The 230686-nt window shown below is 63.4% G+C and carries 213 protein-coding genes and 2 pseudogenes (2 of these 215 only partly in view); 123 read left to right on the forward strand and 92 right to left on the reverse strand.

Annotated features, from left to right (window positions below; all coding sequences use genetic code 11):
* The 4 genes in view from BLR13_RS21055 to BLR13_RS21070 are tightly spaced (at most 26 nt apart) and all read left to right on the forward strand, a layout consistent with a single transcriptional unit that may run on beyond the window.
* Positions 1–204, forward strand: partial view of an ABC transporter ATP-binding protein gene (locus BLR13_RS21055; RefSeq protein ID WP_074819961.1) — the end only. Its footprint begins 876 nt before the window's first position; 204 of the gene's 1080 nt are visible here — the last part of the coding sequence; the start codon falls outside the window, past its left edge; it ends in the stop codon at positions 202–204.
* On the forward strand, positions 201–398 hold the full coding sequence (locus tag BLR13_RS21060) for a hypothetical protein (RefSeq protein ID WP_074819956.1): 198 nt from the start codon (positions 201–203) through the stop codon (positions 396–398). Before BLR13_RS21055 ends, BLR13_RS21060 begins: the two co-directional genes overlap by 4 nt.
* Positions 399–424: 26 nt before the next feature.
* On the forward strand, positions 425–1816 hold the full coding sequence (locus BLR13_RS21065; protein WP_074831267.1) for an Asp-tRNA(Asn)/Glu-tRNA(Gln) amidotransferase GatCAB subunit A: 1392 nt from the start codon (positions 425–427) through the stop codon (positions 1814–1816).
* Positions 1813–2799 (forward strand): ABC transporter ATP-binding protein, encoded by a 987-nt coding sequence (locus BLR13_RS21070; protein ID WP_074819954.1) that lies wholly within the window; start codon positions 1813–1815, stop codon positions 2797–2799. Before BLR13_RS21065 ends, BLR13_RS21070 begins: the two co-directional genes overlap by 4 nt.
* 17 nt (positions 2800–2816) lie before the next feature.
* Here BLR13_RS21070 and BLR13_RS21075 read toward each other — a convergent pair whose 3' ends face one another.
* Positions 2817–3056, reverse strand: coding sequence for a hypothetical protein (locus tag BLR13_RS21075; protein WP_074819953.1), 240 nt, complete (start codon positions 3054–3056; stop codon positions 2817–2819).
* Positions 3057–3202: 146 nt separating this feature from the next.
* Here BLR13_RS21075 and BLR13_RS21080 point away from each other — a divergent pair, with 146 nt between their 5' ends.
* Entirely contained in the window at positions 3203–3466 is a 264-nt protein-coding gene (locus BLR13_RS21080) for a GlsB/YeaQ/YmgE family stress response membrane protein (RefSeq protein WP_074819950.1), read from the forward strand.
* Positions 3467–3558: 92 nt separating this feature from the next.
* On the opposite strand, the gene BLR13_RS21085 is transcribed toward BLR13_RS21080, so the two are convergent.
* Positions 3559–3975 (reverse strand): DUF1236 domain-containing protein, encoded by a 417-nt coding sequence (locus tag BLR13_RS21085; RefSeq protein ID WP_074819947.1) that lies wholly within the window; start codon positions 3973–3975, stop codon positions 3559–3561.
* A 239-nt stretch (positions 3976–4214) separates the two neighbouring features.
* Between BLR13_RS21085 and BLR13_RS21090 the strand changes: the two genes are divergently transcribed.
* Positions 4215–5768 carry a L,D-transpeptidase gene (locus tag BLR13_RS21090; RefSeq protein ID WP_074831265.1) on the forward strand — a complete coding sequence of 518 codons (1554 nt, stop codon included), beginning with the start codon at positions 4215–4217 and terminating at the stop codon, positions 5766–5768.
* A gap of 23 nt (positions 5769–5791) precedes the next feature.
* Here BLR13_RS21090 and BLR13_RS21095 read toward each other — a convergent pair whose 3' ends face one another.
* A complete protein-coding gene (locus BLR13_RS21095; RefSeq protein ID WP_074819943.1) occupies positions 5792–6724 on the reverse strand; it encodes a LysR substrate-binding domain-containing protein in 933 nt (310 codons plus the stop codon).
* A 90-nt stretch (positions 6725–6814) separates the two neighbouring features.
* Here BLR13_RS21095 and BLR13_RS21100 point away from each other — a divergent pair, with 90 nt between their 5' ends.
* The 3 genes from BLR13_RS21100 to BLR13_RS21110 all read left to right on the forward strand — a co-directional run bounded on the left by BLR13_RS21100 (position 6815) and on the right by BLR13_RS21110 (position 10860).
* The gene (locus BLR13_RS21100) at positions 6815–7636 is read left to right on the forward strand and encodes an acyl-CoA thioesterase domain-containing protein (RefSeq protein ID WP_074819940.1); all 822 of its coding nucleotides are present in this window, start codon (positions 6815–6817) and stop codon (positions 7634–7636) included.
* 150 nt (positions 7637–7786) lie between these two features.
* Positions 7787–9529 carry a type I secretion system permease/ATPase gene (locus BLR13_RS21105; protein WP_074819939.1) on the forward strand — a complete coding sequence of 581 codons (1743 nt, stop codon included), beginning with the start codon at positions 7787–7789 and terminating at the stop codon, positions 9527–9529.
* Positions 9526–10860, forward strand: coding sequence for an HlyD family type I secretion periplasmic adaptor subunit (locus BLR13_RS21110; RefSeq protein WP_074819937.1), 1335 nt, complete (start codon positions 9526–9528; stop codon positions 10858–10860). The genes BLR13_RS21105 and BLR13_RS21110 overlap by 4 nt, the downstream gene beginning before the upstream one ends.
* A gap of 131 nt (positions 10861–10991) precedes the next feature.
* On the opposite strand, the gene BLR13_RS21115 is transcribed toward BLR13_RS21110, so the two are convergent.
* Both BLR13_RS21115 and BLR13_RS21120 read right to left on the reverse strand, forming a co-directional pair.
* Positions 10992–11471, reverse strand: coding sequence for a CinA family protein (locus BLR13_RS21115; RefSeq protein WP_074819935.1), 480 nt, complete (start codon positions 11469–11471; stop codon positions 10992–10994).
* A gap of 5 nt (positions 11472–11476) precedes the next feature.
* A complete protein-coding gene (locus BLR13_RS21120; protein WP_079586092.1) occupies positions 11477–12481 on the reverse strand; it encodes an MBL fold metallo-hydrolase in 1005 nt (334 codons plus the stop codon).
* Between the two features lie 197 nt (positions 12482–12678).
* Here BLR13_RS21120 and BLR13_RS21125 point away from each other — a divergent pair, with 197 nt between their 5' ends.
* From BLR13_RS21125 to BLR13_RS21140, 4 genes are read left to right on the forward strand one after another with little or no spacing between them, the layout of a single operon-like run.
* The gene (locus tag BLR13_RS21125; protein ID WP_074819932.1) at positions 12679–13758 is read left to right on the forward strand and encodes an amidohydrolase family protein; all 1080 of its coding nucleotides are present in this window, start codon (positions 12679–12681) and stop codon (positions 13756–13758) included.
* Between the two features lie 12 nt (positions 13759–13770).
* On the forward strand, positions 13771–14874 hold the full coding sequence (locus tag BLR13_RS21130; RefSeq protein WP_074819928.1) for an amidohydrolase family protein: 1104 nt from the start codon (positions 13771–13773) through the stop codon (positions 14872–14874).
* Positions 14875–15288: a Rieske (2Fe-2S) protein gene (locus BLR13_RS21135; RefSeq protein WP_074819925.1), complete on the forward strand. Its 414-nt coding sequence runs from the start codon at positions 14875–14877 to the stop codon at positions 15286–15288. It abuts the gene before it with no gap.
* Positions 15289–15333: 45 nt separating this feature from the next.
* Positions 15334–16395, forward strand: a complete 1062-nt coding sequence (locus BLR13_RS21140) for a dipeptidase (RefSeq protein ID WP_074819923.1) — start codon at positions 15334–15336, stop codon at positions 16393–16395.
* 95 nt (positions 16396–16490) lie between these two features.
* On the opposite strand, the gene BLR13_RS21145 is transcribed toward BLR13_RS21140, so the two are convergent.
* The 3 genes from BLR13_RS21145 to BLR13_RS21155 form a co-directional block, all read right to left on the reverse strand.
* Positions 16491–17507 (reverse strand): SH3 domain-containing protein, encoded by a 1017-nt coding sequence (locus BLR13_RS21145; protein ID WP_074819921.1) that lies wholly within the window; start codon positions 17505–17507, stop codon positions 16491–16493.
* A 182-nt stretch (positions 17508–17689) separates the two neighbouring features.
* Positions 17690–18361 (reverse strand): protocatechuate 3,4-dioxygenase, encoded by a 672-nt coding sequence (locus tag BLR13_RS21150; RefSeq protein WP_083387595.1) that lies wholly within the window; start codon positions 18359–18361, stop codon positions 17690–17692.
* Between the two features lie 119 nt (positions 18362–18480).
* Positions 18481–19158 (reverse strand): PilZ domain-containing protein, encoded by a 678-nt coding sequence (locus BLR13_RS21155; RefSeq protein WP_244524911.1) that lies wholly within the window; start codon positions 19156–19158, stop codon positions 18481–18483.
* A gap of 331 nt (positions 19159–19489) precedes the next feature.
* Between BLR13_RS21155 and BLR13_RS21160 the strand changes: the two genes are divergently transcribed.
* The 7 genes from BLR13_RS21160 to BLR13_RS21185 all read left to right on the forward strand — a co-directional run bounded on the left by BLR13_RS21160 (position 19490) and on the right by BLR13_RS21185 (position 26300).
* Positions 19490–20767 (forward strand): Bcr/CflA family efflux MFS transporter, encoded by a 1278-nt coding sequence (locus BLR13_RS21160; protein WP_074819919.1) that lies wholly within the window; start codon positions 19490–19492, stop codon positions 20765–20767.
* A gap of 13 nt (positions 20768–20780) precedes the next feature.
* Positions 20781–21080 (forward strand): hypothetical protein, encoded by a 300-nt coding sequence (locus BLR13_RS21165; protein ID WP_074819915.1) that lies wholly within the window; start codon positions 20781–20783, stop codon positions 21078–21080.
* Positions 21081–21158: 78 nt separating this feature from the next.
* Complete coding sequence (locus BLR13_RS40270) at positions 21159–21341, forward strand: hypothetical protein (RefSeq protein WP_154070800.1); 183 nt, start codon at positions 21159–21161, stop codon at positions 21339–21341.
* A gap of 318 nt (positions 21342–21659) precedes the next feature.
* The gene (locus BLR13_RS21170; protein ID WP_074819912.1) at positions 21660–23261 is read left to right on the forward strand and encodes an alpha-amylase family glycosyl hydrolase; all 1602 of its coding nucleotides are present in this window, start codon (positions 21660–21662) and stop codon (positions 23259–23261) included.
* A 25-nt stretch (positions 23262–23286) separates the two neighbouring features.
* Positions 23287–24294, forward strand: a complete 1008-nt coding sequence (locus BLR13_RS21175; protein ID WP_074819910.1) for a glycosyltransferase family 4 protein — start codon at positions 23287–23289, stop codon at positions 24292–24294.
* A 132-nt stretch (positions 24295–24426) separates the two neighbouring features.
* Positions 24427–25374 carry an AraC family transcriptional regulator gene (locus BLR13_RS21180; protein ID WP_143039702.1) on the forward strand — a complete coding sequence of 316 codons (948 nt, stop codon included), beginning with the start codon at positions 24427–24429 and terminating at the stop codon, positions 25372–25374.
* Between the two features lie 170 nt (positions 25375–25544).
* Positions 25545–26300: an outer membrane protein gene (locus BLR13_RS21185; protein ID WP_074819908.1), complete on the forward strand. Its 756-nt coding sequence runs from the start codon at positions 25545–25547 to the stop codon at positions 26298–26300.
* A gap of 17 nt (positions 26301–26317) precedes the next feature.
* On the opposite strand, the gene greA is transcribed toward BLR13_RS21185, so the two are convergent.
* The 7 genes from greA to BLR13_RS21225 all read right to left on the reverse strand — a co-directional run bounded on the left by greA (position 26318) and on the right by BLR13_RS21225 (position 34803).
* On the reverse strand, positions 26318–26800 hold the full coding sequence (gene greA / locus BLR13_RS21190; RefSeq protein ID WP_074819907.1) for a transcription elongation factor GreA: 483 nt from the start codon (positions 26798–26800) through the stop codon (positions 26318–26320).
* A 66-nt stretch (positions 26801–26866) separates the two neighbouring features.
* Positions 26867–27889, reverse strand: a complete 1023-nt coding sequence (locus BLR13_RS21195) for an LLM class flavin-dependent oxidoreductase (protein ID WP_074819905.1) — start codon at positions 27887–27889, stop codon at positions 26867–26869.
* Positions 27890–28715: 826 nt separating this feature from the next.
* Positions 28716–29831, reverse strand: a complete 1116-nt coding sequence (tcuB, locus tag BLR13_RS21205) for a tricarballylate utilization 4Fe-4S protein TcuB (protein WP_074819903.1) — start codon at positions 29829–29831, stop codon at positions 28716–28718.
* A 33-nt stretch (positions 29832–29864) separates the two neighbouring features.
* Positions 29865–30896, reverse strand: coding sequence for an esterase (locus BLR13_RS21210; protein ID WP_074819901.1), 1032 nt, complete (start codon positions 30894–30896; stop codon positions 29865–29867).
* Between the two features lie 64 nt (positions 30897–30960).
* Positions 30961–32361: an FAD-dependent tricarballylate dehydrogenase TcuA gene (tcuA, locus tag BLR13_RS21215; RefSeq protein WP_074819899.1), complete on the reverse strand. Its 1401-nt coding sequence runs from the start codon at positions 32359–32361 to the stop codon at positions 30961–30963.
* Positions 32362–32445: 84 nt separating this feature from the next.
* Entirely contained in the window at positions 32446–33756 is a 1311-nt protein-coding gene (locus BLR13_RS21220) for an MFS transporter (RefSeq protein ID WP_074819897.1), read from the reverse strand.
* A 147-nt stretch (positions 33757–33903) separates the two neighbouring features.
* Positions 33904–34803 (reverse strand): transcriptional regulator GcvA, encoded by a 900-nt coding sequence (locus BLR13_RS21225; RefSeq protein WP_074819895.1) that lies wholly within the window; start codon positions 34801–34803, stop codon positions 33904–33906.
* A gap of 115 nt (positions 34804–34918) precedes the next feature.
* Between BLR13_RS21225 and BLR13_RS21230 the strand changes: the two genes are divergently transcribed.
* Complete coding sequence (locus tag BLR13_RS21230; RefSeq protein WP_074819892.1) at positions 34919–35122, forward strand: DUF1127 domain-containing protein; 204 nt, start codon at positions 34919–34921, stop codon at positions 35120–35122.
* Between the two features lie 85 nt (positions 35123–35207).
* The gene (locus tag BLR13_RS21235) at positions 35208–35831 is read left to right on the forward strand and encodes a GNAT family N-acetyltransferase (protein WP_074819890.1); all 624 of its coding nucleotides are present in this window, start codon (positions 35208–35210) and stop codon (positions 35829–35831) included.
* Between the two features lie 74 nt (positions 35832–35905).
* Here BLR13_RS21235 and BLR13_RS21240 read toward each other — a convergent pair whose 3' ends face one another.
* From BLR13_RS21240 to BLR13_RS21250, 3 genes are all read right to left on the reverse strand, one after another.
* Positions 35906–36736, reverse strand: a complete 831-nt coding sequence (locus BLR13_RS21240) for an enoyl-CoA hydratase (protein ID WP_074819889.1) — start codon at positions 36734–36736, stop codon at positions 35906–35908.
* Between the two features lie 77 nt (positions 36737–36813).
* A complete protein-coding gene (locus BLR13_RS21245; protein ID WP_074819888.1) occupies positions 36814–37515 on the reverse strand; it encodes an SDR family NAD(P)-dependent oxidoreductase in 702 nt (233 codons plus the stop codon).
* A 32-nt stretch (positions 37516–37547) separates the two neighbouring features.
* Complete coding sequence (locus BLR13_RS21250) at positions 37548–38546, reverse strand: glutathione S-transferase family protein (protein ID WP_074819886.1); 999 nt, start codon at positions 38544–38546, stop codon at positions 37548–37550.
* Positions 38547–38636: 90 nt separating this feature from the next.
* On the opposite strand from BLR13_RS21250, the gene BLR13_RS21255 reads away from it, so the two are divergent.
* Entirely contained in the window at positions 38637–40418 is a 1782-nt protein-coding gene (locus BLR13_RS21255) for an acyl-CoA dehydrogenase family protein (protein ID WP_074819884.1), read from the forward strand.
* Between the two features lie 54 nt (positions 40419–40472).
* Positions 40473–41561 (forward strand): Zn-dependent alcohol dehydrogenase, encoded by a 1089-nt coding sequence (locus BLR13_RS21260; RefSeq protein WP_074819882.1) that lies wholly within the window; start codon positions 40473–40475, stop codon positions 41559–41561.
* Positions 41562–41747: 186 nt separating this feature from the next.
* Here BLR13_RS21260 and BLR13_RS21265 read toward each other — a convergent pair whose 3' ends face one another.
* Both BLR13_RS21265 and BLR13_RS21270 read right to left on the reverse strand, forming a co-directional pair.
* Entirely contained in the window at positions 41748–42101 is a 354-nt protein-coding gene (locus BLR13_RS21265; RefSeq protein WP_074819880.1) for a nuclear transport factor 2 family protein, read from the reverse strand.
* Positions 42102–42261: 160 nt separating this feature from the next.
* The gene (locus tag BLR13_RS21270; protein ID WP_074819879.1) at positions 42262–43734 is read right to left on the reverse strand and encodes an amidase; all 1473 of its coding nucleotides are present in this window, start codon (positions 43732–43734) and stop codon (positions 42262–42264) included.
* 186 nt (positions 43735–43920) lie between these two features.
* Here BLR13_RS21270 and BLR13_RS21275 point away from each other — a divergent pair, with 186 nt between their 5' ends.
* Entirely contained in the window at positions 43921–44910 is a 990-nt protein-coding gene (locus BLR13_RS21275; RefSeq protein WP_074819877.1) for an ABC transporter substrate-binding protein, read from the forward strand.
* Positions 44911–44925: 15 nt separating this feature from the next.
* Here BLR13_RS21275 and BLR13_RS21280 read toward each other — a convergent pair whose 3' ends face one another.
* Together BLR13_RS21280 and mbfA are read right to left on the reverse strand one after the other, a co-directional pair.
* Positions 44926–45726, reverse strand: a complete 801-nt coding sequence (locus tag BLR13_RS21280; protein ID WP_244524912.1) for a hypothetical protein — start codon at positions 45724–45726, stop codon at positions 44926–44928.
* 79 nt (positions 45727–45805) lie between these two features.
* Positions 45806–46777, reverse strand: a complete 972-nt coding sequence (mbfA, locus tag BLR13_RS21285) for an iron exporter MbfA (protein WP_074819873.1) — start codon at positions 46775–46777, stop codon at positions 45806–45808.
* Between the two features lie 149 nt (positions 46778–46926).
* On the opposite strand from mbfA, the gene BLR13_RS21290 reads away from it, so the two are divergent.
* Positions 46927–47649, forward strand: a complete 723-nt coding sequence (locus BLR13_RS21290; protein ID WP_074819871.1) for a hypothetical protein — start codon at positions 46927–46929, stop codon at positions 47647–47649.
* Positions 47650–47757: 108 nt separating this feature from the next.
* Here BLR13_RS21290 and BLR13_RS21295 read toward each other — a convergent pair whose 3' ends face one another.
* From BLR13_RS21295 to BLR13_RS21310, 4 genes are all read right to left on the reverse strand, one after another.
* Positions 47758–48120, reverse strand: coding sequence for a hypothetical protein (locus tag BLR13_RS21295; protein ID WP_074819869.1), 363 nt, complete (start codon positions 48118–48120; stop codon positions 47758–47760).
* A 125-nt stretch (positions 48121–48245) separates the two neighbouring features.
* Positions 48246–49400 (reverse strand): alpha/beta hydrolase, encoded by a 1155-nt coding sequence (locus tag BLR13_RS21300; protein ID WP_074819867.1) that lies wholly within the window; start codon positions 49398–49400, stop codon positions 48246–48248.
* Between the two features lie 285 nt (positions 49401–49685).
* Positions 49686–51227: an acyl-CoA synthetase gene (locus BLR13_RS21305; RefSeq protein ID WP_074831261.1), complete on the reverse strand. Its 1542-nt coding sequence runs from the start codon at positions 51225–51227 to the stop codon at positions 49686–49688.
* A gap of 196 nt (positions 51228–51423) precedes the next feature.
* A complete protein-coding gene (locus BLR13_RS21310; RefSeq protein ID WP_074819865.1) occupies positions 51424–52596 on the reverse strand; it encodes an acetyl-CoA C-acetyltransferase in 1173 nt (390 codons plus the stop codon).
* Positions 52597–52739: 143 nt separating this feature from the next.
* Between BLR13_RS21310 and BLR13_RS21315 the strand changes: the two genes are divergently transcribed.
* The 8 genes from BLR13_RS21315 (at position 52740) to BLR13_RS21350 (ending at position 61656) form a co-directional block, all read left to right on the forward strand.
* Positions 52740–53417, forward strand: coding sequence for a TetR family transcriptional regulator (locus BLR13_RS21315; protein ID WP_079586087.1), 678 nt, complete (start codon positions 52740–52742; stop codon positions 53415–53417).
* Between the two features lie 77 nt (positions 53418–53494).
* Positions 53495–54253, forward strand: a complete 759-nt coding sequence (locus BLR13_RS21320) for an SDR family NAD(P)-dependent oxidoreductase (RefSeq protein WP_074819861.1) — start codon at positions 53495–53497, stop codon at positions 54251–54253.
* Positions 54254–54403: 150 nt separating this feature from the next.
* Positions 54404–55210: an enoyl-CoA hydratase/isomerase family protein gene (locus BLR13_RS21325; protein ID WP_074819857.1), complete on the forward strand. Its 807-nt coding sequence runs from the start codon at positions 54404–54406 to the stop codon at positions 55208–55210.
* Between the two features lie 51 nt (positions 55211–55261).
* Positions 55262–57133 carry an AMP-binding protein gene (locus BLR13_RS21330; RefSeq protein WP_074819854.1) on the forward strand — a complete coding sequence of 624 codons (1872 nt, stop codon included), beginning with the start codon at positions 55262–55264 and terminating at the stop codon, positions 57131–57133.
* Positions 57134–57163: 30 nt separating this feature from the next.
* Positions 57164–58291 (forward strand): acyl-CoA dehydrogenase family protein, encoded by a 1128-nt coding sequence (locus tag BLR13_RS21335; RefSeq protein ID WP_074819852.1) that lies wholly within the window; start codon positions 57164–57166, stop codon positions 58289–58291.
* 12 nt (positions 58292–58303) lie between these two features.
* On the forward strand, positions 58304–59545 hold the full coding sequence (locus BLR13_RS21340) for an acyl-CoA dehydrogenase (RefSeq protein ID WP_074819849.1): 1242 nt from the start codon (positions 58304–58306) through the stop codon (positions 59543–59545).
* 153 nt (positions 59546–59698) lie between these two features.
* Positions 59699–60943 carry an acyl-CoA dehydrogenase gene (locus BLR13_RS21345; protein ID WP_074819847.1) on the forward strand — a complete coding sequence of 415 codons (1245 nt, stop codon included), beginning with the start codon at positions 59699–59701 and terminating at the stop codon, positions 60941–60943.
* Between the two features lie 2 nt (positions 60944–60945).
* A complete protein-coding gene (locus BLR13_RS21350; protein WP_074819845.1) occupies positions 60946–61656 on the forward strand; it encodes a nitroreductase in 711 nt (236 codons plus the stop codon).
* 62 nt (positions 61657–61718) lie between these two features.
* Here the strand turns inward: BLR13_RS21350 and BLR13_RS21355 are convergent, their stop codons facing one another.
* The 3 genes from BLR13_RS21355 to BLR13_RS21365 form a co-directional block, all read right to left on the reverse strand.
* Positions 61719–61961, reverse strand: coding sequence for a hypothetical protein (locus tag BLR13_RS21355; RefSeq protein ID WP_074819841.1), 243 nt, complete (start codon positions 61959–61961; stop codon positions 61719–61721).
* A gap of 233 nt (positions 61962–62194) precedes the next feature.
* Positions 62195–62980 (reverse strand): enoyl-CoA hydratase/isomerase family protein, encoded by a 786-nt coding sequence (locus BLR13_RS21360; RefSeq protein ID WP_074819839.1) that lies wholly within the window; start codon positions 62978–62980, stop codon positions 62195–62197.
* A gap of 34 nt (positions 62981–63014) precedes the next feature.
* Positions 63015–64127, reverse strand: coding sequence for a cyclic nucleotide-gated ion channel (locus tag BLR13_RS21365; RefSeq protein WP_074831259.1), 1113 nt, complete (start codon positions 64125–64127; stop codon positions 63015–63017).
* Between the two features lie 326 nt (positions 64128–64453).
* Between BLR13_RS21365 and BLR13_RS21370 the strand changes: the two genes are divergently transcribed.
* Positions 64454–65122, forward strand: a complete 669-nt coding sequence (locus BLR13_RS21370) for a Crp/Fnr family transcriptional regulator (protein ID WP_074819837.1) — start codon at positions 64454–64456, stop codon at positions 65120–65122.
* Between the two features lie 18 nt (positions 65123–65140).
* The gene (locus BLR13_RS21375) at positions 65141–66016 is read left to right on the forward strand and encodes a DUF6537 domain-containing protein (RefSeq protein ID WP_074819836.1); all 876 of its coding nucleotides are present in this window, start codon (positions 65141–65143) and stop codon (positions 66014–66016) included.
* A 100-nt stretch (positions 66017–66116) separates the two neighbouring features.
* On the opposite strand, the gene BLR13_RS21380 is transcribed toward BLR13_RS21375, so the two are convergent.
* Positions 66117–67559: a TAXI family TRAP transporter solute-binding subunit gene (locus tag BLR13_RS21380; protein ID WP_074819835.1), complete on the reverse strand. Its 1443-nt coding sequence runs from the start codon at positions 67557–67559 to the stop codon at positions 66117–66119.
* Between the two features lie 422 nt (positions 67560–67981).
* Between BLR13_RS21380 and BLR13_RS21385 the strand changes: the two genes are divergently transcribed.
* Entirely contained in the window at positions 67982–68335 is a 354-nt protein-coding gene (locus BLR13_RS21385; protein ID WP_074831258.1) for a DUF3307 domain-containing protein, read from the forward strand.
* Here the strand turns inward: BLR13_RS21385 and BLR13_RS21390 are convergent.
* Positions 68319–68834: a GNAT family N-acetyltransferase gene (locus tag BLR13_RS21390; protein ID WP_074819834.1), complete on the reverse strand. Its 516-nt coding sequence runs from the start codon at positions 68832–68834 to the stop codon at positions 68319–68321. The two genes, BLR13_RS21385 and BLR13_RS21390, sit on opposite strands and share 17 nt — an antisense overlap.
* A gap of 181 nt (positions 68835–69015) precedes the next feature.
* Between BLR13_RS21390 and BLR13_RS21395 the strand changes: the two genes are divergently transcribed.
* The gene (locus BLR13_RS21395) at positions 69016–69414 is read left to right on the forward strand and encodes a hypothetical protein (protein WP_074819833.1); all 399 of its coding nucleotides are present in this window, start codon (positions 69016–69018) and stop codon (positions 69412–69414) included.
* A 137-nt stretch (positions 69415–69551) separates the two neighbouring features.
* On the opposite strand, the gene BLR13_RS21400 is transcribed toward BLR13_RS21395, so the two are convergent.
* Both BLR13_RS21400 and BLR13_RS21405 read right to left on the reverse strand, forming a co-directional pair.
* A complete protein-coding gene (locus BLR13_RS21400) occupies positions 69552–69887 on the reverse strand; it encodes a YkgJ family cysteine cluster protein (RefSeq protein WP_074819831.1) in 336 nt (111 codons plus the stop codon).
* Positions 69888–70038: 151 nt separating this feature from the next.
* Positions 70039–70737 (reverse strand): helix-turn-helix transcriptional regulator, encoded by a 699-nt coding sequence (locus BLR13_RS21405; RefSeq protein WP_074819829.1) that lies wholly within the window; start codon positions 70735–70737, stop codon positions 70039–70041.
* Positions 70738–70839: 102 nt separating this feature from the next.
* On the opposite strand from BLR13_RS21405, the gene BLR13_RS21410 reads away from it, so the two are divergent.
* On the forward strand, positions 70840–71112 hold the full coding sequence (locus BLR13_RS21410) for a hypothetical protein (protein WP_074819826.1): 273 nt from the start codon (positions 70840–70842) through the stop codon (positions 71110–71112).
* Positions 71113–71146: 34 nt separating this feature from the next.
* The gene (locus BLR13_RS21415) at positions 71147–71875 is read left to right on the forward strand and encodes a glutathione S-transferase family protein (RefSeq protein ID WP_074819824.1); all 729 of its coding nucleotides are present in this window, start codon (positions 71147–71149) and stop codon (positions 71873–71875) included.
* A 119-nt stretch (positions 71876–71994) separates the two neighbouring features.
* On the opposite strand, the gene BLR13_RS21420 is transcribed toward BLR13_RS21415, so the two are convergent.
* Positions 71995–72558, reverse strand: coding sequence for a TetR/AcrR family transcriptional regulator (locus BLR13_RS21420; RefSeq protein WP_074819822.1), 564 nt, complete (start codon positions 72556–72558; stop codon positions 71995–71997).
* A 155-nt stretch (positions 72559–72713) separates the two neighbouring features.
* Between BLR13_RS21420 and BLR13_RS21425 the strand changes: the two genes are divergently transcribed.
* Positions 72714–74120, forward strand: coding sequence for an amidase (locus BLR13_RS21425; protein WP_074819821.1), 1407 nt, complete (start codon positions 72714–72716; stop codon positions 74118–74120).
* A gap of 249 nt (positions 74121–74369) precedes the next feature.
* On the opposite strand, the gene BLR13_RS21430 is transcribed toward BLR13_RS21425, so the two are convergent.
* Entirely contained in the window at positions 74370–75029 is a 660-nt protein-coding gene (locus tag BLR13_RS21430; RefSeq protein WP_074819819.1) for a pyridoxamine 5'-phosphate oxidase family protein, read from the reverse strand.
* A 122-nt stretch (positions 75030–75151) separates the two neighbouring features.
* Between BLR13_RS21430 and BLR13_RS21435 the strand changes: the two genes are divergently transcribed.
* Positions 75152–76045: a LysR family transcriptional regulator gene (locus BLR13_RS21435; RefSeq protein ID WP_074819817.1), complete on the forward strand. Its 894-nt coding sequence runs from the start codon at positions 75152–75154 to the stop codon at positions 76043–76045.
* A gap of 94 nt (positions 76046–76139) precedes the next feature.
* Here BLR13_RS21435 and BLR13_RS21440 read toward each other — a convergent pair whose 3' ends face one another.
* The gene (locus BLR13_RS21440) at positions 76140–76568 is read right to left on the reverse strand and encodes a PaaI family thioesterase (protein WP_074819815.1); all 429 of its coding nucleotides are present in this window, start codon (positions 76566–76568) and stop codon (positions 76140–76142) included.
* Between the two features lie 238 nt (positions 76569–76806).
* The gene (gene pobA, locus BLR13_RS21445) at positions 76807–77976 is read right to left on the reverse strand and encodes a 4-hydroxybenzoate 3-monooxygenase (protein WP_074819812.1); all 1170 of its coding nucleotides are present in this window, start codon (positions 77974–77976) and stop codon (positions 76807–76809) included.
* Positions 77977–78278: 302 nt separating this feature from the next.
* Here pobA and BLR13_RS21450 point away from each other — a divergent pair, with 302 nt between their 5' ends.
* The 9 genes and pseudogenes from BLR13_RS21450 (at position 78279) to BLR13_RS21490 (ending at position 87108) form a co-directional block, all read left to right on the forward strand.
* Positions 78279–79295 (forward strand): TRAP transporter substrate-binding protein, encoded by a 1017-nt coding sequence (locus BLR13_RS21450; protein ID WP_074819810.1) that lies wholly within the window; start codon positions 78279–78281, stop codon positions 79293–79295.
* 79 nt (positions 79296–79374) lie between these two features.
* Positions 79375–79884 carry a TRAP transporter small permease gene (locus BLR13_RS21455; protein WP_074819808.1) on the forward strand — a complete coding sequence of 170 codons (510 nt, stop codon included), beginning with the start codon at positions 79375–79377 and terminating at the stop codon, positions 79882–79884.
* Positions 79885–79889: 5 nt separating this feature from the next.
* The gene (locus BLR13_RS21460) at positions 79890–81215 is read left to right on the forward strand and encodes a TRAP transporter large permease (protein WP_074819807.1); all 1326 of its coding nucleotides are present in this window, start codon (positions 79890–79892) and stop codon (positions 81213–81215) included.
* Positions 81216–81679 (forward strand): annotated as a pseudogene (locus BLR13_RS21465) (DUF3237 domain-containing protein).
* Positions 81680–81892: 213 nt separating this feature from the next.
* Positions 81893–82693, forward strand: a complete 801-nt coding sequence (locus tag BLR13_RS21470; RefSeq protein ID WP_074819804.1) for a crotonase/enoyl-CoA hydratase family protein — start codon at positions 81893–81895, stop codon at positions 82691–82693.
* Between the two features lie 18 nt (positions 82694–82711).
* The gene (locus tag BLR13_RS21475; RefSeq protein WP_074819802.1) at positions 82712–84607 is read left to right on the forward strand and encodes a feruloyl-CoA synthase; all 1896 of its coding nucleotides are present in this window, start codon (positions 82712–82714) and stop codon (positions 84605–84607) included.
* A gap of 39 nt (positions 84608–84646) precedes the next feature.
* Complete coding sequence (locus tag BLR13_RS21480) at positions 84647–85408, forward strand: SDR family NAD(P)-dependent oxidoreductase (RefSeq protein WP_074819799.1); 762 nt, start codon at positions 84647–84649, stop codon at positions 85406–85408.
* A gap of 9 nt (positions 85409–85417) precedes the next feature.
* A complete protein-coding gene (locus tag BLR13_RS21485; RefSeq protein ID WP_074819798.1) occupies positions 85418–85837 on the forward strand; it encodes an acyl-CoA thioesterase in 420 nt (139 codons plus the stop codon).
* A gap of 119 nt (positions 85838–85956) precedes the next feature.
* Positions 85957–87108: an ABC transporter substrate-binding protein gene (locus BLR13_RS21490; protein WP_074819796.1), complete on the forward strand. Its 1152-nt coding sequence runs from the start codon at positions 85957–85959 to the stop codon at positions 87106–87108.
* A gap of 108 nt (positions 87109–87216) precedes the next feature.
* Here the strand turns inward: BLR13_RS21490 and BLR13_RS21495 are convergent, their stop codons facing one another.
* The 5 genes from BLR13_RS21495 to BLR13_RS21515 form a co-directional block, all read right to left on the reverse strand.
* The gene (locus BLR13_RS21495) at positions 87217–87567 is read right to left on the reverse strand and encodes an endonuclease domain-containing protein (RefSeq protein ID WP_074831256.1); all 351 of its coding nucleotides are present in this window, start codon (positions 87565–87567) and stop codon (positions 87217–87219) included.
* Between the two features lie 279 nt (positions 87568–87846).
* Positions 87847–90486 carry an EAL domain-containing protein gene (locus tag BLR13_RS21500; RefSeq protein WP_074819794.1) on the reverse strand — a complete coding sequence of 880 codons (2640 nt, stop codon included), beginning with the start codon at positions 90484–90486 and terminating at the stop codon, positions 87847–87849.
* Between the two features lie 237 nt (positions 90487–90723).
* Complete coding sequence (locus BLR13_RS21505; RefSeq protein WP_074819792.1) at positions 90724–91452, reverse strand: ABC transporter ATP-binding protein; 729 nt, start codon at positions 91450–91452, stop codon at positions 90724–90726.
* Complete coding sequence (locus BLR13_RS21510; RefSeq protein WP_074819790.1) at positions 91449–93218, reverse strand: branched-chain amino acid ABC transporter ATP-binding protein/permease; 1770 nt, start codon at positions 93216–93218, stop codon at positions 91449–91451. The genes BLR13_RS21505 and BLR13_RS21510 overlap by 4 nt, the downstream gene beginning before the upstream one ends.
* A gap of 5 nt (positions 93219–93223) precedes the next feature.
* A complete protein-coding gene (locus BLR13_RS21515) occupies positions 93224–94264 on the reverse strand; it encodes a branched-chain amino acid ABC transporter permease (protein ID WP_074819788.1) in 1041 nt (346 codons plus the stop codon).
* A gap of 177 nt (positions 94265–94441) precedes the next feature.
* Between BLR13_RS21515 and BLR13_RS21520 the strand changes: the two genes are divergently transcribed.
* Positions 94442–94960, forward strand: coding sequence for a MarR family winged helix-turn-helix transcriptional regulator (locus BLR13_RS21520; RefSeq protein ID WP_074819786.1), 519 nt, complete (start codon positions 94442–94444; stop codon positions 94958–94960).
* A 160-nt stretch (positions 94961–95120) separates the two neighbouring features.
* Here BLR13_RS21520 and BLR13_RS21525 read toward each other — a convergent pair whose 3' ends face one another.
* From BLR13_RS21525 to BLR13_RS21575, 11 genes are all read right to left on the reverse strand, one after another.
* Positions 95121–96404 carry a glycerate kinase type-2 family protein gene (locus BLR13_RS21525; protein ID WP_074819783.1) on the reverse strand — a complete coding sequence of 428 codons (1284 nt, stop codon included), beginning with the start codon at positions 96402–96404 and terminating at the stop codon, positions 95121–95123.
* Between the two features lie 18 nt (positions 96405–96422).
* The gene (locus tag BLR13_RS21530) at positions 96423–97652 is read right to left on the reverse strand and encodes an ABC transporter substrate-binding protein (protein WP_074819780.1); all 1230 of its coding nucleotides are present in this window, start codon (positions 97650–97652) and stop codon (positions 96423–96425) included.
* Positions 97653–97800: 148 nt separating this feature from the next.
* Positions 97801–99030 carry an ABC transporter substrate-binding protein gene (locus BLR13_RS21535; protein WP_074819777.1) on the reverse strand — a complete coding sequence of 410 codons (1230 nt, stop codon included), beginning with the start codon at positions 99028–99030 and terminating at the stop codon, positions 97801–97803.
* Positions 99031–99218: 188 nt separating this feature from the next.
* Positions 99219–100448 (reverse strand): ABC transporter substrate-binding protein, encoded by a 1230-nt coding sequence (locus tag BLR13_RS21540; protein ID WP_074819775.1) that lies wholly within the window; start codon positions 100446–100448, stop codon positions 99219–99221.
* Positions 100449–100618: 170 nt separating this feature from the next.
* On the reverse strand, positions 100619–101839 hold the full coding sequence (locus tag BLR13_RS21545; RefSeq protein WP_074819774.1) for an ABC transporter substrate-binding protein: 1221 nt from the start codon (positions 101837–101839) through the stop codon (positions 100619–100621).
* Between the two features lie 152 nt (positions 101840–101991).
* A complete protein-coding gene (locus tag BLR13_RS21550) occupies positions 101992–103227 on the reverse strand; it encodes an ABC transporter substrate-binding protein (RefSeq protein WP_074831255.1) in 1236 nt (411 codons plus the stop codon).
* A gap of 154 nt (positions 103228–103381) precedes the next feature.
* Positions 103382–104395, reverse strand: coding sequence for a branched-chain amino acid ABC transporter permease (locus BLR13_RS21555; RefSeq protein ID WP_074819772.1), 1014 nt, complete (start codon positions 104393–104395; stop codon positions 103382–103384).
* 2 nt (positions 104396–104397) lie between these two features.
* Positions 104398–105276 (reverse strand): branched-chain amino acid ABC transporter permease, encoded by an 879-nt coding sequence (locus BLR13_RS21560; protein WP_074819770.1) that lies wholly within the window; start codon positions 105274–105276, stop codon positions 104398–104400.
* Between the two features lie 11 nt (positions 105277–105287).
* Positions 105288–106001: an ABC transporter ATP-binding protein gene (locus BLR13_RS21565; RefSeq protein ID WP_074819768.1), complete on the reverse strand. Its 714-nt coding sequence runs from the start codon at positions 105999–106001 to the stop codon at positions 105288–105290.
* A complete protein-coding gene (locus tag BLR13_RS21570; protein WP_074819765.1) occupies positions 105998–106795 on the reverse strand; it encodes an ABC transporter ATP-binding protein in 798 nt (265 codons plus the stop codon). Before BLR13_RS21570 ends, BLR13_RS21565 begins: the two co-directional genes overlap by 4 nt.
* Positions 106796–106864: 69 nt before the next feature.
* Complete coding sequence (locus BLR13_RS21575) at positions 106865–107731, reverse strand: IclR family transcriptional regulator (protein ID WP_074819763.1); 867 nt, start codon at positions 107729–107731, stop codon at positions 106865–106867.
* 188 nt (positions 107732–107919) lie between these two features.
* On the opposite strand from BLR13_RS21575, the gene BLR13_RS21580 reads away from it, so the two are divergent.
* The 8 genes from BLR13_RS21580 to BLR13_RS21615 all read left to right on the forward strand — a co-directional run bounded on the left by BLR13_RS21580 (position 107920) and on the right by BLR13_RS21615 (position 119679).
* Positions 107920–110016 carry a 3-hydroxyacyl-CoA dehydrogenase NAD-binding domain-containing protein gene (locus tag BLR13_RS21580; protein WP_074819761.1) on the forward strand — a complete coding sequence of 699 codons (2097 nt, stop codon included), beginning with the start codon at positions 107920–107922 and terminating at the stop codon, positions 110014–110016.
* Between the two features lie 130 nt (positions 110017–110146).
* Positions 110147–111823, forward strand: coding sequence for a dicarboxylate--CoA ligase PimA (gene pimA / locus BLR13_RS21585; RefSeq protein ID WP_074819759.1), 1677 nt, complete (start codon positions 110147–110149; stop codon positions 111821–111823).
* A 32-nt stretch (positions 111824–111855) separates the two neighbouring features.
* Positions 111856–113046 carry a pimeloyl-CoA dehydrogenase large subunit gene (pimC, locus tag BLR13_RS21590; RefSeq protein ID WP_074819757.1) on the forward strand — a complete coding sequence of 397 codons (1191 nt, stop codon included), beginning with the start codon at positions 111856–111858 and terminating at the stop codon, positions 113044–113046.
* 166 nt (positions 113047–113212) lie between these two features.
* A complete protein-coding gene (gene pimD / locus BLR13_RS21595; protein WP_074819754.1) occupies positions 113213–114355 on the forward strand; it encodes a pimeloyl-CoA dehydrogenase small subunit in 1143 nt (380 codons plus the stop codon).
* 152 nt (positions 114356–114507) lie between these two features.
* Positions 114508–115281, forward strand: a complete 774-nt coding sequence (locus BLR13_RS21600; RefSeq protein WP_074831253.1) for an SDR family NAD(P)-dependent oxidoreductase — start codon at positions 114508–114510, stop codon at positions 115279–115281.
* A gap of 277 nt (positions 115282–115558) precedes the next feature.
* Positions 115559–117064 (forward strand): glycerol kinase GlpK, encoded by a 1506-nt coding sequence (gene glpK, locus BLR13_RS21605; RefSeq protein WP_074819750.1) that lies wholly within the window; start codon positions 115559–115561, stop codon positions 117062–117064.
* Positions 117065–117165: 101 nt separating this feature from the next.
* Positions 117166–118935, forward strand: coding sequence for a caspase family protein (locus tag BLR13_RS21610; protein ID WP_157793712.1), 1770 nt, complete (start codon positions 117166–117168; stop codon positions 118933–118935).
* A 117-nt stretch (positions 118936–119052) separates the two neighbouring features.
* On the forward strand, positions 119053–119679 hold the full coding sequence (locus BLR13_RS21615; RefSeq protein WP_074819745.1) for a glutathione S-transferase family protein: 627 nt from the start codon (positions 119053–119055) through the stop codon (positions 119677–119679).
* Between the two features lie 922 nt (positions 119680–120601).
* Here the strand turns inward: BLR13_RS21615 and maiA are convergent.
* The 3 genes from maiA to metF form a co-directional block, all read right to left on the reverse strand.
* Entirely contained in the window at positions 120602–121261 is a 660-nt protein-coding gene (maiA, locus tag BLR13_RS21620; protein ID WP_074819743.1) for a maleylacetoacetate isomerase, read from the reverse strand.
* Positions 121262–121550: 289 nt separating this feature from the next.
* Entirely contained in the window at positions 121551–125411 is a 3861-nt protein-coding gene (gene metH, locus BLR13_RS21625) for a methionine synthase (protein ID WP_074819740.1), read from the reverse strand.
* 3 nt (positions 125412–125414) lie between these two features.
* Positions 125415–126326 (reverse strand): methylenetetrahydrofolate reductase [NAD(P)H], encoded by a 912-nt coding sequence (metF, locus tag BLR13_RS21630; RefSeq protein WP_074819738.1) that lies wholly within the window; start codon positions 126324–126326, stop codon positions 125415–125417.
* Positions 126327–126722: 396 nt separating this feature from the next.
* Here metF and BLR13_RS21635 point away from each other — a divergent pair, with 396 nt between their 5' ends.
* Positions 126723–127745, forward strand: a complete 1023-nt coding sequence (locus tag BLR13_RS21635; protein ID WP_074819736.1) for an LLM class flavin-dependent oxidoreductase — start codon at positions 126723–126725, stop codon at positions 127743–127745.
* Positions 127746–127876: 131 nt separating this feature from the next.
* On the opposite strand, the gene BLR13_RS21640 is transcribed toward BLR13_RS21635, so the two are convergent.
* Both BLR13_RS21640 and BLR13_RS21645 read right to left on the reverse strand, forming a co-directional pair.
* Positions 127877–128737, reverse strand: coding sequence for a prephenate dehydratase (locus BLR13_RS21640; protein WP_074819734.1), 861 nt, complete (start codon positions 128735–128737; stop codon positions 127877–127879).
* 21 nt (positions 128738–128758) lie between these two features.
* Entirely contained in the window at positions 128759–129499 is a 741-nt protein-coding gene (locus BLR13_RS21645) for a 3-deoxy-manno-octulosonate cytidylyltransferase (RefSeq protein ID WP_074819732.1), read from the reverse strand.
* 208 nt (positions 129500–129707) lie between these two features.
* Between BLR13_RS21645 and BLR13_RS21650 the strand changes: the two genes are divergently transcribed.
* The 6 genes from BLR13_RS21650 (at position 129708) to BLR13_RS21675 (ending at position 138173) form a co-directional block, all read left to right on the forward strand.
* Positions 129708–130259, forward strand: coding sequence for a c-type cytochrome (locus tag BLR13_RS21650; protein WP_074819730.1), 552 nt, complete (start codon positions 129708–129710; stop codon positions 130257–130259).
* Positions 130260–130476: 217 nt separating this feature from the next.
* Positions 130477–132375 carry an extracellular solute-binding protein gene (locus tag BLR13_RS21655; protein WP_074819727.1) on the forward strand — a complete coding sequence of 633 codons (1899 nt, stop codon included), beginning with the start codon at positions 130477–130479 and terminating at the stop codon, positions 132373–132375.
* Positions 132376–132386: 11 nt separating this feature from the next.
* On the forward strand, positions 132387–134255 hold the full coding sequence (locus BLR13_RS21660; RefSeq protein WP_074819725.1) for an extracellular solute-binding protein: 1869 nt from the start codon (positions 132387–132389) through the stop codon (positions 134253–134255).
* A 3-nt stretch (positions 134256–134258) separates the two neighbouring features.
* The gene (locus BLR13_RS21665) at positions 134259–135368 is read left to right on the forward strand and encodes a microcin C ABC transporter permease YejB (RefSeq protein WP_074819723.1); all 1110 of its coding nucleotides are present in this window, start codon (positions 134259–134261) and stop codon (positions 135366–135368) included.
* Positions 135368–136546 carry an ABC transporter permease gene (locus BLR13_RS21670; RefSeq protein ID WP_074819721.1) on the forward strand — a complete coding sequence of 393 codons (1179 nt, stop codon included), beginning with the start codon at positions 135368–135370 and terminating at the stop codon, positions 136544–136546. The genes BLR13_RS21665 and BLR13_RS21670 overlap by 1 nt, the downstream gene beginning before the upstream one ends.
* 10 nt (positions 136547–136556) lie before the next feature.
* Positions 136557–138173 (forward strand): ABC transporter ATP-binding protein, encoded by a 1617-nt coding sequence (locus tag BLR13_RS21675; protein ID WP_074819719.1) that lies wholly within the window; start codon positions 136557–136559, stop codon positions 138171–138173.
* Positions 138174–138305: 132 nt separating this feature from the next.
* Here the strand turns inward: BLR13_RS21675 and BLR13_RS21680 are convergent, their stop codons facing one another.
* Together BLR13_RS21680 and BLR13_RS21685 are read right to left on the reverse strand one after the other, a co-directional pair.
* Positions 138306–139151: an NlpC/P60 family protein gene (locus BLR13_RS21680; RefSeq protein WP_074819717.1), complete on the reverse strand. Its 846-nt coding sequence runs from the start codon at positions 139149–139151 to the stop codon at positions 138306–138308.
* Entirely contained in the window at positions 139144–140526 is a 1383-nt protein-coding gene (locus tag BLR13_RS21685) for a leucyl aminopeptidase family protein (protein ID WP_074831252.1), read from the reverse strand. The genes BLR13_RS21680 and BLR13_RS21685 overlap by 8 nt, the downstream gene beginning before the upstream one ends.
* Before the next feature lie 135 nt (positions 140527–140661).
* Here BLR13_RS21685 and BLR13_RS21690 point away from each other — a divergent pair, with 135 nt between their 5' ends.
* A complete protein-coding gene (locus tag BLR13_RS21690) occupies positions 140662–141474 on the forward strand; it encodes a tetratricopeptide repeat protein (RefSeq protein ID WP_074819715.1) in 813 nt (270 codons plus the stop codon).
* 194 nt (positions 141475–141668) lie between these two features.
* On the opposite strand, the gene BLR13_RS21695 is transcribed toward BLR13_RS21690, so the two are convergent.
* The 9 genes from BLR13_RS21695 to BLR13_RS21735 form a co-directional block, all read right to left on the reverse strand.
* Positions 141669–142643: a type II secretion system F family protein gene (locus tag BLR13_RS21695; RefSeq protein ID WP_074819713.1), complete on the reverse strand. Its 975-nt coding sequence runs from the start codon at positions 142641–142643 to the stop codon at positions 141669–141671.
* Positions 142644–142653: 10 nt separating this feature from the next.
* The gene (locus BLR13_RS21700) at positions 142654–143631 is read right to left on the reverse strand and encodes a type II secretion system F family protein (protein WP_074819711.1); all 978 of its coding nucleotides are present in this window, start codon (positions 143629–143631) and stop codon (positions 142654–142656) included.
* Positions 143632–143641: 10 nt separating this feature from the next.
* Positions 143642–145111, reverse strand: a complete 1470-nt coding sequence (locus BLR13_RS21705; RefSeq protein WP_074819709.1) for a CpaF family protein — start codon at positions 145109–145111, stop codon at positions 143642–143644.
* A 22-nt stretch (positions 145112–145133) separates the two neighbouring features.
* Complete coding sequence (locus tag BLR13_RS21710; RefSeq protein ID WP_074819707.1) at positions 145134–146402, reverse strand: AAA family ATPase; 1269 nt, start codon at positions 146400–146402, stop codon at positions 145134–145136.
* Positions 146399–147151: a CpaD family pilus assembly protein gene (locus BLR13_RS21715; protein WP_171944949.1), complete on the reverse strand. Its 753-nt coding sequence runs from the start codon at positions 147149–147151 to the stop codon at positions 146399–146401. The genes BLR13_RS21710 and BLR13_RS21715 overlap by 4 nt, the downstream gene beginning before the upstream one ends.
* A gap of 9 nt (positions 147152–147160) precedes the next feature.
* On the reverse strand, positions 147161–148645 hold the full coding sequence (locus tag BLR13_RS21720) for a type II and III secretion system protein family protein (protein WP_171944948.1): 1485 nt from the start codon (positions 148643–148645) through the stop codon (positions 147161–147163).
* Positions 148642–149427, reverse strand: coding sequence for a Flp pilus assembly protein CpaB (cpaB, locus tag BLR13_RS21725; RefSeq protein ID WP_074819705.1), 786 nt, complete (start codon positions 149425–149427; stop codon positions 148642–148644). Before cpaB ends, BLR13_RS21720 begins: the two co-directional genes overlap by 4 nt.
* A 125-nt stretch (positions 149428–149552) precedes the next feature.
* Positions 149553–150077 (reverse strand): A24 family peptidase, encoded by a 525-nt coding sequence (locus BLR13_RS21730; protein ID WP_074819703.1) that lies wholly within the window; start codon positions 150075–150077, stop codon positions 149553–149555.
* A gap of 207 nt (positions 150078–150284) precedes the next feature.
* Positions 150285–150449 (reverse strand): Flp family type IVb pilin, encoded by a 165-nt coding sequence (locus BLR13_RS21735; RefSeq protein ID WP_074819701.1) that lies wholly within the window; start codon positions 150447–150449, stop codon positions 150285–150287.
* 316 nt (positions 150450–150765) lie between these two features.
* Between BLR13_RS21735 and BLR13_RS21740 the strand changes: the two genes are divergently transcribed.
* From BLR13_RS21740 to BLR13_RS21770, 7 genes are all read left to right on the forward strand, one after another.
* Positions 150766–151596, forward strand: coding sequence for a sterol desaturase family protein (locus BLR13_RS21740; protein WP_074831247.1), 831 nt, complete (start codon positions 150766–150768; stop codon positions 151594–151596).
* A gap of 24 nt (positions 151597–151620) precedes the next feature.
* On the forward strand, positions 151621–153072 hold the full coding sequence (locus BLR13_RS21745; RefSeq protein WP_074819699.1) for a hypothetical protein: 1452 nt from the start codon (positions 151621–151623) through the stop codon (positions 153070–153072).
* A 10-nt stretch (positions 153073–153082) separates the two neighbouring features.
* Positions 153083–154135: an acyltransferase family protein gene (locus BLR13_RS21750; protein WP_074819697.1), complete on the forward strand. Its 1053-nt coding sequence runs from the start codon at positions 153083–153085 to the stop codon at positions 154133–154135.
* A gap of 63 nt (positions 154136–154198) precedes the next feature.
* Complete coding sequence (locus BLR13_RS21755; protein ID WP_074819695.1) at positions 154199–155029, forward strand: sterol desaturase family protein; 831 nt, start codon at positions 154199–154201, stop codon at positions 155027–155029.
* A gap of 144 nt (positions 155030–155173) precedes the next feature.
* The gene (locus BLR13_RS21760) at positions 155174–155680 is read left to right on the forward strand and encodes a pilus assembly protein N-terminal domain-containing protein (RefSeq protein ID WP_074819693.1); all 507 of its coding nucleotides are present in this window, start codon (positions 155174–155176) and stop codon (positions 155678–155680) included.
* Positions 155681–155874: 194 nt separating this feature from the next.
* Positions 155875–156432, forward strand: coding sequence for a TadE/TadG family type IV pilus assembly protein (locus BLR13_RS21765; RefSeq protein ID WP_074819691.1), 558 nt, complete (start codon positions 155875–155877; stop codon positions 156430–156432).
* A gap of 27 nt (positions 156433–156459) precedes the next feature.
* Complete coding sequence (locus BLR13_RS21770) at positions 156460–157038, forward strand: TadE/TadG family type IV pilus assembly protein (RefSeq protein WP_244525263.1); 579 nt, start codon at positions 156460–156462, stop codon at positions 157036–157038.
* Between the two features lie 174 nt (positions 157039–157212).
* Here BLR13_RS21770 and BLR13_RS21775 read toward each other — a convergent pair whose 3' ends face one another.
* From BLR13_RS21775 to BLR13_RS21785, 3 genes are all read right to left on the reverse strand, one after another.
* Complete coding sequence (locus BLR13_RS21775; RefSeq protein WP_002714433.1) at positions 157213–157425, reverse strand: cold-shock protein; 213 nt, start codon at positions 157423–157425, stop codon at positions 157213–157215.
* A 271-nt stretch (positions 157426–157696) separates the two neighbouring features.
* The gene (infA, locus tag BLR13_RS21780) at positions 157697–157981 is read right to left on the reverse strand and encodes a translation initiation factor IF-1 (protein ID WP_074819689.1); all 285 of its coding nucleotides are present in this window, start codon (positions 157979–157981) and stop codon (positions 157697–157699) included.
* 24 nt (positions 157982–158005) lie between these two features.
* A complete protein-coding gene (locus BLR13_RS21785) occupies positions 158006–159508 on the reverse strand; it encodes a DEAD/DEAH box helicase (protein WP_074819686.1) in 1503 nt (500 codons plus the stop codon).
* A gap of 571 nt (positions 159509–160079) precedes the next feature.
* On the opposite strand from BLR13_RS21785, the gene urtA reads away from it, so the two are divergent.
* From urtA to BLR13_RS21865, 16 genes are all read left to right on the forward strand, one after another.
* The gene (urtA, locus tag BLR13_RS21790) at positions 160080–161399 is read left to right on the forward strand and encodes an urea ABC transporter substrate-binding protein (protein WP_074819683.1); all 1320 of its coding nucleotides are present in this window, start codon (positions 160080–160082) and stop codon (positions 161397–161399) included.
* 144 nt (positions 161400–161543) lie between these two features.
* Positions 161544–163127, forward strand: a complete 1584-nt coding sequence (gene urtB, locus BLR13_RS21795; RefSeq protein WP_433994284.1) for an urea ABC transporter permease subunit UrtB — start codon at positions 161544–161546, stop codon at positions 163125–163127.
* Entirely contained in the window at positions 163124–164293 is a 1170-nt protein-coding gene (gene urtC, locus BLR13_RS21800; protein ID WP_074819681.1) for an urea ABC transporter permease subunit UrtC, read from the forward strand. Before urtB ends, urtC begins: the two co-directional genes overlap by 4 nt.
* Positions 164294–164297: 4 nt before the next feature.
* Positions 164298–165062 carry an urea ABC transporter ATP-binding protein UrtD gene (urtD, locus tag BLR13_RS21805; RefSeq protein WP_074819679.1) on the forward strand — a complete coding sequence of 255 codons (765 nt, stop codon included), beginning with the start codon at positions 164298–164300 and terminating at the stop codon, positions 165060–165062.
* Positions 165063–165065: 3 nt separating this feature from the next.
* Complete coding sequence (gene urtE, locus BLR13_RS21810; RefSeq protein WP_074819676.1) at positions 165066–165761, forward strand: urea ABC transporter ATP-binding subunit UrtE; 696 nt, start codon at positions 165066–165068, stop codon at positions 165759–165761.
* Between the two features lie 133 nt (positions 165762–165894).
* Entirely contained in the window at positions 165895–166731 is an 837-nt protein-coding gene (locus BLR13_RS21815; protein WP_074819674.1) for an urease accessory protein UreD, read from the forward strand.
* A 41-nt stretch (positions 166732–166772) separates the two neighbouring features.
* The gene (locus BLR13_RS21820) at positions 166773–167075 is read left to right on the forward strand and encodes an urease subunit gamma (protein ID WP_074819672.1); all 303 of its coding nucleotides are present in this window, start codon (positions 166773–166775) and stop codon (positions 167073–167075) included.
* 112 nt (positions 167076–167187) lie between these two features.
* Positions 167188–167493, forward strand: a complete 306-nt coding sequence (locus tag BLR13_RS21825) for an urease subunit beta (protein ID WP_074819671.1) — start codon at positions 167188–167190, stop codon at positions 167491–167493.
* A 47-nt stretch (positions 167494–167540) separates the two neighbouring features.
* Positions 167541–169256 (forward strand): urease subunit alpha, encoded by a 1716-nt coding sequence (gene ureC / locus BLR13_RS21830; protein ID WP_074819669.1) that lies wholly within the window; start codon positions 167541–167543, stop codon positions 169254–169256.
* Positions 169257–169305: 49 nt separating this feature from the next.
* Positions 169306–169605: a putative quinol monooxygenase gene (locus BLR13_RS21835; RefSeq protein WP_074819667.1), complete on the forward strand. Its 300-nt coding sequence runs from the start codon at positions 169306–169308 to the stop codon at positions 169603–169605.
* Between the two features lie 35 nt (positions 169606–169640).
* Entirely contained in the window at positions 169641–169940 is a 300-nt protein-coding gene (locus BLR13_RS21840; protein ID WP_027538299.1) for a putative quinol monooxygenase, read from the forward strand.
* A gap of 151 nt (positions 169941–170091) precedes the next feature.
* On the forward strand, positions 170092–170721 hold the full coding sequence (locus BLR13_RS21845) for an urease accessory protein UreE (protein ID WP_074819665.1): 630 nt from the start codon (positions 170092–170094) through the stop codon (positions 170719–170721).
* Positions 170702–171439: an urease accessory protein UreF gene (locus tag BLR13_RS21850; RefSeq protein ID WP_074819663.1), complete on the forward strand. Its 738-nt coding sequence runs from the start codon at positions 170702–170704 to the stop codon at positions 171437–171439. The genes BLR13_RS21845 and BLR13_RS21850 overlap by 20 nt, the downstream gene beginning before the upstream one ends.
* A gap of 168 nt (positions 171440–171607) precedes the next feature.
* On the forward strand, positions 171608–172246 hold the full coding sequence (gene ureG, locus BLR13_RS21855) for an urease accessory protein UreG (protein WP_074819661.1): 639 nt from the start codon (positions 171608–171610) through the stop codon (positions 172244–172246).
* 307 nt (positions 172247–172553) lie between these two features.
* Positions 172554–174212, forward strand: coding sequence for a CHASE domain-containing protein (locus BLR13_RS21860; RefSeq protein ID WP_074819659.1), 1659 nt, complete (start codon positions 172554–172556; stop codon positions 174210–174212).
* A gap of 74 nt (positions 174213–174286) precedes the next feature.
* On the forward strand, positions 174287–174814 hold the full coding sequence (locus BLR13_RS21865) for an REP-associated tyrosine transposase (protein WP_074819657.1): 528 nt from the start codon (positions 174287–174289) through the stop codon (positions 174812–174814).
* Positions 174815–174936: 122 nt separating this feature from the next.
* Here BLR13_RS21865 and BLR13_RS21870 read toward each other — a convergent pair whose 3' ends face one another.
* Both BLR13_RS21870 and BLR13_RS21875 read right to left on the reverse strand, forming a co-directional pair.
* On the reverse strand, positions 174937–175485 hold the full coding sequence (locus BLR13_RS21870; protein ID WP_074819655.1) for a sigma-70 family RNA polymerase sigma factor: 549 nt from the start codon (positions 175483–175485) through the stop codon (positions 174937–174939).
* The gene (locus BLR13_RS21875) at positions 175485–175670 is read right to left on the reverse strand and encodes a NepR family anti-sigma factor (RefSeq protein WP_027538294.1); all 186 of its coding nucleotides are present in this window, start codon (positions 175668–175670) and stop codon (positions 175485–175487) included. Before BLR13_RS21875 ends, BLR13_RS21870 begins: the two co-directional genes overlap by 1 nt.
* Positions 175671–175956: 286 nt before the next feature.
* Here BLR13_RS21875 and BLR13_RS21880 point away from each other — a divergent pair, with 286 nt between their 5' ends.
* The 6 genes and pseudogenes from BLR13_RS21880 to BLR13_RS21905 all read left to right on the forward strand — a co-directional run bounded on the left by BLR13_RS21880 (position 175957) and on the right by BLR13_RS21905 (position 182298).
* Positions 175957–176757 (forward strand): response regulator, encoded by an 801-nt coding sequence (locus BLR13_RS21880; protein ID WP_074819653.1) that lies wholly within the window; start codon positions 175957–175959, stop codon positions 176755–176757.
* A gap of 227 nt (positions 176758–176984) precedes the next feature.
* Positions 176985–177164 (forward strand): hypothetical protein, encoded by a 180-nt coding sequence (locus BLR13_RS21885; RefSeq protein WP_074819650.1) that lies wholly within the window; start codon positions 176985–176987, stop codon positions 177162–177164.
* Between the two features lie 142 nt (positions 177165–177306).
* Positions 177307–177783 carry a hypothetical protein gene (locus BLR13_RS41780; protein ID WP_074819648.1) on the forward strand — a complete coding sequence of 159 codons (477 nt, stop codon included), beginning with the start codon at positions 177307–177309 and terminating at the stop codon, positions 177781–177783.
* A 268-nt stretch (positions 177784–178051) separates the two neighbouring features.
* Positions 178052–180066: pseudogene (locus BLR13_RS21895) on the forward strand (PAS domain S-box protein).
* 223 nt (positions 180067–180289) lie between these two features.
* Entirely contained in the window at positions 180290–181657 is a 1368-nt protein-coding gene (locus tag BLR13_RS21900) for an MATE family efflux transporter (protein ID WP_074819646.1), read from the forward strand.
* A gap of 236 nt (positions 181658–181893) precedes the next feature.
* The gene (locus BLR13_RS21905; RefSeq protein ID WP_074819643.1) at positions 181894–182298 is read left to right on the forward strand and encodes a hypothetical protein; all 405 of its coding nucleotides are present in this window, start codon (positions 181894–181896) and stop codon (positions 182296–182298) included.
* A 245-nt stretch (positions 182299–182543) separates the two neighbouring features.
* Here BLR13_RS21905 and BLR13_RS21910 read toward each other — a convergent pair whose 3' ends face one another.
* The 3 genes from BLR13_RS21910 to BLR13_RS21920 all read right to left on the reverse strand — a co-directional run bounded on the left by BLR13_RS21910 (position 182544) and on the right by BLR13_RS21920 (position 184600).
* Positions 182544–182981: a hypothetical protein gene (locus BLR13_RS21910; RefSeq protein WP_074819641.1), complete on the reverse strand. Its 438-nt coding sequence runs from the start codon at positions 182979–182981 to the stop codon at positions 182544–182546.
* A 121-nt stretch (positions 182982–183102) separates the two neighbouring features.
* Positions 183103–183474 carry a DUF883 family protein gene (locus tag BLR13_RS21915; RefSeq protein WP_074819639.1) on the reverse strand — a complete coding sequence of 124 codons (372 nt, stop codon included), beginning with the start codon at positions 183472–183474 and terminating at the stop codon, positions 183103–183105.
* A 67-nt stretch (positions 183475–183541) separates the two neighbouring features.
* Positions 183542–184600: an AI-2E family transporter gene (locus BLR13_RS21920; protein WP_074819637.1), complete on the reverse strand. Its 1059-nt coding sequence runs from the start codon at positions 184598–184600 to the stop codon at positions 183542–183544.
* Between the two features lie 366 nt (positions 184601–184966).
* Here BLR13_RS21920 and BLR13_RS21925 point away from each other — a divergent pair, with 366 nt between their 5' ends.
* The gene (locus tag BLR13_RS21925; RefSeq protein WP_074831242.1) at positions 184967–185761 is read left to right on the forward strand and encodes a L,D-transpeptidase; all 795 of its coding nucleotides are present in this window, start codon (positions 184967–184969) and stop codon (positions 185759–185761) included.
* Positions 185762–185790: 29 nt separating this feature from the next.
* Complete coding sequence (locus BLR13_RS21930) at positions 185791–186444, forward strand: DUF2865 domain-containing protein (protein WP_074819634.1); 654 nt, start codon at positions 185791–185793, stop codon at positions 186442–186444.
* 114 nt (positions 186445–186558) lie between these two features.
* Here the strand turns inward: BLR13_RS21930 and BLR13_RS21935 are convergent, their stop codons facing one another.
* A complete protein-coding gene (locus BLR13_RS21935; protein ID WP_074819632.1) occupies positions 186559–188652 on the reverse strand; it encodes a methyl-accepting chemotaxis protein in 2094 nt (697 codons plus the stop codon).
* 203 nt (positions 188653–188855) lie between these two features.
* Between BLR13_RS21935 and BLR13_RS21940 the strand changes: the two genes are divergently transcribed.
* A complete protein-coding gene (locus tag BLR13_RS21940) occupies positions 188856–189011 on the forward strand; it encodes a Thivi_2564 family membrane protein (RefSeq protein WP_091976645.1) in 156 nt (51 codons plus the stop codon).
* A 158-nt stretch (positions 189012–189169) separates the two neighbouring features.
* Here the strand turns inward: BLR13_RS21940 and BLR13_RS21945 are convergent, their stop codons facing one another.
* The 3 genes from BLR13_RS21945 to cysD form a co-directional block, all read right to left on the reverse strand.
* Positions 189170–191332 (reverse strand): malate synthase G, encoded by a 2163-nt coding sequence (locus BLR13_RS21945; RefSeq protein ID WP_074819629.1) that lies wholly within the window; start codon positions 191330–191332, stop codon positions 189170–189172.
* Positions 191333–191476: 144 nt separating this feature from the next.
* A complete protein-coding gene (gene cysC / locus BLR13_RS21950) occupies positions 191477–193393 on the reverse strand; it encodes an adenylyl-sulfate kinase (protein WP_074819627.1) in 1917 nt (638 codons plus the stop codon).
* A gap of 25 nt (positions 193394–193418) precedes the next feature.
* Positions 193419–194213, reverse strand: a complete 795-nt coding sequence (gene cysD / locus BLR13_RS21955) for a sulfate adenylyltransferase subunit CysD (protein ID WP_091977573.1) — start codon at positions 194211–194213, stop codon at positions 193419–193421.
* A gap of 254 nt (positions 194214–194467) precedes the next feature.
* Between cysD and cysG the strand changes: the two genes are divergently transcribed.
* From cysG to BLR13_RS22015, 12 genes are all read left to right on the forward strand, one after another.
* On the forward strand, positions 194468–195922 hold the full coding sequence (gene cysG / locus BLR13_RS21960; protein ID WP_074819625.1) for a siroheme synthase CysG: 1455 nt from the start codon (positions 194468–194470) through the stop codon (positions 195920–195922).
* On the forward strand, positions 195919–196242 hold the full coding sequence (locus tag BLR13_RS21965) for a DUF2849 domain-containing protein (protein WP_074819622.1): 324 nt from the start codon (positions 195919–195921) through the stop codon (positions 196240–196242). Before cysG ends, BLR13_RS21965 begins: the two co-directional genes overlap by 4 nt.
* Positions 196243–196263: 21 nt before the next feature.
* The gene (locus tag BLR13_RS21970) at positions 196264–197919 is read left to right on the forward strand and encodes a nitrite/sulfite reductase (protein WP_074819620.1); all 1656 of its coding nucleotides are present in this window, start codon (positions 196264–196266) and stop codon (positions 197917–197919) included.
* Positions 197906–198421 carry a DUF934 domain-containing protein gene (locus BLR13_RS21975; RefSeq protein WP_074819619.1) on the forward strand — a complete coding sequence of 172 codons (516 nt, stop codon included), beginning with the start codon at positions 197906–197908 and terminating at the stop codon, positions 198419–198421. Before BLR13_RS21970 ends, BLR13_RS21975 begins: the two co-directional genes overlap by 14 nt.
* Before the next feature lie 5 nt (positions 198422–198426).
* Positions 198427–199149: a phosphoadenylyl-sulfate reductase gene (locus tag BLR13_RS21980; RefSeq protein ID WP_244525264.1), complete on the forward strand. Its 723-nt coding sequence runs from the start codon at positions 198427–198429 to the stop codon at positions 199147–199149.
* 142 nt (positions 199150–199291) lie between these two features.
* Positions 199292–200293, forward strand: a complete 1002-nt coding sequence (locus tag BLR13_RS21985) for a sulfate ABC transporter substrate-binding protein (RefSeq protein WP_091976648.1) — start codon at positions 199292–199294, stop codon at positions 200291–200293.
* A gap of 57 nt (positions 200294–200350) precedes the next feature.
* The gene (gene cysT / locus BLR13_RS21990) at positions 200351–201157 is read left to right on the forward strand and encodes a sulfate ABC transporter permease subunit CysT (protein ID WP_074831237.1); all 807 of its coding nucleotides are present in this window, start codon (positions 200351–200353) and stop codon (positions 201155–201157) included.
* A 10-nt stretch (positions 201158–201167) separates the two neighbouring features.
* The gene (cysW, locus tag BLR13_RS21995) at positions 201168–202130 is read left to right on the forward strand and encodes a sulfate ABC transporter permease subunit CysW (protein WP_079586075.1); all 963 of its coding nucleotides are present in this window, start codon (positions 201168–201170) and stop codon (positions 202128–202130) included.
* Between the two features lie 12 nt (positions 202131–202142).
* Positions 202143–203192, forward strand: a complete 1050-nt coding sequence (locus BLR13_RS22000) for a sulfate/molybdate ABC transporter ATP-binding protein (protein WP_074819615.1) — start codon at positions 202143–202145, stop codon at positions 203190–203192.
* A gap of 162 nt (positions 203193–203354) precedes the next feature.
* Complete coding sequence (locus BLR13_RS22005) at positions 203355–203849, forward strand: CAP domain-containing protein (RefSeq protein ID WP_171944947.1); 495 nt, start codon at positions 203355–203357, stop codon at positions 203847–203849.
* A 147-nt stretch (positions 203850–203996) separates the two neighbouring features.
* Entirely contained in the window at positions 203997–205160 is a 1164-nt protein-coding gene (locus BLR13_RS22010) for a DUF3734 domain-containing protein (protein ID WP_074819611.1), read from the forward strand.
* Between the two features lie 7 nt (positions 205161–205167).
* The gene (locus tag BLR13_RS22015) at positions 205168–205956 is read left to right on the forward strand and encodes a 3-hydroxybutyrate dehydrogenase (protein WP_074819608.1); all 789 of its coding nucleotides are present in this window, start codon (positions 205168–205170) and stop codon (positions 205954–205956) included.
* Between the two features lie 207 nt (positions 205957–206163).
* Here the strand turns inward: BLR13_RS22015 and BLR13_RS22020 are convergent, their stop codons facing one another.
* Complete coding sequence (locus BLR13_RS22020) at positions 206164–206994, reverse strand: sulfite exporter TauE/SafE family protein (RefSeq protein WP_074831234.1); 831 nt, start codon at positions 206992–206994, stop codon at positions 206164–206166.
* A 285-nt stretch (positions 206995–207279) separates the two neighbouring features.
* Positions 207280–208659: a polysaccharide biosynthesis C-terminal domain-containing protein gene (locus BLR13_RS22025; RefSeq protein ID WP_074819606.1), complete on the reverse strand. Its 1380-nt coding sequence runs from the start codon at positions 208657–208659 to the stop codon at positions 207280–207282.
* Between the two features lie 181 nt (positions 208660–208840).
* Between BLR13_RS22025 and BLR13_RS22030 the strand changes: the two genes are divergently transcribed.
* Positions 208841–209830, forward strand: coding sequence for an IS481 family transposase (locus BLR13_RS22030; RefSeq protein WP_074819604.1), 990 nt, complete (start codon positions 208841–208843; stop codon positions 209828–209830).
* A gap of 62 nt (positions 209831–209892) precedes the next feature.
* Here the strand turns inward: BLR13_RS22030 and BLR13_RS22035 are convergent, their stop codons facing one another.
* Positions 209893–210732: a protein-disulfide reductase DsbD domain-containing protein gene (locus tag BLR13_RS22035; RefSeq protein WP_074819601.1), complete on the reverse strand. Its 840-nt coding sequence runs from the start codon at positions 210730–210732 to the stop codon at positions 209893–209895.
* Positions 210733–210867: 135 nt separating this feature from the next.
* Between BLR13_RS22035 and BLR13_RS22040 the strand changes: the two genes are divergently transcribed.
* Together BLR13_RS22040 and BLR13_RS22045 are read left to right on the forward strand one after the other, a co-directional pair.
* On the forward strand, positions 210868–211518 hold the full coding sequence (locus tag BLR13_RS22040) for a YqgE/AlgH family protein (protein WP_074819599.1): 651 nt from the start codon (positions 210868–210870) through the stop codon (positions 211516–211518).
* Between the two features lie 173 nt (positions 211519–211691).
* Positions 211692–212867, forward strand: a complete 1176-nt coding sequence (locus BLR13_RS22045) for an IS481 family transposase (protein WP_074819596.1) — start codon at positions 211692–211694, stop codon at positions 212865–212867.
* 36 nt (positions 212868–212903) lie between these two features.
* Here BLR13_RS22045 and BLR13_RS22050 read toward each other — a convergent pair whose 3' ends face one another.
* Positions 212904–213791 carry a TauD/TfdA dioxygenase family protein gene (locus BLR13_RS22050; RefSeq protein ID WP_074831233.1) on the reverse strand — a complete coding sequence of 296 codons (888 nt, stop codon included), beginning with the start codon at positions 213789–213791 and terminating at the stop codon, positions 212904–212906.
* Between the two features lie 142 nt (positions 213792–213933).
* On the reverse strand, positions 213934–214713 hold the full coding sequence (locus BLR13_RS22055) for an SDR family NAD(P)-dependent oxidoreductase (protein WP_074819594.1): 780 nt from the start codon (positions 214711–214713) through the stop codon (positions 213934–213936).
* A 129-nt stretch (positions 214714–214842) separates the two neighbouring features.
* Between BLR13_RS22055 and BLR13_RS22060 the strand changes: the two genes are divergently transcribed.
* The 3 genes from BLR13_RS22060 (at position 214843) to BLR13_RS22070 (ending at position 216636) form a co-directional block, all read left to right on the forward strand.
* Positions 214843–215361, forward strand: a complete 519-nt coding sequence (locus BLR13_RS22060; RefSeq protein ID WP_074819592.1) for a GNAT family N-acetyltransferase — start codon at positions 214843–214845, stop codon at positions 215359–215361.
* Positions 215362–215384: 23 nt separating this feature from the next.
* Positions 215385–216119 carry an SDR family NAD(P)-dependent oxidoreductase gene (locus BLR13_RS22065; RefSeq protein WP_074831231.1) on the forward strand — a complete coding sequence of 245 codons (735 nt, stop codon included), beginning with the start codon at positions 215385–215387 and terminating at the stop codon, positions 216117–216119.
* Positions 216120–216261: 142 nt separating this feature from the next.
* Positions 216262–216636 carry a CsbD family protein gene (locus tag BLR13_RS22070; protein ID WP_074831230.1) on the forward strand — a complete coding sequence of 125 codons (375 nt, stop codon included), beginning with the start codon at positions 216262–216264 and terminating at the stop codon, positions 216634–216636.
* A gap of 137 nt (positions 216637–216773) precedes the next feature.
* Here BLR13_RS22070 and BLR13_RS22075 read toward each other — a convergent pair whose 3' ends face one another.
* Complete coding sequence (locus tag BLR13_RS22075) at positions 216774–218480, reverse strand: SGNH/GDSL hydrolase family protein (RefSeq protein ID WP_074819590.1); 1707 nt, start codon at positions 218478–218480, stop codon at positions 216774–216776.
* 191 nt (positions 218481–218671) lie between these two features.
* Positions 218672–220075, reverse strand: coding sequence for a lytic murein transglycosylase (locus BLR13_RS22080; protein WP_074819588.1), 1404 nt, complete (start codon positions 220073–220075; stop codon positions 218672–218674).
* A 214-nt stretch (positions 220076–220289) separates the two neighbouring features.
* Here BLR13_RS22080 and BLR13_RS22085 point away from each other — a divergent pair, with 214 nt between their 5' ends.
* Positions 220290–221171, forward strand: a complete 882-nt coding sequence (locus BLR13_RS22085; RefSeq protein ID WP_074819585.1) for a UTP--glucose-1-phosphate uridylyltransferase — start codon at positions 220290–220292, stop codon at positions 221169–221171.
* A gap of 114 nt (positions 221172–221285) precedes the next feature.
* Here the strand turns inward: BLR13_RS22085 and BLR13_RS22090 are convergent, their stop codons facing one another.
* Positions 221286–222779 (reverse strand): sensor domain-containing diguanylate cyclase, encoded by a 1494-nt coding sequence (locus BLR13_RS22090; RefSeq protein WP_074819582.1) that lies wholly within the window; start codon positions 222777–222779, stop codon positions 221286–221288.
* A gap of 132 nt (positions 222780–222911) precedes the next feature.
* Here BLR13_RS22090 and BLR13_RS22095 point away from each other — a divergent pair, with 132 nt between their 5' ends.
* Positions 222912–223187: a DUF7662 domain-containing protein gene (locus tag BLR13_RS22095; RefSeq protein WP_074819581.1), complete on the forward strand. Its 276-nt coding sequence runs from the start codon at positions 222912–222914 to the stop codon at positions 223185–223187.
* An 80-nt stretch (positions 223188–223267) separates the two neighbouring features.
* Here BLR13_RS22095 and BLR13_RS22100 read toward each other — a convergent pair whose 3' ends face one another.
* Positions 223268–223714: a DUF3551 domain-containing protein gene (locus tag BLR13_RS22100; RefSeq protein WP_079586074.1), complete on the reverse strand. Its 447-nt coding sequence runs from the start codon at positions 223712–223714 to the stop codon at positions 223268–223270.
* A gap of 291 nt (positions 223715–224005) precedes the next feature.
* On the opposite strand from BLR13_RS22100, the gene BLR13_RS40280 reads away from it, so the two are divergent.
* Positions 224006–224149, forward strand: a complete 144-nt coding sequence (locus tag BLR13_RS40280) for a hypothetical protein (RefSeq protein ID WP_154070799.1) — start codon at positions 224006–224008, stop codon at positions 224147–224149.
* 379 nt (positions 224150–224528) lie between these two features.
* Here BLR13_RS40280 and BLR13_RS22105 read toward each other — a convergent pair whose 3' ends face one another.
* A complete protein-coding gene (locus tag BLR13_RS22105; RefSeq protein ID WP_074819577.1) occupies positions 224529–227408 on the reverse strand; it encodes an EAL domain-containing protein in 2880 nt (959 codons plus the stop codon).
* Positions 227409–227527: 119 nt separating this feature from the next.
* Positions 227528–228526 carry an NAD(P)H-quinone oxidoreductase gene (locus BLR13_RS22110; RefSeq protein ID WP_074819575.1) on the reverse strand — a complete coding sequence of 333 codons (999 nt, stop codon included), beginning with the start codon at positions 228524–228526 and terminating at the stop codon, positions 227528–227530.
* A gap of 104 nt (positions 228527–228630) precedes the next feature.
* On the opposite strand from BLR13_RS22110, the gene BLR13_RS22115 reads away from it, so the two are divergent.
* Both BLR13_RS22115 and BLR13_RS22120 read left to right on the forward strand, forming a co-directional pair.
* Positions 228631–228822, forward strand: a complete 192-nt coding sequence (locus tag BLR13_RS22115) for a DUF1192 domain-containing protein (protein WP_074819573.1) — start codon at positions 228631–228633, stop codon at positions 228820–228822.
* A 322-nt stretch (positions 228823–229144) separates the two neighbouring features.
* Positions 229145–230686, forward strand: the 5' portion of a protein-coding gene (locus BLR13_RS22120; protein WP_074819571.1) for a DUF1522 domain-containing protein. Its footprint extends 66 nt past the window's final position; the window shows 1542 of its 1608 coding nt (coding positions 1–1542); it begins with the start codon at positions 229145–229147; its stop codon lies off the right edge, out of view.

The following is a 230686-nucleotide window of genomic DNA, read 5'->3' on the forward strand; positions in this document are numbered from 1 at the left end:
CCGCCGAATCCGATCGACCCGCCATCGGGCTGCCGGTTTCACACCCGCTGTCCGTTTGCGGAGCCGCTCTGCGCAAATGCGACCCCAAAACTCGCAGACCTCGATACAATGGGTCATCAAGCGGCGTGCTACATGGCCATTCCAGGCTCCGGGCACAGCCGCGCACCGGCCAAGGAAAACAATAAGGGAGAAAGCGCCGCATGACGAAACCCGGTCCCAAAGAGGTGATCGCGATCACCAGCACCGCGGGCGTGCCCGTGGACAGCGAAACCGCCTCACGCATCGCCAATTCCATTGGTCCGGCCTTCGACGGCTTTGCGGCCGTGGCCGGCACGCTGCCGTTCGATCTCGAGCCGGCTAGTTATTTGCTGGTCCAGAATGCCGAGGTGTCGAAGTGAACAAGCACAGCACCGAGCCGGCCTTGATGTCGCTCGTCGCGGTCGCCAAAGCGATCGCCGACAAGAAATTTTCCTCGCGCGAAGTCACGCAATCCTGCCTGAACCGGATCGCGGAGTGGCAGCCGCGCCTCAACGCCTTCATGGCGATCGAGGCGGAAAGCGCGCTGGCGGCGGCCGACGCCGCCGATGCAGCCTTGGCAAAAGGCAACAACCGTGGCCCGCTGCATGGCGTGCCGCTGGCGCACAAGGACATGTATTACGACGCCGGCAAGGTGGTGACCTGCGGCTCCAAGATCCGGCGCCATTTCGTCGCGACCACGACCTCGACCGCGTTGCAGCGGCTCAAGGACGCCGGCACGGTTCGCCTCGGCTCGCTGCAGATGGTGGAGTTCGCCTACGGCCCGACCGGCCATAACGTGCATTACGGCGCGGTGCGTAACCCCTGGAATGTCGATCACATCACCGGCGGTTCGTCGTCCGGCTCGGGCTCGGCGGTGGCGGCCCGGCTGACCTTCGCGGCGCTGGGATCGGATACCGGCGGCTCGATCCGGATGCCCGCGCATTTCTGCGGCGTCACCGGCCTGAAGACCACGGTCGGCCGCGTCAGCCGCGCCGGCGCGATGCCGCTGTCGCAATCGCTCGATACCGTCGGCCCACTGGCGCAGACCGTAGAAGATTGCGCGCTGCTGACCGGGCTGATGGCGGGCGCCGACCCTGAGGATCTCACGGCATCGACGCGGCCGGTGCCGGATTACATGGCGGCGACCCAAGGTTCGCTCAAGGGGCTCCGGATCGGCGTGCCCACCGCGTTCTATGTCGACGATCTCGATGCCGAAGTGGCCCGCGTGCTCGACGAGACCATCGCGACGCTCAAACGAGAGGGCGCCGAGATCGTCAAGGTCGAATTGCCGGACCAGCGTCAGCTCACCGCGGCCTGTCAGCTCGTGCTCGCGACCGAAGCCGCCGCGTTCCACAAAAGATGGCTGATCGAGCGGCCGCAGGATTACGGTGCGCAGGTGCTGATGCGGCTGCAGAACGGGCTTGCGATCCCGGCGGTGTCCTATCTCGAAGCGATGCGCTGGCGCGGTCCGGCGCTGTCGGCCTGGCTTGCCGCCGTTGCCGGCACCGACGCCGTGCTGGCGCCAGTGGCGCCGATGCCGGCGCCGACCATTGCCGAAAGCGATGTCGGCAACAGCATCGATGCGGAAGCCGTGATCCAGCGCATTACGAAATTCACCCGCCCGATCAATTATCTCGGCCTGCCGTCGCTTTCGATCCCGACCGGCTTCACCAAGGCCGGTCTGCCGGTCGGCATGCAGCTGGTCGGCCGCGCGTTCGATGAGGCGATGCTGGTCCGCATTGGGGCGGCGTTCCAGCGCGCGACCGATTTCCACGCACGGGTGCCAAAGCTCTCATGACCAACCTCGTCGAGATCGATCACCTCAACATCCGCTTTACCGGCGAGCGAACGGTGCATGCCGTCAACGATCTCTCGCTCACGCTCGGCGAGGGTGAGGTGCTCGGCCTTCTTGGCGAGTCTGGTTCCGGCAAGAGCGTGACCTTGCGAGCGCTGATGCGGCTGTTGCCGCGGAAGCGCACGCAGATCTCGGGGCGCGTGAACGTGCTCGGCCGTGACGTGCTGGCGCTCGACGACGAGGAATTGTCTGATTTTCGCGGCCAGACGGTTTCGATGATCTTTCAGGAGCCCGCGCTGGCGCTCGATCCGGTCTACACCATCGGCAGGCAGATCGCGGAAAGTGTGATCCGCCATGAAGGCAAGAGCGAGCGCGACGCGATGGCGCGGGCGCTGGAAATGCTGGAAGTGGTGCGGATTCCCTCGGCCAAGCGCCGCCTCGATGCCTATCCGCACGAAATGTCCGGCGGCATGCGGCAGCGCGCGATGATCGCGCTGGCGCTGGCCTGCAAGCCGAAAATCCTGTTGGCTGACGAGCCGACCACGGCGCTCGACGCCACCGTGCAGATTCAGATCCTGCTGCTGCTGCGCGAATTGCAGCGCGAGTTCGGCATGTCCGTCATCTTCGTGACACATGACATCGGTGTCGCCATTGAAATCTGCGACCGCGTCGCCGTGATGTATGCCGGCCAGATCGTGGAGCAGGGCACGCTCAGCCAGATCGTGCGCTCGCCGGTTCATCCCTATCCGAAGGGATTGCTGGCCTCGACCGTCCACGGCGCCAAACGGGGGCAGCGGCTGGAGACCATCCCGGGGACGCCGCCCTCGCTCGACAAGACGCCGGCGAGTTGCTCCTTTGCGCCGCGCTGCAGCCTGGCGCAGCCGCGCTGTAGCGAGCAATTGCCGCCCAATGTGGCGATATCCTCGGGCCACACCGCCCGATGCGTGCTGGCGGAGCCAATGGCTGCCGTTGCGGCTGCGACGTAGGAATTGAAGAGAGGGTGTTATCCACCAAGTCCCGGATCGGCCCAGTGCTCGATCTGGGAAGGGCCGATCACCTGCTTGGGTTGATGGGGATTGAGCGTGCCTGCGCTGGCGATCCAGCCCTTGGCCAGGATCTGCATCGCAAACAGCTTGGCATCGACTTCCGCTTTGAAGGTGCGGGTCGTGCGGACCATGCTGGTCGCGTCTTCGTCCGTTTTGTCCGGACCAAAAGTAACATACCAAATATCGCCGTGTGCCATGTCCGATTAACACCGATGGCGGCAAAAAGTTTCATGTCGTTCGGAACGGACACGCACCGAAAAGATTATGGGTCGTCACGTCGATCGATAGTGGCTAAGGTATCATGTAGCGCCAGGACGGCGTTACACAATCCGGGGGGATTCCAATGCAAATATCCAATGAAGGCATTCTCGTTATTCTGTTCGTCGGCCTGGTGGCCGGTTGGCTCGCCGGCAAGATCGTGCGCGGCACCGGCTTCGGTATTATCGGCGACATCCTCGTCGGCATCGCCGGCGCGCTGCTCGCCAGTTTCCTGTTTCCCAAGCTCGGCATTCATATCGGCAGCGGGCTGGTGTCGGAGATCATCTATTCCGCGATCGGCGCCGTCGTGCTGTTGCTGATCGTGCGACTGCTTCGCGGCCGGATGTAGCGGCGCCGCCAGTACGCTCCGGCTTTCTGTCGACACAAAATCGGGGCCGTCTTTGCAGACGGCCCCGATCAATAACGCCATCCTGCAAGGCTTTACTCGACGATTTCGACGACCCGGCGGGTACGCGGATCCACCAGCACCGTGCGGCCGTTCACGACCGTATAGCGATAGCTTTGCGCGTGATATTCCTCCGGAACGTCGTAATAGGTGACGCCCGCTTCGGGCAGCACCGCGCCGACGCGGAAATCGCCCTGGTATTCATAGGAGGGGTGGTGCCGTTCGACCACATAGGTGTGGAAGCGCGGGCGCTGGTCGACACCGAGAACCCCGGTCACACCACCCACCACGCCGCCAATGACGCCACCGACCACGGCGCCCACCGGACCCGCTGCCCGTTCGCCTTCTCGGGAGCCTCGTTCCACACCACCGGGAACGCCTTGGGCTTGCGCCACGACGGGCAGTGCAACGACGGCAACAAGGGCAGTAATTCCGATAAAGCGGCGGATCATGACATCTCCAGTGATATTGGCTGAGGTGACATCACAATGGTTGGGAGCCGATTAGGTTCCGTCCGCGCGCCACCCTTCCTCCTGCCCGGGCGGTCGTATATGAGAGAAACGCCACCGGAACGTGCCGGAAGTCTCCAGAGCGAATGGGCGGCGTGGATGGTGGCAGCGGCTGGTTAATCCAAAAATCGCGACCTGATACTATGATCGACGCAGGCGCGGACAGGCATTCGAGGCATGGCATGGTAATTCGATTGACGACGGCGCGATCCACCGTGGCGATGCGGCGACGGGGCCGTCCCGCCATGGTGACGCTCGCGGCGATGACCGCACTGACGGCGCTGACCGCCGGCGCCGCGGCGAGACAGGCTCGCCCCGCAGCCCCCACCGAGGCGACCGCGTCGCGCGAGGCCGGCGAGCCGATCATGGCGATCGTGTCGATCAAGAGCCAGCAGGTCACCTTCTACGATGCCGACGGCTGGATCCTGCGCGCGCCGGTCTCGACCGGCACCACCGGACGCGAGACGCCGGCCGGCGTCTTCGCCCTCATCGAGAAGGACAAGGATCATCATTCGACCCTCTATGACGATGCCTGGATGCCGAACATGCAGCGCATCACCTGGAACGGCGTCGCGCTGCACGGCGGGCCGCTGCCCGGCTATGCGGCCTCGCACGGCTGCGTGCGGATGCCCTTTGGCTTTGCGGAAAAACTGTTCGACAAGACGCACATCGGGATGCGGGTGATCATCTCGCCTGAAAACGCCGAACCGGTCGAGTTCTCGCATCCCTCGCTGTTCGTTCCGAACGCGGAGGCCATCGCGGCCGCGCCGGCCAAAGCTGCGGCGCTCCCCCGCGAGGCGGCCGAGGCTGCCAAGGCGGCCGACGAGGCGAAGAAAGCCGCTGCGACGGCGACGCGCGAGACAGCCACGCTGACGGCGTCGCTGCGCAAGCTGGAGGCGCTCAAGACCCGCGCCGCCGCCGAACTCGCTTACGCCGACAAGGTGCTCGCCGCCGCCAAGACGGACGAGGCCAAGGCAAAGGCCGAGGATCTCAAGCAGAAAGCCGCCGCCAAGGCTGCGGATCTCGCGACCCAGCTCGACACCGCCAAGGCCGACGCGAAAGCGAAGCTCGACGCTGCTGCCGCCGCCAAGGAAGCGGTCAAGCCTGCCCAGGCCAGGAAAGTCGAAACGGCGAAAGCGGCGCTCGACGCCAAGCTCGCGCTCGAGCCGGCCTCGGTCTACATCAGCCGCGCGACGCAGAAGCTTTACGTGCGGCGCAACACACACAAGCCGGCGCCGGACGGCGGCGGCGAGGTGTTCGATACCACGATCGAGCTTCCCATCACGATCCGCGATCCCGGAAAGCCGATCGGCACCCATGTGTTCACGGCGATGGCGCGCAACGACACGGGCCTGCGCTGGTCCGTGGTCACGATCGACAACGGGGACAACGCCAAGGACGCGCTCGACCGCATTACCATGCCGCAGGAGATACTCGACCGCATCGCGCCGACCGCATTGCCGCGATCCTCGATCGTCATTTCGGACGAGCCGCTGAGCAGCGAGACCAACTATCGCACCGAATTCGTCGCGGTGCTGAGCAATCAGCCGCAAGGCGGCTTCATCACGCGCAAGCCCACGGCCAATATCCTGGTTGAGAACGACAGAACCGACGACGGCTGGGGTTTCTTTTTTCAGCGCAATCCGGAACCTCAACCGGTAAATCCGCGGCAGCGGGGCGGCCAACCACCCCGTCAGGTGCAACCGTACTATCGCCAGTGGCAACCGGGCTGGTAGCAGGGCATCGCGGACGCCGTTAGCTACTTCGCGCGCGCGACGGCTTCCATGATCCACTTCCGCAGCGCGCCGATGCGGCGGTCGCGTGCCTGTTCGGTGCGGGAGACCAGATAGATCGTCTCGTGATAGGCGCCTTCAAACGCAAACGGCGCCACCAGCCGCTTGCCGTAGCCGGGACGCGTCTTGATCAGCGGCGCCATCGCCAGCGTGACGCCGAGCCCGTGTTCGGCGGCCTCCAGCATCGCCGGTACGCTGTCGAGCCAGAGATGGCCGCGCGGGACGAGGTGCGACAGGCCAGCCTCCTTGAGCCAGGCGGGCCAGGCGCGCGGTTGTGTCGTCAGGTGAATCAGCACCTCGCGCGACAGGTCTTCCGGTGTTCGCAAGCCTTGTTTGACCAGCGCCGGCGCGCAGACCGGCAATCCCTTCACCGTGACCAGCGGTTCGAATTTCAGCCCGGTCGAATGTTCGCGACCATAGCGGATGGCGACGTCGACGCGTGACGAATTGAAGTCGGCATATTGATGTGTGGCTTCGATGCGCAGCGTGAGAGCGGGATGGCGCCGCTTGAAATCCGGCAACGCCGGCAGCAGCACCGCGGAGGTGAAAAACGGCAGCGAACTGATCCAGAGTTCGCTTGAGGCGTCGCGGCGATGCTGCAGCATGTCGCGGCCGGCATCCTGCAGCGTCGCCAGCGCCACCGCGACTTTCGCCAGATAACGTTCGCCGTCGGCGGTCAGCCGCACCGAGCGCGCGCCGCGCACGAACAGCTTGACGCCGAACTGCGCTTCCAGCCCGCGAATCTGGTGGCTGATCGCCGACGGGCTGAGCGACAGGTCGCGCGCGGCGCGGCGAAAGCTCAATTGCGTGGCGGCGCGCTCGAACGCCAGCAGCGCGGTCAGTGGCGGAATCGCGCGCAGCGCGTATCCGGGGACGTGCGCGGGATGAATAATATTCATCTGAGGTGACAAAATCCCTTTTGTTGAAGGCATCGCATTCAGCCAGATTAGCTTATCGCTCCATATTTCTCATCTCAGAAAGTGCCTTCCGTGGCCATCTTCGAACCCTCCGGTCATCCCCATCGATGGAACCCCTCCGCGCTGGCCGCCGGGCCGTTCGCGGGGCTGCAGGGCGGGGCGGTCGCCAGCCTCTTGACGGCGGAGATCGAGGCGCAGGCAGGCGAGCGGAAATGGGGCACGGCGATCTCGGCCTCGGCGTGGTTCTTGCGGCCGACCCCGATGACGGATTTGCGAACGCAACTTTCGGTCGTCAGCGAAGGCGGCCGGGTCAGCGTGATCGACAACACGCTGTGGCCGGCCAATGACGATCAGCCCTGCGCCACCGTTCGGGTGACGCTGTCGCGTGAACGCGCCGTCGAAATCCCAGTTCTTCCTGACTCAGGCTTTGCCGATCCCGTCAGCGCCGCCATCGATCCGCTGCGGTTCCCGGTCCGCACCCGGCGCGCGGCGCACGGCAAGCCATGGTTCATGGATGCCATGGAGGCGCGCGAGGGCGACGGAGTCGCCTGGTTCCGTCTCGACCATGCCATCATCGATGGCGCCGGATGCCTGCCGCTGTCATCCCTGCTGGGTCCGGCGGACTGGACCCACGGCATCGCCAGGCCGGTCCAGAACGTGGTCGCCGACCCGAACCCGAACCTGACCGTGCAATTGTTCAGGCCGCCGTCCAGTCCGTGGGTCGGCGTCCGCGCCGAAACGAGGTGGCGTCCGGCGGCAGGCCTCGGGGCCGGCAGTGGCGTGCTGCTCGACGTTATGGGCGAGATCGGCCGGGTCTCGATGTCCGTGATCCTGGTGCCGTTTCCCAAGGTTGCGGCCGAAGGCGCGTCAAAGCCGATACCGGCATCGGGTTAACCGCCATTCACGTCACTTTGACGTGGTTCCGACGGGTGATCCGGTTCATATGAATTCAGGTTAACGTGACTTAAATAGACGCTGGCCGAAAACATCGGTAAAACCAGCCCGTTACACGTCACCCGATTTCATTTGAAGAGAAACGCATTAATGGCAGCCGCTTCCGGCGTCCGGCGTTCCGAACTCGTTGAAGCGTTGCGCGCCTGTCGCGACGCCTTCATCGGCGTCGGCGTCATGAGTTGCATGATCAATCTGCTGTATCTGACCGGCTCGATTTTCATGCTCGAAGTCTACGACCGCGTGCTGCCGAGCCGCAGCGTGCCGACCCTGGTCGGCCTGGTCATTCTCGCCGCCGGCCTCTACATCGCGCAAGGCTTTCTCGACCTGCTCCGCGGCCGCATTCTCGGACGTATCGGGACCTCGCTCGACGAAGCCATCAACGCCCGCGTGTTCGACACCGTCGTTCGGCTGCCGCTGCTGGTCGGCAGCCGCAACGAGGGCCTGCAGCCGCTGCGCGATCTCGACAATGTCAGGTCGTTCCTCGGCAGCATGGGACCGGGCGCGTTCTTCGATCTGCCGTGGCTGCCATTCTATCTGGCGATCTGTTTCGCGTTCCACTGGCTGCTCGGCCTCACCGCTCTGGTCGGCGCCATCATTCTGGTGACGCTGACCCTGATCACCGAATTCCTGTCGCGCCAGCCCGCCCGCGAGGCGATGACGCTGGCCGCCCGCCGCAACGATCTCGCCGCCACCAGCCGGCGCAACGCCGAAGTGCTGGTCGCGATGGGCATGTCCGGACGGCTGACCAAGCGCTGGAGCGAGGCCAACGAAAACTATCTGGCCGGCAACCAGCGCGCCAGCGACGTCGCCGGCGGTCTCGGCGCGGTCGCCAAGGTCTTGCGCATGATGCTGCAGTCGGCCGTGCTCGGCGTCGGCGCCTATCTGGTGATCCACCAGGAAGCGACCGCCGGCATCATCATCGCGGGCTCGATCCTGAGCGCGCGGGCGCTGGCGCCGGTCGATCTCGCGATCGCCCACTGGAAGGGCTTTGTCGCCGCCCGCCAGAGCTGGCATCGCCTCAACAAGCTTCTGCTGCAGATGCCGGCGTCGGGCACGCAAACCCTGCTGCAGAACCCGACGAAGCGGCTGTCGGTCGAGGGCGTCGCCATCGTGCCGCCCGGCGACCAGCGCGTCATCGTGCAGGACGTTACGTTTGCGGTCGAGGCCGGTACCGGCGTCGGCATCATCGGGCCGAGCGGATCGGGCAAGTCGTCGCTGGTGCGCGCGCTGGTCGGCGTCTGGACGCCGTTCCGCGGCAAGGTGCGGCTTGACGGTGCTGCGCTCGACCAGTGGTCGTCGGACGTGCTCGGCGCCAACATCGGCTATCTGCCGCAGGACGTCGAACTGTTCGCGGGCTCGGTGGCGCAGAACATCTGCCGCTTCGATCCCGACGCCAGTTCGGAAGCGATCATCGCCGCCGCCAAGGAAGCCGGCGTGCATGACATGATCATCAAGATGCGCGAGGGCTATGACAGCCAGATCGGCGAGCAGGGCACCGCGCTTTCGGCGGGGCAGGCACAGCGCGTGGCGCTGGCGCGGGCGCTGTACGGCAATCCGTTCCTGATCGTGCTCGACGAACCGAACTCCAACCTCGATACCGAGGGCGACGAGGCGCTGACCCGCGCGGTCCGCGGCGCCCGCGAGCGCGGCGCCATCGTGATCGTGGTGGCGCACCGGCCGATCGGGATCGAGGCGGTCGATCAACTGCTGGTGCTGAAGGACGGCCGCATGCAGGCCTTCGGTCCGAAGGAAGCCGTTCTCGGCCAGGTGTTGCAGCGCGTCGCGCCGCCGCCGCCGATCAAGATCGTTTCCGATGCGGGACACAAATCATGACCCAGGAATCGAAGGGCGGGCCGAAGAGCGAACTGAAGGGCGCGCGGCGCTCGATCCGGGCGCATATGATTGTCGGTCTCGCCGTGATGCTGGTGCTGGCCGGCGGCTTCGGCACCTGGGCCTCGACGGTGCAGATCTCGGGCGCGCTGATCGCGCCGGGCGCGGTGGTGGTCGATTCCAACGTCAAGAAAGTTCAGCACCCGACCGGCGGCGTGGTCGGCGAGGTGCGCGCGCATGACGGCGACACCGTCAAGGCCGGCGACATCGTCGTGCGCCTCGACGAGACGGTGGTGAAGGCGAGCCTTGCCATCGTGGTCAAGACGCTGAACGGGCTGTGGGCGCGCGCGGCGCGACTCGAAGCCGAGCAGCGCGGGCTCGACAAGATCAAGTTTCCGCCGCAGCTGACCGACCAGGCCAGCGATCCCGACGTGCGGGACGTCATGGCCAGCGAAACCAAATTGTTCGAGGTTCGCGTCAACGGACGATCCGGGCAAAAGGCGCAGTTGCGCGAGCGCGTCACCCAGCTCAACGAGGAAATCGCGGGTCTCACGGCCCAGGAGCAGTCGAAAGACAAGGAAATCGCGCTGGTCGAAAAGGAACTGATCGGCGTGCGCCAGCTCTACGACCAGCATCTGGTGCAGATCTCGCGGCTGACGACGCTGGAGCGCGATGCCGCCCGGCTATCGGGCGAGCGGGCGCAGTACATCGCCTCGCGCGCGCAGGCAAAGGGCAAGATCACCGAGACCGAACTGCAGATCATCCAGGTCGACAAGGACATGGTCAGCGAGGTCTCCAAGGATCTGCGCGAGAGCAACGACAAGATCGGCGAGTTCGTCGAACGCAAGGTCACCGCCGAGGATCAATTGCGCCGTATCGACATCCGCGCGCCGCAGGACGGCATGGTGCTGCAGTCGACGGTGCATACCGTCGGCGGCGTCATCACCGCCGGCGACGCCATCATGATGATCGTGCCGCAGGCCGACGCGCTGTCGGTCGAGGCCAAGGTCAATCCGCAGGACATCGACAAGCTGCAGATTGGCCAGAAGACGCTGCTGCGGCTGTCGGCCTTCAACCAGCGCACCACGCCGGAATTGAACGGCGTCGTCACCCGCGTCTCGGCCGACGTCACCACCGATCAGCGCACCGGGCAGGCCTACTACACCATCCGCGTCTCGATGCCGCCGGCAGAAGTCGCCCGCCTCGGCGGCGAGAACAAGATCATCCCCGGCATGCCGGTGGAAGCCTTCGTGCAGACCGGCGACCGCACGATGTTTTCCTATCTGATGAAGCCCTTGAGCGACCAGTTGATGCGCTCGTTCCGGGAGAAGTGATTTTCCTGTCGTCCCGGCGAACGCCGGGACCCATACGCCGTGCCGCTCGTGTTGAGAGACGCTGTTCGACGACTTTTGCTTAACCGCTAAATCCTGTGGTTATGGGTCCCGGCGTTCGCCGGGACGACGAGCTAACCCAAATTCTGCAGCAGCAATTTCAGCGCCGTCGACGCGAATGCGTCCATGTTGGCTTGCCGGTCCCCGCTTCCCGTTTCCAGCGTGAACACGGCCTGCGCGGGGCCTGCGACCGCCATGCAGCTATGGCCGGCGGCGTCGCCGTAGCGGTTGCCGGTCGGACCGGTGGCGCCGGTTTCCGACAGGCCCCAGTCGGTCGCAAAACGCTGACGAACCTGGCTCGCCAGCAATTTCGCGTAAGGCTCCGACGCCGAGCGAATGCCCTTCATCGCATCATCAGGGATGTCCATCAACAGCTGCCGCGCATCGCGGGTATAGACCACGGCGCCGCCGAGAAAATACGCCGACGCGCCCGGCACCGACAGCAGCGCTGCCGAGATCAGCCCGCCGGTCGATGATTCCGCAATCGCAATGGTCTGTTTGCGCGCGATCAGCTTGGCCGCGATCTGCTCGGCGATCCCAACGAGTTCCTTCATGGACTTCAGCTCCGCTTCAGCAGGCGTTTCAGCAACGACTTTTTATCTTCGGCGGGCTTCGCCAGCGAGTTGTAGACCACGCGAACGAAGTTGGTGGCGGCGAGTTCGGTCGGCGCCCACTTCTTGTCGAGATCGGCGAACGGTTTTGCGGCGATCACGTCGGCCTCGCTCTTGCCGTCCTTCACCAGCTTCGCCATGCGGTCGCGCGCGGTCACCAGCATGGTGCGATATTCGGTGAGCGCGGCCTTGTCGGCGATCGGCCCGTGGCCGGGCACGATGCGTGTCTTGGCGTTGGTCAGCTTGAGATAGGCGTCGGCGGCCGCGATCATGCCCTTGATGTTGCCGCCATTGGCGAAGTCGATGTTGGGATAGCGGCCGTTGGTGAAGGTATCGCCGGTCGCCAGCACGTTGGCGGTCTTGAACCAGACATAGGTGTCGCCGTCGGTATGGGCGTTGCGGACGTGCTTGAGGTCGGCGACGCGGCCGGGAAGCCTGACCTTGGAGAACACCTCATAGGTCTCGGTCGGCAGCGCGCCGGGGGCCGCCGGCGGCGTCTTGGCGCCGGTCAGGCCGTTGGTGGTGCCGGCCGCGAGCCTGCTCTTGACATGAATCTGGGCGACGATCGTGACGCCGTCCCTGGCGAAGGCTTCGTTTCCGCCGGTGTGGTCGCCGTGATAGTGCGTGTTGATCAGGTATTTGACCGGCAGGTTCGAGATCGCGGCAATTGCCGCCTTGATCTTGTCGTGCAGCGGCGCGTACTGGCCGTCGACCATGATGATGCCGCTGTTTCCCAGCGCCACGGTGATATTTCCGCCCTGGCCTTCGAGCATATAGACGTTGTCGCCGAGGTCGGTGGTCTTGATCTCGACTTTTGAAAAATCGTCCGGCGGCGGGGTGGCAGGTGCTGCGGGCTGTACTGCAGGCGGCGTTTGTTGGGCAAGTACGCCGCCGGTCAGGAGACCGGCCGAGAGAAGAGTGACGGCCATTGCCGCGCGTGCCATCCGAATCATGAAGAATCTCCCGGCTTCCAATGCTTCCTAGCACCCCAAGCGTTGGGGCACCCATGCCCTCCTAGCACAGGAGGGTCACGTTTGCCGAGTTGCGGCGCGGCGGCGGGGCTGATTGAATGCAGCCAACGAACCGGCGGCGTGGCTTGCAGAAGCCTGAGAGCACACGCGGGCCCGCACGAGGAAGCTCAGGAAACATCATGACGTCGCCGATTGCAGGTGGCGTGGATTGCGATCTGCATCCCGCCGTTCCTCATCTCACCACCCTGCTGCCCTATATGAACGACTACTGGCGCGACCAGGTGACGACGCGCGGCATGACCGATCTGGTCTCGCAATCCTATCCGGTCAATTCGCCGATCTCGGCGCGTCCGGACTGGCGGCCGGCGCAGGGCAAGCCGGGCTCCAGCCTCGCCGACATGCAGAAACAGGCGCTGGATCCGTTTCAGACCGCCTTTGGCATCTGCAACCCGCTCTACGGCGTGCAGATGGTGTTTTCCGAGGACATGCAGGACGCGTTCTGCCGCGCGCTGAACGACTGGCTGGTGAAAGAGTGGCTCGACAAGGATTCGCGCCTGCGCGGCTCGATCGTGATTCCGACCCAGAGCGTCGAAAAATCCGTTGCCGAGATCGAGCGCTGCGCCAAGGACAAACGCTTCGTCCAGGTGCTGATGCTGGTCATGGGTGACGTGCCGCTCGGCAAGCGTGCGCTGTGGCCGATCTATGCCACCGCCGAGCGGTTGGGTCTCGCCATCGGCATCCATGCCGGCAGCGCCTATCACAACCCGCCAAGTTCCGTCGGCTGGGGCTCCTATCACATCGAGGATTACGTCGCCCAGGCGCAGGCGTTCCAGACCCAGCTCACCAGCCTGATCGTCGAAGGCGTATTCGCCCGGCATCCGAACCTGAAAATGGTGATGCTGGAGAGTGGCTTCACCTGGCTGCCGGCCTTCCTGTGGCGGCTGCACAAGTTCTGGCGCGGGGTGCGGATGGAAACGCCCTGGGTCGACCGCGCGCCGGCGGAAATTGTGCGCGGCAACATCCGCTTCTCGCTGCAGCCGGTCGACGCGCCGCCGGATCCCGCGACCCTGAACCGCTTGTTTGACCATATGCAGTCGGACGAATTGCTTCTATTCTCGACCGACTATCCGCACTGGCAGTTCGACGGTGATTCTGTGCTGCCTGACGGGATCTCGCCCGATCTCGTCCGCAAGATCATGATCGACAATCCGCTCGCGACCTACGGCCGGTTGAAGCAGCCGGCGCGGGCAGGGACATAAGGAGATCGCGCCATGAATGTGCAGTTCCGTCCCGAACCGTCCGCATCCGTCAGCGTCAAGACCGCGATCGCCGATTGCGACATTCATCCGGCGCGCGCGACCGCGACCGAATTGTACCCGTTCCTCGCCAAGCGCTGGCACACGCATCTCGAGACCTACGGCAAGCAAGCCTATCAGGGCATGATGGAAGGCCCGCCCTATCCGAAGGCGCAGCCCAATGCCTCGCGCCGCGACGCTTATCCTCCGGAAGGCGGCCCGCAGGGCTCCTCGCTGTCCTTCATGCAGAAGCAACTGCTCGATCCGCATAACGTGGTGCTCGGCGTGCTCAATCCGCTCGCCACCGGGCAGGGCCTGCGCAACCACGACCTCAGCGCCGCACTGGCGACCGCGATCAACGACTGGCAGATCGACAAATGGACGAGCAAAGACTCCCGCCTCAAGGGTTCGATCGTCGTCGGCAATGAGGACGGCCCGACCGCGGCCGCCGAAATCCGCAAGCGCGCCGGCGACAAGAATTTCGTGCAGGTGCTGCTGCTCAGCCGCAACGTCGAACCGCTCGGCCAGCGCCGCTACTGGCCGATCTACGAGGCGGCACAGGAGATCGGGCTTCCGATCGGCGTCCATGCCTTCGGCTTCGGCGGCAATCCGATCACGGCGTCGGGCTGGCCGAGTTTTTATATCGAGGAAATGGTCGGCCATTCGCAGTGCCAGCAGACCGCGCTGGCCAGTCTTGTCCTGGAAGGCGTGTTCGAACGCTATCCAAAGCTGAAGATGGTGATGATCGAGGCCGGCTTCGGCTGGGCGCCGTCGTTGGCGTGGCGGCTCGACAAGAATTTCGAGCGGCTGCACTCGGAGGTGCCGCATCTGAAGCGCAAGCCGTCGGAATATATCCGCGACCACATCTGGTGGACCACGCAGCCGATGGAAGACCCGGAACGGCGCGAGCATCTGTTTGAGCTGATCGAATGGATCGGCTGGGACAAGTTGCTGTTCGCGACCGACTACCCGCATTGGGATTTCGACGAGCCGTCGCGCGTGCTGCCGGCCGGCGTCAGCGACGTCAACAAGCAGGCGTTCTATCTCGACAATGCCAAGAAGCTTTACGGTATTTCCTGAATGACGAGACATGTGATCGCCCCGGTGGACGAGTTGCCGCCGGGGACGCGAAAATTTCTCACCATCGATGAGCGGCCGATCGCGATCTTCAACATCAAGGGCGAGTTCTTCGGCCTGTTGAACCGCTGTCCGCATCAGGGCGCGGCCTTGTGCGAGGGCCCGCTGATCGGGCTGGCACAATCCAGCGATCCCGGCGAAATCGAATACACCAAGCTCGGCGAGATCATCCGCTGCCCGTGGCACGGCTGGGAATTCGATATCCGCACCGGCCAGTCCTACTGCGACCCCAAGCGCTTTCGCGCCCGCGCCTATCCGGTCAATGTCGAGCCGGGTTCGCGCGTGGTGAAGGGGCCGTATATCGCCGAGACCCTCGCCGTATCGGTCGAGAGCGATTACGTGGTGGTGGATCTGTAGCAAAACTCGCAATCCGGGATCACTGTCGTCGCTCGCCGAGGATCAATGACATCAAGCATCTCAGTTTTCGACGGCCACAACGATGTGCTGCTGCGCCTCTACAAGTCGGCTTCCGGCGACGTGGTGTCCGATTTCCTGTTTGGCGAAGACGCCGGCCATATCGATTTGAAGAAGGCCAGGGCCGGCTCCCTGGTGGGCGGCTTCTTCGCGATGTACTGCCCGTCGCCCGGCAACTTCGCGTCGTTGAGCACGCAAATGACCGGCGGAAAATATGCGTTGCCGCTTCCGCCTCCGCTTGAAATGGACGAGGCACGAAAATCTCTCTCCGGAGAACTGGCCATCCTGCTGAGGATCGTGCGTGCGTCCCAGGGCGCTGTCGCGATCTGCAGGACGGCGGCTGAGATCGCCGCGGCGATCGAACGCGGGACCTTGGCGGTGGTGCTTCACCTTGAAGGATGCGAGGCCATCGACGGCGATCTGAACTTTCTTGAAATATTATATGCAGCGGGTTTACGCTCGCTGGGCCCGGTCTGGAGCCGTAACAACATATTTGGCCATGGCGTTCCCTTCGCGTTTCCCGGCGGGCCCGATACCGGCGATGGCCTGACGGCTGCCGGTGAAAAGCTCATCAGTGCCTGCAACGAAATGAAGATTCTCGTCGATCTCTCGCACATCACCGAAAAGGGCTTTTGGGACGTCGCGCGGCTTTCGAAAGCGCCATTGGTTGCGACCCACTCCAATGCGCATGCTTTGTGTCCTTCGCCGAGAAACCTGACGGACCGGCAACTGGCGGCCATCCGCGATACCAAGGGCATGGTCGGTCTCAACTTCGCCACCTGCTTTCTTCGTCCTGACGGCAACATGCGGCGGGATACCGAGATTGAGCTGATGGTGCGTCAACTCGACTACCTCATCGAGAAGGTCGGCGAGGACCACGTCGGGTTCGGATCGGATTTCGATGGCGCGATGGTGCCGGAGAAAATCGGCTCGGCGTCCGGATTGCCGGTACTGATCGACGCTCTGCGGCAAGGTGGTTACTCCGAACAATTATTGAAGAAGTTAGGCTCAGCCAACTGGCTCGGTGTGCTCGCTCGGACGATTGGTTGAGGTCAGGCGTGCAATGACGGTGTTGGACGGCAGCACAGTAAGTCGCCAGCAACTCGTCGAGCAAAAAAAGCCCGGCTCAAGGCCGGGCTTTTCGTTCATTGGCGCTTGTCCTGGCCGTGGCCTCCGCCACCGCCCGGTCCGCCGCCACCGCGCGGTGCGGCGTTGATGTGCGGCGCGCCGCCGGCCTGCGGCATCGCGGGCGCTGCTGCGCGCGGGGCGGCCGGGGCCGGCATCTGCGCGCGTGCGTTCATCGGCGGGCCACCGCCGCCGCGCGCCGCATTGGGCTGTGCCATGTGGGGCGTGGCGCGCTCGATCCGCGGCGCAACCGCACGCGGTTCGTCATGACCGCGGGCCATGATCGGCGGCATCTGCGTGCGGGCGCGGGCCATCGGCTGCTCGCGCACGGCCACTCTTGCGTTCTCACGCGTCATCCGCGCGTTCTCGCGCGTCATGCGGGCCTGCACCGCGCGTTCCTGCCCTTCGCGCGTGCTACGCGTAGCAATGTCTTTCTCCCGCGTCACGCGTTCCGTCACACCGGCGCGGGTTCGCTCCTTCACGCCGACGCGGGTCCGTTCCTCGACACGGGCACGCGACCTCTCTTCGACACCGACACGCGCCTTTGCCTCGGAGAGCGCAGCGTCGCGCGCTGCCGCCGCGCGGCCGATCCGAGCCGCCGAGCGGTCGATGGTCAATCGCGTCGCGAAGCGCTCATGCGATTGCCAGTAGCCGCTCCAGTAGGCACGACGATGATACCAGGGACGCCCCGCATAGTAGCTCGACCAGTACGAAGTCAGCACGAACGGCACAACGGGAGCGTCGATCTCGTCGACATAGTCGGGCAGATAGACGTAGCGGTTGCGGTAGAGATATTCGAGATATTGCGACGACACCCAGCCACGATCATCCGACCAGCTCACATCGCACCAAGCGGTGCCTCTGAGACACCCATGGATGTTGACACGGGCGCCGCCGGGAATGCGGTCGACCGTCGGAAAGCCTTCACCGGGCCCTGCCCTCAGGCTGACTGTGGTGGTGACGATGCCCGGCGCCGCCAGTGCGGCGGTCGGCATCAGCAGCACGGCCGCTGCGATAAACAATCCTCTCAGTTTCATGGCGAATTCCTCCTCTTGAGTTGGAACGCCGTGGCGAAACAAGCGTTCCCTGAGGAGTGGTCGCACTAGCCAAAAGATGCAGGCGTCTCGCAGGCGCGAGACGCGCCTCGCTTGTTTGTCTGGAGGTGTCAACCTCGTTGAGTCTGGGAACCCGGCCCGGGACGCTTTCGACGCCCCCTCGGCTAGCCTGCATTCAGCACGATGTTGAACTCCACCAATTTCGACTCCGGCTCCATTTCCGAGGTTGGCTGCAATAGCTTGGCGACAAGCAAGTCCTTTTGCTCCAATGCGGTTTGAAAAAAGCGGTCCGGTTCGAGGTAAGGGTCACCTTCAAAATACATCTGAGTCACAAGTCTGTCCTGCCGACCCGAGACCTGGAAGTGAATGTGTGCGGGCCGCATTCTGTTGGGCCCCGCGGGATATGCGGCGGGCTTGATCGTCTTGAATCGATACCGGCCATCGTTGTTAGTCGTCAGAAGGGCTGACCCTTCAAAGTTCGAATCGAGAGGCACGGGATTGTGATCGCCTGGATGCGTATAGCGTCCATGCGTGTTGGCCTGCCATATTTCAACTTTCGCGTTGCGAACGGGCTCACCCTTCAGATTGAGCACTCGCCCCACAACATTCAGGACGAGGCCCGCCGCGCGCCCCGGCCGGCCGGGCACCTTTGTCAGATCGGCATTTTGACCAAGCGGCTTCAGCGGATAAAAGGGACCCAGTATTTGCTCTGGCGTGCGCTGCCCGGCCGTTTGCGCAATCGCAGGCCTGTTTGAGGCGGCGCTCGCGATGCCAAGCACCGCGGACATCCTCAAGATTTCACGGCGGCTGAGATCGTCTATCGAATAAGTCGCCATCGCTGCCACTCCCCAAAATACGATCGATTCGCTCTATGGTCGTGCCGCACCTGGATTTTAATCCAGGGTGGGTCGAGCCGTCAAAAGAACATCCTGGGATTTGGCCGACCAGCATCCTCTCACACTGCGATGACGTCACCGGAAGCGGCTGGCTCCGACGCGCCGGGATCGGCCGCAGGCCCGGTCTGAACCACTCTGGCCGTCAGGCGCTCGAGCGCCCTGGAGTTCTGCCGCTCGATAAACTGGATGGCTATACCGTTGGGCAGCAGCCGGACGACGCGGCCGATGCACGCGCCGACCGCAAGCGGCATGCCGATCGGCGGCTGCACCGGTGACGAGACCGCGACACCGGAGACCGACATATCGATGATGAAGCAGGGATGCACCGATCCGTCCGCCAGGGTCAGCGTCGAATGGTGATTTGGCGGCACGAACCGCGCGTCCTTCCTGATGCACTTGATGGCGGGATTCTTCTGTTTCTTCTCCAGCCAGATCAGCATGTCCGAGAGTTTTTCGCGCCTGGCGCGGCTCATCTCCAGTTCGAGCAGGAAGCTGCGTTCCATCGTGTCGCTGATGCTGCCCTCGAACTTCCCGAAGTCGCGAAAATAGGAAGTGAGGCGGTCGCCGACCTTGCCCACGACCGGGACCTCGACGATCATCCGGAACGGCGACACGCGCGTGGTGCGGCAGGCAAAGGTGCGAAGCTTGCCTTGCGGGTCATACCAGTTTGGCAGCGTATAGCTTCCGTCAACGGTGACGTTGACCGATCGTTGGTTGAGAAAATCCTGAACGGGCACGGGAGTTCCTGGGGCGCGTGGAAAGTCTGAGCGGCCGCTGATCTGCGTCAGCTTGGTGGCAGCTCCTCGGCCATTCGCGACCTCGGGTGCACCATGTGGAGAGCCGCAACACCTCCTGCTCAGGGGATGAAGCGGCCTCGACGCCCGTAGGTGTACGGGACATTCCTGAAAGAGAGGTAAATCGGTATTCGCTCGGGAGCATTTTTGCTCGAGCACAATCGCTCAAAACATCACGTTGTGATTGCAGTGGAATTAACGAACAGGATGACGAGAGGCCTTCCCTACGCTCTGGAAGGCGTGTTGGCGGGTTGTCCCGAAACTCAAGAAGGTGATGATCGAGGCTGGCGTGATTCTCGCCGTCGCCGCCTTCGGCGATCGCCCCAGCCTTGTTGAAAGGGATGACGTCGTGACAGATGCGATTGCAACCGCGCCAAAGGCTACTCCGTTCCTGCTGGCCGGATTGGTCGCGCTTGGCGAGTTCGCGGTCACGGCCTATATCCCGGCGATCACGATCATCGCCGATGGCCTGGGTGTCCGGACAGAGATCGTTCAAACCACCGTTTCGCTGGGGCTGGTAACGGGCGCGCTGGCTGGACTGGTCGTCGGCGCCATCGCCGACTCGATGGGACGCCGTCAACTGCTTTTCCCGGCGCTGGGGCTCTATATCGTGGGCAGCATCTTCGCTGCCGCGGCGCCCTCGATCGCGTGGTTGTTTATCGGCCGGGTATTTCAGGCGGTCGGCGCCTGCGCCGGAATCATCTTGAGTCGCGCCATCGCCCGCGATCTCCATTCCGGTTCGCAGCTCACGCGATTGTTGAGTGCAGTAACACTGGTGTTTTCGCTGGCTCCGGCGGTTGCGCCGCTGTTCGGCGGGCTTCTTGCTGCGTGGCTTGGATGGCGCGCGATCTTCGCATTCGCTGCCAGCTACGGATGCGTCGTATTTGCCGGCATGCTGCTTCTGCCGGAAACGAAAAAGACGCCGGCTGCACCGGTCAACGTCAAGGCAGTCTTCGCTACTTATAAAAATATCCTGACTTCCCGGAGTTTCGTTGTTCCAAACCTGGTCGCTGCAGCCCTGATCGCATCGATGTTTGCATTTTTGGTGAGTGTCGCCCCGATCTTTGTGAAAGGGCTGCAATTGAGCCCGGCTTTGGTTGGATGTTTTCCGGCCGTGGCCGTGTGCGGCACGATATTGGGCGCCTCGCTGGCGAGAGGGACCGCAACGCGCGTTCAGCCGGCGACGATCGTGCGTGTCGGTTCGCTGATTGCGTTGGCGAGTTCGGTCGCGATGGCATGGATTCCGATCTCGGCGCCCTATCTGCTGGGAACCATCACCTTCTTCTGCCTGGGGTGCGGCCTTGCCTTGCCGGTGACGGTCTCGATGGCGATGACCGATTTTGGCGACAGAGCGGGCGCGGCATCGGCATTGCTCGGCGCCATCCAGTCCATCGGCGGCACGATCGGCGCGTCGATGGTCGCATTGATCGGGGGCTCGGTCTATCGCGCCACGCCGGCCGCAATGATAATGGGTAGTGTCGTCGCGTTGACGTTGAGCCTGTCGTTAAGGGTCGTGGTGGCTGCGTCGAAATACGCGCGTGAGCCCGCGTAGAGGAGAGGCGATCATGACCAGGGCGTTGTTGAAAACCGCCGTGCTCGCGGTCGCGCTCGTCATTCGCTTAACGCCTGCCGACGCGCGCTCCGGGGTGATCAGCGCCGAAACCTATGCCTGCACGAGTTGGGGAGCCGCGCACCAATATACGATGCAGTCGCTGACGCCGAAGGGCGGGCAGATCAACCGGAACTGTCCGATTCGGCTGCCGAAAGGCACGCCGGTCGATGTCACCAACGAGGACGACGATGGCTATGCCGTGGTGACGCATCGCGGCAAGACATGGTGGGTCGACGGCGAACGGGTGCGGTGAAGGCGGGCGACTATCTCGGGATGATGCGAATGCTGCCGGACTCAAAAATGTCTGGCGGCCAGAAGTCCGAGCAGGACAGTGCCTGAGACGGCAAATACCACGACCATATTGGTCAGATTTTGCGTCGCCATCGATATCGTCGATGCCGCATCGACCGGCGGCGGGCCCGTTCTTGATTTTTTGCGTTTCGCCTTCTTCGACGTTGTCTTTGCAGACATTGCATTCCCCGGGGATGGCGGGTCAGGCCGCTTGGCGGCCTGACCCTGACGCTTTCCCTGTCGAGATTTGTTCTCGATCTGCAGCCACCATCGCATGCCCTCGGACGGGAAAGCTTAATGGGGCTGGTAAACCAAAGCTGACCGGAATTGTTGGTTTATGAATTCGCGACGTCCGGCCTCGATGCGCCCTCGACGGAACCTTAAGAAAACCGTCGACTTCCGATCGTAACAGGAACAGGGTCGTTGGCCGCGGCCGGATGCGCGCAATCTGTGGATTGACGCGAAAGACAGGATGGACGTGTTTTGACCACCTCACGTGCTCAGTAAGGACAGTCAGCCTGCCCGCCAGATCGCTGATGGCATGAGCGCGCCCTGGTGGCAGGGTTGTGCGATCTATCAGATCTATCCGCGCTCGTTTCAGGACAGTAACGACGACGGCATCGGCGACCTCAAGGGAATAGCGCGACGGCTCGATTATCTTGCCGGCCTTGGCGTCGGAGCCATCTGGATCTCTCCGATTTACCCGTCGCCGATGGTCGATTTCGGTTATGACGTTGCCCACTATTGCGACGTCGATCCACGCTTCGGCACGCTGGCGGATTTCGACGACCTGCTGGTGCAAGCCCACCGGCGCGGGCTCAAGGTTCTGCTCGATTTCGTGCCCAACCATAGCTCCGACCAGCATCCATGGTTCGTCGAGAGCCGCGCTTCGCGGGAAAATCAGAAGAGAGACTGGTACATCTGGCGCGACCCTGCGGCGGACGGCGGACCGCCGAATAACTGGATCAGCGATTTCGGCGGCTCGGCCTGGCAATGGGACGAGGCCACCGGACAGTATTATTATCACGCCTTCCTGAAGGAGCAGCCGGACCTCAACTGGCGTCATCCAGCCGTGCAGGCGGCGATGTACGATGTGATGCGTTTCTGGCTCGACCGCGGCGTCGATGGTTTTCGCATCGACGTGCTGTGGCACATGCTGAAGGCCGCGGATTTTCCGGACAATCCACCCAACCCGGCCTATCGGCCCGGGATGGGCGAAATGCACCGCCTGCTTCAACGCCATTCGACGGACCAGCCCGAGGTGCATCTGATCGCAGCCGAGATGCGCGAAATCGCCGACAGCTATGGCGCCAGGGGACAGGGCGAGCGGGTTCTGATCGGCGAGATCTACCTGCCGGTCGAGCGGCTGATGCACTATTACGGCGGCGAACGCCGCGGGGTGCACCTGCCTTTCAATTTCCAGCTCGTCGATATGCCATGGCGGGCGGCCGCCCTGGCAGCTGCTATCACCGGCTATGAGGCAGCACTACCGCCGCGTGGGTGGCCCAACTGGGTGCTCGGCAACCATGACCGGCCGCGGGTTGCGACCCGGCGCGGGCAGGCCCAGGCCCGCGTCGCTGCGGTGTTGTTGCTGACGCTGCGCGGCACGCCCACGCTCTATTATGGCGACGAGCTGGGTTTGAGCGATGTCGCGATCGAACCGTCGCAGGTGCGCGATCCGCGCGAGTTGCGTGAGCCCGGCCTGGCGTTGGGCCGCGACCCCGTGCGCACGCCGATGCCGTGGGATGACAGCGACAATGCCGGCTTCAGCAGGGCCAGGCCGTGGCTGCCGCTCAATGCCGACTGGCCGGCGCGCAACGTGATGCGCATGGCGGAGGACCCTCAGTCCATCCTGACGCTTTATCGCCGGTTGCTTGCGCTGAGATGCGATCGCCCGGCACTGTCGATCGGCGATTTCGCTCTGTTGAACGTGGCGGACGAGACCCTGGTTTACGCGCGCCGGCACGGCACGGAGCGGCTGATTGTGGCGCTCAACCTCGGGGAGCGACAGCACCGGCTTGAGCTGCCGGACTGGGCGCGCGGAAGCCGGATGCTGCTGTCCACGACCGGGGACGCGGCGCCGGTGGAAGCCGGCGTCCTCCTGTTACGATCGAATGAAGCTGTCGTGCTCGAGGCCCGATAGCACAACGCAGAGAAGGGACGCTACCTTGCGCATCGCCATGCTGGCGCCGATCTCCTGGCGAACACCGCCGCGCCATTACGGCCCCTGGGAGCTGGTGACGAGTCTCCTGACCGAGGCGCTGGTGGCGCGCGGCGTCGATGTCACCCTGTTCGCGACAAAAGATAGCATCACGACAGCGAAGCTGGATGCCGTCTGTCCGGCGCCCTATTCCGAAGACCCCGCGATCGACGCCAAGGTGTGGGAGATGCTTCACGTCGCCCATGTGTTTGAGCAGGCCGATCAGTTCGACCTCATTCACAATCAAGCTGATTTCGTACCGCTCGCCTTCTCGCGGCTGGTCGAAACCCCTGTGGTGACGACGATCCACGGTTTCTCGTCGGCGCGCATTCTGCCCGCCTACAAGGAATACGAAGCGCGCGTCCACTATGTCGCCATCAGCGACGCCGATCGCCATCCGGACCTGCGCTATGCCGCAACGATCCACCACGGCATCCCGCTTCAGGATTTCCCGTTCGATCCGCTTGGCGGCGAAGATCTGCTGTTCTTCGGCCGCATTCATCCGGACAAGGGTGCTGCCGAAGCGATCGCGGCGGCCCGTCGAACGGGGCGGAAATTGACGATCGCCGGCATTGTCCAGGACCGCAATTATTACGACCAGCATGTGGCGCCCGTACTCGACGGCGGGTCGGTGACCTATCTTGGTCCGGTTGGCGGAACGCTACGCGCCAAGACACTGGGCTCCGCACGCGCACTGCTTCATCTCATCAATTTCGACGAGCCGTTCGGTCTGTCGGTGGTGGAAGCGCTGGCCTGCGGAACGCCCGTCATTGCCTGCAATCGGGGGTCGATGCCCGAGCTGATAGAGGATGGCGTGACCGGATTTCTGGTCGATAGCCTCGACGCGGCGGTCAATGCGATTGGACGCATCGACGAAATCGATCGCGCGGCCTGCCGTGCCGCGGTATCCGCGCGGTTCACGGTGGACCTCATGGCCGATCGATATTTGAGCCTGTACCGATCAATCCTTGGCTGAGATCCGGGTTGGCAGGAAGTCAACTGCCGCAAAAGGCCTGCCTCTTGCGCGGGCAATTTACCGACGAATCGATCGAACCCGATACAAGGAAGACTACACTAATCGCTGGACGCATGTTTCAGTGGGGTGCTCTTGGGAACGATCTTCAACGCCTATAAAGGCCCGCCGACCGGTGCCGAATACGAGGCCTGGCGCGAGGTCGCCTGCCGCGCGTTCTGCGGCGTCGACATCCAGCCCAGCGAAGGCGGCGGGATCGACTGCCGCTTGAGGATTGATCCGATCGACGCTTTGGTGCTGGCGGCGCCAAGCGGATTGTCCGCGCAATTCTCGCGCACCAGGGAGATCCTCGGCGATGGCCGCGACGACCTCGTTTTGGTCGAGGCCCAATGGGGCAGCGTGCCGCTGCTGCAGGGTGACAAGATCATCGAGATGCAGGGCGGCCAATTATGCCTGACCGACATGAGCGTGCTCGGCTCGATCGGCCACGGCCCGCGCGGCGCGTTCCGGACGCTTGGTATTCCGCGCCAGGCGCTGCTCGCCGCCGCACCCCGCGCGGAAGATCAGCTCTCTATCGCGATTTCCGGCCACGACGTGTTGCGCGAAACGATCATCCGCTATCAGACGCTTTGCGGGAGCCAGGCGCCCGGTCTCGATGCCGCCGGCCAGCGTCTGATGGCCCGGCATCTGGTTGATCTGGTGGCGCTGTTGTTTACGTCACGGCCGGTGCGGCTCGAGGGACCAGGCGAACCCGGCCGTGCCTCGGCGCAGCTCGACCTCATCCGCGCCGACGCGCTGCGCGATCTCGGCAATCCCGCGCTCACGCTCGCAAACCTCGTGCGCCGCTACGGGCTCAGCGAACGGCAGGCGCAACGCCTGTTCGAACGATCAGGAAATACCTTCACCGAGTTCGTGCTGGAGCAACGGCTGCTGCTGGCCCGCAAGCTCGTCACCGATCCCACCCAGAGACATCGCAAGATCTCGGACGTTGCCCATATGTCCGGATTTTCCGATCTCTCCTATTTCAACCGCGCCTTCCGCAAGCGTTTTGGCGTTTCGCCGACCGAGATCCGGGCGGGATAGGCCGTGACATTTTCGCATCACGCGCCGAGCGATGCGATGCGCTGTCGCGCCACGCATAGTACCTGACGGCCCAGTCCAAGACAAAGATGCCGCTGTCGCTCATGGTCCACTGAGGCTGGAGATCGCCAGTTTGACGGCAAGCCTGTTTCGACAATTGGGAGCTTGGATTTATGTCATTTCGAGATTTCACGGCAATTGCGGCCGTTGCGCTCGCGGTATCCGCAACGACAGCGCAGGGCGCCGATCTGGGCACGCGACCGTATACAAAGGCGCCGATTGCGCCGGCTCCCGTCTATGCCTGGACCGGCTGCTACATCGGCGGAAATGTCGGCGGGGGTTGGGATCGCCAAGGTTACACCAACGTCAATCCCAATCGATTGCCGAATTTCGATCTGGGCTCCGAGGACAATTCGGGTGTGGTTGGTGGCGGGCAGGTTGGCTGCGACTATCAGGCGGGATCCTGGGTGTTCGGGGCGCAAGGCATGTTTGACGCTGCCGATCTCCGCGGCAGCAACCACGTGGTGCCGGGACCGACCAACCGCCAATTCCCGAATATCTTTGACCTGAGCGCGCGGACGTCGTGGGTGACGACCGCGACCTTGCGGGTTGGCTATGCGGTCGTTCCGCAGGCCCTTCTTTATGTCAAGGGTGGTGCTGCCTGGACGCATGGAAATCTTGATTACACGATCACCGGAATGGGCGTCTCAAATCAAACAGGCGGGGAGACGCGGTCCGGCTGGGTCATCGGTGGCGGTCTCGAATATCTCTTGGCGCCGAACTGGTCGGTTTTCGCCGAATACAATCACATGGATTTCGGTACACAGACGCTCAACACGCAGGATGCCTTCGGTTTCATCGAGCCGATTCGAGTCAGCCGCCGGATCGATACCGCCATGGCGGGCGTGAATTTCCGGTTCAGACCGTAGGGTAGGTGAGGCGGGCGTTACGAGATCGCGATGATCTCGAGCTCCTGACCGGGGGTGCCAACGACATCCCCGACAGCCTTGCCCATCAGCAACCTTGCCACCGGGGAGACGAAGGAAATCGAACCGGCCTTGGGGTCGGCTTCGTCCTCTCCGACGATATGATATGTCTGCACGCGTCCGTCGTGGCGCCTGAAGGTCACCGTGCTGCCGAAAGCAACGGTGTCGTTTGACGCAGGGGCGGCGATGACCTGGGCTGTCCGCACCCGCGCCGCAAAGTAGCGCGCATCGCGCAACGGGGTCGCGGCCTGCCGCCGCCGTTCGTTCACGTCCTCGATCTTCTGCGCCGCCTCGCACGCCTCGCGCGCCTGGTCGAGCTGGGATTGCAGAGCTTTCAAGCCTGCTTCCGTCACGAGGTTCGGATGCGGCGAGATCGGGCGGTCGGGCAGCAGTGTTTCCGACGCCGTCTCGGCACTGTCTTCCTTGGTGAAGGCAACGCTCACGCCCGGATTCCTTTCAGACAAGTCATACCAGCAAATGGATGGCTACTGAAAACGTTCCAACAGGCCTTAGCGCCAGCCGAGGGCGGGCGCGACGTGCTTCAGGATCGACTCAATGACATGGGCATTATAGGCCACCCCGAGCTGATTGGGGACGGTCAATAGCAGGGTGTCGGCTTCGGCGATGGCCTCGTCTTTCCTGAGCTGCTCGATCAGGACGTCCGGCTCGGCCGAATAGCCGCGCCCGAAAATCGCCTGGGTCTCAGGGGAAATAAAGCCGATCTGGTCATCCTCTTCGCCGCCGCGGCCGAAGTAACCACGGTCGCGATCGTCCATGATGGCGATGATGCTGCGGCTGATGGACACCCGCGGCTCGCGCGTATGGCCGGCCTCCTTCCAGGCCGAACGATACGCCCTGATCTGGGCCGCCTGCTGGATGTGGAAAGGCTCGTTGGTTTCGTTGTTCTTGAGCGTCGAACTCTGCAGGTTCATGCCGAGCTTCGCTGCCCATATGGAGGTGGCGTTCGAACTGGCGCCCCACCAGATGCGATCGCGCAGGCCTTGCGAATGCGGTTCGAGGCGCAGCAAGCCCGGCGGGTTCGGAAACATCGGGCGCGGGTTGGGCTGGGCGAAGCCTTTGCCGTGCAGCACATCAAGGAAGACCTCGGCATGGCGCCGTCCCATATCGGCATCGGTCTCGCCCTCGGCCGGCTGATAGCCGAAATACCGCCATCCATCGATGACCTGCTCGGGCGAGCCCCGGCTGATGCCAAGTTGCAGGCGTCCGCCCGCGATCAGATCGGCCGAGCCGGCGTCTTCGGCCATGTAGAGCGGGTTCTCATAGCGCATGTCGATCACAGCCGTGCCGATCTCGATCCGGCTGGTTCTGGCGCCGACGGCCGCCAGCAGCGGGAACGGCGAGGCGAGCTGGCGGGCGAAGTGATGCACGCGAAAATAGGCGCCGTCGGCGCCCAATTCCTCGGCTGCGACCGCGAGGTCGATCGATTGCAGCAGCGTGTCGGCCGCCGAGCGGGTCTGCGATTGCGAGGAGGGCGTCCAGTGCCCGAACGATAGAAATCCGATGTTTTTCATGCAGCCTATCTAGGTATTCCCGGCTGATTTGCGAGCACTTGCGGTGGGCGAGTCGCGGTGCCCGCAAGAGCGAATTTAAGCCACGGGTGCGGCAAAACAACCCGACGGGCAAATCACCAAAAGTCTGTCCAGCCCTTCGGATAAAAATATTTCTGTTGCCCCGTCGGGCAAATCAAAAGTCTAACTCCCGCCATCCTGTCCCACCAGAGGGGCGTAGGCCATCGTCGCAAACGAGGGGCAGGGAGCGGTGGACGTGATGGCGGCGAAGACGAACGCTGCTGTTGCGTACGGTGAAATCGTTTGGGTCCGACGCCCCGGTGCTGGCGTCAAGTGAGCGGAGCAATCCGCAAGCGATGGTGGCAAGAAAGCCGGTCACCAGGACGATTGCGTATAAGCCGTAAAGCCATTGCGCAGGGAAGGCCGGGTGTTCTCCGCTGAACCTGTATGCTCGTGTGCAGCATTTTTATACACATCGCACGCGAGACCGCGGGTGCAGCGCGCATCCGGTCTTCCCTGCGCCCTCTGATTTCGGAGGGTAAAGGTTTTCTTGCAAAACTCGGGCAAATCATGCCGCGAGAATGCACTCCGCTGTCATCGTCCGCGAAAGCGGACGATCCAGTATTCCAGAGGCAGCAGTGATGGAATCGACGGGCCATGGCGTACTGGATCGCCCGGTCACGCCGGCCGACGACAGTGAGATTGCGCCATTGCGAGGAGCGAAGCGACGCGGCAATCCATCTATCCGTTGTGCCGTGAAATGGATTGCTTCGCTTCGCTCGCAATGACGAGGAAAGAGCGAGCCAGCTTCGTTCATCTGGGCTACGGGTTACTCATTACCAGCCCCATGCATCATCTGCCGTTCCCGCGCGTAGCGCACCAGCGCAACGTACCGATAGATGCCGTGGACGAATTTGCCGTAGGGCATGGTGACGAACAGCGAGAACACCACGCCGAGATGCAGCGCCAGCAGCGGGCCCATTGCTGATGTATCGCGCAACAGCAACAGCGCGATGCCGGTCAGGCTGGTCAGGAACAGCATGACGATGAAGGAGACGTCCATGCCCATCCGTGTCGCGTCGACCAGCACAGGATCGCGCTTCCGCTTCTCGGCGAGCAGGCCGACCGGCCCGATCAGAAGCCCGATGCCGCCGAGCGTGCCCAGCACGACAGGCAGGTCCCACCACGCATAGGGTGCCTCGCGCGCGAACAGGTAATGATAGAGCGTCGCGACGCAGGTGGCGGCGAAGCACAGACCGAAGCCGTAGAAGGTCAGGTGGTGATACAGCTTGCGGCGGTCGGTCGGCTTGTCGTCCTCGTTGAAGCAGCCGACCCCGCCGCCGTCGAGATAGCGCAGCTCGCCGGCATCGCGCATCGCCTGCAACAGCGATCGCCAATCGGTCTTCATGCCGACGGGTTCGCCGATGTCGCGCCAGAACGCCACGACGCCCATCGCAAGGGCCACGATGGCATAGAGGAAGGCGGCGCCGAACAGGGCCGCCATCGCATTATGCGGCATCAATTTGTAGAACGCGCCCGGCCCGGTGTGGACGCCGAGCAGTACCAAAGGATCGGTGAACGCGGCGAAGCCGAAGATGAATGCGGCGACGCTAAGCGCCGCAACGATGCTGATGACGAGCCCGTTGCGCGCGAACGCACCGGCAAAGGCGCGTGGCCACACGTACGCAGCGTAGGAGTCGTTGCGCGCCACCGCCAGCGTCTGCGGCACATTGACGTTGAATTCATGCGGCGGCGAGAACTGGCAGTCGGTGTAACAGGCGCCGCAGGAATGACAGAGGTTGGCGAGATAGTTGAGGTCGCCGTCGGAAAACGCGCGGCGCATTTCCATCGCCGGAAACACCGCGCAGAGGCCCTCGCAATAGCGGCAGGAATTGCAAACCGTCATCAGGCGGTCGGCCTCTTCGAGAATTCGCGTTCCGTGCATGTCGCGTTGCTTCCTGCCCGATGCCGGGCCGTGTTACTTCGTCAGGCCCTTGCCTTCGAGCCATTTCTGGATCAGGGCGGCGACCTCGGCGTTGTTCTTGTCCATCATCAGCATGTGCGAATTGCCGGTGATGCCGACCTGCGGCAGATCGACGATATCGACGCTGCCGCCGGCGGCCTTGATCCTGTCGCCGAACGCAATGCCGGTGGCGCGGATCTTCGGCCAGCGCGAATCCTTCTCGATGTAATCGCCATAGACGATCAGGGTCGGGATGTTCTTCAGCACCTCGGCCTTGTCGGGATCGCCGACACCGGCAGGCTCGAGCGCGATCAGCGCCTTGACCTTGTCGGGCCGCGCCTGCGCCACCTTGAAGCCGAAGCTGCCGGCCTGGCTGTGGAACATGATGATGGAGGGGCCGACACGGTCGATCTCGGCGATATAAGCGGCGACGATCGCATCGTCGGTGGTGGTCCAGCGCGGCACGTTCTGCTTGACGAAATTCTCGTAGCCTTCGTTCGGAAACTGGCTGCCCGGCATCAACTTCCGTTTCGCCGGATCCGGATCGTAGGAGTTGGGGCCGTCGCCGATGCGAAAACGCTGGAACGGGTTAGCGGTGGTGAGAAACACCGGCTCGCCCTTGAAGATGTCAGGATATTGCGCCCAGCCGGCGCGGCCGCGCTCGACGGCATCGGAATTGTAGACGCTCCAGCCCTTGCGCAGAAAATAATTCAGAAAACCTTCGCGGCCGTCGGGCGTGGTTTCCCAGGTGACGCCGGTCAGCCCGCCGCCATGCCACATCAACAGCGGATAGGCGCCCTTCTCGTTGGCGGGCAGGAAGTACTGCACGTACATCTGCTCGACCTGATAGGTGCCGTTGGGGTCGACCTTGGCCGGCACGCCGCCCGGCGTGAAGGTGACTTCCTTCACCGGCTTGCCACTGATTTCGACCAGCCGTCCGCCGACATGGAACGAGCCCATATCGCGCAGCGCGATCGGCTCGGCGGCCTGTGCCAGGGCTGCGCTCATCAGCAGAGCGGCGATGGACGCAAAGATAGTACGCGACATGTGTCTTCCTCCCGCGTTCTTCTCCCTCTCCCCGCAAGCGGGGCGAGGTGAATCGAGCCCTGCATCAGTTCTTGGCATTCCTGGCGGCTTCCCGTCCCGCCACCCGTCCGAACACGCTGCCGATGGTCATGCCGATGCCGGCGGCGTAGCCCTTGCCGAGCACGTTGCCGGCCATGATCTCGCCGGCCGCGAACATGTTGGCGGAGGGCTTGCCGTCCTTCATCACCATGCGCGACTGCTTGTTCACGCGGGTGCCAAGATAAGTGAAAGTGATGCCGGGCCGCACCGGATAGGCCAGATAAGGCGGCGCATCGATCTTGCGCGCCCAGTGCGTCTTCGCCGGCGTGATGCCTTCGGTGCGGCAATCGTCGAGAATGGTGTGATCGAAGGTGCCGGGCTGCACCGCGGCGTTGAAGTCGGCGAGCGTCTTCTCAAGTGCTGCCGGATCGAGTTCGAGCTTGGCCGCAAGTTCGGCGATGGTGGGCGCACCGATCGGCGGGAACAGCGTCGGCATGAAGCTGGTCACGACGCTGGAATCGAAGATGATGTAGGCGATCTGGTCGGGCTGCGCTGCGACCAGCCGGCCCCAGATCGCATAACGCTTCGGCCAGATGTCCTCGCCCTCGTCGTAGAAACGCTGGGCGTGCTTGTTGACGACGATGCCGAACACCACCGAGTCATGGCGGGTGATGATGCCGCCGTCGAATTTCGGCGCGCGGGCGTCGATCGCGACCGCGTGGCACTGGGTGGGATCGCCGATGTCCTGCACGCCGTTGTCGAGCAGCATCTTCAGGATCGAACCGCGGTTATATGGCGTGCCGCGGATCAGGAAATTGTCGGCGGCATCGCCCCAATATTGCTTCAGCCATTCGATGTTGGCCTCAAAACCGCCGGCGGCCGCGACCAGAGCGGAGGTGCGGATTTCGGTGGCGCCGTTGATCGGCTGCTTCAGCGTGGCGCCGAGAAACATGCCGTCCTCGATCTGCAGGCCGGTCACCTCGGCGTCGTAGACGATCTCGACGCCGAGTTTTTCGGCGGTGAGATAGAGCGCGTTCAGCATCGCCCTGCCGCCGCCGAGGAAAAACGAATTGGTGCGGCCAAGGCTGAGCGTGCCGCCGAGCGAGGGTTGCCAGCGTACGCCCTGTTCGACGACCCAGTTCAGGATGTCCTTGGACTCGTGGATCATGAAGCGCGCCAGTTCCTCGTCGGTCTGGCCGCCGGTCACTAGCAGCAGGTCCTGCCAGAACTCCTCCTCGGTGTAGGGGCCGGTGAGGATTTCGGTCGCCGCGTCATGGGCGCAGCGCATGTTGCGGGTGTGGCGGGTGTTGCCGCCGCGGTAGAATTTCGGCGCGCCCTCCAGCACCAGCACGGAAGCGCCCGCGCGCCGGGCGCTGATCGCGGCGCACAGCGCGGCGTTGCCGCCGCCGATCACCAGCACATCAAATTTGCGATTAAAATCCACCATGCGCTCTTGTTATCGTCATTTGCATGGAAATCAAACGTGCCGCCGGGCAGGCCGGTCGGCTTGCCCGGCGATTTCGCGCTGCGGTTATGCGGGCACGACGTCTCGCGTCGCGATGGTCTTGCCGCCGCGATAGATGACGAGGGCGGCCACGATGCCAAGCGCCGCAGCGCACATGAGCCAGTAGCCGGGAGAGGCCTTGTCGCCGGTGTGGTCGATCAGCCAGGTCGAGGCGAACGGCGTGAAGGTGCCGAACAGGCCGGCGGCGAGGGCAAAGGCCAGCGAGAAGCAGGTGGTGCGGACATGCGCCGGCACCACCTCGACCAGCGCGCCCAGCATGGTGCCGCTGTAGACGCCGAAATAGAACGAGAACATCATTTCGACCGCCAGCATCTTGCCGAAGGTCGGCGCGGCGACAAGCCAGTTCAGCACGGGGTAGGCTGTCACAAGCGCGAGGCAGGCAATTGTCAGCAGCACCGGCTTGCGGCCGATACGGTCGGATACCGCGCCGCCGACCGGATTCCAGATGAAATTCATGACCGCCACCAGAAGGGTGACGATCAGGGCTTCCTGCGTCGAGAGCTTCAGCACCGTCTTGCCAAAGGTCGGCGTGTAGACGGTGACGAAGTAGAAGGTCGTGGTGGTCAGGACGGCCATCATCATGCCGAGCACGATGATCTTCCAGTTGACCGCCGCCGAGCTGAAGACTTCCGACGTGCTCGGATGCTTCTTCATCGCCAGGAACGCCGGCGTTTCCTCCAGCGTCCGCCGGAGGAAGAAAATGAAGGGAATGATCAGGCAGCCGATGAAGAACGGGATTCGCCATCCCCATGCCGCCACGGTTGCCGCCGGCATGGCCTCGCTCAACGCGAAGCCGATGATCGCGGCGACGAAGATCGCGACCTGCTGGCTGGCGGACTGGAACGAAGTATAGAAGCCGCGGTTGCCGGGGGTGGAAATCTCCGCGAGGTAGACCGACACGCCGCCAAGTTCGACGCCGGCAGAGAAGCCCTGCAGCAGGCGGCCGATCAGCACGATGGCCGGAGCAGCCACGCCGATGGTCGCATAGGTCGGACAGAAGGCGATCGTTACCGTGCCGAGTGCCATGATCGCCAGCGTGACAATGAGGCCCTTGCGGCGGCCGATGCGGTCGATATAGGCGCCGAGCACGATCGCGCCGACCGGGCGCATCAGCGCGCCCAGCCAGAACACGCCGAAGGTGTTGAGCAGGGCGGCGGTCTCGTTCTCGGATGGGAAGAACGCCTTGGCGATGTAGGAGGCGTAGAAACCGAACAGGAAGAAGTCGAACTGCTCGAGGAAATTGCCGCTGGTGGCGCGCAGGATGGCGCCGATACGCGATTTGATCTGCGGTATTTCCGAATTGTCCGTCTGCGACATATCAGCTGTTTCCCCCGTTTGCGCTCCGGCGAAAATTCCGCCAGCCGAGACAGTTGTCCTGCCTTGGTGTGGCAATCTGCCACGCCTGCGCGGCCCGACCAACCGCAAATCGCGGGCGCGGCCCTGACAACGGGGAATACCGGATTTTCAGGGCTTGGTTTGCGCCGAGGCCACCAGCCATTGCCGGAACGCCGACAGTTTCGGCGGGTCGGTTCGTCCGGCCGGCGAGACCAGATAGAATCCGGCGTCGACCGGCAGCGTGATCTTGAAGGGAACCACGAGCCGGCCCCTGGCGATGTCTTCCTGCACATAGGCGGTGCGGCCCATCGCGACGCCGAGGCCGTCGATCGCGGCCTGCACGGTCATGAAGATCATGTCGAAGGTCACGCCGGGCTGTTTGGAAAAATCGGCCGGCAGACCCGCCGCCCACAGCCACAGCCGCCAGTCGTCGCTGTTGGCGTTAGAGGTGTGCAGCAGCACATGGTCTTTGAGGTCCTCAGGGCATTTCAGCGGCTTGTTGCCCTTCAGCAGGCTCGGGCTGCACACCGGGAACAATTCGTCCGCCATCAGCCAGTCGGCGCGCAGCCCTGGCCATTGGCCCCGGCCGTAGCGGATCGCGGCGTCGACATTGTCGCGCTGGAAATCGACCAGGCTGGTCGAGGTGGTGATGCGCACGTCGATGCCGTGATGTTCTTCCTGGAACGCGGTCAGCCGGGGCAAAAGCCACTTGGCGGCCAGCGACGCCAGCGTCGAGACCGTCAGCACATGGTCGTCGTCCTTGCGCAGCAGCCGGTCGGTGGCAAGCCTGAGATCGTTGAATGCGGCGCGGATGCCGGGGAGGTAATCCGTGGCCTGCGGCGTCAGGGTCAGCGCGCGGTTCTGGCGGACGAACAGGGGGATTCCTAGCTCCTCCTCCAGCCGCTTGATCTGATGGCTGATCGCGGTCTGCGTCACATTCAGCTCGGACGCCGCCTGGGTGAAGCTCAAATGCCGGGCCGCGGCCTCGAAGGCGCGCAATCCATTCAGCGAGGGCAGCCTGACGGTCATTTCCGCATTCCCGAATACATGAGTTTATATCATGCGAAGCGGTACAAAGTGTCGTTTGTGAATGGGTCTGTTTGCGCAGATATTAGCCTCAACAAGTTAGCTAAAGGAGTTTCAAATGTCCACTTTTACGCATGATTCGATGATAAATCATCATGGACAGGGCGTATTGGCCGAGCTGGCCGAGACCGTCCATGTCTGGCGGCAGCGCTACGAGGCGCGCCGCGAGCTGGCGCAGTGGTCCGACCGGGATCTCCACGACATCGGCCTGTCCTCGGGCGATGCCATCTTCGAGACCTCAAAGCCGTTCTGGCAGGCCTAGGGCAGCCAAGCCGGCGTCGCCTCATCAGGGGACGCCGGCGATTTTCTCGGAGATCCAGAATTCCTAGAGATCGGGAGAGCGTGCCATGACAACCCTGCGTTTCGACGATCTCAAGCAGTATTCCGACACGCTGCGCTCGCGTAGCGGCGAGGCGGTCACCGTTCGTTTCGTCGAACCGCGCGACGCTGAGCCGCTGCAGGCCTATTTCCGTTCGCTCACGACCCGCTCACGCTACAACCGCTTCCTCGGCGCGATGCGCGAATTGCCGGCGACGCTGCTCGCGCACTTCATTCATGTCGGCGAGGCCGAGCAGTTCAGCGCGGTCGCAACCATGATGTTCGATGGTTACGAGACCATCGTCGGCGAAGTCCGCTATGCCTTCCACGCCGAGACGTCGAGCATCGAATTCGGCCTGTCGGTCGACGACCGCTGGCAGGGTCACGGCATCGGCAAGGCGCTGTTGAAAAATCTCGAATGCCGCGCGGCATCGTTCGGTGCCGAGCGCATCTTTGGTGACACGCTGCGTTCGAACGAGTCGATGATCAGCCTCGCCCGCAAGGCCGGCTACGCCTTCGCGCAAAGCCCCGGCGACTGGAAGCTGGTGCGCTTCGAAAAGCAGATCGATATCCAGCCGCGCGACATTCCCTGCGCAAGCTGGAAACTCGCCGCCGCCTCCCGTCAGTTCGCAATCCCTCCTCTTGCGAGCTGACAGGATCTAAGCCCGGTTCTGGCGGTAACCAGAACCGGGCTATTTTTCTTCGCCGACTTGGCAGATGCCGATCTTCAAGCCCCCTTGAACACCGCCTTGCGCTTCTCGACAAACGCCTGCACCGCTTCCTTGTGATCTGATGTCACCTGGCAGCGGACCATGCGCTCGGCTTCATGATCGCGCGCGGTGGCGAAATCGAACATCAAGGCTTCGTCGAGATTGTCCTTCATGTAGCGAATCGCGATCGTCGGTCCGTCGGCGATCGATTTGGCGAGCGCGAACGCCTCCGCCTGCAGCTTGTCGTCCGGGACCACGCGGTTCACAAGGCCGATCGCCTCGCATCTTGCGGCATCGACCCGCTCGCAGGTGAACATCAGTTCCCGCGCCCGCGAGGTGCCGACCAGCCGGGTCAGCAGCCACGCGATGCCGTAGTCACCGCTCAGGCCGACCTTGAGATAGCCGGTGGAAAGGAATGCCGATTGCGCGGCGATCCGCATGTCGCAGGCCATGGCGAGCGCCAGGCCGGCGCCGACCGCGGGGCCGGGCAATGCTGCAATGGTCGGCTTGCGCACCGAGACCAGCGCGCCGGTCAAGAGGCGCTGCCGCTCCTGAAGGTCGGCGACCCGCTCGTCGTGGGACATTGCCAGCTTGTTCTTGTCGCGGTTGGCGCCCATGCCCTTGACGTTGCCGCCGGCGCAGAACGCGGTGCCGGCGCCGGTCAGCAGCAGCACGCCGACGTCGGGGTTCTCGCCGCAGGCCTTGATCATGTTGCGCAAGGCCGGCGTCAGATTATCCGACATCGCGTTGCGGGCCTCGGGGCGGTTCAGCGTGATGATGGCGACGCGGTCGCGGATCACGCACAGCAATTCGTCGGTGCCGGTGTCGATCTTGGTCTCGGTGGTCATGGTTCCCCCAGTTTCTTATTTGGCCCGTCGTTCCGGGTTGTCGCATCGCCCCGCAATGACGGTGATGGTTATTCGCCCTAAAACTTCTCGACCCATGGCCGCAGTTCCAGCTCCCAGGTCCAGGCGCTGCGCGGCTGTTGCAGCACATTCCAGTAGCTTAGCGCAATGGCATCGGGATCGAGCATCGAGTCCGGTCGGTCAGCGGGCTCGGTTCGGGCTGCGCTGCGGATACCGCCGTCGATGACGAAATGTGCGATGTGGATGCCCTGCGGCGACAATTCGCGCGCCATGCTCTGGGCGAGCCCGCGCAGCGCGAACTTGCCCATCGCGAACGGCGCCGATTGCGCATAGCCCTTGACGCTGGCGGAAGCGCCGGTGAACAGGATGGCGCCGTGCTTGTTCGGCAGCATGCGTTGCACCGCCTGCTGCGCCACCAGAAAGCCGCCGAACGCCGAGACCGCGATCGCCTGCGCGACGTCTGCCGGCGCCAGATCGATGAAGGCGCCGCGCGCCCGCCCGCTGGCATTGTAGACGACAAGGTCAGGCGCGCCGATCTCGCGTTCGACCAGGCCGAACAGCCGCTCGACATCCTCCGCACTGGTGGCGTCGCAGGCAAAGGCGCGGGCGCCGGTCTCGGTGCAGAGCGCGCCGAGCTTCTCGATCTTGCGGGCGGCGAGCGCGACCTTGATGCCCTCGCGCGAAAACAGCCGCGCCAGCGATGCGCTCAGGCCTTCTCCGGCGCCGACGATCAGCGCGTTCTTGTATTTCGGCGATTCCATGGGCGCGTTCCTCGGATGGTGGGACTAGGTATCTAGGCGCGCAATCCCGCGAGGCAACCCGCCGCGGCCAGGATCAGGTCGAGATCCCGCTTGTCGGCGATCCCAGCGTATTTGGCGCGGAGCATGCCGAGCGAACGGGCGTGATATTTTTGCGGCTTCTGGATCCAGACCTTGTCGCCGAGGGTGACGCTGAACTCGTCCTTGCCGTCCGCCAGCGCCTTCTCGTTGGCCAATGTCCAGGTCCAGAATTGCCGCCCCACCTGCTTGGTCAGGATCGGCATCAGGGTCGGCGCCAGTGCGCTCCATGTTTCGAACGCGCCTTCGTTCCGCGGCCACAGCATGCGGTGCACCCAGTCGAGCACATGCGGCGCGCCGCCGCCGATCAAGCCACCCACGGTCGGATCGGTCCACATCTCATAGAACTGGCCCCAGAGGCCAAAGTCGCCGTAGGCCGGCCGTCCGCCGAACAGATAGGGGCGCGTCGCCAGATGCGCGTCGAGCAACCCGAGCATTTCCCGGAAGCCGGTCTCGATCTGCGGCGCGGTCGTGGCATTCGAGCCGACGAACCAGACCCGGTCGACCATGCGTGCCCGCACCTGCGCCGTGAACGCATCATGCTCCTGCTCGCTGGCCCCGGGCGCGCGCATCCGCGCAATGCGGCCGGCCGAGGAGATCTGATCGACGTCACGGCCCCAGCGGTAGTGGAACATCCATTTGTTGCCCCACTCATCGCCGAACTCCTCGATCAGCGCGGAGATGAACTGCGTGACGGGCTCGCCGGGATGAATCGATGCTTCGGGGTGAAGCTTCTCGATCCGGTCGATGATCGGCGTGGAATCCTGGATGCCAGTACCGTCAGGCGTTACCACCAGCGGGATGATCGGCATTTTGGCGAATTTCTCGAATTCCGGCTGGCTTGCCGCATTGCGCAACACCCATTGATGCGGAATTCCCTTGTAGCGGAAATAGGAGCGGACCTTGACGGAGTAGGGCGACATTTCGGCGCCGATGATGCGATATCCGTCCGCCATGGGTGGTCCTCTAATTATGGTTGTTGACGGCGTGATCGCCTGCGTTATCGGTAGATGACCAATATCGGGCGGAACGAACAAGGGCTAAAAATGCAGCCACTCAAGCAGGAACGCGCGGCAGCCTCAGCCAATCAGCCGGGCTTGCTCGCACCGGACACAACGGGGATGAATTTCTACCGGGCCGATCCGGCGCTGACGGATCTGCTCAAGCTGCATCTTCCCGATGCGCTGTTTCGCCATATCGAACCGCATCTCGATCGCCTCGGCGGACTGGCTGGCGGCTATCTCGACGAATGCGCGCGGCTGGCCGACCGGCACACGCCGGTGCTGCATCAGCGCGACCGCTTCGGGCGCGATTCCCAGTACATCGAATATCATCCGGCCTATCGCGAACTGGAGAAGGCTGCCTTCGGCGAGTTCGGTATTCACGCGTTGTCGATCCGCAAGGGCATCATGGGCTGGCCGGACAAGTATCCCGTCGTCGCCAAGCACGCCTTTACGTTCCTGTTCAACCAGACCGAATTCGGCATGGGCTGCCCGATCAACGTCACCGACGGTTGCGCAAAGCTCTTGAATAATTTCGGCAGCGACGCCCTGAAGGCGCGCTATCTCGACGGCCTGACCCAGACCGACATGAGCAAGCTGACCCAGGGCGGTCAGTTCATGACCGAGAAGGAAGGCGGCTCCGACGTCGGCACGCTGACCACGACAGCCGTGCAGGAAGGCGATCATTGGCGGCTCACCGGCGAGAAATGGTTCTGCTCCAATGCTGACGCCGAAGTGGTGATGCTGCTGGCGCGGCCGGAAGGTGCCGGCCCCGGTACGCGCGGCGTCGGGCTGTTCCTGATGCCGCGGCGGTTGGAGGACGGTTCGCAAAACCACTACCGGATCGTGCGTTTGAAGGACAAGCTCGGCACCCGCTCGATGGCCTCGGGCGAGATCAAGCTGGAAGGCGCGATTGCGTATGCGGTCGGCAAACTCGATCGCGGCTTCGTGCAGATGGCCGAGATGGTGAACTCGTCCAGGCTCTCCAACGGCGTCAAATCCACCGCGCTGATGCGGCGGGCGCATCATGACGCGATGACGGTGGCGAGAAACCGCGTCGTGTTCGGCCAGCGCATCATCGACCTGCCGCTGGCGCGGCGGCAGTTGATGAAGATCATGCTGCCGACCGAGCAGGCGCTGTCGATGAGCTTCCTCACCGCCGATGCGCTGGACCGTGCCGAGGCCGGCAGCCAGGATGCGGCGGCGCTATTGCGTATCCTGACCCCGACCCTGAAATTCCGCGCCACCCGCGACGCCCGCAAGGTGTGCGGCGATGCGCTGGAGATGCGCGGCGGCATCGGTTACATCGAGGAATTCGCCACCGCGCGGCTGCTGCGCGATGCCCATCTCGGTTCGATCTGGGAAGGCACCGGCAACATCGTCGCGATCGATGCGCTGAAACGCGCGGTCGGCCGCCACGGCGCCGATGCCGCGCTCGCCGCCGACCTGCACGCCCGGCTCGACGACAGCGCCAACGTGCCGCAGGCCTGGCGCAATCGTCTGGGCGACCTTGCCGATCGCGCGATCGGCTTTGCCCGTGAGGTTGCCGCCCGTTCCGACAATGAGGGCGACGCCCGGCGCGCGACCAGTCTTCTGTATCATGTCGCCAGCGCGGTCGCGCTGGCCTGGGAAGGCGGCCGCATTCACGAGATGCGCGGCGACGCGAGGCGGCTCTTGCTGTCGCGCATGGTGATCGACCATCGCGTGTCCCCGAGCGATCCGTTCCAACTGACGGAAAGTCCCGCGCAACGTGCGATCACCGGGCACCTGCTCGACGAGCGCGCGATCGGCATGGCCGAGGTTGGCGAATTGCTTACGGCAGCATAGGCTGCGTGCCGACACCCGTTCCGGTTCAAGAAACATAAAATAAAGGGAGTACCCATGAAGGCCGCCGTACTGTTTGAAGTCAACAAGCCGCTGCAGATCGAGGATGTCAGTGTGCCGAATCCCGGTCCGCGCGAAGTCCTGATCCGCACCCGCGTCGCCGGCCTCTGTCACTCCGACCTGCACTTCATGGAAGGGCTGTATCCGCACCCGCTGCCCGCGGTGCTCGGTCACGAATCCGCCGGGGTCGTCGAGAAGGTCGGCTCCGATGTCACCTATGTGAAGCCCGGCGATCACGTCGTGACGTGCCTGTCGGTGTTCTGCGGCACCTGCGACAACTGCACCACCGGCCGCACCGTGCTGTGCACCGACACCACCGTGAAGATGCTGCCGGGCGCTTCCAACCGGCTGTCCTGGGCGCGCTCGGAGAAACTCAACCAGTTCCTCAACCTGTCGTCGTTCGCCGAGCAGATGCTGGTGCACGAAAACGCCATCGTCAAAATCCGGAAAGACATGCCGCTGGAGTTGGCGGCGCTGATCGGCTGCGGCGTCATCACCGGCTACGGCGCGGTGGTCAACACCGCGGGCGTCAAGGCCGGTGAAACCGTCGCCGTAATCGGCTGCGGCGGCGTCGGCATGGCGGCGATCAACGGCGCGGCGATTGCCGGCGCCGGCCGCATCATCGCGATCGACACCAATCCGGCCAAGCTGCAGCTCGCCACCAAGTTAGGCGCCACCGACATCGTAGATCCCCGCAACGGCGACGTGGTGCAGCAGGTGCGCGACCTCACCAATGGCGGCGTGCAGCATTCCTTCGAAGTGCTGGGACGGAAAGAGACCGCGGAACAGTCGTTCGCCATGCTGGCGGCCGGCGGCACTGCAACCATCGTCGGCATGATCCCGTTCGGCCAGAAGATCGAATTGCACGGCTTCGATTTCCTGCGCGAGCGCCGCATCCAGGGTTCGTCGATGGGTTCAAATCATTTCCGCGTCGACATGCCCCGACTCATCGAATTCTACATGCGTGGCAAGCTGCATCTGGAAGACTGGATTTCGGCCAAGCTGAAGCTTTCCGAGATCAACGAGGGCTTTGCCAACATGAAGGCCGGCAAGACGCTGCGCAGCGTGATCATGTTTGACGCGTGATTAGGCCGTCGTCCCGGCCTTGAGCCGGGACCCATACGCCGCGGCGGATGTGTGCGGCACAGTGGGAGACGCTGTCATTCCGGGATGGTCCGAAGGACCAGACCTCAGATGCGCAATTGCGCATCGGGGAATCTCGAGATTCCGGGTTCGATGCTGCGCATCGCCCCGGAATGACGGTGTTGGAAATTACCGCGACACGTGCGCGGACACCGCGAGCCACTTGCCGTTCTGCCTGGCCCAGCAATCGGTATAACGCCCGTTCGCCTGCGTGCCGTCCGCGGTCGTATAGCTGGTGGCGGCGTGGATGATAGCGAAGTCGCCGAGGATGCGAATCTTCACGTCGTATTCTCTGAGGTTCCTGATCGTCACCGGCACGGCCGTCTGCTTCAGGAATGCTGCGCGGTCGACCAGCGTCTTGTCGGGATTGGAGCAGTAGAACTCCGCCGCCAGGATTTCGTCGAAGCGCCTGACGTCGCAATTCTGCACTGAGGCGACATAGTCGCGGTTGAGTGCGGTGAGTTGATCGAGATCGCCGGACATTGGTTTCTCCTCTGCCGTCCCTCATGGTGAGGAGGCGCGTTAGCGCCGTCTCGAACCATGCGGGCCCGAATATTCGTCGTGTCTCATCCTTCGAGACGCGGCGAAGACGCCGCTCCTCCAGCGACAACGGCGAAGCCGTTGCGCGGGGATGAGGAGTCTTCTAGTCATCAAACATCTTCGGCGGCACGAACCCGCCGAATTCGCGCTCGATCAGTTCGGCGAGCTTGAGCGGCGTGCGGTCTTCCAGCCAGGGGCCGACGATCTGCACGCCGACCGGCAAGCCGTCCGGCGCAAAGCCGGTCGGGATCGCAGTCGATGGCAGGCCGGGCAGCGTGGCGATGCCGGGCCAGGCGAGCTGGTCGGGATAGACGTAGTCCTTGCCGTCGATGCTGATGCGGCGCTTTTCCTGGTCGTCGGAATGATCGTGCGGATAGGCCTGGGTCGGCATGATCGGGCAGATCACGGCGTCGTAGCTCCTGAACAGCTCGCGCCATTGCGCCCGCAGGCGCAAACGCCCGCCGTCGGCCATCAGCCAGTCGCGATGGCTGAGCGCGATGCCACGCAGGCGTTCGGCGCCGAGACTCATATCATCCGGCGGCAGCGCCGTAGCGGCGGCCTGCGCGCCAGCATAGACCTCCGGCGCGAACGATGCGGCGAGAAACGACATCAGCATCCGCATATAGAGCCGTGTCGAGGCGGCGAAGTCGGGCAACAGCGGACTGCTGCGGTCGACCTTGACGCCGGCCTTGGCGAGCCCGGCCGCCAGTTTGTCGAGGCTGCCGCGCACCACCGTATTGGGTGGCATGACCGGATCGGTATCGATCAGCAGCACGTGAAAATTCTTCAGCTCTGTGTGGCGCGCCACCGGGAGTTCGAGTCTGTAGGCCTTGCCGGCGTCGAGCGGATCAGGGCCCGCCATCGCATCCAGCAGCAGCGTGAGATCGGCGGCGCCGCGCGCCATCGGCCCGATCACGCTGAGGTCGCGATTGGACGGCAGCGGTGGCAACGGCGGCGGCGTGTGACCGCGCATCGCGACGAGGTCGAAGGTCGGCTTGTGGGCGTAGACGCCGCAATGAAAGGCGGGCACGCGCAGCGAGCCGCCGATATCGGAGCCGATCGACAGCGGGCCGTAGCCCGCAGCCAGCGCCGCCGACGAACCGCCGGAAGATCCGCCCGGCGTGCGGCCGAGGTCGAACGGATTGTTGGTGGTGCCGTAGATCTCGTTGTAGCTCTGCCAGTCGCCGAGCCCGAGCGGCACGTTGGTCTTGCCGAGAATCACGGCGCCGGCGTCCTTGACGCGCGTGATCGGCAGCGCGTCGTCCTTTGCGATGAAATCCTTCTGCGCCGGAATGCCCCAGGTCGTCGGCAGGCCGGCGATATTGTAGGATTCCTTGACCGTCATGGGGATGCCGAGCAGCGGCTTCTTCACCCCGCGCGCCAGTTCGGCGTCGGCGGCGCGCGCGGCGGCGAGGCCGCGCTCGAAATCGCGCACGCAGATCGCATTGATCTTGTCGTCGTGCCGTTCGATGCGGTCGATTACGTCCTGCGCCAGCTCGACCGCGCTGACCTTTCTGGCCGCCAGCGCTGCCGACACTTCAACGGCGGTCTTGAAGCTCCATTGCGATTTGGCCAAGGCGTGCTCCCGGTCTGTAGATGCTCTGCAATTAAATGCGGCGCGGATGATGCTCAGTTTGCGTCATCGCCGCAAGAGCAATGGCTGCACAGCGGCACGCCGCTCATGCAGCCAAGCTATTGGCGAGAGCGCCATTCACACGCTAGTCTCCCGGTCAACAAAAAATGAAAATGGCGGGAGGTGGCAATGAGATTGTCGTGGGTGGTAGCGGCGATTGCGATCGGCAGTGTGACGGTCGCCGATGCGGCCGAGATCCGGCTCGCCGAACAGTTCTCGATGGGCTACCTGCAATTCAACATCATGAAGCGCGACAAACTGATCGAGAAATATGCCACCCAGCGCGGCCTGAAGGATTTCAAGGTGTCCTGGCAGCGCTTCAACGGCCCGGCGGCAATGAACGAGGCGCTGCTGTCAAATTCCACCGACATCGTCAGCGGCGGGGTGCCTGGCCTGATCACGCTGTGGGACAAGACCCAAGGCACGTCGTTCGAGGTCAAGGGCATCTGCGCGCTGAGCTCGCAGCCGTTCCTGCTCAACACTGCCAACCCGGATATCAAGTCCATCAGGGATTTCGGCGAGCGCGACCGCATCGCGGTGCCCTCCATCAAGGTGTCGGTGCAGGCGGTGCTGCTGCAGATGGCGGCGGCGGCCGCCTTCGGCGAGGAGAATTATGCCAAGCTCGATCCGTTGACGGTGTCGATGTCGCCGCCGGATGCGACCATTGCGATGCTGAGCGGTGCCGGCGGCGTCTCTTCGGCCTTCAGTGTGCCGCCGTTCCAGTTCCAGCAACTGGAGCAGAAGAACATCCACACGATATTGTCGTCGTTCGACGTACTGGGGCCGCACAGCTTTACGGTGGCATGGACCTCGGCGCGCTTTCGCAAGGACAATCCGGAACTCTACGCGGCGTTTCTCGACGCCGTGAAGGAAGCGACTGCCACCATCGCCGCCGATCCGAAAGGCACCGCGCAAAGCTGGATCGACGACAGCGGCTCCAAGCTGCCGCTGGAGATGGTAACCAAGGTCGTGACCGGCGCAAACGTCGAATGGACCATGACGCCGGCGGCGACGATGAAGTTCGCCAGGTTCATGCGGCGGGTCGGCACCACCAAGCACGAGCCGGCGTCGTGGAAGGAGATGTTCTTCCCGGAGATCGGCGGGCTCAACGGAAGCTGAGCGCAGCCTATTGCGTCAGGGCTGGTACGGCCGCGTGGAGGCGTGTGCCATCGGATTGACGGGCACCCTGACGGGGTCACTTGCGCCGGACTTGCTGTCCGGAACCGGAAAAGCGTAGCCGACGATCGTCTTGATGACGAGGCGGTCGGAGGCCGCCGTCAGGCCATAGCCGACGCCGAAGTTGACGTCGAACACACCGAGCTTGAAGTCGGTAACGGCAAACAGCGTGTGCTGCTGGTCGCTGAGCTTCCTGAAATTTCCGATCTCACCGAGATCGGCGTAGTGCTCGAGCCCGATGGAGAAATCCGGGCTGAGCTTTTTCGCCAGCCGCGCCGCCGGGGCGAAGTCGGCCTCGCCATATTTTCCGAAGCCGATATCGACGATCGGGTTGACGATGAACTCGTAGTCGCCCTGGCGGACGCCGATGATGGGGCGGATCTCCATCCCGAACCGGGTCTGCGAGAATTTCGGCGTCGTGTTCGAGAACTCGAAGTTGACGCCGTAGAAGAAATTGCGCTGCTCGGCATTGGGCGAGACGAACAACGTCCGCAGCTTGAAGGAGTCCGACAGCAACTGCCGGTCCTGCACCGCGAACGGCAGATAGAGCCCGACCTCCCACCAGTCGGTGACACCATAGGCGAATTCCGGGGTGCCGTTGAGGCTGCCATGGGAAACGAGGCCGCCGGGAAACGGCGGATCCTTTTGCCCGAGGGCGACGTAATTGAGGTGCTGTTGAATTGTGAACTGGCCGGGTGCCGCGATGCCGGCGTTGTAGACCTGGATTTCGTCGACGGCCCTGGCGGGTTGAGCCAGCATCAACAAGAAGGCAGCCCCAGCCAGGACGCAAAGTCGGAAGCGGTCACCGCGTTTGAAGCTTCGTTTCATGGCCGCCCCGCTAGGCAGCGCCGATCAGAATGCCGACCGCCAGCACGATGGCGCCGCCGAGCACGATCTGGAACACCGCCTGCAGGAACGGCGTGTCCATGTAGCGCGAGCGGATGAAGGCGATCGCCCACAATTCGAAGAACACCACGACACCCGCGATGGCGGTCGCGATCCAGAACGCGTTGGCCCAGGAATCCGGCACCAGATAGGGCATGGTGTGACCGAGACCGCCGAGCGTCGTCATCAGGCCGCAGGTGATTCCGCGCAGCCAGGGCGAGCCGCGCCCGGTCAACGAGCCGTCGTCGGACAGGGCTTCGGCAAACCCCATGCTGATGCCGGCGCCGATCGAGGCGGCGAGGCCGACCAGAAACGTCTGCCAGTTCTGATGCGTCGCAAAGGCCGCGGCAAACAGCGGTGCCAGCGTCGACACCGAGCCATCCATCAAGCCGGCGAGTCCCGGCTGGACATATTGCAGCACGAACATGCGCCGGCGCGTCTTGTCTTCTTCGGCGCGCACGTCGGGGCTGAGGATCTCGCCCGTCAGCTTCACGGCAAGCTTCTCGTGACCCTTTTCTTCCTCGGCGAGGTCGCCCAACAGCCGGCGCACACCGACGTCCTCGGCCTGTTCGGCAGCCTTGATGTAGAATTGCTCGGCCTCAAGCTCCATGGTCTCGACTTCCTTGCGGATGGTGTCGAGCGAGAGGTTCTTGGTCAGCCAGATCGGACGCCGCTTCAGGAAGCCGCGAACGTCCTCACGGCGGATCGGCGGCAAATGCGGCCCGAAACGCTGTTCGTAGATTTCGAGCAGGCGGTGGCGATGGCCGCGCTCCTCCTCGGCCATCTCCTGGAAGACCTTGGCCGAATCCGGATAGCGCTCGGTCAGGTCCTCGGCGAACGTCATGTAGATGCGGCTGTCTTCCTCTTCCGAGGCGATCGCAACGGCCAGCACCTCGCGCTCGGTCAGGTCGGCGAAATTCTTCATATGGCTTACCCAGACTAGTTTAGAATTAGAATAATTCTAAACTAGTCTGGGGTCAATTACCGGCAGCTTCACAGATTCGGGAACTTACTGGGGCTGACACCCGTTCGAGTTCCAGCCGTCGGCATCAACCGTCTCGATCCGGAGTCTTCATGGAAAAGGTCAAATACCGCCTCAACGATCCAAAGTTGGCGCCGCGCCGAACCAAACTGGAAATTCCCGGCTGGGCGGGGGCGCGGGAGCCACGCGCGGACGGTTCGCGCGAACAGGTCTGGCACTGCGTGCCGTTCACGGAAGGCGCGCAATACGGCATTGAGCTGTTCTATCCCTACGACTTCGAACTGCACGTCAGCACCAAGGACGCCCGCCTTCGTTTCGAAGCCGATTGGGGTGAGCCGCCGGAGGGCGGGGCGCAGTGGCCTCCGTTCCGCAATTTCGGCGACAGCTTTTACACGTACCAGATATTGCTGGATATGAAGGTGCCGAAAGGGATGGCGATTCGTACCGAACCGCATCCGCGTTTCTACACCGACCGCAGCGATACCGTACCCGTCGCAGTGCCGGCGCTGGTGCGCAACTGGTGGCCGATGCTTTTCTTCACGGTGTTCAAGGCCCCGGCCGAAGGACGCACCCACATTTTCAGACCGAACGAGCCGTTCGCGCAGATCATCGTCATTCCCGAAGAGGCCAATTTCGAACTCGAACAGATGGGTGTGGAGGAGGCGTCCGAGCGCGAACTGCAGGCGCGGCGGATCTACAACAGTCGGCCGACGCTCTCTGCCGGAACCGAGTGGACTTCGTCGACCGATACGGTGTTCGACGGAACGTATCGGCATCTGCATCGCGCAGCGAAAGAAAAGGCCCGCCAGGAATAGCTCACGTCAACCAGCGTCGTGGATCATCCAGGATAAAGCCGCGTCAGGATCACAAAAAACAGGGCCGGAGGCCCTGTTTTCGTGTGCTTCGATTTCGCCGGCGAAGGATCAGTAGTCGCGGCGATAGAAGCTGTGGTGATGATGGTGATGATGATGATGATGATAATAATTGCGCCGATAGCGCGGCACCACGACCACCCGCGGCTCGTAGCGGCGGTAGAAGCTGTGATGGTGGTGGTGGTGATGATGGTGGTGATGGTAGAACTGCGCGAGCTGAACGTTTTCGCCAACCGCCGCGGGCGCGGCCGCGTCGACCGCCTGCAGCAGATGCGCAGCGTTAGGAATCGGCTCAAGCAACTCCGCATAGGAATTGGCCCGCAAGACGTCGGCCGGTGCGGGGGCAGCCTGCGCGGTACCGAAGGCCCCGAGCGTCGCTACGGCTCCGATCAATCCAGCGATCTTCTTTTCCATCGTACTACTCTCCAGTTCAGGGTCGCCGGACGCAAAGCCGGTATTCCGCAACGCCGGGGCTTGCGGAACGTTCCACGGAACCGATCGTCGTGGCCTGGTGCGGTGCTCGCCGGCGAGCGTCCGATCTATGACGTCGATTCAAGGAACCGAAGCAGCAGCCGGCTGACTTCGGCGGGCTGCTCCTGCTGCACCCAATGGCCGGCGCCGTCGACGAGGTGGCAGCCGATCATGTTGGTGCAGGCTTTCGATTGCATCGCCTCGTAGACGCCGGGGCGCTGATAGGTGCCCCAGTCCTGCTTGCCAGAGATGAAGGCGGAGGGAACGTCGATGGTCCGCCCCGACCAGGTCTGCAATTCGGCGACGAACGCGCCCGAGGTGCCGCAGCGGTACCATTGCAGCCCGCCCTGGAATCCGGTGCGGGCATATTCGGCGCTGTAGAACGCAAGCTCACTGTCGGGCAGCCATCGGTTGGCGGCGATTTCGGCGGCGGAGGGCATTTCCTCGGCAACTGTCGCGGCCATGTCCCTGGCGAGATCCATCACGTAATAGGTCGGCAGTTTTGCCAGCTCGCCCGCGGACCATGATTGCAACGGATAGGGCGTGTTGGCTTTCCAGTCAGCGCTCTTGTGATGGTAGTAGCCGCGCAGGAAATCATGCACGCCCTGCGGCGCGTGCTGCATGTCGGCGTTGGCGGGGCGCGTCGAATAGTACCATTGGTAATGCTTGCGCGGCCGCGGCAGCGCCGCGAGGTCACGATGCACGGGATCTTCCACCGCGGGCTTGGCCTGTCCCTCCGCAGTGTTGAGCGGCAGCGGCGGCACGCCGCCGAACGGCGCGCTCATCAGCGCGACCGAGCGAAACACGTCGGGCCGGATCAGCGCGCACCAGGCCGCGACCGACGAGCCGAAATCATGGCCGAACACGGCGTCGACATGCTTGTAACCAAATGCCGATACCAGCCCGAGCGCGTCGCGTACCAGGTTGGTGAGCCGGAACGGATGGAGATCGCCATCGTAGTCGGCGCTCCATCCGGTGGTGCGGCCATAGCCGCGCTGGTCCGGCGCAATCACGTGATAGCCGGCGGCGGCGAGTGTCGGCATCACCTTGCGCCAGGAGAACGCGAGTTCGGGAAAGCCGTGCAACAGCAGCACGCAAGGACGCCCGGGTGTCTCAAAACCGGCTTCGAGCACATGCATGCGCAGGCCGTTGATCCCATCGACATAGCGCGCGCGGATGGCGGCGGGGAGCGGGATGTCGGGGAGGGCGGTGGCGCTATTCATGAACTTTCCTCGTCATGGCCGGGCGAAAGCGCGAAGCGCGTCTTCACTGGATGTCCCGGCCATCCACGTCTTCTTATCCGCGCGACTGTAAAGACGTGGATGCCCGGGACAAGCCCGGGCATGACGGCGGTGAGGCGCGGTTTCTTACCCTCCCCTGGAGGGGGAGGGTCGGTTCGCATGTAGCGAAGCGGAATGCGAAACTCGGGCACTGGTTCGTGCGGAGAGACCGTCACCCCACCCCGCCGCTTCGCGTCGACCCTCCCCCTCCAGGGGAGGGTAAGTAAGTTAAGCCTTCGCGGCCTTCGGCCAATACTTGTCGCGCAGGTGGCGCTTCACCAGTTTGCCGGTCGGGGTGCGCGGCAGTTCAGCCTCAAAATCGATACTCCTGGGGCATTTGATCGGCGACAGGTGCTTGCGGCAGAACAGCATCAGCTCGGCCTCCAGCTCCTTGCCGGCCTTGGTCATGTCATGCGGCTGCACCACGGCCTTGACCTCTTCGCCCATTTCCTCGTTCGGCACACCGAACACCGCGACGTCGGCGACGCCGGGATGGGTGATCAAGACGTCCTCGGTCTCCTGCGGGTAGATGTTCACGCCGCCGGAGATGATCATGTAGGACTTGCGGTCGGTGAGATAGAGATAGCCTTCGTCGTCGAGATAGCCGACGTCGCCTAGCGTCGACCAGCCCTTGGCGTTATAGGCGCGCTTGGTCTTCTCGGGATCGTTGTGATAGGCGAACGCCGGCGCGTCGGCGAAGTACACCGTGCCGATCTGGCCCACCGGCGCTTCAGCATCGTTCTCGTCGAGAATCTTGATCTTGCCGACCACGGCGCGGCCGACGGTGCCGCGATGGGTCAGCCATTGCTGCGAGGTCGAGACCGTGACGCCGTTGCCTTCGGATCCGGCGTAGTACTCGATCAGGATCGGTCCCCACCATTCGATCATCTTCGCTTTGACGTCGACCGGGCAGGGCGCTGCGGCGTGGATCGCGCCTTTCAGCGAGGAGACGTTGTAACGCGTACGCACCTCCTCGGGCAGCTTCAGCATTCTTACGAACATGGTCGGCACCAGCTGCGACTGGGTAATCTTGTATTTCTCGACCAGCTTCAGGAATTCCTCGGCGTCGAAATGCTCCATGATGATGGAGGTGCCGCCGAGCGTGATCGCCATCATGTTGAAGCGCAGCGGAGCCGCGTGATAGAGCGGCGCCGGCGACAGATAGATGCTGTCGGCATTCATCCCGCACATGGTGGCGCAGAGAATTTTCAGGAACGGATTCGGCAGATCGATCGGATTGTTCTCCGAGGCCCGCTTGATGCCCTTGGGCCGCCCGGTGGTGCCCGACGAATACAGCATGTCGTAGCCGGCGACCTCGTCCGCAATCGGCGTCGTCGGCATCGCGATCGCTTCTCTGTCCCAGGAGCGAAAACCGGATTCCGGCTCGTCGACCATGAAGAACAGCGGCTCGCCGGCTTCGCCCTTGACCAGGTTCCTGACCTGCTCGGCGCATTTCGGCGAGGTGATGAAGACTTTCGCGCCGCAATCCCTGACGATGTAGGCGATCTCGTCCTGGGTCAGGTAGCGGCTGATCGCGGTGTAATAGAGCCCCGCCCGCTGCGCCGCCCAGCAGATCTCCATGAACGCCAGCCGGTTTTCCATCAGGAAGGCGATGTGATCGCCGGCCTTGAGGCCGAGCGAACGAAACAGTTGCGCGCCCTGGTTCGAAAGCTCGTCGAGCTCGCGATAGGTGATCGCCTTGCCGGTGCCCGCCATCTGATAGGCGATCTTGTTCGGCACGGTGCGGGCGTAGATGGACGGATGGGTCATGGGAGCAATCCTGAAAATCAACGTGGTCGTCCCGGCCTGGTGCGCAATTGCGCACGTGGCGCCGGGACCCATAACCACCGATGTGAATTTCTTGAAGCGAGCTGGTGCTCCAGCCCGGCATAACCACAAGCACCTGTGGTTATGGGTCCCGGCTCAAGGCCGGGACGACACCGTTCGTTATTACTAGCAGTTCTTCTTACAGTCGCTCGACGATGGTCACATTCGCCATGCCGCCGCCTTCGCACATGGTCTGCAGGCCGTAACGCTTGCCGCGCTGCTTCAGGGCGTTGACCAGCGTGGTCATCAGCTTGGTGCCGGAGCCGCCGAGCGGATGGCCGAGCGCGATCGCGCCGCCATTGACATTGAGCCGTGCCGGATCGGCGCCGGTGGCCTTCAGCCAGGCGGTCGGCACCGAGGCAAAGGCCTCGTTGACTTCGAACAGGTCGATGTCGTCGACGGTCATGCCGGCCTTCTGCAGCGCGCGCTGGGTCGCCGGAAGCGGCGCTTCCAGCATGATCACGGGATCGCCGCCCATCATGGTCATGTGATGGATGCGGGCCATCGGCTTGACGCCGAGCGACTTCAGGCCGCGCTCGTTGACGATCATCACGCCGGAGGCGCCGTCGCAGATCTGGCTGGCACTGGCGGCGGTGAGCTTGCCGTTCTCCGCGATCAGCTTGACGCCCTTGATGCCGTCGAGTGTGGCGTCGAAGCGGATACCCTCATCGATATGGTGGGTGTCGGTCGAGCCGTCGGCGCGGGTGATCTGCAGCGGAACGATCTCGTCCTTGAAACGGCCGGCTTGGGTGGCGGCAATCGCCCGCTGATGGCTGTTGTAGGAATATTCGTCGAGCTCGTTCTTGGAGAGGCCGTACTTCTCGGCCATCATTTCCGCGCCGGTGAACTGGCTGAACATGATGTTCGGATAGCGCGCCTCCATGCCGGGGCTCTTGTAGTGGCCAAAACCGTTCTTGGCCGGCAGCGAGGAGGCGAGGCCCATCGGCACCCGGGTCATCGATTCCACGCCGGCGGCGATCACGACATCCATGGTGCCTGACATCACGGCTTGCGCCGCGAAATGCAGCGCCTGCTGCGAGGAGCCGCACTGGCGGTCGATCGAGGTCGCCGGCACGCTCTCGGGAAGCTTCGAGGCCATCACGGCGTTGCGCGCGATGTTGTTGGATTGTTCGCCGGCCTGCATCACGCAGCCCATGATGACGTCTTCGACTTGGGCGGGATCGGCGCCGGTGCGTTCGATCAGCGAATTCAGCACAGACGCGGCGAGATCGGCCGGATGCCAGCCGGCGAGACGTCCCCCCTTGCGGCCGCCTGCGGTGCGTGCGGTGGCGACGATATAGGCCTCGGCCATGTCTGTTCTCCCTGGATTGTTGTTGGATGGAAAAGTTGGGCCGGATTTAAGGGATGGTCCGGGATTTAGTCAATCAATCAATTAACTCTTGAGTGCAGCCGCGGCATGCGCTTATGTGCGGCCGGATTTCGAGCCAGGCAGTGATGGGACCACAGTTGAATACCAGCGTACCGACGAGGCTTCCAGGCGGCAAGAATACCACTGCCGAGAAGCTGCTTGTCGCTGCCAGCGAACTGATGATCGAGCGTGCCTCGATCGAAGTGTCGCTCTCCGACATCGCGCAGAAGTCCGGCGTCAACGCCGCCCTGGTGAAATACCATTTCGGTAACAAGGACGGGCTGTTGCTGGCGCTTTTGGCGCGCGACGCCGCCACCGAAATTACCCAGCTCGAATACCTGATCAGCCAGCCCATGCAGCCGACCGCGAAACTGCGCCTGCATATCGGCGGCATCATTCGCGCCTATCACCAGTTCCCCTATATGAACCGGCTGATCCATTATCTCTTGCACGAAAGTACGCCGGACGCCGCCGACGAGGTGTCGAAGTTCTTCGTGGCGCCGCTGCTGGATTTTCAACGCCGGCTGCTCGCCGAGGGCGTCAAGGCCGGCGAGTTCCGCGACATCGATCCGGTCATGTTCTACACCAGCCTGATCGGCGCCTGCGATCACCTGTTCTTCGGTCGCCACGCGATGTCGCGCGCGACCGGCGTCGGCCCGGTTACCGACGAAGTCTGCCGCCAGTACATCAAGCATATGGAAGCGCTGATCTGCAGCGGAATGCTGAGCGAAGCCAACGAAACGAGTGCCGCAGCCGCCGAATGACGGCCGCGCCACTTCAGTACCCGAGTCTATTGTCCAAAAGAGTCCAGAGAAGAAACGCCCAAGGAAAGGTCATCAAGATGCAGTTGAAAGACGTTGCCGTTCTCATCACCGGCGGTGGCTCCGGCCTCGGCGCCGCCACCGCCCGCGCCATGGCTGCCAAGGGTGCGAAAATCGGCGTCATCGACCAGAACAAGGAAAATGCCGAGAAGGTCGCCGCCGAAGTGAAGGGCGTTGCCCTTCATGCCGACGTCACCGACGAAGAGCAAATCAAGGCCGCGATTGCCAAGGCGGAAGCCGCCCACGGCATCGCCCGCGTGCTGATGAACTGCGCCGGCATCGGCGGATCGCAGCGTACTGTCGGCAAGGACGGCGTCTATCCGCTGGCGAAATTCGTCCGCATCATCAACGTCAATCTGATCGGCACCTTCAACGTGCTGCGCCTGTTCGCCGAACGGCTGGCGACGGCGCCGCCGATCGGCGAAGAGCGCGGCGTCGCCATCAACACCGCGAGCGTTGCGGCCTATGAAGGCCAGATCGGCCAGATCGCCTACTCCGCTTCGAAGGGCGGTGTCGTCGGCCTGACGCTGCCGGCCGCGCGCGACCTCGCCAGCCTCAAGATCCGCGTCAACACCATCGCGCCCGGCCTGTTCCTGACGCCGCTGCTGATGGGCCTGAACGAAGAGGCTCGCAAGAGCCTCGGCGCGCAAGTGCCGCATCCGGCCCGCCTCGGCGATGCCTCCGAGTACGGCAACCTCGCGGTTCACATCGTTGAGAACCCGATGCTCAACGGCGAGACCATCCGTCTCGACGGCGCCATCCGCATGGCGCCGCGGTAGGTCCTGCATCATGGACCCCGGATCAGCAGCGCACCGCTACGCGCTGCGCAGCATCCGGGGAACGTGTCCCGGACGCGGTGCAGCGTTCTTCACGATGCACCGCAGAGCCGGGACCCATAAACGGCGGACGACGATGGGTAGGAGCGCTTCGTGACTCAACCGCTGCTGATCGAACACGATGACGGGGTCGACCGGGTGACGCTCAATCGCCCGGACAGCCTCAACGCGCTCAACCCCGATATGATCGACGCGTTGAACGCGTATTTCCAAGGCTTGCAGCGCAACCGTTCGACCCGCGTGGTGGTGCTGAAGGGTGCGGGTGCGTCGTTCTGCGCCGGCCTCGACCTCAAGCATGCAATGGCGCGCCGTGCCGGGCAACAGGAGCCGCCCGGCGTCACCGAGTCATTGGATTCGCAACGCCGGATCGCCGACATCGTGATGCTGATGCGGCGCTGTCCGCAGCCGATCATCGCGCTGGTCCAGGGCGCCGCCGCCGGTGGCGGTTTTGCGCTGGCGCTTGCCGCCGACATCCGCATCGCGACCAAATCCGCACGGATGAACTGCGCCTTCATCAAACTCGGCCTCGGCGGCTGCGATATCGGCACCAGTTATTTCCTGCCGCGCCTGGTCGGGGTGTCGGTTGCGTCAGAATTGATCCTGACCGGCCGCTTCATCGGTGCCGAACGGGCGCTGGCCGTCGGCCTCGTCTCCGAAGTGGTCGAGGAAGGCGGGCTTGATGCCGCGGCCGAGCCGTATGTCGATGCGATGATGACGGCCTCGCCGGTGGGCCTAAGGTTGTCCAAGGAATGCCTCAATATGAGCGTCGATGCCGGATCCATGGAAGCCGTGATCGCGATGGAAGACCGCAATCAGGTGCTGTGCAGCCGCTCGGAAGATTTCAACGAGGGCATCAGGGCCTTTCTTGAAAAACGAAAGCCTGTCTATATCAAGCGGTAGAACCGATACGACAAGAGGATCCGCAAAGGACCGTATTCCGGGAGACGCAATATGAGTGGGAATGCCGCCGAGGTGCTGACCAAGCCCGGCTTTCGCAAGATCGAATGGCTGAAGCGCGACATCGACGTCGCGCGCCGGCCCGATGGCGTGATCGTTCTGAAATCGCGGATTCCGCTGCAGGCTTACGAGAAGCATATTCCCGCCTCGCTGGCGAAATGGGCCAAGCAGGCGCCCGACCGGACCTGGCTGGCGCAGCGCGCCGGCGCCGAGCGGCAATGGCGGAAAGTTTCCTATCGTGAAGCCAAGCGCACCGTCGACGCGCTGACGCAAGGCCTGCTCAATCTCGGCGTCACGGACGGCCGTCCGGTTGCGATCCTCTCGGGCAATTCGATCGAGCATGCGCTGATGACGCAGGCCGCGATGCAGGCGCGCCTGCCGGCAGCGCCGGTTTCGCCGGCCTACTCGCTGATGAGCCAGGATCATCTGAAGCTCAAATACCTCTTCAACCTGATCAAGCCAGCGGTCGTGATGGTGCAGGACGGGCCGACCTTCGAAAAGTCGTTGAAGGCGCTCGATCTCACCGGCGTCACCGTCGTGCATGTCGTGCGGCCCTGCGACGGCATCAAGAGCGTGTCCTTTGCCGATCTCGTGGCCACGCCGGTGACGACAGCGGTCGAGGAATCGATTGCGAAGATCACACCCGACACCGTCGGCAAGCTGCTGTTCACCTCCGGATCGACCGGCATGCCGAAGGCCGTCATCAACACGCAGGAGATGATGTGCGCCAATGCGGCGATGATGATGCAGGTGCGTCCGCGCGATCCGAACGGGCCGATCGCCACCGTGCTCGACTGGATGCCGTGGAATCACACCATGGGCGGCAATGCCGCGTTCAATCCGGTGCTGGTCGATGGCGGCACGCTCTATATCGACGACGGCCGGCCGATGCCGGGTCTGTTCGAGGAGACTCTGAGGAATCTTCGTGAGGTGTCGCCGACCTATTACGCCAACGTGCCTGCCGGTTATGCGGCGCTGGCGGCGGCGATGGAAAAGGACGACGCGCTCTGCCGCTGCTTCTTCAAGAACCTTAGCATCATGGCTTACGGCGGTGCGCGGCTGCCGGACGATCTCTACGACCGCATGCAGGCGCTGGCGGTGAAGACCACCGGCGAGCGCATCGTGTTCTATACCGGCTGGGGCTCCACCGAGACCGCGCCGACATCGACCGGCACTTACTGGGACACCGAGCGCGTCGGCCTGATCGGCCTGCCGTTCCCCGGCGTTGAACTGAAGCTGGTGCCGTGCGGCTCGAAATACGAGCTGCGGCTGCGCGGCATCAATGTCACGCCCGGCTATTTCGGCCAGCCTGACCTGACGAAGAAAATGTTCGACGAGGAAGGTTTTTACTGCATCGGCGACGCCGGCGTGTTCGTCGACGATAACGACCCGCTGCAGGGCATCATCTTTGCCGGCCGCGTGGTCGAGGACTTCAAGCTCACTACCGGTACCTTCGTCCATGTCGGTTCGCTGCGCACCGACGCGATCGCGGCCGCCACCCCCGCGGTGCACGACGCGCTGGTCGCCGGTCAGGACCGCGCCTTCATCGGGCTGTTGGCGTGGCCGAATTTGCACGCGTGCCGGCAGTTGGTCGGAAATCCTGATGCGACGTTCGAAGACGTGATCAAGCATCCCGACGTCATCGCCTGCGTCAAACGCGGTCTGGAAGCGCACAACACGGCTTGCAAGGGCAGCAGCATGCGGGTCGCCCGCGCGATGCTGATGGCCGAACCGCCGTCGATCGACGGCAACGAGCTCACCGACAAGGGCTACATCAACCAGCGCGCCGGCCTCGAGCGCCGCGCCGCGCTGGTGGAGCAGCTTTACGCCGATCATCCCGGCAAAGACGTCATCATCCTGAACTGAACAACGCAGCACCAACGCGAGTAGAGCGCCATGAATTTCGATTTCTCGGACGAACAGAAGCAGATGCGTGACGAAGCGAGGAAGTTCCTCGCCGAGAAGTGCCCGCCGAAGGCGGTGCGTGCCGTGCTGGACGGCAACGCACCGTACGACAAGGAATTGTGGAAGGGCCTCGCCGAGATGGGCTTCCTCGGCATCGCGATCCCCGAAGCGTTCGGCGGCGCGGGCGCCGGTCATCTCGAGCTCTGCGTGATTGCCGAGGAAATGGGCCGCGCGCTGGCGCCGGTGCCGTTCTCTTCCACCGTCTATCTCGCGGCCGAAGCGCTGATGATCGCAGGATCCGACGCGCAGAAGCAGAAGTGGCTGCCGGTGATTGCCTCGGGCGATGCGATCGGCACGCTGGCGCTGTTCGAAGGCAAGGGCAATCCGTCGCCATCAGCGATCAAGCTTTCCGCCGCCGGCGGCACGCTGAACGGCGTCAAGAAGCCGGTGCCGGATGGCGCCATCGCTGACTTCGCCATTGTTGCCGCGCGCACCGGTTCATCGGGCCGCGATTCCGATATCTCGCTGTTCCTGGTCGACCTCAAGGCCGGCGGCGTCGAGGTGAAGTCGCTGACCAATCTCGATCCGACCCGGGGACAGGCCGAACTCACTTTCAAGAACTGCAAAGCGGAGCCGCTCGGTGCCGCCGGTGAAGGCTGGGGCATTCTGACCCAGGTGCTCGACCGCGCCGCGGTCCTGCTGGCGTTCGAGCAGGTCGGCGGTTCCGACCGCGCGCTGGAAATGGGCCGCGACTATGCGCTCGACCGCATCGCCTTCGGCCGTCCGATCGGCTCGTTCCAGGCGGTGAAGCACCTTCTCGCCGACATGTATGTCTCGGCGACGCTGGCGCGTTCCAATTGCTATTACGGCGCCTGGGCGCTCTCGACCAACGCGTCGGAATTGCCGGAAGCGGCCGCTGCCGCGCGCATCAGCGCGACGCAGGCGTTCCAGCATTGCTCCAAGAACAACATCCAGGTCCATGGGGGCATGGGTTTCACCTGGGAGTTCGACTGCCACATGTACTACCGCCGCGCCAACGCCACCGCACTGACGCTCGGCAGCCTGTCGTATTGGGAAGACGTCTTGATCGACCACATGCGCAAGCGGAATGCGGCGTAAGGAACAACCGTCATGAACTTCGATGACACCCCGCAGGAAGCCGCGTTCCGCGCCGAAGCCAGGGCCTGGATCGGCGCCAACGCGCCGAAGCAATATGAGGCGGAGCTGCGCAAGGCCTCGCTCGGCCGCCCGGCGCTGAACAACATGCTTGAGATCGCCAAGGGCTGGCAGAAGAAGAAGGCCGATGCCGGCTGGGCCTGCCTGCACTGGCCAAAGGAATATGGCGGCCGCGGTTCGTCGCCGATCGAGCGCGTGATCTGGCAGCAGGAAGAGGGCCCGTTCGGCAAGCTCTCCGGCGTGTTCATCATCGGCCACGGCATGTGCGGTCCGACCATGATGGCATTCGCGGGCGAGGAGCAGAAGCGCGAATACCTGCCGCCGCTGGCGTCCGGCGAAAAGGTCTGGTGTCAACTATTCTCGGAGCCCGCCGGTGGTTCCGACGTCGCAGGGCTTCGTACCCGTGCCGAGAAGAAGGGCGACAACTGGATCGTCAACGGCCAGAAGATCTGGACCTCGGGCGCGCACTATTCGGATTACGGCATCTTGCTGACGCGCACCGATCCGACGGTCGCCAAGCACAAGGGCCTCACCATGTTCTTCCTGGACATGAAGAGCCCCGGCGTCGAGGTGCGGCCAATCAAGCAGGCCAGCGGACATTCGGATTTCAACGAGGTCTACTTCACCGACGTGGTGATCCCGGATTCGCAGCGGCTCGGCGCCGTCGGCGACGGCTGGAACGTGTCGCTGACCACGCTGATGAACGAGCGCATGTCGATCGGCGCCGGGGTCTCGACGGGCTTTCCGGAGCTGTTCGATTTCTGCAGCAGCCTGATGCTGGAGGACGGCCCCGCGATCGAGGATCGCGGTGTCCGTTCCAAGCTGGCGAATTGGGCGGTGAAGGCAAGCGGGCTGAAATATACCTCGATGCGCGCGATCTCGGCGCTGTCGAAGGGCGATCGTCCGGGTCCGGAAAATTCCATCGGCAAGCTGGTGGCGGGTTCGATGATCCAGGATGTCGCGATGTACGCACTCGATTTGCAGGGCGCCGCCGGCGTGCTGAGCGGCCCGGAAGACGCCGAAGTGGCCGGAAAATTCCAGGCGATGCTGCTGCGTGCGCCGGGTACCCGCGTCGAGGGCGGTACCGACGAAATCATGCGCAACATCATCGCCGAGCGCGTGCTTGGCCTGCCCGGGGATATCCGGGTCGACAAGGATGTGCCGTTCAACAAGATTCCGACCAAGGGACGCGCGTAACAAGAATTAAGGAACCGTAGGGTGGGTTAGCCAACGGGTCGCGCGTACGCGCGCCCGATGATAAACTCCGCGTAACCCACCGTCGCAACAAGGCTCGATAGAACTGGTGGGTTACGCCTTCGGCTAACCCACCCTACGAAAATGAGGTCTGCCATGAACTTCGACGACACCCCGCAGGAAGCCGAATTCCGAGCCACCGCCCGCAAATGGGTCGAGGCCAACGCGCCGAAAAAATATGAGGCGGAGCTATCGAAATCCTCGCTCGGCCGGATCCGGCTCGAGAAGGAAGAGATCGTCGATGTCGGCAAGGCCTGGCAGAAGAAGAAGGCCGAAGGCGGCTGGGCCTGCCTGCACTGGCCGAAGGAATATGGCGGCCGCGGCGCCACGCCGATCGAGAAGGTGATCTGGCAGCAGGAGGAGGGCGTCTACGGCAAGCTGACGCAGCCGTTCCAGATCGGCGAGGGCATGTGCGGGCCGACCGTGATGGCGTTCGGCAGCGAAGAGCACAAGCGCCACTATCTGCCAAAACTCGCTTCCGGCGAACATATCTGGTGCCAGTTGTTCTCGGAGCCGGCCGGCGGCTCCGACGTCGCAGGCCTTCGCACCCGCGCCGAGAAGAAGGGCGACAACTGGATCGTCAACGGCCAGAAGATCTGGACCTCCGGCGCGCACTACTCGGATTACGGTCTTCTGATCACGCGCACCGATCCCAACGTGCCCAAGCACAAGGGCCTGACGATGTTCTTCCTCGACATGAAGAGCAAGGGCGTCGAGGTGCGGCCGATCAAGCAGGCCAACGGCATGCAGGAATTCAACGAGGTCTATTTCACCGACGTCGTGATTCCGGACAGCCAGCGCCTCGGCGCAGTCGGCGACGGCTGGAACGTGTCGCTGACCACGCTGATGAATGAGCGCATGTCGATCGGCTCGCGGCTGGCGACCGGCTTCCCCGAAATGTTCGAGTTCTGCTCGAACCTGATGACGGAAGACGGCCCCGCCATCGACGATCGTGCCACCCGTTCCAAGCTCGCGAGCTGGGCGGTGAAGGCGAGCGGGTTGAAATATACCAGCTACCGCGCGATCTCGGCCCTTTCCAAGGGCGAGCGGCCGGGTCCGGAAAATTCCATCGGCAAGCTGGTCTCGGGCGCGATGCTGCAGGACATCGCAACCTATGCGATGGATCTGGAAGGTGCGGCCGGCGAACTGACCGGCGCGGACGAGGAAGTGGCCCACGGCCAGTTCCAACAAATGTTGCTCAGCTCGCCGTCGATGCGCATCGCCGGCGGTACCGACGAAATCCTGCGCAACATCATTGCCGAACGGGTGCTCGGCCTGCCCGGCGACATCCGCGTCGACAAGGACGTGCCGTTCAACAAGATCCCGACCAAGGGGCGATGACAATGGACGCTGCGGCAAAGACCAGGTACGCGACCGAAGAGCGCATCGGCGTACTCGAAGAGCTGCTCCGCGAACGCTATTCGGTCCGTGCGTTTCTGCCGCAGCCGGTGCCATCAGAGACCATCGAGCGCGTTCTCGTCGCGGCGCAGCGCACGGCGTCATGGTGCAACAGTCAGCCCTGGCAGGTGTTGATCGCCAGCGGCGAAGCCAAGGAAAAATTTCGCAAGGCGATCTATGCCGAAGCGGCTTCCGGCGCCGGGGACGACCATGACTTCACGCCGCCGCGCGAATATCTCGGGCCTTATCTCGAACGTCGACGCGAGAGCGGTTTTCAGCTCTACAACACGCTCGGGATCGCGCGTGGCGACAAGATGGCCTACGCCAAGCAGGCGCTGGAGAATTACAATTTCTTCGGCGCGCCACATGTCGCTGTTATCCACACCGACGAGCCGCTCGGCATCTACGGCGCGATCGATTGCGGCGCCTATGTCGGCAATTTCATGCTGGCGGCGCAGGCGCTCGGTCTCGGCACCATTCCGCAGGCCGCGCTGGCGCGTCATTCCGGCCTGATCCGTCGTCACTTCAAACTCGGCGATGACCGCAAGGTGGTCTGCGGCATTTCATTCGGATTTGCCGACAACGCGCACAAGGTCAACAGCTACCGCACCTCGCGGGCGAGCGTGGCCGATACCGTGACTTTCATCGACAAATAAACACGCAAGGAAAACCCCGATCGCTGTCCGCGATCGGGGCTTTGCGTATTGTTCAGGCGCGATCAGTAAGCGCAGACATTGACGGTGCGCAGGCGCACGCCATGGCGGGTCTGGATATACTGCTGCTGATAGCAGTCGCTGACGCCGGTGTTGACGTAAATGCCGCCGAAGCCGAAACCGCCATGGCCCCAGCCATGATGGCCCCAGCCGCCATGAAAACCATGCGCGGAAGCGGCGGAGGGAGCCAGAGCAGCCGCACCGAGGGAAGCGGCGGCGATCAGTCCGAGAGTAACCTTGCGAAGCATCTTAATTCTCCAGTTGGGTGGCACGAGGCCGTTGTTTCGTCCCTGCCCATCAGTCGGCGCGGCCGCGCCCTGCGTTCACGGACGATCTGGAGAATCGTGTTTCAGGAGTGTTTCGTGGGATCACCCGCCCTCATCCTGAGGAGGCGCGCGAGCGCCGTCTCGAAGGACGAGGGCGGCCACATCCTTCGAGACGCGGCGAAGACGCCGCTCCTCAGGATGAGGTCGAAAGGAAATCAAAATCGGGGCAGGCGCTTTTCCGCAAACGCCTTGATGCCTTCCTTGATCTCGGCGCCGCGCATGCTTTCGCGGTGGCGGGCGTCGGCCGCTTCCTCGTCGAGCTCGCCGCGGGCAAATTCGTTGATGGCGCGCTTCATGCCGCGCATCGCCTGCGGCGCGTTGCCGGCGAGAATGGCAACGAGGCGGTCGACTTCCTCGTCGAGCGATTCCAGCGGCACCATCGCGGTGAGGTAGCCGATCCGCAGCATCTCGGGTGCGGTGATCTTCTGCGCGGTCAGAAACAATTTCTTGGCGTTATCGACGCCGAGCCGCGTGACGTAGCGCTGAATGCCGCATCTGTAGTAGTGCAGCCCCAGCCGCGCCGCCGGCATGAACATTTCGGCGCTGTCGATGCCGATGCGAAAGTCGCAGGCCAGCGCCAGATCGGTCGAGCCGCCATAGACGCCGCCGTTGAGCCGGCAGATGGTCGGCACGCCGAGATCCTCCAGCCGGTTGACCACGACTTCGAACGCGGAGCCGGCGCTCTGCTCTTCCTTGGCGCTGGTCGCGCGGTCGGCGACCGAGTTGAGGTCATAGCCGGCGCTGAAGGCGCGGCCGGTGCCGGTCAGCACCATGACCCGGATCGCGGGATCGGCTTCGATCCGGTCAAACAGTTTCATCAGGTCGCCGAGATCCTCGCTCTGCAGCCGGTTCAGATGTTTCGGCCGGTTGAGGCGGATGGTGGCGCGGGCGCCGCTGATTTCGAGTAGCGGCGCGCTCGCCGTCTCGGCTGTGTCGGACATGCTGTTCTCCGTTTCTTGTTACTTGTTTTCTAGCTTATTCATTTTCCAGTGCGCGCCGGTTGGCCTCGGCGTCGATGGTCTGGGCGAGATCGGGGTGCCGCGCCATCAGCAGGCGGAAATCGACGAGGTCGAGCACCAGTAATTTCGACAGCCGCGTGGTGGTGATGTTGGCCGAGCGCAGGTTGTTGCCGAGCAGCGCCATCTCGCCGAAGAACGCGCCCTCGCTCAGCCTCACCTTCTTGCCGGGCAGGTCGACCTCGACTTCGCCGGCGGCGATGAAATACATGCAGTCGCCCTGCTGGCCCTTGCGGATGATCATGGTGCGCGGCGGCAGGTCCATGGTGCGCAGCATGTGGGTGACGTCGGCGATTGCAGAGGGGCCAAGTGCTGCGAAGAACGGCACCTTGCTGACGGATTCCCAGGTCTTGAGGAAGTTGTCGCGTCGGGTCTCCGCGGCAAAGCCGGTGGCGAGAATACCGGTCCAGAGCCCGAACACGCCGAGGCCGCAGATCATCACCAGTGCGGCGACCAGGCGGCCGGGCAGCGTGATCGGGACCACGTCGCCATAGCCGGTCGTGGTCAGTGTCGCGACCGCCCACCATAGCGCGGCGGGCACGCTGCCGAAGGTGCCCGGCTGGACCTCGCGTTCGAAGAAATAGACCGCGACCGAGGCCAGAAACAGCACCATCAGGAAAATCACCAGCACGCTCAAGAGCGGCCCGGATTCGATCACCAGCACCCGGCGCAATTGCCGCAAGCCCGGAATGCCGGGGACCACCTTGAGCACCCACAGGATCGCGAGCAGCCAGGCCGTCCGCGGATCCGCGCCGCAGACCAGCGCCAGCGGCACCGCGATCGCGGCGGCGGCGTCCACCAGCCCGCGTCCCGACAGCGCATAACCCCAGCCGCGCTGCGCCGTCCGCGCGTGGCGCAGCCGCACCGCCCATTCGAATACGAAGTAGGCCCAGCATGCCCACAGCACGGTATCGACCCAAAGATGCGCCGCCTCATAGGCGGGGGCCACCGTGAGCAGGACCATGACGCCGACGCCGACCGTCACCGCGACATAGGCCGCTTTGGTCATGTTGCGGCCGGCCGTCTGGGCGGCGAAAAGCGTCAGAGCCGAAAGAACGAGCCGTTTGGGCATTGGAAAGCGCGCGCCTGATCGGTGCTGAAAAAGCGTGAGTGCGGTCATGCCACGGCGCGACCGGTTGGCGCAACGTGCCCGCCTCCGGCGAGGCCGTCAACGACATCAGGCAAACAGCGTTTATCGCCGCCGGCCGCGGGGGCGCCCCGGACGCCGTGGCGGCGCCCTGGTATCTTCCCGGGGCCGAATTTTGCCCGGGTCGGGCGCGAATCCCAGCAAAACGCCGTTTTTCCTCATATATCAAAAATGGCTTGCGGACATTACGATAGCGGGCACCGCAACAGAATTGCGAAACCGTTCACTTCCCAAACAATTGGTTGGCTCCAATGGATACGTCTCATCTGGCAGAACATGCGGGAACCGCCGGCACGCTGTTCGCGTCGATCTTCGTGGTCGCCACCACTACGATGCGGACCATGATCCCGCTGCGGATCTTCGGCATTCTCGCCAACATCGTTCTCTTCCTGACGGCTATTCCGGCGCATAATTATCTGGTCATGCTGGTGCAGTCGGTGATGTGCTTCGTCAACTCGTATCGCCTGCACCAGATGCTGCAGCTGGTGCGCGACGTGAAGAAGTCCGTCAACAGCGACCTGTCGATGGACTGGCTGAAGCCGTTCATGACCGAGCGCAACTGCACCGCCGGCGAAATGCTGTTCTACAAGGACGAGAAGGCCGAGGACATGCTCTATATCGTCAGCGGCAAGTTCAAGCTGGTGGAGTCCGGCATCGTATTTCCGGTCGGCGCCATCGTCGGCGAACTCGGCATGCTGTCGCCGTCGAAGGTGCGCACCCAATCGCTGGAATGCATCGAGGCCGGCCTCGTGCTGAGCGTCAGCTACAGTAAGGTCGAGGAGCTCTACGTGCAGAACCCGGCATTCGGATTCTATTTTCTCCGCCTCTCCAGCGCGCGGCTGTTTCAGAACCTCGAGACGCTGCAGAAGCAGCTGACCCAGCTGACGGCGGCGTCCGCGGCCGTGCCGAAGCCCGCCTAGCGGCCGGGAGAGAACGGCGTGTCTGACCGCGGTATCCTGTCCTCGTTGCGTTACCTGTTCGCCGACATCATCGGCGAGGACGACGACACGCCGCCGTTCCTGCCGGAGGGATTGCCGGAAGCCGTCGTACCCGTCGCCGGCGACGCCATTCACATGCTGATCGACTATCAGGGGACGAGCTACGCCCAGCTCTATGTCGACCGGCTGAAGCGGTTCATCGGCCGGCGCGGTTTCGATGATGCCGTCTTCGCCGAGATCGCGCGGCTGATGGCGGCGCGCATGAGCTACGAGGACCCGATCCGGATCGCGCAGCTCACGCTCGCAACCCATCAGGATCAGGCGGGTGCGCCAGCCGCGCCGATCAACGAGGTCAGGAAATTCCGCATCGACGAATTGATCGGTGCGCTGCCGGCCATTGTCGCCGAACCGGTGCTCGATACGCTGGAATGGCTCGGCTGGCTGCGGCTGCCGGTTTCGATCCGCTTCAGCGCGGCGAACAGATGGGGCATTCGCCGCCTGAAGATCGAGGCGGGGCTGCGGCGGTGGCGGCTGTTTTCGGTGCGTTACACCAAGGAGCGGGCCTGGGTCGAACGCTGGCTGCACATGATCGATCGCAGCCTGACCAAGCAACCGGCTGCGGCGCCCGCCATCGTGCAGACCGCGGCCATGATCACCGGATATGGCGATCCCTATCGTCAGGGCATTGCGGACTGGAACGCCATCATCGACGGGCTCGCCAAGCCGACCTTCGACGGTGTGCTCGATCTGGCCGATCTCGGGGCTGCGGTAGCGGAAGCGCGGGCGGCGGTGCTGCCCGATCCGCGGCAGGTGGCGCTCAAGCGCAAGATCGCCGAGATCAGGGCGCGGGTGTCGGCCGCACCGAACGCGGCATAGCGTTTTCGAGCGAACCGGCCACCGGTTCGCATAGCAATCAAGCTTGCGCAGATTGCGTAGACTTATCTGCGGTAGAAAACGCGTTAAAACATAAGGCCGTTTAGGCGCTCTGCGCGGTCTTCACGACCACGACGTTGTCGTCATGCGCTGTGGTGGTCTGACCGGCAGGCGCCGAGAGAGCAGGAGTCTGTCCAGCATGCCGCCGCAGATGGTCGCGCCGCATACCGATCTCGTCGCGGACAAATTCATAGCCGAGCTTGAAGGTCTCCAGTCCGTCACTGGAAATGGTGCCGTCGCGCAAGCCGATTACCGCGCCGCGCAGGATCGCCTCGAGTTCGTCCTGCAGCTCGTCAAGCGCGTCGAGGGTCTTGGCGTATTCCATTCGCTCGCCGATATCGAGAATGGCGGTTGCGAGTTCGCTGGCCTTCTCGGGCGCGACCCGGGTGATCTTGGTGTAGATGCCGGCAAAGATCGAGCCGATGACGCTGAGCGCGGCCGCGCCCAGATACATCATGTCGCTATAGCGATCCATGAACGACTTGGTGTCGTCGTTGATATATTCGGCGGCTCCGGCGTGCGCGGCGATGAAGGCATCCTTGTCGGTCACAACAGGTTCGATCTTGCTGGCGAAGCCGTCGCTCAGCGCCAGATCTGCCTTGTTTTCGTAGATCAGGCGGGCGAGGTCGCTCATGGTCGTGGTCGACAATCTGGATTGCGCCACCAGCAGCCATTCCAGCCCGATGGTGGTGAGATCGTCGTCGGGGATCGCCGGCGCGCCGGACAGCATGCCGGTCGTCAGCGTCTCCTCGGAAAGCGCCGGGTATTTCCTCGCAAGCGCTTTCGCCGCGTCGATCGCGTTCAGGGTGAAGCCGCCGCGCTTGGCCAATTGTTCGTAGCTCCGGTCCTTCACGATCTGCGAGGCGTGCGCGACCACGACCACGGCGCCGTTGCCCGATGCGAACAGCTTTTCCAACGTCGAGCCCGGCGGCGCCAACTGGACCCGGGCCGCGGCGTCGGGGCTGTCGGAAAGCTCGAGGATGTTGCGGACGAGGGCGGCGCTGCTCTCGCTGTCAGCCATCACAGCGATCTTCTTTTTCTTCAGGTCGGCGACGGTCTTGATCTTCTTGTCGCCGGGACTGAGCAGCAGCAGCACGTCGTGGTCGAGGATGGCGACCGCGCGGGCGCGGGACGGGATTTTTGCGTCGGTGCGCAGGACCGCCAGGTTGGCTTCCTTGCGGTCGAACGACGCCAGCGCCTTGGCGTTGTCGGCGCTCGGCACGATCTTGAGCTGCAGCCGCGACGAGTTGCTCTTCAAGAGCGCCGCCAGTTTGGCCGCGAAGCGCGCCTCGGGGCCGTTGGCCTCACCGACGGCAAACACCAGCGTCTCGGAATTCCGCAGCCAGGTTCGGCCTCCCCAAACCGTGACGGCGGTCAGGATCAAGGTCAGGATCGAAAACAGCACGATCTGCGTGCGATTGCTCTTCGCCACCCGCGAACGTCGGCGTGGCATTTCCGGTTGCGGCGTGGGGGCTTCAGCGCTCATGCTCGTACCCGAATGGCTCATACCCGGCGGGACGTCTCGCCGTCAAACCGGCGTCGCAGGCCGTCCTAATGAATTCGTAAATACCTAGAAAAGAACGACAATTTTGTCTGGCGGCCAATGATATCGCGCTTGGGACGGAATGCAAACCGCCCCGGCCGGTAACCTTACCGCGAGGGCGGTGCTCCCCGCAGTATCGCAGTTCAGCCACACCATGCGATTTTCGGACTACCCACAGGTGCATTCCGGTCCGGGAGATGTCATAAATGTAGGCAATGTTTCGGACGGTCCGGGTTTAAGAAGACAAATTGCGCTGACTGCCTAGATCCCGGTTTTTCGCACCTCGTTAGTTCCAGCAAGAGGCGTCAGCTTTGTCGTTTCCCTCGATGTCGTCGTCGGTCCCGGTTGGTGCGCTGGTGGGATGGATGTTGCTTCTCACGGTGAAGCACATCATCGCCGATTTCGTTCTGCAAAATTCCTGGATGGCGATCGGCAAGGATCAGAAGACCGGCTGGGCATTGCCGCTGCTGGCGCATTGTCTGGTGCACCTGGCGGTGTCGATGGCGCTGATCCTGGTTGTCGCGCCGCGGTTCTGGTTCGTCGCCCTGATCGACTTCGCCATTCACATCACGGTCGACCGCCTCAAGGGCATCTGCGCCTCGTCGTTCGGCGTGACGCTGGAGCAGGAGCACCCGTGGTTCTGGACGCTGATCGGCGTCGATCAGGCGCTGCACCACCTCACCGGATTTGGCCTGTCGATCTTCATGGCGTCGAACTGACCGGTCCGGCTGCGGACCCCGCTTCGCGAAAGAACACGCTCATCTGGTGACGGCCGACCTTCCGTTCGGACACGATCCAGCCTAGCCCCTCGTAAAAACCTGACATAAGCGGGCGGGCGCACAGATAGGCGCGCAAGATACCGAGCGCGAAGCAATCCTGCGCGGCGCGGTTCACCAGCGCGGCGCCGACCCCGCGCCGTCGCGCGTCCTCTTCCACCCACACCGCGGCCACCCACGGCGTCAACTGCGGCCGTTCCTCGAGATCGGATGTGATCACCGAGGCGGTGCCGAGAAATTTCTCGCCGTCATGGGCGACCAGCGCGAACGGGATCGGCGTTGCCGCCACGTTTTCGCGCAGGCGGGTCGAGATGTAAGCGAGCGGATGGTCGCTCTCCTGCCACCATGCCTGCCAGATCCGCTCGGCGACCGTGTCGAAGAATTCCGGGCGCCGGCGCAGATCTGAAATTGTGAAGTCTGAAATCGTGAAGGGGTTGGACATAAATGTGGTCCGGCGCCGTCGCGCGTGATCTCGGTGGCGCCGGAGAGCCGTTTGCGAATTATGGGCCCGGGGCCGGTTCCGATTCGGCCACAACTGGCAAGTGCCCCGGAGCACTACTGCCTGCCTTGGTTAACCTTTCATTAGAGAATTGCAATGCATCTTCCGCATAGGGAGAACCCTTATGTTTTCAAGCCGTGACGCCTTCGAGAACGATTTCTGTCCGGTCCGGGATGAACTGCTCGGCGAGATGTATCGCGCCAATGCCAACGGGCTGCCGATGCTGGTCGAGAGCGTGAGTGCCGATGTCCGCGCCATGCTGGCGCTGTTCTGCTACCGCCGCAGCCATCTGCACGCGCTGGCCGTGGCCATCGCGGCAAGTTGCACCGAGCGCCACCTGATCCAGTTGGGTGGCCGCGTCGGCTCCACCCTTTATGCGCTGTCGCGCGAACCGGCCGCGCGTTCCGCGCCCTCGTCGTCCTACGGCCACCGCAAGCCGATCACGCTGTCGACCAAACCACTCTCGACCTTCGCGCCGATCGAGGATGAGATCGATGACGAAGTCGAGGCGGTGACGGCTTAACGCGCCTCTGTCGTCCCTGCGAACGCAGGGACCCATAGCCACCGGCCTTGGTGGTTGTAGACGGCATCAGCCATTCTGCCTTATCGATAAATCACGCGGTATGGGTCCCTGCGTTCGCAGGGACGACAGCACTGGTATTACGCCGGCAGCACCGGCAATCCATGCCGTTTCCGCGCCATCGCGCATTCGGGATCGCCGGGCATGCAGGTCCTGCATACCTCGGGCCGCACCGCATAGATCGTGCATGCCGTCGCCTCGCCGATCTTGCCTGACAGTGCCGAGCAGCGGTTGCCGTCGCAGCGCATGCCCGACAGTCGGTCATTGACGAATTTTGGGGGGATCAGATCCAACGCCGCATCGTCCTCGGTGGTGAAGCGCGGCCAGTTTTCCGAATAGCTGCAGCAGGCGCCGCAGCTCTGGCAGGGACTGTCGTTGTCGTTGGCCGGGCCGGTGTGATTGTCGATGTGATCCATGGCTCTCTCTATAGCGTTTTCGAGCGAAGTGGACGCCGGTTCGCGTAGAAAAACGCGTCAAAACAAAAGAGGTGAGCCCGGTTCTTATTCAATCAGAACCGACAAGCTCTAGCGGAAAGCAGGCCGTGCGGCGACAGTCAGGTGTCCACCGTCAGGTATCTTTGGGCGCTTCCCAGACCAGGCTTCGGCGCCATTTCGCCCGTAACAGGTCGCGCCGCTCCGGATATTTTTCGTCGTGGTATACCGCGTCGACGACGCGGTCGGTGCGGAAACTGCGGAAATCCTTGCGCAGTTCGCACCACGCCGCCAGGATCCGCACCGCCTCGTGATAGCCGATCGCAATCGGCCAGATGGTGCGCTCGCTCTCGCGGCCATGTTCGTCGCGGTAGGACAGGGTGATCTTCTTGCCTTCGTGGATGTTCGACCGCGTCCGCACCATGTCGATGCGGTCGGGCTCCCTGTTCCAGACCGGACGGGCGCGGCTGGCGGGTTCGAGCACGAACGGCCGCAAGCGTTCGGGAACGGTGTCGGCGATCTTCGCCATCAGGTCCTGGGCGGCGCGGGCGAGCACGGGATCGGCGTGTCCCGCCACCCACTGCGCGCCGAGCACGGCGGCCTCGATTTCGTCGGGGGTCAGCATCAGCGGCGGCAGGTCGAACCCCTTCTCCAGGATGTAACCCATGCCGGCTTCGCCGCGGATCGGCACTCGCTGTTCGATCAGGGTGGCGATGTCGCGGTAAATCGTCCGCTTCGAGGTTTCCAGCTCGGCGGCGATCGCGTCCGCCGTCAGCGGCTTCCGGGTGCGCCGGAGCACCTGAATGATCTGAAACAGCCGGTCGGCACGTCTCATAGCGCGTCTCTTTTCTTTGGGGGCGCGGACCGATGCTGACAGCATGTTGGCAGCAGGGGTCGCGTAGATAAGGACAACATCTCAACTGAAGGGAATTTGTCCATGACGATTTTCAGCGAATTCGGCTTCCGGGGAAGCCGGCACCCTCTCTGGAACGCCCAGTGTTTCGCACTGGAGCATCTGGTTTCCATCCACTCCACGACATCAGACCTGCGCTGGGCGATGCTGGAACTGGTCTTGCGTTCATTCACAGCAATGTGCGTCCTCGCGCAAGGGCAGTTGGCCGTGCTGGCCTGCCGAATCCGCCATGGAAAGCGCTGCCTGGCGCGCGGGCTCGATGCTGCTGACACCATGGTGGCAGCAGGGGGTCGCTAGGCTCAGCCACGTTTTACAGGATCGGGAGACCAGCATGATTACCCTTTATGGCTTTGGCGCCGGGTTTGGCCTGCCGGAAATCAGCCCCTTTGTGACCAAGACCGAAGTCCAGCTGAAAATGGCCGGTCTCGCCTATCGCAAGGAGAAGGCGAGGCCGCCGTCCTCTCCCAAGGGGCAACTGCCCTACATCGTCGACGAGGCCGAGAGTATTGCCGATTCCACCTTCATCCGCGCCCATCTCGAGGGCAAATACGGTTTCGATTTCGATGCGCCGCTGTCCCTGCAGGCGCGGGCGCAGGCCTGGGCGTTCGAGCGGATGATCGAACACCATATCTACTGGGCGCTGGTCGGCGCGCGCTGGGTCGATGCCGACAATTTCGCCAAGGGACCGGCGCATTTCTTCGATGCCGTGCCGGCGCATCAGCGCGAAAAACTGCGCGAGGACGCGCAGTTTCGCGTCGCCGAGAATTATTTGCTCAGCGGCCTCGGCCGCCACGCGCCGGAAGAGGACGTCGATCTCGCCGTTCGTTCGCTGTTTGCACTGTCGGTGCAGCTTGGCGACAAGCCGTATTTGATGGGCGATACGCCTTGCGGCACCGACGCCACCGCGTTCGGCGCGCTTTCCGGAATCCTGACGCCGTTTTTCGAGTCGCCGTTGCGGCAGCGGACCGAGCGGTTCGCGAACCTTACCGCCTATGTCGACCGGATGATGCTTCAATACTATCCGGAATTCGCCTGGGCGCCGCTGCAGGAAGCCGCCTGACAACAAGAAGCCCGGTTCTGGTGGATCAGAGCCGGGCTTCCTTTGCTCGAAAGCGTTCTAGGACGTGAACCTGTAAATTCCCCTCCTTGCCGCGCGTCGGCCATGGAGGATTGCAGCGTCTATGCAGGCAGGAGGCCCGCCAAGCGATAGCTATCGATCAACGCGTCGTAGAGCGCAATATCAGAGCGGCTCCTCGCCATGAGCTGAGCGCCGGCGACGGCAGCGAAGATAGCGCGAGCCCGCCGTTCGCTCTCCCCGGAACCAACCACGGCCGCGGCGGACAGCACCTTGCTCAACCACGCCACGTTGACATTGGCAAAGGCCTGGACCTCCTTCTTCACCGCGTCCGGCAGGTCATCATACTCGGCAGCCATGAAGCTGCAGAGGCACATGCGATTGTCGCTCTCAAGCGACTTGCGAAAAATATCGGGATACTGCTGCAGGCAGCGGAACGGATCCGAGGTTTCGGCCAACATGGAGTCGAGTTCAGCCGCTGTGTCCTCCCAATAGCGCTTCGCTACCGCTGCGCCGAGTTCAGCCTTGCTCGGGAAATGGTGGTAGATGCTCGCGGCCTTGATGCCCACTTGGTCCGCGAGATCGCGGAAATTCAAGCCGCTGTAGCCATGCGCCTGCGCGGTCCGTCTGGCTGCCGCCAAGATGGCTTCCTTGGAACTTAAACTCATTTCATTGCCTTGCAGCTTCGCCGGGAACCATTTCGCCGGGGGCTACCTACCAAGTGACAGATAGGGGCTTGACCGAGAGAAATAAAGGCCTATGTCCACCCTACCAAGTGGCAGGTAGACATACCTCCATAGCCGGACAGGTAGGAGAAACAACCGTGACCAAAGAGATCATTTTTTCCGACGCAACCAAGCTGGCCGAACTGATCCGTACCAAGGAGGTCTCGCCGGTCGAGGTCGTGCACGCGCACCTGGATCGCATCGCGGCGGTGAACCCGAAGATCAACGCGATCGTCACGCTCGCGGACGGTGCGCTCAATGCCGCAAAGGCGGCGGAGGCAGCGGTATTGGCGGGCGACGAACTCGGCCCGCTGCACGGTGTCCCTTTCACGGTGAAAGACTCGATCGACACTGCGGACGTGGCGACCCAGCGCGGCTCGCCGATCTTCAAGGGGCGCGTTCCCGACGTCGACGCGACGAGCGTCGCGCGAATGAAGAAGGCTGGCGGCATCCTGCTGGCGAAGACCAACCTTCCCGAATTCTCCTACTGGATCGAGAGTGATAACCTGCTCTCCGGCCGGTCGAACAACCCCTGGGACGTGACCCGCACTCCGGGCGGTTCGAGCGGCGGTGAATCGGCGGCTATCGCGGCTGGGATGTCGCCGATCGGTCTCGGCACCGATCTAGCAATCTCCGTGCGCGGCCCGGCCGCGCAAACCGGCATCACGTCAATGAAGGCGACCCATGGCCGCGTGCCCATGACCGGCATCTGGCCGCGCGCGCCGCGCCGCTTCTGGCATGTCGGGCCGATGGCGCGCTCGGTTCGCGACATCGCGCTCGCCTTCTCGCAACTGGTCGGGCCTGACGGCCATGACGCGTTTGCCACCAGCACCGTCCAATTCGATGCGGGCATCGGCCGCCAGCCCTACCGCCAGCTCCGGGTGGGCTGGATGGTCGGACCCGGCTTCGGGCCCGTCGATCCCGAGGTGGCGGCGACCGTCAAGGCCGCGGCCGAGGCGCTGAAGGACACCGGCGTATTTGTCGAGCAGGTAAGCATCCCGGCCCTGGAGCGCGATTTCCCTCTCGACGTGTTCAACCGCCTCCATGTGATGGAGATGAAGCCCGCGTTCGCCGAGGCGACGGCCGGCCATGAGGACGAAATGTACAAGATGGCGAAGACCATGCTCTCGCTGCCTGACACGTCGATGAAGCACTATATCGACGCCGAGCAGGCGGTCGAGCGGCTGCGTGACGGCTATGCCGACTACTTCTCGCGCTACGACGCGCTGATTACCCACGTGCTGCCGATCCCGGCCCACAAGCATGGCGTCGAGAAGTTCACCATCGACGGCCAGACCGTGGACGCCACCTACCTCCAGGGCGCGACCGTGCCGCTTAACGTCACCGGCTTGCCCGGCCTGTCGATGCGGTTCGGTACGAGCAAGGAAGGGCTGCCGATTAGCGTGCAGGTCATCGGCAAGTGGCAGGCGGAGTCCACGATCCTGCACCTGGCTTCGCTGCTCGAAAGCATCAGCACCGTGCGGAACCTGCATCCGAACCTCTGACGAAAACGGAGTGCCGGCACCGTGCGAACGCGCAGCGATGCCGGCGCGCTTCGGCAAGGCAAGGCTCATCCCGATCGTCTTCCCAATTCATGCTGACGAAGCGATGGCGACGAGGCAGCCATTGGGTTCCTCGACGACACAAGGAGAAATATAATGAAGGAATCGCTGTATCTGAACGACTGCTCTCATGATTTCTGAGTAATCAATCGAACGGCTTGATGGGGTCACATGGATTTTGATATGTCGGCGTCATGAGTCCACGCTCTGGCTCGCTGGCGCCGACTGTCCCTTCAATGCGGCCAGCTCGGCCTCCAGTTCGGCAATTCTGCCGTCGCGCACGGCCAGCGCCTGTGCCACGTCGGCGGCATCGAACTTTTGCGGGATGTGCTGCGGGCAGTTGGTGTCCCACGCCGAAATCCTGAACAGGATGACCTGCTCGGGCCGCGCCTTGTAGCCTTGCGGCATCAGCGATTTCGTCAGCGCCGGATCGTCGTCGACCACGCAGGCCTCGCCCCAGATCTTGACGCGCCGGCGGTGCGCATAGTCCATCACGAAGATATGCGCCTTCGGATTCTCCGAGAGATTGCCTTGGGTGATGTATTGCCGGTTGCCGCTGTAGTCGGCAAAGGCAATCGTGTTCTTGTCCAGGATCTTGATGAAACCTTTCGGGCCGCCACGGTGCTGCATGTAAGGCTGGCCGTCTGCACTGGCGGTGGCGAAATAGAAGCTGTTGGTCTCGCCCAGGAAGCCCGCGAGCTTTTCATCGATCTCGGTGCGCCAGCCACCGCTCTGCTCGACATCAGCGTATGCCTCGCGCGAACCTTTGCGGCCCTGTATCGCTTTCACGGCCGGGGTGAAGGCGACGTCGCTGGAAAATGTTTCTTGGGAAGAAGTGTGAACGTCTGACATCTGAGCCTCCTGAAATTCAGGCCGCACCGAGTGGTGGTGCTTCGCTCCCAAGATGGACCTCCCTGAAATTTAAACAATCGGATGTATTGACACTTCACTATTGCGATATATGAAATAATCCGATGGACCGGATCGACGCGATGCAGGCCTTCGTGGCCGTCGCCGACCTGCAGGGGTTTGCTCCCGCGGCGCGCAAACTTGGCATGTCCCCTTCCGGCCTGACGCGGCTGATTGCGGCGCTGGAGGAGCGTCTCGGTGCGCGGCTGTTGCAGCGAACGACACGATCGGTGACGTTGACCGACGTCGGCGCCCGCTATCTGGAACGTGCCCGCCGGATTTTAGCCGATGTCGAGGAGGCCGAACGCGCCGCCGAGGGCGAACGGACGAAGCCTGGCGGACGGCTGGTGGTTTCGGCGCCGCTCGGGTTCGGTCGCCTGCACGTCAGCCCGGTCGTGTCGGCCTACCTAACGCGCTATCCGGATGTCTCGGCCGACCTGCGGCTGTCGGATCGCATGGTCAATCTGGTGGAAGACGGCGTCGATCTCGCCGTCCGGATCGGCCATCTCCCGGATTCCACGCTTGTCGCGCGTCAGGTCGGCGAGATGCGGCGGATCGTCGTTGCCTCCAGGGATTATCTCAAACGGCGCGGCGAGCCGAAGACGCCGCAGGAGATTGCGGCCCACGACACAATCCAGTTCGGGGCCATGACGGCAGGCCCGGACTGGCGCTTCGTCGAGGACGGTCACGAGATCCGCATCGGCGTTACGCCGCGCTTTTCAAGCAACAGCGCCGATGCCGCGATCCATTATGCCGAGCAGGGCGGCGGGTTGACCCGGGTGATGGCCTATCAGGCGGCCGAATCGCTCAGAGCCAAGCGGCTCAGAATCGTGCTGGAGAAGTTCGAGCTGCCGGCGCTGCCGATCCACATCGTTTATCCAACCTCGCGGCTGCTGTCGGCCAAGGTCCGCACCTTCATCGATCTCGTGGCCGAGACGGTCGACTGGTATTTCGGCTAAAGCGTTTTCAAGCGAAGTGGACGCCGGTTGGCGTAAAGAAAACGCGTCAAAACAAAAGAGTAGAGCTCGGTTCTGATTCAATCAGAACCGGGCTCTAGAGAACGGGTGCCTTCTTCGGCACCACGCGAAATGTTCCATTGGCGCGTGCAATGACGATGTCATCGGCTTTGATCAGGCTCTGTGCAAAGCAGATCGTGCTGCCGGTCTTGATCACCTCGGTTTCCACCGCCAGCCATTGTCCGACATTGGCCGTGCCGATGAAATCGACCGCGAGCGAGATCGTTACCAGCGAAGTGGTCCAGCCCATCGCCTGTGCGCAGCTATAGCCCATTGCATTGTCGGAAAGGGCGGCGATCAGCCCGCCGTGAATCAGGCCGCGGCCGTTGGTGTGCGGTTTGGCCAGCCGCAGGGCGATCACCACCGCCTTGTCGGTCTTCCTGGAATAAAGCGGCTCCCAGGGATCGGTGAGCGGGCTTTGCCGGAAGTGCGGCTCAAAGCCTTCAGGAACGTCGGTTGTGGTCATGCGAACTCGCGTGTTGACGATATCTGTCGCCACTAGACGCCTTTCGCGCGCGAACCGCACTGCCTACAAAGTTTTAAACGGGATTTCGGCGGGCGTTTGAAATGCCAGGCTTGTCGTCACCCGCCTTGTGCGCAATTGCGCACTGGGGCGGGTGACCCAGTATTCCACAGGCGTTGGCGATGAAATCGAAAGGCCGCGGCGTACTGGATACCCGCCTTCGCGGGTATGACGACCTTCTCTAAAACGGCAGCCCGACGTAATTCTCCGACAGCGACGCGGACGCGGCTTTCGAGCTGACGAGATAATCCAGCTCGGCAAGCTGGATGCGCGCGCCGAATTCGCCCTCGTCGGGGAACTTGTGCAGCATCGAGGTCATCCACCACGAAAACCGCACCGCTTTCCACACCCGCGCCAGCGCCTTGACCGAATAGCCGTCGATGCCGGCAGAGGACTTCTCGTCATAAAATTCCCGGAACGCCTGCGAGAGGTAATGCACGTCGCTGGCCGCGAGATTTAATCCCTTGGCGCCCGTCGGCGGCACGATGTGAGAGGCGTCGCCGGCCAGGAACATCCGGCCGAACCGCATCGGCTCGGCGACGAAGCTGCGCAGCGGCGCGATGCTCTTTTCGATCGAGGGGCCGGTGACGAGTTCGTCGACCGCCTTCTGGTCCAGCCGGCGCTTCAGTTCGTCCCAGAACCGGTCGTCCGGCCACTGCGCGATGTCGTCGTCGAGCGGGCACTGCAGGTAGTAGCGGCTGCGATGGGTCGAGCGCATCGTGCACAGCGCAAATCCCCGCGCGTGGTTGTTGTAGATCAGCTCATGGCTGACCGGGGGCGTCTCCGACAGGATTCCGAGCCAGCCGAACGGATAGATACGTTCGTAGGTCCCGATCGCCGGCGGTTTGACGCTGGCGCGGCTGACGCCGTGAAAACCGTCGCAACCGGCGATGAAGTCGCATTCGATCTCGTGGGTAACGCCGTCCTTGACGTAACTGACGCGCGGACGGTCGGTGTCGAAATCATGCGGTTTGACGTCGGCGGCCTGGTAGACCGTGGTGAGGCCAGCCGCCTTGCGGGCGTTCATCAGGTCGAGCGTCACTTCGGTCTGGCCGTAAATCATCACGGTCTTGCCGGTCGCGGCATGCATGTCGATGCGGTGCCGCGCGCCGCCGAAGGCGAGCTCCACGCCATGGTGGATCAGCCCCTCGCGGTGGGCGCGCGCGCCGGCGCCGACCTCGTCGAGCAGCGCCACGGTGCCTTCCTCGAGCAGGCCGGCGCGGATGCGGCCGAGCACGTATTCCGGCGTCTGGCGCTCGACAATGAGGTTGTCGATGCCGTAGAGATGAAGAAGTTGCCCTAGCAACAATCCAGCCGGACCTGCCCCTATGATGGCTACTTTCGTGCGCACCGGCGTGCTCCCATGGTCTAACGCAGTTGAGCCCGCCGCCGTCCCGGCAGGTCTTGCAATGATAATTATATCATATAACAATTTTCGCAAAGCCGTTGCAAAACAATGTTTCGCTGCGCCGCACTGCAAGAAATTACGGGATAAAAATTCCGGGATCAAACCAGGGGAAACCAGTTTCGGTTGCGGCGACCGCCACCGCGCTCAATGTCCCGGCTTGAAAATCCAGGCAATCTATATAACATGTTAACTAACGAGACCGGCGCCTCGAAGCCCGGCTCCATCCACCAAGGGAGAGAATGTCGATGAGGAAAGCGATTTTGGCGTTGCTGCTCGCCGCCAGTGTGACGCCTGCGTTGGCGCAGGAAAAGACCTTCGAGCTGAAGCTTTCGCACTGGGTGCCGGCGTCGCATCCGCTGCAAAAGGCGCTGGAGGATTGGGGCGCGGCGGTCGAAAAGGAATCCGGCGGCACGATCAAGTCCAAGGTTTACCCGGCCCAGCAGCTCGGCAAGGCCTTCGACCATTACGACATGGCCCGCGACGGCATCGCCGACGTCACTTACGTCAATCCCGGCTATCAGCCCGGCCGCTTTCCGATCATCGGCGCCGGCGAATTGCCGTTCCTGATGTCCGATGCCAAGGGCGGTTCGATGGCGCTCGATGCCTGGTATCGCAAATATGCCGAGAAGGAGATGAAAGACGTCAAGTTCTGCCTCGCCTTCATCCATTCGCCGTCGTCGTTTCACTCGCGGCTGAAAAAGGTGATGGTGCCGGATGACGTCAAGGGCATGAAGGTGCGCCCGGCGCACGCCACCATGGCAACCTTCATCACCCAGCTCGGCGGCACCAACGTGCAGTCCTCGGCGCCCGAGGTCCGTGACATCATCGAGCGCGGCGTCGCCGATGCCGTCACCTTCCCGTGGGGATCGCTGGTGCTGTTCGGCATCGACAAGGTGACGAAGTATCACATGGACGCGCCGCTCTATGTCACGACGTTCGCCTTCGTGATGAACAAGGACAAATACAACCAGATGTCCGACCGCCAGAAAAAGGCGATCGACGACAATTGCAACACCGAGGCTGCCGGCCGCGTCGGCGAACCCTGGGGCAAGTTCGAGGACGCTGGCATCGACAAGGTGAAGGCCGAGGAAGGCCACGAAGTCTACAAGCTGACGCCAGAGCAGACGGCGTTGTGGAAGAAGGCGTCCGAGCCGCTGGTCAAGACCTGGGGCGAGGGCGTCAAGAAGACCGGCGTCGATCCGGACGCGGCGATGGCCGAACTGCGCGCCGCGCTGACCAAATACAACGCGCTGGCGCAGTAAACACCGTAACTCACCCAAGCGACGGCGGGCGTTTCCGCCGTCGCGATTTCCCGGTCATTGCCAGCCGTTTGGAGCGGACATGAATCGCGCCTCGATGGATCGTTTTATCGATACAATCGAATGGATCGCGGCCGGATTCGTCGGCATCGTTGCCCTGAACATTTTTATCGCCGTCATCCTGCGCAACACGCTCAATTATGCGATCCCGGACTCGTTCGATATCGGGCGCATGCTGCTCGGCATCCTGATCTTCTGGGGTATCGCCGCCACCAGCTATCGCGGCGGCCACATCACGGTGGATCTGATCTGGGCGAATGTCAGCCCGCGATACCAGCGCTGGATCGACGTGTTTGCGACCCTGGTGCTGCTGTTCGTGGTCACGGTGCAGACCTGGACCTTGTTCGACAAGGTGCGCGGCACCTATAACGACAACGTGCTCACCTTCGAAATGCACATGCCGACCTGGCCGTTCTTCGCGATCGCCTGGGCCGGCGACGTCTCCGCGGTGCTGCTGATCGCGATCCGCACCTACCGCCTGATTTTCCATCCGGATCAGATGCACGATCCCAAGATCAAGCCCGTGGAGTAGACGGCATGAGCACCGACGCTGTCGCTATCCTGGGATTTGTCGCGCTGTTCGCCCTGATGCTGCTGCGCGTGCCGGTCGGCATGGCGATGGGCCTCGTTGGCGTCACCGGCTTCGGCTATCTCGTCGGCTTCTCGCCGGCGCTCAAGCTGGTCGGCCAGACCTCGATGCGGACCGTGACCGACTACACGTTCGGCGTCATTCCGATGTTCCTGCTGATGGGCACCCTGGTCAGCAATTCCGGCATGAGCCGCGAGCTGTTCCGCGCCGCCAACGGATTCGTCGGGCATCTGCGCGGCGGGCTCGGGATCGCCACGGTCGCAGCCTGCGCCGGCTTTGCCGCGATCTGCGGCTCCTCGGTCGCAACGGCAGCTACGTTTTCGGCCGTTGCCTATCCGGAGATGCGCCGCTTCGGCTATCCGCAATCCTTTGCCACCGGCGTGATCGCGGCCGGCGGCACGCTGGGCGCGATGCTGCCGCCATCGACGGTGCTCGCCGTCTACGGCATCATCACCGAACAGGACATCGGAAAACTGTTCATCGCCGGCATCATCCCCGGCCTGCTGGCGATGATGATGTACATGATCACGATCTCGCTGATCGGCTATTTCCGGCCGGGCTTTCTGCCGACCGGTCCGCAGACCAGCTGGCGTGAGCGCTTTGCGGGCCTGAAGAACATCTGGGCCCCGGTGCTGCTGTTCGTCTTCGTCATCGGTGGGTTGTATGGCCTGCCGTTCCTGCCGCGCTTCACCCCGACCGAAGCCGGCGGCGTCGGCGCCACCGGGGCGTTCCTGATCGGCATCGCTACCGGGCGGCTCGACCGCGAAAAGATCCTGACTTCGCTGCTGCAGGCAACGCGAACCGCGGCCGCTGTCTTTACCGTGCTGATCGGTGCGTTGATCTTCGGCTATTTCCTCACGGTGACGCAGACCCCGCAAAAGGTCACGGAGTTTCTCACTGGCCTCGGCCTCGGCGCCTATGGCGTGCTCGCCTTGATCATGGTGATGTATCTGGTGCTGGGCTGCCTGATGGACGCCATGGCCATGATCATCCTCACCGTGCCGATCATTTTTCCGGTGGTTACCCATCTCGGCTTCGATCCGATCTGGTTCGGCGTCATCATCGTGATGACGGTCGAACTCGGCCTGATTCATCCGCCGGTCGGAATGAACGTCTTTGTCATCAAGAGCGTGGTCAAGGACGTCTCGTTCTCCACGATCTTCCGCGGCGTGCTGCCGTTCGTGGCGACCGATCTGGTCCGGCTAGTGATCCTGATTGCGTTTCCGCTGCTGGCGACGTGGTTGCCGCAACGCATGATGGCCGGGGTGCATTAAATGGCACCGGTTCTCGAGACCAAATACGTTTTCACCATCACCGCTAGAATTGCCGACGTCATCTCGGCCGGTGACATCGGCACCGGCGTGCGCCGGATCATTCCGATCATCGGCGGCGAGGTGAAGGGCGAGGGCATCAGCGGCAAGGTTTTGCCCTTAGGCGCCGACTTCCAGATTATCCGTCCCAACGAATTGATCGAGCTGGAGGCGAAGGATGCCTTCGAGACCGACGATGGCGCGGTGGTCTATGTCGAGAACAAGGGCATGCGCTTCGGCCCGGTTGAATTGTTGCAGAAGCTGAAGCGCGGCGAACCGGTCGACCCCAAGCTGATCTATTTCCGCACCGTGCCGCGGTTCGAGACCGGGCACGCGAAATACCGCTGGCTGATGGAAAACATCTTCGTCGGCTCCGCCGCCCGCCACGCCGACCGCGTGTGGTCATCGACGTGCATCAGGTGCTGTGAAAGACGCCAATCATTGTGGGGGTTCGTTCCCCGGATGCAGTGCAGCGCCCTTGCGGTGCACTGCTGGTCCGGGGTCCATCGTTATGGGTCCCGGCTCTGCGGAGCAGCGTTACACGCTGCACCGCGTCCGGGACACGAGAACTCTCCTCGCTCATTGACTCCTTCCAAAATAGTTATAAAACATAACTATTCTGGACAGGAAGCAATAAGCCCATGGGAAACGCCGTCTCCGCCGCTGCGGGTCAGTCCGACCTGCTCACCATCGAGCAGTCGGGCACGGTGCTGTCGCTAGGCCTCAACCGCCCGGCCAAGCGCAATGCGCTGAACGACGGCATCATCCTCGCGATCCAGGATTGCTTTACGAATCTCCCCGAGAGCGTCGGCGCCGTGGTCATTCACGGCATCGGCGATCATTTCTCCTCCGGCCTCGATCTGTCGGAACTGACCGAGCAGGACGCCACCGAGGGCTTGCGGCACTCGCAGATGTGGCACCGGGTGTTCGACCGCATCCAGTATAGCCGCGTGCCGGTCATCGCCGCGCTCAAGGGCGCGGTGATCGGCGGCGGGCTGGAACTCGCCTGCGCCGCGCATATCCGCGTCGCCGAACCCTCGGCCTATTTCGCGCTGCCGGAAGGCCAGCGCGGCATTTTCGTCGGCGGCGGCGGATCGGTGCGGTTGCCGCGGCTGATCGGCGTGGCGCGGATGACCGACATGATGCTGACGGGACGGGTCTATTCCGCGACCGAAGGCGCGGCCTACGGTTTTTCGCAATACCTCACCGAAGCCGGTGGCGCGCTGCCGAAGGCGATGGAATTGGCCGAGCGGGTCGCGGCCAATGCGCCGCTGACCAATTTCGCCGTGCTGCAGGCGCTGCCGATGATCGCGGAGGCCAACCCGCAGACCGGCCTCTTGATGGAATCGCTGATGGCGACGGTGGCCCAAAGCGACAAAGAGGCAAAACAGCGCATTCGCGCGTTTCTCGACCGCAAGACCGCCAAGGTGAAGCCGACCTGACATGAGCGCCAACCTGACATGAGCGTAAAGCCCAGCCTATCAGCGTCGACCGACAGCGCGGCCCGCGGCGGCAGCGCCCATCCGCTGCGCGCGATCTCGTTCGGCAATCCCGACGTCACGGTCGAGCGCCGCGACGACGGCACGATCTATCTGCGCCCGAAAGCCCGGCTCAGCGACTACCCGGTCCGCATCACCGACCGGCTGCATCATTGGGCCAACGCCGAACCGAACCGCGTCTTCATGGCGGAGCGCAACGCGGCGCGCGGCTGGCGGCAGATCACCTATGCTGAACTGCTGACGTCATCGCGGCACATCGCCTCGGCGCTGCTGGCGCGCGGGCTCTCCGCCGAAAAGCCGATCGTGATCCTGTCGGGCAATTCGATCGATCATGCGCTGATCGCCTTTGGCGCGCTCTATGCCGGCATTCCGTTCTGCCCGGTATCTCCGGCCTATTCGCTGGTGTCGAAGGACTACGGCAAGCTCGGCTATCTCATGAAGCTGCTGACGCCGGGCCTCGTCTTCGCCGACGATGCCGCGAAATTTTCCGATGCGCTGGCGGCCAACGTCCCCGGCGGGACCGAGATTGCGGCGTCCTGGGGCACCGTCGCCGGCCGCGACGTGACGCTGCTGTCCGATCTCTTGGCGACGCCGGTTGATTCCGGCCTCGATGCCGTGCACGACGCCATCGGTCCCGACACCGTCGCCAAATTCCTGCTGACCTCAGGCTCGACCGGCAATCCCAAGGCCGTCATCAATACCCAGCGGATGATTTGCGCCAATCAGGTGATGCTGCGCGAGACGCTGGCGTTCCTCAAGGACGAGCCGCCCGTCATCGTCGACTGGCTGCCGTGGAATCATACCTTCGGCGGCAACCACAATATCGGGCTCACGCTCTATAATGGCGGCTCGATGTATCTCGACGAGGGCAAGCCGATGCCCGGCGGCATCGAGGAGACCGTGCGCAATCTGCGCGAGATTTCGCCGACGGTCTATTTCAACGTTCCCAAGGGCTATGAATCGCTGCTGCCGTATCTGCGCGACGACAAGGCGCTGCGGACAAAATTCTTCGGCCGCCTGCATGCGATGTTCTTCTCCGGCGCGGCACTGTCGCCATTCGTCTGGAACAGCCTCGACGAGCTCGCGGTCGCCGAAACCGGCTTTCGCGTGCCGATGCTGACGGGTCTCGGCGCCACCGAGACCTCGCCGTTCTTCATGTCGGTGCGGCCCGACACCTCCCGCTCCGGCCATGTCGGTCTTCCCGTGCTCGGCAATGACGCAAAACTGCTGCCCAACAACGGCAAGCTCGAAGTGCGCGCCAAGGGTCCGAATGTCACGCCGGGTTACTGGCGCCAGCCCGAACTCACCGCCAAAGCGTTCGACGAGGAAGGCTTTTACAAGTTCGGCGACGCGCTGAAGCCGGCCGATCCGAATGATTTCGACGCCGGCTTCGATTTCGACGGCCGCATTGCCGAGGATTTCAAGCTCGCCTCCGGCACCTGGGTCAGCGTTGGCCCGTTGCGCGCGCGTTTCGTCGCCGCCTGCGCGCCGCTGGTGCGTGACGTCATCATCGCCGGCATCAACCACGATGAAATCTCAGCGCTGGTCGTGCTCGATCTCGACGGCTGCCGCCTGATCAATCCGACGTTGCCATCCGATGATCTCGCCGCCGCCGCCTCCGACCCGCTGATCCGCGCGGCCTTCCGCGAGCGCTTCCAGAAATTACTGGCAAGCGCCACGGGCTCGTCGACTAGAATTACGCGCGCGGTGCTGCTTGATACGCCGCTGTCGATCGATCGCGGCGAAGTCACCGACAAGGGCTCGATCAATCAGCGCGCTGTGCTGGAAAACCGCAGCGCCCTGATCGCGACGATGTATGCGTCCGTGCCACCGGCGCAGGTGATCGCACTGAACTGAATTCGAAGTGTTACCGGAAAAATTGTCAGGGAGAACGCCATGCAGTTGAAGGATCAGGCCGCTATCGTCACCGGCGGCGCATCGGGATTGGGTGCAGCCACCGCGCGCCGGCTGGCGGCGCAGGGCGCCAAGGTCGCGGTCTGCGATCTCAACGCCAAGCTGGCCGAAACCGTCGCGGCCGAAATCGGCGGCGTTGCCGTAATCTGCGACGTGTCCGATGCCGCGTCCGCCGAAGCCGCCATCGCCAAGGCCGCGGCAGCCCATGGCCCGGCGCGCGTGCTGGTGAACTGCGCCGGCATCGGCGTCGCCAAGCGGGTGATCGGCAAGGAAGGTCCGATGGCGCTCGCCGATTTCGACCGGGTGATCAAGGTCAATCTGATCGGCTCCTTCAACATGCTGCGGCTGGCGACATCAGGCATGTCGAAGCTGGAGCCGCTGTCCACCGGCGAACGCGGCGTGGTGATTTCCACGGCTTCGGTGGCCGCCTATGACGGCCAGATCGGCCAGTCCGCCTATTCGGCGTCGAAAGGCGGCATCGTCGCCATGACGCTGCCGATCGCGCGCGAACTGGCGCAGTTCGGCATCCGCGTGCTGACGATTGCACCGGGTCTGTTCCTGACGCCGCTATTGGCCAATTTGCCGCAGGAGGCGCAGGACTCGCTCGCCGCTGCGATTCCGTTCCCGCGCCGGCTCGGCCATGCCGATGAATTCGCCTCCCTGGCGCTGCACATGATCGACAATCCGTACCTCAACGGCGAAGTGGTGCGGCTCGATGCCGGGCTTCGCATGGCGCCAAGGTAGGAAGTTTCCATGTTCACCCATCGCCGCGACGTGCAGATCCAGTGGGGCGATTGCGACCCCGCCAACATCGTCTATTACCCGCGCTACTTTGCGATGTTCGACGATTCAACCTCGATCCTGTTCGGAGCCGCCGGCTATTCGAAGCAGGACCTCGTGCACAAATACGGTCTGGTCGGCATTCCCATGGTGGATACGCGGGCGAAATTCCATATCCCGTCGACCCATGGCGACTGGATCACGATCGAAAGCCGGATCGAGAGTTTCAAGCGCTCCAGCTTCGAGGTCACCCACAAGGTGTTCAAAGGCGAGGCGCTGGCGATCGAGGCGTTCGAGACCCGCGTGCTGGTCGGCCGTCATCCGGACGACCCGGCGAAGCTGAAATCGGCGCCCATGCCGCAGGAGATCATCGAGCGGTTCATGCGGGGCTGAGGGCGTTATTGAGCTGACTTATTAGGCTGACTTGGACCCGCGCATGACCTAAAGAAGGGGCTGAATTGCCTGCCGGATTTTGCTTTAGACTATAAAAAGATACTCAAAGGGAGGAATGAATGAAGAAGGCTCTTCTGTCCGCAGCGGCCGTCGTGGCGGCACTCGCGCTAACAGGCTCGCCGGCGCTGGCGCAGACCAATGAAATCACCATTGGCATCTCGATTTCGACCACCGGGCCGGCTGCGGCGCTCGGCATTCCCGAGCGCAACGCGCTGGATTTCGTGCCGAAGGAAATCGGCGGCGTGCCGCTCAAGCTGATCGTGCTGGACGACGGTGGCGATCCGACCGCGGCCACTACCAATGCGCGCCGCTTCGTCACCGAATCCAAGGCCGACATCATCATGGGCTCCTGCACCACGCCGCCGACGATTGCGGTGTCGACGGTCGCCAATGAAGCCGCCATTCCGCATTTCGGCCTGGCGCCGTTCCCGATCAACGAGGCGCGCATGAAGTGGTCGGTCGACCTGCCGCAGTCGATCCCGATCATGGGCAAGGTGCTGTACGAGCACATGCGGGCGCACAATATCAAGACCGTCGGCTATATCGGCTACTCCGATTCCTACGGCGACCTCTGGGTCAACGACTTCAAGGCCCAGGGCGTGCCGATGGGTATGACCATGATCGACGAGGAGCGTTTTGCGCGGCCGGATACCTCGGTCGCCGGCCAGGTGCTAAAACTCGTCGCCGCCAATCCCGACGCGATCCTGATCGGCGCGTCCGGCACCGCCGCGGCCTTGCCGCAGACGGCGCTGCGCGAGCGCGGCTACAAGGGGCTGATCTACCAGACCCATGGCGCCGCCAGCATGGACTTCATCCGCATCGCGGGTGCGGCCGCGGAAGGCGTGATCATGTCGGCGGGTCCGGTGATGTCGCCGGAAACCCAGGCCGACAGCGCGCTGACCAAGAAGCCGGGCCTGACGCTCAACACCGCCTATGAAGCCAAATACGGCGCCAACAGCCGCAGCCAGTTCGCCGGTCATTCCTACGATGCGTTCGAAGTGCTCAAGCGCATCATTCCGGTGGCGCTGAAGGCCGGCAAGCCCGGCACGCCGGAATTCCGCGAGGGAATCCGTCAGGCCTTGATCTCCGAAAGGGAAATCGTCGCGACCCAGGGCGTCTACAACTGGACCGAAAAAGACCGCTACGGCCTGGATGACCGCTCGCGCATCCTCCTGACCGTGAAGGACGGCAAGTACGTCCCGGCGATGTGAGCTGAGGAGCGAGATGGCGTGACTTCTCACGTCCGCTAAACACAAGGGCCGGCTCTCTCAGAGAGTCGGCTCTTTTCTTACCCTCCCCTGGAGGGGGAGGGTCGACGCTCATGCAATGAGCGGCGGGGTGGGGTGACAGTCTATCGTCGTCGGCTGTGTTTCAGTGGCTGGATTCCAGAAGCGGATGACGCGATATCCTTGCTGTTCGAGCCAAAGCTGTCTTTCGTTGTCGCGCGCGGCTGTCTCGTCATCATTATGATGCCCACCGTCGAGCTCAATAATCAGCCGCTTTGCGGGGCAGAAGAAATCGACGACGTAAGGGCCGATCGGTGTCTGACGCCGGAAGTGCGTCCCGTCGACGGGAAGCTCTTTCAGTGCGCGCCAAAGCATTCGCTCATGTGGCGTGGTGTTGGCTCGAAGCTTCTTGGCTACTGCTCGGCGTATGGCAGTCGAGACCATGATCATCTCGCTCGCGGATAGATCACCCCACCCCGTCTCACATGTCGCCCCGCTCCATGTGAGCCGACCCTCCCCCTCCAGGGGAGGGTGAAGTGGAGCGCAATCCCAAGGCGAGCGCAAGCAGCGCTAAAACGGCGCTCAAACCTCCATGTTAGGTGAGCGCTTTTTTCTTACCCTGCCCTGGAGGGGTCGAGACGAGCGTAGCTCGCTCTTGGGTCGACGCTCATGTAATGAGCGGCGGGCTGGGGTGACGGTCTATCGCCAAGGATAGTGTCTACGCTATGCCGATCGCTTGCCAGCAATGCCGGGAAGCGGCGTTTCACGCGGTTGCGGCAGCGACTGGCTGAGGCGCCGGAGCATGGTGCTGGCCTGCTCCACCGCATGGTCCAGCAGCCAGCGCTCGAACGCCTCGGGCGGCAAAGCGGGGGCGAACAGATATCCCTGAACGACGTCGCAGCCGAGCGTCTTCAGCACGTTGCGCTGGGCCTCGGTTTCGACGCCTTCGGCGACCACGGTCATCCCAAGACTCTGGCCGACGCGGACCACGGCGGTGGCGACCGCCAGTGCGCTGGCGTCGCGTTCGATGTCGCGCATGAAGGCGCGGTCGATCTTCAATTCGCGGATCGGCAAATGTGCCAGCCGGCTCAGGCTCGAATAGCCGGTTCCGAAATCGTCGAGCGACAATCCGACGCCGAGCTCGCGTATCGCATTCATGGTTTCGATCGCCACCGAGCGCTCTTTCATCAGCACGCTTTCGGTGATCTCGAGCATCAAGGCTTCCGGCGGCAGGCCGTTGGTCGCGAGGTTTTCGGCGACGACAGCCGCGAGATTCCGGTTCTGAAAATTGATCGGCGACAGATTGACCGACACGCATGGCACGTCGAGCCCCGCGCGGCGCCAAGCGGCCAGTTGCCGGCAGGCCTCGCGGATCGACCACATCCCGATCTGCTCGATCAGGCCGCATTCTTCCGCCAGCCGGATAAACTTCAGCGGCGGTACCTCGCCGAGCACCGGGTCGTGCCAGCGCGCCAGGGCCTCGGCGCCGTAGATGGAGCCGTCGACCGTGCGGGTCTGCGGCTGGTAATGCAGCTTCAGTGCGTCGTTGGCGATGGCATTGCGCAAGGCGGCGATGTGGATCAGCCGCTGCTCGTCGAGCCGGTTCATGTCGACGCTGAAGAAGCGATAGGTGGCGCGGCCGGCCTGCTTGGCCTTGTACATCGCCGCGTCGGCCTGCTGCATCAGCGTATCGATATCGGTGGCGTTGTCCGGATAGACGCTGATGCCCATGCTGGCGGAGATCGGCACCTGCCTGTCTCCAAGCCGCAACGGCGACGTCAGCGCCTCGGTGATTTCGGAGGCGATCAGTGAGGCTCTGGCGGGATCGCCATTCGGCAAAACGATCACGAATTCGTCGCCACCCAGGCGTCCCAGCATGTCGCCCGGCTGAATCCGGGCGCGCAGACGCCGTGTCAACTCCACCAGCAACTCATCTCCGGCCGAGTGCCCAAGCGTATCGTTGACGTCCTTGAAATGATCGAGATCGAGGAACAGCAAGGCGACATTTTGTCCGTCATGGCAGCCTTTGATCGCGTGGTCGATCAGATGACGCAACTGGGCACGGTTGGGCAGGCCGGTCAGCATGTCGTGATAGGCGAGCCGGGCGATCTGGGCCCGGGCTTCCTTGCGTTCGATCGCCAGCGCGCCGAGATGAACGCAGGCTTCGACGATGCGCTGATGCCAGCGGCTGGGTGCGCGGCATTCCCTGAAATAAAACGCAAAGGTTCCGATCACGCGGCCGTCCTTGGCCTTGATCGGCGTCGACCAGCAGGCTTTCAGGCCGGCTGCCAGCGGCATGGCCTTGAACGGCTGCCAGCGCGGATCGGTGTCGATATTGTCGGCCAGCACCGCTCTGCCGTAATAGGCCGCCGAACCGCACGAGCCGATCTCCGGCCCGATGGCGACGCCGTCGAGCGCGCGGGAATATTCCGCAGGCAGACTCGGGCCACCCAGCGGGTGGATCAGTCCGTCGGCGTCAACGTGCAGGACCGAAGAGACGACATCGGGCGCGATGATTTCGACACGCCGGCAAAGCCGGTCGGAAATTTCCGTGATCGGGACCTCGTCGGCCAGCGCACCCATGATGAGCTGTTGCAGCGATCTCAACTGCCTGGTCTCGCTGATATCGGTCAGCAGGCCGAAAATGTATTTGATCCGCCCGCGCTCATTGCGAAACGCTTTTACGGTGATCGACAGCCAGATCTCGTCGCCATTCCGGTCGTAGGCGAGGATTTCCTCGTCGCCGTCGTCTCTAGCGCCGATCCGCCGTCGCAACCTCGACAGTGCGGCGCGGTCGGAGTGCGGCCCGGCGAGCAACTGGCCGACTTGCCGCCCCATGACTTCCTCAGGCGAATATCCGAACAAGCCGGCGAAGGCGGCGTTGGTGTAGACGATTCCAAGGCTGCGATCGGTGACGACGACCCCACGGTTGGTCTTGTCGGCCACCAGATTGAGCAGAGCCATCTTGTCGCGTCGTGCGATATCGACGGTGATATCCCTGACGAAAGCCATGGTGTTGACGTTGCCGTCGATCGCGACGCGCGACACCGACAGCGCAACGCGAATGGGTCGGCCGTCTCGATGGTGGATCGTGATCTCGGAGTCGCGCTTTCGCACGGGCCGACCGCTGGCCGCCTGATCCGCCGCGGCAATTTGCCGGAGTTGGTGATCGTACAGCCCGAAAAGGTCGGCATCGCGGCCCAGGACCTCGGCGCGGGAAAATCCCCAGATACGCTCGGCCGCCGCATTGAAATGGCGCACGCGGCGGTCGCTGTCGACAATGACGACGGCGTCGCTGGCCTGCTCAAGTGCTGCGAGCAGGAACTCGGGTGTTTCAACCGCGGGGCAATCGTCGGCGCGCATCGTCTGACCTTGGGCTCGTCGGTCTCCGTCGGCGTTCGGTGCCGACCGGTAGCTGACTACATTTTCGCAAGGTTAGGGTTCGGAGAGTGTTCAGGAAGTTCTTCGATGCAACGACGCCGGGCGAAACCGGGATTATGCTTAAGAATGTATTAGGAGCCGCCGGCCTGCGCAGGGAGAATGACGTTCTCTTACCTTCCCCCTCCAGGGGAGGGTGAAAGCGGGGAAGGTGGAACCGCGCTAGACCGCGCTCTCGCCTTCGTGCTGGAAGCCGAGGTAGCTCGCCGCGACGCGCTTGTTGGCGGCGATGTCTTTCGCGGTTCCGTTCAGGATAAATTCGCCGAGCTCCATCACATAGGCACGGTCTGCGATCTGCAGCGCGGCCTGTGCATTCTGCTCGACCAGCAGTACCGACACGCCGGCGGCGCGCAGTTCGCCGATGGTGCGGAAGATGTCGGCGACGATGATCGGCGCTAGGCCAAGACTAGGCTCGTCCAGCATCAGCAGTTTCGGCGCGCCCATCAGCGCGCGGCCCATCGCCAGCATCTGCTGCTCGCCGCCGGACAGCGTGCCGGCGAGCTGCTTGCGCCGCTCCTTCAGCCGCGGAAACAGCGTGTAGACCCGTTCGAACGATCTCAGCGCGACGGTCGCGATCCGGAACGCACCGAGCTGCAAATTGTCCTCGACATTCATGGTGCCGAACAACTCGCGATGTTCGGGCACCAGGCAAAGGCCCGCCGCGACGCGGTCCTCGATGTCGAGCGGGGCCATGTCGTTGCCGGCAAAGGCCGCCTGGCCCTTCAGCGGCAGGATGCCCATGATGGCGTTCAACAGCGTGGTCTTGCCGGCGCCATTGGCGCCGATGATGGTGACGATCTCGTTGTCGGCGACGTCGAGCGACACCGAGCGCACGGCTTCGACCTTGCCGTAGGAAACATGGACGTCGGCGACCGACAGCAGCGCGCTCATGCGGTCGCTCCCAGATAGGCTTTGATCACATCGGGATTGGTCTTGATCGCGGCAGGCGCGCCTTCGGCGATCTTGGTGCCGAAATCGAGCACCACGATGCGGTCGGCGAGGTCCATCACAAAGCCCATGTCGTGCTCGACCAGCAGCACCGACATGCCGCCGTCGCGCAGTTGACGAAGCAGCGCGGCAAGCCGCTGCTTCTCCATGTGGCGCAGGCCGGCGGCGGGCTCGTCGAGCAGCAGCAGCAGCGGATCGACGCATAGCGCGCGGGCGATTTCGACGATGCGCTGCTGGCCGAGCGACAGGCTTCCGGCGAGCTGGTCGATCTGGTCGCCGAGGCCGACGCGCTCGATCTGGCGCGCGGCTTCCGCCAGCAGTCGCGCCTCGTCGGCACGGTCGAACCGGAACATGCTCGAGATCGCGCCGGCACTCCCGCGCAGATGCGCGCCGATCGCGACGTTCTCCAGCACGGTCATGTCGGGTACCAGCTTGACGTGCTGGAACGTGCGGCTGACGCCGAGCTTGACGATTTCCTGCGGCGGGGCGTTGTCGACCTTCTTGCCGAGCACCGAAATCGTGCCGCCGGTCGTGGTCAGCACGCCCGTAATCAGGTTGAACGTCGTGCTCTTGCCGGCGCCGTTGGGGCCGATCAAGGCGACGATCTCGCGTGTGTGAACGTCGAACGAGACGTCGTTGACGGCGATCACGCCGCCGAATTGCTTTCGCGCGTTCTCGATGTGCAGCAGCACCGACGGTGTTGACGGTGCGCGCACGCGGGCAGGGAGCTTGAGCGAGGTGTCGGGAATCTTGCGGGCCGGCTTGAGCGGCAGCCGCGCCATCAGCCAGGGCCAGACGCCGGTCGGCGCCAGTTGCAACAGGCCGACCAGGAGGATGCCGAACACGATGGTCTCGAGCTGGCTCTGGCCGCCGAAAATATATGGCAGGTAGCTCTGCAAAACTTCTTTCAGGATCACGACGATCCCGGCGCCGAGTACGCCGCCCCAGACATAGCCGGCGCCGCCGACCACCGCGATGAACAGATATTCGATGCCGGCCTGGGCGCCGAACGGCGTCGGATTGGCCGAACGCTGGAAATGCGCGTAGAGCCAGCCGGACAGGCCCGCCAGCACCGCCGCATAGATGAACACCAGAAGCTTGGCGCGCGGCGTCTGCACGCCGAAGGCTTCGCCCGCGATGTGCCCGCGCCGCAGCGCGCGTATGGCGCGGCCGGTGCGGGAGTCCAGCAGGTTCATCGTCAGCAGCGCCGAGACCAGCACCGCGATCCAGATCGCGAAATAGATCGTGCCCGGGTCGATCATCCTGAGCGAGCCGATCGAGAGCGGCGGAATGCCCTGAATGCCGTCATTGCGGCCGAGGAATTCCAGCTTGCTGAACAAATAAAACAGCCCGATGCCCCAGGCGATGGTGCCGAGCGGCAGGTAATGGCCTGACAGACGCACCGTGACGATGCCAAGCAGCACCGCCGCGATGCCGCTGACCAGCAGCGACAGCGGCAGCGTCAGCCAGGGTGATAGGCCGTAGGTCGTGGTCAGCACCGCCGTAGTGTAGGCACCGAAGCCGCAGAAGGCGGCCTGGCCAAATGACGTGAGGCCGCCGACGCCGGTCAGGATCACGAGGCCCATCGCCACCAGCGAAGCGAGGCCGATGTTGTCCAGCAGCACGATCCAGAACGGCGGCACGCCGGGGATGAACGGGATCGCGGCCATCACAACCGCGAAGATGATGAGGGGAAGCCGCTGCGCCATGACGGTCAATCCTTCTCTTCCTCGACCGCGGGCGCTGCGAGCGACCGCAGCACCAGTACGGGAAGGATCAGCGTGAAGACGATGACCTCCTTGAAATTGCTGGCGTAGAACGAGGAGAAGGCTTCGACGCAGCCGACCAGCAGGGCGGCGATCGCGGTGAGCGGATAGCTGATCAACCCGCCGATGATGGCGGCAATAAAACCTTTCAGGCCGATGAGAAAACCGGTGTCGTAATAGAGCGTCGTGATCGGCACGATCAGGATGCCCGAGATGGCGCCGATCACGGAGGCGAGCAGGAAGGCGATCTGGCCCGACAGCGTGGTGCGGATGCCGACCAGGCGCGCGCCGAGCCGGTTGACGGCGGTGGCGCGCAGCGCCTTGCCCATCAGCGTGAAGCCGAAGAACAGCCACAGGCCAACGATGAAGGCGATGGTGAGGACATAGACCGCGATGCTCTGGCCGGTGAAGCGCAACGGCCCGATGGTGAGGGCGGCGTTCGACAGCGCCGGTCCGCGCAGGCCTTCGGCGCCGAAGAACACCAGGCCCAGGCCCTGAAGCGCCAGATGGCAGCCGACCGAGGCGATCAGCAGCACCAGCACCGAAGTGTGCGCCAGCGGCTGGAACGCGATGCGATACAGAAACAGTCCGATCGCCGCGACGATCAACAGCGCCAGCGCGATATTGACCGCGACCGGGGTCTTGGGGCTGGCGAAGGCGTAAGTCAGCGCCAGGATCGCTACCGGAAAAACGATGTTGACCGCAAACGCGCGCGCCACCGGTTTGAGGCGCAGCGATCGCCGGATGGCAAACAGATCGAGCCCGAACGCCACCACGCCCATCGCGACCGCGAGCCGCGCCGTGCCCGGCACCTGTCCGGTCGCCAGCATGGCGTAGCTCAGCGCGCCATAGGTGACGAATTCGCCCTGCGGGATCAGGATGACGCGGGTGACCGCAAACACCAGAACCAGCGCCAGCCCGAGCAACGCATAGATCGCGCCATTGGTGATGCCGTCCTGCAGCAGGAACAGCATGATCGTCGTGTTCAAGACCTGGCGCTCCCCCTCAGGCGTCGAGCCGGCCGCGACCCTGGGCGGTCAGCCGGTCCCCCGATATCGGCAGTTGAAAGCCGCTGGTATTTGATATAATGCATAACAATTATCAAATATAACATCAAGGCCCGGACCGTCGACGGGACTTCTTATCGGGATTGCGAGCCGCGAGCGATGACAGTTTCCAAGGTGACCGCCGACGCCGTCAAGCCTTCCCGTCCCAACGGCAAGGAGGCTGTCGAGGGCGCCGCTGACAATGCCACCCTGCAATTGGGCGAACTGTCCGAACTTCTCGGCTATTCGCTCAAGCGCGCCCAGCTCAAGGTGTTCGAGGACTTTCTGCGCTGCGTCGCGCCGCTGCAACTGACGCCGGCGCAATTCTCGGTGCTGCTATTGCTCGACCGCAATCCCGGCCGCAACCAGACCGAGATCGCCAACACGCTCGGCATCCTCCGGCCGAATTTCGTGGCGATGCTGGACGGGCTCGAGAGCCGCGACCTCTGCGCGCGGATGCGCTCGGCCAACGACCGCCGCTCCCACATCCTGATGCTGACCGACAAGGGCCGCGCCGTGCTGACGCGCGCCAAGAAGCTGGTCGCCAGCAAGCACGAGGCCCGGCTCAACGAGTTGCTCGGCCCGGAAGGTCGCGTCGCGCTGCTCGAAATGCTGTCGAAGATCGCGATGGAGTTTTGAGGGGGGCGTCTTGCGTCTCTCAGTCGTCATTGCGAGGAGCAAAGCGACGAAGCAATCCATTCTTCCTATGCGCCGCGAAATGGATTGCTTCGCGGAGCCTGTCATCGGGCGCGCATTCGCGCGACCCGTTGGCTCGCAATGACGGCGGAGGGAGCGGCGCTTAGTCCACCAAAATCACCCTGACGTCGTTCACATTGGTCAGCGTCGGGCCGGTCAGCAGCAAATCGCCGGTCGCCTCGAAAAACGCCGACGCGTCGTTGTTGGCCAGATAGGCCTTGGGATCGAGCCCGAGCGACTTCATCTTCGCAAATGTCTTGTGGTCGATCACAGCGCCCGCAGGATCGCTGGCGCTGCCGGCGCCGCCGTCGGCGCCGTCGGTATCGGCGGCAAGTGCCGCAATGTCGGTTGTGTCCTTCAGGAGATCCGCCAGCGCCAGCGCATATTCCTGGTTAGGGCCGCCGCGGCCGTTGCCGCGCACGGTCACGGTCAGTTCGCCGCCGGACAGGATCGCGGTGCGCCTGCCTTCGCTGCGTGCCTTGAGCGCGAGCCGTGCATGCGCGGCGGCGACCTCGCGCGCCTCGCCTTCGAGGTCGGCGCCGAGTTCGATGATGTCATAGCCTGCGTCCTTGGCGATCCTGACCGCGGCATCGAGCGAGGCCTTTGGCCGCGCGATCAGTTCGAACTGCGCGCGGGCGAAGGCGGGATCGCCGACCTTGCAGCTTTCGTTGCGGGGATCATCAAGTGCGCGGCGGACCGCGTCGTCGATCGAGAGGTTATATCTCGCGACCAGCGCGCGGGCGTCGGCCAGCGTGGTCGGGTCCGGCACGGTCGGGCCCGACGCGATGGCGGACGGATCGTCGTGGGGCACATCCGATATCGCCAGCGTGACGATTTCGGCGGCGCGTTGTCCGGCGCGCGCCAGCCTTCCGCCCTTGATCCGCGACAGATGTTTTCGCACCACATTCATTTCGCCGATCGGCGCGCCCGAACGCAGCAGCGCCCGGTTGACCTGCTGCTTCTGCGCGAACGACACGCCCTCGACCGGCGCGATCCAGTTGGCGGAGCCGCCGCCGGACAACAGCACCAGCAGCAGATCGTCCGCGGTCGCCTCGGCCGCGAGGCGCAGCGTATCGTCGGCGGCCTTGAGGCCGGCTTCGTCGGGCACGGGATGACCGGCCTCGACGACGCGTATGCGCCGCGTCGGCACGCCGTGGCCGTGACGGGTGGTGGCAATGCCGATCAGGCGCGACGGGTCGAGCTTGAGCGCGTCGAGATAATGCCGCTCGGCCGCCGCCGCCATCGCGGCGGCGCCCTTGCCGGCGGCAAGGCAGATCACGCGGCCTTTCGGAGCAGGACGCAGATGCGCCGACAGCACCACATCGGGATGGGCTGCAGCAACCGCCGCGTCAAAAATCGCGCGGAGGAGGGGACGCCGGTCGGTCATGATATCTCCGCGGTCAGATCAGTTGCTGAGTTCGCCGCTGATGACGTCGCCGAACAATTGCCAGCGCTCGCCCTTGAACTGCATCAACTGCAACTGCTCGATCGGCTGGAAATCATCCGGGCCGGTGGTCAGCGTGATGCCGGGCAGCAGGCCGCCCTGCGCCAGTTGCTTGAGGCTGGCCGCCTGCTTCATGACGTTCTCGCGGGTCAGGTTGTCGCCGCAACGCCTCAGCACCTCGATCATGGTGGTCGCCATGTTGTAGCCGGTCATGGCGGAGGCATCGACGCGGTTGACCTCCGGCAGGTACTTCGCGAGCAGTTCGTCGAACGCCTTGATGCCGGCGTCTCCGGTCCATTGCGGATCGCTGACGTCCTTGGCATAGGCCGCCGACATCACGCCTTGCGAATTGTCGAGCCCGGCGGGCCGCATCACGGTCGCGGTCGAGGCGCTGACATTGGAGACGATGGTGACCGGCTTCCAGTTCATCTCGCCGATCTTCTTGATTGCCTGCGCGCCGAATTTCGGCGTCGTGAAGAAGATGATGACATCGGGATTGGCCGACTTCAGCCGCACCACGTGGTTATCGACCGTCGGCTCCGCCACCTCGTAGCTCTCCTCCGCGACGATGCGCGACGCGTCGCTGCCAAAACCGTCCTTCAGGCCCTTCAGGTAGTCCTTGCCCATGTCGTCGTTCTGGTAGAGCACCGCGATCTTCGCCGCCGGCTTCTCCTTGGCGAGATATTTTGCGTAGATCCGCGACTCGCTCTGGTAGGAGGGCAGCCAGCCCATGGTCCAGGGAAAATTCTTCGGGTCGTTCCACTTGGTGGCGCCGGTGGCGACGAACAGTTGCGGCACCTTCTTGCCGTTGACGTATTTCTGGATCGCGGTGTTGGAGGCGGTGCCGAGCGTGCCGAACAGCAGGAGCACCTCGTCGCTCTCGATCAGCTTGCGCGCCTGCTCCACGGCTTTGGGTGGCGAGTAGGCGTCGTCGTAGGAAATGAAGTTGATCTTGCGCCCGTTGATGCCGCCGTCGTCGTTCACTTTCTTGAACACCGCGCCCATCGCCTTGCCGACCACGCCGTAGGCCGAGGCCGGGCCGCTATAGGGAACGATGTTGCCGATCTTGATCTCGGTGTCGGTGGCGCCGGTATCGTATTTCTTCTGCGCGAACGCCGCGTGGCCGGAGGCTATCGCCAGCGACAGACCGAGAAGGACGGTGGCGGCGTGGCGGCTGATCGGGCTGGTCATCCAGTGAACTCCCTGTGACGTTCTTGGCGGCCCGTTCGGATCGAGCGGGCCTGTGGTTTCTTCGATTTGCATTGATACAGGGGAAAAAAATGTTCGCAAGAAAAAGCCCCCTGCGACGGTATCGCAGGGGGCTCAATATCGGGCAGTTCTAGCCGCCGGCGTCGGCGTTGATGACCTCGCCGAACAGGTCCCACTTCTCGCCCTTGAACCGCATCAGCTGAAGCGAGGAAATCGGGGCGTAATCGGTTGGGCCGGTGTTGATCATGATGCCGGGCAGCAGCACTTCGGTGCGGAAGTCCTTCAGGGAGGCTGCCTGCTTCATCACGTTTTCGCGGGTCAGGTTGTCACCGCACTGCTTCAACACCTGCACCAGGGTCTGGGCAACGCCGTAGCCGACCACGGTTCCACCGTCGAGCTTGTCGCCTTCCGGAAAGTCCTTGTTCATGAAGGCGTAGAATTCCTTCATGCCGGGATCGTTGTCCCACTGCTTGTCGGAGGCGTCCTTGAGGTAAGCGGCCGAGATGATGTCCTGGGCGTTCTCGAAGCCGGCCGGCTTGATCACGCTGCCGACGGAGGCCGAAACGTTGTTGAGGAAGTGCATCGGCTTCCAGCCGACTTCCGCCACCTTCTTGATCGCCTGTGCGGCGAATTTCGGCGTGGCAATGTCGATGAACACGTCGGCATTGGTCGACTTCAGCTTGACGATATGGTTGTCGATGGTCGGCTCCGAGGTCTCGAAACTCTCCTCGGCGACGATCATGGTCGCCGCCTTGGGTCCGAGGCCGTCCTTCAGGCCCTTCAGGTAGTCCTTGCCGTAATCGTCATTCTGGTAGAGCACCGCGATCTTGGCGTCCGGCTTGTTCTTCAGGAGATACTTCGCATAGATCTGGGTTTCGCTCTGGTAGTTCGGCTGCCAGCCCATGGTCCAGGGGAAATCCTTGGGATCGTTCCACTTGGTGGCGCCGGTGGCGACGAACAGTTGCGGCACCTTCTTGGAGTTCATGTACTTCTGGATCGCCGAGTTCGACGGCGTTCCGAGCGAGTTGAAGACCAGCAGCACCTCGTCGCTCTCGACCAGCTTGCGGGCCTGCTCGACCGCCTTCGGCGGCGAGTAGGCGTCGTCATAGCTGATGAAGTTGATCTTGCGGCCGTTGATGCCGCCGGCATCGTTGATCTTCTTGAAATAGGCGGCCTCGGTCTTGCCGATAATGCCATAGGCGGAAGCGGGTCCGCTGTAGGGCATGATGTTGCCGATCTTGATTTCGGTGTCGGTTGCGCCGGTGTCGTATTTTTTCTGCGCCAGCGCCCCGCCGGACGATGCAGCGAAGATGACCAGCGCGGCCGAAGCCACGGCAAGCCGTTGAGTGTTAATGAGCATTATGTCTCTCCCTCGTTGATGACAAATGATGTGTCACGGCCTTCTTGAACCGAAAGCTCTTCTGACTTGGGCGCAGTGATTACCATTTTACCCGGGACGTCACAATCAAAAGCCCCTGCGACAAAGCCGCAGGGGCTGCTTCTTTAGTAGCCGGGCCAATGCTTTAGCAGGCTAATACTTTAGATGGACTAGCCGCCGACGTCGCCGCTCAGGATTTCACCAAAGCGTTCCCATCCCTCGCCCTTGAATTTCATCAACTGCAATTGCGAGATCGGGGCGAAGTCGGTGTCTGACGTGTTGACCTTAACGCCCGGCAGCAGGCCGCCAAGCTCCAGCTCCTTGAGGCTCGCCGCCTGCCTCATGATGTTGGCGCGGGTCAGGTCGTCGCCGCAGGCTTTCAGCACGTGCTCGAGGCCCTGCGCGACGGTATAGGCATACATGACCGAGAGGTCCGCGCGGTTGGCTTCCGGATAATACTTATCCAGGAACTGGTTCCAGGCCATCATGCCGGCGTCCTTCTCCCACTGCTTGTCGGTGGGGTCCTTCAGGTAGTTCGAGGAGATGATGTCCTGCGCGTTCTCGAAGCCGGCCGGCTTGATCACGCTGCCGATCGAGGACGATACGTTGTTGAGAAAGTGCAGCGGTCTCCAGCCGATCTCCATGTTCTTCTTGATCGCCTGGGCTGCAAATTTCGGCGTCGTGATGTTGAAGAACACGTCGGCGCCGGTCGACCTGAGTTTGACGATGTGGGAATCGATCGTCGGTTCGGAGACCTCGTAGCTTTCCTCCATCAAGATCATCGAAGCGGCCTTGGCGCCGAGCCCGTCCTTGAAGCCCTTCAGATAGTCCTTGCCGTAGTCGTCGTTCTGATAAAGCACCGCGATCTTGGCGTCCGGCTTGTTCTTCAGAATGTATTTTGCGTAGATGGTGGATTCGCTCTGGTAGTTGGGCTGCCAGCCCATGGTCCAGGGGAATTCCTTCGGGTCGTTCCACTTGGTGGCGCCGGTGGCGACGAACAGTTGCGGCACCTTTTTCTGGTTCATGTATTTCTGGATCGCCGAATTCGGCGGGGTGCCCAGCGGATTGAAGACGATCAGCACCTCGTCGCTCTCGACCAGCTTGCGGGCCTGCTCCACCGTTTTCGGCGGTGAGTAGGCATCGTCATAGCTGATGAAGGTGATCTTGCGGCCGTTGATGCCGCCCTCGGCGTTGATCTTGCGAAAGTAGGCTTCCTCGGTTTTGCCGATCACGCCATAGGCGGAAGCGGGTCCGCTGTAGGGCATGATGTTGCCGATCTTGATTTCGGTGTCGGATGCGCCGGTGTCGTATTTCTTTTGCGCGGATGCGCCGCTGCTGGTCGCAGCCAGTATCGCGAGGGCAGCCGAAAGGGCCCCCAATCGCACATGGATAGCAGGCATTTTGATCTCCCTCGGATCACGATGAATGTGTCGATTTTTTTGATTTGGAGCGCTTGGCGGCTCCTGCCGGCATTCAATACCTTTCGGCCGTTCCCAGCAACGAAAAGCCCCCCGCGACGCTGCCGCAGGGGGCCTCATTTAGTCGCACAGTCCGGCAGGAGCCCTGCCGTTCAGTGGCCGGGATCGCCGCGGATGATGTCGCCGAACAGCTCCCACTTCTCGCCTTTAAAGCGCATCAACTGAAGTTGCTCGATCGGCGCGAAGTCGGTGGCGGAGGTGTTGATCTTGATGCCGGAAAGCAGCGTGTCGGGCACGAAATCCTTCAGGCTTGCGGCCTGCTTCATCACGTTGGTGCGGGTCAGATCGTCGCCGCACATCTGCAGCACCTTCACCATGGTCTGCGCGGCGCCATAGCCATAGATCAGGGTGCCGTCGCTCTTGTTGCCGTCGGGATAGTATTTGGCGAGGAAAGCCGCAAAATTCTTCATGCCGGGATCGTTGTCCCACTGCGGATCGGTTCCGTCCTTGTCGAAGGCCGCCGACAGGATGCCCTGCGCGTTCTCGTAACCCGCCGGCTTCATCACGCCGCCGACCGAGGACGAGACATTGGCGACGATCTGCAGCGGCTTCCAGTTGAATTCGGCGATCTTCTTGATCGCCTGCGCGGCGAATTTCGGCGTCGTGATGCTGATGAAGACGTCGGCGCCGGAAGCCTTCAGCTTGACGACCTGGTTGTCGACTGTAGGCTCCGACGTCTCGTAACTCTGCTCGGCGACGATCATCGACGACTTGGCGCCAAAGCCGTCCTTGAGGCCCTTGAGGTAATCCTTGCCGAAGTCGTCGTTCTGGTAGAGCACGCCGATCCTGGCGTCGGGTTTTTCCTTGATCAGGTATTTCGCGTAGATGCGCGCTTCGTTCTGGTAGGAGGGCTGCCAGCCCATGGTCCACGGAAAATCCTTCGGGTTGTTCCACTTGGTGGCGCCGCTGGCGACGAACAGCTGCGGCACCTGCTTGTCGTTCATGTACTTCTGGATCGCGACGTTGGACGGCGTACCGAGTGAGTTGAATATCAGCAGCACCCCATCGCTCTCCACCAGCTTGCGCGCCTGCTCGACCGCCTTGGGCGGGCTGTAGCCGTCGTCATAGCTGATGAAGGTGATCTTGCGGCCGTTGATGCCGCCCTCGGCATTGATCTTCCTGAAATAGGCTTCCTCGGTCTTGCCGATCACGCCATAGGCGGAGGCTGGTCCGCTGTAGGGCATAATGTTGCCGATCCTGATTTCGGTATCCGATGCGCCGGGATCATATTTCTTCTGGGCAAAGGCGCTGCCGCAGGTTGCGGTGAACAGGGCGAGTACGGCTGCTCCCAGTCGCCAACAGATAGCAGTCATTCCGAAGTTCCGTTTTCGGTTGTTTGCCGCATTGAATACGTTTCGGGCATCCGGTCAATAAAAAGCCCTCTGCAACTTGCGTCGCAGAGGGCTGTGCAGAGGGCTGCGCTGGCTGTTCATCGGGTCCGGTTATTCGGACGGCGATGCAGCATTTATTCGGATGCGACGTCGGCGCTGATGGTCTCGCCGAACAGATCCCACTTCTGTCCCTTGAACCGCTGCATCTGCAACTGGCTGATCGGGGCGAAGTCGGTCGCCGAGGTGTTGATCTTGACGCCGGGCAGCAGCGTGTCCGGCGTAAAGTCCTTCAGGCTTGCCGCCTGCTTCATGACGTTGGCGCGGGTGAGGTCGTCACCGCACATTTCCAGCACCTTCGCCAGGGTCTGGGCGGCGCCGTAGCCGTAGACCAGACTGCCGTCGGTCTTGTCGGCGCCCGGCATGTACTTGTCGAGGAATTCGATCCACTTCTTCATGCCGGGATCGTTGTTCCACTGCGCGTCGGCGCCGTCCTTGGCATAGGCCGCGGACAGCACGCCCTGGGCGTTGTCGAAGCCGGCAGGCGCCATCACGCTGCCGACCGAGGCCGAGACGTTGGTGATGATCTGCAGCGGCTTCCAGCCGAGTTCGGCCGTCTTCTTGATGGTCTGGGCGCCGAATTTCGGCGTCGTGTAGATCAGCAGCACGTCGGGGTTGGCGGCTTTGATCTTGACGATGTGCGAGTCGATGGTCGGCTCGGAAACCTCGTAGCTCTCTTCCAGGATGATGGAAGAGGCGGCCTTGGCGCCAAAACCGTCCTTGGTGCCCTTGAGGTAGTCTTTGCCGAAATCGTCGTTCTGATAGAGGATCGCGATCTTGGCGTCGGGCTTCTCCTTCATCAGCCACTTCGCATAGATCTGCGCTTCGCTCTGGTAGGAGGGCTGCCAGCCGATGGTCCAGGGGAAGTTCTTCGGATCGTTCCACTTGGTGGCGCCTGTCGCCACGAACAGCTGCGGCACCTTCTTGGAGTTCAGATATTTCTGGATCGCGGTGTTGGACGGCGTGCCGAGCGGGTTGAAGACAACCAGCACTTCGTCGCTCTCGACCAGCTTGCGAACCTGCTCCACCGCCTTCGGCGGGCTGTAGCCGTCATCGTAGGTGACGAAATTGATCTTGCGGCCGTTGATGCCGCCCTTGTCGTTGATCATCTTGAAATACGCTTCTTCGGTCTTGCCGATCACGCCATAGGCGGAGGCAGGGCCGCTGTACGGCATGATGTTGCCGACCTTGATCTCGGTGTCGGTCGCGCCGGTGTCGTATTTCTTCTGGGCGAGTGCGCTGCCGCTCATGGCAGCGAACGCGACGACCGCCGTCGTGAACGCGGCGATTCTTGTTGTGGACGTCGAAAGCATCATTTCTCCTTGGTCGGGTTTGCCGATTTGTGGCGTTTCAAACGAAACAAGCCCCCCGGTTTGGGCCGGGAGGCACTGGTTGGCATGAAGGAATGCATCAAGACAAGAGACCGGAGCCCGGTTCCGATTCAATCGGAACCGGTATGGTTTCCATTTACCTTTTGAGCTTGCCGATCAGGCCCTGGGCTACTATCGCGACCTGCCTCGCTCCATGCGGCACCAGGAAGATGACGAGGAACAGCAGCACGCCGAACACGGCGCCGGAAAGGCCCTTGGAGATGCCTTCGGCGATGTTCGGCACGAAGATGATGAAGGCGGAACCGACGATCGAGCCCGGCAGCCAGCCGACGCCGCCGACGACCATGCCGAGGAACAGCGAGATCGCGAGCGTGATGGTGTAGCCGTCAGGCGCCACGAACTGCACGGCGATGGCGCCGAGACCGCCGGCAACGCCGGTGATGCCGGCCGAGACGCCGAACGCCAGCGTCTTGTAGAGCGCAACGTCGACGCCCATGGCGGATGCCGCGATTTCGTTGTCGCGGATCGCCATGAAGGCCCGCCCCGAACGTGACCTGAGCAGGTTCACCGAGGCGATGTAGATCCCGATCGTGATCGCGAGCGTGAAGTAATAGAGCCACATGTCCTGCGACATCGGCAGGCCGAACGGCGCGTCCGGCTTGGTGACGACGAGGCCCTGCACGCCGCCGGTCCAGTGCTCGAAGAAGCCGAGCTTGAGCAGTTGCGGCATCGCGGTGGCAAGCGCGAACGTCGCCAGCGCCAGATAGACGCCGGAGAGCCGCAGCGCCGGCTGGCCGAACGCAAAGCCGAAGGCAAAGCAAACGATGCCAGCGATCGGCAGCGTCAGCGCGTAGTTCATGTTGGCGTGTTCCATCAGGATCGCCGACGTGTAGGCGCCGACCGCGTAGAACGCGCTCTGGCCGAGCGAGAACTGGCCGGAACCGCCGGTCAGGATGTTCAGCGCCAGCACTGCCAGTCCGTAGATCAGGAGCATCGTCATCTGGAAGATGATGAAGTTCTTGACGAACAGCGGCGCCAGACACAAAGCGGCCAGCACCACCAGCGAGGTGCCGAGGCCGAGCGTCATCGCTCTTTTCGGAACGGCTTCGACGGCCGGGACTTCTGTGACGATGTCTTCAGCAGCGCTCATGATCAAACTCGCTTCACGATGGGCCGGCCAAGCAGCCCAGCCGGTTTGACGACCAATACGACGATGATCAGCGCAAGCGCGATCGGCAGTTTCAGCTCGTTACCGACACCGGGAATGTAGGTGCCTGCGAGGTTCTCGAAGATGCCGACCAGGAAGCCGCCGATCACGGCGCCAAGCGGCGAAGTCAGGCCGCCGAGCACTGCCGCGGCAAATCCGTAGATCAGCACGCCGCCCATCATGTTCGGCTCGAGGAACACCACAGGCGCAATCAGCATGCCGGCGATCGCGCCGATGGCGGTCGCCATGCCCCAGCCGAGTGCGATCATCCAGGAGGTGTTGATGCCGACCAGCCGGGCCGATTCAGGCACCGAGGCCGCCGCCCGCATTGCAAGGCCGATCCGCGTGTACTGGAAGAAGATGAACAGCAGGATCAGCAGCAGGATGGTGACGCCGATCATGCCGGCCTGGTGGGTCGAGATCAGCTGGCTGCCGAGGAAGGGCGAGGATCCGAACGGCGTCGGATACTGCTTGATGGTGAAGTCCCAGATCAGGCCGGCGACGCTGTTGACGATGGCGAACAGCGCGATGAAGCCGGCGACGTTGGTCAGGATCGGCGCCTTCGCCAGCGGCTTGAACAGCAGACGCTCGATGGCGATGCCGCCGGCGAACGACAGCGCCAGTGTCAGGATGAAGGCACCCCAATAGGGGACGCCCCACTGCATCATTTGCCAGGATATGAACGTCGAGAACATCGCCATTTCGCCCTGGGCGAAATTCAGATGGTCGATTGCCTGGTAGATCATCACGACGGCGAGCGCCATACAGGCGTAGATCGCGCCTGTCGCGATGCCGGCCAGGACTTGGTTGGTAAAGAGTTCCATGGCCGCGTTCCTCAGTAGCCGAGATAGGATTTACGGACGTCTTCGTTGTTCGCGATGTCCTTGGCATTGCCCGACATCACGATCCGTCCGGTTTCGATCACATAGGCCTGGTCGGCGAGCTCGAGCGCCAGTTGCGCATTCTGCTCCACCACCAGGATGGTAACCTTGTCCTCGCGGTTGATCTTGCCGAGAATCCCGAACAGGTCGCGCACGATCAGCGGCGCCAGGCCGAACGACGGCTCGTCCAGAAGCATCAGCCGCGGCCGCAGCATCAGGGCGCGGGCGACCGCGAGCATCTGCTGTTCGCCGCCCGAAAGCGTGCCGGCCTGCTGGGTGTAGCGCTGCTTCAGCACCGGGAAGTGCGAATACATGCGCTCGATGTCGGAGACGATGTTGGCCTTGTCGGTGCGGGTGATGGCGCCGAGCTGCAGGTTCTCTTCCACCGTCATGGTGGTGAAGGTGCCGCGGCCCTGCGGCACATGGGCAATGCCGAGACGAACGACGTTTTCGGTCGAACGGTTTCCCAAAGGCTTGCCGTCGAACTCGATCGCGCCGGTCGAGCGCACCATGTTGCAGATCGCCCGCAGCGTGGTGGTCTTGCCGGCGCCGTTGGCGCCGAGCAGGGTGGTCAGGCTGCCCTCGTTGAGCGAGAACGAGAGGCCGTGAAGCGCCTGGACCTGCCCGTAATAGGCGCGGAGATCCTTGACGTTGAGCATCGCGGTCATTGGTCCTTGCTCCCCAGATAGGCTTTGATGACATCCGGGTCGGCCTGGACCTGGGCCGGTGTTCCCTCGGCGAGCTTCTTGCCGAAGTTGAGTGCGACGACGTGGTCGGCGATCGACATCACCAGACCCATGTGATGCTCGACCAGCAGCACGGTCATGTGGCGCTCGTCCCTGATCCGGCGGATCAGGTCGCCGAGCACGTAGACTTCCTCGTGGTTGAGGCCGCCGGCCGGTTCGTCGAGCAGCAGGATCTTGGGATCGGCCGCCAGCGCGCGCGCCAGCTCGACCCGCTTCTGGGTGCCGAACGGCAGGCCGGAAACCACGGTATGGGCCACGCTCTCGAGATCGAGATAGGCCAGGATCTCATGCACCTTCTTGTTGGTGTCGGCCTCGCCGCGGCGAACCCAGGCGAGCTTCAGCGAATCCGAAATGATGTCGCTCGAGGTGCGCGCATGGGTGCCGACGCGAACGTTGTCGAGCACCGAGAGGTTGGGAAACAGCGCGACGTTCTGGAACGTGCGGCCGATGCCGATCTCGGCGATCCGGTGCGGCGGGCGCGTCAGGATGCTGGCGCCTTCCATCAGGATGTCGCCGGAGGACGGCTGGTAGAGCCGGGAGAGGCAGTTGAACAGCGTGGTCTTGCCGGCGCCGTTCGGTCCGATCAGCCCAAGGATCTGCCCCTTGAGCATGTCGAACGATACGCCATTCAACGCGATGATGCCGCCGAACACGACGCTGACGTCGCGAACCGCAAGCAGGGGAGCATTTCCCTGCGCGAGCTGTGCCTGCGTCATCTCGTCTCGCCCATGCTGAACACGGTGCGGGAATGTCCGCGCGAACTTTTGCGCGGATCACGATGATGGCTATCTGATCCCCTCGGCCAAACGTGCAACTTTCCCTCCTGGTTTAAGCTTTTTGCTTTCATCTTTTTTTGATTGCGGCGCCGCACCGCCCAGTGCCGCCTCGATGTTCCTTACCATCGCCACAAGGCGAGGTCCAATATCGTTGAGCAGCCGATCTTCCGTAAAGCGGAATGCCGGTGCGCCACAATTGAAGGCGTACGGTCCGGTTCCGTCGTTCAGCTTCAGCGCCACGCCGACCGCGGCGACGTCGTTCTGCCACTCGCCGGCGGAGATCGTGAACCCGTAGCGCGCCACGGTCTCACCGGCGCGCTCGATGCCGTCCCGCATCCGGGACCAGCGGCTGCCATAGTGGTCGCGCAGTTCGCGCAATAAAGAGGCACGATCGTCCGGGGGCAATGCCCAGATATAGGCCCGGCCCATCGCCGTGGTCGCGATCGGTATTCGCGAACCGACGTCGAGCTGTACGCCGAGCGTCAGCCCGTTACGGCTTTGCCCGAAATAGATCATGCTGTGGCGATCGCGGCCGCCGACCGCGACCGCACCGCCGGTCTCGCGCATGACTTCTTCCCGGTAGGGTTCGGACAAATGCCGAACGCCGAGATTGGCCAGCGCGGCATACCCCAACATCATGGCTGACGGCGCAAGCTGATACTTTTCGAACCGCGGAACGGGTGTAAGGTATCCCAGCTTGGTCAAGGTGTAGGTCAGCCGGGAAATGGTTGGCTTCGGCAAATTAGTACGGGCGGCGATCTCCTGATTGCCAAGAAGCCCGTCGTTGGGATGGAATGCGCGCAACACATCAAGTCCGCGGGAAAGCGCGACGACGAAGCTGCGATCTGTCGCCACTTTCTTCCCTGGACGCTTCATTTACCTGCTTCTGCGCGGAGCTCGTTGACAAGGGACGTGCTTCAAAATAACCCTCCGTGTCAAGATGTGGAATTAAATTTCGCAGTGCGAAATCAACAAAGAGCGTAGCTACTCAACGCAAGTCGGGCAGCGAAACTCAAAGGCCAAACGCAAAGCCAAACTCAAGAACAGTATCCAGGGAGAGCCCCGTGAACGAAGTCGTAAAACTCGAGCGTCATGATGCCATCGCCATCGTCACGATTAACTCGCCCCCGGTAAACGCGCTCAGCGCCGCGGTGCGCGGCGGCATCTTCGAATGCATGAAGGCGGCGATCGCCGATCCCGAAGTCAAGGCGATCGTGCTGACCTGCGGCGGCCGCACCTTTATCGCCGGCGCCGACATCACCGAGTTCGGCAAGCCGCCGAAGCCCCCCGGTCTGCAGGAGGCGCTGGTTCTGATGGAGAACTCGCCGAAGCCGATCATCGCCGCGATCCATGGCACCGCGCTCGGCGGCGGCCTCGAAGTCGCGCTGGCATGCCACTACCGCGTCGCCACCAAGGAAGCCAAACTCGGCCTGCCCGAAGTGAAGCTCGGCCTGCTGCCAGGCGCCGGCGGCACCCAGCGCCTGCCGCGTGCGGTCGGCCCCGAACTCGCGGTCAAGATGATCGTCGGCGGCGATCCGATCAGCGCAGCCGAAGCGCTCAAGCACGGCCTGATCGAGGAGATCGTCGAGGGCCCGGCTTCCGGCGGCGAAGCCTTTGCCCGCAAGGTGGTCGCGGAGAAGCGCCCGCTGCGCAGGCTGCGCGACGACGACAGCAAGCTCAAGGCCGCCAAGGCCGATCGCTCGATCTTCACCAATGCGGTCGCCGCCCTCACCAAGAAGGCGCGCGGGCTGGAAGCCCCGTTCGCCGCGGCCGACGCCGTCGGCGCCGCCATCGACCTGCCGTTCGACGAAGGGTTGAAGAAGGAGCGCGAAGGTTTTCTCAAGCTGGTGTCGAGCGACCAGTCCAAGGCGCAGCGTTACGCCTTCTTCTCCGAGCGCGAAGCCGCCAAGATCGCCGGCGTCCCCGAGGGCACAAAAGCCCGTCCGGTCGAGCGCGTCGCCATCATCGGCGCCGGCACCATGGGCGGCGGCATCGCGATGTCGTTCGCCAATGCCGGCATCCCGGTCACGCTGATCGAAACCGGCGAGGAGCAGCTCAAGCGCGGCATGGGCATCATGCAGAAGAACTACGAGGCGACCGCCGCCCGCGGCGGTATTCCCGCCGATGCCCCGGCCAAGCGCATGGGCCTGATCACCGGCGTGGTCGGCCTTGAGAACGTCAAGGACGCTGACCTGGTGATCGAAGCCGTGTTTGAAACCATGGCGGTCAAGAAGGAAGTGTTCACCGCGCTCGACAAGTTCGCCAAGAAGGGCGCCGTGCTGGCCTCCAACACCTCCTACCTCAACATCGACGAGATCGCGAAGGTGACGAGCCGTCCGCAGGACGTGCTCGGCATGCACTTCTTCTCGCCCGCCAACGTCATGAAGCTGTGCGAAATCGTCCGCGCCGACAAGACCGCGCCGGATGCCCTGACCACCGCTGTCGCGATCGCGCGCAAGATCGCAAAGGTGCCGGCCGTGGTCGGCGTCTGCGACGGCTTTGTCGGCAACCGGATGCTGGCGCAGCGCGGCAAGCAGGCCGAGAAGCTGTTGTTCGAAGGCGCGCTGCCGCAGCAGGTCGACGCGGTCGTGACAAAATTCGGCATGCCGATGGGCCCGTTCGCGATGGGCGATCTCGCCGGCCTCGATATCGGCTGGCGCTCGCGCAAGGACCGCGGCATCAAGTCGGAAATCGCCGATGCACTGTGCGAAGCCGGGCGCTTCGGCCAGAAGACCGGCAAGGGCTACTACAAGTATGAAGCCGGCTCCCGCGCCGCACTGCCGGATCCGGAAGTCGAGAAGCTGATCGACGAGACCCTGCAGCGTCTCGGCCGCAAGAAGCGCGTCGTCAGCGACGACGAAATCCTCGAGCGCATGATGTACCCGATGATCAACGAGGGCGCGCGGATCCTCGAAGAGGGCATCGCGGCGCGTCCGAGCGACATCGACGTGATCTGGCTCTACGGCTATGGCTGGCCGATCTATCGCGGTGGCCCGATGTTCTACGCCGACCAGGTCGGCCTCAAGCACATCGCGGATCGTCTGTCGTATTACGCCAAGGAGACCAACGATCCGTCGCTCGAACCGGCCCCGCTGCTCAAGCGTCTCGCCGCCGAAGGCAAGACCTTTGCGTCGCTGGCCGAAAAGGCGAAAGCGGCCTGATGGGCCGCTGTTCCCACCACGAGTCATTCCGGGGCGATGCGTCAGCATCGAACCCGGAATCTCGAGATTCCGGGTTCACGCTTCGCGTGCCCCGGAATGACGGCCTCTCTATGCCTCGCTGAAAGCCGCCATGACCCATCCCGGCGAACAATTTTATCCGCAAGGCGTCCGCTGGGACGATACGATCGCGTGCGGCACGCTGCCCGATTTGCTGTCGACGGCATCAGCCGACTACGGCGCGCGGCCGGCGCTCGAATTCCGCGACCGGCCGATCGGCTATACTGAACTCGAAGCGCTGGTGGAGACGGCGGCGTCAGCCTTCCTGCGCGCCGGCTACGGCAAAGGCCATTCGGTCGCGCTGTTCCTCGGCAACTCGCCGGATCATCCCGTCAATTTCTTTGGCGCGCTCAAGGCCGGCGCCCGCATCGTGCATCTCAGTCCGCTCGACGGTGAGATCGCGCTGTCGCACAAGCTCTCGGACTCCGGCGCGCGCATCCTCGTCACCAGCAACCTGTCGGCGCTGCTGCCGACCGCGCTGAAATTTCTCGACAAGGGCCTGCTCGACCGCCTGATCGTGTGCGAGGACGATCACTGGGGCAAGGTCGGCACACCGCAGGCGGCGCTGCCGGACAATCCCAAGATCATCACCTACAAGCAGTTCACCGACGGCGCGGCGAAGCCCGCCGCATGGCCCACAATGTCGGCCGATGACGTCGCGCTGCTGCAATATACCGGCGGCACCACCGGCCTTCCAAAAGGCGCGATGCTGAGCCACGGCAATCTCACGTCCGCGGTGTCGGTCTACGACGTCTGGGGCAAGCCGGCGCGCGCCGAGCGCAACAATCCGGTCGAGCGCGTGATCTGCGTGCTGCCGCTGTTTCACATCTATGCGCTGACGGTGGTGCTGCTGTCGTCGATCCGGCGCGGCCATCTGATCTCGCTGCATCAGCGTTTTGACGTCGAGGCGGTCATGCGCGATATCGAAGTCAAGCGCGCCACCGCATTTCCGGGCGTGCCGACGATGTGGATTGCGATCGCGGCATTGCCCGATCTCGACAAGCGCGATTTGTCGTCGCTGGTCAGCGTCGGCTCCGGCGGCGCACCGCTGCCGGTCGAGGTCGCCAAAATCCTCGAGCGCAGGGTCGGCATGAAGCTCAAGAGCGGCTGGGGCATGACCGAAACCTGCTCGCCCGGCACCGCCCATCCCAAGGAAGGCCCGGACAAGCCGGGCTCGATCGGCTTGATGCTGCCGGGTATCGAGATGGACGTGGTATCGCTCGATGACCCCAAGCAGGTGGTGCCGGTGGGCGAAGTCGGCGAAATCCGCATCCGCGGTCCGAACGTCACCAAGGGTTACTGGAACCGGCCGAAGGAAACCGCGGAAGCCTTCGTCGGCGATCGCTTCCTGACCGGCGATATCGGCTACATGGACGGCGACGGCTATTTCTATCTGGTCGACCGCAAGAAGGACATGATCATCTCCGGCGGCTTCAACGTCTATCCGCAGATGATCGAGCAGGCGATCTACACCCACCCTGGCGTACAGGAAGTGATCGTGATCGGCATCCCCGACGACTATCGCGGCGAGGCGGCGAAGGCCTTCATCAAGCTGCGCGCGGATGCCAAACCGTTCGGCCTGGAAGAATTGCGCGCGTTTCTCACCGGCAAGATCGGCAAACATGAATTGCCGGTCGCGGTCGATTTCGTCGAGGAACTGCCGCGCACGCCGGTCGGAAAATTGTCGCGTCACGAACTCCGCCTGCAGCAACCGTCGCCGCAGGCCGCCAGCAAAAAAGACGTCGCGTAATCAGGAATTGAACTCGTTCACAGGAGGATCCGATGGATCTCGCTTTTAGCAAGGAAGAAATCGCGTTTCGTGAGGAGGTTCGCACCTTCTTCAAGGAGAACGTGCCGCCGGCCACCCGCCAGAAGCTGGTGGAGGGCCGCCACCTCACCAAGGACGAAATGGTCGCCTGGTGGCGCATCCTGAACAAGAAGGGCTGGGGCGTTTCGCACTGGCCGAAGGAATATGGCGGCACGGGGTGGACCTCGGTGCAGCACTACATCTTCAACGAAGAGCTGCAGATGCATCCGGCGCCGGCGCCGCTCGCCTTCGGCGTCAGCATGGTCGGCCCGGTCATCTACACCTTCGGCAACGAGACCCAGAAGAAGCAGTATCTGCCGCGCATCGCCAATGTCGACGATTGGTGGTGCCAGGGCTTTTCGGAGCCCGGCTCCGGATCCGATCTCGCTTCGCTGAAGACCAAGGCCGAGCGCAGGGGCGACAAGTACATTATCAACGGCCAGAAGACCTGGACCACGCTGGCGCAGCACGCCGACATGATCTTCTGCCTGTGCCGTACCGACAACAACGCCAAGAAGCAGATGGGCATCTCCTTCATCGTCTTCAGCATGAAGTCGAAGGGCGTCACCGTGCGTCCGATCGAGACCATCGACGGCGGCCATGAGGTCAACGAGGTGTTCTTCGACGACGTCGAGGTGCCGGTCGAGAACCTGATCGGCGAGGAGAACAAGGGCTGGGATTACGCCAAATTCCTGCTCGGCAACGAGCGTACCGGCATCGCCCGCGTCGGCGTTTCCAAGGAGCGGCTGCGCCGCATCAAGGAACTCGCCTCCAAGGTCGAGTCCAACGGCAAGCCGGTCTTGGAAGACCAGGGTTTCCGCGAAAAGCTGGCGGCCTGCGAGATCGAGCTGAAGGCGCTCGAACTGACCCAGCTCCGCGTCGTCGCCGACGAGGGCAAGCACGGCAAGGGCAAGCCCAACCCGGCGTCCTCGGTGTTGAAGATCAAGGGTTCGGAAATCCAGCAGACCACCACCGAACTGCTGATGGAAGTGATCGGCCCGTTCGCCGCGCCCTATGACGAGCATGGCGACGACGGCTCCAACGAGACCATGGACTGGACCGCGCAGATCGCGCCGAGCTATTTCAACAACCGCAAGGTTTCGATCTACGGCGGCTCCAACGAGATCCAGCGCAACATCATCACCAAGGCGGTGCTGGGGCTTTGATTGCCGCAGCGACGCGAACGCACGCTTTTCGTCATGGCCGGGCTTGACCCGGCCATCCACGCCTTGAGGCAAAAAAGGACGTGGATGCCCGGGACAAGCCCGGGCATGACGACGAATTTGATTAGTCCGGGGGCCGGGAAACGCCTCGGCGCATGAGGAAGAAAAAATGGATTTTGATTTGTCCGAGGAGCAGCGCCTTCTCAAGGAAAGCATCGACGGTCTTCTGACCGACTCCTACGATTTCGATGCGCGCAAGAAGTACCAGAAGGAGAAGGGCGGCTGGAGCAAGGCTGTCTGGGGCAAGCTCGCCGAGCAGGGCCTGCTCGGTCTTCCGTTCGCGGAAGCCGACGGCGGCTTCGGCGCCGGCGCGGTCGAAACCATGATCGTGATGGAAGCGCTCGGCAAGGCGCTGGTGCTGGAGCCGTATCTGGCGACGGTGGTGATCGGCGGCGGTTTTCTGCGCCATGGCGGTTCGGCCGAGCAGAAGGCCGCGCACATTCCGGGCATCATCGACGGCAGCAAGACTTTTGCCTTCGCGCAGCTCGAGAAGAACTCGCGCTACGACCTGTTCGACGTCGCGACTTCCGCGAAGAAGAAGGGCGCCGGCTGGGTCATCGACGGCGAAAAGTTCGTCGTGCTCAACGGCGAGAACGCCGACACGCTGATCGTGACCGCGCGCACCAGCGGTGCGAAGCGCGACAAGAGCGGCGTCGGCGTATTTATCGTGCCGGCCAACGCCAAGGGCGTCACCCGCAAGGGCTATCCGACCCAGGACGGCATGCACGCCGCTGACATTACCCTGACCGGCGTCGAGGTCGGCGCCGATGCCGCGATCGGCGATCCCGAGAACGGTCTGGCGCTGATTGAGCGCGTGGTCGACGAGGCCCGCACCGCGATGTGCGCGGAAGCGGTCGGCGCGATGGATGAATCGCTCAAGTCCACCGTCGAGTACCTGAAGACCCGAAAACAGTTCGGCGTCGCGATCGGCACCTTCCAGACCCTGCAGCACCGCGCCGCCGACATGTTCGTCGCTTGCGAACAGGCCCGCAGCATGTCGATGTTCGCGACCATGGCGGCCGATTTCGACAGCGCCAAGGAGCGCGCGACCGCGGTCGCCGCGGCCAAGGTGCAGATCGGCAAGTCGCTGAAGTTCGTCGGCCAGCAGTCGATCCAGCTTCACGGCGGCATCGGCATGACCCAGGAAGCCAAGATCGGCCACTACTTCAAGCGGCTGACCATGATCGAAAACACCTTTGGCGACACCGACTACCATCTCCGCCGCGTCACCGACGCCGGCGGGCTGGTGTGATTTAGCCGACCGCATCTCCGCAATAGTCGTCATGCCCGGCCTTGTGCCGGGCATCCACGTCTTAGGCGGCAAAGTAAGTCGCGGATGGCCGGGTCAAGCCCGGCCATGACGAAAGAAGAATCGCAAACGAATAAAAACAGGGAGTGCGTATCGTGAAGGGAACCCCGTTCGATCTCACCGGAAAAGTCGCCGTTGTCACCGGCTCCAGCCGCGGCATCGGCCGCTCATCGGCTGAGCTGCTGGCAAAACTCGGCGCCAAGGTCGTGATCTCCAGCCGCAAGGCCGATGCCTGCCAGGAAGTCGCCGACGGCATCAAGAAGTCCGGCGGCGACGCCCATGTCATCCCCTGCAACATCTCGCGCCGCGCCGAAGTCGACGGGCTGATCGCAGGCTCGATCAAGCACTACGGCAAGGTCGACATTCTCGTCTGCAACGCCGCGGTGAATCCGTATTACGGCCCGCTGCTCGACATCACGGACGAGGCCTTCGACAAGATCATGGGCTCGAACGTCAAGAGCAACATCTGGCTCTGCGCCCAGGCGATCCCGCAGATGGCGGCGCGCGGCAACGGCTCGGTCGTCATCATCTCCTCGATCGGCGGCTTCCGCGGTTCGACCGTGATCGGCGCCTACGGAATTTCCAAGGCCGCGGATTTTTCGCTGTGCCGCAGCCTCGCCGGCGAATGGGGCCCGAAGGGCGTTCGCGTCAACTGCGTCGCACCCGGCCTGGTCAAGACCGATTTTGCCAAGGCGCTGTGGGAAGACCCTGATAACCTGAAGCGCCGCACCGCCAGCACGCCGCTGCGCCGCATTGGCGAACCCGACGAAATCGCCGGCGCCGTGGCCTATCTCGGCTCCGACGCCTCGACCTTCATGACCGGCCAGACCATCGTGGTCGACGGCGGCGTCACGACCGCTTCGACGTGAGGCGTTCTCTCTTACCCTCCCCTGGAGGGGGAGGGTCGACGCGCGTGTAACGCGCGGCGGGGTGGGGTGATCTCTCAACTCGGGCACTGTTGGATGGGGAGAGACCTTCACCCCACCCCGTCTCGCATTTCGCTTCGCTGCATGCGAGCCGACCCACGAGCGAGCTCCGCTCGTCTCGGACCCCTCCAGGGGAGGGTGAAACTCTGCCCCATATTGACCTTCCCCTTCCAATCCGATCACCTTGCCGCAACCAACCATCGTTCCGGGAAGCAACGTCATGTCCTTTGTGCTGGCCATCGATCAGGGCACCACATCCTCGCGCGCCATCGTGTTTCGCTCGGATATTTCCGTCGCCGCCACCGCGCAAGCTGAATTCCCGCAGCATTTTCCGGCGTCCGGCTGGGTCGAGCACGAGCCGGAGGATATCTGGACTTCGACCGTCATGGTGTGCCGTGACGCGCTGGAAAAAGCCGGGTTGAAGGCCAAGGACATCGCCGCGATCGGGATCACCAACCAGCGCGAGACCACGGTGGTGTGGGACCGCGCCACCGGGCAGGCCGTGCACCGCGCCATCGTCTGGCAGGATCGCCGCACCGCCGATGTCTGCGCCAGACTGAAAGCCGAAGGCCACGAGCCGGCGATTTCGGCCAAGACCGGCCTGATCATCGATCCCTATTTTTCCGGCACGAAAGTCGCTTGGATCCTCGATCACGTACCGGGCGCGCGGGCGCGCGCCGAGCGCGGCGAGCTGATGTTCGGCACCGTCGATTGCTACCTGCTGTGGCGGCTGACCGCCGGCCGCGTCCACGCCACCGACGCCACCAACGCCTCGCGCACGCTGCTGTTCAACATCCACACCGGCGAGTGGGACGACGATCTGCTAAAACTGTTGCGCGTGCCGCGCTCGATGTTGCCGGAAGTAAAAGACTCCTCCGCCAAATTCGGCGACAGCGACGCCAGCCTGTTCGGCGGCCCGATCGCCATTTCCGGCATCGCCGGCGACCAGCAGGCTGCGACCATCGGCCAGGCCTGCTTCACGCCCGGCATGATGAAGTCGACCTACGGCACCGGCTGCTTCGCGCTGCTCAACACCGGCACGACGCCGGTGGCCTCGAAGAACAAGCTGCTGACGACGATCGCTTATCAGCTCAAGGGAAAGCGCACCTACGCGCTCGAAGGTTCGATCTTCGTCGCCGGCAGCGCGGTGCAGTGGCTGCGCGACGGGCTCGGGATCATCAAGCAGGCCAGCGAGACCGGCCCGCTCGCCGACAAATCCGATTCGATGCAATCGGTCTACCTGGTGCCGGCCTTCGTCGGCCTCGGCGCGCCCTACTGGAATCCGCGCGTCCGCGGCGCGCTGTTCGGCCTCACCCGCAACACCGGCCCCGCCGAACTCGCGCATGCCGCGCTGGAAAGCGTCTGCTACCAGACCTTCGATCTCTGGGCCGCGATGCGCGCCGACTGGCCGGATGCGAAGGGAGCCAACATCGTGCTCCGCGTCGATGGCGGCATGACCGCCTCCGATTGGACCATGCAGCGCCTCGCCGATCTCCTGGACGCGCCGGTCGACCGCCCGATGATCCAGGAAACCACCGCCCTCGGCGCCGCCTATCTCGCCGGGCTCGCAGCAGGCGTCTATCCGGAGCCCGCAAAATTCGCCGACAACTGGCGCCTCGAACACCGCTTCAAGCCGGCGATGAGCCAGGCGACGCGGGAGCGGAAGCTCGCCGGCTGGGCGCGGGCGGTGAAGGGGGTGTTGGCGAGTGATGAGGGGGAGGGGTAGCGTCTTCCACAACACCGGATAGCGCGCACGGGCGCCTTGACCTTGCTTTGGTTGTATTTATGAATGGGCACTCTTTTTAGATGCCAACTCAGAGAGTTGCCTTGCCTCATTCTACTATCTACTTGCCCAAATACGAAAAGAGCCACGCTCTAATTGTAGGCATCAATGCTTACGCCAATACTGGCCCGCTATTGCACGCGACAAATGACGCCACTGCGGTTGCAGAAATTCTCCAACGGAGATTCAACTTTGCACCAGAAAATGTGAAGGTGCTGTTGGATTTGGACGCAACGCGCGAAAGAATTCTGCAGGCGTTTTTGGCTCTTTCTGACTTCTCAAAGGTGGGCCCGAACGACAGGGTCATGATCTTTTTCGCCGGTCATGGTCATACCGTGACTGGAAGGCGAGGCGAAACGGGCTTTCTTGTTCCAGTTGATGGCAAGGCGGATGACCTTGCAACTCTGATCCGATGGGATGAGTTGACTCGAAATGCCGATCTAATAAATGCAAAGCATATGCTTTTTTTGATGGATGCTTGTTACGGAGGATTGGCGCTTACGCGAACGATCATCCCGCCCGGAAGCATGCGGTTCCTAAAAGACATGCTTCAGCGCTATTCTCGCCAGGTGCTTACCGCTGGAAAAGCTGACGAGGTCGTGTCGGACGCTGGAGGAACTCGCCCCGGCCACTCCATCTTCACGTCGCACCTACTGGACGGGTTGGAGGGAGCGATAGGCAGCGCTGATGCACCGATCACGGGTCACGGCTTGATGGCCTATGTCTATAAGAAGGTCGGAGGCGATCCTCACTCGCACCAAACACCACACTTCGGGTTCTTTGATGGAGATGGTGATTTCATATTCGATACTTCGATTCTGGAGAAGATTGAGAGTCAGGCGTCCTCAGAGCCGCAGGCAGATCGTGACGTGTTCATCAAGGGTCCGTCATTTGAAGTGCCTGTACCGACAAGGTCGGATACGGTCGCCGATGTTTTGAAGAGTCTGGTTGCCAATCCAAATGACAGAATTAAACTAAATGACTTCATAAATGAGCAGCTAAGGCGAGCTGGCGAAAAGCTTTCGCAAGAAAAATTCCCTGCGAACGATGCCGTCACCGATGAGAAATTCGCATCGCGCCTGCAACAGTATGAAGAAGCCATCCAAGATCTTGTAACCGTCGTTATGGTTCTGGCGCACTGGGGTGAACCGGAGCACGTTAGATTGCTTGAGCGGGTGTTTGCTCGTATTTCTGAAGTTGGAAAAGCTAACTCTGGCATCGTCGTTTGGCTCAGACTGGCATGGTATCCTCTCTTGGTCTTGATGTACGCAGCAGGAATTTCAGCATTAGCCGCGCGACGGTATGATACACTTAAGGTGGCGCTGTTCGCTCCGGTCTATTCCGAAATGAAACTTTCAGGCAGGTCTGATCCGCCGCTCGTTTTGGCTGTTGTTGCAAATCTGACAGAGATTGCTGAGGACTTCAAAAGACTTCCCGATATGGAAAGGAGATACGTGCCTCGTAGCGAGCACATATACAAAAAGGTTCAACCATTTCTAGAGGATGAGCTTTTCCTTGGCAGAAGTTACGATAAGCTTTTTGATGATTTCGAAATATTCTTGGCGCTTTCATTTGCAGATATTCGCGACGATGACGTGAAGGCCCATGTTTGGGGGCCTCCGGGCCGTTTTGCTTGGAAGGAGAGGGGGCGCTTCAGTGATGAGAAGGTATATTCAAACTTCATCGCCCAGGTAAAATCGCAAGGCGAGGGTTGGGCGCCACTTAAAGAAGGATTCTTTCGAGGATCGAGCAAACGATTTTCTGAGGTTGCGGATGCTTACGCGCACCTCTTGTCTCAAATAAATTGGTGGTAGTGCTACATCCAAGTCTTGCTTTCCTGCGTGAGGCAAAGACGTGGATGGCCGGATCATCTAGCCTGAAGACGCGCTTCGCGCTCTCGCCCGGCCATGACGAATGTGTGTGAGGTAGCAATGATCCTGATCGGCCAATACGACTCCCCCTTTGTCCGCCGCGTCGCGATTGCGTTGCGGCTGTATGGGCTGCCGTTCGAGCACAAGCCATGGTCGACCTTCGGCGATGCGGACAAGATCGCGCCGTATAACCCGCTGCGGCGGGTGCCGACGCTGGTGCTGGATAGCGGCGAGGCGCTGATCGAGAGCGCCGTGATGCTGGATTATCTCGACGATCGCGTCGGGCCCGACAAGGCGATGATCCCACCGCACGGCGAGGGGCGCTGGCGGCAACAGCGGATTGCCGCGCTCGCCATGGGGCTCGGCGACAAGGGCGTCAGTCTCCTGTACGAGCGGGTGCTGCGGCAGGAAAAGCTCGCGCTCTGGGTCGAGCGCTGCGAGGCGCAGATCGCGGGCGTGCTCGCGGTGCTGGAAAAGGAACGCGCAGCGGTCGCAACACCGTATTGGTTCGGCGACCGCATCGGCCACGCCGACATCGCGGTCGCCTGCGCGCTGCGTTTTACCGGCGAGGCGCATCCTGCTTTGTTCGGCACGCGCTATCCGGCGCTGCAGGCGCATGCAGCACGCTGCGAAGCGTTGCCGGTGTTCGGGGAAATCGTGCAGCCGCTGGCGCCGCCAAAGGGGTGAGCCGCACCGGCATTGCGAGCCAACGGGCCGGGCGAACGCCCGCCCGATGACAGGCTCCGCGAAGCAATCCATCTATCTACACGAAGAAAGAATGGATTGCTTCCGCCTTCGCTCTTTGAGCTTCGGCGGACAAGTCGTCGCTTCGCTCCTCGCAATGACGGCGCGATCATCATGAGTCGCCTTCTCCCGCAACAACGAATTCATCCGGCGCCCTGCGACAAAGTAGCCCGACGGGCAAATCACCAAGCATGTCCAGCCCTTCGCGGAAAAATATTCCGCTTGGGCCGTCGGGCAAATCAGCTTTAGGACGCCCGCCATCCTGTCCCGCCAGAGGGGCGTCGGCCGTCGTCGCAAACGAGGGGCAGGGAGCGGTGGACGTAGCAGCGCGAAGGCGAACGCGCCAATGCCCGGCGAAGCCTTTTGGCGAAGACGGGTGGCTGCGTACGGTGAAGTCGTTTGGGTCCGACGCCCCGGTGCTGGCGTCAAGTGAGCGGAGCAATCTGCTGATGATGGTGGCAAGAAAGCCGGTCACCAGGACGATCACGTATAAGCCGTAAAGCCATTGCGCAGGGAAGGCCGGGTGTTCTCCGCTGAACCTGTATGCTCGTGTGCAGCATTTTTATACACATCGCACGCGAGACCGCGGGTGCAGCGCGCATCCGGTCTTCCCTGCGCCCTCTGATTTTCATGGGGCAAGGTTTTCTTTCAAAACTCCGGGCGCATGGCGCCGCGAGAATAGTTTCTGCTGTTTGAAATTCGAATAGAGCGCGTGGGTAATCGCTCCCCGTCGTCCCGGCGAACGCCGGGACCCATACGCCGCGGCGGTCGGTGCGGGCAAAATGTTAGCTACCGCGTCTCACCGATAAATTACGCGGTATAGGTCCCGGCGTTCGCCGGGACGACGCATGGATGGTGGCTGCGCCTACTTCGCCCGCATCGCTTCCGGCGTGTCGGGTTGCATCGAGGGATGGGCCTTGGCGAATTCCGGCAAGGCCATCGCGGTCTCGAAGATCCGCTTCACGGTCGGGTAGGGGCCAAGATCGATCTGCTGCGTCACCGCCGCGGTGACGTGGCCGACCATGCAGATGTCGGCGAAGGTCGGCGCATCGCCGTGACAGAAGCCTCCGGTGCCCTTGTCGCCGGCGAGATGGCCTTCCAATGCGGCCAGCGTCTCCACCGTCCAGTGCCGGCGCCACGCCGCTTGCTGGGTGTCGCGCAAATTCAGTTCGTGGTCGAGGTAGCGCCGCACCCGCGGCACCAGCAGCGGATGGCCTTCGCAGGCCACGATCTGTGCCAGACCGCGAACCCGGGCGCGGCCTTTTCGGTCGGCCGGCAGCAGCGGCGGCGCGGGATGCGTCTCCTCGAGATATTCGAGGATCGCGAGCGACTGGAACAGCGTGGTGCCGTCGTCGAGCACCAGCGAAGGCAGCGCCATCTGCGGATTGATCTCGCGATACGCCGCGTCGCGGTGCGCATTGGCGTCGAGGTCGATGAAGACGACGTCGGCAGCGACCTTCTTCAGGTTGAGCGCGATGCGAACCCGAAAACTCGCCAGCGATCGCCAGAAGGAAAAGAACTTCATGGGGGAGGCTCCGCACATCCATCATCTTCGAGAAGCATTCTTGAAAGAAGATGGATCACCGGGTCAAGCCCGGTGACGACGAGCTGCAGTGCGCTTCTCTTACCCTCCCCTGGAGGGGGAGGGTCGGTTCGCATGGAGCGAAGCGAAATGCGAAACGGGGTGGGGTGATCTCTCAGCTCGGGCACTGTTCGCGGGGAGGGACTGTCACCCCACCCCGCCGCGCGTTGCGCGTCGACCCACGAGCGAGCTTCGCTCGTCTCGGACCCCTCCAGGGGAGGGTGCGATCCCGCTACGCCCCGACCGCCTTCTTGCGCCAGGCCAGATGCACCGCGCAATTGCAACCCGGCGGGTGCGAGGCCAAATCCTTGGAGCTAACGTCGTTGGCGGGGGCGGGCGGCGCGGTCTTCTCCGCGCGATGCGGTTCCTGCGAGGGAATGTAGTTCAGCACCGGCGCCAGCCAGCGCTCGGTCTCGATGACGCTCATGCCCTTGCGCATCGCGTAGTCCTCGACCTGGTCGCGCTCGATCTTGCCGACGCCGAAATAGAAGCTCTCGGGATGCGAGAAATAGAGCCCCGACACCGACGAGCCCGGCCACATCGCAAAGCTCTCGGTCAGCTTCACCCCGGCGGTGTTCTCGGCGTCGAGCAGACGGAACAGCGTCGCCTTCTCGGTGTGATCGGGTTGGGCGGGATAGCCGGGCGCAGGCCGGATGCCGGCATATTGTTCTGATATCAACTGGTCCGGCGTCGCGGTCTCGTCCGGCGCGTAACCCCAGAATTCGCGCCGCACCCGCGCATGCATCCGCTCGGCAAAGGCTTCGGCGAGACGATCAGCCAGCGCCTTGCACAGGATCGAGGAGTAATCGTCATTGGCGTTCTTGAAACGGTCGGCGACCACGTCCTCGCCGATCCCGGCGGTGACGACAAAGGCGCCGATATAGTCGGGCACGCCGGAGGACACAGGCGCGATGAAGTCCGAAAGTGCTGCGTTGAAGCGGCCTTCGCGCTTCTCCAGCTGCTGGCGCAGCGTGTGGAAGGTGGCGATCTGCTCACGTCGCGTATCGTCGGCATAGACAGCGATGTCGTCGCCCACAGCATTGGCCGGCCAGAAGCCGATGGTGGCGCGCGCGGTGAACCATTTCTCCTTGATGATGAGATCGAGCATCTTGCGCGCATCGTCATGGAGCGAGCGCGCGACTTCGCCGACCTTGGGATCATCGAGGATGGCAGGATATCGCCCGGTCAGTTCCCAGGTCTGGAAGAACGGCGTCCAGTCGATGTATTCGGCGAGCTCCGCCAGATCGTAGGCGTCAAAACTCCTGAAGCCGAAGAATCTCGGCTTGGTCGGTGGCGCCTTGGCGAAGTCGATCGCGACCTTGTTGGCGCGGGCTGTGCCGAGCTTCAGCCGCTTCTTGTCGGCCTGCGCGCGGAAATGCGCCGCGGAAATCTTGGCATATTCGGCGCGGATGTCGGCGGCAAAGGCGTCGCGGCGCTCGGCCGAGAGCAGCGACGAGGCGACGCCAACGGCACGGCTGGCGTCGTTGACATGCACCACCGGCCCGCCCTTGTAGTTCGGGTCGATCTTGACCGCGGTATGGACCCGGCTGGTGGTCGCGCCGCCGATCAGAAGCGGCATCTTCATGCCCTGCCGTTCCATCTCGCCGGCGAGGAAACTCATTTCATCCAGGGAAGGTGTGATCAGGCCGGACAGCCCAATGATGTCGGCGCCCTCGGCCTTGGCGGTCTCGATGATCTTGGCGGCAGGCACCATGACGCCGAGGTCGATGACCTCGAAATTGTTACATTGCAGCACGATGCCGACGATGTTCTTGCCGATGTCGTGGACGTCGCCCTTGACGGTCGCGAGCACGATCTTGCCGGCGGCGCTGCGGCCGTCGCCGACGATGCCGTTGGCGAGGTTGCGCGCCTTCTCCTCTTCCATGAACGGCATCAGATAGGCGACCGCCTGCTTCATCACGCGCGCCGACTTCACCACCTGCGGCAGGAACATCTTGCCGTCGCCGAAGAGGTCGCCGACGATGTTCATGCCGGCCATCAGCGGGCCTTCGATGACATTGAGCGGACGCTCGACCGTCAGCCGCGCGGCTTCGGTATCGGCCTCGATATATTCGGTGATGCCGTGCACCAGCGCGTGGGACAGCCGCTTCTCGACCGGCCATTCGCGCCAGGCCAGGTCCTGTTCCCTGGTCTGCTTCTCCTTGCCGCGGAATTTCTCCGCCAGCGCCAGCAGCCGTTCGGACGCGCCGGGATCGCGGTTGAGGATGACGTCCTCGCAGGTCTGGCGCAGCTCGGGATCGATGTCGTCATAGACGATCATCTGCCCGGCATTGACGATGCCCATGTCCATGCCGGCGTGAATCGCGTGATACAGGAACACCGAATGCATGGCCTCGCGCACCGGCTCGTTGCCGCGGAACGAGAACGACAGGTTGGAGACGCCTCCGGAAATATGCGCGCCCGGCAGGTTCTGGCGGATCCAGCGCGTCGCCTCGATGAAGTCGACGCCGTAGTTGTTGTGCTCTTCCAGCCCGGTCGCGATCGCAAAGATATTCGGATCGAAGATGATGTCTTCCGGCGGGAAGTCGAGCTCCTTGACCAGGATGTCGTAGGCGCGCTTGCAGATCTCGGTCTTGCGCGCGAACGTATCGGCCTGGCCGGCCTCGTCGAACGCCATCACCACCACGGCGGCGCCATGGCGTCGCGCGATGCGGGCTTCGTGGACGAACTTCTCGACGCCCTCCTTCATCGAGATCGAATTCACCACCGGCTTGCCCTGAACGCATTTCAGGCCGGCTTCGATCACGGCGAACTTCGACGAGTCCACCATCACGGGGACGCGGGCGATGTCGGGCTCGGCGGCGACGAGGTTGAGGAACGTCACCATCGCGGCTTCGGAATCCAGCAGGCCCTCGTCCATGTTGACGTCGATGATCTGGGCGCCGTTCTCGACCTGGTCGCGCGCCACGGCCAACGCTGCGGTGTAATCGCCCGCGGTGATCAGCTTGCGGAATTTCGCCGAACCGGTGACGTTGGTGCGTTCGCCGACATTGACGAAGGGAATTGCGGGCGTCAGTTCGAACGGCTCCAATCCCGAGAGCCGCAGCCGCGGCTCGATCGCGGGGACGACGCGAGGTTTGTGCCGGGCGACGGCCGCGGCAATCGCCGCGATATGATCCGGCGTGGTGCCGCAGCAGCCGCCGACGATATTGACGAGGCCGGCAGCTGCGAACTCGCCGATCAGCCGCGCCATGTATTCAGGGGTTTCGTCGTACTGGCCGAACTCGTTGGGCAGGCCGGCGTTCGGATAGGCGCACACCAGCGTGTCGGCGACGCGGCCGATATCGGCGATGTGGGCGCGCAGGTCCTCGGCGCCGAGCGCACAGTTGAAGCCGATGGTGGCAGGCCTGGCGTGCCGGACCGAATTCCAGAACGCTTCCGGCAATTGGCCCGAGAGCAGGCGGCCGGACTTGTCGGTGATGGTGCCCGAGATCATCACGGGCACGTCGACGCCGCGCGCTTCGGTGATCTCGGCGATGGCGTAGAGCGCCGCCTTGGCGTTCAGCGTGTCGAAGATGGTTTCGACCAGCAGCAGATCGGCGCCGCCGTCGAGCAGGCCGTTGATCTGTTCGCCATAGGCCTTGCGCAGGTCGTCGAAAGTGACGGCGCGGTAGCCGGGGTTGGACACGTCGGGCGAGATCGAGGCGGTGCGGTTGGTCGGGCCCAAGGCACCTGCAACGAAACGCTGTTTGCCATCCTCGGCGCTGACGCGCTCGGCCGCGGCGCGCGCGAGCCTGGCGCCGTCGCGGTTGAGCTCGTAGGCGAGGTCCGACATGTCGTAGTCGGCCTGCGCGATCGAGGTCGAGGAAAACGTGTTGGTGGCGACGATGTCGGCGCCCGCGCGCAAATAGGCGGCGTGGATGTCCTCGATCGCGTCAGGCTGCGTCAGGATCAGCAAGTCGTTGTTGCCACGGACATCGCGATGGAAATCCGCAAACCGCGCGCCGCGAAACGCGGCCTCGTCGTATTGCAGGCCCTGGATCATGGTGCCCATGGCGCCGTCGAGCACCAGGATGCGTTCGCGGGCGGCGGCGAGCAAAGCGGTTCGCTTGGGCGAAATCGGAGCGGTCATGGATCAGGCAGCCTTCTGTGCGCCAGCGGGGCGGATGCCCAACAAATGGCTGATCGCAAACACGAGGTCCGCGCGGTTCATGGTGTAGAAATGAAAGGTATCGACGCCGTGCTTGGCGAGCTTCTGCACCTGGCCGGCCGCGACGGTGGCGGCGACCAGCTTGCGGGTTTCGGCGTCGTCGTCGAGGCCCTCGAACTTGTCCGCCAGCCACGACGGCACGGTGGTGCCTGCGCGGGTCACGAAGCCGCGCGCCTGCTTGAAATTGTGCATCGGCATGATGCCCGGCACGACCGGGATATCGATGCCGTGGGCGCGGACGCGGTCGAGGTAACGGAAGTAGAGATCGTTATCGAAGAACACCTGGGTGATGGCGCGGGTAGCACCCGCATCGACCTTGGCCTTGAGCGTGTCGATGTCGGCATCCAGGCTCGGGCTCTCCGGGTGCTTCTCCGGATAGGCCGACACCGAAATTTCGATATCGGGATAGCGCTTCTTGATGCCTTCGATCAGGTCCGGCGAACTTTGATAGCCGTCGGGATGCGCCTGATAGGCGGTGCCGATGCCGGTGGTGGGATCGCCACGCAGCGCGACGATGTGGCGGACGCCGACGTCGTGATAGCGCGCCACCACGTCGTCGATCTCGCCTTTGGGCGCCCCGACGCAGGTCAGATGCGCGGCCGGCGTAAGCCGAGTCTCTTTCAGGATGCGGGCGATGGTCGAATGGGTACGCTCGCGCGTCGATCCGCCGGCGCCATAGGTCACCGAGACGAAGTTGGGGGCGAGCGGCGCCAGCCGGTTGACGGTCTCCCACAGGGAACGCTCCATCTCCTCGGTCTTCGGCGGGAAGAATTCGAAGGAGATCTTTGGCGAGTGGAGCGCACGGCCATCGGGTGCGGGGGAGGTAACCTCGGTCATGGCAGTCGCGGAGCTCCACAGGATTGGGCCAACATCAGGCCTGGCGGCCATCGGCTAAACTAAGCCAAATGCGACGCTCCAGACAGCCCATCAGGCATGGGAAATTGCCCATCAGATATGAAATATCTGAGGAATTCGCTTCAGAATCGCGATGGGTGGGCAGGCATGGTCAGGAAGCTATCTTGTCATAATATGTAGTTATTTCAATATATTATGATGATTTTGGCGCTTGATCCTGCTGCGGATCGGATATTGGGCAGTATCGAGCTATATGATATTTGTTATATTTCATCCCACTTGCACTGGTCGTTGGCCGCATCTCATGCCCGCCGGCGCGGGCCTGATCTGCACGTCGGCACCCTTTGTCGCCGGCGCTTGCCGCACTAGCTTAGCGCCATGATCCCGCTTTCCGTTCTCGACCTTTCCGTCGTCACCACCGGCACCCGACCAGCCGCGGCACTGCGCAACAGCATTGATCTGGCGCGCCATGTCGATGCTCTCGGCTACGTCCGCTACTGGCTTGCCGAGCATCACAATCTGGCTTCGGTCGCGAGCCCCGCGCCCGACCTGATGATCGGGCAGATCGCCGCGGTGACCAAAAACATCCGCGTCGGTTCTGGCGGCGTGATGCTGCCCAACCACGCGCCGCTGGTGGTGGCCGAACGCTTCAAGATGCTGGAGGCGCTGTTTCCCGGCCGCATCGATCTCGGGCTCGGCCGCGCGCCCGGCACCGATGGCGCGACCGCGCATGCTTTGCGCAGCCGGCTCGACCGCCGCGAGGGCGACGATTTTCTCGAACGGCTGCAGGAACTGATCCTGTGGGAGACCCGCGGCTTTCCGGCGGGCCATCCCTACAACAATGTGGTGGCGATGCCCGATGACGTGCCGCTGCCGCCGATCTGGCTGCTCGGTTCGTCCGACTACTCCTCGGAGCTTGCCGCGCAAGTCGGCATGGGCTTCGCGTTCGCGCATCATTTCGCGTCCTATGACGCGGTCGCGGCGATGACCAACTACCATGCGCATTTCAAGTCGGAAGGCGGCTGGATCGCGAAGCCGCACGGCATTCTCGCGATTGCCGCCGTTGCCGCGGAGACTGATGCGGAAGCCGAGAAGCTGGCGTCCTCGATGGACCTCAACCGCCTGCGCAGGGATCGCGGACAGTTTCTGCCGCTGCCCAGCGTCGAAGAAGCGCTGGCCTATCCCTATACGGATAGCGAGCGCGCCTCGATCATGCGCAACCGTTCGCGGCTGTTCGTCGGCAGCCCTGCGACCATCCAATCGAAGCTGCAGCCGATGCTGGACGCGGCGAAACCCGATGAGCTGATGATCATCACCGCGGTCTACGACCACGACGCGCGCAAGAAGTCCTACAGCCTGCTGGCGGATGCGTTCGGGGTGGGCAAGAAGGTGGCGGCGTAATACCGTCGTCCCGGCCTTGAGCCGGGACCCATACCGCGTGATCTACCTATGAACCAGTGTAGTAGACACCGTCTGAAGCAATTGCATTCGGTGGCTATGGGTCCCGGCTCAAGGCCGGGACGACGGGAAGATCAATCCCCGTTGCCGCTGAACGTCGCCCGGAACGGCTGCGCCGGATAGACGCCGACGATGCGGAATTCGCGCGAGAAGAACTTCAGTTCCTCCAGCGCAAACGCGAGGCCCTTGTCGTCGGGATGTCCGTCGACATCGGCATAGAATTGCGTCGCGAAGAATTCACCGTCGACCATGTAGCTCTCGAGCTTGGTCATGTTGACGCTGTTGGTGGCGAAACCGCCGAGCGCCTTGTAGAGCGCGGCGGGTAGATTACGCACCCGGAAAACAAAAGAGGTGACCAGCGGACCGGAGCCCTGCGCGGCCCATTTTTCCTCGCGCGCCAGCACCACGAAGCGGGTGGTGTTGTGGGTCTCGTCCTCGACGTCTTCGGCCAGGATATCGAGGCCGTAGATTTCGGATGCGAGTCGTGAGGCGATCGAGGCGCAGGATTTGTCGCCGCGTTCGGCGACGATGCGCGCGCTGCCGGCGGTATCGCCCGACACGATCGGCTTGATGCCGAGCTTGCGGATGATGCGGCGGCACTGGCCGAGCGCGTGGACGTGGCTCTCGACGGACTTGATATCGGCGAGCTTGCCGCCGCGCGGGGCCATCAACTGATGATGGATCGGCAAAAACCATTCGCCGACGATGAACAGGCCGGACTGCGGCAACAGGTGATGGATGTCGGCGACGCGGCCGGCGACCGAATTCTCGATCGGGATCATGCCAAGATCGGCCTCGCCCGAGGCGATCGCGGCCAGCGCGTCCTCGAAGGTCGGGCACGGTAACGGTTCGGCGTCCGGATAGGCCTCGACGATGGCGATATGGGAATTCGCGCCAGGCTCGCCCTGGAATGCGATTTTCAGCTTCTGGGTCATGGACGGCCTTGTAACAGCGGTTCAATTATTTGCCAGCAGGCGGCGGGCAGTTTCGAGATCGGCCGGGGTATCGACGCCGCGCGGGACGGTATCGACGATCATGACGTCGATCCGCATGCCGGCCTCGAGCGCGCGAAGCTGCTCCAGCTTCTCCTGTTGCTCCAGCGGCGAGGGCGGCAGCGTCACGAACCGCTCCAGCGCGGCGCGGCGATAGGCATAAAGCCCGATATGGTGGTAGCGCGGCCCGTCGCCGGTGGGGGCCGTCGCCCGCGTAAAATAAAGCGCCCGCAACCGCCGCGGGCCGATCGGGGAGCCGACCGCCTTGACCACGTTCGGGTTGGTGGCTTCTTCCTCAGTATGGATCTGGGCTGCGAGGGTTGCGATATCGACCGCGGGGTCGGCCAGCGGCGGCAGCACGTCCCGGATGTTGCCTGGCGAAATGGTCGGAAAATCGCCCTGCAGATTGACCACGATTTCGATCTTCCCCTGAGGATCGAGCTGTTTCAGGGCCTCATAGATCCGGTCCGAGCCGGAGGGGTGGTCGGGGCGGGTCATGACCACCTCGCCGCCATGGAGTTTCACGGCCGCCGCGATCTCAGGCGTGTCGGTGGCGACCGCGACCCGGCCGATCTGTGCCTCTTCCGCCCGCCGCAACACATGGACGATCATCGGCAGGCCGCCGATGTCCAGCAGCGGCTTGCCCGGCAGGCGGGTCGCTGCCATGCGAGCGGGAATCAGCACCAGAGTACGGGTTTCGGTCATGGGAGCGCGGTCAGAGGCGGCCTCGAAAACAGGCCGGAAATAATGGGGATTGGCGGAAAGTCGGGGCGTTTATACGGGTTGCCAGAGCCCGGGCAAACCGATATCTCAACCCTGCTGAGGGTGCAGCGCGAAAGCCTGATTCCTGATGCTATCCCGCGGCCGTTCTGCCGGCCTTACGTCGACCTTCAGGGCTGGAGCCTGATCCGCAATGGACTCCTTCGAACTCAATAAGATCATCGGTGCCGTCCTCGGTACCTGCATCCTGCTTCTGGTGACGAGCTTTGGCGCCGGCGCGATTTTCTCGCCCAAGATGCCGGAAAAACCGGGCTTCGAGATCGCCGTGAAGGAAACGGCCCACGAAGGTGGCGCCAAGGAAGCTGCCGCGCCGTCCGAGCCGATCGAAAAGCTGCTGCAGACTGCTTCCGTCGAGAAGGGTGCCGCCGCCGCCAAGAAGTGCGCGGCCTGCCACACCTTCGAAAAGGGCGGCCCCAACCGCGTCGGCCCGAACCTGTTCGGCATTGTCAACGACCACAGGGGCGAGGGACGTGGCGGCTTTAATTTCTCGGCGGCCATGAAGGCCAAGGGCGGCGAGTGGACGTTCGACGATCTCAACAAGTTCATCGCCAATCCGAAGGGCTTCATCCCCGGTACCGCCATGGGCTTTGCCGGTATCCCGAAGGACAGCGAGCGGGCCGACGTGATCGCTTATCTGGCCACGCTGGCCGACAAGCCGGTTCCGCTTCCGACGGCGGCGAAATAACATTTCCGCAGTCCGGCATGGACTTGCGCGCGACAGGACGGCCAGGCATTGCCTGGCCGTTTTTCGTCAACTGATCGCATTGTCGTTATCGGGACGTTTCGCCGCACCGTCATCGCCTTCCGGCTATTATCATGAGGAAAAAGCAACGTAATTTGTCGAACCCTTGCCTTATATTTGGCGCTGGTTAGCGCCGGGGCCGTAAACAGGAATTCCTCATTTGGCGATTACCCGACGACATCTTCTGCAGGGCGGCGCCGTCGCCGCGACGGCCCCGGCGCTGGGGCTCATCCCGTACCTTGGCGGAATTACGCCGGCGCAAGCGCAGGCGGCGCCGGATGGGCTCAAATGGCGGCACGCGCTCGCCACCTTTGGCGACATCAAATACCCGGCCGGCTTCAAGCGCTTCGACTACGTCAACCCGGATGCGCCGAAGGGCGGCCTCGTCCGTCAGCTCGAAATCGGCACCTTCGACAATTTCAACATCGTGATTGCCGGACTTAAGGGATCGATCGCCAGCGGCGTCGGCCTCATTTTCGAGTCGCTCACCAGCCAGTCGCTCGACGAGGTGTCGACCGCCTACGGCGTGCTGGCGGAAGCGGCGGCCCATCCTGACGATTTCTCCTATGTGATTTACCGGCTGCGTCCGAATGCGCGCTGGCACGACGGCAAGCCGGTGACGCCGGCCGACGTCATCTTCTCGTTCAACGCGCTGAAGACCAACAGCCCGATGTACAGTTCCTACTACCGTCACATCACAGGCTGCGAACAGATCGGCGAGCGCGACGTGAAGTTCGTCTTCGACGGGCCCGGCAACCGCGAACTGCCGGTGATCGCGGGCGAAGTGATGGTGTTTCCCAAACACTGGTGGGAAGGAACGGATTCACAAGGGCGCAAGCGGGATATCGCCGCGACCACGCTGGAGCCCCCGTTGGGTTCGGGTCCCTACCGCATCAAGGAATTCGTCGCCGGGCGGTCGATGCTGCTCGAGCGTGTTACGGACTATTGGGGCAAGGACATTCCGCAGGGCGTGGGACAGTATAATTTCGATCAGATCCGCTATGAATTCTTCCGCGACAGCACCGTCGCGCGCGAAGCCTTCAAGGCCGATCAGCTCGACTGGATCGCAGAGCTCAGCGCCAAGGAGTGGTCGGTGGCCTACGATTTCCCCGCCGTGCGCGAGGGCCGCGTGATCAAGGAGAAGTTTCCGGTCCTGAGCTCCGGGCGAATGCAGGGATGGGCGTTCAACCTTCGCCGCCCGCTCTTCAGGGATGCGCGGCTGCGTCGCGCCTTCAACTACGCGTTCGATTTCGAGGAAATGAACCGGCAGCTTTCGACCGGAGAGTACACAAGGGACAACAGCTATTTCGAAGGCACCGAGCTGGCCGCCAGCGGCCTCCCCGAGGGCCTCGAATTGCAGATGCTCGAAACCGTGCGGGACAAGGTGCCGGCGGAAGTATTCACCACGCCATACACCAACCCGGTGAACGGCAACCCCGAAGCGGTCCGCACCAATCTGCGCGAGGCGACGCGTCTGCTCAAGGAAGCGGGATTTGAAATCCGCGACCGCAAGCTGGTCGATCCGGCCGGACAGCCGGTCAGCGTCGAGATTCTGAATCCCGATCCGGGCATGGAGCGGATGACGCTGTTCTACAAACCCGCGCTGGAACGTCTCGGCATCAACGTCAACGTCCGTACCGTCGACGATGTCCAGTATCAGAACCGGATCCGCAGCTTCGACTTCGACATCACCACGGTGGTATGGGCGCAGTCGCTGTCGCCGGGCAACGAACAGCGCGAATTTTTCGGCTCGGAGGCGGCCGATCGTCCCGGAAGCCGCAACCTGCCGGGGATCAAGAATCCGGCGGTCGATGCGTTGATCGAACGGATCATCTTCGCCAAGGATCGCGCCGAACTGGTCGCGGCCTCGAGGGCGATGGATCGGGTATTGCTCTGGAACTTCTATCTGGTTCCGCAATTCATCTATGGTTTCCAGCGTTATGCGCGCTGGGACCGCTTCAGCCACCCGGATCCCCTGCCGAAATACGGCATTTCCGGATTCCCGACCGTGTGGTGGTTCGACGCCGAAAAAGCAGCCAGGATCGGAAAGCGCAGTTGAAGGAATCGTCCATGGCGCTGTTCAATCGCCGGCACGTGCTGGGCCTCGGCGTCGGCGCGCTGAGCGCGGCGCAGTTCGGATTATCGGCTGCAGCCGAAGACGGCGCCGAAACGCACGGGCTGTCGGTGTTCGGAGACCTGAAATATCCGGCCGACTTCCACCATTTCGACTACGTCAACCCGGCGGCGCCGAAGGGCGGGGCGTTCTCCCTGATCCCGTCGGTGCGCGCCTACAATCAATCGTTCCAGACCTTCAATTCGTTCAACGCCTACATCCTCAAGGGCGAGGGCGCGCAGGGCATGGACATGACCTTCGCGTCGCTGATGGTGCGGGCCAACGACGAGCCCGACGCGATGTATGGTCTCGCGGCGAAGTCGGTGCGGATTTCGCCCGACAAGCTGACCTACCGTTTCTCGATGCGGCCGGAAGCCCGCTTTCACGACGGCTCGAAGCTGACCGCCCACGACGTCGCCTTCTCGATCAACACGCTGAAGGAAAAAGGTCACCCGCTGATCCTGGTGCAGTTGCGCGATCTGGTGAAGGCCGAGGCGCTCGACGACGCGACGGTGGCCGTCATGTTCGCGCCGAACCGGGCGCGCGACGTGCCGCTGTACGTGGCGGGCCTGCCGATCTTCTCGAAGGCTTATTACGCGACGCGGCCGTTCGACGAATCGACGCTCGATGCGCCGCTCGGCTCCGGGCCCTACAAGGTCGGCAGGTTTGAGGCCAACCGCTACGTCGAATACGACCGGGTCAAGGACTGGTGGGCGGCCGATCTGCCGGTCTGCCGCGGCAACTTCAATTTCGACACCGTGCGCTATGAATTCTATCGCGACCGCGATGTGGCGTTCGAAGGTTTTTCCGGCAGGAGCTATCTCTACCGCGAGGAGTTCACCGCGCGCATCTGGGCCACGCGTTACGACTTTCCGGCGATCAAGGACGGCCGCGTCAAGCGGGAGACGCTGCCCGACGAAACGCCATCCGGCGGCCAGGGCTGGTTCTTCAATACCCGTCGCGACAAGCTCAAAGACCCCAGGGTGCGCGAAGCGGTCAACTATGCCTTCGATTTCGAATGGACCAACAAGACCGTTATGTACGGCGCCTATGCGCGCACCTGCTCGCCGTTCCAGAATTCGGACATGGTGGCGACCGGGCTGCCGTCGCCGGAAGAGTTGAAGCTGCTGGAGCCGTTCCGCGGGCAGGTGCCGGACGAGGTATTCGGTCAGCCGTTCGTGCCGCCGGTGTCCGACGGCTCGGGGCAGGACCGCGCGCTGTTGCGCAAGGCGCAGCAATTGCTGCAGGAAGCCGGACTTCCCGTGAAGGACGGCAAGCGGATGCTGCCGAACGGCGAGGTTTTCACGATCGAATTCCTGCTCGACGAGGTGTCGTTCCAGCCGCATCACGCCACCTTCATCAAAAACCTCGCCCAACTCGGCATCGATGCCGCGATCCGGATGATCGACGCCGTTCAATACCGCGCGCGCGTCGAGTCGTTCGATTTCGATATCACGACCCAGCGCCTGAGCATGTCGGCGACGCCGGGCGACAGCCTGCGGCCGTATTTTTCCTCCCAGGCCGCCTCCACCAAGGGGTCCTACAATCTGGCGGGCGTCGCCAGTCCCGCGATCGACGCCCTGATCGAAAAGGCCATCGGCGCCGAAACGCGCAACGACCTGACCAATGCCTGCCGCGCGCTCGACCGGGTGTTCCGTGCCGGCCGCTACTGGGTTCCGCAGTGGTTCCGCTCGTCGCACCCGATTGCCTATTGGGACCTGTTCGCGCATCCGCCGAAGCCGGCGCGCTACGCGCAAGGTACCGGCGCGCCCGACAACTGGTGGGCTGATCCCGCCAAGGCCGCCAAGTCAGAGCAGGCGAAGTAATTCATGGGCGCCTATATCGCACGCCGCATTTTGCTGATGGTCCCGACGCTGCTGGGGATCCTTCTGGTCTCGTTCATCGTCGTGCAGTTCGCGCCGGGCGGACCGGTGGAGCGCGTGCTGGCGCAGCTTTCCGGCGCCGACACCGGCGGCACCTCGCGGATATCAGGATCTTCCGGCGGCGACATCGTCGCGCGCGGCCAGGTCGGCGCCGCGGCGGACGCGGTCAGTTCGAAATATCGCGGCGCGCAGGGGCTCGATCCGGACTTCATCAAGAAGCTGGAAACGCAGTTCGGCTTCGACAAGCCGGCGCCGGAGCGTTTCGCCCTGATGCTGTGGAATTTTTCGCGCTTCGATTTCGGCAAGAGCTATTTCCGCGACGTCAGCGTGCTCCAGCTCATCAAGGAGAAGTTGCCGGTTTCGATGTCGCTCGGGATCTGGATGACGCTCCTGACCTATCTGATCTCGATTCCGCTCGGCATCCGCAAGGCCGTGCAGGACGGCTCGCGGTTCGATACCTGGACGTCCGCCATCATCATCGTCGGCTTTGCGATACCCGGCTTCCTGTTCGCGATTCTCTTGATCATCCTGTTCGCCGGCGGCTCGTTCTTCAACATCTTCCCGTTGCGCGGCCTGACCTCGGACGGCTGGGCGCAATTCCCCTGGTACTGGAAGATCATCGACTATTTCTGGCACATCACGCTGCCGCTGATCTCGATGGCGCTGGGCGCCTTCGCAACCATGACGCTTTTGACCAAGAACTCGTTCCTCGACGAAATCCGCAAGCAATATGTCATGACGGCGCGCGCCAAGGGCTGCAGCGAGCGCCAGGTGCTGTACAATCACGTCTTCCGCAACGCGATGCTGATCGTGATCGCGGGTTTCCCCGGCGCGTTCATCCACGCCTTCTTCTCCGGCTCGCTCTTGATCGAGACCATCTTCTCGCTCGACGGCCTCGGCCTGCTCGGTTTCGAGAGCGTGCTGAATCGCGATTATCCTGTCGTGTTCGGTACGCTGTTCATCTTTTCGCTGGTCGGCCTCGTGGTCAACCTGGTCTCCGATCTCGCTTACATGTGGATCGATCCGCGGATCGATTTCGAGGCGCGTGAAGTCTGATGACGGTCATTGCGCCCCAGCCGATCGAGACCACGACGCAAGCGCCGCTCGGCGAGGCGGTGCCGATCACGCGCAGCCGGTTCGCGCCGTCGCCGCTCAACCGCCGCCGCTGGCAGAACTTCAAGGCGAACCGCCGGGGTTACTGGTCGTTCTGGATCTTCCTGATCCTGTTCGTGGTCTCGCTGTTTGCCGAACTGATCGCCAACGACCGGCCGTTCCTGGTCAAGTATGACGGCCATCTCTACTGGCCGGCCTTCATCAGCTATTCCGAAACCACGTTCGGCGGCGACTTCGAGACCGCCGCCGATTATCGCGATCCCTATCTGCAGAAGCAGATCGCCGACAAGGGCGGCACCATCCTCTGGCCGCTGATCCGCTATTCCTACGACACCCACAACCTCGATCTGCCGACGCCGGCGCCGTCGAAGCCGACCTGGATGCTGACCGAACAGCAGTGCAGCGAGATCGTGAAGAAGAAGCATCTCACCGGTTGCCGCGACCTCGAATATAACTGGCTCGGCACCGACGATCAGGGCCGCGACGTGGTGGCGCGCCTGATCTACGGTTTCCGCATCTCGGTGTTGTTCGGGCTGACGCTGACCATCGTCTCCTCGATCATCGGCATCGCCGCTGGCGGGGTGCAGGGCTATTTCGGCGGCTGGATCGATCTCGGTTTCCAGCGCTTCATCGAAATCTGGAACGCGATTCCCTCGCTCTATCTGCTCTTGATCATATCGGCGGTGCTGCCGCCGGGCTTCTTCATCCTGCTCGGCATCCTCCTGCTGTTCTCCTGGGTATCGCTGGTGGGGCTGGTGCGCGCCGAATTCCTGCGCGGGAGAAATTTCGAGTATATCCAGGCAGCGCGCGCGCTCGGCGTCTCCAATGCCACCATCATGTTCCGCCATCTGCTGCCGAATGCGATGGTGGCGACCATGACGTTCCTGCCGTTCATCGTATCATCCTCGGTGATGACGCTGACGGCGCTGGATTTCCTCGGCTTCGGCCTGCCGCCCGGCTCGCCGTCGCTGGGTGAATTGCTGTCGCAAGCCAAGGCCAACGTGCAGGCGCCGTGGCTCGGCTTCACCGGCTTCTTCTCGGTCGCGATCATGCTGTCGCTCTTGATCTTCATCGGCGAGGCCGCGCGCGACGCCTTCGATCCGCGCAAGACGTTCCGGTAAGGACCCGCGCATGGACGCCATCAACCAGCCCCTGCTCGACGTTCGCGACCTCTCGGTGGCGTTCGGCAGCACGCTTGCGGTCGACCATGTCTCGTTTTCCATCAAGCGCGGCGAGTGCGTGGCGCTGGTCGGCGAATCCGGTTCCGGAAAATCCGTCAGCGCGCTGTCGATCCTGAAGCTGCTGCCCTATCCGAATGCCTCTCATCCCTCCGGCAGCATCCGCTTCAGGGGCCGCGATATCCTGACGGCGTCCGAGAACGAGGTGCGCGAAATCCGCGGCAACGACATCTCGATCATCTTCCAGGAGCCGATGACCTCGCTCAATCCGCTTCACACCATCGAGGCGCAGATCGGCGAGATACTGTTTCTCCACAACGGCATCCGTGGTGCGATGGCGCGGGCGCGGACGCTGGAATTGCTGACGCAGGTCGGCATTCCCGATCCTGAAACAAGGCTGAAGAGCTATCCGCATCAATTGTCCGGCGGCCAGCGCCAGCGCGTGATGATCGCGATGGCGCTCGCCAACGAGCCGGACCTGCTGATTGCGGACGAGCCGACCACCGCGCTCGACGTCACCGTGCAGGCGCAGATCCTGGCGCTGCTCGCCGAAATTCGCGCCCGGCTCGGCATGAGCCTGCTGTTCATCACCCATGACCTCGGCATCGTGCGCCGCATCGCCGACGTCGTCTGCGTCATGAATTCGGGCAAGATCGTCGAGGCGGGGCCGGTCGAGCAGGTCTTTACCGCGCCGAAACATGCCTATACCCGCGCGCTGCTGGCCGCCGAGCCGAAGCCCGATCCGGCGCCGCCGCGGCCGGAATCGCCGGTGGTGATGTCGGCCGACAACCTGAAGGTCTGGTTTCCGATCAAACGGGGCCTGCTGCGCTCGACCGTCGGGCACATCAAGGCGGTGGACGGCGTCAGTCTCGCGGTACGCAAGGGCGAGACGCTCGGCGTCGTCGGCGAATCCGGTTCAGGCAAGACCACGCTGGGTCTTGCGCTGCTGCGGCTGATTTCGTCCGACGGGCCGATCGTGTTTCTCGGCCAGAACATTCAAGGCCTGCGTTTCAAGGCGATGCTGCCGTTCCGGCGTGACATGCAGATCGTGTTTCAGGATCCGTTCGGCGCGCTGAGCCCGCGGATGTCGGTCGGCGACATCGTCGCCGAGGGCCTGAGCGTGCATCAGCCTTCGCTGTCGTACGAGGAGCGCGAGACGCGGGTCATCAAGGCGCTCGAGGATGTCGGGCTTAACCCGGAATGGCGCTTCCGCTATCCGCATGAATTTTCCGGCGGCCAGCGCCAGCGGATTTCGATCGCGCGCGCGGTGGTGCTGGAGCCGAACTTCGTCGTGCTGGACGAGCCGACCAGCGCGCTCGACATGTTGCTGCAAGCCCAGATGGTCGACCTGCTGCGCGAACTGCAGCGCAAGCGCGATCTGACCTACATGTTCATCTCGCACGACCTGCGCGTGGTGGCATCCTTGGCCAGCCATCTGATCGTGATGCGTCTCGGCAAGGTGATCGAGGAGGGCCCGGCGGCGGAACTGTTCAAGAATCCGAAGAGCGACTACACCCGCGCGCTGTTCGCCGCGGCGTTCCGGATCGAGGCCGTTCCGGATGGGGCGTGACGGTCGTCATACCCCGCGAAAGCGGGGTATCCAGTACGCTGCGGCCACTCGATTTGAATTGCATCTGTCACGGAGTACTGGATCACCCGCCCCAGTGCGCAATCGTGCACAAGGCGGGTGATGACAGCCAGGCTAGCCCAACCTCTTGACCGCCGTGATCTCGCTGCCGGCGGCCCTGATGCGCGCGATGGCCTCGCGTGTATTCTCGATCGCCGTTGCCATGTGATGCGCATTGGCGTGCACGATGGTTTCCCCATCGCGGACGATGGCGACATGTCCCTTCCAGAAGATCAGGTCGCCGCGTTGCAGTTTGTGCATTTCGGCGGCCTCCAGCATTCGGCCGAGGCCGTCCCGCTGCATGTCGCTGTCGCGCGGGCAGCCGGTGCCGGCGGCGTTCAGCGCCACCTGGACCAGGCCGGAGCAATCGATGCCGAGACTGCTCTTGCCGCCCCACAGATAGGGCGTGCCGACAAATCGTTCGGCGACCGCGACGAAATCGCTTTCGACCGCGTCGAGGCTACCGAGATGCCGGCGCGGCAGACACCAGCCGTCGCGGGTGACGGCGAATGCGCCGTCTTCGCGGGTCACCGTTACTTTCGCGCTGAAAGACAGCGTCTCGACCGGCGGCAATTTGATCGAGGGTCCCGGAAACGCGAAGGTGCGCAATGCAGTAACCTGATGCGTCGGCGAAGCCGCGATCTTTGCCAGGGCGGCATCCGGAAGCCAGCCGACATAACCGTCGCTGTTCAGTTGACCCCAGGCAAAGCCTTCGCCGTTGCGATCGTAGACCGTGACGCGCTCGCCCTTCAGCGCCTGCGTCGCCAGTTCGGCGTCGGCGAAAGGGTTCAGGCGCAGCGGCGCGATCGCGTCCGCAACTTCGAACACTTCACCCTCGACAAAGCGCGCGGCCTTGACCTTGCCTTCGAGATATTTGGCGGCGACCTCGGGCCGTGCCGGTGTCAGGCGCGGATCATCCATAGCGTTGGCTCAACAGTTTGTAGATCGCCCGCGCCGCCTGGCATTCGCCGCCCTCGGGGCGCGCGGGTTTGGCCGATGGCGTCCAGCCGTAGATGTCGACATGCAGCCATCGTGTTGTGTCCGACACGAAGCGTTGCAGGAACAGTGCGCAAGTGATCGAGCCGGCAAACCCGCCTGACGGCGCGTTGTTGATGTCGGCGACCTTCGAATCCAGCCATGAATCGTAAGCCGGCCACAGCGGCAACCGCCACAGCGGATCGTTCTCGCTTTTCGCATGGGCTGCGACGTCGCCGGCCAGCGTCTCGTCATTGGTGTAAAACGGCGGCAGATCCGGCCCCAGGGCCACCCGCGCGGCGCCCGTTAGCGTACCCAGATCGACCAGCAGGTCCGGCTTCTCCTCGTCCGCCAGCGCCAGCGCATCGGCCAATACCAGCCGTCCCTCGGCGTCGGTGTTGCCGATCTCCACCGTCGGTCCCTTGCGCGACTTGAAGATGTCGAGCGGACGGAAGGCGTTGCCGGCGACCGCGTTCTCGACCGCGGGGATCAGTACCCGCAGCCGGACCTTCAGTTTCGCGTCCATCACCATCTGCGCCAGCGCCAGCACGTTGGCCGCACCCCCCATGTCCTTCTTCATGATCAGCATGCCGCTCGACGGCTTGAGGTCGAGGCCGCCGGTGTCGAAGCAGACGCCCTTGCCGACCAGGGTCACCTTGGGATGGGCGGGATCGCCCCAGCCGATATCGATCAGCCGCGGCGCGCGCGTCGAGGCCATGCCGACGGCGTGGATCAGCGGAAAGTTCTGCGCGACCAGTTCGTCGCCGACGATGCTGTTGAAACTGGCGCCGTAACGTTTCGCCAGCGCCTCGGCGGCTTGCGCCAGTTGCTCCGGACCCATGTCGTTCGACGGCGTATTGATGAGGTCGCGTGCCAGCGACGCTGCTTCCGCCATCCGCACGATATCGGCGACATCAACCCCGTCAGGCGGCACCAGCCGGACGCCGGGCTGTTCGGCCTTGCGGTAGCGGCCGAAGCGGTAGTTGCCGAGCGCGAACGCCAGCGTCGCAAGGCGCACATCGTGCGGCGCGTTGGCAAAGCGATAGACCCCTGGTGGCAGCAGGCCCGGCAGGGCGCCTGCCCGGAACAGGTCGCGGGATTTGCTGCTCTCATCCTCGAGGCCGAAGACGACCTGCGCGATCTGCCCGTCGGGCGCGGGCAGGATCAGGCATTTGCCCGGCTTGGCGGTGAAGTCGTTGGCAACGGCAAATTGCCGGGCCGGTTCGGGAAGGCCCTTGGCGATGGCGGTCCATGTCGTCTTGGTGGCGAACGTAATCGGAATGGCCGGCGCGGCCGGCGCGGTCTCGAACAGGGAATGCATGCAGGTCTCGTAAAGCGGGGTCGGGCAGGGGTGCCGCGGCTTCATAGCACGGCCAATTAACCAGCCGTTAGGGTTAACAGTCTATTGCTTTCGCGTTCGGCTCCGTTCGCCCGATACCCGGTGAGTTGAAGTGCCATGCGTCGACAGTCCAGCCATGCCGGGTATCTCGCCCGGCTTCTCGCTTCCGCGGCCGTGAGCGCGGTCCTGGCCGCAAGCCTTGGCGGCTGCCAGACCATGTCCGACGTGACGGGCTCGATTACGTCGTCCAAGACAGCCGCCGTTCCCGATGATCCGCGGCAGGCCGTCGATGTTTACGGCGAGCGTTATCGCGCCAACCCCAAAGATGCCGATGCGGCGCTGGCCTACGGCCAGGCGCTTCGCGCCACCGGGCAGCGCGCGCAGGCTGCCGCCGTGCTCGAACAGGCCACCATCGCCAATCCCGGCAACAAGGCGCTGATCGCCGGTTACGGCCGTGCGCTGGCCGACAACGGCAATTCGCAGGCCGCCTTCGATGTGCTGAGCCGCGCCCATTCGCCTTCCAATCCCGACTGGCGCATTCTCTCGGTGCAGGGCACGACGCTCGACAAGATGGGCAAGCACGAAGAAGCCCGCCGCTATTACGCCACCGCGCTGAAGATCGTGCCGGAAGAGCCGTCCGTGCTGTCCAATCTCGGCCTCTCCTACATGCTGACGCGGGAATTGCCGCAAGCCGAGGAAACGCTGCGGCGCGCCTATGGTAATCCACGCGCCGATGGCCGGGTGCGCCAGAACCTCGCTCTGGTGGTCGGCCTGCAGGGCCGCTTCGCCGAAGCCGAGACCATCGCCAAGGGCGATCTGCCGGCCGACGAGGCGACGGCGAACGTGGCCTATCTGCGGGAGATGCTGAGCCGCAAGGACCCGCGCGGCGGCAAGACCGTGCCGGTTGCCGCTCTCAACCCGCCCGACTGACCGCAAGAACCGTTTCACCCGTACACCGCAGCCGTCATCACCCGCCTGGTTCGCAACTGCGCACTGCAGCAGGTGATCCAGCATTCCGGACTTGTTCGCAATTCGGGCGCCGCGGCAGACGGGGGCGCCTGTTCCCGGCTGCGGCAAAGCTTCATCCGTCAAGGCCGCCATAACGTCGGCCCTGCGTCTCGTGCCTACGGCATCGCCGAGATCTTGATGTAGGTCGGCCCGAGAATGACGATGAACAGGCAGGGCAGGAAGAACAGGATCATCGGCACGGTGAGCTTCGGCGGCAATGCCGCGGCCTTCTTCTCGGCCTCGTTCATCCGCATGTCGCGGTTTTCCTGCGCCATCACACGCAGGCTCTGGCCGAGCGGCGTACCGTAGCGTTCCGACTGCATCAGGGACAGGCAGACCGATTTGACGCCTTCCAGACCGGTGCGCTTGGCAAGATTTTCATACGCCACCTTGCGGTCCTGCAGATAGGACAGTTCGGCCGTGGTCAGGGCAAACTCTTCCGACAGCGCCACCGATTGCGTGACGATTTCGGTGGCGACCTTGCGGAACGCGACCTCGACCGACATGCCGGACTCGATGCAGATCAGGAGCAAATCGAGCGCGTCGGGGAAGGCGCGCTTGATCGAGAGCTGGCGCTTGCTGATCGCGTTTTTCAGGAACAGCATCGGCGCCTGCAATCCGGCATAGGCGGCGGCGATGCAGATGCCGAGCTTGACCGGCAGCGAGTTATCCATCTGCATGATCACGAATACGTAGAGAACCGCGCCAACAAACAGCACGGTCGGCGTTACCGCACGGGCGAACAGGAAGGTAATGTAGGGCGCATGGCCGCGATAGCCGGCCATGATCAGCTTGTCGCGCGCGGCTTCCTGTGCCAGCCACTTGCCGAGGTTGAAATCTTCCACCACCTTGGAAACGAGTTGCTTCGGGGTCTGGCGCAGCGACACCTTTTCCGACTTGTTCAACCGGTCACGCTCGCGCTGGCGGAGCCGTTCGCGCTCGCTGGCGACGGCCTTCATCCGCTTGGACAGCCCTTCGCCGGCAAACAGCGGCATGATCAGGGTGTAGGCCGTGGCGCTCGCGGCAATGGCGGCGAGCAGCATGGTCATGAACCGCGCATCATGAAGCTTTTCGATCATAAACTGAATCATAACTGCACCGTCAGAAGTCGAAGTTGATCATTTTCTTCATCACGAGCACGCCGCAGGTCATCCAGCCGACGCAGCACACCACCATGAACTGGCCCATTGGCGTGGTCCAAAGCAGTGAGATGTAGTCGGGCGTCGACATCCAGACCAGCAGCATCACGATCGGCGGCAACGAGCCGATGATGCCCGCGGAGGCCTTGGCTTCCATCGACATCGCCTGGATCTTTTCCGCCATCTTCTTGCGGTCGCGCAGCACCTTGGAGAGGTTACCGAGCGCTTCCGACAGGTTGCCGCCGGACTTCTGCTGGATCGCGATCACGATACCGAAGAAGTTCGCCTCCGGCACCGGCATCCGCTCGAACAGCCGCGCGCAGGCGTCGCCCAGCGGCATGCCGATGGTCTGGGTTTCGATGATGGCAAGGAACTCGCTCTTCAGCGGTTCCGGCGCGTCGGCAGCAACCACCTTGATCGAATCGAACAGCGGCAGACCGGCCTTGATGCCGCGCACGATGACGTCGACGGCATCGGGCAGCGCCTTCAGAAACGCCTTTTCCCGGCGGTTCTTGAGGTAGCCCAGCATCCAGCGCGGCAGGCCGAAGCCGGCGGCGAACGCCATGCCGAGGCCGCCCAACAGTCCGCCGCCGACCGTGAACGCCACCACGAAGCAGACCGCGGCGCAGACGCCAGACACGATCCAGAACTTCTTTGGCGTCCAGGTCCCGAGGCCGGCCTGCGCCAGCCGCATGGACAACGGGACGGACTTTTCCTTCTGGCGGCGCGCCTCGAGCTCCTTCAGCGACCCCTCGACCTGTTCGCGGCGCGAACGCTGCGTCTTGTCGACCTGACGCGCTGCGGGCTCGGTCCGCGCGATCGAGGCGCGGCGGGACTCGGCCTTCTTCTCTCCCGACAGCGACGGATAGATGAAGACCCACGCCAGGCCGCCGATGGCGGTAAAGGCGAGAAAGGCCAGTGCGAGCATCTGCATGTTCATCGCCCGCTCCTTACTTGTTCTCGGCGACTTCGGCGGCGTCGAGCGCTGCCGCGAGCCGCTTCTCTTCGCCGTAGTACCGTGCGCGCTCCCAGAAGCGGGGGCGTCCGATTCCGGTCGAGCGGTGCCGGCCGATGATCTTGCCGTTGGCGTCTTCACCGATCAGTTCATAGACAAACAGATCCTGGGTGATGATGGTGTCGCCTTCCATGCCCATCACCTCGGTGATGTGGGTGATGCGCCGCGAACCGTCGCGCAGGCGCGCGGCCTGCACGATGACGTCGATCGAGGCGCAGATCATCTCGCGAATGGTGCGCGAGGGCAGCGAGAAGCCGCCCATCGTGATCATCGATTCGCATCGTGACATCGCTTCGCGCGGGTTGTTGGCGTGCAGCGTGCCCATCGAGCCGTCATGGCCGGTGTTCATGGCCTGCAGCAGGTCGAATGCCTCGGGTCCGCGGACTTCGCCGACGATGATGCGTTCAGGGCGCATACGCAGGCAGTTGCGGACCAGTTCGCGCATCGTGACCTGGCCTTCGCCCTCGATGTTGGGCGGCCGGGTTTCCAGCCGCACCACATGGGGCTGCTGCAGCTGCAGTTCGGCGGCGTCTTCGCAGGTGATGACGCGTTCGTCGTGTTCGATGAACTGGGTCAGGCAGTTCAGCAGCGTGGTTTTGCCGGAACCGGTACCGCCTGAAATCAGCACGTTGCAGCGGACGCGGCCGATGATCTGAAGGATCTCGGCGCCCTCCGGCGAGATCGCCCCGAACTTGACCAGCTGATCGAGCGTCAGCTTGTCCTTCTTGAATTTTCGGATGGTGAGCGCGGGGCCGTCGATCGCCAGCGGCGGGACGATGGCGTTGACGCGGGAACCGTCGGCGAGACGGGCGTCGCAGATCGGCGAGGATTCGTCGACGCGCCGGCCGACCTGGCTGACGATGCGCTGGCAGATGTTGAGAAGCTGCTGGTTGTCGCGGAACCGGATGCCGGTCTTCTGGATCTTGCCGGCGACTTCGATGAACACCGTGCCGGCGCCGTTGACCATGATGTCGGCGATGTCGTCGCGCGACAGCAGCGGCTCCAGCGGACCGTAGCCGAGCACGTCGTTGCAGATGTCGTCGAGCAGCTCTTCCTGCTCGGCGATCGACATCACGATGTTCTTGATCGCGATGATTTCGTTGACGATGTCGCGGATTTCCTCGCGCGCGGACTCGCCGTCGAGCTTGGCGAGCTGGGCGAGGTCGATCGCCTCGATCAGGGCGCCGAAAATCGTCGCCTTGACCTGGTAGTAATTGTCGGAGCGCTGCGCCTCCTTGGCGGGGGCAGGCGGCGGCGGCTTCGACGGCGCGATCGGCGGCGAGGCAACGGTTGGCGCTGCTACCTCACGCGAAACGGCTGCGGCGCTGGAAACCGGTTCCGGGGCCTGAAAAGCGGGCTTCGGCGCCCGCGTATCGCTATCATTTCCGCTACGCTTACCGAACACGATGATACTCCACGCCGGCCGCCTACTTGGCCCGCAACTTCTCGATCAAGGGTGCAAGGAATGAACCCTTGGGCTTCTTCGTTTCGCCGCGGCCGGTAAGCCGCTGCGCAATTTGCAGGAACATCTCGGTGGTGCGATGATTGGCGGAAATTTCCGCAATCATCTGGCCGTTATTGGCGGCCGAGCCGAACATCTGAGGCTCGAACGGGATCATCGCGATCGGTTGGCTCTCGATTGCCTTGGCGAACTCGTTGGCCGGAATCTCCGGGCGCTTCGGGATGCCGACCTGATTCAGGCAATACAGCGGCGCACGGTCGTTCGGCCGTTGAGCCTTCAGGAGGTCGACGATGTTCTTGGTGTTGCGCAGATTGGCGAGATCGGGCGCCGCGACGATCAGGATGTCGTCGGCCGCGATCAGCGCGCGCTTGGTCCACCCCGTCCATTGATGCGGAACGTCGAGCACGATGCACGGCATCGTGGTGCGCAGCGTATCGAAGATGGAATCGAAGGCGTCGGCGCCGAAATCGTAGACCCGGTCGAGTGTGGCCGGCGCCGCCAGCAGGCTGAGGTGGTCGGTGCATTTCGACAGCAGGCGGTCGATGAAGGCGGTATCGACCCGGTCCGGCGAGAATACCGCGTCCGCGATGCCCTGCGGCGGATCCTGGTTGTAGTCGAGGCCGGCGGTGCCGAAGGCGAGGTCGAGATCGGCCACCACCGAATCCAGCGCGAGATCGCGCGCGATCGCCCAGGCGACGTTGTGAGCGACGGTGGAAGCGCCGACGCCGCCCTTGGCGCCGACGACCGCGATGATGCGCCCGACCGCCTTGGCTTCCGGCGCCGAGAACAGGTTGCAGACCGACCGCACGACGTCGATGGCGGTGACCGGAGCGATCGCGTAGTCGCTGACGCCGCGGCGCACCAGCTCGCGATACAGCGTGACGTCGTTGATCTTGCCGATCACGATCACGCGGGTTCCGGCGTCGCACACGGTGGCGAGCTGGTCGAGGCCGAGCAGGATGTCGTGGCGTCCTTCGGTCTCCAGGATGATCACGTTCGGGGTCGGCGCCGAACGATACGCCTCGATGGCGGCGGCCATGCCGCCCATCTGGATCTTGAGATGCGCCTTGCCGAGACGGCGGTCTTCGCCCGCCGACTGCACGGCAGCCGCGGTTTCAACCGTCTCGCAGAAGGCCTGCACCGATACCCGCGGCGCCGGCGCAATATGATCTTCCATCGGCGGCGTATTGGCCTCCGTCTGCGGTTCTGGGTTCTGGCGCGCGTAGTTGATCATTTGCCGGTGTCGCTGAGTTTGGCCTTGTCGGCCTCGGGATAGGTGGTCGTGGTGGCGGTGCCTTTTTTGTACTTCTCGAAGGCAGCGTTACGCCGCGGCCAGTAGGCAGGCGTTTCCGGGCGCGGCTGGACCAGGTCGGCCGGATTGTCGACCATCGCCGCGAGGTTGCGCTGGTTCGAGCAGCCGAAATTGTAATAGGACTTGTTTTCGTACCAGCCCTTGTTGTTGACCGAAGGCCCGAGGTCCTCAGGCCAGAGGCCGCAGGGACCGGCCACCGCCGAGATCTTCGGATAATTCAGCCGGATCGCCGCCATGTGCCGGGGGTCTTCCGGATGGTACTGGCGAACATTGATCGCCCGCGGCGGCACGCCGGCGGCGGCGAGGGTCGCCTGGATCTCGCGCAGCGAATCCTGGGCGGCGCGCGCGTTCGGGGTATCGACCGGCATGTCGATGCTGATGGCGCCGGTGCCTTCGGCAAGCCAGAGCTGGGCCAAGCCCATCACGTCGGCGCGCTGGGCGGCCGAAATGCCGCCGCGGCCGCGGCCGACGAACACGACGATCGAGCGATCGGCTTCCTGGACCGCGATCGGATGGCGCAGCCGATAGTCGTCGGGCACGCTCGCCGTCGTCACCACGTCGCCGGTGTGCTGGCAGGCGCCGAGCGCCACGGAGACGCCGATCAGCGCTCCCGCTAGCAGGAGCACGCGCTTGCGATCGGCGGGTGTTCTGGATGTCAGCTGTCGTGTCATCGTCCCGCCTCAGTCCGTAATAAAGCCGTAGCTGCCGCGATAATTCCGTGCCGGCTCATTGCGGCCCGGAACGCCGTAGATGCGATTGATGCTGCCGAGCAGGTCGGCCTGCGGGTCCGAGGCGCTGGCAAAGCCGTCATCCGGGCGCGACAGGTCCTTCTGCGCGACCGCGCGGACGACATAGGGCGTCACCAGGATCATCAGCTCGGTCTGGTTGTCGACGAAGTCGCGGCTGCGGAACAGCGTGCCCAACACGGGAATTTCCGCCAGGCCGGGCAAGCCGTTGATCGCCTGCTTGGTCTGCTGCTGGATCAGGCCGGCCAGCGCCATCGAGCCGCCCGAGGGAATTTCGAGGGTCGTTTCCGCGCGGCGGGTCTTGATCGAGGGAATCGTCGTGCCACCCTGGCCGCCGGTTAGCGCGTTCTCGGTCGAAACCTCCGACACTTCCGTCATCACCCGCAGGCTGATCCGTCCCTCGGATAGCACGACCGGCGTGAAGTTGAGCGAGATGCCGAATTTCTTAAAGCTGACGGTCTGGACGCACTGCCCGATCGCGCCGGCTGTGGTTGTCTGGCAAGTCACGCCGGTCGGTATCGGAAACTCGCCGCCCGAGATGAAGGTTGCCGATTCGCCGGAGATCGCGGTCAGGTTCGGTTCCGCAAGCGTCCGCACGACGCCCGCGTTTTCCATCGCGCGCACCGTCGCCTGGACCGACGGTGTCGCCCCGAACGACGTGGTGATGGCGTTATTGGGCACGAGCGGACCGTTGTTTGCCGTGAACGGGTTGGCGTTGTTGAATTTGACGACCGCCGTGCCGTAGTTGAGGTTGGCGGAAAGGTCGATGCCGAGCTGCTTGATGATCGAGCGCTGGACTTCGGCAACCGTGACCTTCAGCATCACCTGGTCGCGACCGCGGACCGCGATCGAATTCGTGACTCGGTCGACGCCGCCGACAAGGCGGGCGGCGAGATCATTGGCCTGCTGGGCCTCGATCGGGTTCGCCGCCGTACCCGACAGCACGACGCCCTCGCCGAGGCCTTCGACCCGGATGTCGGAGTTCGGCAGCGCCTGCTTCAGCGCCGCGCGCAGGCCGTTGAGGTCGCGGGTGACCGCGATGTCATAGGCTGCGATCTGCTGGCCGGCGGAATCGAAGAATACGATGTTGGTCTGGCCGACCGCGGCGCCGATGATATAGGCGCGCTGGGTGGAGCGGACCACGGCATTGGCGATCTTCGGATCGGCCACCAGCACGTCCTTGATGTCGCGCGGCAGGTCGATCACGATGGATTTGCCGATACCGATCGAAAGCGGGCGTGCATTCATCTGTCCGTCGACGGCAACCGGCGCGACAGGGCGATAGTCGGCGGCCACCACCGGCGTCAACGCCGGATTGAGCGTGAGCGCAGCTACGGCCGAAAATGACAGGGCGCGGACCAGGAATGTCCGCATCGGCTGATCTCCCCTGCACTTCATTTCGTGCGTCCTTTCGGTCATTTCTGCATCAACTGCTGGCTGGCAATGCCGTAACGAACGACGTTGACGCCTTCGCCGCGCTTGGATTCGTCAGTCTTGATTTCGACCGTCTTGACGTCGACGATGCTGCGCAGCGCCAGCGACAGCGTGCCGCTCTGGCGCGCGCGGGCGAGCGTCTCGGCCTGTTCGGGCTTCAGCTCCAGGGTGACGGTCTTGCCGACGAGGGCGCTGGTGCCTTCTTTTTCCTTCGGCGCCTGGTCGATCGCGAGAACCCGGACATTGGTCAGGATGATTTCCGCGCTGACGATGTCCGGCGCCTTGTTGTCGGGGTTCTTTTCGCGCTTGGAAAGCAGCACGTCGACGTGGTCGTTCGGCAGAATGAAGCCGCCGGCGCCGGTTTCCGGCGAGATTTCGGTCGAAACCGCCCGGAATCCGGTGGGCAGGATCGCGGCCATGAAGCCGGATCCGTCGGCCTTCACCAGTTTCTGGTCCCGGATTGGCTCGCCCGCGATAAACGGCGAGCGCGCGATCGAACCGGTGACGTCCTTGATGGCGTCGGCCCGGCTGACCCGGCTGATGAAATTGCTGGCGGACGCGGTCGGCCAGCTCTGCCACTGCAGATCATCGGCCTTGACCGACTGGCCGAGGCCGATGTCGGATTTCGCGACAAGAATATCCACCGTCGGCAGCTGAGCGACCGGCGCTGCCGGTGCGTCAGGCTTGTCGGACCCGCTGGCGAGCCAGGCGGCAATGCCGCCGGCACCGATCGCGATGGTCAACACGACAATGCGTGCGGTATTCATACGCTTCACTTTCCACATTACGCCGCGACGCTGCCGCCGCCGTGATGGGAGTTGACCAGCTATTCGTCAAAGCATGGTTAATGAGGCGTGTGTAAATTGCCTTAACGGGGAGTTACTTGCGCCGGTCAGTGCATGGCGAGGTGGGTGAGGTCCACCGCCTTGATCCATTCGGTTTCCGGATAGACCATCAGGGCGCCGATCGCGAGCGCGATGCCGTAGGGGATTCCGCTCTGCTTGTCGTGCAGCCGGTTCAGCCAGGCCTGGCCCGCGAGCGGGTAGGGCAGCGGCCATTGCCGGAACTGGAGCAGCAGGATGGTCAGCGCCCCGCCGAACAGCGACGCATAGACCAGATAGTTAAGCAAATGGTCGAAACCGAACCAGAGCGCCACCCCGGCCGCCACCTTGGCGTCGCCGCCCCCGACCCAGCCCATCGCAAAGCAGCCGAAGGCCGCGACCAGCACGGTCGCGCCGGCGCCGATATGCAGGAGCATGTCGTGCAGGCCCATGCCGCCGAGCACTGCCAGGACCAGAAAACCTCCGACCAGCGCCAGCGAGACCCGGTTCGAGATCGTCATCGTGAAGAGGTCGCTTGCGGCCGCGAACGCCATCAGGGCCGGAAACAGCATGAGACGGGCAATATCGAGGATCATGATTTCACATAGCCCGTACTGATTTCGCGAGGTTCAGGCGCCGTTTCAAGCACCGGCCAAACCTAGCCAGCAGAAATGAACAATCGGAAAACGACCGGAAATATCGCGAGCCGTTGGAAACCGTCCTGGGTGCGAGAACCTGTCGCCGTCCGAAAACGACGAAGGCCCCGGGGCTGCCGGGGCCTTCGAAACTGGTCCGACGGTCGCTTACTTCAGCGAGGTCGAGATCGTGTTGAAGTTGGTCGACAGCTGGCTGCCTACGCCCTTGACGGCGGTGATGATCGCGATCGCGATGCCGGCGGCAATCAGGCCGTATTCGATGGCGGTGGCGCCGGACTCATCCTTCACGAAACGCGAAACGAGATTCTTCATAAGATAACTCCTGTGTACACGTGGCTGGTCGAACTAACGTTTGGTCTCGCCGGCGTTCTCAGCACCGTGACCATGGCGTCACCCTAAGGTGCGACAATTGCGACGCAGTTAATTCGATCGTGCAAAAACGCCGAGAACCGGCTGTTCCTAAGCAGAGTAAATGTTGCATTAAGGCAGTTCATAAAATGCGATTATGCGTCCGCTGACCTTATATCAGGCGGTCGCGCGCACGACGCCGCGCCCGCATGTCGGTGTGATTCATGGCTCCTTAAGCGCCAGCGGATACTCCAGTAGTCTCCGTTCACATGAGGCCGCCATGTCCAATTTGCCCCTCGAAGTCGTTGTGATGCTGGGCCAGACGATGGCGAAGGTCGTGCCGGTCACGATAGCACTGGCGGTTGTGTTCACGGTGCTCTCGTATTTCTGGGCCTGCAATCCCGGGCAGCCCTGGTGGCGCAAGCGCGAACTCGTCACCGACCTCTGCTACTGGTTCTTCGTGCCGATGTTTGCCCGGGTCTTCCGCATCGGGCTGATGGTGCTGGGCGCCAGCATGGTCTTCAACATCAATGACGCCGACGGCCTGATCGCGTTCTACGACAACGGCCATGGTCCGCTGTCGGAGCTTCCGCTCTGGGTCCAGGCGTTGATGTTCCTGGTGGCATCCGACTTCATGCTGTACTGGCTGCATCGCATGTTTCATGGCGGCGGCTTCTGGAAGTATCACGCGATCCATCATTCTTCCGAGGATCTCGAGTGGATTTCCGCGGCGCGCTTTCATCCGGTCAACCTGTTCATCGGAACGATCATGGTCGACGTCATCCTGCTGATGGCGGGTATCTCGCCCAACATCATGCTGTGGGTCGGACCGTTCACGACGTTCCACTCCGCCTTCGTCCACGCCAACCTGAGCTGGACGCTCGGCCCGTTCAAATACGTGCTGGCGACGCCGGTATTCCATCGCTGGCATCACACGTCGCTCGAAGAGGGCGGCAATACCAATTTCGCCGGGACGTTTCCGGTCTGGGACATGCTGTTCGGTACGTTCCGGATGCCGGAAGGCAAGCTGCCGGATAACTACGGCGTCGACAGCGATCAGGCGGTGCCGCACGAGATCGGCGGCCAACTGGCCTATCCGTTTCGGCAATAATTCAACCGGCCGGGAAGCCTCTGCATGAGTATCGACGCCGGAGCGATCCGCCAGGAGAAAGCCTTCAGCCTCGGTCAGGTGCCGACATGGCTTTGGCTCGGGATCGGTGTCTATGCGGTGCTGCTGGTATGCGGCGACCGGCTTCTGAACGATTCCGATACCTACTGGCAAATCTCGATAGGGCAGTGGATCATCGATCACGGGGCGCTTCCGCGTGCCGATATCTATTCCTTCACCAAGGCGGGCGAGCCGTGGACGTCGTCATCCTGGCTGGCGCAGGTGCTGCTTGCGGGCAGCTATGATCTGGCCGGCTGGACCGGGCCGGTGGTGCTGGCTTCGACCAGCATCGCCGCCACCTTTGCGTTTCTCGCCTGGATCCTCGGCTGCCGCATTCCCGCGACCTATGCGCTCGTCGTGACGCTCGCGGCGCTGGTGCTGTCGACGCCGCATTTCCTGGCGCGGCCGCATGTGCTGGTGATGCCGGTCATGCTGGCCTGGGCATACGGCTTGCTGTCGGCGAGCGAGCGCGGCGAAGCGCCGTCATTCTGGCTGCTGCCGCTGATGGCGCTATGGGCTAATTTGCATGGCGGGTTCGTCTTCGGCCTCGTGCTAACAGGCGCATTTGCGATCGACGCGCTGTGGAATGCCGATGTCGCGCGGCAAAAGCCGTTGGTGCTGCGCTGGGCGGCCTTCGGCGTCGGCGCGTTGATGGCGTGCTGCGCCACGCCGTATGGATGGGGATCCATCCTCGCCTCGCGCAAGATCCTCGATCTCGGCGAGTTGCTGCATCTGATCTACGAATGGATGCCGGCCGATTTCACCAACCTCGGCGCGTTCGAGATATCGATCCTGGTGCTGATCGCCGCAGCACTTTACTCAGGCGTCAAGCTGTCGCCGCCGCGGATCGCGCTGGTGCTGGGCCTGCTGCACATGGCGCTTTCGCATGTCAGGAATCTAGAGATATTCGCGCTGCTGCTGCCGCTCGTCGCGCTTGCGCCGGTGGCCTCGCAGTTCGCGCTGCAGCCGGCCAGATTCGCCAGGATCACCGCGCCGCTCGCTTCCGCCGCCGTACTGGCCATCATGCTCGGTGCTTCGACCTGGGCGCTCGCGGCGAGGTCGGCGTTTTCGCCGCCCGAGGTGCAGTCGCCCGCGGCCGCCGTCGAGGCGCTGCAAGCGCACCATCCCAGGCGGGTCCTCAACGACCTCCCGTTCGGCGGCTACATGATCTGGCGCAAGATGCCGGTATTCATCGACGGGCGGGCCGAGTTGTACGGCGAGGCGTTCGAAATGGCCTATTACCGCGCGCTGCAGCTCAAGGACGCCAACCAGTTTCTCGACATCCTCAAGACCTGGGACATCGATGCCGTGCTGCTGACGCCGTCGACGCCGGCCGTGGGCCTGCTCGATAACATCGGCGGCTGGCAGCGGGTCTATTCCGACCGGAACGCCGTGCTGCACGTTCGTACCGATCACTGAGCGCCGTGCCATGACCCACCGCAATCAATCCCTCGATGTGTTGCGTGGCGTGGCCATCCTGCTCGTCGTTCTCGTGCATTGCGCGATCGCGGCAAGCGGCAGCGTCCCCGGCCTGACGGCGTTTGCCCATGAGCATGGTGAACGCGGCGTCCAGCTCTTCTTCATCGTCAGCGGTTACACGATGATGCTGACCTTCGGTGACAAGCTCGGTCCGGCCGCGATCCAATCGTTCTATATTCGACGCGCGTTCAGGATCGTGCCGCTGTTTTGGGCCGCCATCCTGCTCTATCTCCTGATCACTGGGGGAGAGGGCTTCAAGTTCTGGGCGCCCGACGGGATCGCGACAAGCGACGTGGTGCTGACATTCCTCTTTATGCATTGGAGCAGTGTCACCGCGTTCAACTCGGTGGTTCCGGGCGGATGGAGCATCGCCGTGGAAATGCAGTTTTACCTGCTGTTCCCGCTGCTGATGTTTCTGTTCCGGCGGCCGAACGGCCCGATCCTGGTTTACGCCGGGATCGCGCTGATCAGCGTCTTCGGGAAATTCGCAGCCGACTTGTATCTCCTTCCGCGTCTCGCCGCGTCGCTGCCGCAAGACCAGGCCTATCTCGCCAACGGCTTTTTCTATTGCTGGCTGCCGCATCAGCTGATCTGCTTCGGGTTCGGCATTCTGCTCTACGACTTCATCGAGCTGAAGAACAAGCCGTTACTCGGCGCGGTGTTGCTGGCCGGAGCGTCGCTGTTGTTCTCGACATGGGGTGCGGAAGTCGTGCTGTTGTTTGCGCTGGCCTGCGGGGTTCTCGCCGCGAATGTCAGGCTCTCTTTCGTCGGTCTTCTGGGCCGCCACTCCTACGCGATCTACCTCGTGCACTTCGCGCTGGTGTCGGCGGTCGCGGCGCTGTGGCCGATGGGGCTGGTGCCGCTGTTCGTGCTGGTCACCGGCGCTTCGCTGGCGCTGAGCTATTTCGTGATCGAGCCTTTGATCGAGCGCCGTTTCAACCGGCTCGGCCATGCCCTTGCGGCGGCGGTCCGGGCGCCGAAGGCCGTTGCAGCGGCGAGCTGACGTCCGCGCGGATCGTGCGGCGCAAGCTGGCAGGCCGGCCCCAATTCCGGTAAGACGCAGGACATGTCCAACCTGCCGATCGAAGTCGTCGACATGCTCGGCCAGACCCTGGCCAAGGTGCTGCCGGTCACGCTCGCGCTCGCGCTGCTGTTCTCGGTGCTGTCGCATTTCTGGGCCTGCAATCCCGGCCGGCCGTGGTGGCGCAAGCGCGAACTCGTCACCGATCTCAGCTACTGGTTCCTGGTTCCGCTGTTCGCGCGCGTATTCCGGATCGGGCTCGCGGTGCTCGCCGCGGCGCTGATTTTTGGGATCAATGACGCCGATGCCTTGACCGCCTTCTACGACAACGGCCATGGCCCGCTGGCGGAATTGCCGCTTTGGCTGCAGGCGGTACTTTCCCTGGTGCTGGCCGATTTCATGATGTACTGGCTGCACCGCATGTTCCATCGCAGCGGCTTCTGGAAATACCACGCCATTCATCATTCGTCCGAGGACGTCGACTGGATCTCGGCGGCGCGCTTCCACCCGGTCAACCTGCTGCTGGGCACCATCGGCGTCGACGTCGTCCTGTTGCTGGCCGGCATTTCACCGGTCGCGATGGTGTGGCTCGGCCCGTTCAACATTTTCCATTCGGCCTTCGTTCACGCCAACCTGAACTGGACGCTCGGGCCGTTCAGATATGTGCTGGCGACGCCGGTGTTCCATCGTTGGCATCACACCTCGCGCGAGGAAGGCGGCGACACCAATTTTGCCGGCACCTTTCCGCTCTGGGATATCCTGTTCGGTACCTTCCGGATGCCGGCGGACCGGTTGCCGGACAATTACGGCATCGAGGACCAGGCGTTGTTTCCGTGCGAGCTTGCCGGGCAACTGGCCTATCCGTTCCGGAAATAACAGCCTCGTCCGGGAAACCGCGGGCATTTCGGATTTGCCGGGCCCCCTTTGCACTTCTTTCATGAATTGTCGTCAGATTCAGCCCGTCGGGCGCCGGTCCGCTGCGTATCGCTTTTGCCGGCTTGTAACGCCCCGGAGTAGAGTATGTTCAGGTTCCAGCGTATTCGCGCGTGCGCGCGTTTTGGATTGCGTTCCGTCGCGGTTGCAACACTGCTGTGGCCAGCGGTGTGTCTCGGCGCGCCTGACCCGGACAAAATCTCGGTTTATGTCGACCAGGCCAAGCTGCTCAAGCTGCCTGCCAAGGTCGCGACCATCATCGTCGGAAACCCGCTGATCGCGGACGTCACGCTGCAGAGCGGCGGCATCGTCGTTGTCACCGGCAAGGGCTATGGCGCGACCAATTTCATTGCGATGGACCGTGGCGGCGACGTGCTGGTGGATCGCCAGATCCAGGTCGAAGGCCCGACTGAACGGCTTGTCACCGTCTACCGTGGCGTCGAACGCGAATCCTATAGCTGTGCGCCGATCTGCCAGCGCCGGATCACGCTCGGCGACGGCGAACATTATTTCAAAGCGGCGATCGACCAGGCCGGTTCGCTCTCCAGCCAGGCCTCGGGTGCTGCGGCTGCCGGCTCCAAATCGTCCAACTGACCGTGCTTCGCCGATCCTTTCACTGATCCTTGCGTGGCGCGGAAGGTGCCCGCGTGACGCGTCAGGCGATCGTCCGGCATGGTTAAGATTTGCCTGACGGAACGGGGCGTTCCGTCCGCATCGGACGAAACACTTCAACAATCAGTTTCAGGTACTCCTCCACGGGAGTTCTCCTGCGTCTTGAGGTTTCCTCGATGTCCTCGCCCGCCGCTCCCGCCGGAAATATCCTGCGCCGGTTTCGCCGCAACCACCGCGGCTCCGCCGTGGTCGAGTTCGCGCTGGTGGCGCCGATATTCTTCGGATTGCTGTTCGCGATCATCGAGCTGGCGCTGGTGTTCTTCGCCAGCCAGATGCTCGAGACCGTGACGCAGGATTCCGCGCGCACGATCATGACCGGTCAGGCGCAGAACGGCCAGGTCACGGGCTGTTCGACGCCCTGCACCCAGGCGCAATTCAAGGACCTCGTTTGCAGCAAGATCACCATGATGTTCGATTGCGTCAACGGTATCTCGATCGACGTGCAGAGCTATTCCGCGTTCGGCTCCGTCAACATCGCCAGCCCGATCGATGCCAGCAAGAATTTCGTGGCGCCGAACAACTATCTGACCGGCGGCCCCAACGATATCGTCGTGGTGCGGATCTTCTATAAATGGCCGCTGGTCGTGACCGGGCTCGGCTTCAATATCGCGAATCTGAGCGGCAGCAAGCGGCTGTTGACCGCGACCGCCGCGTTCCAGAACGAACCGTACTAGGGCGGGCCGATGAAACCGATCATGGATATGTGGCTTCGCGCGCGGCGCTCGGCGCTGGCTCTGTTCGGCGATATCAGCGGCCTTGCCGCAACCGAATTCGCCCTCGTCGTTCCGGTGATGCTGGTGCTGTTCTTCGGCACCGACGAGTTTGCATCCGGCATCGCCGTCAGCCGCAAGGTGACGCTGATGGCGCGGACGCTGTCCGATCTGACGTCGCAAAACACCTCCGTCAACGATACCCAGTTGACGAACATCCGCAACGCCAGCGTGGCGATCATGACGCCTTATTCGGCGACGCCGGTCAAATCCACCATCACCGAACTCTATGTCGATCCCAATACGCTGGCGGCGCGGGTGCAATGGAGCAAGGGCGACGCGCCGCGGACGGTGGGAACCACGGTTGTGATCCCGGGCGCGCTTCAGGTCAAAGGCAGCTATCTGATTTACAGCGAGGTCAGCTACGCCTTTGTCCCGACGGTCGGCTATGTCCTGAAGAACTCGATTACGCTGAAAGACTTCACCCTTACCCGCCCGCGTCAGTCGACCTGCGTGATCTATCCGACGCCCGCTGCAGGTAGTCCGTCTCCTCCCTGTCCGACGTCGTAATCGACGCCGCGCCGGAGGTCGCCGTATTCAAATAGAGTCGTGTTCAAATGGAAAGGCCACGCCATGGGCGCGGTCTCTCAAGTGAAATGAAAAAGGCCGCGCTTTGGCGCGGCCTTTGATCATTTCGAGGCAATCCTTGGGGCCCACCGTGAAGGGTGCGCCCTGGCAGATCGCTTATCCGGCGGCGCGCAGATTGTCGGCCGAAGATTTGCCAGAGCGACGATCTGCCACGATTTCGTAGGAGATCTTCTGGCCTTCACGCAGTGTCCCAAGACCGGCACGTTCGACAGCGCTGATGTGCACGAACACGTCATTGCCGCCGTCATCGGGCTGGATGAAGCCATAACCCTTGGTTGCGTTAAACCACTTCACGGTTCCCATGCTCACGGGGGTAGTCCCTTCTCAGATATACAAGTCGTAGCCCGCCTCTCGACGGTCTGGTGATATCGAATTTTTGGAAGGGTCGTCAGCGTCTAAACCGGCTGTACCGGTGGATAGCTAATGTCGTCCGGCCGAAAATCGATGGACAATATTATTCGATAGTAGGGTCCAAAACAATCCTGACGTGCACGATTTTTTGATTCGGCCGGCAGCCGACCGCCCTCGCGCGCAACACGGGCGTGTCGGGCGCGATCTTAAAGGCGGTGGCAGGCGCCCCTTAGCGGCGGCGGAACTGGCCGCCGCGCGGAGGTCCGCCCCGCGGGGCACCGGTGCTCGGACGCTCGTCCTTGTGACGGAAGATCAGGCGGCCCTTCTCCAGGTCATAAGGCGACATTTCGATCGTGACCCGATCGCCCGCCAGCGTCTTGATCCGGTTCTTCTTCATCTTGCCCGCGGTGTAGGCAACGATCTCGTGCCCGGCGTCGAGCTGCACGCGGTAGCGCGCGTCGGGGAGGATTTCGGTCACCAGTCCTTCGAACTGGATCAGCTCTTCTTTAGCCATGGTTGTCTCCAGATCGATCGAGGCTTAGCGCTGCGGTCGGTGGGTACGATTGGGTTGGGTATTCGGACGGCTCTCGCGATGCAAGAAGGCGACGCCTTGAATGCCTTCGCTTTGACCGGCCTGGCTCTTGCCGCCCTGCTGAGCCGGGCGCGGCTGCTCGTGCCGGTTCGGCTGCGGCGCGGCATTATTACCACCGCCGCGGCGGGGACGGCGAGGGCCTTTTGCGCCCGGCGCCGCATCATGTCCCCGGGATTCTTGGCCTCTCGGCTCATGTCCCCTGGATTCGTGTCCTCTGGAATCCTGGGTCCTGGCGCCGTGGCCGCGCGGTGCGGACCGTCCGCCCCGGTTTTGCGCAGGACGTTGCGAGGCGGCCGCCGGCGCGGCGTCGCGGGTGCCCGGCGTGCGCCGGTCTTCGCGCGGCAGGGTGATGCGGATCAGCCGTTCGATGTCGCGCAGATAGCCCATTTCCTCGGCACCGGCGATCAGCGAGATCGCGACGCCCTCGGCGCCGGCGCGCGCGGTGCGGCCGATGCGATGGACGTAGGTTTCGGGAATGTTGGGCAGGTCGAAATTCACCACATGGCTGATGCCGTCGACGTCGATGCCGCGGGCGGCGATGTCGGTGGCGACCAGGGTGCGGATCTCACCGCTGCGGAACGCCGCCAGCGCCCGCTCGCGGTTGTTCTGTGACTTGTTGCCGTGGATGGCGTCGGCCCGGATGCCGACCTTGGCGAGGCCCTTCACGACCTTGTCGGCGCCGTGCTTGGTGCGGGTGAAGATCAGCGCGCGGTCGACCGGCTCCTGCTTCAGGAGCTGGGCCAGCACGCCGGCCTTGGCGGCGAAATCCACCTGGATGATGCGCTGGGTGATGCGCTCGACAGTGGAGGCCACCGGCGTCACCGCCACGCGGGCGGGGTCGCGCAGCATCGCCTCGGCGAGTTCGGCGATGTCCTTGGGCATGGTGGCCGAGAAGAACAGCGTCTGCCGCTTGATCGGCAGCTTGCCGACGATTTTGCGGATGTCGTTGATGAAGCCCATGTCGAGCATGCGGTCGGCTTCGTCGAGCACCAGAAACTCGACAGAACCGAGCTTCAGGCCGTTGCTCTGCACGAGGTCGAGCAGGCGGCCGGGCGTGGCCACCAGGACGTCGACGCCCTGCATCAGCGAGCGGACCTGACGGCCCATCGGCACGCCGCCGATCGCCAGCGTCGAGCTCAGTCGGATGTGGCGGCCATAGGCGTTGAAGCTGTCGAGGATCTGGCTCGACAATTCGCGGGTCGGGCTCAGCACCAGGACGCGGCAGGTCTTGGGCTGTGGCTTGATGCGGTTTTCCAGCAGGCGGTGCAGGATCGGCAGTGCGAAGGCCGCGGTCTTGCCGGTGCCGGTCTGGGCGATGCCGACGACGTCACGGCCGGTAAGTGCGATCGGGATGGTCTGGGCCTGGATGGGTGTGGGCGTCTCGTAATTTTCTTCCTTGAGCGCACGCGAAATGGGATCGGCGAGGCCGAATTCCTGAAAGGAGGTCAAAAGCGGGGGTTCTTTCCATTAAAAAAGCAGCGCCCGGCGGATTTTCGGCCAGGTGCACGAGGGGTGTCTGAGACACCCGCGTGTTTGGGGCGTCGGTTTTGGTCGCTGAAGGGGCAAGCCAGAAACCGTCGGACGGGATCAGAACACGCGGCTCGCAAGGACCTGATGATTCTCTAGGTCACGTACCTCATATGGAACACGAACGCGGCGCTTTCAAGGTAAAACCTGCCAGATCGGCCGACGCAGTTAAGAAATGGGTCGAAATTCACGGGTTCCATTCCCCGGTCCGCTGCCGGCGTGCCTCGGAAGAGGAAATATCGTGCCGGAATTTTAGTCAGATCGCATCAGCTGCACAAAATATAGATAGTTTGCCGCCAAAGCATACATTTTTTTGGCCCGAATATTAGGCGGAAAATCTCGGCGATTTTGCGATGTTGAGCAATTTTGAAAGATAAATCATTGGCTTAAGAGGCTTTACCTCCGTGGCATGGTTCTTGCGATTCCATTAACGCAGGCGGCCGTTGGGGCCGTTTCGCAGCGTTTTACGCCTGCGTCAGGGAGATGACATTTCATGCTTACACAGCTTACCCACGATATAGCGAAGATGAGCCGCCGCCGCTGGCTCGCGGCGACCGCCGGCCTGGTTTTGGGTCTGGCCACATTCACCCATGCGAAAGCCGCCGACGACACCATCAAGGTCGGCGTCCTGCACTCGCTTTCCGGCACCATGGCCATCAGCGAAACCACGCTGAAGGACACCATCCTCTTCCTGATCGACGAGCAGAACAAGAAGGGCGGCGTACTCGGCAAGAAGCTCGAGGCCGTCGTGGTCGATCCCGCTTCGAACTGGCCGCTGTTTGCCGAAAAGGCCCGCGAGTTGATCACCAAGGACAAGGTCGCCGTTGTGTTCGGCTGCTGGACTTCGGTGTCGCGCAAGTCCGTGCTCCCGGTGTTCAAGGAGCTGAACAGCATCCTGTTCTACCCCGTGCAGTACGAGGGTGAAGAGAGCGAGCGCAACGTGTTCTACACCGGAGCGGCGCCGAACCAGCAGGCGATCCCCGCGGTCGACTACCTGATGAAGGACGAAAAGGTGAAGCGCTGGGTGCTGGCCGGCACCGACTACGTCTATCCGCGCACCACCAACAAGATTCTCGAAGCCTACTTGAAGTCGAAGGGCGTCAAGCAGGAAGACATCATGATCAACTACACGCCGTTCGGTCACAGTGACTGGCAGACGATCGTGGCCGACATCAAGAAGTTCGGCTCGGCCGGCAAGAAGACCGCCGTGGTCTCCACCATCAACGGCGACGCCAACGTTCCCTTCTACAAGGAACTCGGCAACCAGGGCATCAAGGCGACCGATATTCCGGTTGTCGCGTTCTCGGTCGGCGAAGAAGAGCTCGCCGGCATCGACACCAAGCCGCTGCTCGGCCATCTCGCCGCGTGGAACTACTTCGAGTCGATCAAGACGCCCGAGAACGAGAAGTTCATCAAGGCGTGGCAGACCTACACCAAGAACCCGAAGCGCGTGACCAACGATCCGATGGAAGCGCACGTCATCGGCTTCGACATGTGGGTCAAGGCGGTCGAGAAGGTGAAGTCGACCGACGCCGACAAGGTGATCGACGCGCTGCCCGGCATCGAAGCCAAGAACCTGACCGGCGGCACCTCGAAGATGCTGCCGAACCATCACATCACCAAGCCGGTGTTCATTGGCGAAATCAAAGGCAACGGCCAGTTCGACGTGGTGTGGAAGACCCCGGGCCTGGTGGCCGGCGATGCATGGTCGAAGGAGCTCGACGGCTCCAAGGACCTGATCGGCGACTGGGTTGGCAAGAAGTGCGGCAACTACAACACCAAGACCAACAAGTGCGGCGGTCAGGGTTCCTGATCTCCTGAGCGGACGACACGAAGACTTCCAAGAGCAAGAAGACTTCCAAGAGACCGAGACCGGAGAGGGCGGCATGCTGCCGCCTTCTCCCCACACTCCCGCCGGGGTCGTACAGTGCTTGGCAATTTCCTCGATCGCCTTCGCGTGCTTTGCTTCTCGCTGCTGCTGGTCGCGGCTTTCGCCGTGCCGGCTTTTGCCGGTCCGTTCGAGGATGCGGTCACCAAATTCGCCAATGACGATTTTTCCGATACCGACGACGCCGTCGGCGCGATCGCGACCTCGGGCAATCCGCTGGCCTTCACCATCATCAGCGCGCTCGGGGACGGCCGGCTTGCGGCCGATCCCGATACCAAAAAGGTTTTCGTCACCGGGACCGACGACAAGGTCATCGATGCCGCGACGGGTGCCGCCGTCGACAAGCTGCCGGACAATGCGGCCGCCGTTCGCCTCAACAACCGCCTGCGCCGCACCGTGGAAGCCGCCCTTGGCGGCCTGACCCTGCTGTCGCCAGATCCTGCCAAGCGGATCGCGGCCGCGCAGTCGGTGTTCAAGACCCACGACGAGACCATGCTGCCGGTGATCGACGGCGCGCTGGCAAAGGAAACTAACAAGGCGGCGAAGGCCGCCTTTACTGAGGCCCGCGCCGCCATCCTGCTCTACAAGCCCGATGCCACCGACGTCGAGAAGCTCGAAGCCATCGCCACCGTCAGGGCGCGTGGCGACCAGGAAGCGATGGCGCTGCTCACCGGGCTCGGCAGCGATCAGCCGCCGGCGATCGCGAACGCCGCGGCAGGTGCTACGGCCGCCATTCAGCGCACGCTGGCGCTGTGGTCCACCGTGCAGAACGCCTGGTACGGCCTGTCGCTGGGGTCGGTGCTGCTGCTCGCCGCGATCGGCCTTGCCATCACCTTCGGCGTGATGGGCGTCATCAACATGGCGCATGGCGAGATGGTGATGATCGGCGCCTACACCACCTTCGTGGTGCAGGAAGTCATTCGCACCCGCTATCCCGGCCTGTTCGACTATTCGCTGCTGATCGCGGTGCCGCTGGCCTTTATCGTCGCCGGCGCGCTCGGCGTCGTGATCGAACGCTGTATCATCCGCTTCCTCTACGGCCGGCCGCTGGAAACGCTGCTGGCGACCTGGGGCCTGTCGCTGGTGCTGCAGCAGGCGGTGCGCACCGCATTCGGCCCGACCAACCGCGAGGTCGGCAATCCCTCCTGGATGAGCGGTGCGTTCGAACTCGGCCAGATCACCATCACTTATAACCGGCTCTGGATCCTCTGCTTTACGCTCGCGGTCTTCGCCATCCTGCTCGCGATGCTGCGCTACACCGCGCTTGGCCTCGAGATGCGCGCCGTCACGCAAAACCGCCGCATGGCGGCGTCGATGGGCATCGCCACCTCGCGTGTCGATGCGCTGACCTTCGGTCTCGGCTCGGGCATCGCCGGGATCGCCGGTGTGGCGCTGTCGCAGATCGACAATGTCAGTCCCAATCTCGGCCAGAGCTACATCATCGACAGCTTCATGGTGGTGGTGTTCGGCGGCGTCGGTAATCTCTGGGGCACGCTGGTCGGCGCCTTCACGCTCGGCATCGCCAACAAGTTCCTGGAGCCGGTCGCGGGCGCCGTGCTCGGCAAGATCGCCATTCTCGTGCTGATCATCCTGTTCATCCAGAAGCGGCCGCGCGGGCTGTTCGCGCTCAAGGGCCGGGCGGTGGAAGCATGATGCCGCATGTCCTGACGCGCTCGCTGGATCGCAGCGCCACGGTCTTCCTGCTCGTGGTCGCAGGCCTCGGCGTGCTGATCCCGCTGTCCAACCTGTTGCTGCCGGCGGGTTCGTTTTTCCAAGTGCCGACCTATCTGGTCGCGCTGTTCGGTAAATATGTCTGCTACGCCATCCTGGCGCTCTCGATCGACCTGATCTGGGGCTATTGCGGCATTCTCTCGCTCGGCCACGGCGCCTTCTTCGCGCTCGGCGGCTATGCGATGGGCATGTACCTGATGCGCCAGATCGGCAGCCGCGGCGTCTACGGCAATCCGATCCTGCCCGACTTCATGGTGTTCCTGAACTATCCAAAACTGCCCTGGTACTGGCACGGCTTCGATATGTTCTGGTTCGCGGCATTGATGGTGCTGCTGGTGCCCGGGCTGCTGGCATTCTGCTTCGGCTGGCTGGCGTTCCGGTCGCGAGTCACCGGCGTCTATCTTTCCATCATTACGCAAGCGATGACCTACGCGCTGCTGCTGGCGTTCTTCCGCAACGATTTCGGCTTCGGCGGCAATAACGGCCTGACCGACTTCAAGGACATTCTCGGCTTCAACGTGCAGGCCGACGGCACCCGCGCGGCGTTGTTCGTGCTGAGTTGTCTGGCGCTGATCATCGGCTTCCTGATCTGCCGCGCGGTCGTGACCTCGAAACTGGGCAAGGTGCTGATCGCGGTCCGCGATGCCGAATCGCGCACGCGGTTCCTCGGTTATCGCGTCGAATCCTACAAGCTGTTCGTGTTCACGCTGTCGGCCTGCATGGCCGGCGTGGCCGGCGCGCTCTATGTGCCGCAGGTCGGCATCATCAATCCCGGCGAATTCGCACCGGGCAATTCGATCGAGGCGGTGATCTGGGTCGCGGTCGGCGGCCGCGGCACACTGATCGGGGCGGCGCTCGGCGCCGTCGTCGTCAACTATGCGAAAACCGTCTTCACGTCGGGCCCGCTGGCGCCGTACTGGCTATTCATGCTGGGCGCGCTGTTCATCCTGGTGACGCTGCTGCTGCCGAAGGGGATCATCGGCACCTTCAACGCCTGGTGGGAACCGTACAACGCCAAACGAATGTCGGCGGACGCGACAAGTGCTGCGCGCGAAGACGGCGTCAGCGAACCGAACCCGGCGGAGTGAGCGAATGAGCATCATGGAGGGTGGAAGGACGACGTCCGCGCTGCTCTATCTCGACGGCGTGCATGTCTCGTTCGACGGTTTTCACGCCATCAACAACCTGTCGCTGACGCTGCAGCCCGGCGAGATGCGCGCCATCATCGGCCCGAACGGCGCCGGCAAGACCACGATGATGGACATCATCACCGGCAAGACCAAGCCGGACGAGGGCACGGTGCTGTTCGACGGCATCACCGACCTGACCCGGCTCGACGAAACCCGCATCGCCGAACTCGGCATCGGCCGCAAGTTCCAGAAGCCGACGGTGTTCGAGAGCCAGACCATCGAGGACAACCTGCTGCTGGCGCTGAACGTCGATCACAGCGTCAAGGGCACGCTGTTCTGGCGCGAGAGCAAGCCGGAAACCGAGCGGATCGAGCGCGTGCTGGAAACCATTCGCCTGAAAGACTCGCGCAACCGCCTCGCGGGAAGCCTCTCGCACGGCCAGAAGCAGTGGCTGGAGATCGGCATGTTGCTGGCGCAGGATCCGAAGCTATTGCTGGTCGACGAACCCGTCGCCGGGATGACCGACGTCGAGACCCACCAGACCGCCGAGCTGCTCAAGGAAATCAACAAGGAAAAGACCATCATGGTGGTCGAGCACGACATGACCTTCGTGCGTGAGCTCGGCGTCAAGGTGACGTGCCTGCACGAGGGCACGGTATTGGCCGAAGGAACGATCGATCAGGTCTCTACCAACGAGCGTGTCGTCGAAGTGTATTTGGGGCGCTGATCCATGCTGAAAGTCGACAACATCAATCTCTATTACGGCGCGGCGCAGGCGTTGCGCGGCGTTTCGGTCGCGGCCGAAACCGGCAAGGTATTGTGCGTGCTCGGCCGCAACGGCGTCGGCAAGACTTCCCTGCTACGCGCGATGGTGGGCCAGTACCCGGTGGCCAGCGGATCGATCACGCTCGACGGCAAGGACATCACGACGATGAAGCCGTACGAGCGCGCACGGGCCGGCATCGGCTTCGTGCCGCAGGGCCGCGAGATCTTTCCGCTGCTGACGGTGGAGGAAAATCTCAAGACCGGCTTCGGCCCGCTCAAGCGCGAGGACCGCAATATCCCCGACGACGTGTTCTCGCTGTTTCCGGTGCTGGATTCGATGCTGGGCCGACGCGGTGGCGATCTGTCCGGCGGACAACAACAGCAACTGGCGATCGGTCGCGCGCTGGTGATGCGGCCGAAATTGCTGCTGCTCGACGAGCCGACCGAAGGCATCCAGCCCTCGATCATCAAGGATATCGGCCGCGCCATCTCCTATCTGCGCAGCCTCGGCAACATGGCGATCGTGCTGGTCGAACAATATCTCGACTTTGCCTGCGAGCTCGGCGACAATTTCGCGGTCATGGACCGGGGCGCGGTGAAATATGCCTGCGATCGCTCGAACCTCGATCCTGCCGAAATCAGCCGCCAGATGGCGCTGTGACAATAGCGTTTTCAAGCGAAGTGGTTTTCCGGTTCGCGTGAAGAAAACGCGTCAAATATAGAGCGTTTTCAAGCGAAGTGGTTTCCGGTTCGCGTGAAGAAAATGCGTCAAAAATAAAGCCTTGAGGAAGCAGATGCGGACCGACACCACGCACGCGGCGGCAGCGACATTCGCGGCCAACCGGGCCCAGGGCGCGGTGAAGTTCGGCGTGCACCTGCAGGACGGCGTTACCCGTCGCGGCATCTTGCATGAGTCAGGCTCGCTGCGCGTGCGCTTTCCCTCGCCGGAGGCCGAGGGGCTGTCGGGTGTGTTCGTCAATACCGCCGGTGGTATCGCCGGCGGCGACCGCTTCGATATCGCTATCACGGCGGGCGAGGGCGCGCGGCTGACGCTGACGACGGCGGCGGCAGAAAAAGTCTACCGCGCGCCGGGACCTGTTGCGGAGCTCAACATCGCGCTGAAGGCCGAGGCCGGCGCGCATCTCGCCTGGCTGCCGCAGGAAACCATCCTGTTCGACCGGGCACGGATATCGCGGCGGATTGATCTTGATCTCGCGGAAAGCGCCTCGCTGCTGTTGTGCGAAATCGTGGTGTTCGGCCGTTCGGCGATGGGCGAACGGATGCTGCACGGCGAATTCGTCGACCGTTGGCGCCTGCGTCGCGGCGGCAAGCTTGTTTTTGCGGAAACCATCCGGCTGGACGGCGAGATCGGCGAGAAGCTGGCGCGGCCGGCGGTTGCCAAAGGCGGCGTCGCCATTGGCACCGCGCTGATCGTGCCGGGTGATGAGGCCGTGGTGGAGCGGATCCGCGAAGCTTCGGACACGTTCGGCGGCGAAGTCGGAATCTCCGCCTGGAATGGATTTGCAATGGCGCGCTTCTGTGGCCAAGATGCGGCGCGGCTCCGCGCCGACATGATGGCCGTGCTCGGTCGCGCCAGCGGCGTGGCGCTGCCGCGGCTTTGGCTCAATTAGGACCCGGCTCAACTAGATCTTCAAACTATCAGAGTGCTCGCATGAACCTGTCTCCCCGCGAAAAGGACAAGCTCTTGATCTCGATGGCGGCCATGGTGGCGCGCCGCAGGCTGGAGCGCGGCGTCAAGCTCAACCATCCCGAGGCGATCGCCATCATCTCCGATTTCATCGTCGAGGGCGCGCGCGACGGCCGCACCGTCGCCGAACTGATGCAGGCCGGCGCAGAGGTGATCACCCGCGCGCAGGTGATGGATGGCATCCCCGAAATGATCCACGACATCCAGGTGGAAGCGACGTTTCCGGACGGCACCAAGCTCGTCACCGTGCATGAGCCGATCAGGTGACGCAGTCATTCCGGGGCGGCCGGTACGGCCGAACCCGGAATCCAGAAGTGATTATCTCGAACTTCCGGATTCACGCTTCGCGTGCTCCGGAATGACGGAGGAAAGACAGAAAATGATTCCCGGCGAACTCTTCATCAAGGACGGCGAGATCGAACTCAACGCCGGCCGCAAGACGGTGACGCTCACGGTCGCCAATACCGGCGACCGCCCGATCCAGGTCGGCTCGCACTATCATTTCTTCGAAACCAATCCGGCGCTGAAATTCGACCGCAAGAAAGCCCGCGGCATGCGGCTCGACATCGCCGCCGGCACCGCGGTGCGGTTCGAGCCCGGCCAGACCCGCGACGTGCAGCTTGTCGCACTCGCCGGCAAGCGCGTGATCTACGGTTTTCGTGGCGACGTGCAAGGAAAGCTCTGAACCACAAGCTGTGATCCATTCGGCAATGATGAAGGCTGGAGCCTGATATGTCCGTGAAAATCAAACGTTCCGTCTATGCCGACATGTTCGGGCCTACTACCGGCGACAAGGTGCGGCTGGCCGATACCGATCTCATCATCGAGGTCGAGAAGGATTTCACCGTCTACGGCGAGGAGGTGAAGTTCGGCGGCGGCAAGGTGATCCGCGACGGCATGGGGCAATCGCAGGTCACCAACCGGCAGGGCGCGGCCGATACCGTGATCACCAATGCGCTGATCGTCGATCACTGGGGCATCGTCAAGGCCGACGTTGCGATCAAGGAGGGCATGATCGCAGGCGTAGGCAAGGCCGGCAATCCCGACATCCAGCCCGGCGTCACCATCGTGATCGGCCCCGGCACCGACGTCATCGCGGGCGAGGGCAAGATTCTCACCGCCGGCGGTTTCGACAGCCACATCCATTTCATCTGCCCGCAGCAGATCGAGCACGCGCTGATGAGTGGCGTCACGTCGATGCTGGGCGGCGGCACCGGTCCGTCGCACGGCACCTTCGCCACCACCTGCACGCCCGGCCCTTGGCACATGGGCCGGATGATCCAGTCGTTCGACGCGTTCCCGGTCAATCTCGGCATTTCCGGCAAGGGCAACGCCTCGCGCCCCGCGGCACTGGTCGAGATGATCAAGGCCGGCGCCTGCGCGCTGAAACTGCACGAGGACTGGGGCACCACGCCGTCGGCGATCGACAACTGCCTGTCGGTGGCCGATGACTACGACGTCCAGGTAATGCTGCATTCGGACACGCTGAACGAATCCGGCTTCGTCGAGGACACCGTGAAGGCGTTCAAGGGCCGCACCATCCACGCCTTCCATACCGAAGGCGCCGGCGGCGGCCATGCGCCTGACATCATCAAGATCGCCGGCCTGAAGAACGTGCTGCCGTCCTCGACCAACCCGACCCGGCCGTTCACCCGCAACACCATCGACGAGCATCTGGACATGCTGATGGTGTGCCACCATCTCGATCCCTCGATTGCGGAAGACCTCGCCTTTGCCGAAAGTCGCATCCGGAAAGAAACCATCGCGGCCGAAGACATCCTGCACGACCTCGGCGCGCTCTCGATGATGTCGTCGGACTCGCAGGCGATGGGCCGGCTCGGCGAAGTTATCATCCGGACCTGGCAGACCGCCGACAAGATGAAGAAGCAGCGCGGCTCGCTGCCGGAAGACAAGGGCAACGACAACGATAATTTCCGCGTCAAGCGCTACATCTCGAAATACACCATCAACCCCGCGATCGCGCATGGCGTGTCGAAGCTGATAGGTTCAGTTGAGAGAGGCAAGATGGCGGATCTGGTGCTGTGGTCGCCGGCCTTCTTCGGCGTCAAGCCGGATTGCATCATCAAGGGTGGCTCGATCGTGGCAGCGCCGATGGGCGATCCCAACGCCTCGATCCCGACGCCGCAGCCCGTGCATTACCGGCCGATGTTCGCCGCCTACGGCAAGTCGCTGACGGCGTCCTCGGTGGTGTTCACCTCGAAGGCCGCCATTACCGGCGGGCTGGCGCGGAAACTCGGCATCGACAAGAAGCTCTACCCGGTGAAAAACACCCGCGGCGGCATCTCCAAAAAGAGCATGATCCATAACGGCGCCACCCCGAAAATCGAGGTCGATTCCGAGACCTATGAGGTGCGCGCAGACGGCGAGCTCCTGACCTGCGCGCCGGCCGAGGTGCTGCCCATGGCGCAGAGGTATTTCATGTATTAGGGTTTCCCCCGGGCGATCAAAGCCAGAACAAAAGTCCGGGAGAATCTACGTGATCTATGTCGTTGCCACACTGATGATCAAGCCTGAAACCCACGCCGAATTCATCGCGGCGGCCACCGCCTGCATCAAGGAAACCCGGAAAGAGCCGGGCAACATCGCCTATGATCTGCACGAGAGCGTCACCGATCATTCCAAGATGGTGTTCGTCGAGCAGTGGGAAAATGCCGAGGCACTGGTGCCGCACCGTGCGGCCGAGCACATGAAGGCGTTTGGCCGCGTCGTCGTCAAATGCCTCAGCGCGCCGCCGAAGATCGAAGTCATCACGCCCGAAAAAGTCGACGTTCGCTAAGCAAGAAACGCCAAGGAAAAATCAAGGGAGAAACCATGATCTACGTCATCGCCACCACGCCAATGAAGCCGGAAAACAAGGACGACTTCATCAAGGGGCACAAGGCCTGTATCGCCGAAACGCACAAGGAGAAAGGCTGCATCTCCTATGAAGGCCATGTCAGCGTCAACAACCCCAATCTGTATGTGGTGGTAGAGCGCTGGGAGAGCCGCGACGACCTCAACGCGCATGGCAAGGCGCCGCATATGAAGGTGTGGCGGGAATATTCGTCGCAGATGAAGACGGCGCCGACGGTGATCGAGATCATCAGCGACGGCAAGGTCGAGAAGTTCTAATGCGCGCGCTGCTCGGTGGCCACATGGTTCGAGACGCGCGGCGGTGCCGCGCTCCTCACCATGAGGGATTAAGACCTCATCCTGAGGAGGCGAGAAGCGCCGTCTCGAAGGATGAAGCCACCGAACGGGAAAGTTGCCGAGGTAAACTTAAATGATCCGTGCCACCAAGGTTCAGGGCCAGCATCGCTGGACGCACGCCGCGGCCGATACCGTCGTGCTCGATTTCGACGACCGGCACCGGCGGCGGATGGCGATGACGGGCACGCGCGGGCTGGAATTCCTGCTCGATCTGGAAAACGCCGTCGCACTGCGCGGCGGCGACGCGCTGGTGCTGGAGGACGGCCGCCTGATCGAGGTGGTCGCCGCTCCCGAGCCGCTGGTCGAAATCCGTGGCGCCGATCCGCTCCATCTGGTGCGGGTCGCCTGGCATCTCGGCAACCGCCATCTGCCGACCCAGATCATGCCGAAGGGCCTGCGCATCCGCCGCGACCACGTCATCGAGGCGATGGTGACCGGACTCGGCGCCCGCATCATCGAGATCGAGGCACCGTTCGATCCCGAAGGCGGCGCTTATGCCGCCGCCCACGCGCATGCCGAGGACCACGCGCACGATCATGCTTCGCATGATCACGGCGATCATGATCACAGTCATGACCATGACCATGGTGATCATAAGCACGATCACCACGGTGATCACGGTCACCATGATGACCACCACCACGACGAGCATTGTGGCCACGATCACCAGCACGATCACTCCCATGCTCATGACCACAAGTGAGCCAGCCCCCGCCGACGAACACGGCGGGATGACGGCAAGCGAAGGTGCGGCGCTGTACCGGTTGATGACCTGGCTGTCGCCGGCGTTTCCGGTCGGCGCCTTCTCTTATTCCAGCGGCATCGAATGGGCGGTGGAGGCCGGCGACATCACTGATGCCGCCTCGTTGCGCGACTGGCTGGCCACGATGCTGGCGGAAGGCTCCGGATTTTGCGACGGCGTGTTTTTGGCGCAGGCGCATCGGGCGGTCTCGCGGCACGATGACGCCGCGTTGCGCGAGATCGCCGAACTCGCCGCCGCCTTCGTGCCGTCGCGCGAACGCCAGCTCGAGACCACGACGCAGGGGCGTGCCTTCATCGAGATCGCGCGGTCGGCCTGGACCTGCGAAGGGCTCGACGCCGTGATCACTGCTTGCGACGGGCCGATCGTCTATCCCGTTGCGGTGGGCCTGGTCAGCGCCGCGCACGCCATTCCGCTGGCGCCGGCGATGCATGGCTTCCTGCATGCGCTGGTGTCGAACTGGATTTCCGCAGGCGCGCGGCTGATCCCGCTCGGCCAGACCGACAGCCAGCGGGTGCTCGCCGCCCTCGAGCCGGTGGTGGTGTCCACGGCCAAGCGCGCGCTCGAATCCGGCCTCGACGATCTCGCCAGCGCCACCTTCCGCGCCGACCTCGCCAGCCTGCGCCACGAGACCCAGTATACGAGGCTGTTCCGGTCATGACGAGGCGACGCACTCTCAGCCCGTCGTCCCCGCGAACGCGGGGACCCATAGTCACCGGCCATGATAGTTGCGGCAGACGTCCGCCATGCAGCCCTACAGATAGTTCACGCGGTATGGGTCCCTGCGCCCGTGCGCAATTGCGCACTAATAACTTGGAGAGCGCCCCAGATGTCTAATTCTCATGGACCGCTTCGGATCGGCGTCGGCGGCCCCGTCGGCTCCGGCAAGACCGCGCTGATGGACCTGCTCTGCAAATCGATGCGGGAGCGCTACGACATCGCCGCGATCACCAACGACATCTACACCAAATGGGATGCCGAGTTTCTGGTGCGGTCGGGCTCGCTGACGCCAGATCGCATCGCCGGCGTCGAGACCGGCGGCTGCCCGCATACCGCGATCCGCGAGGACGCCTCAATGAATCTCGCCGCTATCGCCGACATGCGCGCGAAATTCCCCAACCTCGATCTGGTGCTGATCGAGTCCGGCGGCGACAATCTGGCCGCGACTTTCTCGCCCGAACTCGCCGACCTCACGATCTACGTCATCGACGTCGCGGCGGGCGACAAGATCCCCTCCAAGGGCGGCCCCGGCATTACCCGATCCGACCTCCTGGTGATCAACAAGATCGATCTCGCGCCGCATGTCGGCGCGTCGCTGGAGAAGATGGACACCGATGCGAAGCGGATGCGCGGTGAACGCCCGTTCGTGATGACCAATCTGAAGAAGAGCGAGGGGCTCGATCGCATCATCGCCTTCATTGAGACCAAGGGCGGGCTCCGCCCGGCCGCGAAGGCCAAGGTCGGCTGACGCCGGGCCGGGTCTTGCGACCGGCGACGCGCGTTAACCATTTGGGCGCTCGCTGCGGGTGTTTCGAAAATATCTCAAATTCGCGGGAACCAAATCGACCCGGCGCGATTAGCAACCTCTGGCCCCGCAAAACCAGCGTTAGCGGCGGCCAGCATTGTTACCCGCTGCCACCCCTCTCTCTGTTGCGTGCCGATGATCGCTCCTTCATATTCCGCCGCGGCCGGCGTTCGCTGCCGCGCGTTGCTGCCACGGCAGGTCCGAGAGTTGTTTTTTCGTTTTCGCCCACTTTTCATTCCCGAGTAAGCGAGTGGTCCGGCTGGGATTCATCATCGGCTTTATCGCACTGATCGGGGTCATGCTCTCCGGTTTTGCGGCCTATCGCGTCCACGATCAGGAACTGCAGATCGAGGGGATCGCGCTGGCGCGCGCGATCGACGTCCACGCCAGTCTGGTGCAGGATCGCCTGACCGAGCGCGAATTGCTTGCGCGCGTTGCATCCGGGCTGTTCCGCGCGCCATCGGTGGTGAAGGCCAACATGCTGCAGCCGCTGCGGTCCTCGATCTATGCCTTCAAGACCGATTTCGTGGTGGCGTCCTGGATCGCGCGGCTCAAGCCAGGCGAGCTGGGCCAGGCCGAATCCGAACTCAGGAGCGCCGGCTTTTCCAACCCGACGATTCGCGATTTCGACGACCAGCCGCTGGACATCAAGGCCATCGACAAGCCGGTCAACGTGCTGATGGACCTCGAACCGCGCAGCCCGGACACGATCGGCCTTCCCGGCCGCGCGCTGGACCGTCACTCGATCGTCGGCCCGATGCTGGCGCAGGCGACGGTGGCCGGCAAGCCAGTCGCGTCGGACCCGATCCCGCTGTTGCGGGTGAACGGGCCGGTCGGCCTCGTGCTGGCGGCGCCGGTGTCGCAGGATGGATCGACCGGGCTCGCCGGCTTCGTCACCTTTTCCTACGAGTTGGCGCCGTTGATGCTGGCCAATGACGATCGCTCGCTGTTTTCGGTGGTGCTGAAGGATCCGCGCGACGCCAATGACGAGTTCGTCGCCAACGATTCCGGCGTCGTCACCTCGCGCGCGGTGGCGCAGGACAGCCCGGCGCCGTCGATGGTGCGCAAGGTGACGTTTGGCGGCCGCGACTGGTCGCTCGCTTATTACGCCAAAACCAACGTGCTGCAGCGCGCGCAGCAAACGGCTGTGATCGTGGCTGCCATCGGCCTGGCGCTGACCGGCATCATCTGCGGGCTGTTTGGTTACGTCGCCTACAACAACCTGCGGCTCAGCCGCGAGATCCAGGTAAGAATCGGCTTCGAGCGTCGGCTGACCGCCGTGATCGACGAGCTCAACCATCGGGTCAAGAACATCCTGGCCGTGATCCAGTCGATCGTGACGCGCACGCTGCGTCACGGCTCCGACATCGATGTCGCGCGCGAGCTTCTGATCGGGCGCATTCACGCGATGTCCAATGTCGTCACGCTGCTCAGCGAGAGCCAGTGGCAGGGCGTCAAGCTGAAAGGCCTGTTCGAGTCGCGCGCGATCCCGCACGCCGAGCGCATCGCGGTGAACGGCCCTGACATCGCCGTCAGCGCGCGGGCCGCGCAATCGCTCTCGCTGTTGTTCTTCGAACTGGCGTCGCATTCCGACGAGGGCCTGTCGCTGGTCGGCAAGCACCCGCATATCGTGGCGACCTGGGAGATCACCGGCGAGGAGCCGGAGACGATTTTTCATTTTCGCTGGGAAGAGTTCAACACCAGCGCCGCGACGCGGCGGGAAGACTCGGATTTCGGCCTGATCCTGCTCGATCGCGTGGCGCCGGAAGCGCTGGGCGGCACCGCCAAGCGCTACTTCACCGATGTCAGCTACGTCTACGAACTCACCGCGCCGATGGTGACCGTCGTCGACATGAGCGAGCGCGACCGCACCGACCAGATTTCCGCGCCGGTGCGTCCGGTAAGGTAGGGCGCTAGCGCAAAGAATTGTAGGGTGGGCAAAGCGAAGCGTGCCCACCGCGCCGCGCGTGGTATAGTGGCGGTATGCCGCAATATCGACGAGCGCGAATAGACGGTAGCACGTTCTTTTTCACGGTCGTTCTTGCCGATCGGTCGAGCAACCTGCTCGTCGAAGAAATCGAACGTCTGCGGAAGGCCTATCGCCTTGTTCAGGAACGTCGGCCGTTCGAGACCGTTGCGATTTGCGTGCTACCCGATCACGTTCACGCAATCTGGACCCTGCCGGAAAGCGATTTTGATTTCTCTACCCGTTGGAGCCTGATCAAGAGCGGGTTTTCGCGGGGTCTTGACGCGCGGCCGCGGTCGGGAAGTAAGCTCGCCAAACGGGAAAAAGGTGTTTGGCAGCGCCGTTATTGGGAACATGCTATTCGCGATGACGCGGATCTCGAACGGCATGTTGATTATGTTCATTTCAATCCTGTAAAACATGGTCATGTCACCCGTGTATCGCAGTGGCCGCATAGCAGCTTTCATCGCTATGTCGAACGAGGCCTGCTCGTCGCCGATTGGGGCGGGAATGTAAGAGATATCCAGGGTTCGTTCGGGGAATGAAATGGTGGGCACGGCGCAAGTGCGCCTTTGCCCACCCTACAAAGCTTCACCCGGGTTACGAAACGACAAAACAAAAAGGCGGCCCGACCGGGCCGCCTTTTCGTGTCAGTTCGATCACGTCATCAGCCGCCGTTGCCGCCGATCACGGCGCGTACCGTGTTGTCGGGGCCGAAATCATCGGCGCCGTCGACGTAGAGCAAAGCGGACAGTTTTGAGCGCGCGCGGTTGACGCGGCTCTTGATGGTGCCGACCGCGCAGCCGCAGATCGCCGCCGCGTCCTCGTAGGAGAAGCCGGAGGCACCGACCAGGATCAGCGCCTCGCGCTGGTCCTGCGGCAGCTTTTCGAGCGCGACGCGAAACTCCTCGAACTCCAGATGAGCGTTTTGCGCCGGCTGGGTCTTCAGGGTCTTGGCGTAGTTGCCCTCGGCGTCCTCCACCTCGCGCCGCCGCTTGCGATAGTCGGAGCGGAACAGGTTGCGCAGGATGGTGAACAGCCACGCCGGCAGGTTGGAGCCGGGCTGGAACGAGTCGATATTGGCGATGGCCCGCAGCAACGTTTCCTGCACCAGGTCGTCGGCACGGTCGCCATTACCGGAGAGCGAGATTGCGAACGCGCGCAGGCTGGGGACCGACGCCAAGATGTCGTCGCGAAGTGAGTCGGTGAGAGGCATTACTCACCTCCGTCTTTTTTTGCGATTTCGGCGGCTGCTTCGGGCCCGTCGAGCTTGCGGATGAGGTCGGCAAAGCGGTCCGGCACACCCTGCCGCACCACGTCGTCATACATGGCCCTTAGCTGGTGCCCGATTCGAGACTGAATCTCGGAATTCAGTCCGCCCTGCTTCTTTACTTCTTTCATGATCTGATCCACGCTCCCCCGGAAGTTAAGCCCCTGTTTTTCAAGATTTTTTCCTCGAAATGGGCCTTATTGATGGGTACTGGCCGCCGCGTTGTAGGTTGAAGGCTAATGCGATCAGTCCAAGAAAGTTCCGAATGACGGGAACTTTTTCCGGGAACTTTTTCGTCGCTCAGGCGTAGTTGGGGTGACAGGGGAACCGGGTCACCCCGTTTTATATACGCCGGGCTTGAACATGCGTTTCAGGCTTGGTCGATCCGAGGTACGTCTAGACAAGGATGGAGTGGGGATGTCCCGATCACAGCTCGTTGCCGAACATTTGCCGCTGCTGCGGCGCTATGCCCGTGCGTTGACCGGCAACCAGGCGTCCGGTGACGCCTATGTCGGGGCCATGCTGGAGGCCCTGTTGCAGGATCCCTCGCTGCTGGACGAGCGGCACGGCGCCCGCGTCGGCCTGTTCCGGCTGTTCACGCAGATATGGAATTCGGTCTCGATCAATGACAAGTCCGAGATCCCCTCCGCCGCGTCGCCGTCGGAGCGGCGGCTGTCGAACATCACCCCCCTGCCGCGGCAGGCCTTCCTGCTGCTGTCACTGGAAGGCTTTTCCGAGGAGGAAGTCGCCTTCATTCTCGACAAGGAGATTGTCGAGACCCGCAAGCTCGCCGATACCGCCGGCCGCGAGATGGCGGCTGAAATCGCCACCGATGTCCTGATCATCGAGGACGAGACCTTCATCGCGATGGATCTCGAAAGCCTCGTGAAGAATCTCGGCCACAACGTCATCGGCGTTGCCCGCACCCATACCGATGCCGTTGCACTCGCCAAGAACCGCAAGCCCGGCCTGATCCTGGCCGACATCCAGCTCGCCGACGGTTCGTCGGGTCTCGACGCGGTCAATGAGTTGCTCAAGACCTTCGAAGTGCCTGTCGTGTTCATCACCGCCTATCCCGAACGCTTCCTCACCGGCGAACGTCCGGAGCCGGCGTTTTTGATTTCAAAGCCGTTCCAGCCCGCGATGGTCTCCGCGGTGGCGAGCCAGGCGCTGTTCTTCCAGCGCAATTCGAAGAACCGCGCGCCGAAGGTGGCGTAACGGCCAGATCTACACGTTTTCGATATGAAAACGGCGCGCCGCATGGCGCGCCGTTTTTGTTTTGCGCAGGCTGATCTGGCGGCCGATCGCCTGCGACGTCGTCATAAGACGACCTTGCCATAATTTGGGTCGGGATTCTCTTGCAGAGAAGCGTATAGAAGCATCACGCAGCGGACCGGCACGTCGGTGCCGGAGCTGCACAGCCGATATCGGCAGGAGGAAATCACATGCTCAACGATCGCGAGAAAATCCTGACGGCGCTGCGCGAAAAACCGCTCAAGATCTTTGAAGTCATGAAGCGCGCCAATCTGCCCAATCAGGAGGCCTGCCAGGCGCTGTTGCTGAAAATGCGGGACGAAGGCTCGGTGAAATTCGACATTCACAAGGGCCAATGGCACATCGGATGATGCCAGCGGCACATTGGATGATGGCAATGGCACATCGGATAATCCGGGGACCGCGGCGCCCGCGGGGCCGGTGCGGTTAACGCAGCCTTTACCATGTTGCGATAGTTTTCGGCTCTGGTGTTCAGTAAAAGGCCGCACGCACATGGCGTACCGAAACAATCAGCAGCTCCGCGAGGACATCTGGGATTATCGGAACCGATCTTCGATCCGGGAAAGCGAGAACGTTCTCAGGTTTCCCCGGTCCGACGAAGAGGACTACGGCGAGACCGCGCTGGATCTGGTGAACCAGGCCGCCGAACTCTTCGACAGCATGGAAAGCCACGCGCGCGAGACCGAGGCCAACGCCCAGTCGTTGTGCAAGAGCCTGGCCGAAAAGCTGCTTCTGGCGGAACGGCAGAAGGAAGCCGCCGAACGCGCGCAGCTCGAAACCATCACCGAACTCAATCGCAGGCTTCAGGAAGCGACCCGGGCATTGAAACATGCCGAGAAGCGCGTCGAATCCGCCGAAGACTATGCCACCGCCGCGGAGTTTCGCGCGCAGGCCGCGGAGAACCAGCTCTTCAAGGCCAATCGCGAACTCGCCGCGGTCGAGGAAGCCATCCGTACGCGGCTGCTCTGAACGGCCCGAACGGTTTGCCGGAGCCCGGATCGCGTTAGCCTCGGCCTGCGTCAGCACGTCAAATTTGCAACGTCTTAACTCCCGGGCGCGAATCGCGCACCATAGGTGCCAGACCGCCATTTGCGGCAAGGGCTTTTTCGGTTCGATTGAATCAGAACCTGGCTCTAATCATTTGTTTTGACGCGTTTTCTTTACACGAACCGGTTTCCGCCCGGATCAAGTCCGGGGCAGGCTTTCGCTCGAAATTGCTATAGCTGGGGCGCGACCTATGATTAATTTCCTTGAGCGTATTCTGGATTCGTCGATGTTTTCTCCCCACGGCATTTGCCTGCTTTGGGAGCCCGAACTGATCTGGCTGCATGTCGTGTCCGACGCGCTGATCGCGCTCGCCTATTTCTCGATTCCGTTCGCGCTCGCGATTTTTGTCCTCAAGCGCCGCGACCTCCGGTTCGGGTGGGTCTACTGGTCGTTCGGCATCTTCATCATGGCGTGCGGCCTGACGCATGTGCTGTCGATCTATACGCTCTGGGTGCCGGTTTACGGCATCGAGGGGCTGGTGAAAGCCGCGACCGCCGCCGCATCGGTATTCACCGCCGGAATGCTGTGGCCGCTGTTGCCGAAACTCCTGACCATTCCGTCGCCGTTTGAATTCCGTCAGGTGCAGGAGGCGCTCAAGGACGAAGAGATCAAGGCCCGAGATTCCGAAACGCTGCTCGCGCAATTTCGCGCGGCCCAGCGCGCCCAGCGCGAAAGCATGGCGCGGCTGACGGCGGTGGTAGAAACTGCGCTCGACGGCTTCATCCTGATCGACGCGCGCGGCCGCATCCTGTTGTTCAACCCGGCCTGCGAACGGCTGTTCGGCTATCGCGCGACGAGGTCTTCCACGAAAACGTCAAGATGCTGATGCCGCCGGTCTACAGCGAGCATCACGATCGCTATGTCAGCAGCTTCCTGAAAACCGGCGAGCGCAAGATCATCGGCACTGGGCGCGAGGTGACGGGCCTGCGCAAGGACGGCTCGACCTTTCCGATGGGGCTGTCGGTCGGCGAAGCCAAGCAGGACGGCGAATCGATCTTTGTCGGAATCGTTCACGACCTGACCGCGCGCAAGCACACCGAGGAGCAGCTTCGCCAATCGCAGAAGATGGAGATCGTGGGCCAGCTCTCCGGCGGCATCGCCCACGACTTCAATAACCTTCTCACGGTCATGATCGGCAACGCCGAACATCTCGGCGAGCAACTGAAATCGCGGGAGGACCTGCGGCGGATCGCCGACGACATCTGCCGGTCGGGAGAGCGCGGCGCCGAACTGACGCAACGGCTGCTGGCGTTCAGCCGCCGTCAATTTCTCCAGCCGCTCGCCGTCGATTGCCACGAACTGCTCGATTCCATGCACAAATTGTTGCGGCGGACGCTGCGGGAGGACATCGAGATCGCGACCGCGTTCAATCCCGGCGCGGTCTTCGCCTTTGCCGACCGCGCCCAGCTTGAATCGGCGGTGTTGAACCTGGCCTTGAACGCGCAGGACGCCATGCCCTCGGGCGGCAGGCTGACGCTGTCAACCGACGTCGTCGCGCTCGATGGTTACGAACCGGACGCGCATCCGGAAGTCTCGGCCGGGGACTACGCCCTGATCGCCGTCACCGACAACGGCGAGGGCATGACGCCTGACGTGATCGGCCGCGTGTTCGAGCCGTTTTACACCACCAAGGAGGTCGGCAAGGGCTCGGGCCTCGGCTTGAGCATGGTCTACGGATTCGCCAAGCAGTCGAACGGTCACGTTTCGATTTACAGCGAGCCGGGGCTGGGCACGACGGTGCGCCTCTATTTGCCGCGCGTCGGCACCGCCGTTCCGCGCTCGCCCGAGCCGGACCTCGCCGATCAGGAAGCCGCTCTGGGGGGCCGCGAGACGATTTTGGTGGCCGAGGACGATCCCTTCGTTCGGGCGTCGGTCGTGCGCCGGCTCGAGAGCCTCGGCTACACGGTGATCGCTGCGGTTAGCGGCGACGATGCCCTGGGCAAGCTTCGGGCAAACCCCGATATCGACATGCTGTTGACCGATATCGTGATGCCGGGTGGCATGAGCGGCTGGGAACTGGCGGATCTGGCCCGGCAAGTCCGTAACAACCTGCCGGTGGCTTTCAGCTCCGGCTACGCGCTGGAAACCCTGGTCGAAAAGGGGTTGGCATCGGCGCGATCGATCGTTCTGACCAAGCCCTATCGCAAGGCCGAACTCGCACGCCGGGTCAGGGAAGCCCTGGCGGCCGGGGCGCCGGCTTCCTGATCCCGCAGACGCCACATTACAGGGCGTGAGTCCGAAGAGACGGGCACGGCGAGCGGTGTCGCCGCGCTCGCGTCGTTCCTGGCATCCCTTTGATGCATCCGACTAATTATCACCCGGGTAATATTGACACTATTATTATCCGGGTATAATTAGCGTGAGTGGCGCGCCGAGTTGCCGGCCCGCAAGCCGCCGCGGCGGCCGATCCCTCATGCCGAGAAAACCGATGACCGACCGAACCAACGCCTATACGGGCGATTCCATCCCGCGAACCTTCGCGCGGACCGCGCTGCCGATCATGCTACTGACTAGTGTCAACGGCCTGCTGACTGTGGTCGATGCGATGTTTCTCGGCGCCTTTGTCGGGCCTGATGCGCTGACTGCGGTCACTATGGGGTTTCCGCTCTCGATGCTGATGGTGGCGCTGGCGACGATGATCGCGAGTGGCATGGCGAGCGTACTAGGCCGTCTGCTCGGTGCCGCCAGGCTCGACGAGGCGCGCAGCATATTCGCCGGCGCGCATGGCCTGTCGTTCTGCGTCAGCGCCGTCGCGATGGCGCTGTTTGCTGTATTCGGCTGGCCGCTGGCGCTGTCGGTCGCCACGGGCTCGACAGAACTTGCTGTCATGGCGCACAGCTTCCTCAGCGTCACAATTTTCACCTCGCCGCTGCTGTTCCTGCTGTCGGTGCAATCGGACGCGCTGCGCACCGAGGGGCGAGTCGGCATCATGGCATTCGCTGGCCTCATGGTGACGCTGGCCAATATCGGCTTCAACTATCTCCTGATCGCGCCGCTCAAGTTCGGCGTCGCGGGCTCTGCCTGGGGCACCGCGCTGGCGCAGGCGATCGCGTTGGCGCTGGTCGTGCTCTATCGCCAGAGCGGCAGGGCGCGGCTGAGGCTGACGTCCGTAGATCTGGCGTCGTGGCGGACAGGCTGGCGCGAGATGCTGGCGCTCGGCGCGCCGCGTAGCCTTGCCTTCATCGGCATCGCGGCGGGTGCCGCGGCGACCATCCTGTCGCTGCGGCTCAACGGCGGCGCGCATGCCGACGAGTCGATCGCGGCGTATGGCGTGTTAAGCCGGATGATGACCTTTGCCTACTTCCCGCTGCTCGGCATGAGCCTCGCGCTGCAGGCGATGGTCAGCAACAATGCCGGCGCCGGGCTGTGGCTGCGGTCCAACGCCACGCTGAAGCTGGCGCTGGCCTGGAGTCTTGCCTATGCCGGCGTCGCCGAGGGCCTGCTGATCCTGTTCCGAAAAGGCCTCGGCGGACTGTTCGTGACCGACGTGGTCGTGATCGCCGAGGTCACGCGCATCCTCCCGGTATTCGTCGCCGGCTATTTCTCCTTCGGCCCGATGATGATGATCGCAAACTATTTCCAGAGCATCGGCGACGTCAGGCGTTCGGCGCTGTTGTCGCTGGCGCGCACCTATCTGTTTGCAATTCCGCTGATCTTCCTCCTGCCGCTCGCGATCGGCGAACAGGGCATCTGGCTGGCGCTGCCGCTCGCCGACCTGGCGCTGGTGGGCGTGACGCTTGCGGTGCTGAGGGCGCGATCAAGCAAGGCGGAATGGGGGTTGTTCCACGGAGCGTGAGACCATCGGTCAACGAAAAAAGAAGGGCGCGAGCGGCATCACCACGCTCGCGCCCTACGTCGCCGGTCAATGGGGCAGGGGGAATAACCGGCTGCCGGGATTACGCCGAGCCCCCGAAGTCGTTCCCGCCGGCTAAAATTTTTTCGTACACGGTTAAGTGATTGCGGGTTCCCGAACCGGGTGCGTTCGAGGCGCGTTGTTGCTCCGATCGCCAATGGGGCGAGGGACAAACCGTCATGTCACATACCTCCAAAGCAATTTTCGGCGTGCTCGCGATTTTGGTCGCGTGCGGTGCGGTACAACTGGCGTTCGGCCATGACCTGACCGGCATGGGGCGAGCGGCTTCCGCGGCGCCCGAGGCCGTCGGTATCAACCGCGCCGCCAAGGCGGACCGCGATGCGGTCAAGCCGGCGCCGGCGCAGACCCAGACCTTTGCGCTGCGGATCAACGGCATGCCCGACACCTCGGTGCTGGTGCGGGTGCGCGCCGTAAAGGACAGCGTCAGCGACGAGGCGCGCAACCGTCCGGTTCCCTCGATGATGAAGTCAGGTGACCGCAAGACGGCCGTTGCCTGCGAGCCCGTCGTCAGCGTTTTGACCGAGGTGGCAAAGTTGCTACAGCCTGGTCGTTGCGTGACGTGAGCCGGCGCTGACGCCACGTACCTGATTTTTCAAAACTCCGGGCGCATCGCGCCGCGAGATGACTGCTGTTGTTTCAAATTCGAATACCGCCGCGTTGGCAACCACTCTCTGCGTCGTCCCGGCGAACGCCGGGACCCATACGCCGCAGCCGTTGGTGTGGGCAAAATGTTAGCCACCGCTTTTCGCCGATAAATCACGCGGTATGGGTCCCGGCGTTCGCCGGGACGACGCGTGGATGGACTACGCTACTCCGCCGGCGCTTCGTTCGTGCCCGCCGCGCCGCGGCTCATCATGAAGCCCAGTGCTATGCCGCCGACGGCCAGAATCGGGATCAGCTTCTTGACGCCGATCGCGCGCACCACCTGGATGCCGGCGGCGACCAGCATCGGGTCGGCCAGGAAAGTTTGCGCGGTGGATTTTACGGCTTGTTCGGCATGAACCCTGATCTGCCGTTTGCGCACCATGTACCAGATCGCCGCAATCATCGTGACGACAAAGAAGATCGCTGCACCGGTGAAGCACGCCTGCACCGGGCCGTATTTATCCAGCACCAGGATGAAGGCCGCCGCGCACAGAAACGACGTGGTGACGAACAGGGCCACGGCAGCGGCCGCCGCCAGCGAGGTCAGCCGCAAGGCGGTGCCGGTCGAATCCTTGAAGTCATCGATCAATCGCTGAAACATGGACCCGCCTCGATTTGAATAGAGCGTCAACAAAAGCGACGATGGCGCGCCAGCGGCGCCATCGCGTGATGAAATCCGGTTTGCTCGCGCGCGTCATCGCGATGCCTGCCGGCGCCAATTCTTACCGGCGCCACGTCGCGCCGATCAGAAAGCCGAGACCGATGGCAAGGCCCACGGTCGCCAGCGGGCGCTGCGTGATGACCTCTTCCAGCGTCTCCTCGATCGACGAGGCGGCATCGTGCGCCGCATCCATCATGGCGCTGCCGCGCTCCGACATGTCGTCGACGGCTGATTCCGCATTGGCGCGGGCCTGCTTGTAGCCGCGCCGCGCCTGCTTGGTCGCCGTGCCGGCAAAACTGTTGAGCGCGTCGGTGATCTGGTCGGTCAGGGCAGCGATATCGTTTTTCACGGCGGTTACATCCTTTTCCAGGCGTTCATAGGTCGCTTTGTCAGTCATGTTTTTCAGTCCAATCTCGCCATCGCTACTCGACATCGAAAGCTCCGGGGTTTGCTGGGAGAAAAACGTCCCGTTGCTTGGGAAGTTCCCAACCGGAACTGGTTTAATCGCTTGGCAACTGCGGCGAATTGACCGGCATCAAATGCTCCTTGACGATCAGCGCCACGATCAGGAGCGGCGACGACAGGAACGCGCCCATCGGGCCCCACAGCCAGGTCCAGAACGCCAACGCCATGAAGACCGCGAGTGCGTTCAGCGACAGCCTGCGGCCGACGATCGTCGGCGTGATGAAATGGCCTTCGAGGAAGGCCGCGGCGGCAAATACCACCGGTGCGATCAGGCCGCCGCCGATGGTCGGAAAGCTGACGAGGCCGACCACGACCAGGATCGCAAATGTCGCGATCGGGCCGATGATCGGGATGTAATTCAAGGTCGCGGCCATCGCGCCGAGGCCTGCCGGATTGGGCATCCCCGTCGCCATGCAGATGACGCCGGTGATGATGCCGACGCCGACATTGATCATGGTCACCGTCAGGAGGTAGCTGCCGAGGTGCTCCTCGATCTCGTTAAGGATCCGCAGCGTTCGCAGCCGCACCGGCCGGTCGCCGAAATTCATGATCATGGCGCGGCGCAGCTCGTGCCAGCTGGCGATGAACAGGATCAGGGTCGGGACGAACAGCAGAAATTCGGTGAAGGTCGGCGACAGGAATTCCAGCGTCGGCTGAACCCATTCGAATTTCGGCATCTGGAACGTCGCCAGCGTATCGGACCCGCCCAGCATGCTTTGCAGCTCCTGCCACAGCGCCAGCGGCCGGTCGAACAGATGGGCTTTTTCCTTCAGTCGCGCGCCGAGCTCGGGAAGGTTGTTGCTCCATTCCATCACCGGCGCGGCGATCAGCCCGAGCATGAACGTGACGGTGGCGCCGACCGCGATGACGATCAGGACCGCCGCGACGGCGCGCGGAATCCGGTAACGCTCCATCAGGCTCGCGGCTGGCGACAGCATGGTGCCGATGATGAAAGCCATCGTGATCGGCAGGAAGAACGCCTTCGCGACATAGAGCACCGCCACGACGCAGATGATCAGGAGCGCGACGAGCGCGAACGCAACCACCTCCGCGCGGCGGATCACCGGCGGCGCTTCGGCCCTGCTGTCGGGCACGGGCGTGCCTTCTGATGCGTTGTGAGGCTGGCGATCGCTGGATTGGGGCTTCTGGCGTTCGCTGGACGACGGCTTTGCAGGTGGGGCCGCGCTCGGCAAGGGTTTGGTGGGTAAGGGCTTGGTGGGAGTGACGCGCACAATGGTTCTCCGCCGCACGAGGCGGCAATGACACGGCAGAAACGGCGTCGCTCGCGACCTGAATTCGACCGGCATAACGTCGGGCTACCGCGAAAGTTCCATCGCGGAAGTGTGAGCATACCGCCGCTTGACAGCGCGCCGTCGCGGTCGAGTCGGAGGGAACCGGGGAGCCCCGACCGTGTTGTTTGGCCAGAGCATCACCTGATGCAGATCCAACGGGGCAGTGTCATGACACAGTATTTCGCCGCAAGCCGCCGATCTCAATCGCGCGCCGCCAACGCGCTCGTCTTTGTCAGCGCCCTGATGCTGGCGCCGCTCGCGCTCCCGACCGCGGCCAGCGCCCAGACGCTCGGCTACGCTTCCAACCAGCCGGATGGTTTTCCGACCGATGAAGTGATGACGGCGCCCGCCGACGGAGGGGCCGTGCCGGAGCGGCTGCGCCGCGCCGTGGTCGCCTTCAACACCGCGGAAGCGCCCGGCACCGTCATCATCGATACCGGCAACACCGCGCTCTATTACGTGCTCGGTCAGGGCAGGGCCGTTCGTTACGGCGTCGGCGTCGGCCGCGAGGGCTTCACCTGGTCGGGCGTGCAGACCATCACGCGCAAGGCGGAGTGGCCGGACTGGCATCCGCCGGCCGAGATGGTCGCGCGCCAGCCCTATCTGCCGCGCTTCATGGCCGGTGGGCCCGGCAACCCGCTCGGCGCGCGGGCGATGTATCTCGGCTCCAGCGAGTACCGCATTCACGGCACCAACGATCCCTCGACGATCGGCAAGTTCGTCTCGTCCGGCTGCATCCGCCTGACCAATGAAGACGTCAGCGACCTCTTCAGCCGCGTCAATGTCGGGACCAGGGTCGTGGTGCTGCCCAAGAATGCCTCGGCCAACGCGCCGATCATGGCGCGCGGTGGCGATACCAAAACCACGATCACGGTTCGTCCAGCCGTATCGCATCCGCGTCCGGCCGTAACCACGCTGCCCTCGGGCCGCCAGGCGATGAACCTGACCGCGCGGGTCAACTAGGCCTTCGCGGGCTGTGACAGGAGATGAGTATGGCTGTTCGAACGGGACGATTGGCAGCGTTGGGAGCGGCGGCGCTGCTGTGCGCCTCCGCGCTGGCCTCGGCAGCCCAGGCGCAGGATTTCTTCTCGGCGCTGTTCGGCGGCATGGGGCGGCGGGCCCCGCAGCCCTATGTCTCGATGCCGTTCGCGAATGAGGATGGCTCGATCCCGGCGCCGCGCAGCGAGATGCGGCCGCGCTACGCCGGTGGCGGCGGCGGTCAGGCGTATTGCGTGCGTACCTGCGACGGCCGCTATTTCCCGATTACGGCATCTGACAATCAAAGCCGGGCGGCGTCCTGCAACAGTTTCTGTCCCGCCAGCGAGACCAGGGTGGTCTATGGCAGCAACATCGACAGCGCCGCGACCGACAACGGCAAACCCTATTCGGAGCTGCCGAACGCCTTCCGCTATCGCAACGAAATCGTGGCGGGGTGCACCTGTAACGGCAAGGACCAGATCGGCTTGGCGCCGGTCAAGATCGAGAACGATCCGACGCTGCGCAAGGGCGACATCGTCGCCGGTGAAAACGGCCTCTTGGTCGCCGGCCGCAGCGCCGACAGACGCGGCGCCGCACTGAACTTCTCGCCCGCCTCAGAGCGCGTGCGCGCCAAGTATGAGCGTATGCCGGTGGTGGCGTCGGAGTGACGATGGTGCCGTCATGCCCGGGCTTGACCCGGGCATCCACGTCTTATTTGCCTGTGGTGCGAAGGTCGTGGATGGCCGGGACAAGCCCGGCCATGATGAGTGAGGACGTGTGCCTCACGCCGCGCGGATCTTGCCGAGGAAATCCGTGACCTGATGACCGAGCTGCTGGCTCTGCGTCTCCAGAGTCTCGGAGGCGCTCTTGACGTCGTCGGCTGCGGCCGCCGCCGCATCGGCATCGGCCTTCACACCGACGATATTGTCGGACACGTTCTTGGTGCCTTGCGCTGCGTACTGCGTGCTGCGCGTGATCTCTTGGGTCGCTGCGCCCTGTTCCTGGACTGCTGCGGCAATCGCGGTGGCGACCTCATTGACCTCGCCGATGATGCTGCCGATGCCCTTGATGGCGTCGATGGCTTCGCCGGCGACCTTCTGGATGTCGGAGATCTGCTCGGAAATCTCCTCGGTCGCCTTGGCGGTCTGGCTTGCTAGCGATTTGACTTCGGAAGCAACCACCGCAAAGCCGCGGCCGGCTTCACCGGCGCGGGCGGCTTCGATGGTGGCGTTCAGCGCCAGCAGGTTGGTCTGGGCCGCGATGGAATTGATGAGGCCGACGACCTCGCCGATCCGGCCGGCCGACTTGGCGAGGCCCTGCACGGTGCTGTCGGTTTCGCGCGCCTGACTGACCGCGCGGCTGGCAATGCCGGCCGCGTGCGCCGCCTGCTGCGAGATGTCGTTGATCGACGCGCTGAGTTCCTCGGCGGCGGCCGCGACGCTCTCGACGCTGGTCGAGGCTTCCCCGGAGGCCTTCTCGGCGACCTGGACGCGGGCGTTGGTCTGGCGGGAAACCGTCGACAGGCCGGTCGAGGTGGAGCGCATCTGGCCCGACGCATCGCCGAGCTGGTTCAGCGTCTGGCGCACCACGCTCTCGAACTCGCCGACATAGTTTTCGATCGCCTTCTGCCGGCCCACGGCGGCGGCGTTGTGCTCGTGCTCCTGCGCTTCGATCCGGACCTTGTCCATCGCCTGCTGCTTGAAGGTTTCCAGTGCGCCGGCCAGTGCGCCGATTTCGTCGTTGCGTGCGGCGTAGCCGGTGTCGACGGCGAGATCGCCGGCGGCGACCTTCAGCATCGCATCGCGCATGTTGTGCAGCGGCTTGATGACGCGGCGGGTGACCATCGTCATCGCGCCGAACGTCAAGGCGAGTGCGGCGGCCAGCAGCGAGAGTTGCAGCACCAGCGAGCGCATGGCGCCGGAATACTGCATCGCTGAGTGATCGCGGGCCGCATCGAGCGCGCCTTCGGCGACACCGACGGCGGCGCTGAGGCGTCCGACCGTGATCGGGCTCCACTGGTTCGCGGTCAGTTCGGGCTTTTCGCCGGCGATCATCGCCTTCAGCAGCCGCTCGCGCAGGTCGAGATAGGACTGTTCGAAATAGGCCCTCTTGTTGGCTTCGATCGCAGCGGCCAGCGCCGGCGGCAACTGCATGCCGGCGGCGGTCAGTTGCAGCGCGTTCCATGCGGCGTCGGTGCCGCCGGTGAATTTGACGAAGGTCAGGCGCGTTTCCGGCGGGACCTTGTCGATCGCCAACCCGTTCGAAATCAGCAGCGAGGCCTCGCCGGCAGTGTTGCGCAGCAGCCAGGCGATCTGCTTGATGGCGAACAACTGGTCGATCACGGCGTCCTGGTGGTTGACGCTGCCGGCGAGCACGCCCGACAGCTTGTCGAGGACGTTCAGCAACCCCTGCGTCGTCTCCATGTATTCCTTGGCCAGCGCCGCACGGCGCGGCGACGCCGGCTGCGCCATCAACTCCCAGAATTCCTTCTGCCCGGCGGTCAGCGTCCTGAACAGGCGCTCGAATTCGGGGACCAGGGTTTGCTGCTGGGGGAATTCGATCTTGCCGAACAGCGCGAGCGCGTTGCTCATGCCCGGCATTTCGGCGTCGCGCAGCGATCGCAGATATTTCTCGATGTCGCTGTCCAGCGGCGCGCCGCCGTTCAACAGCCGGTTGGTGGTGGAGCGGTCGGTGCGCAGATTGTGCATCGCCTTGAACATGTTCGCGGAAGCATCGGTGATGACCGAGATGCGGCCGGCCTGCTGCAGGCGTCCCCAGGAATCCCAGGCGTTGAGCGAAAATCCGACCACCACGCAGAAGGAAGTGGCGAGAATGACGGTCTTCAGCAGCGCGGATACGGTCAGACGATTCAACATGATGCTCCCCCAAAGCTGCGGCCATTGGGGGGTAAAATGGTAAATACTTAGGCAGCGTTACTGCCGTATTAATACGAGGGTCCTTGAAATGACTGGGGTTTTGGAAAGGGCAATCTCTGGTTCCCCGCAGCGGAACCCGGCGCCATCGGGCACGTTAACAAAAACCTAACAGCGCATTTCAATGAATGACCAAGGGGGCTTGCATGCTTGTCGGTGCACTCATCACGTTTCTCGTCGTTATCCTTATCCTCTATCTCATCAACCTGTTGCCGCTCGACGGCCGTGCCAAGCAGATCTGCCGCGTCGTCGTGATCGTGCTCGGCGTGATCTCGCTGCTGAAATACATCGCGGTGTTTTAGCCGGGCTCGCGTCATTGCGAGCGAAGCAAAGCAATCCATGCTGCGGCATTCCGGATAGATGGATTGCTTCGTCGCTTCGCTCCTCGCAATGACGGGGACGAAACGAAAAAAGCCCCGGCAGATGCCGGGGCTTTTCCTTGAGACGCGTCCTCGCCTGATTAACCGGCCGCCTTGGCTTCGCGGCGGCGGGCGGTGAGGATGTATTCGGTATAGCCGTTCGGCTGCTCGCGGCCTTTGAAGACGAGGTCGCAGGCGGCCTGGAACGCAACGCCGTCGAAGGCTGGCGCCATCGGCTTGTACAGCGCATCGCCGGCATTCTGCTTGTCGACCACGACGGCCATGCGCTTCAGCGATTCCATCACCTGGTCCTTGCTGACGACGCCATGCGCCAGCCAGTTCGCCAGATGCTGGCTCGAAATGCGCAAGGTGGCGCGGTCTTCCATCAGGCCGACGTCATGGATGTCGGGCACCTTGGAGCAGCCGACGCCCTGGTCGATCCAGCGCACGACATAGCCGAGGATGCCTTGGCAATTGTTGTCGATCTCCTGCTTGACGTCATCCGGCGCCCAGTTCGACTGTGACATCGGAATGGTCAGGATGTCGGAGAGTTTTGCGCGCTGTCCGCCCTTGGCGAGTTCCTGCTGGCGCGCCTGTACGTTGACCTGATGATAATGCAGCGCGTGCAGCGTGGCGGCGGTCGGTGACGGCACCCAGGCGGTGGTCGCGCCGGCCTGCGGGTGGCCGATCTTCTGGGTGAGCATGTCAGCCATCTTGTCGGGGGCGGCCCACATGCCCTTGCCGATCTGGGCATGGCCGGGCAGGCCGTCGATCAGGCCCATGTCGACGTTCCAGTCTTCATAGGCCTTGATCCAGGGCTGCGCCTTCATGTCGTTCTTGCGGATCATCGGACCCGCTTCCATCGAGGTATGGATCTCGTCGCCGGTGCGATCGAGGAAGCCGGTGTTGATGAAGCAGATCCGCTTCGAGGCGTTCTGGATGCAGGCCTTGAGGTTGACCGTGGTGCGGCGCTCTTCGTCCATGATGCCGACCTTCATGGTGTTCTCGGGCAAGCCGAGCAGCTTCTCGACCGCGCCGAACAGTTCGCAGGTCAGTGCGACTTCGTCCGGGCCGTGCATCTTCGGCTTGACGATGTAGACCGAGCCGGTGCGGCTGTTCCTGGTCTTGGAGGAGCCCTTGAGATCGTGGATCGCCAAAAGGCCGGCGACCGCGGCATCGAGCAGGCCTTCCGGAATTTCTTCGCCCTTGTCGTCGAGCACGGCGTCGGTGAACATGTGATGGCCGACATTGCGCATCAACAGCAGGCTGCGGCCGTGCAGCGTGAGCTGTTTGCCGTCCGGCGTCTTGTAGACGCGGTCGGGGTTGAGCGCGCGCTTCAGCGTCTTGCCGCCCTTGTCGAAATCGGCCGACAGCGTGCCGTCCATCAGGCCGAGCGTGTTGCGATAGACCAGCACCTTGTCTTCGGCATCGACGGCCGCAACCGAGTCTTCCATGTCGAGAATGGTCGAGACCGCGGATTCCAGGATCATGTCGGCGACGCCGGCCGGGTCGTCCTTGCCGATGATGTTGCTGCGATCGATTTTGACTTCGACATGCATGCCGTTGTTGACCAGAAGAATCTCGGTCGGGGCGGCGGCGTCGCCGAGATAGCCGGCGAACTGCGTTTCATTTTTCAGCGCGGTGGCGTTGCCGCTCTTCAATTTCACCGCCAACTGGCCGGCGATAACGCTATACGATGTCACGTCGGTGTGGCTGCCGGTCGCCAGCGGCACGGCGGCGTCGAGGAAAGCCTTGGCCTTGGCGATCACCTTGTCGCCGCGCGCCTTGTTGTAGCCACGGCCAGCCTCGCTCGGATCGTGCGGGATCGCGTCGGTGCCGTAGAACGCATCATACAGGCTGCCCCAGCGCGCATTCGCCGCGTTCAGCGCGTAGCGGGCGTTGGTCAGGGGCACGACAAGCTGCGGGCCGCAGATCTTGCCGATTTCCTCGTCGACATTTGCTGTCTCGACCTTGTGGGTCGCCGGCTCCGGCAACAGGTAGCCGATCTCCTTGAGGAAGGCCGTGTAGGCGTTCATGTCGAAGGCCTTGCCCTTGTTGGCACGGTGCCAGCCGTCGATCTTGGCCTGCAGCGCGTCGCGGACGGCGAGCAATTCGCGGTTTTTCGGCCCCAATGTCTTGATGATGCCTGCGACACCGGCCCAGAACGCATCGGGCGAAATCCCGGTTTTGGGGGTCGCCTCCTTGGCGATGAAATCGAACAGTTCAGGGGCGATCTTCAATCCGTGGGCATCGACACGATTCATGATGGGCTTTCTCAATCGAAATGGCGTTTACCGGCTGTTTTCAGAAGAAAAGCAGCAAAAAACGCGCCAAAGGGGCCGCGTTGGCAGCCCTTTTAGCGCTAAAGCCGGGTCGATGAGAAGGCCCCAATAGGCCTGAATGCAGGCCTAGATATTGGCCGCCAGGTCGACCAGTTCGTTGAACAGAATGCCGGTCTCGGCCAGCATCCGCTCGATCTCGTCGGTGGCATCGGTAACCGAGCGGGTCGATGTGTCGATCTTCAACTCGCATTCGGTCGGCGGCTGGTAATCGTTGGTGATGCCGGTGAACGACGGCAGGGTCCCGGCGCGCGCCTTGGCATAGTGGCCCTTGGGGTCGCGGCTCTCGCAGACCTCGGCAGGTGCGGCGACATGGACTTCGCGGAACGCGGTGTCGGCGATGCGTCGCGCCGCGGCGCGATCCGCCAGCGCCGGCGAAACCGCGGCGACGATAGCGATATGGCCGTTGCGCGCCAGATGGCTGGCGACTTCGGCCAGACGCCGGATGTTTTCGCTGCGGTCCTGCGGCGAAAAGCCGAGATCGCTGTTGAGGCCGGCGCGCAGCGTGTCGCCGTCGAGCAGGATCGGCGAGCCGCCATTGCCGAACAGCCGACGCTCCAGTGCGCGGGCCAGCGTCGACTTGCCGGAGCCCGGCAGACCTGTCAGCCAGATCACCGCGCCGTTGTGGCGATAGCGCGCCGAGCGCTCCTCGGGCCGCAACGCACTTTCCACCGGCACGATGTCGACGGGAATGGCGCGTTGTCCGGCGTCGACCGAGAGCACCAGGCCGCCGCCGGCAATGCGGCCGTTGACCTCGATCACCAGCCGTCCGGTACGTGGATTGTCGGAATAGGGATCGGCCGCGACCGGCTGCGCCAGCGAAATGTCGATTTCGCCGACGTGATTGCGCGCGATCGCCTTGGTCTCGGCGTTGGAGAGTTCGCCGGGATCAACCGCCTTCTCGATCGCGACCACGCTGGCGCGGCTCTCCCGCGTGCCGAGGCGGATCAGGATCTGATCGCCCTTCGACAGCGGCTTGTCGTGCAGCCAGAAAATCCGGGCGCGGATCCGCCGTGTATCGCGCGGGGTTGCGCCGGCATGCGCAATGACGTCACCGCGTTCGATGAACAGTTCGCGGTCGAGCGTGATGCCGACCGAGCGGCCGGCGCCGTGGCGGCCGGAAAGCGGCGTCACCGGCCAGCTCTCCACGGTCTTGATCTTCGCGATCTTGCCGGCGGGCATGATGACGATTTCATCGCCGGCGCTGAGCTGGCCGGATTCGATGCGGCCGGCGACGATGCGGCGGTCGTCGAACTTGTAGATCGCCTGCACCGGCAGCCGCAGCGCCAGTAGCTCCAGCGGCCGGGCCGGCTCGAGCGCATCGAGCGCCTCGACCACGGTCGGGCCGCGGTACCAGCCGATCCTGTCTGTATGTTCGGCAACCCCGTCGCCGTCGCGCGCTGAAATCGGAATCACTGCCGACGGCGTCACGCCAAGGCCGATCAGGTGCGCCGAAATCTCGTCGCTGATTTCCTTGAATCTGCTGGCGCTGAAGTCGACCCGGTCCATCTTGTTAACGACGACGGCGACCTGCCTGATTCCCAGGAGATGCAGGAGATAGCCGTGACGCCTTGTCTGGTCACGTACGCCTTCCAGCGCGTCGATGATCAGCACCGCGCCGTCGGCCTGCGAGGCGCCGGTGATCATGTTGCGGAGGAATTCAGCGTGGCCGGGCGCGTCGATCAGCACCACGTCGCGCGAGCGGGTGCGGAAGCGGATCTGCGTGGTGTCGATGGTAATGCCCTGGTCGCGCTCGGTCTGCAGCGCATCGAGCAGGAACGACCATTCGAACGGCATGCCGCGCCGCGCGCTGACGGCTTTCAGCATTTCCAGCTTGCCCTCGGGCAGGCTGCCGGTTTCGTGCAGCAGCCGTCCGACCAGGGTGGATTTGCCATGGTCGACATGGCCGACGATGACGATGCGGACTTGTGGTCGCGTGGTGCCGTTCGGTGTCGCCGAAACGCTTGCGGGGAGGATCATGTTCATCGGAGCCGCCTAACTTGGAGATACGTCAGAGATAGCCGGCGACGCGTAGCCGCTCGAAGGCATCTTCGGTTTCGTGATCGAGCGCGCGGCCGGCGCGCTCCGGCACCTTGGTGCCGTCGAGCTCGGTGAGAATTTCATCGATGTTCGACGCCGTCGACGCCACCGGATTGGTGATGTCCTGGTCGCCGAGCGAGCGATAACGCTTGCCGTCTTTCGCCAGATAAAGCGGGATGATCGGAATGTTTTCGCGCTTGGTGTAGGCCCAGATGTCGGCCTCGGTCCAATGCAGGATCGGATGAATGCGCAGATGCGCGCCGGGCGGCGGCGAAGCGTTGAACTGGTCCCAGAATTCCGGTGGCTGATCGCGCACATCCCAGCCGCCTTCGAGACCGCGCGGCGAGAACACGCGCTCCTTGGCGCGGGTGGCTTCCTCGTCGCGCCGGATGCCGGCGATCAATCCGTCGAAACCATATTTGGTGAGCGCCCACTTCAGCCCTTCGGTCTTGCGCGCCGCGGAGCGCGCGGCCGGCGGCAAGGTCGGATCGACGGCGTCGATCGGCGGGCAGGGCTCGATCTTGAGATCGAGCTCCCACTCTTTGCCGTACTGGTCGCGGAACGCGTACATCTCCGGAAATTTCTTGGCGGTGTCGACGTGCAGCGCCGGGAATGGCACGCGGCCGAAGAAGGCCTTGCGCGCCAGCCAGATCATCACGTTGGAATCCTTGCCGAGCGACCACAGCAGCGCGAGCTTCTTCAGCCGCGCGAATGCTTCGCGCAGAATGTAGATGCTCTGCGCCTCGAGTTCGTCGAGGTGGTCCATCGAGGGCGGCGGCAGCCGTCCCCCGGCCAAAATTTGCGGCACGGAAGCTGCCTGTTGGAGGTCCGGGCCGCGCAACCGGTCTGAAGCGGATTCGTTGTCGAGAAGATGCATCTCTGAGCCTTGGCCGTAGGAGGCTAAAATTCTATAGTTGCGCCGCAATAGAGAAGAAATAATTTTCTCTTTGCGGCCATTGAATGAGACATATATAGAAAATAATTCCAGTCAACCCCGGAAGTGGGGGAAGCGAGTATCGCATGCGATTTCTGCCCGTGTTCCTCGATCTGCAAAGCGGCGTGGTGCTGCTCGTCGGAGCCGGCGACCTCGTGCGCGCAAAATTGCGCCTGCTGACGTCAGCCGGTGCACGGGTTCGCTGGTTCGCCACCGACGGCAATTACGATCTGGGCGGCCTCGAAGACGCCGAGGCGGCGCGGATCGAAGCTGCGACGGGCGATCCGCTGACGGCCGATCTCTCAAACGTTCTCGCGGTGCTCTGCGCCGGTGCCGGCGACATCGGCGTTGCGATGTCGGCGCGGGCAAAGGCGGTCGGCCTGCCGGTCAATGTGATGGACGACCTCGCGCATTCGACCTTCATCTTTCCGGCGATCGTCGATCGCGGCGACGTCGTCGTCGCGGTCGGGACCGGCGGAGCCTCGCCGGTGGTGGCGCGCCGCGTGCGCGAGCGGATCGAAGCGGTGTTGCCGGCGCGGATCGGCGATCTCGCCAGCTTCATCGGCGGCTTTCGCAAATCGATGCATGAACGCATCCCCGAATTTTCGCTGCGCCGCCGCTTCTGGGAGCGCGTGATCGACGGTCCGATCGGCGCACTGGTTCTGGCCGGGCGCAGGACCGAGGCTGAAACCGCGCTCAAGGACATCACCGATCCCTCCGGCTTCGCCGGCGCCAACGCACAAGGCAAGGCCGAGGGCTGGGTGACGCTGGTCGGCGCCGGGCCGGGCGATCCGGATCTGCTCACCGTCAAGGCGCTGCGCGCGCTGCAGGACGCCGATGTCGTGTTCTACGATGAACTGGTCTCGGCGGAGATTCTCGATCGCATTCGCCGCGACGCGTCGCGCATTCCGGTCGGCCGCCGCGTCGGCAAGCCCGGTATCGGCCAGGACAACATCAACCAGTTGCTGATCGATGCAGCCAAGGCCGGTCAGCGCGTGGTGCGGCTGAAGGGCGGCGATCCCTTCGTCTTCGGCCGCGGCGGCGAGGAAATCGAAGCGCTGCGTCAGGCCGGCATCGCCTGTTCGGTGGTTCCGGGCATCACCGCGGGACTGGGCGCAGCTTCGCAATTCGAAGTGCCGTTGACCTATCGGCGCGAGGCGACGCGCATCACCTTTCTCACCGCACACAAGGCCAGCGACGCCGAGAAGGTGGATTGGTCGGTGCTGACGGACGACAAGATGACCATCGTCGTCTACATGGGCATGACCGCAGCGCCATCGGTTCGCGCCGGCCTGCTGGCCGCCGGCCGCTCGCCGCAGACGCCGGTCGGCGTGTTCGCGCGGGTGACGCGGCCGGACGCGCAGGCCGCGGTCGGCAGGCTCGAGAGCCTTCCCGATCTGATCGAGCAAATCGACGGCGGCCCCGCCGTCCTCATTATCGGCGACGTGGTCGCGCATTCCGCGCCGTGGCGCCAGTCCAACCTCGATGAACAATTTTATCTCGACGACGTGATCTCCAACCTGCTGGAAGCTGCCGAATGACCTCTCCGCTCGAACAGAAGAAAATCAAATTATCGGGCCCCTCGATGGTGACCGCCAACCGAACCTGGGATGGCGCCGTGATCTACCGTACCGCCGCGCAAGGCTGGTCGACGGAGCTAACGGATGCCGCCGTTGTCCGCACCTCCGATGACGCCCGCGCGCTGCTGGCCGAATCCGTCGCCGATGACGTCGGCGCCATCGGTGCCTATATCGCACCGGTGGAAGTCAGGGATACCGGCAAGATCGGACCCGGCAACCTTCGTGAGCAGATCCGCTCGGCGGGCCTGACCATCGATCTCAAGGTTCCGGCGCAAGCCTGATCCATCAAGGACTGATCCATCATGTACGCATATGACGAACTCGACCGCACGCTCATCAACGAACGTGTCTCCGAATTTCGCGACCAGGTGAAGCGCCGTCTGTCCGGCGAACTCACCGAGGACGAATTCAAGATGCTGCGGTTGCAAAACGGCGTCTATCTGCAACTGCACGCCTACATGTTCCGCGTCGCCATTCCCTACGGCACGCTGTCGTCGAAGCAGTTGCGGGCGCTGGCGCATATCGCGCGCCGCTACGATCGCGGCTACGGCCACTTCACCACGCGGCAGAACATCCAGTACAACTGGATCAAGCTTGCCGAACTGCCGGATGCGCTGGAATACCTTGCCGGCGTCGGCATTCACGCCATGCAGACCTCGGGCAACAACACCCGCAACGTCACCTCGGACCAGTGGGCCGGCGTAGCACCAGGCGAGGTCGAAGACCCCCGCATCTGGTCCGAAATCCTGCGGCAGTACACCACGCTGCATCCGGAATTCTCGTTCCTGCCGCGCAAGTTCAAATTCGCGATCACCGCGTCCGACCATGATCGCGCCGCGATCAAGATCCACGACATCGGCCTGCGGCTGCACAAGAACGCCGACGGCGAAACCGGCTTCGAGGTGCTGGTCGGCGGCGGTCTCGGCCGCACGCCGTTCATCGGCAAGACCATCAAGCCGTTCGTCCATGGCCGCGATCTCTTGAGCTATGTCGAGGCGATCCTGCGCGTCTACAACCAGTACGGCCGCCGCGACAACATCTACAAGGCGCGGATCAAGATCCTGGTGCACGAACTCGGCATCGAGAAGTTCGCCAAGGAAGTCGACGAAGAATGGAAGCTGATGGACGACAGCGCGCTGACGCTGGATAGTTCCGTCATCGAGGAGATCCGTTCGCGCTTCTCCTATCCGGCCTACGAAAAGCTGCCGCATATGCCGGACGAGTTGAAGCAGGCGGCGCACGATCCGAAATTCGAGGCATGGCGGAAGAATTCCGTGTTCCCGCACAAGGTCCAGGGCTACTCGATCGTGACGCTGTCGCTGAAGCCGGTGGGCGGACCGCCGGGCGATGCCACCGCCGATCAGATGGATGCGATTGCCGATCTCGCCCAGAAGTATTCCTTCGGCGAAATTCGCGTCGGTCACGAGCAGAATCTGGTGCTGCCGCATGTCGCCAAGCGCGACCTGCCGGTGTTGTGGAAGGCGCTCGACAAGATCGGCGTCGCCACGCCGAACATCAACCTGGTGACCGATATCATCGCCTGCCCGGGGCTCGATTACTGCTCGCTCGCCAATGCGCGTTCGATCCCGATCGCGCAGGAACTGACAAAGCGCTTTGCCAACCATGAAACCGCCAACCTGATCGGGCGGCTGCACATCAACATCTCCGGCTGCATCAATGCCTGCGGCCATCATCATGTCGGCCACATCGGCATTCTCGGCGTCGAAAAGAACGGCGAGGAATTTTACCAGATCACGATCGGCGGCCGCGCCGACGAGAACGCCCAGATGGGCACCCTGATCGGCCCGTCGGTGCCTTACGCCGAAGTCGCCGACGTGATCGAAGACATTGTCGAAGCCTATCTCGCGCTGCGCGACCGTCCCGAGGAACTGTTCGTCGATACGGTCAAGCGGCTCGGTGTCGAACCATTCAAGGAGCGGGTCTATGCCACTCGTTAAGAACGCGAAGATCGTCAGCGATCTGTTTGTCCATGTCGCCGATGGCGCCGAGCTGCCGGGTGACGGCGCGGTCCTGATTTCGGCGGCGCGGTTTCTCGAAGATCCCGAAACGCTTTCGAAGCGTGCCGGCAAGACCGGCGTGATCTGGCCGAACAACCGGGACCTCGACGACCTCGTGCCGTATCTCGACCGGCTGGCGGCAGTCGCATTGGTGTTTCCGTCGTTCCGCGACGGCCGCGCCTATAGCCAGGCCCGCCTGCTGCGCGAGCGCCACGGGTTTGAAGGCGAGCTGCGTGCCACCGGCCAGGTGCTGCGCGACCAGTTCGTGTTCATGCTGCGCGCCGGCTTCAACGCCTTTGAAGTGAAGAAGGAAAGCGACGCCGAAGCGTTTGCCTCGACCGCCAAGCGTTATTCGGTGTTCTACCAGCCGACCGGCGATGGCCGCGTCACCGCGTTCAATCGGCGGATGCAACTGCGTCATTCGGAGAGTGCCGGCCAGTGAACGCGATTCTTCAACAGCCCCTGACCGGAGCGGTAGCGGAGCCGTCGCCGGCCGCTGTGCTCGATCGTGCGTTGCGCGATGCGCCGCCCGCGAAAGTCATCGAGGTGGCGCTGCAGACCGTCGGACGCGAGCATCTCGCGCTGGTGTCGTCGTTCGGCACGGAATCGGCGGCGCTGCTCAAGGTGATGGCCGACGTCGATCCGGCGATCCCCGTGGTGTTCCTCGACACCGGCTGGCTGTTCGAAGAAACGCTGGCCTATCGCGACACCCTGATCGCGACCCTGGGCCTGCGCGACGTGCGTTCGATCAAGCCATCAGAAGAAACCCTGTCCCAAGAGGATCCCGACCGCGAATTGTGGTTCTCCAATCCCGACGCCTGCTGCCGCATCCGTAAAGTGGAGCCGCTGGCGCGGGCGCTGAAGCCGTTTTCGGCCTGGATCAACGGACGCAAGCGGTTCCAGGGCGGCGCGCGGGCGGAAATCCCCGTGCTCGAGGACGACGGCGCGAAGCTGAAGTTCAATCCGTTCGCCAATGTGTCGCGCGAGGAAATCGAGGCGATCTACCAGCTCGCCAAGCTGCCGCCGCATCCATTGGTCGCATCGGGTTATCTGTCGGTCGGGTGTATGCCTTGTTCGAGCCGGACCGCGCTGGACGAAGACGCGCGCGCCGGCCGGTGGCGTGGCAGAGCCAAGACGGAATGCGGAATCCACACCACGAAAACTTCTTAAGTGCAAAACTTCCTGGAAGTTTGCGGTTCTTAGGACAACGACGCTGCGCTGCCGCAAACAACGAAAAGCGGTTTCGTTGACTTAAAGCCTCTTCGCCGCGACCTATGCTCTCCGTGCTTTGGTGACAATGGCGTCGCTTCGAATGGAGATTGAAATGGTCCGTCGTATTCTGGCGCTGGTCGCGGGACTGCTCTGGGCGAGTTCGGCGTTCGCTGCCGAGATCAGCCTGCTCAATGTGTCCTACGATCCGACGCGCGAGCTCTACGTCGATTTCAACAAGGCGTTTGCGGCGGCCTATCAGAAGGACACCGGCAAGAGCATCGAGATCAAGCAGTCGCATGGCGGCTCCGGCTCGCAGGCGCGCGCGGTGATCGACGGCCTGCAGGCCGACGTGGTCACGCTGGCGCTGGCCTATGACATCGACGCGATCGCGGCCAAGGGGCTGCTGGCGCCCGACTGGCAGAAGAAGTTGGCGCTCAATGCCTCGCCCTATACGTCGACGATCGTGTTCCTGGTGCGCAAGGGCAATCCCAAGGGCATCAAGGACTGGGACGATCTGATCAAGCCGGGTGTCAGCGTCATCACGCCGAACCCGAAGACCTCCGGCGGCGCGCGCTGGAACTATCTTGCGGCCTGGGGCTACGCGCAGAAGAAGTTCGGCTCCGCCGACAAGGCCAGGCAGTTCGTCGGCGATCTCTACAAGAACGTGCCGGTGCTCGATACCGGTGCGCGCGGCTCGACGGTGACCTTTGTCGAGCGCGGCGTCGGCGACGCGTTGCTTGCATGGGAGAACGAGGCGTTCCTGGCGCAGCGCGAATTCGGCAAGGACAAGTTCGAGATCGTTTCGCCGCCGCTCTCGATCCTCGCCGAGCCGCCGGTAGCCGTGGTCGACAAGGTTGCCGATAAAAAAGGCACCCGTGAAGCCGCCGAGGCCTACCTGAAATATTGGTATACCAAGGAAGGTCAGGAAATTGCCGCACGCAATTCCTATCGTCCGCGCGATCCGGAGATTGCCAAGGAATACGAAAAATCCTTCGCCAAGGTCGAACTTTTCACCATCGACGACGTTTTCGGCGGTTGGACCAAGGCGCAGAAGGATCATTTCGGCGAAGGCGGCATTTTCGACCAGATCTACAAGAACTGACTGGTCGAAGCCGGAGCAGGGGGACTTGTGAGCACCGCGGTAGCACGACGCTCCAGCCTGCCGGGGTTCGGTCTCTCGATGGGACTGACCCTGACATGGCTGTCCGTCATCATTCTGATTCCGCTCGCCGCCTTGTTTCTCAAGACCTTCGAACTGTCGTTCGATCAGTTCTGGGGCATCGTCACCAGCCGCCGCACGCTGAACGCGTTGAAGATTTCATTCGGTCTTTCGTTTGCCGCAGCACTGGTCAACCTGGTGACGGGGACCATCATCGTCTGGGCGCTGGTGCGGTATCGCTTTCCGGGCCGGCGGCTGTTCGACGCCATCGTCGACATTCCCTTTGCGCTGCCGACTGCGGTGGCCGGCGTGGCGTTGACGCAATTATTCGCACAGAAAGGCTGGCTCGGCGCGCCGCTGGCTGAACTCGGCATCAAGGTCGCGTTCACGCCAACAGGCATTTTCATCGCGATGATTTTCATCGGCATCCCCTTCGTGGTGCGAACCGTACAGCCGGTACTGATCGATCTCGACCCCGAGATCGAGGAGGCCGCCGCAAGTCTCGGCGCCAACCGCTGGCACACCGTGTTCCGGGTGATCCTGCCGGGTTTGATTCCGGCGCTGCTGACCGGATTTGCGCTGGCGTTCGCGCGCGCGGTCGGCGAATACGGCTCGGTCATCTTCATCGCCGGCAATCTGCCGAACGTCTCGGAGATCGCGCCGCTCCTGATCGTGATCCGGCTATCGGAATTTCGCTATGCCGACGCCACCGCGATTGCGGTCATCATGCTGCTCGCCTCGTTCCTGATCATCTTCGTGGTCAATCGCCTGCAGCGCTGGGCGCAAAACCGCACGCCGGTGCATTGAGGACCAGTTGATGTCGACGCAATCGGGCCTTGTCACTGCTGCGACCGAGTTGCGGGCCTACGCGCCCGCAGCCGACCTCAGCATTGCCTCGCCGGCTTCCCGGGACGCGAGCGCCCGCGCGCGTCCACTCGGCTCCCGGCGCGATCTGCGGACCGAGCCCGGCCCGGTACGATTCATCATCATTGCGCTCGCGGTCACGTTCCTCTCCGTCTTCGTGGTGCTGCCGCTGGTCGTGGTGTTCGCGCAGGCGTTTTCCAAGGGGGTCGGCGCCTATTTCAGCGCGCTCGCCGAGCCCGAAGCGCTGGCGGCGATCCGGCTGACGCTGCTGGTGGCGGCGATTTCAGTCACACTCAATCTCGTGTTCGGCGTCTTGGCGGCTTGGTCGATCGCCAAATTCGATTTTCGCGGCAAGACCTTCCTGATCACGCTGATCGACCTGCCGTTCTCGGTCAGTCCGGTGATCTCGGGGCTCGTCTTCGTGCTGCTGTTCGGCGCGCAGGGCTATTTCGGTCCCTGGCTGCAGGCACACGATATCCATATCCTGTTTGCGGTGCCCGGCATTGCGCTCGCGACCATCTTCGTGACGTTTCCGTTCGTCGCCCGCGCGCTGATCCCGCTGATGCAGGAGCAGGGCACGCAGGAGGAGGAGGCCGCGATCTCGCTGGGCGCGTCGGGCCTGCAGACCTTCTTCCGCGTCACCCTGCCCAACATCAAATGGGGCCTGTTGTACGGCGTGCTGCTCTGCAACGCGCGCGCGATGGGCGAGTTCGGTGCGGTGTCGGTCGTATCGGGCCACATTCGCGGCGAGACCAACACCATGCCGCTGCTGGTCGAGATTCTCTACAATGAATACCAATTCGTATCGTCGTTTGCGATTGCATCGCTGCTGGCGATGCTGGCGTTGATCACGCTGGTCGTGAAGACCGTTCTGGAGCGGCGCCTCGACGAAGGACAAACTCCAAGGGACTATTGAGGGACGATCAAAGTGACCATTGAAGTCAAAAATATCGTCAAGAAATTCGGCGCCTTCGCAGCGCTCGACAATGTCGACCTGAAGGTGGCCAACGGCGAATTGCTGGCGCTGCTCGGCCCGTCCGGTTCGGGCAAGACCACCTTGCTGCGGATTATCGCCGGCCTCGACTGGCCTGACGCCGGCGAAGTGACGATCGACGGCGAGGACGCGCTGGCGCGTGGCGCGAGCGAGCGCCATGTCGGCTTCGTGTTCCAGCATTACGCGCTGTTCCGGCATATGACGGTGTTCGAAAATGTCGCCTTTGGCTTGCGGGTGCAGCCGCGCGCCATTCGCAAGGACGAGGCTACGATCCGCGCCCGCGTCAAGGAATTGCTCGACCTGGTGCAGCTCGACTGGCTGGCGAACCGCTATCCCAGCCAGTTGTCCGGCGGCCAGCGGCAGCGCATCGCGCTGGCGCGGGCGCTGGCGATCGAGCCGCGCATCCTGCTGCTCGACGAACCGTTCGGCGCGCTCGACGCCAAGGTGCGCAAGGAGCTGCGGCAATGGCTGCGCTCGCTGCATTCGGAAATCCACGTCACCTCGATCTTCGTCACCCACGACCAGGAGGAGGCGCTCGAAGTCGCCAACCGCGTGGTGGTCATGGACAAGGGCCGCATCGAGCAGATCGGCACGCCCGGCGAGGTCTATGACAGTCCGGCCACCGCCTTCGTGCACGGCTTCATCGGGGAATCCATCGTGCTGCCGGTCGATGTCAGCGGCGGCTCGGTGCACCTCGGCGGCCGGCCGCTGAATATCGCGGCCAACGGCGCCGCCTCCGGCGCATCGAAACTGTTCATCCGCCGCCACGACATGCAGATCGGGCCGGCCGGGTCCGGTTCGCTGGAAGGCGCGGTGCGGCACGTCCGTTCCTTCGGCCCGATCCAGCGGGCGGAGGTCGCGCTGGCCGGCCGTTCGGGCGATACCGTCATCGAGATCGACGCGCCCCGGGACCGCGAACTCCAGGCCGGCGAAATCGTCAGCCTGCAGCCCCGCCGCTACCGCATTTTCGCCGCGCAGGATTAGCCGGGTCATTCCGGGATGGTGCGTTAGCACCAGACCCGGAATCTCGAGATTCCGGGTTCGATGCTTCGCATCGCCCCGGAATGACCGCGAACTTGGCCCCGTTCACCATTCAGCCACGGTTGGTATGCAACAACGGCAGACCATCGGGGGAAATCGGGAATCATGCGGGCTATTTTTGCCATGATCGGGCTTTTGGCGCTGGGCGGCTGCATGACCGAAGCTCCGCCGCCCGAACAGCCGACCATGTATCTCAGCATGGCCAATGGCGGTGCGACGCTCGATCCACAGGCGGCGGCCTCGATGATCTCGTTGTACCGGCAAAACAACGGCCTCGGCGCCGTCGCGGTCGACCCCGATCTGATGAAGCTCGCGGAAGCGCAGTCGCAGGCGATGGCCGGCCGCAACAAGCTCGACCACGATGTCAAAGGCCCGCTGGAGAAGCGCCTGGGCGCGTCCGGCTATCCCGCCAAGCTGGCGGTGGAGAATGTCTCGGCCGGCTACCATACGCTGGCGGAAGCATTTTCGGGCTGGCGCGACTCGCCCCCGCACAAGGCCAACATGCTCAAGAACGGTGTCACAAAATTGGGCATCGCGGCGACCTATGCTCCCAACACCAAGTACAAGGTGTTCTGGACGCTCATTCTTGCATCAACTTAAGCGCGATCCGGGCGGTGGGCTTTCGAAAAAGCCGGGCCCAAACAAGGCGATAAACTCGGCGTGATCGTCGCATCGATCTCGCGGATTGACGCCGCCGCGAACTGCCGCCACGGTACTGACGACATTGCCCTCTAGCTGACGGTCACAATGGAAACTTCCGAGAGGTGTCCCGCCAACGCGCAGCGGGTGCTGGTGCTGCAAGGAGGCGGCGCGCTCGGCTCCTATCAGGCCGGCGCCTTTCAGGCGCTGTGCCGCGCCGGGTTCGAGCCGGAATGGGTCGCGGGGATATCGATCGGCGCCATCAACGCCGCGATCATCGCCGGCAACGATCCCGCCAAGCGCGTCGACCGGCTGAAGGAGTTCTGGGACATGGTGTCGTCCCCGGTGTCGTGGAATCCAGTCGGATCGGGGGATCGCGCACGAACGCTGTTCAACGAAACCAGCGCTGCCCTGATCGCCACCTTCGGCGTGCCCGGATTTTTCACCCCGCGCGTGCCGCCCGCGCCGTTGTGGCCGGCGGGCAGTCCGGAGTCGCAGAGCTATTACGACACCTCGCCGCTGAAGAAGACGTTGGAACGGCTGGTCGACTTCGACCGTATCAACGACCTGAAGATGAGGCTCAGCGTCGGCGCAGTCGGCGTCACCTCGGGCAATTTCAGGTATTTCGACAATTACGAATTCAAGAAGCTGGGCAAGAAGATCGGGCCGGAACACATCATGGCCTCCGGCGCATTGCCGCCGGGCTTTCCCTCGATCGTCATCGAAGGCGAGCATTACTGGGATGGCGGCATCTCCTCCAACACACCGCTCGATTTCGTCCTGGACGAGGAAGTCGGTCGCGATCTCCTGATCTTCCAGGTCGACCTGTTCTCGGCGCGCGGGGAGCTGCCGATGTCGCTGCTGGAAGCCGCCGAGCGCGAAAAGGACATCCGCTTTTCCAGCCGCACGCGCATGAACACCGACAAGAACAAGCAGATTCACAACGCCCGCATGGCGGTGCGTGACCTGCTCGGGAAATTGCCGGATTATCTCAAGAACGATCCGTCGGTCGAATTGTTGTGCAAGGCTTCCAAGGAAAACACCGTCACCGTGGTGCACCTGATCTACAAGAGCAAGAACTACGAATCCTCGTCCAAGGATTACGACTTCTCGCATGTCGGCGTGGTCGAACACTGGAATGCGGGCGTCCGCGACGTGCATTTGTCGATGCGTCACAAGGAATGGCTGGAACGGCCGCAGTCCGGGGAAACCATGGTGACTTACGATCTCACGGGGGACGTTTCCGATGCCCCCGCAGGCAAAAAGGAGTGACGGATAAATGGGTACGTTGACAGGCAAGACCGCGGTGGTGACCGGCTCGACCAGCGGCATCGGATTGGCCTATGCGCGCACGTTCGCGGGCGCCGGCGCCAATATCGTGCTCAACGGCATGGGCGCGCCGGCCGATATCGAAAAGGAACGCTCCGGCATCGAGACCGATTTCAAGGTCAGGGCCGTGCACTCGCCCGCCGACATGACCAAGCCGGCCGAGATCGCCGAAATGATCGCGCTCGGTGAATCCACCTTTGGCTCGGTCGACATCCTCGTCAACAATGCCGGCATCCAGTTCGTGTCGCCGATCGAGGAGTTTCCGCCCGAGAAGTGGGAAATGATCATCGCGATCAACCTGTCGTCGGCGTTCTACGGCATCCGCGCCGCGGTGCCCGGCATGAAGAAGCGCGGCTGGGGCCGTATCATCAACACCGCGTCGGCGCATTCGCTGGTCGCCTCGCCGTTCAAGTCGGCCTATGTCTCGGCCAAGCACGGCATCGCCGGCCTCACCAAGACGGCGGCGCTGGAGCTTGCGACCTTCAAGATCACCTGCAACTGCATCAGCCCCGGCTATGTCTGGACGCCGCTGGTCGAGCACCAGATCCCCGAGACCATGAAGGCGCGCAATCTCACCAAGGAGCAGGTCATTCACGACGTGCTGCTGGCGGCGCAGCCGACCAAGGAGTTCGTCACTTCCGAACAGGTCGCAGCCCTGGCGCTGTTCCTGTGCGGCGACGATGCCGCCCAGATCACCGGCGCCAACCTCTCGATCGACGGCGGCTGGACCGCGGAGTAAGAGGCTCTTTCTGTCATGCCCCGCGAAAGCGGGGCATCCAGTACGCCGCGGCGGCGCGGCTCAAGCTGAGGTCTCTGGAATACTGGATCACCCGCTTTCGCGGGTGATGACAGTTGAGGCTACTTCCCGAACGCCAGCGAGATCGAGGTGGTGGTCGCGGCGCCGTGGCCGCCGAAGCGCGGTACCAGTACGGGACAGAGCACGCCCTCAGTGGGCGGCGCTCCGGGCAAAGGCCATCATGCTCTCCGGCGACAAATTCAGTTCGCCGGACGCAAGCTTGCCGGCGACCAGGATCAGAACGGATGCCAGCGCTACGCGCAGCACCTTCTCCGGCACGCGTACGGCACAATAGCTGCCGATCACGATGCCGGGCAAAGATCCGATCAGCAATACGCCCATCAGGGGCCAGTCGATCGCGCCCAGCGCCCAATGACCGATTCCGGCGATCAGCGTCAGCGGCACCGCATGGGCGATATCGGAGCCGACGATGCTCGCCATCGGCAGGCGCGGGTAGAGCAGCAGCAGCGCGGTGACCCCGACCGCGCCGGCTCCCACGGACGAAATCGAGACCAGCACCCCCAGCGCCACGCCCACGATCACGGTCGCACGGGCCGTCGTGACGTCGTCGAGCTGCTCCAGGCGCTGGCGGTATCGGTCCATGATCGTCTTGCGGAAGATCAGCGATATCGCCGTGAGCAAAAGCGCAAAACACAGCACCAGGTTGACCAGGCTGCGCTCGGACGCCCCGTTGAGTTCAAGTTGCGACATCGCAACGAGCGTCAGGATGCTCGCCGGGATACTGCCGCTGGCAAGACGAATGACCGCCGGCCAGTGGATGCTGCGCGCCCAGCCATGCACCAAGCTGCCGCCGGTCTTGGTCGCGGCGGCGTATAGCAGATCGGTGCCGACCGCCGTCGTGGGGTGGATGCCGAACAGCAGGATCAGCAACGGCGTCATCAACGAGCCGCCGCCGACGCCGGTCATCCCGACAAGGACGCCGACGCCGAACCCCGATGCAACATAGAGCGGGTCAATCATATCCAGCATCAAGTTCCGGTTTGCACAAACCTACGATATAGCAGTGCAGGGATCGAGATGCGCCGGTTCGCGACCGGTCATATGGAATAAGAATTTTTGATGCGCGCAGCGGCATTCGGTGGGTTTTTTCCCCAATCCGCCCGCGCGCGACGAAATCGTATTCTGCGCTCGCGCGCGTGAATCCGATGCCGGTATCAGGTGCGTGGCGGAACCGCGAAACGTGGCGAGTTTGAGGCTACAACGCGCTGGCATGCCATATGGCACGCTCGGAACGGGCTTGCTGGATCAGCGCTTTCCGAACGCCAGCACGTGCAGTCCGAGCCGCCGCCGGACGATCCAGAACAGCAGCACGGTCTCGAACGCCAGCGAGATCGAGGTCGCGGCCGCGGCGCCGTGGCCGCCGAAGCGTGGCACCAGCGCGACGCAGAGCACGACGTTCATGACAAAGGCCAGCGCATAGGCCAGTGCGCAGATGTGCTGGTGGCCGAGCATGTTGAGCAGCCGCTCGACCGGGCCGATCGCCGAGCGGACCACGAGGCCAACAGCGGCGATGAACATGATGTCGTAGCCGACCACGAATTGCGGCCCGAACAGCCACAACAGCGGCTTGCCCAGCGCCAGCAGCGCCACGGTCGCGGCGAGCGACGGCCAGAACGTCCACTGGATCGCGTGCGTCACGTAGGCCGACAGCCGCGCCTTGTCGCCAAGCGCGTGATACTCGGCAAAACGATGCGCCGTCGTCGCCGACATCGCGTAGTGAATGAAGGACACCAGCGCCAGCGTCTTGACGACGGCGAAATAGACGCCGACTTCCTCCGAGGAGCGGAATTGCTGCAGCACCAGCACGTCGGTGTAGGACAGCAGCAAATAGAAACTCTCGACCAGCAGGATCGGCAGCGAGACCGCGAGCCAGCCGCGGAAGTCATAGGCTTTTGCGCCCGGCTCGATATGGCCGCCGAGCCTGCGGTTGAGCACGATCATCTGTCCGATCATCGCGATCCAGACCGCGGCGGCGCTGGCCAGCATCGCGGCGGTGGCGCCGAGATGAAATCCGAGCACGAAGGCGCCGGCCGTGAAACCGATGATCAGCGACTGGCGCACGATGAATTGCGGCATCAGGCCGAGCCGCATCCAGTCGTGCGAACGCGCAATGCCGTCCTGGGTATTGGCGACGACGAAGGCCGGCAGCGTCAGGCAGCCGATATAGAGCGGAACGATGGCGTTGGCGTCGATCCACGGTGACAGCCCCTTGACGATGCCGGCAAGCCCCAGCGAGACCGCGGAAGACACCGCAAACGTCATCCAGCGGCTGCCGGAGAGGAAGCCGCGCAGCAGCGCGTGCTCGCCGCGGGTGCGATACTCCGGAATGATCTTTTGCGCCGACGCCGAGATGCCGAAATCCATCATGCTGCCGAGCAGCAGTACCCAGGTCCAGACATAGACATAGACGCCGTAATCCGAACCGCCCATCCAGCGCGCGAGCACGATCTGCGAGCAATAGGCCAGCACCGCGCTGATGACACGGATGATGAAGATCGTGCCGGCCAGCCGCCGGGTGACGGAGGCTTCGCCCGAGCCGCCAACAAGGCCGCGAAGCCGCGATCGCAGCCGGCCGACCATACCGGTCGGCGAAGCGTTGGCAGATTGCGTATCCATCACGGCCACAGCGGAACATCCCCGAAACGCGCCACGAGGCGGCGGCGATGTCTGATCTATCAACGATTCGTTAAGATTCGGTTGGGTGGGCGCATCCGTCGTCCCTGCGTTCGTGTTTGGTCCCGGAAGATTGGTTGGACGGAATCGGTGTAGAACGAGGCGTGGCCTTTATCAGGGAGCGCCTCGAGTCATGGAACTGAACCTGCACGCCAATGCTACGACGACGCCAAAGACGCGCGGCTACATCCAGCGCAGCAGGAAATCAGTCGTCCAATTGGCCGCGGAACTCGGGGTTAGCGAGACCACCATTCGTCGCTGGCGCGGACGAACGACGGTCGCGGACCGCTCGCATCAGCCGCGCAACCTGACGACCAGCCTGTCGGCTGTGGAAGAGAGGGCGGTTTGCGAGCTGCGGACGTCGCTGCAATTGCCGCTGGATGACATCGTCGAGGTGATGCAGCGCTGCATTAATGCCAAGCTATCCCGCAGCGCCATCCACCGCTGTCTGCAGCGAAATGGGATTAGTCGGCGTCCCAAGCCGGACAAGCCAAAGGCCGGCGTCTTCGAGACCGCCAGTGTTGGGTTCATCCATATCGACCTCAAGCATCTGCCGGCCCTGCAGCGTCGCACGAGTTATGCCTTTGTCGCCATCGATCGCGCCACTCGCTACGTCTATGTCGAGATCCACTCCAGGCGGGACAGCGAGACTGCGGCCGGCTTCCTCCAGCGCTTCCTGGCCCACTTCCCGCATGATGTTCACACCATCCTGACCGACAATGGCGCCGAGTTCACCGACCGCTTCGCCGTCGACAAGAAGAACAAGCCGCCCGGTCGGCCTTCCGGCAGTCATCCCTTTGATCGGCTCTGCAAGCAACACGGCATCGACCATCGCCTGACCAAGCCCTACCACCCGCAGACCAACGGTTTGGTCGAGCGCTTCAATCGCCGCATCGCCGAAGCCATCGGCCGCGAGGAAAAGCGCGGCAGCGCCCGCCGCACATTCGCCGACCATGCCGATCGCGACGCCTTCCTCGGCAAGTTCGTCCACGATTACAATCGAACCCGCCTCAAATGCCTTGGATACAAGGCCCCCATCCAGGCCCTCACCAATCTTCCGGGACCAAACACGAACGCAGGGACCCATACCGCGTTGCTCTCGCGAGAGCGGCAGGACGGCTGACGCCTTTTCTAACAATGACCGACGGTGGATATGGGTCCCTGCTTTCGCAGGGACGACAAAACTCAATTCAAATTGACATTGAACTCGTACGCCCGGTCGCCGCCGACCAGCGTCAGCTTGAGCGCGGCGCCATCGGCGGTGGCGCCGGGCGGCAGCCCGTCGAGCTCAAAGGCAAATCGCTTGATCCCGGGCGGACCGTGCTCGAGGAGTTTTGGGACCGGCAGCGCCCAGTCGGGGGTCGGCCCTTCGACGAACAGGCTGAGGTCGTTGGTGTCGGGTGCGGCGACATCCACCAGCACGCTGGTCTTGCCGTCGCGTTTGACGTCGAGGACGGTGAGCGGATTGGGGTCGCCGACATTGGCAGGTTTCGGCACCGCGTTGAGCGCTTCCGACAGCGTACCGTCCTCGGTGCTGGCGACGCTGGCAAAGGCGAGCTCGGCACTGGCATCGACGGGAATGCAGAGCTTTTCGCACACCGCGTAATTGATGCTGGCGCGAAGCGTCACCGGCTTGTCGGCATTTTTGGCCACGATCCGCAGCGGCAACACGATCTGCTTGACGTAGCCGAGCGATGTGCCGCCGGCGCCGTCGTCGAATTTGCGCGGCGCCGGCCACAGCACGGTGACCGCCTCGATATTGTCCGATTTCGAAAAGTCGAAGCGCGGCGGAACTCCGGAATCGCCGGGCGTCCGCCAATAGGTATGCCAGCCCTGCTGCAACTGAATGGATACGCCGCCGAGCAGCACCGTGCCGCTGCGCGATCCCGCCAGCAGCCGGACCGCGGAATGTGCGTCGCGTTGCCACGGCGAGGCATCCTCGGCGCGAACCTCTGACGCGGCGCATGCGACGGACAAAATGGCGGCGGCGCCGAGCGCGGCGCGGAGCGGAACCAGGACGATCATCAGACGTCTTTACAGGCAAGTTTCGCCTCAAACCATTGAATTGCGTGTGATCCGCGGCCGAATGGCGCCGTCTGCTTGATTGACAGAAGCGGCACCCGATATCAGGATATGAATCAGCATGAGAGGCCTTTGCGGATGAGCCCTGAAGGCAAGACACCGAAGCGGGGTCGCCGCAAGCCGGCCGGCGTGGGCGACAATTCGCCCGATGCCGGCTATCTCGACGGCCAATTGCTGATCGCCATGCCGGTCATGGGCGATCCGCGGTTCGAGCGTTCCGTGATCTACATGTGCGCGCATTCGCCCGAGGGGGCGATGGGCATCATCGTCAACCGCCCGGCGGGCAGCATCGATTTCCCGGGCTTGCTGGTGCAGCTCGATATCATCAAGCGCGGCGACCAGATCGCGCTGCCGGAAACCGCCGAGACCATGAAGGTGCTGAAGGGCGGTCCGGTCGATACCGGCCGCGGCTTCGTGCTGCATTCGAGCGATTTCTTCATCAAGGATGCGACGCTGAACATCGACGACGGCATCTGCCTGACCGCGACCGTCGACATCCTCAAGGCGATCGCCAAGGGCACCGGACCGAAGCACGCGATCCTGGCGCTGGGCTATGCGGGCTGGGCACCCGGGCAACTGGAAGACGAAATCCAGCACAATGGCTGGCTGCATTGCGACGCCGATCCGGACCTGATCTTCGGCGCCGATGTCGACGAAAAATACCAGCGTGCGCTGCGCAAGATCGGGATCGATCCGGGCATGCTGTCGAACGAGGCCGGGCACGCGTAGTTCGTCGTCCCCGCGAAGGCGGGGACCCAGTAGTCACCAGCGTCAGAAATTACGGACAGCTATGTCTACTGGATCGCCCGCCTTCTGTTCAGCCCGGACAGATCACTGACAGGTGTTCGGAGACATAGCTGACACATCCATAGTGGCTGGAAACCCCTTTTTAGGAGGCCTTCATGCCATGGCGAGAGGTGTCGGTGATGGATGAGCGGCACGAGTTTGTTCGGCTGGCTATGCAGGACGGGGCGAACCGGCGGGAACTGTGCCGCCGGTTCGGCATCGGTCCCGATGTTGGCTACAAGTGGCTGAGGCGCTGGCAGGCCGGCGATCGAGACCTCGTCGACCGCTCGCGCCGACCGCACGTCACTCCTAAACGCAGTGAAGTTGCGACCGAAGCCCGGGTGCTGATGGTGCGCGACAAACATCCGGCCTGGGGCGCCCGCAAGATTGCGCACTGCCTGAAGCGGGACGGGATGGCGGTGCCAGTGCCGTCCACGGTGCATCAGATCCTGTGCCGGAACGGCCGGATCAAACCAACGGAGAATGCGCCGCCGAATCCGGGACATCGCTTCGAGAAGGAAGCCCCAAATCTGTTGTGGCAGATGGACTTCAAAGGCCACATGCCATTGACCAACGGGACCGACTGCCACCCGCTGACCATGGTCGACGATCACTCCCGTTATGTGTTGTGCCTGAAGGCTTGTGCCAACGAACAACGGCTTACCGTGCAGGACCATCTGACAGCGACCTTCCGCCGTTATGGCTTGCCTGACGCCTTCTACACCGACAACGGCTCGCCATGGGGCGACACCTCAGGCGTACACTGGACCGGTCTCAAGGTTTGGCTGCTCAAGCTCGGCGTCACGGTGGTGCATGCCAGGCCACGTCATCCGCAGGCTCGCGGCAAGAACGAGCGCTTCCATCGCACGCTAAAGGACGAGGTGTTCGCCATGCGGCGCTTCCGTAACCTGCCGGAAGTGCAGCAGGCCCTCGATGCCTGGCGTATCGTGTACAATCTGGAACGGCCTCACGAGGCACTCGGCATGGACGTTCCTGCCAGCCGCTATCGGCCAAGTTCCCGCACCATGCCTGATCGGCTTCCAAAGATCGAATATGATAGCCGCGAGATCGTCCGCACCGTCTCGTCGACCCGGCATTATATCTCCTTCAAGGGGCGACTGTGGAAAGTCCCGCAGGCCTTCGCACGCGAGCGGCTCGCCATCAGGCCGCTCACGCGCGAAGGCCTGTATGGAATATTCTTTGCCAGCTGGCAGGTCGCATCGATCGACTTGACGGCAGGCCAAGGTGTCAGTGATGTTTCCGAACAGGTGTCGGCTATGTCCCCGGGCTAAACACTTCGCGGGCGATGACAGCATGATGTTTGCCGCTTACTCCGCCGCCTGCTGCGCCACCGTGGGCACGGTGCCGGCGACCGTGGCGCGGCGCATGTCGCGGGGCTGCGACTGGTCGTAGCGGCGGACGCGGTGCATGGTCTGGCGGTTGTCCCACATGATGAGGTCGTGCACCGTCCATTTGTGGACATAGACGAATTCCGGCTTGGTCGCGTGCTCGGTGAGATCGCGCAGCAACAGCCGCGCCTCCGGCACGGTCATGCCCTTGATGGCGCCGGCATGGGATGACAAATACAGCGACTTGCGGCCATGCGCCGGGTGCGTGCGGACCAGCCGCTGCAGCACCGGCTTGAACAGCTCCTTTTCCTCGTCGGTGTAGTCGAGGAAGCCGAGCGATCCGCGCGAATACATCAGCGAATGTTCGCAGATCATGTCCTCGATCTCGGCCTTGGTGTCGTCGTCGAGCGCGTCATAGGCCGCGCGCATGTCGGCGAACTCGGTGTTGCCGCCCTTCGGGTTCACCACGCGCGCCGACAACAGCGAGAATTTGGCCGGGATCGGGCGGAACGAACTGTCGGAATGCCACAAGCAGTTGCCGAGGTTGAACAGATGCACGCGGCTGTCGCGCGGCAGCGGCTTGCCGTCCTTGCCGAGGTTGGAGACGTCGTTGAGCCCGGTCTGGAGCCGCGAATCCCCCGGCTTGACGACATTGCCGCCGCGCGGATTTTCCCGCTCGCCGAAATTCAGCGCGAACGCCATTTGCTGTTCGTCGGTGATGTCCTGATTGCGAAACAGCAGCACGGCGTATTTGTCCATGCCGGCTTCGATGTCGGCCGCCTCCTGCGGTGTCAGGGCTTTGCGCAAATCGACGCCCGAAACCTCGCCGACGAAATGCGGGTGAAGCTGCCGGATCGTGACCGTCATGGCGTTTCTCCTGAGCGCGGCGGGCGGCTTGTCCCGCTCCATTTGCCGGAAAGGCTACTCTCTGACATTGCGATGTCAACGGAGCAGGGCATGCGCTGCATTCAAGGCGTCATGACTGTGAAAGCGTGCGTTGCGGCAAGCCTCAGGCGTTGCGCGCCATCAGCCCGCCGTCCACCGGAATCACCGCGCCGGTCAGGAACGACGCCGCCGGCAGGCACAGGCTCAGCGTCATGTGGGCGACCTCCTCGGGATCGCCGTAACGGTTAAGCGCGGTGCGGCGCCTGGCATAGATCGCCTTGTGCTCGTCCGAGATTCGGGCGGTGATGGCCGTGGTGATCGGGCCCGGGCAGATGCAGTTGACGGTGATGCCGTCGCGCCCGAGTTCGACCGCGAGCGAACGCGTCAGGCCGGCGACGCCGGCCTTCGCGGCAGAATAGGGGCTGTGCAGGGCGGTGGCGCCGAGCGCTTCAGTGGATGCGATATTGACGATCCGCGGGCATTTCGATTTGCGCAAGTACGGTAGCGCGGCGCGGATGATACGCGGATGCGCGGTCAGCATCACCGCCAGCCCCTTGGCCCAGGCCTCTTCATAGCCGTCATCGTCGATCGCGACCCGCACCGAGATGCCGGCATTGTTGACGACGATGTCGAGTCCGCCGAAATGCTTGGCGACGTCGTTGACGACTGTCGTGATCTCGTTGCGGTCGGCGACGTCGAGCTTCCAGGCTTTCGCCTTGCCGCCGGTTGCCGTGATCGCATCGGCCACAGCCTGCGTGGGCTCGAGGCTGATATCGGTAACGGCGACGTTGGCGCCTTCGGCAGCGAACACCCGCGCGGTGGCGCGCCCCATGCCGCTGGCGGCACCGGTAACGAGAACGGTCAGGCCTTTGACCGAACGGCTGAGCTGTTTGAATTCCGACATGGCAATGGCCCTTGGTTATGGCTCTTGGGAAATGCGCCAAGCAGAAATGCTGCGTCGCGCTGCAGGATTGACAAGGCTGGCACCGATCCGCAGACAGGTCAAACCTGAGCAGCAAGAGGGTGCAATGCGGTGGCCCATATTCCCGGTCTTCAGATTCGTCGCCTGACGACGTCGGACGCCGCCCTTTACCGGGAGATCCGGCTGGAGGCTCTGCAAAAGAATCCCGAGGCGTTCGGCAGCACGTTCGAAAAAGAAAGCGCGCAACCGCTGCCATGGTTCGAAGCGGCCCTTGACCGCGCCGCTATTTTTGGTGCGTTCCTCGATGGGACGCTCGCCGGAATGGCCGCCTATGGCGTGCATGAAAGTACCAAGCAGGCGCATAAGGCGCTGCTCTGGAGCATGTATGTTCGGGCCACAGCTCGAAACTTGGGTCTCGGAAAGCGGCTTGTCGGCGCCGTTCTCGACCATGCGCGCGGGCGCGTGGAGCAGGTTCAACTCAGTGTGGTGAGCGAGAACGAATCGGCGCGCCGGCTTTATGCCGTGCTGGGATTCGTCGAATACGGCTATGAAAAGCGGGCGCTGAGGCAGGATGGGCGATATTACGACGAGGTTCTCATGGTCAAATTCCTCGACGACGGTTCACGTTGAAATATAACAAGAAGGGAAACGGGATGAACGAACTGGATTTCAGCGGCAAGCAGGTGCTGGTGGTCGGCGGCTCCAGCGGCATCGGCAATGGCATCGCGCAGGCGTTCTGTGCCAAGGGCGCGCGGGCGGCGGTGTGCGGCACCCGCGCGGCGGCAGCTGACTACTCCGCTGCCGAAGGCTCGGATCTCGCAGGGCTCGATTATTTTCAGCTCGACGTCAGCAATTCGCAGGCGATCGATACCTTCAAGCCGCCGTTCGAGAAGCTCGACGTGCTGGTGCTGGCGCAGGGTGCGGTGATTTACCGCCGCGGCGAATTCCAGATGGACGGCTTTCGAAAAGTTATGGAAGTCAATCTGATGAGCCTGATGGCGTGTGCGACCAAATTCCAGGCGATGCTGAGCGCAGCCAAAGGCTCGCTGATCATCGTCAGTTCGACCGCGGCCTATCATTCCACCATGGGCAATCCGGCCTACAACGCTTCCAAGACCGGCGCGGTCGGGTTGACGCGTACGCTCGGCGAGGCCTGGGCCGAGAACGGAATTCGCGTCAACGGCATCGCGCCCGGCCTGGTCGACACCAAGATGACCAAGGCGACAACGGCCAATCCGAAGCGCCTCGAAGGCGCGATCGAGCGGATCCCGCTAAAACGGCTCGGCACTCCCGCCGACATGGCCGGCGCCGCATTGTTCCTGGCCTCGCCGCTGTCGTCCTACATCATCGGCCAGACGCTGGTGGTCGATGGCGGGTTGATACTCTGAGCCGAAGCGTTTCAAGCGAAGCATGCCCGCTGACTTGATCCGGGGGGGCGCCGGTTCGCGTCAAGAAAACGCGTCAAAAATATAAGCCCAGGAACCTGATCGGGTTTCGTCGGTTACATCCTCTGAAACAGGAGTGACCATGATGGACAAGGATCGGATCGCCGGTGCGGCGAAGGATTTCGCCGGCAAGGCCGAAGGCGTTGTCGGTAACATGACAGGCGACGCGAAGACGCAAGCCGAGGGTCGTGCACGCGAAGCGGCGGGCGCGGTGCAGAATTTGTACGGCCAGGCCAAGGATGCGGTGAGCGACGCCACCGACGCCGCCGTCAACTACGCCAAGGACGCCTATGACAACCGTGGCGATACCATCCGCGGCGGCCGGAAGGCGGTCGCGCAGACCGTGCAGGAAAATCCGCTCGGCGCGCTCTTGATCGCGGGCGGGATCGGATTTGCGCTGGCATTGATGATGACGCGTCCGCCGCGTCGTCCGCCGCAGCGCTGGCGGTATTACGGCTGAAGTTCTCCGCCGTCATTCCGGGGCGATGCGACAGCATCGAACCCGGAATCTCGAGATTCCCCGATGCGCAATTGCGCATCTGAGGTTCGCGCTTCGCGCGCCCCGGAATGACTCGCGTTATCTGAAAATGACTCGTTTTACCGCGTGATGCTTCCGTCAGGCACGGATGCCGACCGTCCGACATTCGCCGGCGGACGCGGTGCGCCCGGTGGGCCCGGCACACGCGGCGGCGGCGGCGCGACCTGACGTGGCGCGGTGCCGAACCCTCCGAAGAAATCGCGAATCGACGGGGCGGCCTGCGCCGGCCGAATTTGCTTCTTCTGCTGCGGCTGGGGAGGTTGCTGCGGAAGCAGCAGCTGTTTCTGTCCGGGCGTGACGGACACCGTTCCGTCCGGCCCGGTGCTCGCGACCGGGCTCTCGCCCTTGGCCTGCTCGCGGCCGATTTCGCGGCGCGGCCAGGCGAAATCATCGGCGCGGCCGGCCGGCGGCGCCAGCGGTTCGCCCTTCACCAGCGTGCGCGCGGCCAGCGCGTCGACGGCAGCGGGGCGCGTCCCCGGTCCGCCGAGCAACTGATCGGTGCCGACGGAAGAAGCCACCAGCGGCAGGATCGGTCCGGCCAGCGGCCGCGGTGCCGGCTTGCCGGGTTCGGCATTGGCGTCGGGCGTCGCAGGTTCGGTCGGCAGCGCGATCGGCCCGGAACGCGAGGCCAGCAGGCGCGTCACTTCACGCTCGACATAGTGCGCGAGCTTGCGCGCGCCGGGCTTGGTGAAATAGACGCCGTCGTAGGAACGCAACTGGCGGATCTGGCCTTCGAAGTCGGGACCCTTTTGCAGGAAACGGCCGGCCTCGTCGACGAAGCCATCCCAGACATCGACATAGGTGATGCCGGCCTTGCCGGCGACGTCGCGATACAGCGCGTCGAGGAACAGCATGTCGGCCGTTCCCTTGGCGCCGCGCACCGCGGGCAGGCCGACCCACAGCACCGGCACGCCCTTGGATTTCAGGATGCCGACCATCTCCTCGATCTTCTTGGTGTAGAGCTCGACCCAGCGCTCCTCGCGGAACTCGTAGACGCCGTTCGGCGAGCGCGCGCTTTTCTCCGGCGCAATGATCGGCGGCGTGTCGTTGTCGGCGGCATCGTCCGGCGACAGTTCGGTATCGACCGGCTTGTCGTCGGGCTTGGCCGCGGCGTCGGCAGCAGCTTCCGGCTTGGGCTTGGCGTCGCCCGGTTTGGCATCCGGCTTGGCGCGCGCGTCCTTCTTGTCCTTGTCGTCCTTCTTGTCGGCCTTCTTTTCCACCACCGGCTCGCGGATCGAAGTGCGGTCGTTGAGGCCGAGCATGACGACGATGGCGTCCGGCTTCTCGGTGGCAAGGATTCCCTTGGCGGCGGCGGCCCAATCGGCCGGCTCGCCGCGCGGCTGATACTTGATCAGGCCGGACACGGTCTTGTGCTTGCGGATCACGCCCATGTCGGGCTGCTCGGTGTAGGCGTCTTCCAGGCCGTAGGCGAGCCAGTCGGCCATGGCGTCGCCGAGCACCAGCACGTTACGTTCCGGCACGGTGTCGTGCTTGGCGGGCGCCGGTGCCCTGGAGAAATCCTCGACGGCGCGCCGTTGCGGGGCCTGTTGCTGGAACGGTGCGAAGAAGTCGCCGCCGAACCAGCCGCCGGGGCCGCCATTGCTGCGTGGCGCGGGACGCTGCGGCGGGCCGCCGAAATTGCCGAAATTGAAGAACTGCGCGGAAGCGGGGCCCGCGATCCCGAGCAGAAGCGCGAGCGCAACCGCCAGCGCGACCAGCGGGCCGGTCTCGGTGAATACGCGAAAAAACGACTTTGGCTTCGGCATCCGGCTCGGTCGCAGTGCAATGGAAGGTGTCAGCTATAATAGCGGAATCAGGCCGCAAGCGGGCAGATTTCGTGCCCATAAACCGGGCTTCGGGCATACCCGTCAAGGTGCCGGCCAAATTGCGGTTTTCAGGGTTACTTTCGCCGGGAAACCGGACTCTTCTCGGGGGCGTTCCAGAGCTTCAGGGCGCTTCAGCGTCCCCGCAGCCGTTCCAGCACGTCGGAAGAGGCGAATCCATCCGCAGGCGCCCCGATCGAGGCCTGGAAGCTGCGCAGCGCCTCCCGGGTCTGGCCGCCGAACTGGCCGTCCGGGGTGCCCTTGTAGAAGCCGCGCTGGGCCAGCAGCTGCTGCAGTTCCAGCCGCTCGGCCTTCGATAGGACGCGCTCCTGCCGCGGCCACGGCTGCACAAACGGCGGTCCGCCGCGCAGGCGGTCGGCGAAGTGCCCGATCGCCATCGCATAGGCTTCCGCCGGGTTGTATTTCATGATCACCCGGAAATTCTGCATCATCAGGAAGCCGGGCCCCGCGGCGCCGGCCGGCGCCAGCAAATAGACCTTGTCGGTCGCGTTCGGGAACGGCTTGCCGTCGGCGCGCCTCAGGCCTCTGCTCTGCCATTGCGCAAACGTCATCGCCTTGGCCTTGTCGGCCAGCATGAAGTCAAACCCCTGCGGCAGCACCACCTCAAAGCCCCAGGTCTGGCCGGTCTGCCAGCCGTCCTTCTTGAGGTTGTTGGCGGTGGAGGCAATCAGGTCGGCGGCGTTGTCGACGACGTCGCGGCGGCCGTCGCCGTCGCCGTCGACGGCGTAGCGCTTGAAGGCGGTAGGCATGAATTGCGTCGGTCCGAACGCGCCGGCCCAGGAGCCGCGCATCTGCTCGGGGCGCAGATCGCCGCGGTTGAGGATTTCCAGCGCGGTGAGGAACTCGTCCTTGAAATAGGCCTGGCGGCGGCCGACGCAGGCCAGCGTCGCGGTCGACTGCACCACGTTGCGATCGCCCATCTGGGTCGAGTAATTCGATTCGATGCCCCAGATCGCCGCGATCGCGTAGCGGTCGACGCCATAGGCTTTCTCCGCCGCGTCGAACTGCGGCTTGTACTTGGCGAGGATCTCGCGACCCCTGGCGAGGCGGTTGTCGTTCACGAGGATGTCGAGATAGTCCCAGATCGCCTTGGTGAATTCGGGCTGCGAATCCATCAGGTCCATGATGCGCAAATCAGGCTCGAGCCCCGCCGTGAAACGCTCGAAGTTGGCTTGCGTGATGCCGCGGCGTGCGGCATCGGGCCACATCCCGGCAACGCAATTCGGAAAATTCGCGGCCGCCTCGCGGATCGCCGACGCCGTCATCAACGGATGGCCGGAAGCGCCGTCCTCGCCGCTCCAGGGCGGCGGCGCACCGTCGGGGCCGGGCGTTGCCTGGGGCGAGAGTGCGGATTTCGGTCCGGAGAACAGGTTGCCGAGAAAGTTCGAAACCCCGTTATTGCCGGATGATTGGGCGTGGGCTTGGCCGGATGTCAGCGCGGGGGCGAAAAGCAGCGGCGCCGCCGCAACCATGATGGCGCCGGTTCGTTTGTTGATCGCTGATGCCGTCCAACGCATGTCGTACCCGTCCGCCGCAGGAACCCGTTTCAGAAGGCCTTGTCACGGTTTCCAACAGCTTAACAAAGGCCAGATTTTGTTGTTTCCGCCGGCTTCCGCAAGGGCAGGGTAGAATCGCCTCCACACATCCGCCTTTGTTCCCGGCTGCAAACCAGTTACCAACGTGTGATCAACACATTTCCTCGCTCCTCGTTTTCAAGGCCCGACCATCCCCATGAAAATCCGAAAAGCCGTCTTCCCGGTCGCCGGTCTCGGCACCCGCGTCCTGCCCGCCACCAAGGCGATGCCGAAGGAAATGCTGACCATCGTCGACAAGCCGCTGATCCAGTACGTCTTCGACGAAGCCAGGGAAGCCGGCATCGAGCATTTCGTCTTCGTCACCGGGCGCAACAAGGGCGTGATCGAGGACCATTTCGACCTCATGTTCGAACTCGACGCCACGCTCGCCGCGCGCGGCAACAAGAAGGCCGAGCAGGACATCCTGGCCCGCGACCAGCCTGCGGCCGGCGCCACCAGCTTCACCCGTCAGCAGGCGCCGCTCGGTCTCGGCCATGCGGTGTGGTGCGCGCGCGATATTATCGGCGATGAACCCTTTGCCGTCGTGCTGCCGGACGAACTGGTGCTCAACACGCCGGGCTGCCTCAAGCAGATGATCGATGCCGCGAGCCAACTCGGCGAGAAATCCAATCTGCTCGCCGTCGAGGGCGTGCCCGATCATCTCACCCATCAATACGGCATCTGCGGCGTCGGCAAGCGTACAGCCTCCAACATGTTCGAGGTTGACGGCATGGTAGAGAAGCCGCCGAAAGGCACTGCGCCGTCGAACCTTTCGATCACCGGGCGCTACATCCTGCAGCCGGAGATTTTCAAGATTCTCGAAACCCAGGAGCGCGGGGCCGGCGGCGAAATCCAGCTCACCGACGCGATGATCGGGCTTGCGAAAACGCAGAAATTCTACGGCGTCGAATTCGAAGGCGAGCGGCACGATTGCGGCTCCAAGCCGGGCTTCCTGCGCGCCAACATCGCCTACGGCATGGCGCGCCCCGAATTGCGCGACGGCCTGCGCGCGGAGATGAAGAAGTATCTGGAGAAGTGACTGGAAAAGCGCACGCGCTTTTCCAGTCATTCCGGGATGGTCCGAAGGACCAGACCCGGAAGTTCGAACTTCCGGGTTCGATGCTTCGCATCGCCCCGGAATGACGGTGGAAGCCTAAGCCACCAGCGCGAGCTGCGGGAGGCTCGCCAGCACCGACTGATTGCGGCCGTTGGCCTTGGCCGCATAGAGCGCCTTGTCGGCGGCTGCGATGAGGTCGGACCAGTCCAGCGACGCGGCCGGAATCATGCTGGCGACGCCGATGCTGACGGTCGAGACCGGATCTTCCGACCAGTGCGCGACCTTCAGGCGGACGGTTTCAGCCATCCTGAAGGCTTCCACGTTCGAAAGGCCCGGCAACAGCAGTGCGAATTCCTCGCCGCCGAAACGCGCCGCGCAATCGCCGGCCCGCCGCACCGAGTCCGAAATGCAGATCGCGATGCCGACCAGCACCTGATCGCCGGCCTGGTGGCCCCAGGTGTCGTTGTAGGATTTGAAATGATCGGCGTCGATCATCAGCAGGGCGACCGGCGTGCCGCTGCGCGCCGCGCGCCGCCATTCGAGATCGATCTCGGTATCGAACTTGCGGCGGTTCTTTAAGCCCGTAAGGGGGTCGGTGGTCGCGAGTTCTTCCAGCCGTTCCTCGGCGCGGGCACGGCGGCCGATCTCGCGGGCGAGAAACAGCGTCACCCCGAGCACGAACGCGATCAACGCCGCCATGATCCCTGCGATTCGCGTTGCCTCGGTACGCCACAAATTGAGAATGCTGGTCCATGGTTTGCCGACCTGAACAATCAGGGGGGAACTGCTGCTGCGCCATACGAATAGCCGCGTCACGCCATCGACCACGCTCGGCCTGGAATAGGATCCGCTCGGTTCACCCAGCACCTGGGTCATTCCGGGCACCTGGCTGAGATTGTGGCCGATCACATCGAGGTCGAACGGCGTCCGCATGATCACGGTGCCGTCGCGGCGATAAACCGTGATGATATCGTCTGCGCCAAGACGCAGGCGGGCGAACAGGTCGTGGAAATAACTGAAACGGATCGATCCGGCGACCACGCCGAGAAATTTGCCGTCGGCGCTGGTGATGCGGCGGCTGAGCACAATGGCATAGGCGCCGCGATGCAGCATCGGACGACTGAGGAACAGGCCGGTGTCCGGCGCCTCACGGTGAACCGTGAAATACTCTTCATCCGCGCGATTTTCAGGGACCGGATCCAGCGTCGAGGCATCGACGATCAGCCGCCCCTCGGCATCGAATACCTGGATCGCGCCGAAATGCTTCGCGGTGGCGGCATGATCGAACAGGATCAGGTGCCGGATCGGCGCGCTGACCTGCTTGATTTCCGGCAGCAGCATACTGCTGGCGACCGCGCGCAGCGACAGGTCGTAAAGTTCGACGTTGCGGCTGATCTCGGAATCAATGCTGGAGGCAAGATTTTCGAGGGTCTGGCGCGCCAGTTCCTCTTCCCCGTGCCGCATGTCGAGCATGACGCTGGCGCAGATCGCGGAAAAGCCGATAACGGTGGCGACCGACGACGCGATCAGCAATTTTGCCGATAGCCGCCAGCGCCGTTTGGCCACGTCTTTTCGCCGTCCGAATAGCATCGTCCGCTCCCTGCCCCCTTATGGGCGCGATACGTTGTTGCGGCCTTAAACCGTGACGGCGATATAATAATGAGTTAACGCTTGGTTGCCGGGACCGGTGGCTCTTTGCGTAAATCAATATCGGGGATACGGGTGAACGATTACGACCTGCTGCGGGACTATCTGAAAAAGCAGAAGCTTCCCGAATTCGTGCTGACCTTCGAGCAGATCGAGGAGATCATCGATGCGGCGCTGCCGCGCGCGGCGCACCGCGCCTCGTGGTGGGAGACCGAGCGCAGCCCGCAGGAGAAGATGCCGCAGCGCGAAGCCTGCCTCGACGGCGGCTACATCGCGACCCGGCAGGCGGATGGCAAGAGCGTCAAGTTCCGGAAGAAACCGCCGCCGCGTCGTCCCCGCGAAGGTAACTGATCCGATCGCAACCGCCGCAAGGTCCGCACGGCTTCCCGTGCGGACCCCAACGGTCGCACGCGCCCCAGCAGGGCGATCGCTTACTGATTGACGGGCGTGCGCGGATGCTTCGTCACGCGAACGTTCGGCTGGTAGGCGAAAGCATTGTGAGTGTCGGTCGGATTGGTCGCCGCCAGATTCGGGTCGCGGAAGCAATCGCCGCCGATGCCGGCGGATGCCGCCTGGCATTGCTCCATCGTCGAGAAGCCGCAACTGGTCATGTGACCGGTCACGTCCTGGCGACAAAATTCGCCGGCGGTCGCCGTAGAGGTGGTCAGCGCACCAAAGGTGGCTGTGGCAATCAAGGCCGCAGCCGGCGCGATAAGTTTTGCGAATGCATTCATTTTCATCTCTTGCTGTTGGCGGTTTGCCAGCCCGCAGCACAGATGGGTGCCTGACATCGATGCGCCAGCGCACTCAAACATTGTTGAAGTGATGACAATCATATGAAGGCGCGAGACGTTAGCAAAAGCAGCGTAATTCAGCATTCGGAAGGTGTCGTCGAAGCCATGACCTGGTGCATGCCCCGCATGCGCGGGGCATAACGCTAATCCGCCCTACGGCGCGCCGCGCATGCATTGCTTCGGGTGCGCGCGCAACGACAGATGCCTGCGACAAATCAACCCGACGGGCAAATCACCAAAAGTCTGTCCAGCCCTTCGCGCAAAAATATTTCAGTTGCAGCGTCGGGCAAATCAACTCCACAACTCCCGCCATCCTGTCCCACCAGAGGGGCGTAGGCCATCGTCGCAAACGAGGGGCAGGGAGCGGTGGACGCGATGGCGGCGAAGACGAGCGCTGCTGTTGCGTACGGTGAAATCGTTTGGGTCCGACGCCCCGGTGCTGGCGTCAAGTTGGCGGAAGCGAAAGCCGAAGCTGATGATGGTGGCAAGAAAGCCGGTCACCAGGACGAAATCGTATAAGCCGTAAAGCCATTGCGCAGGGAAGGCCGGATGCCTCCGCCAAACCTGTATGCTTGCGTGCACACTCTTGCTGCAACTATCGCACGCAAGACCGCGGGTGCGGCGCGCACCCGGTCTTCCCTGCGCCCTCTGATTTCGAGGGCAAGGTTTCCAGCAAAACTCCGGGCGCATCGCGCCGCGAGAATGCGGACTTATGTTTGCTCTATTGTTTGAACATCAATTGGCGACCACATCATCGATCGATGTCGTCCCTGCGAACGCAGGGACCCATAACCACAGGACGTTGTTGTGGCGCTGGCCTATCGATCAGACTTTTCGCAGAACATTGACGGCACGGCGTATGGGTCCCCGCGTTCGCGGGGACGACAACAATAACGACTCAGCTCGCCGCTTCCAGCCGCTCTTCCGTCAGCAGCCGCATCGCGGCGTCGGCGTCCATCGGTTCGCCGAAGGCAAAGCCTTGCGCGTATTCGCAGCCGAGCTGGTAGAGCTCGACGGCATCCGAATCCGTCTCGGCGCCTTCGGCGACCACGTCCATGCCGAGGTCGTGGGCGAGCGCGATGATAGACTTCAGGATCACCGGGCGGGTGCCGCGGCTCGTCGTGCGCACGAACGACTGGTCGATCTTGATGGTGTCGAAGGGGAAGCGCTGCAGATAGGCCAGCGAGGAATGGCCGGTGCCGAAATCGTCCAGCGACAGTCCGGTACCGAGTTCGCGGATCCGCGTCAGCATCTGCGCCGCGTGCTCCGGATTTTCCATCACCAGGGATTCCGTCAATTCCAGTTTCAACGTGCCGCGCGCCACCGAGGATCGCGACAGCACGGTGCGGATATCGTGAATCAGGTCGTGGCGCAGCAATTGCCGCGAGGAGACATTGACGGAGGCAAAGATCGGCTCGCGCGAGCGCATCGCGCGCTGCCAGATCGCGAGCTGGCGGGCGGTCTGGTCCATCACGAACATGCCGAGGTCGACGATCAGGCCAATCTCTTCCGCAATCGAGATGAATTCCGACGGCGACATCCGGCCGAGCTTGGGATGATCCCAGCGCGCCAGCGCTTCGAAGCCGGCGATCGAGCGATCCTCCAGCCGCACGATCGGCTGGTACAGGATGGTGATTTCCTGGCGCTCGATGGCGCGGCGCAATTCGCTTTCCAGGGTCAGCCGGTCGGTCTTGCGGGCGCGCATCGCCGGCTTGTAGACGTCGATGCGGTCGCCGCCGATGCGCTTGGAATGATACATCGCAAGCTCGGCGTCCTTGATGATCTCGTCGGACAACTGCGTCTGCGGATCGGAAAGGGCGAGGCCGATGGAAGCGGTCAGGAAGATCTCGCGGTCGTTGAAGGCGATCGGCGCGCGGATGGTCTTGCGGATGGTCTCGGCGAAGGCGGTGATCCGCGCCGGGTCCTGCTCCGACATCAGGATCAGGCCGAACTGGTCGCCGGCGAGCCGCGCCAGCGTGTCCTGCGGTTTGAGGATGCGGGTCAGCCGCCGCGCCAGGGTCAGCAGGATCGAGTCGCCGACCGCGATGCCGACGGAATCGTTGACCTGCTTGAAGCGGTCGAGGTCGATCACCATCAGCGTCGGCCGCAGGTTCGGCATCGACTTGGCGAAATTGGCGACCGCGCCGAGACGGTCGATGAACAGCTTGCGGTTCGGCAGGCCGGTGAGATTGTCATGCACGCTATCGTGCAGCATCCGCTCTTCGGCATTCTTGGCTTCGGTGACGTCGGTCAGCGTGCCGACCACACGCGAGACCTCGCCGTCGGAGCCGACCACCGGGCGCGCCTTCAGCGCGAACCACATGAAGTGACCGTCCGGGGTGCGCAGGCGGAAATCCTGCACCAGCCGGCCGCGGCGCTGGTCGAGCACAGAGTCGAGCGCTGCCCTGAACCGATCCTGATCGAGCGGATGCAGCACTTCGAGCCACTTGGCGGCGGGGCCTTCCAGCGTGCCGCGTTTCAGGCCGAGCAGGCTCTCGGTCTCTGGGCTGGTGAACACCTTGTCGGCGGAAACGTCCCAGTCCCAGATCAGGTCGCCCGAACCGGTCAGCGCCAGCGCGCGGCGCTCGACGTCGGAGACCACCCCGGTGGTGGCGCCGCCGCCCGCAAACGCGTGCTGCATCACCGTAAACCCGATCAGCATCACGATCAGCACCAGGCCACCGAGCAGTGCGGGACCGACGATGTCGTTGGTGACAGAGCCCGCCACCGTCATGCCGGCGGCGATCACCCAGACCACCAGCAGGAACCAGGTCGGGATCAGGAGTACGGCGCGGTCGAAACCATGGGTCGAGAGATAGACGATCAGCGCAAAGCCGGCGAAGGCGATCAGCACCAGCGACATGCGCGCGATACCGGAGGCCACTGCCGGATCGAACAGCGCCAGCGCCACCAGCGAGCCCAAAAATGTCAGCCAGCCCACCGTGATGTGGGAATAGCGCACATGCCAGCGGCTGAGATTGAGATAGGCAAACAGAAACACCAGCAGCGTTGCGGCCAGGATCGCCTCGCCCGCCGCGCGCCAGACGCGCTCGGCGTTGTTCGACATGTCGAGCACCTTGCCCCAGAAGCCGAAATCGACGCCGATATAGACCAGCACGGCCCAGGCTAGCGCTGCCGCGGCCGGGAACATGATGCTGCCCTTGACCACGAACAGAATGGTCAGCACCAGCGCCAGCAGGCCGGAAATGCCGATCACGATTCCCTGGTAGAGCGTGAACGAGTTGACCTTGTCCTTGTAGGCGTCGGGCTCCCACAGATAGAGCTGCGGCAGCTTGTCGGTGCGCAGCTCCGCAACGAAGGTGACGACGGCGCCGGGATCGAGCGTGATGCGGAAGATGTCGGCGGTCGCACTTTCCTGGCGCTCGGGACGGTCGCCGGTCGACGGCGTGATCGTCGCGATGCGCGACAGGCCGAGATCGGGCCACAGCAGGCCCGACGACACGATGCGATAGTGCGGGGCGACGATCAGGCGGTCGAGCTGGTCGTCGGTGTTGTTGGCGAGCGCGAACACCACCCAGTTCTGGCCGCCTTCGCGGGCGCGGACCTCGATGCGGCGGACGATGCCGTCGGTGCCGGGCGCGGTGGAAACCTGGATGCGGTCGGTGTCGCTGCGCTGATGATCGAGCACCGCGGTGAGGTCGATTGCAGGCGCGTCACCGCGGACGCTGACCGCGTCGATGGCGCGTGCCGGGGTCGCGGCCGCAACAATCATGAGGCCCAGCGCAAGCAGCGGCGCAAGGCACCTGATCAGACGCAATGTCAGTACTCCGCGATCAACGAAATCCCGGGGCCAGCGCATCGCCCCGCATTGCCGCGATAAATGACATGAAAGCGAAGCAAATCAAAGGGTTTCCGCCCGGGCTTCGCTGCTCATCGTTAAACCGCCAACACAATTTTGCCAATATGTTCGGAGGTCTCCATCCGCCGGTGCGCGTCGGCGGCCTTTTCCAGCGGGAATGTGCTGTCCATCAGGGGTTTTACCCGCCCCTCGCGCAGCAGCGGCATCACCTTGGCCTCGATCGCGGCGACCATGGCCGCCTTATCCGCATTAGTACGGGGGCGCAGCGTGGAACCGGTATGGGTCAGCCGCTTCACCATCACCTTGGCGATGTTGACGGTGACCTTGGGGCCGTTGAGGGTCGCGATCTGGACGATACGGCCGTCGACCGCGGCGGCATCATAGTTGCGGTCGACATAGTCGCCGGCGACCATATCGAGAATGAGGTTGGCGCCGACATTATTGGTTTCCGCCTTGACCACGGCGACGAAATCCTCGGTCTTGTAGTTGATGGCGCGGTCGGCGCCGAGCTTCAGGCAGGCGTCGGCCTTTGGCTGCGATCCGACGGTCACGATCACTTTCGAGCCGAATGCCTTGGCGAGCTGGATCGCCATGGTGCCGATGCCGGACGAGCCGCCATGGATCAGCAGCGTTTCGCCAGGCTTCAGCCCGCCGCGCTCGAACACGTTGTGCCAGACCGTCATCAGGGTTTCCGGGACCGCGCCGGCTTCCTGCATCGACAGCGATGGCGGCACCGTCATGGCCTGCGCGTCTTGCGCGATGCAATATTGGGCGTAGCCGCCGCCGGCGACCAGCGACATCACCTTGTCGCCGAGCTTGTGCTTGCTGGCGCCAGCGCCGAGCGCGACCACTTCACCCGCGATTTCGAGGCCGGGCAGGTCGCTGGCGCCGGGCGGCGGCGGATAGGCGCCGGAGCGCTGCGCCACGTCGGGGCGGTTGACGCCGGCGGACATCACCTTGACCAGGATTTCGCCCGGACCGGGAACGGGCACCGCACGGGTCTCGGGCAACAGCACTTCCGGGCCGCCGGGCTTGCTGATGCCGACGACGGTCATTTGCGCGGGCAGCTTTTCCATGATTTGTCCTTGCGAAAGATAGGGAATTTGAGGCGGCTCCTGATTAGCCAGCCCGGCTCTGGCTGGCAACCGCCCAACGTCCAGGTGCCGAACGGAGGAAACGCATGGCGAGCGAGGACGACGACAAGCCGCGGAAGAAAATCACCCACGAGATCGGCCAGGATCTGTCGCTGCTGTCGGTGGAAGACCTGACCGAGCGCATCGCCTTGATGAATTCGGAGATCGAGCGGCTGCAGCAGGCCGCCGCCAAAAAGCGCGCGTCAAAGGATGCGGCGAACAGCTTTTTCAAGTCGTAGATTCAGTCCGCGATATTCCTCCACGTCGTCGCGGCCTCGCGCGCAATTGGGCGCGGACCGGGACGCCGCCGCGACCTTTCATTTTATTGCTGTCGTCGCCGTTTCGCGGCGCATACCCGCCGCGTGCCGAAGCCTTGTCGGCGATCCCGGAGGAGGCGGAAATTTGCTTCCAAATATTTCTGAAGCCGAAATGGCAATATCCGCTAACAACCGCGGCCGCCGCGAGCCAGCGAACTTAACCAATCGGCAGCCCGGACTGAACAACGTGACGACATCGTCGAACAAATGTTCCCGCGTTATCTCGTCCAGAAGGGTATGAGTTATGTCAGGTATCGTCCTCTCCTCGTCTGTTCGCCAGAACCTGCTCTCGCTGCAGTCCACCGCTGATCTGCTCGCGACCACCCAGAACCGCCTTGCCACTGGCAAGAAGGTCAACACGGCACCGCGGCTTCGCTCGAGCGACATCAACAACCTGCTCGACGGTATCGGCAATGGCGTGCAGGTGCTGCAGGCCGCCAATACCGGCATCACCTCGCTGCAGTCGCTGGTCGACAGCGCCAAATCTGTCGCCAACCAGGCATTGCAGACGCAGGTCGGCTATTCGAGCAAGTCGAGCTTCTCCGTTTCGCTCGGCGCGGGTGCAACCGCCTCCGACCTGTTCGCGGGCGCGTCCTACACCGCGGCAACCCTGACCGGTCAGACCGTTGTCAACGACAAGACCGCAGCGCCCCCTGCGGTGACGGCAGCCACGTCGTTGACCGCGTCGACCGCCGCCGACTCGATCACCGCGACGATCGCAGCTGGCGATACGTTGACGGTTGATGGGCACACCATCACGTTCAAGACCGGCGCTCCCCCGGCCGCCGGTTCCGTGACCGCCGGCTCCGGCGTGCTCGGCAATATCGTGACCGATGGTTCCGGCAACTCCTCCGTCTACCTCAATGGTGGCGCGGGCAACGCTGGCGATCTGTTGACCGCCGTCGACCTCGCCACCGGCGTGAAGACGGCTTCGAACGCCGCCGACGTCGCCACCATCGCGACCGCAACCGGCGCCACCGCCGGCGTGGTCACGGCCGGCGCGTTTGTGATCTCGACCGGAACGGCTGCCGATCTCAGCATCAGCTCGAGCAACGCTACGCTGCTTGCCTCGCTCGGCATCGGTAACGGTTCGGCCACCACGTCGCTGGCGCGCACGCCGTCGACGAATTCGAACCTCGCCATCGGCACGGTTCTCGACATCGCGGCTGTCGGCACCGGCACGGCAACGGCGATCACGTTCGGCAAGGGCGCCGGCCAGGTCAAGGACCTCAACGGTCTGAACGCCGCACTGGCCTCCAACAACCTGCAGGCCACGGTCGATGCCTCCGGTACGCTGACGATCCAGACCAACAACGACAACGCTTCGCTTCAGATTGGCGCTCTCACCGGCAGCACCAATCTGTTTGCCGGCAAGTCGGCCTCGGCTCCCGTGCAAGATCCGGCCGCCCAAGCCACGCGCGCCGATGGCGTCAACCTCCTGAATGGCGACTCGCTCAAGCTGGTGTTCAACGAGACCGGCAAGTCGACGCTGAACATCACGGGCACGACCTTTGACGCGGCGGGTCTTGGCCTTGCCAACCTGACCGTCGGTTCGGACTTCATCGACAACAACGCCACGAACAAGGTGTTGACCTCGCGGAGCAGTGCTTCCGACTCGCTCCGATCCGAAGCGTCCTCGCTGGGTTCGAACCTGTCGATCGTGCAGATACGTCAGGACTTCTCGAAGAACCTGATCAACGTGCTGCAGACCGGCTCGTCGAACCTGACGCTGGCCGACACCAACGAGGAAGCGGCGAACAGCCAGGCGCTGTCGACCCGCCAGTCG

It is taken from the genome of Bradyrhizobium ottawaense (assembly GCF_900099825.1).
Taxonomy (GTDB): Bacteria; Pseudomonadota; Alphaproteobacteria; order Rhizobiales; family Xanthobacteraceae; genus Bradyrhizobium; species Bradyrhizobium ottawaense_A.

Coding starts and splice junctions, on each gene's coding strand:
- BLR13_RS21770 (WP_244525263.1), top strand. CDS start 156,460: ATGTGGCTTCGCGCGCGGCGCTCGGCGCTGGCTCTGTTCGGCGATATC.
- BLR13_RS21670 (WP_074819721.1), top strand. CDS start 135,368: ATGACGGTCATTGCGCCCCAGCCGATCGAGACCACGACGCAAGCGCCG.
- BLR13_RS21095 (WP_074819943.1), bottom strand. CDS start 6,724: ATGAATATTATTCATCCCGCGCACGTCCCCGGATACGCGCTGCGCGCG.
- BLR13_RS21170 (WP_074819912.1), top strand. CDS start 21,660: ATGAGCGCGCCCTGGTGGCAGGGTTGTGCGATCTATCAGATCTATCCG.
- BLR13_RS21390 (WP_074819834.1), bottom strand. CDS start 68,834: ATGTCCAACCCCTTCACGATTTCAGACTTCACAATTTCAGATCTGCGC.
- BLR13_RS21680 (WP_074819717.1), bottom strand. CDS start 139,151: ATGGATGATCCGCGCCTGACACCGGCACGGCCCGAGGTCGCCGCCAAA.
- BLR13_RS21075 (WP_074819953.1), bottom strand. CDS start 3,056: ATGGCACACGGCGATATTTGGTATGTTACTTTTGGTCCGGACAAAACG.
- BLR13_RS21840 (WP_027538299.1), top strand. CDS start 169,641: ATGATCTACGTCATCGCCACCACGCCAATGAAGCCGGAAAACAAGGAC.
- cysG (WP_074819625.1), top strand. CDS start 194,468: ATGCGATTTCTGCCCGTGTTCCTCGATCTGCAAAGCGGCGTGGTGCTG.
- BLR13_RS21070 (WP_074819954.1), top strand. CDS start 1,813: ATGACCAACCTCGTCGAGATCGATCACCTCAACATCCGCTTTACCGGC.
- BLR13_RS22035 (WP_074819601.1), bottom strand. CDS start 210,732: ATGATCGTCCTGGTTCCGCTCCGCGCCGCGCTCGGCGCCGCCGCCATT.
- BLR13_RS21120 (WP_079586092.1), bottom strand. CDS start 12,481: ATGATTCGGATGGCACGCGCGGCAATGGCCGTCACTCTTCTCTCGGCC.
- BLR13_RS21940 (WP_091976645.1), top strand. CDS start 188,856: ATGCTTGTCGGTGCACTCATCACGTTTCTCGTCGTTATCCTTATCCTC.
- BLR13_RS21315 (WP_079586087.1), top strand. CDS start 52,740: ATGGGACCACAGTTGAATACCAGCGTACCGACGAGGCTTCCAGGCGGC.
- BLR13_RS21295 (WP_074819869.1), bottom strand. CDS start 48,120: ATGGAAAAGAAGATCGCTGGATTGATCGGAGCCGTAGCGACGCTCGGG.
- BLR13_RS21330 (WP_074819854.1), top strand. CDS start 55,262: ATGAGTGGGAATGCCGCCGAGGTGCTGACCAAGCCCGGCTTTCGCAAG.
- BLR13_RS21365 (WP_074831259.1), bottom strand. CDS start 64,127: ATGCCCAAACGGCTCGTTCTTTCGGCTCTGACGCTTTTCGCCGCCCAG.
- BLR13_RS21310 (WP_074819865.1), bottom strand. CDS start 52,596: ATGGCCGAGGCCTATATCGTCGCCACCGCACGCACCGCAGGCGGCCGC.
- BLR13_RS21640 (WP_074819734.1), bottom strand. CDS start 128,737: ATGACCCAGAAGCTGAAAATCGCATTCCAGGGCGAGCCTGGCGCGAAT.
- BLR13_RS21455 (WP_074819808.1), top strand. CDS start 79,375: ATGAATCGCGCCTCGATGGATCGTTTTATCGATACAATCGAATGGATC.
- BLR13_RS21260 (WP_074819882.1), top strand. CDS start 40,473: ATGAAGGCCGCCGTACTGTTTGAAGTCAACAAGCCGCTGCAGATCGAG.
- BLR13_RS21185 (WP_074819908.1), top strand. CDS start 25,545: ATGTCATTTCGAGATTTCACGGCAATTGCGGCCGTTGCGCTCGCGGTA.
- BLR13_RS21970 (WP_074819620.1), top strand. CDS start 196,264: ATGTACGCATATGACGAACTCGACCGCACGCTCATCAACGAACGTGTC.
- BLR13_RS21195 (WP_074819905.1), bottom strand. CDS start 27,889: ATGAAAAACATCGGATTTCTATCGTTCGGGCACTGGACGCCCTCCTCG.
- BLR13_RS21675 (WP_074819719.1), top strand. CDS start 136,557: ATGGACGCCATCAACCAGCCCCTGCTCGACGTTCGCGACCTCTCGGTG.
- BLR13_RS21220 (WP_074819897.1), bottom strand. CDS start 33,756: ATGTCGCAGACGGACAATTCGGAAATACCGCAGATCAAATCGCGTATC.
- BLR13_RS21565 (WP_074819768.1), bottom strand. CDS start 106,001: ATGACCGCGATGCTCAACGTCAAGGATCTCCGCGCCTATTACGGGCAG.
- BLR13_RS21065 (WP_074831267.1), top strand. CDS start 425: ATGTCGCTCGTCGCGGTCGCCAAAGCGATCGCCGACAAGAAATTTTCC.
- BLR13_RS22050 (WP_074831233.1), bottom strand. CDS start 213,791: ATGACGGTCACGATCCGGCAGCTTCACCCGCATTTCGTCGGCGAGGTT.
- urtA (WP_074819683.1), top strand. CDS start 160,080: ATGCTTACACAGCTTACCCACGATATAGCGAAGATGAGCCGCCGCCGC.
- BLR13_RS22085 (WP_074819585.1), top strand. CDS start 220,290: ATGAAAATCCGAAAAGCCGTCTTCCCGGTCGCCGGTCTCGGCACCCGC.
- BLR13_RS21935 (WP_074819632.1), bottom strand. CDS start 188,652: ATGTTGAATCGTCTGACCGTATCCGCGCTGCTGAAGACCGTCATTCTC.
- BLR13_RS21395 (WP_074819833.1), top strand. CDS start 69,016: ATGTTTTCAAGCCGTGACGCCTTCGAGAACGATTTCTGTCCGGTCCGG.
- urtE (WP_074819676.1), top strand. CDS start 165,066: ATGCTGAAAGTCGACAACATCAATCTCTATTACGGCGCGGCGCAGGCG.
- BLR13_RS21560 (WP_074819770.1), bottom strand. CDS start 105,276: ATGGAACTCTTTACCAACCAAGTCCTGGCCGGCATCGCGACAGGCGCG.
- BLR13_RS21570 (WP_074819765.1), bottom strand. CDS start 106,795: ATGACGCAGGCACAGCTCGCGCAGGGAAATGCTCCCCTGCTTGCGGTT.
- BLR13_RS21545 (WP_074819774.1), bottom strand. CDS start 101,839: ATGACTGCTATCTGTTGGCGACTGGGAGCAGCCGTACTCGCCCTGTTC.
- mbfA (WP_074819873.1), bottom strand. CDS start 46,777: ATGAAGAATTTCGCCGACCTGACCGAGCGCGAGGTGCTGGCCGTTGCG.
- BLR13_RS22110 (WP_074819575.1), bottom strand. CDS start 228,526: ATGGAAAAGCTGCCCGCGCAAATGACCGTCGTCGGCATCAGCAAGCCC.
- BLR13_RS21415 (WP_074819824.1), top strand. CDS start 71,147: ATGATTACCCTTTATGGCTTTGGCGCCGGGTTTGGCCTGCCGGAAATC.
- BLR13_RS21760 (WP_074819693.1), top strand. CDS start 155,174: ATGTTCAGGTTCCAGCGTATTCGCGCGTGCGCGCGTTTTGGATTGCGT.
- BLR13_RS21435 (WP_074819817.1), top strand. CDS start 75,152: ATGGACCGGATCGACGCGATGCAGGCCTTCGTGGCCGTCGCCGACCTG.
- BLR13_RS22070 (WP_074831230.1), top strand. CDS start 216,262: ATGGACAAGGATCGGATCGCCGGTGCGGCGAAGGATTTCGCCGGCAAG.
- BLR13_RS21135 (WP_074819925.1), top strand. CDS start 14,875: ATGACGAGACATGTGATCGCCCCGGTGGACGAGTTGCCGCCGGGGACG.
- cpaB (WP_074819705.1), bottom strand. CDS start 149,427: ATGAATACCGCACGCATTGTCGTGTTGACCATCGCGATCGGTGCCGGC.
- BLR13_RS22040 (WP_074819599.1), top strand. CDS start 210,868: ATGAGCCCTGAAGGCAAGACACCGAAGCGGGGTCGCCGCAAGCCGGCC.
- BLR13_RS21470 (WP_074819804.1), top strand. CDS start 81,893: ATGGGAAACGCCGTCTCCGCCGCTGCGGGTCAGTCCGACCTGCTCACC.
- BLR13_RS21140 (WP_074819923.1), top strand. CDS start 15,334: ATGACATCAAGCATCTCAGTTTTCGACGGCCACAACGATGTGCTGCTG.
- BLR13_RS22100 (WP_079586074.1), bottom strand. CDS start 223,714: ATGCTGAATTACGCTGCTTTTGCTAACGTCTCGCGCCTTCATATGATT.
- BLR13_RS21480 (WP_074819799.1), top strand. CDS start 84,647: ATGCAGTTGAAGGATCAGGCCGCTATCGTCACCGGCGGCGCATCGGGA.
- BLR13_RS21355 (WP_074819841.1), bottom strand. CDS start 61,961: ATGCTTCGCAAGGTTACTCTCGGACTGATCGCCGCCGCTTCCCTCGGT.
- pimA (WP_074819759.1), top strand. CDS start 110,147: ATGACCCATCCCGGCGAACAATTTTATCCGCAAGGCGTCCGCTGGGAC.
- BLR13_RS21635 (WP_074819736.1), top strand. CDS start 126,723: ATGATCCCGCTTTCCGTTCTCGACCTTTCCGTCGTCACCACCGGCACC.
- urtC (WP_074819681.1), top strand. CDS start 163,124: ATGATGCCGCATGTCCTGACGCGCTCGCTGGATCGCAGCGCCACGGTC.
- BLR13_RS21535 (WP_074819777.1), bottom strand. CDS start 99,030: ATGCTCATTAACACTCAACGGCTTGCCGTGGCTTCGGCCGCGCTGGTC.
- BLR13_RS21485 (WP_074819798.1), top strand. CDS start 85,418: ATGTTCACCCATCGCCGCGACGTGCAGATCCAGTGGGGCGATTGCGAC.
- BLR13_RS41780 (WP_074819648.1), top strand. CDS start 177,307: ATGGCGTACCGAAACAATCAGCAGCTCCGCGAGGACATCTGGGATTAT.
- cysC (WP_074819627.1), bottom strand. CDS start 193,393: ATGAACATGATCCTCCCCGCAAGCGTTTCGGCGACACCGAACGGCACC.
- BLR13_RS21230 (WP_074819892.1), top strand. CDS start 34,919: ATGTCCACTTTTACGCATGATTCGATGATAAATCATCATGGACAGGGC.
- BLR13_RS21740 (WP_074831247.1), top strand. CDS start 150,766: ATGTCCAATTTGCCCCTCGAAGTCGTTGTGATGCTGGGCCAGACGATG.
- BLR13_RS21900 (WP_074819646.1), top strand. CDS start 180,290: ATGACCGACCGAACCAACGCCTATACGGGCGATTCCATCCCGCGAACC.
- BLR13_RS21685 (WP_074831252.1), bottom strand. CDS start 140,526: ATGCATTCCCTGTTCGAGACCGCGCCGGCCGCGCCGGCCATTCCGATT.
- BLR13_RS21525 (WP_074819783.1), bottom strand. CDS start 96,404: ATGACCGACCGGCGTCCCCTCCTCCGCGCGATTTTTGACGCGGCGGTT.
- BLR13_RS21555 (WP_074819772.1), bottom strand. CDS start 104,395: ATGAGCGCTGCTGAAGACATCGTCACAGAAGTCCCGGCCGTCGAAGCC.
- BLR13_RS21875 (WP_027538294.1), bottom strand. CDS start 175,670: ATGAAAGAAGTAAAGAAGCAGGGCGGACTGAATTCCGAGATTCAGTCT.
- BLR13_RS21490 (WP_074819796.1), top strand. CDS start 85,957: ATGAAGAAGGCTCTTCTGTCCGCAGCGGCCGTCGTGGCGGCACTCGCG.
- BLR13_RS21510 (WP_074819790.1), bottom strand. CDS start 93,218: ATGGCGCAGCGGCTTCCCCTCATCATCTTCGCGGTTGTGATGGCCGCG.
- BLR13_RS21380 (WP_074819835.1), bottom strand. CDS start 67,559: ATGAGCGCTGAAGCCCCCACGCCGCAACCGGAAATGCCACGCCGACGT.
- BLR13_RS21540 (WP_074819775.1), bottom strand. CDS start 100,448: ATGCCTGCTATCCATGTGCGATTGGGGGCCCTTTCGGCTGCCCTCGCG.
- BLR13_RS21945 (WP_074819629.1), bottom strand. CDS start 191,332: ATGAATCGTGTCGATGCCCACGGATTGAAGATCGCCCCTGAACTGTTC.
- BLR13_RS21735 (WP_074819701.1), bottom strand. CDS start 150,449: ATGAAGAATCTCGTTTCGCGTTTCGTGAAGGATGAGTCCGGCGCCACC.
- BLR13_RS21645 (WP_074819732.1), bottom strand. CDS start 129,499: ATGACCGAAACCCGTACTCTGGTGCTGATTCCCGCTCGCATGGCAGCG.
- tcuA (WP_074819899.1), bottom strand. CDS start 32,361: ATGGTGGATTTTAATCGCAAATTTGATGTGCTGGTGATCGGCGGCGGC.
- metF (WP_074819738.1), bottom strand. CDS start 126,326: ATGACCGAGGTTACCTCCCCCGCACCCGATGGCCGTGCGCTCCACTCG.
- BLR13_RS21080 (WP_074819950.1), top strand. CDS start 3,203: ATGCAAATATCCAATGAAGGCATTCTCGTTATTCTGTTCGTCGGCCTG.
- infA (WP_074819689.1), bottom strand. CDS start 157,981: ATGGCTAAAGAAGAGCTGATCCAGTTCGAAGGACTGGTGACCGAAATC.
- BLR13_RS21925 (WP_074831242.1), top strand. CDS start 184,967: ATGACACAGTATTTCGCCGCAAGCCGCCGATCTCAATCGCGCGCCGCC.
- BLR13_RS21755 (WP_074819695.1), top strand. CDS start 154,199: ATGTCCAACCTGCCGATCGAAGTCGTCGACATGCTCGGCCAGACCCTG.
- maiA (WP_074819743.1), bottom strand. CDS start 121,261: ATGAAGTTCTTTTCCTTCTGGCGATCGCTGGCGAGTTTTCGGGTTCGC.
- BLR13_RS21520 (WP_074819786.1), top strand. CDS start 94,442: ATGACAGTTTCCAAGGTGACCGCCGACGCCGTCAAGCCTTCCCGTCCC.
- BLR13_RS21850 (WP_074819663.1), top strand. CDS start 170,702: ATGCTCATGACCACAAGTGAGCCAGCCCCCGCCGACGAACACGGCGGG.
- BLR13_RS21440 (WP_074819815.1), bottom strand. CDS start 76,568: ATGACCACAACCGACGTTCCTGAAGGCTTTGAGCCGCACTTCCGGCAA.
- BLR13_RS21115 (WP_074819935.1), bottom strand. CDS start 11,471: ATGAAGGAACTCGTTGGGATCGCCGAGCAGATCGCGGCCAAGCTGATC.
- BLR13_RS22015 (WP_074819608.1), top strand. CDS start 205,168: ATGGGTACGTTGACAGGCAAGACCGCGGTGGTGACCGGCTCGACCAGC.
- BLR13_RS21370 (WP_074819837.1), top strand. CDS start 64,454: ATGGATACGTCTCATCTGGCAGAACATGCGGGAACCGCCGGCACGCTG.
- BLR13_RS21870 (WP_074819655.1), bottom strand. CDS start 175,485: ATGCCTCTCACCGACTCACTTCGCGACGACATCTTGGCGTCGGTCCCC.
- BLR13_RS21165 (WP_074819915.1), top strand. CDS start 20,781: ATGACCAGGGCGTTGTTGAAAACCGCCGTGCTCGCGGTCGCGCTCGTC.
- BLR13_RS21915 (WP_074819639.1), bottom strand. CDS start 183,474: ATGTCGAGTAGCGATGGCGAGATTGGACTGAAAAACATGACTGACAAA.
- BLR13_RS21505 (WP_074819792.1), bottom strand. CDS start 91,452: ATGAGCGCGCTGCTGTCGGTCGCCGACGTCCATGTTTCCTACGGCAAG.
- BLR13_RS22080 (WP_074819588.1), bottom strand. CDS start 220,075: ATGCGTTGGACGGCATCAGCGATCAACAAACGAACCGGCGCCATCATG.
- BLR13_RS21530 (WP_074819780.1), bottom strand. CDS start 97,652: ATGACCAGCCCGATCAGCCGCCACGCCGCCACCGTCCTTCTCGGTCTG.
- BLR13_RS21350 (WP_074819845.1), top strand. CDS start 60,946: ATGGACGCTGCGGCAAAGACCAGGTACGCGACCGAAGAGCGCATCGGC.
- BLR13_RS21660 (WP_074819725.1), top strand. CDS start 132,387: ATGGCGCTGTTCAATCGCCGGCACGTGCTGGGCCTCGGCGTCGGCGCG.
- BLR13_RS21320 (WP_074819861.1), top strand. CDS start 53,495: ATGCAGTTGAAAGACGTTGCCGTTCTCATCACCGGCGGTGGCTCCGGC.
- BLR13_RS21450 (WP_074819810.1), top strand. CDS start 78,279: ATGAGGAAAGCGATTTTGGCGTTGCTGCTCGCCGCCAGTGTGACGCCT.
- BLR13_RS21275 (WP_074819877.1), top strand. CDS start 43,921: ATGAGATTGTCGTGGGTGGTAGCGGCGATTGCGATCGGCAGTGTGACG.
- BLR13_RS21245 (WP_074819888.1), bottom strand. CDS start 37,515: ATGGAATCGCCGAAATACAAGAACGCGCTGATCGTCGGCGCCGGAGAA.
- BLR13_RS21715 (WP_171944949.1), bottom strand. CDS start 147,151: ATGACACGACAGCTGACATCCAGAACACCCGCCGATCGCAAGCGCGTG.
- BLR13_RS21690 (WP_074819715.1), top strand. CDS start 140,662: ATGCGTCGACAGTCCAGCCATGCCGGGTATCTCGCCCGGCTTCTCGCT.
- BLR13_RS21160 (WP_074819919.1), top strand. CDS start 19,490: ATGATCGAGGCTGGCGTGATTCTCGCCGTCGCCGCCTTCGGCGATCGC.
- BLR13_RS21695 (WP_074819713.1), bottom strand. CDS start 142,643: ATGATTCAGTTTATGATCGAAAAGCTTCATGATGCGCGGTTCATGACC.
- BLR13_RS22075 (WP_074819590.1), bottom strand. CDS start 218,480: ATGCCGAAGCCAAAGTCGTTTTTTCGCGTATTCACCGAGACCGGCCCG.
- BLR13_RS21335 (WP_074819852.1), top strand. CDS start 57,164: ATGAATTTCGATTTCTCGGACGAACAGAAGCAGATGCGTGACGAAGCG.
- metH (WP_074819740.1), bottom strand. CDS start 125,411: ATGACCGCTCCGATTTCGCCCAAGCGAACCGCTTTGCTCGCCGCCGCC.
- BLR13_RS21340 (WP_074819849.1), top strand. CDS start 58,304: ATGAACTTCGATGACACCCCGCAGGAAGCCGCGTTCCGCGCCGAAGCC.
- BLR13_RS21745 (WP_074819699.1), top strand. CDS start 151,621: ATGAGTATCGACGCCGGAGCGATCCGCCAGGAGAAAGCCTTCAGCCTC.
- BLR13_RS21615 (WP_074819745.1), top strand. CDS start 119,053: ATGATCCTGATCGGCCAATACGACTCCCCCTTTGTCCGCCGCGTCGCG.
- BLR13_RS21765 (WP_074819691.1), top strand. CDS start 155,875: ATGTCCTCGCCCGCCGCTCCCGCCGGAAATATCCTGCGCCGGTTTCGC.
- BLR13_RS21975 (WP_074819619.1), top strand. CDS start 197,906: ATGCCACTCGTTAAGAACGCGAAGATCGTCAGCGATCTGTTTGTCCAT.
- BLR13_RS21750 (WP_074819697.1), top strand. CDS start 153,083: ATGACCCACCGCAATCAATCCCTCGATGTGTTGCGTGGCGTGGCCATC.
- BLR13_RS21500 (WP_074819794.1), bottom strand. CDS start 90,486: ATGCGCGCCGACGATTGCCCCGCGGTTGAAACACCCGAGTTCCTGCTC.
- BLR13_RS21405 (WP_074819829.1), bottom strand. CDS start 70,737: ATGAGACGTGCCGACCGGCTGTTTCAGATCATTCAGGTGCTCCGGCGC.
- BLR13_RS21255 (WP_074819884.1), top strand. CDS start 38,637: ATGCAGCCACTCAAGCAGGAACGCGCGGCAGCCTCAGCCAATCAGCCG.
- BLR13_RS21105 (WP_074819939.1), top strand. CDS start 7,787: ATGGCAGCCGCTTCCGGCGTCCGGCGTTCCGAACTCGTTGAAGCGTTG.
- BLR13_RS21710 (WP_074819707.1), bottom strand. CDS start 146,402: ATGATCAACTACGCGCGCCAGAACCCAGAACCGCAGACGGAGGCCAAT.
- BLR13_RS22055 (WP_074819594.1), bottom strand. CDS start 214,713: ATGTCGGAATTCAAACAGCTCAGCCGTTCGGTCAAAGGCCTGACCGTT.
- BLR13_RS21550 (WP_074831255.1), bottom strand. CDS start 103,227: ATGCTTTCGACGTCCACAACAAGAATCGCCGCGTTCACGACGGCGGTC.
- BLR13_RS22115 (WP_074819573.1), top strand. CDS start 228,631: ATGGCGAGCGAGGACGACGACAAGCCGCGGAAGAAAATCACCCACGAG.
- BLR13_RS21235 (WP_074819890.1), top strand. CDS start 35,208: ATGACAACCCTGCGTTTCGACGATCTCAAGCAGTATTCCGACACGCTG.
- BLR13_RS21815 (WP_074819674.1), top strand. CDS start 165,895: ATGCGGACCGACACCACGCACGCGGCGGCAGCGACATTCGCGGCCAAC.
- BLR13_RS21910 (WP_074819641.1), bottom strand. CDS start 182,981: ATGTTTCAGCGATTGATCGATGACTTCAAGGATTCGACCGGCACCGCC.
- BLR13_RS21665 (WP_074819723.1), top strand. CDS start 134,259: ATGGGCGCCTATATCGCACGCCGCATTTTGCTGATGGTCCCGACGCTG.
- BLR13_RS21360 (WP_074819839.1), bottom strand. CDS start 62,980: ATGTCCGACACAGCCGAGACGGCGAGCGCGCCGCTACTCGAAATCAGC.
- BLR13_RS22020 (WP_074831234.1), bottom strand. CDS start 206,994: ATGATTGACCCGCTCTATGTTGCATCGGGGTTCGGCGTCGGCGTCCTT.
- BLR13_RS21720 (WP_171944948.1), bottom strand. CDS start 148,645: ATGACCGAAAGGACGCACGAAATGAAGTGCAGGGGAGATCAGCCGATG.
- BLR13_RS21420 (WP_074819822.1), bottom strand. CDS start 72,558: ATGAGTTTAAGTTCCAAGGAAGCCATCTTGGCGGCAGCCAGACGGACC.
- BLR13_RS21730 (WP_074819703.1), bottom strand. CDS start 150,077: ATGATCCTCGATATTGCCCGTCTCATGCTGTTTCCGGCCCTGATGGCG.
- BLR13_RS21090 (WP_074831265.1), top strand. CDS start 4,215: ATGGTAATTCGATTGACGACGGCGCGATCCACCGTGGCGATGCGGCGA.
- BLR13_RS22045 (WP_074819596.1), top strand. CDS start 211,692: ATGCCATGGCGAGAGGTGTCGGTGATGGATGAGCGGCACGAGTTTGTT.
- BLR13_RS21280 (WP_244524912.1), bottom strand. CDS start 45,726: ATGCTGGCTCAACCCGCCAGGGCCGTCGACGAAATCCAGGTCTACAAC.
- BLR13_RS22065 (WP_074831231.1), top strand. CDS start 215,385: ATGAACGAACTGGATTTCAGCGGCAAGCAGGTGCTGGTGGTCGGCGGC.
- pimD (WP_074819754.1), top strand. CDS start 113,213: ATGGATTTTGATTTGTCCGAGGAGCAGCGCCTTCTCAAGGAAAGCATC.
- BLR13_RS21345 (WP_074819847.1), top strand. CDS start 59,699: ATGAACTTCGACGACACCCCGCAGGAAGCCGAATTCCGAGCCACCGCC.
- ureG (WP_074819661.1), top strand. CDS start 171,608: ATGTCTAATTCTCATGGACCGCTTCGGATCGGCGTCGGCGGCCCCGTC.
- BLR13_RS21240 (WP_074819889.1), bottom strand. CDS start 36,736: ATGACCACCGAGACCAAGATCGACACCGGCACCGACGAATTGCTGTGC.
- BLR13_RS21650 (WP_074819730.1), top strand. CDS start 129,708: ATGGACTCCTTCGAACTCAATAAGATCATCGGTGCCGTCCTCGGTACC.
- BLR13_RS21825 (WP_074819671.1), top strand. CDS start 167,188: ATGATTCCCGGCGAACTCTTCATCAAGGACGGCGAGATCGAACTCAAC.
- tcuB (WP_074819903.1), bottom strand. CDS start 29,831: ATGCACGGAACGCGAATTCTCGAAGAGGCCGACCGCCTGATGACGGTT.
- BLR13_RS21885 (WP_074819650.1), top strand. CDS start 176,985: ATGCTCAACGATCGCGAGAAAATCCTGACGGCGCTGCGCGAAAAACCG.
- BLR13_RS22005 (WP_171944947.1), top strand. CDS start 203,355: ATGCGGGCTATTTTTGCCATGATCGGGCTTTTGGCGCTGGGCGGCTGC.
- BLR13_RS21475 (WP_074819802.1), top strand. CDS start 82,712: ATGAGCGTAAAGCCCAGCCTATCAGCGTCGACCGACAGCGCGGCCCGC.
- BLR13_RS21575 (WP_074819763.1), bottom strand. CDS start 107,731: ATGAAGCGTCCAGGGAAGAAAGTGGCGACAGATCGCAGCTTCGTCGTC.
- BLR13_RS21060 (WP_074819956.1), top strand. CDS start 201: ATGACGAAACCCGGTCCCAAAGAGGTGATCGCGATCACCAGCACCGCG.
- BLR13_RS22010 (WP_074819611.1), top strand. CDS start 203,997: ATGGAAACTTCCGAGAGGTGTCCCGCCAACGCGCAGCGGGTGCTGGTG.
- BLR13_RS21820 (WP_074819672.1), top strand. CDS start 166,773: ATGAACCTGTCTCCCCGCGAAAAGGACAAGCTCTTGATCTCGATGGCG.
- cysD (WP_091977573.1), bottom strand. CDS start 194,213: ATGGACCACCTCGACGAACTCGAGGCGCAGAGCATCTACATTCTGCGC.
- urtD (WP_074819679.1), top strand. CDS start 164,298: ATGAGCATCATGGAGGGTGGAAGGACGACGTCCGCGCTGCTCTATCTC.
- BLR13_RS21385 (WP_074831258.1), top strand. CDS start 67,982: ATGTTGCTTCTCACGGTGAAGCACATCATCGCCGATTTCGTTCTGCAA.
- ureC (WP_074819669.1), top strand. CDS start 167,541: ATGTCCGTGAAAATCAAACGTTCCGTCTATGCCGACATGTTCGGGCCT.
- BLR13_RS22090 (WP_074819582.1), bottom strand. CDS start 222,779: ATGCTATTCGGACGGCGAAAAGACGTGGCCAAACGGCGCTGGCGGCTA.
- BLR13_RS21250 (WP_074819886.1), bottom strand. CDS start 38,546: ATGGCGGACGGATATCGCATCATCGGCGCCGAAATGTCGCCCTACTCC.
- BLR13_RS21150 (WP_083387595.1), bottom strand. CDS start 18,361: ATGGCGACTTATTCGATAGACGATCTCAGCCGCCGTGAAATCTTGAGG.
- BLR13_RS21700 (WP_074819711.1), bottom strand. CDS start 143,631: ATGAACATGCAGATGCTCGCACTGGCCTTTCTCGCCTTTACCGCCATC.
- glpK (WP_074819750.1), top strand. CDS start 115,559: ATGTCCTTTGTGCTGGCCATCGATCAGGGCACCACATCCTCGCGCGCC.
- BLR13_RS21085 (WP_074819947.1), bottom strand. CDS start 3,975: ATGATCCGCCGCTTTATCGGAATTACTGCCCTTGTTGCCGTCGTTGCA.
- BLR13_RS21145 (WP_074819921.1), bottom strand. CDS start 17,507: ATGAAACTGAGAGGATTGTTTATCGCAGCGGCCGTGCTGCTGATGCCG.
- BLR13_RS21210 (WP_074819901.1), bottom strand. CDS start 30,896: ATGTCGCGTACTATCTTTGCGTCCATCGCCGCTCTGCTGATGAGCGCA.
- BLR13_RS21495 (WP_074831256.1), bottom strand. CDS start 87,567: ATGGTCTCGACTGCCATACGCCGAGCAGTAGCCAAGAAGCTTCGAGCC.
- BLR13_RS21265 (WP_074819880.1), bottom strand. CDS start 42,101: ATGTCCGGCGATCTCGATCAACTCACCGCACTCAACCGCGACTATGTC.
- BLR13_RS21460 (WP_074819807.1), top strand. CDS start 79,890: ATGAGCACCGACGCTGTCGCTATCCTGGGATTTGTCGCGCTGTTCGCC.
- BLR13_RS21865 (WP_074819657.1), top strand. CDS start 174,287: ATGCCGCAATATCGACGAGCGCGAATAGACGGTAGCACGTTCTTTTTC.
- BLR13_RS21125 (WP_074819932.1), top strand. CDS start 12,679: ATGACGTCGCCGATTGCAGGTGGCGTGGATTGCGATCTGCATCCCGCC.
- BLR13_RS21305 (WP_074831261.1), bottom strand. CDS start 51,227: ATGACCCATCCGTCCATCTACGCCCGCACCGTGCCGAACAAGATCGCC.
- BLR13_RS21130 (WP_074819928.1), top strand. CDS start 13,771: ATGAATGTGCAGTTCCGTCCCGAACCGTCCGCATCCGTCAGCGTCAAG.
- BLR13_RS21985 (WP_091976648.1), top strand. CDS start 199,292: ATGGAGATTGAAATGGTCCGTCGTATTCTGGCGCTGGTCGCGGGACTG.
- BLR13_RS21930 (WP_074819634.1), top strand. CDS start 185,791: ATGGCTGTTCGAACGGGACGATTGGCAGCGTTGGGAGCGGCGGCGCTG.
- BLR13_RS21400 (WP_074819831.1), bottom strand. CDS start 69,887: ATGGATCACATCGACAATCACACCGGCCCGGCCAACGACAACGACAGT.
- BLR13_RS21845 (WP_074819665.1), top strand. CDS start 170,092: ATGATCCGTGCCACCAAGGTTCAGGGCCAGCATCGCTGGACGCACGCC.
- BLR13_RS21225 (WP_074819895.1), bottom strand. CDS start 34,803: ATGACCGTCAGGCTGCCCTCGCTGAATGGATTGCGCGCCTTCGAGGCC.
- BLR13_RS21880 (WP_074819653.1), top strand. CDS start 175,957: ATGTCCCGATCACAGCTCGTTGCCGAACATTTGCCGCTGCTGCGGCGC.
- pimC (WP_074819757.1), top strand. CDS start 111,856: ATGGATCTCGCTTTTAGCAAGGAAGAAATCGCGTTTCGTGAGGAGGTT.
- BLR13_RS40280 (WP_154070799.1), top strand. CDS start 224,006: ATGGCGGCGAAGACGAGCGCTGCTGTTGCGTACGGTGAAATCGTTTGG.
- BLR13_RS21430 (WP_074819819.1), bottom strand. CDS start 75,029: ATGTCAGACGTTCACACTTCTTCCCAAGAAACATTTTCCAGCGACGTC.
- BLR13_RS22030 (WP_074819604.1), top strand. CDS start 208,841: ATGGAACTGAACCTGCACGCCAATGCTACGACGACGCCAAAGACGCGC.
- BLR13_RS21110 (WP_074819937.1), top strand. CDS start 9,526: ATGACCCAGGAATCGAAGGGCGGGCCGAAGAGCGAACTGAAGGGCGCG.
- cysW (WP_079586075.1), top strand. CDS start 201,168: ATGTCGACGCAATCGGGCCTTGTCACTGCTGCGACCGAGTTGCGGGCC.
- BLR13_RS21965 (WP_074819622.1), top strand. CDS start 195,919: ATGACCTCTCCGCTCGAACAGAAGAAAATCAAATTATCGGGCCCCTCG.
- BLR13_RS21300 (WP_074819867.1), bottom strand. CDS start 49,400: ATGAATAGCGCCACCGCCCTCCCCGACATCCCGCTCCCCGCCGCCATC.
- BLR13_RS21905 (WP_074819643.1), top strand. CDS start 181,894: ATGTCACATACCTCCAAAGCAATTTTCGGCGTGCTCGCGATTTTGGTC.
- BLR13_RS21410 (WP_074819826.1), top strand. CDS start 70,840: ATGACGATTTTCAGCGAATTCGGCTTCCGGGGAAGCCGGCACCCTCTC.
- BLR13_RS21290 (WP_074819871.1), top strand. CDS start 46,927: ATGGAAAAGGTCAAATACCGCCTCAACGATCCAAAGTTGGCGCCGCGC.